This window comes from Amycolatopsis nivea (assembly GCF_004522235.1).
In the GTDB taxonomy this organism is placed as follows: domain Bacteria; phylum Actinomycetota; class Actinomycetes; order Mycobacteriales; family Pseudonocardiaceae; genus Amycolatopsis; species Amycolatopsis nivea.
This window is the reverse complement of record NZ_SDLT01000008.1, coordinates 1-227,944: the sequence shown is the minus strand read 5'-3', so window position 1 is coordinate 227,944 and position 227,944 is coordinate 1. Positions and strand designations below refer to the sequence as shown.

Annotated in this window: 206 protein-coding genes, 1 pseudogene and 1 riboswitch (1 of these 208 cut by a window edge); of the genes and pseudogenes, 83 read left to right on the top strand and 124 right to left on the bottom strand. The window is 70.7% G+C overall.

Annotation, left to right across the window (positions count from 1 at the left end):
• Window positions 1-314, bottom strand: the 5' end (the start) of a protein-coding gene (locus tag EIZ44_RS12615; protein ID WP_134728651.1) for an acyl-CoA dehydrogenase family protein. It extends 865 nt beyond the left edge of the window; only the first 314 of its 1,179 coding nucleotides appear in the window; its start codon is at window positions 312-314; its stop codon lies beyond the left edge, outside the window.
• Window positions 315-410: 96 nt separating this feature from the next.
• On the opposite strand from EIZ44_RS12615, the gene EIZ44_RS12610 reads away from it, so the two are divergent.
• From EIZ44_RS12610 to EIZ44_RS12580, 7 genes are read left to right on the top strand one after another with little or no spacing between them, the layout of a single operon-like run.
• Window positions 411-1,289 carry an enoyl-CoA hydratase gene (locus tag EIZ44_RS12610; protein WP_037812239.1) on the top strand — a complete coding sequence of 293 codons (879 nt, stop codon included), beginning with the start codon at window positions 411-413 and terminating at the stop codon, window positions 1,287-1,289.
• The gene (locus EIZ44_RS12605) at window positions 1,286-2,440 is read left to right on the top strand and encodes an acyl-CoA dehydrogenase family protein (protein WP_134728650.1); all 1,155 of its coding nucleotides are present in this window, start codon (window positions 1,286-1,288) and stop codon (window positions 2,438-2,440) included. The genes EIZ44_RS12610 and EIZ44_RS12605 overlap by 4 nt, the downstream gene beginning before the upstream one ends.
• Entirely contained in the window at window positions 2,437-3,390 is a 954-nt protein-coding gene (locus tag EIZ44_RS12600) for an acyl-CoA dehydrogenase family protein (protein WP_134728649.1), read from the top strand. Before EIZ44_RS12605 ends, EIZ44_RS12600 begins: the two co-directional genes overlap by 4 nt.
• A complete protein-coding gene (locus EIZ44_RS12595; protein WP_043835627.1) occupies window positions 3,390-4,448 on the top strand; it encodes an acyl-CoA dehydrogenase family protein in 1,059 nt (352 codons plus the stop codon). Before EIZ44_RS12600 ends, EIZ44_RS12595 begins: the two co-directional genes overlap by 1 nt.
• Entirely contained in the window at window positions 4,445-4,876 is a 432-nt protein-coding gene (locus EIZ44_RS12590; RefSeq protein ID WP_043835628.1) for a VOC family protein, read from the top strand. Before EIZ44_RS12595 ends, EIZ44_RS12590 begins: the two co-directional genes overlap by 4 nt.
• Before the next feature lie 26 nt (window positions 4,877-4,902).
• Complete coding sequence (locus EIZ44_RS12585; protein WP_134728648.1) at window positions 4,903-5,775, top strand: CoA transferase subunit A; 873 nt, start codon at window positions 4,903-4,905, stop codon at window positions 5,773-5,775.
• Window positions 5,772-6,542, top strand: a complete 771-nt coding sequence (locus EIZ44_RS12580; protein WP_134728647.1) for a CoA-transferase subunit beta — start codon at window positions 5,772-5,774, stop codon at window positions 6,540-6,542. The genes EIZ44_RS12585 and EIZ44_RS12580 overlap by 4 nt, the downstream gene beginning before the upstream one ends.
• Before the next feature lie 5 nt (window positions 6,543-6,547).
• On the opposite strand, the gene EIZ44_RS12575 is transcribed toward EIZ44_RS12580, so the two are convergent.
• Window positions 6,548-7,159, bottom strand: a complete 612-nt coding sequence (locus tag EIZ44_RS12575; protein ID WP_078870430.1) for a TetR/AcrR family transcriptional regulator — start codon at window positions 7,157-7,159, stop codon at window positions 6,548-6,550.
• A gap of 73 nt (window positions 7,160-7,232) precedes the next feature.
• On the opposite strand from EIZ44_RS12575, the gene EIZ44_RS12570 reads away from it, so the two are divergent.
• Window positions 7,233-8,795: an AMP-binding protein gene (locus tag EIZ44_RS12570; RefSeq protein WP_338081060.1), complete on the top strand. Its 1,563-nt coding sequence runs from the start codon at window positions 7,233-7,235 to the stop codon at window positions 8,793-8,795.
• Window positions 8,796-8,805: 10 nt separating this feature from the next.
• On the opposite strand, the gene EIZ44_RS12565 is transcribed toward EIZ44_RS12570, so the two are convergent.
• From EIZ44_RS12565 to EIZ44_RS12555, 3 genes are read right to left on the bottom strand one after another with little or no spacing between them, the layout of a single operon-like run.
• On the bottom strand, window positions 8,806-9,429 hold the full coding sequence (locus EIZ44_RS12565; protein WP_051728900.1) for a flavin reductase family protein: 624 nt from the start codon (window positions 9,427-9,429) through the stop codon (window positions 8,806-8,808).
• Window positions 9,430-9,482: 53 nt separating this feature from the next.
• On the bottom strand, window positions 9,483-10,688 hold the full coding sequence (locus EIZ44_RS12560; protein ID WP_037812253.1) for an acetyl-CoA C-acetyltransferase: 1,206 nt from the start codon (window positions 10,686-10,688) through the stop codon (window positions 9,483-9,485).
• A 13-nt stretch (window positions 10,689-10,701) separates the two neighbouring features.
• Complete coding sequence (locus EIZ44_RS12555) at window positions 10,702-11,472, bottom strand: SDR family oxidoreductase (RefSeq protein WP_037812255.1); 771 nt, start codon at window positions 11,470-11,472, stop codon at window positions 10,702-10,704.
• A 69-nt stretch (window positions 11,473-11,541) separates the two neighbouring features.
• On the opposite strand from EIZ44_RS12555, the gene EIZ44_RS12550 reads away from it, so the two are divergent.
• Window positions 11,542-12,366 (top strand): SDR family NAD(P)-dependent oxidoreductase, encoded by an 825-nt coding sequence (locus EIZ44_RS12550; protein ID WP_134728646.1) that lies wholly within the window; start codon window positions 11,542-11,544, stop codon window positions 12,364-12,366.
• A 473-nt stretch (window positions 12,367-12,839) separates the two neighbouring features.
• On the opposite strand, the gene EIZ44_RS12545 is transcribed toward EIZ44_RS12550, so the two are convergent.
• Complete coding sequence (locus tag EIZ44_RS12545) at window positions 12,840-14,072, bottom strand: NADH:flavin oxidoreductase (protein ID WP_134728645.1); 1,233 nt, start codon at window positions 14,070-14,072, stop codon at window positions 12,840-12,842.
• Between the two features lie 139 nt (window positions 14,073-14,211).
• Here EIZ44_RS12545 and EIZ44_RS12540 point away from each other — a divergent pair, with 139 nt between their 5' ends.
• Window positions 14,212-14,487 (top strand): hypothetical protein, encoded by a 276-nt coding sequence (locus EIZ44_RS12540; protein ID WP_037812259.1) that lies wholly within the window; start codon window positions 14,212-14,214, stop codon window positions 14,485-14,487.
• Here the strand turns inward: EIZ44_RS12540 and EIZ44_RS12535 are convergent.
• The 5 genes from EIZ44_RS12535 to EIZ44_RS12515 are packed head-to-tail and all read right to left on the bottom strand — an operon-like array spanning window position 14,481 to window position 18,768.
• A complete protein-coding gene (locus tag EIZ44_RS12535) occupies window positions 14,481-15,875 on the bottom strand; it encodes an amidase (protein WP_134728644.1) in 1,395 nt (464 codons plus the stop codon). The two genes, EIZ44_RS12540 and EIZ44_RS12535, sit on opposite strands and share 7 nt — an antisense overlap.
• Before the next feature lie 22 nt (window positions 15,876-15,897).
• A complete protein-coding gene (locus tag EIZ44_RS12530) occupies window positions 15,898-16,659 on the bottom strand; it encodes an SDR family NAD(P)-dependent oxidoreductase (protein ID WP_037812261.1) in 762 nt (253 codons plus the stop codon).
• Window positions 16,656-17,300: a PaaI family thioesterase gene (locus tag EIZ44_RS12525; protein ID WP_037812262.1), complete on the bottom strand. Its 645-nt coding sequence runs from the start codon at window positions 17,298-17,300 to the stop codon at window positions 16,656-16,658. Before EIZ44_RS12525 ends, EIZ44_RS12530 begins: the two co-directional genes overlap by 4 nt.
• Window positions 17,300-18,073, bottom strand: coding sequence for an SDR family oxidoreductase (locus EIZ44_RS12520; protein ID WP_037812263.1), 774 nt, complete (start codon window positions 18,071-18,073; stop codon window positions 17,300-17,302). Before EIZ44_RS12520 ends, EIZ44_RS12525 begins: the two co-directional genes overlap by 1 nt.
• A gap of 50 nt (window positions 18,074-18,123) precedes the next feature.
• Window positions 18,124-18,768: a TetR/AcrR family transcriptional regulator gene (locus EIZ44_RS12515; protein WP_051728922.1), complete on the bottom strand. Its 645-nt coding sequence runs from the start codon at window positions 18,766-18,768 to the stop codon at window positions 18,124-18,126.
• Between the two features lie 142 nt (window positions 18,769-18,910).
• On the opposite strand from EIZ44_RS12515, the gene EIZ44_RS12510 reads away from it, so the two are divergent.
• The 4 genes from EIZ44_RS12510 to EIZ44_RS12495 all read left to right on the top strand — a co-directional run bounded on the left by EIZ44_RS12510 (window position 18,911) and on the right by EIZ44_RS12495 (window position 22,350).
• Window positions 18,911-20,404 carry an FAD-dependent oxidoreductase gene (locus EIZ44_RS12510; protein WP_134728643.1) on the top strand — a complete coding sequence of 498 codons (1,494 nt, stop codon included), beginning with the start codon at window positions 18,911-18,913 and terminating at the stop codon, window positions 20,402-20,404.
• Between the two features lie 69 nt (window positions 20,405-20,473).
• Window positions 20,474-20,974 carry a TetR/AcrR family transcriptional regulator gene (locus EIZ44_RS12505; RefSeq protein WP_037812265.1) on the top strand — a complete coding sequence of 167 codons (501 nt, stop codon included), beginning with the start codon at window positions 20,474-20,476 and terminating at the stop codon, window positions 20,972-20,974.
• 12 nt (window positions 20,975-20,986) lie between these two features.
• Window positions 20,987-21,337 (top strand): hypothetical protein, encoded by a 351-nt coding sequence (locus tag EIZ44_RS12500; RefSeq protein WP_037812266.1) that lies wholly within the window; start codon window positions 20,987-20,989, stop codon window positions 21,335-21,337.
• Window positions 21,337-22,350, top strand: a complete 1,014-nt coding sequence (locus EIZ44_RS12495; protein WP_037812267.1) for a serine aminopeptidase domain-containing protein — start codon at window positions 21,337-21,339, stop codon at window positions 22,348-22,350. The genes EIZ44_RS12500 and EIZ44_RS12495 overlap by 1 nt, the downstream gene beginning before the upstream one ends.
• A 53-nt stretch (window positions 22,351-22,403) precedes the next feature.
• Here EIZ44_RS12495 and EIZ44_RS12490 read toward each other — a convergent pair whose 3' ends face one another.
• From EIZ44_RS12490 to EIZ44_RS12470, 5 genes are all read right to left on the bottom strand, one after another.
• Window positions 22,404-23,324, bottom strand: a complete 921-nt coding sequence (locus tag EIZ44_RS12490; protein ID WP_134728642.1) for a VOC family protein — start codon at window positions 23,322-23,324, stop codon at window positions 22,404-22,406.
• A gap of 28 nt (window positions 23,325-23,352) precedes the next feature.
• The gene (locus EIZ44_RS12485; RefSeq protein ID WP_134728641.1) at window positions 23,353-24,537 is read right to left on the bottom strand and encodes an acyl-CoA dehydrogenase family protein; all 1,185 of its coding nucleotides are present in this window, start codon (window positions 24,535-24,537) and stop codon (window positions 23,353-23,355) included.
• Window positions 24,538-24,637: 100 nt separating this feature from the next.
• On the bottom strand, window positions 24,638-26,245 hold the full coding sequence (gene casG, locus EIZ44_RS12480) for a steroid-24-oyl-CoA synthetase (protein WP_134728640.1): 1,608 nt from the start codon (window positions 26,243-26,245) through the stop codon (window positions 24,638-24,640).
• An 89-nt stretch (window positions 26,246-26,334) separates the two neighbouring features.
• Entirely contained in the window at window positions 26,335-26,820 is a 486-nt protein-coding gene (locus EIZ44_RS12475) for a nuclear transport factor 2 family protein (RefSeq protein ID WP_134728639.1), read from the bottom strand.
• A gap of 1 nt (window position 26,821) precedes the next feature.
• Complete coding sequence (locus tag EIZ44_RS12470) at window positions 26,822-27,670, bottom strand: LLM class F420-dependent oxidoreductase (protein WP_134728638.1); 849 nt, start codon at window positions 27,668-27,670, stop codon at window positions 26,822-26,824.
• Between the two features lie 159 nt (window positions 27,671-27,829).
• Here EIZ44_RS12470 and EIZ44_RS12465 point away from each other — a divergent pair, with 159 nt between their 5' ends.
• The 3 genes from EIZ44_RS12465 to EIZ44_RS12450 all read left to right on the top strand — a co-directional run bounded on the left by EIZ44_RS12465 (window position 27,830) and on the right by EIZ44_RS12450 (window position 30,947).
• On the top strand, window positions 27,830-28,654 hold the full coding sequence (locus EIZ44_RS12465) for an IclR family transcriptional regulator (RefSeq protein ID WP_037812275.1): 825 nt from the start codon (window positions 27,830-27,832) through the stop codon (window positions 28,652-28,654).
• 105 nt (window positions 28,655-28,759) lie between these two features.
• Window positions 28,760-29,908 (top strand): 3-ketosteroid-9-alpha-monooxygenase, oxygenase component, encoded by a 1,149-nt coding sequence (locus tag EIZ44_RS12460; RefSeq protein WP_037812277.1) that lies wholly within the window; start codon window positions 28,760-28,762, stop codon window positions 29,906-29,908.
• Between the two features lie 247 nt (window positions 29,909-30,155).
• Complete coding sequence (locus EIZ44_RS12450; RefSeq protein WP_037812281.1) at window positions 30,156-30,947, top strand: SDR family NAD(P)-dependent oxidoreductase; 792 nt, start codon at window positions 30,156-30,158, stop codon at window positions 30,945-30,947.
• Window positions 30,948-30,970: 23 nt separating this feature from the next.
• Here the strand turns inward: EIZ44_RS12450 and EIZ44_RS12445 are convergent, their stop codons facing one another.
• The 5 genes from EIZ44_RS12445 to EIZ44_RS12425 form a co-directional block, all read right to left on the bottom strand.
• Window positions 30,971-31,810, bottom strand: a complete 840-nt coding sequence (locus EIZ44_RS12445; RefSeq protein ID WP_037812283.1) for an alpha/beta fold hydrolase — start codon at window positions 31,808-31,810, stop codon at window positions 30,971-30,973.
• Window positions 31,811-31,829: 19 nt separating this feature from the next.
• Window positions 31,830-33,314 (bottom strand): MFS transporter, encoded by a 1,485-nt coding sequence (locus EIZ44_RS12440; protein WP_037812285.1) that lies wholly within the window; start codon window positions 33,312-33,314, stop codon window positions 31,830-31,832.
• A 219-nt stretch (window positions 33,315-33,533) separates the two neighbouring features.
• A complete protein-coding gene (locus EIZ44_RS12435; RefSeq protein ID WP_134728637.1) occupies window positions 33,534-34,538 on the bottom strand; it encodes a ferredoxin--NADP reductase in 1,005 nt (334 codons plus the stop codon).
• Complete coding sequence (locus tag EIZ44_RS12430) at window positions 34,535-36,181, bottom strand: FAD-binding protein (protein ID WP_134728636.1); 1,647 nt, start codon at window positions 36,179-36,181, stop codon at window positions 34,535-34,537. The genes EIZ44_RS12435 and EIZ44_RS12430 overlap by 4 nt, the downstream gene beginning before the upstream one ends.
• On the bottom strand, window positions 36,181-37,041 hold the full coding sequence (locus EIZ44_RS12425; RefSeq protein WP_134728635.1) for an alpha/beta fold hydrolase: 861 nt from the start codon (window positions 37,039-37,041) through the stop codon (window positions 36,181-36,183). The genes EIZ44_RS12430 and EIZ44_RS12425 overlap by 1 nt, the downstream gene beginning before the upstream one ends.
• Before the next feature lie 129 nt (window positions 37,042-37,170).
• On the opposite strand from EIZ44_RS12425, the gene EIZ44_RS12420 reads away from it, so the two are divergent.
• A complete protein-coding gene (locus EIZ44_RS12420; RefSeq protein WP_134728634.1) occupies window positions 37,171-37,701 on the top strand; it encodes a flavin reductase family protein in 531 nt (176 codons plus the stop codon).
• 45 nt (window positions 37,702-37,746) lie between these two features.
• Here EIZ44_RS12420 and EIZ44_RS12415 read toward each other — a convergent pair whose 3' ends face one another.
• From EIZ44_RS12415 to EIZ44_RS12405, 3 genes are read right to left on the bottom strand one after another with little or no spacing between them, the layout of a single operon-like run.
• Window positions 37,747-39,231 carry an aldehyde dehydrogenase gene (locus tag EIZ44_RS12415; RefSeq protein ID WP_134728633.1) on the bottom strand — a complete coding sequence of 495 codons (1,485 nt, stop codon included), beginning with the start codon at window positions 39,229-39,231 and terminating at the stop codon, window positions 37,747-37,749.
• 24 nt (window positions 39,232-39,255) lie between these two features.
• Window positions 39,256-40,566 carry an MFS transporter gene (locus EIZ44_RS12410; protein WP_134728632.1) on the bottom strand — a complete coding sequence of 437 codons (1,311 nt, stop codon included), beginning with the start codon at window positions 40,564-40,566 and terminating at the stop codon, window positions 39,256-39,258.
• A 17-nt stretch (window positions 40,567-40,583) separates the two neighbouring features.
• The gene (locus tag EIZ44_RS12405; protein ID WP_037812297.1) at window positions 40,584-41,969 is read right to left on the bottom strand and encodes an FAD-binding protein; all 1,386 of its coding nucleotides are present in this window, start codon (window positions 41,967-41,969) and stop codon (window positions 40,584-40,586) included.
• Between the two features lie 155 nt (window positions 41,970-42,124).
• Here EIZ44_RS12405 and EIZ44_RS12400 point away from each other — a divergent pair, with 155 nt between their 5' ends.
• The 5 genes from EIZ44_RS12400 to EIZ44_RS12380 are packed head-to-tail and all read left to right on the top strand — an operon-like array spanning window position 42,125 to window position 47,782.
• On the top strand, window positions 42,125-42,901 hold the full coding sequence (locus EIZ44_RS12400) for an IclR family transcriptional regulator (RefSeq protein ID WP_037812737.1): 777 nt from the start codon (window positions 42,125-42,127) through the stop codon (window positions 42,899-42,901).
• Window positions 42,898-44,103: a CaiB/BaiF CoA transferase family protein gene (locus EIZ44_RS12395; RefSeq protein WP_134728631.1), complete on the top strand. Its 1,206-nt coding sequence runs from the start codon at window positions 42,898-42,900 to the stop codon at window positions 44,101-44,103. The genes EIZ44_RS12400 and EIZ44_RS12395 overlap by 4 nt, the downstream gene beginning before the upstream one ends.
• On the top strand, window positions 44,100-44,942 hold the full coding sequence (locus EIZ44_RS45110; protein WP_037812299.1) for a citryl-CoA lyase: 843 nt from the start codon (window positions 44,100-44,102) through the stop codon (window positions 44,940-44,942). The genes EIZ44_RS12395 and EIZ44_RS45110 overlap by 4 nt, the downstream gene beginning before the upstream one ends.
• A complete protein-coding gene (gene acnA, locus EIZ44_RS12385; protein ID WP_134728630.1) occupies window positions 44,939-47,482 on the top strand; it encodes an aconitate hydratase AcnA in 2,544 nt (847 codons plus the stop codon). The genes EIZ44_RS45110 and acnA overlap by 4 nt, the downstream gene beginning before the upstream one ends.
• Window positions 47,483-47,497: 15 nt before the next feature.
• The gene (locus tag EIZ44_RS12380; protein WP_134728629.1) at window positions 47,498-47,782 is read left to right on the top strand and encodes a YciI family protein; all 285 of its coding nucleotides are present in this window, start codon (window positions 47,498-47,500) and stop codon (window positions 47,780-47,782) included.
• A 546-nt stretch (window positions 47,783-48,328) separates the two neighbouring features.
• On the opposite strand, the gene EIZ44_RS12375 is transcribed toward EIZ44_RS12380, so the two are convergent.
• On the bottom strand, window positions 48,329-49,237 hold the full coding sequence (locus tag EIZ44_RS12375; protein WP_134728628.1) for a LysR family transcriptional regulator: 909 nt from the start codon (window positions 49,235-49,237) through the stop codon (window positions 48,329-48,331).
• Window positions 49,238-49,623: 386 nt separating this feature from the next.
• On the bottom strand, window positions 49,624-50,388 hold the full coding sequence (locus tag EIZ44_RS12370) for a group II truncated hemoglobin (protein ID WP_134728627.1): 765 nt from the start codon (window positions 50,386-50,388) through the stop codon (window positions 49,624-49,626).
• Between the two features lie 74 nt (window positions 50,389-50,462).
• Here EIZ44_RS12370 and EIZ44_RS12365 point away from each other — a divergent pair, with 74 nt between their 5' ends.
• Window positions 50,463-50,795, top strand: coding sequence for a winged helix-turn-helix transcriptional regulator (locus EIZ44_RS12365; protein WP_037812304.1), 333 nt, complete (start codon window positions 50,463-50,465; stop codon window positions 50,793-50,795).
• Window positions 50,796-50,798: 3 nt separating this feature from the next.
• Here EIZ44_RS12365 and EIZ44_RS12360 read toward each other — a convergent pair whose 3' ends face one another.
• Window positions 50,799-51,155 (bottom strand): DUF488 domain-containing protein, encoded by a 357-nt coding sequence (locus EIZ44_RS12360; protein WP_037812305.1) that lies wholly within the window; start codon window positions 51,153-51,155, stop codon window positions 50,799-50,801.
• 98 nt (window positions 51,156-51,253) lie between these two features.
• Between EIZ44_RS12360 and EIZ44_RS12355 the strand changes: the two genes are divergently transcribed.
• Genes EIZ44_RS12355 through EIZ44_RS12345 form a run of 3 tightly spaced genes read left to right on the top strand, consistent with a single transcriptional unit; the run spans window position 51,254 to window position 53,436 of the window.
• Window positions 51,254-52,120, top strand: a complete 867-nt coding sequence (locus EIZ44_RS12355) for a LysR family transcriptional regulator (RefSeq protein ID WP_037812306.1) — start codon at window positions 51,254-51,256, stop codon at window positions 52,118-52,120.
• Window positions 52,121-52,159: 39 nt separating this feature from the next.
• The gene (locus EIZ44_RS12350) at window positions 52,160-52,771 is read left to right on the top strand and encodes a TetR/AcrR family transcriptional regulator (protein WP_078870431.1); all 612 of its coding nucleotides are present in this window, start codon (window positions 52,160-52,162) and stop codon (window positions 52,769-52,771) included.
• The gene (locus tag EIZ44_RS12345) at window positions 52,768-53,436 is read left to right on the top strand and encodes a DUF3159 domain-containing protein (protein ID WP_134728626.1); all 669 of its coding nucleotides are present in this window, start codon (window positions 52,768-52,770) and stop codon (window positions 53,434-53,436) included. Before EIZ44_RS12350 ends, EIZ44_RS12345 begins: the two co-directional genes overlap by 4 nt.
• On the opposite strand, the gene EIZ44_RS12340 is transcribed toward EIZ44_RS12345, so the two are convergent.
• The gene (locus tag EIZ44_RS12340; RefSeq protein ID WP_078870432.1) at window positions 53,393-54,232 is read right to left on the bottom strand and encodes a GH25 family lysozyme; all 840 of its coding nucleotides are present in this window, start codon (window positions 54,230-54,232) and stop codon (window positions 53,393-53,395) included. The genes EIZ44_RS12345 and EIZ44_RS12340 overlap by 44 nt on opposite strands.
• Window positions 54,233-54,443: 211 nt before the next feature.
• Here EIZ44_RS12340 and EIZ44_RS12335 point away from each other — a divergent pair, with 211 nt between their 5' ends.
• Window positions 54,444-55,355, top strand: a complete 912-nt coding sequence (locus EIZ44_RS12335) for a DUF5829 family protein (RefSeq protein WP_205673116.1) — start codon at window positions 54,444-54,446, stop codon at window positions 55,353-55,355.
• A 734-nt stretch (window positions 55,356-56,089) separates the two neighbouring features.
• Here EIZ44_RS12335 and EIZ44_RS12330 read toward each other — a convergent pair.
• From EIZ44_RS12330 to benA, 4 genes are read right to left on the bottom strand one after another with little or no spacing between them, the layout of a single operon-like run.
• The gene (locus EIZ44_RS12330) at window positions 56,090-58,726 is read right to left on the bottom strand and encodes a helix-turn-helix transcriptional regulator (protein ID WP_134728625.1); all 2,637 of its coding nucleotides are present in this window, start codon (window positions 58,724-58,726) and stop codon (window positions 56,090-56,092) included.
• A gap of 29 nt (window positions 58,727-58,755) precedes the next feature.
• Window positions 58,756-61,245, bottom strand: coding sequence for a benzoate 1,2-dioxygenase electron transfer component BenC (gene benC / locus EIZ44_RS45900; RefSeq protein ID WP_134728624.1), 2,490 nt, complete (start codon window positions 61,243-61,245; stop codon window positions 58,756-58,758).
• A 12-nt stretch (window positions 61,246-61,257) separates the two neighbouring features.
• A complete protein-coding gene (benB, locus tag EIZ44_RS12320) occupies window positions 61,258-61,767 on the bottom strand; it encodes a benzoate 1,2-dioxygenase small subunit (protein ID WP_037812312.1) in 510 nt (169 codons plus the stop codon).
• A complete protein-coding gene (gene benA / locus EIZ44_RS12315) occupies window positions 61,764-63,134 on the bottom strand; it encodes a benzoate 1,2-dioxygenase large subunit (RefSeq protein ID WP_037812314.1) in 1,371 nt (456 codons plus the stop codon). The genes benB and benA overlap by 4 nt, the downstream gene beginning before the upstream one ends.
• Before the next feature lie 229 nt (window positions 63,135-63,363).
• Here benA and EIZ44_RS12310 point away from each other — a divergent pair, with 229 nt between their 5' ends.
• From EIZ44_RS12310 to catC, 4 genes are read left to right on the top strand one after another with little or no spacing between them, the layout of a single operon-like run.
• Window positions 63,364-64,272: a LysR substrate-binding domain-containing protein gene (locus EIZ44_RS12310; protein WP_037812316.1), complete on the top strand. Its 909-nt coding sequence runs from the start codon at window positions 63,364-63,366 to the stop codon at window positions 64,270-64,272.
• Window positions 64,269-65,372: a mandelate racemase/muconate lactonizing enzyme family protein gene (locus EIZ44_RS12305; RefSeq protein ID WP_037812318.1), complete on the top strand. Its 1,104-nt coding sequence runs from the start codon at window positions 64,269-64,271 to the stop codon at window positions 65,370-65,372. Before EIZ44_RS12310 ends, EIZ44_RS12305 begins: the two co-directional genes overlap by 4 nt.
• A gap of 32 nt (window positions 65,373-65,404) precedes the next feature.
• The gene (gene catA, locus EIZ44_RS12300; protein ID WP_134728623.1) at window positions 65,405-66,247 is read left to right on the top strand and encodes a catechol 1,2-dioxygenase; all 843 of its coding nucleotides are present in this window, start codon (window positions 65,405-65,407) and stop codon (window positions 66,245-66,247) included.
• A gap of 15 nt (window positions 66,248-66,262) precedes the next feature.
• A complete protein-coding gene (gene catC, locus EIZ44_RS12295) occupies window positions 66,263-66,541 on the top strand; it encodes a muconolactone Delta-isomerase (RefSeq protein WP_037812322.1) in 279 nt (92 codons plus the stop codon).
• Between the two features lies 1 nt (window position 66,542).
• On the opposite strand, the gene EIZ44_RS12290 is transcribed toward catC, so the two are convergent.
• The 6 genes from EIZ44_RS12290 to EIZ44_RS12265 form a co-directional block, all read right to left on the bottom strand.
• On the bottom strand, window positions 66,543-67,160 hold the full coding sequence (locus tag EIZ44_RS12290) for an ABC transporter ATP-binding protein (protein WP_134728622.1): 618 nt from the start codon (window positions 67,158-67,160) through the stop codon (window positions 66,543-66,545).
• On the bottom strand, window positions 67,157-67,819 hold the full coding sequence (locus EIZ44_RS12285) for an ABC transporter ATP-binding protein (protein ID WP_240691275.1): 663 nt from the start codon (window positions 67,817-67,819) through the stop codon (window positions 67,157-67,159). The genes EIZ44_RS12290 and EIZ44_RS12285 overlap by 4 nt, the downstream gene beginning before the upstream one ends.
• On the bottom strand, window positions 67,806-70,457 hold the full coding sequence (locus EIZ44_RS45895; protein WP_134728620.1) for an FtsX-like permease family protein: 2,652 nt from the start codon (window positions 70,455-70,457) through the stop codon (window positions 67,806-67,808). Before EIZ44_RS45895 ends, EIZ44_RS12285 begins: the two co-directional genes overlap by 14 nt.
• 79 nt (window positions 70,458-70,536) lie before the next feature.
• Window positions 70,537-71,331, bottom strand: a complete 795-nt coding sequence (locus tag EIZ44_RS12275; protein WP_134728619.1) for a crotonase/enoyl-CoA hydratase family protein — start codon at window positions 71,329-71,331, stop codon at window positions 70,537-70,539.
• Window positions 71,321-71,740, bottom strand: coding sequence for a Zn-ribbon domain-containing OB-fold protein (locus tag EIZ44_RS12270; RefSeq protein WP_205673115.1), 420 nt, complete (start codon window positions 71,738-71,740; stop codon window positions 71,321-71,323). Before EIZ44_RS12270 ends, EIZ44_RS12275 begins: the two co-directional genes overlap by 11 nt.
• Window positions 71,737-72,921, bottom strand: a complete 1,185-nt coding sequence (locus tag EIZ44_RS12265; protein ID WP_043835779.1) for a thiolase family protein — start codon at window positions 72,919-72,921, stop codon at window positions 71,737-71,739. The genes EIZ44_RS12270 and EIZ44_RS12265 overlap by 4 nt, the downstream gene beginning before the upstream one ends.
• A 218-nt stretch (window positions 72,922-73,139) precedes the next feature.
• On the opposite strand from EIZ44_RS12265, the gene EIZ44_RS12260 reads away from it, so the two are divergent.
• From EIZ44_RS12260 to EIZ44_RS45890, 4 genes are all read left to right on the top strand, one after another.
• A complete protein-coding gene (locus tag EIZ44_RS12260) occupies window positions 73,140-74,201 on the top strand; it encodes an acyl-CoA dehydrogenase family protein (protein WP_134728618.1) in 1,062 nt (353 codons plus the stop codon).
• A gap of 2 nt (window positions 74,202-74,203) precedes the next feature.
• The gene (locus EIZ44_RS12255) at window positions 74,204-75,385 is read left to right on the top strand and encodes an acyl-CoA dehydrogenase family protein (protein WP_134728617.1); all 1,182 of its coding nucleotides are present in this window, start codon (window positions 74,204-74,206) and stop codon (window positions 75,383-75,385) included.
• 21 nt (window positions 75,386-75,406) lie between these two features.
• On the top strand, window positions 75,407-77,782 hold the full coding sequence (locus EIZ44_RS12250) for a CaiB/BaiF CoA-transferase family protein (RefSeq protein ID WP_134728616.1): 2,376 nt from the start codon (window positions 75,407-75,409) through the stop codon (window positions 77,780-77,782).
• Between the two features lie 376 nt (window positions 77,783-78,158).
• Complete coding sequence (locus EIZ44_RS45890; protein WP_037812333.1) at window positions 78,159-79,085, top strand: LysR family transcriptional regulator; 927 nt, start codon at window positions 78,159-78,161, stop codon at window positions 79,083-79,085.
• A 25-nt stretch (window positions 79,086-79,110) separates the two neighbouring features.
• Here the strand turns inward: EIZ44_RS45890 and EIZ44_RS12240 are convergent, their stop codons facing one another.
• The 5 genes from EIZ44_RS12240 to EIZ44_RS12220 all read right to left on the bottom strand — a co-directional run bounded on the left by EIZ44_RS12240 (window position 79,111) and on the right by EIZ44_RS12220 (window position 84,793).
• Window positions 79,111-79,539 (bottom strand): MarR family winged helix-turn-helix transcriptional regulator, encoded by a 429-nt coding sequence (locus tag EIZ44_RS12240; protein WP_037812335.1) that lies wholly within the window; start codon window positions 79,537-79,539, stop codon window positions 79,111-79,113.
• 33 nt (window positions 79,540-79,572) lie between these two features.
• Entirely contained in the window at window positions 79,573-80,766 is a 1,194-nt protein-coding gene (locus EIZ44_RS12235) for a CaiB/BaiF CoA transferase family protein (protein ID WP_134728615.1), read from the bottom strand.
• A gap of 69 nt (window positions 80,767-80,835) precedes the next feature.
• Entirely contained in the window at window positions 80,836-81,603 is a 768-nt protein-coding gene (locus EIZ44_RS12230) for an NPP1 family protein (protein WP_205673114.1), read from the bottom strand.
• A 72-nt stretch (window positions 81,604-81,675) separates the two neighbouring features.
• A complete protein-coding gene (locus EIZ44_RS12225) occupies window positions 81,676-83,508 on the bottom strand; it encodes an FUSC family protein (RefSeq protein ID WP_134728613.1) in 1,833 nt (610 codons plus the stop codon).
• A gap of 97 nt (window positions 83,509-83,605) precedes the next feature.
• Window positions 83,606-84,793, bottom strand: a complete 1,188-nt coding sequence (locus tag EIZ44_RS12220) for an FAD-dependent monooxygenase (RefSeq protein WP_134728612.1) — start codon at window positions 84,791-84,793, stop codon at window positions 83,606-83,608.
• Window positions 84,794-84,929: 136 nt separating this feature from the next.
• Between EIZ44_RS12220 and EIZ44_RS12215 the strand changes: the two genes are divergently transcribed.
• Window positions 84,930-85,397 carry a MarR family winged helix-turn-helix transcriptional regulator gene (locus EIZ44_RS12215; RefSeq protein ID WP_037812343.1) on the top strand — a complete coding sequence of 156 codons (468 nt, stop codon included), beginning with the start codon at window positions 84,930-84,932 and terminating at the stop codon, window positions 85,395-85,397.
• Between the two features lie 6 nt (window positions 85,398-85,403).
• Here the strand turns inward: EIZ44_RS12215 and EIZ44_RS12210 are convergent, their stop codons facing one another.
• The gene (locus tag EIZ44_RS12210) at window positions 85,404-86,324 is read right to left on the bottom strand and encodes a hypothetical protein (RefSeq protein ID WP_134728611.1); all 921 of its coding nucleotides are present in this window, start codon (window positions 86,322-86,324) and stop codon (window positions 85,404-85,406) included.
• On the opposite strand from EIZ44_RS12210, the gene EIZ44_RS12205 reads away from it, so the two are divergent.
• The 3 genes from EIZ44_RS12205 to EIZ44_RS12195 are packed head-to-tail and all read left to right on the top strand — an operon-like array spanning window position 86,323 to window position 89,305.
• A complete protein-coding gene (locus EIZ44_RS12205) occupies window positions 86,323-87,480 on the top strand; it encodes a zinc-binding metallopeptidase family protein (protein WP_240691274.1) in 1,158 nt (385 codons plus the stop codon). The genes EIZ44_RS12210 and EIZ44_RS12205 overlap by 2 nt on opposite strands.
• Before the next feature lie 10 nt (window positions 87,481-87,490).
• Window positions 87,491-88,309: an alpha/beta fold hydrolase gene (locus EIZ44_RS12200; protein ID WP_134728610.1), complete on the top strand. Its 819-nt coding sequence runs from the start codon at window positions 87,491-87,493 to the stop codon at window positions 88,307-88,309.
• Window positions 88,310-88,330: 21 nt separating this feature from the next.
• Window positions 88,331-89,305: a pirin family protein gene (locus EIZ44_RS12195; protein ID WP_134728609.1), complete on the top strand. Its 975-nt coding sequence runs from the start codon at window positions 88,331-88,333 to the stop codon at window positions 89,303-89,305.
• 33 nt (window positions 89,306-89,338) lie between these two features.
• Here the strand turns inward: EIZ44_RS12195 and EIZ44_RS12190 are convergent, their stop codons facing one another.
• Window positions 89,339-90,244 carry a phosphatase PAP2 family protein gene (locus tag EIZ44_RS12190; RefSeq protein ID WP_134728608.1) on the bottom strand — a complete coding sequence of 302 codons (906 nt, stop codon included), beginning with the start codon at window positions 90,242-90,244 and terminating at the stop codon, window positions 89,339-89,341.
• 112 nt (window positions 90,245-90,356) lie between these two features.
• Between EIZ44_RS12190 and EIZ44_RS12185 the strand changes: the two genes are divergently transcribed.
• The 3 genes from EIZ44_RS12185 to EIZ44_RS12175 are packed head-to-tail and all read left to right on the top strand — an operon-like array spanning window position 90,357 to window position 92,922.
• A complete protein-coding gene (locus EIZ44_RS12185; RefSeq protein ID WP_043835782.1) occupies window positions 90,357-91,037 on the top strand; it encodes a response regulator in 681 nt (226 codons plus the stop codon).
• Window positions 91,038-91,096: 59 nt separating this feature from the next.
• Window positions 91,097-92,443, top strand: coding sequence for an ATP-binding protein (locus EIZ44_RS12180; RefSeq protein WP_205673122.1), 1,347 nt, complete (start codon window positions 91,097-91,099; stop codon window positions 92,441-92,443).
• On the top strand, window positions 92,440-92,922 hold the full coding sequence (locus tag EIZ44_RS12175) for a hypothetical protein (RefSeq protein WP_134728606.1): 483 nt from the start codon (window positions 92,440-92,442) through the stop codon (window positions 92,920-92,922). Before EIZ44_RS12180 ends, EIZ44_RS12175 begins: the two co-directional genes overlap by 4 nt.
• Here EIZ44_RS12175 and EIZ44_RS12170 read toward each other — a convergent pair.
• Window positions 92,919-93,512 (bottom strand): TetR/AcrR family transcriptional regulator, encoded by a 594-nt coding sequence (locus EIZ44_RS12170; RefSeq protein WP_043835741.1) that lies wholly within the window; start codon window positions 93,510-93,512, stop codon window positions 92,919-92,921. The genes EIZ44_RS12175 and EIZ44_RS12170 overlap by 4 nt on opposite strands.
• A 56-nt stretch (window positions 93,513-93,568) precedes the next feature.
• Here EIZ44_RS12170 and EIZ44_RS12165 point away from each other — a divergent pair, with 56 nt between their 5' ends.
• Window positions 93,569-94,804 (top strand): FAD-dependent oxidoreductase, encoded by a 1,236-nt coding sequence (locus EIZ44_RS12165; RefSeq protein ID WP_134728605.1) that lies wholly within the window; start codon window positions 93,569-93,571, stop codon window positions 94,802-94,804.
• A gap of 618 nt (window positions 94,805-95,422) precedes the next feature.
• Here EIZ44_RS12165 and EIZ44_RS12160 read toward each other — a convergent pair.
• Window positions 95,423-95,983 (bottom strand): NADPH-dependent FMN reductase, encoded by a 561-nt coding sequence (locus EIZ44_RS12160; protein WP_134670126.1) that lies wholly within the window; start codon window positions 95,981-95,983, stop codon window positions 95,423-95,425.
• A gap of 95 nt (window positions 95,984-96,078) precedes the next feature.
• Between EIZ44_RS12160 and soxR the strand changes: the two genes are divergently transcribed.
• Entirely contained in the window at window positions 96,079-96,546 is a 468-nt protein-coding gene (soxR, locus tag EIZ44_RS12155) for a redox-sensitive transcriptional activator SoxR (RefSeq protein ID WP_134670128.1), read from the top strand.
• Window positions 96,547-97,463: 917 nt separating this feature from the next.
• Here soxR and EIZ44_RS12150 read toward each other — a convergent pair.
• Window positions 97,464-97,970, bottom strand: coding sequence for a mycothiol transferase (locus EIZ44_RS12150; RefSeq protein WP_134728604.1), 507 nt, complete (start codon window positions 97,968-97,970; stop codon window positions 97,464-97,466).
• Between the two features lie 248 nt (window positions 97,971-98,218).
• On the opposite strand from EIZ44_RS12150, the gene EIZ44_RS44655 reads away from it, so the two are divergent.
• Complete coding sequence (locus EIZ44_RS44655) at window positions 98,219-98,368, top strand: hypothetical protein (RefSeq protein WP_158714476.1); 150 nt, start codon at window positions 98,219-98,221, stop codon at window positions 98,366-98,368.
• Between the two features lie 77 nt (window positions 98,369-98,445).
• On the opposite strand, the gene EIZ44_RS12145 is transcribed toward EIZ44_RS44655, so the two are convergent.
• The gene (locus EIZ44_RS12145; protein WP_134728603.1) at window positions 98,446-98,880 is read right to left on the bottom strand and encodes a DUF6314 family protein; all 435 of its coding nucleotides are present in this window, start codon (window positions 98,878-98,880) and stop codon (window positions 98,446-98,448) included.
• A 241-nt stretch (window positions 98,881-99,121) separates the two neighbouring features.
• On the opposite strand from EIZ44_RS12145, the gene recQ reads away from it, so the two are divergent.
• Together recQ and EIZ44_RS12135 are read left to right on the top strand one after the other, a co-directional pair.
• Window positions 99,122-100,966, top strand: coding sequence for a DNA helicase RecQ (gene recQ, locus EIZ44_RS12140; RefSeq protein ID WP_037812369.1), 1,845 nt, complete (start codon window positions 99,122-99,124; stop codon window positions 100,964-100,966).
• 139 nt (window positions 100,967-101,105) lie between these two features.
• Complete coding sequence (locus EIZ44_RS12135; protein ID WP_134670133.1) at window positions 101,106-102,416, top strand: serine hydrolase domain-containing protein; 1,311 nt, start codon at window positions 101,106-101,108, stop codon at window positions 102,414-102,416.
• A 62-nt stretch (window positions 102,417-102,478) separates the two neighbouring features.
• Here the strand turns inward: EIZ44_RS12135 and EIZ44_RS12130 are convergent, their stop codons facing one another.
• Window positions 102,479-102,682 carry an antitoxin gene (locus EIZ44_RS12130; protein ID WP_037812373.1) on the bottom strand — a complete coding sequence of 68 codons (204 nt, stop codon included), beginning with the start codon at window positions 102,680-102,682 and terminating at the stop codon, window positions 102,479-102,481.
• 119 nt (window positions 102,683-102,801) lie between these two features.
• On the opposite strand from EIZ44_RS12130, the gene add reads away from it, so the two are divergent.
• Window positions 102,802-103,785 carry an adenosine deaminase gene (add, locus tag EIZ44_RS12125; RefSeq protein ID WP_134728602.1) on the top strand — a complete coding sequence of 328 codons (984 nt, stop codon included), beginning with the start codon at window positions 102,802-102,804 and terminating at the stop codon, window positions 103,783-103,785.
• On the opposite strand, the gene EIZ44_RS12120 is transcribed toward add, so the two are convergent.
• The 6 genes from EIZ44_RS12120 to EIZ44_RS12095 all read right to left on the bottom strand — a co-directional run bounded on the left by EIZ44_RS12120 (window position 103,763) and on the right by EIZ44_RS12095 (window position 108,523).
• The gene (locus EIZ44_RS12120) at window positions 103,763-105,136 is read right to left on the bottom strand and encodes a vWA domain-containing protein (protein ID WP_037812376.1); all 1,374 of its coding nucleotides are present in this window, start codon (window positions 105,134-105,136) and stop codon (window positions 103,763-103,765) included. The genes add and EIZ44_RS12120 overlap by 23 nt on opposite strands.
• Complete coding sequence (locus EIZ44_RS12115; protein ID WP_009080300.1) at window positions 105,133-106,014, bottom strand: AAA family ATPase; 882 nt, start codon at window positions 106,012-106,014, stop codon at window positions 105,133-105,135. The genes EIZ44_RS12120 and EIZ44_RS12115 overlap by 4 nt, the downstream gene beginning before the upstream one ends.
• Window positions 106,015-106,162: 148 nt before the next feature.
• The gene (locus EIZ44_RS12110) at window positions 106,163-106,657 is read right to left on the bottom strand and encodes a hypothetical protein (RefSeq protein WP_167754097.1); all 495 of its coding nucleotides are present in this window, start codon (window positions 106,655-106,657) and stop codon (window positions 106,163-106,165) included.
• Window positions 106,644-107,405: a hypothetical protein gene (locus tag EIZ44_RS12105; RefSeq protein ID WP_134728600.1), complete on the bottom strand. Its 762-nt coding sequence runs from the start codon at window positions 107,403-107,405 to the stop codon at window positions 106,644-106,646. Before EIZ44_RS12105 ends, EIZ44_RS12110 begins: the two co-directional genes overlap by 14 nt.
• Before the next feature lie 18 nt (window positions 107,406-107,423).
• Window positions 107,424-108,167, bottom strand: coding sequence for a hypothetical protein (locus EIZ44_RS12100; RefSeq protein ID WP_037812380.1), 744 nt, complete (start codon window positions 108,165-108,167; stop codon window positions 107,424-107,426).
• The gene (locus EIZ44_RS12095) at window positions 108,164-108,523 is read right to left on the bottom strand and encodes a WXG100 family type VII secretion target (protein ID WP_051172698.1); all 360 of its coding nucleotides are present in this window, start codon (window positions 108,521-108,523) and stop codon (window positions 108,164-108,166) included. Before EIZ44_RS12095 ends, EIZ44_RS12100 begins: the two co-directional genes overlap by 4 nt.
• Before the next feature lie 168 nt (window positions 108,524-108,691).
• On the opposite strand from EIZ44_RS12095, the gene mgrA reads away from it, so the two are divergent.
• The gene (gene mgrA / locus EIZ44_RS12090; RefSeq protein ID WP_134728599.1) at window positions 108,692-109,720 is read left to right on the top strand and encodes an L-glyceraldehyde 3-phosphate reductase; all 1,029 of its coding nucleotides are present in this window, start codon (window positions 108,692-108,694) and stop codon (window positions 109,718-109,720) included.
• Between the two features lie 23 nt (window positions 109,721-109,743).
• Here mgrA and EIZ44_RS12085 read toward each other — a convergent pair whose 3' ends face one another.
• Window positions 109,744-110,340: an NUDIX domain-containing protein gene (locus tag EIZ44_RS12085; RefSeq protein WP_240691280.1), complete on the bottom strand. Its 597-nt coding sequence runs from the start codon at window positions 110,338-110,340 to the stop codon at window positions 109,744-109,746.
• The gene (locus EIZ44_RS12080; protein WP_134728598.1) at window positions 110,304-110,828 is read right to left on the bottom strand and encodes a PadR family transcriptional regulator; all 525 of its coding nucleotides are present in this window, start codon (window positions 110,826-110,828) and stop codon (window positions 110,304-110,306) included. Before EIZ44_RS12080 ends, EIZ44_RS12085 begins: the two co-directional genes overlap by 37 nt.
• An 89-nt stretch (window positions 110,829-110,917) precedes the next feature.
• Between EIZ44_RS12080 and EIZ44_RS12075 the strand changes: the two genes are divergently transcribed.
• The 5 genes from EIZ44_RS12075 (at window position 110,918) to EIZ44_RS12055 (ending at window position 117,620) form a co-directional block, all read left to right on the top strand.
• Entirely contained in the window at window positions 110,918-111,478 is a 561-nt protein-coding gene (locus tag EIZ44_RS12075; RefSeq protein WP_134728597.1) for a hypothetical protein, read from the top strand.
• A 4-nt stretch (window positions 111,479-111,482) separates the two neighbouring features.
• Window positions 111,483-112,787: a carotenoid oxygenase family protein gene (locus EIZ44_RS12070; RefSeq protein WP_134728596.1), complete on the top strand. Its 1,305-nt coding sequence runs from the start codon at window positions 111,483-111,485 to the stop codon at window positions 112,785-112,787.
• A gap of 229 nt (window positions 112,788-113,016) precedes the next feature.
• On the top strand, window positions 113,017-114,174 hold the full coding sequence (locus EIZ44_RS12065) for an ROK family transcriptional regulator (protein WP_199817639.1): 1,158 nt from the start codon (window positions 113,017-113,019) through the stop codon (window positions 114,172-114,174).
• Window positions 114,175-114,522: 348 nt separating this feature from the next.
• On the top strand, window positions 114,523-115,254 hold the full coding sequence (locus EIZ44_RS12060; protein ID WP_134728595.1) for an HAD family hydrolase: 732 nt from the start codon (window positions 114,523-114,525) through the stop codon (window positions 115,252-115,254).
• Window positions 115,251-117,620, top strand: coding sequence for a glycoside hydrolase family 65 protein (locus EIZ44_RS12055; RefSeq protein WP_134728594.1), 2,370 nt, complete (start codon window positions 115,251-115,253; stop codon window positions 117,618-117,620). The genes EIZ44_RS12060 and EIZ44_RS12055 overlap by 4 nt, the downstream gene beginning before the upstream one ends.
• A 39-nt stretch (window positions 117,621-117,659) precedes the next feature.
• Here the strand turns inward: EIZ44_RS12055 and EIZ44_RS12050 are convergent, their stop codons facing one another.
• The 5 genes from EIZ44_RS12050 to EIZ44_RS45445 form a co-directional block, all read right to left on the bottom strand.
• The gene (locus EIZ44_RS12050) at window positions 117,660-117,863 is read right to left on the bottom strand and encodes a hypothetical protein (RefSeq protein ID WP_134728593.1); all 204 of its coding nucleotides are present in this window, start codon (window positions 117,861-117,863) and stop codon (window positions 117,660-117,662) included.
• Between the two features lie 41 nt (window positions 117,864-117,904).
• Window positions 117,905-118,867: a Ppx/GppA phosphatase family protein gene (locus EIZ44_RS12045; protein WP_043838515.1), complete on the bottom strand. Its 963-nt coding sequence runs from the start codon at window positions 118,865-118,867 to the stop codon at window positions 117,905-117,907.
• 159 nt (window positions 118,868-119,026) lie between these two features.
• A complete protein-coding gene (locus EIZ44_RS12040; RefSeq protein WP_037812396.1) occupies window positions 119,027-120,067 on the bottom strand; it encodes an LLM class F420-dependent oxidoreductase in 1,041 nt (346 codons plus the stop codon).
• A gap of 84 nt (window positions 120,068-120,151) precedes the next feature.
• Entirely contained in the window at window positions 120,152-121,351 is a 1,200-nt protein-coding gene (gene fahA / locus EIZ44_RS45450; RefSeq protein ID WP_134728592.1) for a fumarylacetoacetase, read from the bottom strand.
• A complete protein-coding gene (locus tag EIZ44_RS45445; protein WP_134728591.1) occupies window positions 121,348-124,662 on the bottom strand; it encodes a DUF885 domain-containing protein in 3,315 nt (1,104 codons plus the stop codon). Before EIZ44_RS45445 ends, fahA begins: the two co-directional genes overlap by 4 nt.
• A 372-nt stretch (window positions 124,663-125,034) precedes the next feature.
• Here EIZ44_RS45445 and EIZ44_RS45440 point away from each other — a divergent pair.
• A pseudogene (locus tag EIZ44_RS45440) lies at window positions 125,035-125,260 on the top strand (Lrp/AsnC family transcriptional regulator); the annotation flags it as partial.
• A gap of 302 nt (window positions 125,261-125,562) precedes the next feature.
• Window positions 125,563-126,555, top strand: a complete 993-nt coding sequence (locus EIZ44_RS45435; RefSeq protein WP_439098593.1) for an AsnC family protein — start codon at window positions 125,563-125,565, stop codon at window positions 126,553-126,555.
• Here EIZ44_RS45435 and EIZ44_RS12020 read toward each other — a convergent pair.
• The gene (locus tag EIZ44_RS12020; protein WP_134728590.1) at window positions 126,552-127,478 is read right to left on the bottom strand and encodes an RluA family pseudouridine synthase; all 927 of its coding nucleotides are present in this window, start codon (window positions 127,476-127,478) and stop codon (window positions 126,552-126,554) included. The two genes, EIZ44_RS45435 and EIZ44_RS12020, sit on opposite strands and share 4 nt — an antisense overlap.
• Window positions 127,475-128,083, bottom strand: coding sequence for a signal peptidase II (lspA, locus tag EIZ44_RS12015; RefSeq protein WP_037812401.1), 609 nt, complete (start codon window positions 128,081-128,083; stop codon window positions 127,475-127,477). Before lspA ends, EIZ44_RS12020 begins: the two co-directional genes overlap by 4 nt.
• Window positions 128,084-128,171: 88 nt before the next feature.
• Here lspA and EIZ44_RS12010 point away from each other — a divergent pair, with 88 nt between their 5' ends.
• Window positions 128,172-128,660 carry a hypothetical protein gene (locus tag EIZ44_RS12010; RefSeq protein WP_134728589.1) on the top strand — a complete coding sequence of 163 codons (489 nt, stop codon included), beginning with the start codon at window positions 128,172-128,174 and terminating at the stop codon, window positions 128,658-128,660.
• An 11-nt stretch (window positions 128,661-128,671) separates the two neighbouring features.
• Here the strand turns inward: EIZ44_RS12010 and EIZ44_RS12005 are convergent, their stop codons facing one another.
• The 7 genes from EIZ44_RS12005 to ileS all read right to left on the bottom strand — a co-directional run bounded on the left by EIZ44_RS12005 (window position 128,672) and on the right by ileS (window position 139,835).
• Window positions 128,672-130,003, bottom strand: a complete 1,332-nt coding sequence (locus EIZ44_RS12005; RefSeq protein WP_037812403.1) for an aminotransferase class V-fold PLP-dependent enzyme — start codon at window positions 130,001-130,003, stop codon at window positions 128,672-128,674.
• Window positions 130,004-130,043: 40 nt separating this feature from the next.
• A riboswitch (SAM riboswitch) is annotated at window positions 130,044-130,158 on the bottom strand.
• Between the two features lie 96 nt (window positions 130,159-130,254).
• Window positions 130,255-131,733: a potassium/proton antiporter gene (locus EIZ44_RS12000; protein ID WP_037812405.1), complete on the bottom strand. Its 1,479-nt coding sequence runs from the start codon at window positions 131,731-131,733 to the stop codon at window positions 130,255-130,257.
• A gap of 99 nt (window positions 131,734-131,832) precedes the next feature.
• The gene (locus tag EIZ44_RS11995; protein ID WP_037812407.1) at window positions 131,833-132,528 is read right to left on the bottom strand and encodes an ArsR/SmtB family transcription factor; all 696 of its coding nucleotides are present in this window, start codon (window positions 132,526-132,528) and stop codon (window positions 131,833-131,835) included.
• A 265-nt stretch (window positions 132,529-132,793) separates the two neighbouring features.
• Window positions 132,794-134,395 carry a penicillin-binding transpeptidase domain-containing protein gene (locus EIZ44_RS11990; RefSeq protein WP_037812408.1) on the bottom strand — a complete coding sequence of 534 codons (1,602 nt, stop codon included), beginning with the start codon at window positions 134,393-134,395 and terminating at the stop codon, window positions 132,794-132,796.
• Window positions 134,396-134,522: 127 nt separating this feature from the next.
• On the bottom strand, window positions 134,523-135,929 hold the full coding sequence (locus tag EIZ44_RS11985; protein WP_134728588.1) for an amino acid permease: 1,407 nt from the start codon (window positions 135,927-135,929) through the stop codon (window positions 134,523-134,525).
• A gap of 59 nt (window positions 135,930-135,988) precedes the next feature.
• Window positions 135,989-136,579 carry a helix-turn-helix domain-containing protein gene (locus EIZ44_RS11980; RefSeq protein ID WP_037812410.1) on the bottom strand — a complete coding sequence of 197 codons (591 nt, stop codon included), beginning with the start codon at window positions 136,577-136,579 and terminating at the stop codon, window positions 135,989-135,991.
• 94 nt (window positions 136,580-136,673) lie between these two features.
• Window positions 136,674-139,835 (bottom strand): isoleucine--tRNA ligase, encoded by a 3,162-nt coding sequence (ileS, locus tag EIZ44_RS11975; protein WP_037812411.1) that lies wholly within the window; start codon window positions 139,833-139,835, stop codon window positions 136,674-136,676.
• Window positions 139,836-140,246: 411 nt separating this feature from the next.
• On the opposite strand from ileS, the gene EIZ44_RS11970 reads away from it, so the two are divergent.
• Together EIZ44_RS11970 and EIZ44_RS11965 are read left to right on the top strand one after the other, a co-directional pair.
• Window positions 140,247-142,016 (top strand): HSP90 family protein, encoded by a 1,770-nt coding sequence (locus tag EIZ44_RS11970; RefSeq protein ID WP_037812413.1) that lies wholly within the window; start codon window positions 140,247-140,249, stop codon window positions 142,014-142,016.
• Window positions 142,016-144,760: a hypothetical protein gene (locus EIZ44_RS11965; RefSeq protein WP_134728587.1), complete on the top strand. Its 2,745-nt coding sequence runs from the start codon at window positions 142,016-142,018 to the stop codon at window positions 144,758-144,760. Before EIZ44_RS11970 ends, EIZ44_RS11965 begins: the two co-directional genes overlap by 1 nt.
• 162 nt (window positions 144,761-144,922) lie before the next feature.
• On the opposite strand, the gene EIZ44_RS11960 is transcribed toward EIZ44_RS11965, so the two are convergent.
• Window positions 144,923-146,266 carry an MFS transporter gene (locus EIZ44_RS11960; RefSeq protein WP_134728586.1) on the bottom strand — a complete coding sequence of 448 codons (1,344 nt, stop codon included), beginning with the start codon at window positions 146,264-146,266 and terminating at the stop codon, window positions 144,923-144,925.
• Between the two features lie 64 nt (window positions 146,267-146,330).
• Between EIZ44_RS11960 and EIZ44_RS11955 the strand changes: the two genes are divergently transcribed.
• Window positions 146,331-147,119, top strand: coding sequence for an ArsR/SmtB family transcription factor (locus tag EIZ44_RS11955; protein ID WP_134728585.1), 789 nt, complete (start codon window positions 146,331-146,333; stop codon window positions 147,117-147,119).
• On the opposite strand, the gene EIZ44_RS11950 is transcribed toward EIZ44_RS11955, so the two are convergent.
• The 11 genes from EIZ44_RS11950 to EIZ44_RS11900 all read right to left on the bottom strand — a co-directional run bounded on the left by EIZ44_RS11950 (window position 147,064) and on the right by EIZ44_RS11900 (window position 156,358).
• Complete coding sequence (locus EIZ44_RS11950) at window positions 147,064-147,672, bottom strand: hypothetical protein (RefSeq protein WP_134728584.1); 609 nt, start codon at window positions 147,670-147,672, stop codon at window positions 147,064-147,066. The two genes, EIZ44_RS11955 and EIZ44_RS11950, sit on opposite strands and share 56 nt — an antisense overlap.
• 152 nt (window positions 147,673-147,824) lie before the next feature.
• A complete protein-coding gene (wag31, locus tag EIZ44_RS11945) occupies window positions 147,825-148,676 on the bottom strand; it encodes a DivIVA-like cell division protein Wag31 (RefSeq protein WP_037812417.1) in 852 nt (283 codons plus the stop codon).
• Window positions 148,677-148,729: 53 nt separating this feature from the next.
• Window positions 148,730-149,002, bottom strand: coding sequence for a YggT family protein (locus EIZ44_RS11940; protein ID WP_037367937.1), 273 nt, complete (start codon window positions 149,000-149,002; stop codon window positions 148,730-148,732).
• A 115-nt stretch (window positions 149,003-149,117) separates the two neighbouring features.
• Window positions 149,118-149,690: a cell division protein SepF gene (locus EIZ44_RS11935; RefSeq protein ID WP_037812419.1), complete on the bottom strand. Its 573-nt coding sequence runs from the start codon at window positions 149,688-149,690 to the stop codon at window positions 149,118-149,120.
• Between the two features lie 81 nt (window positions 149,691-149,771).
• Complete coding sequence (locus EIZ44_RS11930; protein ID WP_134728583.1) at window positions 149,772-150,515, bottom strand: YggS family pyridoxal phosphate-dependent enzyme; 744 nt, start codon at window positions 150,513-150,515, stop codon at window positions 149,772-149,774.
• A complete protein-coding gene (gene pgeF, locus EIZ44_RS11925; protein WP_134728582.1) occupies window positions 150,512-151,225 on the bottom strand; it encodes a peptidoglycan editing factor PgeF in 714 nt (237 codons plus the stop codon). The genes EIZ44_RS11930 and pgeF overlap by 4 nt, the downstream gene beginning before the upstream one ends.
• 235 nt (window positions 151,226-151,460) lie before the next feature.
• The gene (gene ftsZ / locus EIZ44_RS11920) at window positions 151,461-152,777 is read right to left on the bottom strand and encodes a cell division protein FtsZ (protein ID WP_043838482.1); all 1,317 of its coding nucleotides are present in this window, start codon (window positions 152,775-152,777) and stop codon (window positions 151,461-151,463) included.
• 228 nt (window positions 152,778-153,005) lie between these two features.
• Complete coding sequence (locus EIZ44_RS11915) at window positions 153,006-153,767, bottom strand: anti-sigma factor (protein ID WP_107051031.1); 762 nt, start codon at window positions 153,765-153,767, stop codon at window positions 153,006-153,008.
• Window positions 153,764-154,357 carry an ECF RNA polymerase sigma factor SigK gene (gene sigK / locus EIZ44_RS11910; RefSeq protein ID WP_134728581.1) on the bottom strand — a complete coding sequence of 198 codons (594 nt, stop codon included), beginning with the start codon at window positions 154,355-154,357 and terminating at the stop codon, window positions 153,764-153,766. Before sigK ends, EIZ44_RS11915 begins: the two co-directional genes overlap by 4 nt.
• The gene (locus EIZ44_RS11905) at window positions 154,350-155,084 is read right to left on the bottom strand and encodes a DUF1365 domain-containing protein (protein WP_134728710.1); all 735 of its coding nucleotides are present in this window, start codon (window positions 155,082-155,084) and stop codon (window positions 154,350-154,352) included. The genes sigK and EIZ44_RS11905 overlap by 8 nt, the downstream gene beginning before the upstream one ends.
• Window positions 155,078-156,358: an NAD(P)/FAD-dependent oxidoreductase gene (locus EIZ44_RS11900; RefSeq protein ID WP_037812429.1), complete on the bottom strand. Its 1,281-nt coding sequence runs from the start codon at window positions 156,356-156,358 to the stop codon at window positions 155,078-155,080. The genes EIZ44_RS11905 and EIZ44_RS11900 overlap by 7 nt, the downstream gene beginning before the upstream one ends.
• Before the next feature lie 63 nt (window positions 156,359-156,421).
• On the opposite strand from EIZ44_RS11900, the gene EIZ44_RS11895 reads away from it, so the two are divergent.
• Window positions 156,422-157,660 (top strand): SAM-dependent methyltransferase, encoded by a 1,239-nt coding sequence (locus tag EIZ44_RS11895; RefSeq protein ID WP_134728580.1) that lies wholly within the window; start codon window positions 156,422-156,424, stop codon window positions 157,658-157,660.
• Window positions 157,657-158,436: a DUF1295 domain-containing protein gene (locus EIZ44_RS11890; protein WP_134728579.1), complete on the top strand. Its 780-nt coding sequence runs from the start codon at window positions 157,657-157,659 to the stop codon at window positions 158,434-158,436. The genes EIZ44_RS11895 and EIZ44_RS11890 overlap by 4 nt, the downstream gene beginning before the upstream one ends.
• Before the next feature lie 129 nt (window positions 158,437-158,565).
• Here EIZ44_RS11890 and EIZ44_RS11885 read toward each other — a convergent pair whose 3' ends face one another.
• The gene (locus EIZ44_RS11885; protein WP_037812435.1) at window positions 158,566-159,075 is read right to left on the bottom strand and encodes a DinB family protein; all 510 of its coding nucleotides are present in this window, start codon (window positions 159,073-159,075) and stop codon (window positions 158,566-158,568) included.
• A 114-nt stretch (window positions 159,076-159,189) separates the two neighbouring features.
• Here EIZ44_RS11885 and EIZ44_RS11880 point away from each other — a divergent pair, with 114 nt between their 5' ends.
• Both EIZ44_RS11880 and EIZ44_RS11875 read left to right on the top strand, forming a co-directional pair.
• A complete protein-coding gene (locus EIZ44_RS11880) occupies window positions 159,190-159,624 on the top strand; it encodes an OsmC family peroxiredoxin (RefSeq protein ID WP_134728578.1) in 435 nt (144 codons plus the stop codon).
• A gap of 120 nt (window positions 159,625-159,744) precedes the next feature.
• Window positions 159,745-160,458: a DinB family protein gene (locus EIZ44_RS11875; protein ID WP_167754096.1), complete on the top strand. Its 714-nt coding sequence runs from the start codon at window positions 159,745-159,747 to the stop codon at window positions 160,456-160,458.
• Between the two features lie 214 nt (window positions 160,459-160,672).
• Here the strand turns inward: EIZ44_RS11875 and EIZ44_RS11870 are convergent, their stop codons facing one another.
• The 17 genes from EIZ44_RS11870 to EIZ44_RS11785 all read right to left on the bottom strand — a co-directional run bounded on the left by EIZ44_RS11870 (window position 160,673) and on the right by EIZ44_RS11785 (window position 179,475).
• Window positions 160,673-161,506, bottom strand: coding sequence for an NAD(P)H-binding protein (locus EIZ44_RS11870; protein WP_134728576.1), 834 nt, complete (start codon window positions 161,504-161,506; stop codon window positions 160,673-160,675).
• 213 nt (window positions 161,507-161,719) lie between these two features.
• On the bottom strand, window positions 161,720-162,583 hold the full coding sequence (locus tag EIZ44_RS11865) for a cell division protein FtsQ/DivIB (RefSeq protein WP_134728575.1): 864 nt from the start codon (window positions 162,581-162,583) through the stop codon (window positions 161,720-161,722).
• Window positions 162,580-163,998, bottom strand: a complete 1,419-nt coding sequence (gene murC / locus EIZ44_RS11860; protein ID WP_134728574.1) for a UDP-N-acetylmuramate--L-alanine ligase — start codon at window positions 163,996-163,998, stop codon at window positions 162,580-162,582. Before murC ends, EIZ44_RS11865 begins: the two co-directional genes overlap by 4 nt.
• Window positions 163,991-165,115, bottom strand: a complete 1,125-nt coding sequence (gene murG / locus EIZ44_RS11855; protein WP_037812442.1) for an undecaprenyldiphospho-muramoylpentapeptide beta-N-acetylglucosaminyltransferase — start codon at window positions 165,113-165,115, stop codon at window positions 163,991-163,993. Before murG ends, murC begins: the two co-directional genes overlap by 8 nt.
• Complete coding sequence (ftsW, locus tag EIZ44_RS11850; protein ID WP_037812789.1) at window positions 165,112-166,548, bottom strand: putative lipid II flippase FtsW; 1,437 nt, start codon at window positions 166,546-166,548, stop codon at window positions 165,112-165,114. Before ftsW ends, murG begins: the two co-directional genes overlap by 4 nt.
• Complete coding sequence (gene murD / locus EIZ44_RS11845; RefSeq protein WP_134728573.1) at window positions 166,535-167,941, bottom strand: UDP-N-acetylmuramoyl-L-alanine--D-glutamate ligase; 1,407 nt, start codon at window positions 167,939-167,941, stop codon at window positions 166,535-166,537. Before murD ends, ftsW begins: the two co-directional genes overlap by 14 nt.
• A 3-nt stretch (window positions 167,942-167,944) precedes the next feature.
• Window positions 167,945-169,027, bottom strand: coding sequence for a phospho-N-acetylmuramoyl-pentapeptide-transferase (gene mraY / locus EIZ44_RS11840; protein WP_037812444.1), 1,083 nt, complete (start codon window positions 169,025-169,027; stop codon window positions 167,945-167,947).
• Window positions 169,024-170,529, bottom strand: a complete 1,506-nt coding sequence (locus EIZ44_RS11835) for a UDP-N-acetylmuramoyl-tripeptide--D-alanyl-D-alanine ligase (RefSeq protein ID WP_134728572.1) — start codon at window positions 170,527-170,529, stop codon at window positions 169,024-169,026. The genes mraY and EIZ44_RS11835 overlap by 4 nt, the downstream gene beginning before the upstream one ends.
• Window positions 170,526-172,085 (bottom strand): UDP-N-acetylmuramoyl-L-alanyl-D-glutamate--2,6-diaminopimelate ligase, encoded by a 1,560-nt coding sequence (locus tag EIZ44_RS11830; RefSeq protein ID WP_134728708.1) that lies wholly within the window; start codon window positions 172,083-172,085, stop codon window positions 170,526-170,528. The genes EIZ44_RS11835 and EIZ44_RS11830 overlap by 4 nt, the downstream gene beginning before the upstream one ends.
• Window positions 172,086-172,489: 404 nt before the next feature.
• The gene (locus EIZ44_RS11820) at window positions 172,490-174,409 is read right to left on the bottom strand and encodes a peptidoglycan D,D-transpeptidase FtsI family protein (protein ID WP_134728571.1); all 1,920 of its coding nucleotides are present in this window, start codon (window positions 174,407-174,409) and stop codon (window positions 172,490-172,492) included.
• Entirely contained in the window at window positions 174,409-175,062 is a 654-nt protein-coding gene (ftsL, locus tag EIZ44_RS11815) for a cell division protein FtsL (protein WP_134669154.1), read from the bottom strand. The genes EIZ44_RS11820 and ftsL overlap by 1 nt, the downstream gene beginning before the upstream one ends.
• Window positions 175,059-176,015: a 16S rRNA (cytosine(1402)-N(4))-methyltransferase RsmH gene (gene rsmH, locus EIZ44_RS11810; protein WP_043838460.1), complete on the bottom strand. Its 957-nt coding sequence runs from the start codon at window positions 176,013-176,015 to the stop codon at window positions 175,059-175,061. Before rsmH ends, ftsL begins: the two co-directional genes overlap by 4 nt.
• A gap of 192 nt (window positions 176,016-176,207) precedes the next feature.
• Complete coding sequence (gene mraZ / locus EIZ44_RS11805) at window positions 176,208-176,639, bottom strand: division/cell wall cluster transcriptional repressor MraZ (RefSeq protein ID WP_009080393.1); 432 nt, start codon at window positions 176,637-176,639, stop codon at window positions 176,208-176,210.
• Window positions 176,640-177,287: 648 nt separating this feature from the next.
• Complete coding sequence (locus EIZ44_RS11800; protein ID WP_134728570.1) at window positions 177,288-177,986, bottom strand: ESX secretion-associated protein EspG; 699 nt, start codon at window positions 177,984-177,986, stop codon at window positions 177,288-177,290.
• Window positions 177,983-178,552, bottom strand: coding sequence for a PPE domain-containing protein (locus EIZ44_RS11795; protein WP_037812454.1), 570 nt, complete (start codon window positions 178,550-178,552; stop codon window positions 177,983-177,985). Before EIZ44_RS11795 ends, EIZ44_RS11800 begins: the two co-directional genes overlap by 4 nt.
• Window positions 178,553-178,574: 22 nt before the next feature.
• Window positions 178,575-179,117 (bottom strand): DUF3558 domain-containing protein, encoded by a 543-nt coding sequence (locus EIZ44_RS11790; protein WP_199817620.1) that lies wholly within the window; start codon window positions 179,115-179,117, stop codon window positions 178,575-178,577.
• Window positions 179,110-179,475: a hypothetical protein gene (locus tag EIZ44_RS11785; protein ID WP_037812795.1), complete on the bottom strand. Its 366-nt coding sequence runs from the start codon at window positions 179,473-179,475 to the stop codon at window positions 179,110-179,112. The genes EIZ44_RS11790 and EIZ44_RS11785 overlap by 8 nt, the downstream gene beginning before the upstream one ends.
• Window positions 179,476-179,739: 264 nt before the next feature.
• On the opposite strand from EIZ44_RS11785, the gene EIZ44_RS11780 reads away from it, so the two are divergent.
• The 3 genes from EIZ44_RS11780 to EIZ44_RS11770 all read left to right on the top strand — a co-directional run bounded on the left by EIZ44_RS11780 (window position 179,740) and on the right by EIZ44_RS11770 (window position 184,743).
• A complete protein-coding gene (locus EIZ44_RS11780) occupies window positions 179,740-180,804 on the top strand; it encodes an AAA family ATPase (protein ID WP_037812456.1) in 1,065 nt (354 codons plus the stop codon).
• Window positions 180,805-180,836: 32 nt separating this feature from the next.
• A complete protein-coding gene (locus EIZ44_RS11775) occupies window positions 180,837-182,108 on the top strand; it encodes a DUF58 domain-containing protein (RefSeq protein ID WP_134669150.1) in 1,272 nt (423 codons plus the stop codon).
• A gap of 76 nt (window positions 182,109-182,184) precedes the next feature.
• Complete coding sequence (locus EIZ44_RS11770; protein ID WP_134669148.1) at window positions 182,185-184,743, top strand: transglutaminase TgpA family protein; 2,559 nt, start codon at window positions 182,185-182,187, stop codon at window positions 184,741-184,743.
• A gap of 495 nt (window positions 184,744-185,238) precedes the next feature.
• Here EIZ44_RS11770 and EIZ44_RS11765 read toward each other — a convergent pair whose 3' ends face one another.
• From EIZ44_RS11765 to EIZ44_RS11755, 3 genes are all read right to left on the bottom strand, one after another.
• Window positions 185,239-185,643, bottom strand: a complete 405-nt coding sequence (locus EIZ44_RS11765) for an SCO2097 family morphological protein (RefSeq protein WP_043827044.1) — start codon at window positions 185,641-185,643, stop codon at window positions 185,239-185,241.
• A 1,238-nt stretch (window positions 185,644-186,881) separates the two neighbouring features.
• On the bottom strand, window positions 186,882-188,099 hold the full coding sequence (gene dinB / locus EIZ44_RS11760; protein ID WP_134728706.1) for a DNA polymerase IV: 1,218 nt from the start codon (window positions 188,097-188,099) through the stop codon (window positions 186,882-186,884).
• Window positions 188,100-188,233: 134 nt separating this feature from the next.
• Complete coding sequence (locus EIZ44_RS11755) at window positions 188,234-188,959, bottom strand: methyltransferase domain-containing protein (RefSeq protein WP_134728569.1); 726 nt, start codon at window positions 188,957-188,959, stop codon at window positions 188,234-188,236.
• A gap of 111 nt (window positions 188,960-189,070) precedes the next feature.
• On the opposite strand from EIZ44_RS11755, the gene EIZ44_RS11750 reads away from it, so the two are divergent.
• The 4 genes from EIZ44_RS11750 to EIZ44_RS11730 all read left to right on the top strand — a co-directional run bounded on the left by EIZ44_RS11750 (window position 189,071) and on the right by EIZ44_RS11730 (window position 193,310).
• Complete coding sequence (locus tag EIZ44_RS11750) at window positions 189,071-189,922, top strand: ParA family protein (protein ID WP_037812467.1); 852 nt, start codon at window positions 189,071-189,073, stop codon at window positions 189,920-189,922.
• Window positions 189,923-189,925: 3 nt separating this feature from the next.
• Entirely contained in the window at window positions 189,926-190,744 is an 819-nt protein-coding gene (locus tag EIZ44_RS11745; protein ID WP_134728568.1) for a DNA-formamidopyrimidine glycosylase family protein, read from the top strand.
• Window positions 190,745-191,120: 376 nt separating this feature from the next.
• On the top strand, window positions 191,121-191,693 hold the full coding sequence (locus tag EIZ44_RS11740; RefSeq protein WP_134728567.1) for a GNAT family N-acetyltransferase: 573 nt from the start codon (window positions 191,121-191,123) through the stop codon (window positions 191,691-191,693).
• Window positions 191,694-192,284: 591 nt separating this feature from the next.
• Entirely contained in the window at window positions 192,285-193,310 is a 1,026-nt protein-coding gene (locus tag EIZ44_RS11730; RefSeq protein WP_134728565.1) for a quinone-dependent dihydroorotate dehydrogenase, read from the top strand.
• A 66-nt stretch (window positions 193,311-193,376) separates the two neighbouring features.
• Here EIZ44_RS11730 and EIZ44_RS11725 read toward each other — a convergent pair whose 3' ends face one another.
• The 9 genes from EIZ44_RS11725 to EIZ44_RS11685 form a co-directional block, all read right to left on the bottom strand.
• Entirely contained in the window at window positions 193,377-194,684 is a 1,308-nt protein-coding gene (locus tag EIZ44_RS11725; protein WP_134728564.1) for an allophanate hydrolase-related protein, read from the bottom strand.
• Between the two features lie 387 nt (window positions 194,685-195,071).
• Window positions 195,072-196,058: a phage shock envelope stress response protein PspM gene (gene pspM / locus EIZ44_RS11720; RefSeq protein ID WP_134728563.1), complete on the bottom strand. Its 987-nt coding sequence runs from the start codon at window positions 196,056-196,058 to the stop codon at window positions 195,072-195,074.
• A gap of 38 nt (window positions 196,059-196,096) precedes the next feature.
• Complete coding sequence (locus EIZ44_RS11715; RefSeq protein ID WP_134728562.1) at window positions 196,097-196,951, bottom strand: PspA/IM30 family protein; 855 nt, start codon at window positions 196,949-196,951, stop codon at window positions 196,097-196,099.
• Window positions 196,952-197,204: 253 nt separating this feature from the next.
• Complete coding sequence (locus EIZ44_RS11710; RefSeq protein WP_167754095.1) at window positions 197,205-197,654, bottom strand: helix-turn-helix domain-containing protein; 450 nt, start codon at window positions 197,652-197,654, stop codon at window positions 197,205-197,207.
• A gap of 100 nt (window positions 197,655-197,754) precedes the next feature.
• Window positions 197,755-198,219 (bottom strand): CinA family protein, encoded by a 465-nt coding sequence (locus tag EIZ44_RS11705; protein ID WP_037812482.1) that lies wholly within the window; start codon window positions 198,217-198,219, stop codon window positions 197,755-197,757.
• On the bottom strand, window positions 198,219-198,866 hold the full coding sequence (pgsA, locus tag EIZ44_RS11700) for a CDP-diacylglycerol--glycerol-3-phosphate 3-phosphatidyltransferase (RefSeq protein ID WP_037812484.1): 648 nt from the start codon (window positions 198,864-198,866) through the stop codon (window positions 198,219-198,221). Before pgsA ends, EIZ44_RS11705 begins: the two co-directional genes overlap by 1 nt.
• A complete protein-coding gene (gene rimO / locus EIZ44_RS11695) occupies window positions 198,863-200,311 on the bottom strand; it encodes a 30S ribosomal protein S12 methylthiotransferase RimO (protein WP_134728560.1) in 1,449 nt (482 codons plus the stop codon). Before rimO ends, pgsA begins: the two co-directional genes overlap by 4 nt.
• 167 nt (window positions 200,312-200,478) lie before the next feature.
• Window positions 200,479-204,681, bottom strand: a complete 4,203-nt coding sequence (locus tag EIZ44_RS45885; protein ID WP_134728559.1) for an AAA family ATPase — start codon at window positions 204,679-204,681, stop codon at window positions 200,479-200,481.
• A gap of 119 nt (window positions 204,682-204,800) precedes the next feature.
• Window positions 204,801-206,849, bottom strand: coding sequence for an acyltransferase family protein (locus EIZ44_RS11685; protein ID WP_134728558.1), 2,049 nt, complete (start codon window positions 206,847-206,849; stop codon window positions 204,801-204,803).
• Window positions 206,850-207,005: 156 nt separating this feature from the next.
• On the opposite strand from EIZ44_RS11685, the gene EIZ44_RS11680 reads away from it, so the two are divergent.
• Entirely contained in the window at window positions 207,006-207,524 is a 519-nt protein-coding gene (locus EIZ44_RS11680) for an amino-acid N-acetyltransferase (RefSeq protein WP_037812807.1), read from the top strand.
• A 633-nt stretch (window positions 207,525-208,157) separates the two neighbouring features.
• Here EIZ44_RS11680 and EIZ44_RS11675 read toward each other — a convergent pair.
• Both EIZ44_RS11675 and EIZ44_RS11670 read right to left on the bottom strand, forming a co-directional pair.
• Complete coding sequence (locus EIZ44_RS11675; protein WP_240691273.1) at window positions 208,158-208,565, bottom strand: hypothetical protein; 408 nt, start codon at window positions 208,563-208,565, stop codon at window positions 208,158-208,160.
• 44 nt (window positions 208,566-208,609) lie between these two features.
• Window positions 208,610-210,952: an FtsK/SpoIIIE family DNA translocase gene (locus EIZ44_RS11670; protein WP_240691272.1), complete on the bottom strand. Its 2,343-nt coding sequence runs from the start codon at window positions 210,950-210,952 to the stop codon at window positions 208,610-208,612.
• Here EIZ44_RS11670 and EIZ44_RS45425 point away from each other — a divergent pair.
• From EIZ44_RS45425 to EIZ44_RS11645, 6 genes are all read left to right on the top strand, one after another.
• Window positions 210,942-211,172 (top strand): hypothetical protein, encoded by a 231-nt coding sequence (locus EIZ44_RS45425; protein ID WP_037812487.1) that lies wholly within the window; start codon window positions 210,942-210,944, stop codon window positions 211,170-211,172. The two genes, EIZ44_RS11670 and EIZ44_RS45425, sit on opposite strands and share 11 nt — an antisense overlap.
• 115 nt (window positions 211,173-211,287) lie before the next feature.
• Window positions 211,288-211,932 carry a hypothetical protein gene (locus EIZ44_RS11665; RefSeq protein ID WP_134728556.1) on the top strand — a complete coding sequence of 215 codons (645 nt, stop codon included), beginning with the start codon at window positions 211,288-211,290 and terminating at the stop codon, window positions 211,930-211,932.
• Between the two features lie 280 nt (window positions 211,933-212,212).
• The gene (locus EIZ44_RS11660) at window positions 212,213-212,728 is read left to right on the top strand and encodes a hypothetical protein (protein WP_134728555.1); all 516 of its coding nucleotides are present in this window, start codon (window positions 212,213-212,215) and stop codon (window positions 212,726-212,728) included.
• A 128-nt stretch (window positions 212,729-212,856) separates the two neighbouring features.
• Window positions 212,857-213,666 carry a lysophospholipid acyltransferase family protein gene (locus tag EIZ44_RS11655; RefSeq protein ID WP_167754094.1) on the top strand — a complete coding sequence of 270 codons (810 nt, stop codon included), beginning with the start codon at window positions 212,857-212,859 and terminating at the stop codon, window positions 213,664-213,666.
• A 47-nt stretch (window positions 213,667-213,713) separates the two neighbouring features.
• Window positions 213,714-214,367, top strand: coding sequence for an NAD(P)H:quinone oxidoreductase (gene wrbA / locus EIZ44_RS11650; RefSeq protein WP_134728553.1), 654 nt, complete (start codon window positions 213,714-213,716; stop codon window positions 214,365-214,367).
• Between the two features lie 106 nt (window positions 214,368-214,473).
• The gene (locus tag EIZ44_RS11645; RefSeq protein WP_134728552.1) at window positions 214,474-215,418 is read left to right on the top strand and encodes an EamA family transporter; all 945 of its coding nucleotides are present in this window, start codon (window positions 214,474-214,476) and stop codon (window positions 215,416-215,418) included.
• 211 nt (window positions 215,419-215,629) lie between these two features.
• On the opposite strand, the gene EIZ44_RS11640 is transcribed toward EIZ44_RS11645, so the two are convergent.
• From EIZ44_RS11640 to thyX, 6 genes are all read right to left on the bottom strand, one after another.
• Window positions 215,630-217,219: a ribonuclease J gene (locus EIZ44_RS11640; protein ID WP_235146553.1), complete on the bottom strand. Its 1,590-nt coding sequence runs from the start codon at window positions 217,217-217,219 to the stop codon at window positions 215,630-215,632.
• Window positions 217,220-217,323: 104 nt separating this feature from the next.
• Window positions 217,324-218,337, bottom strand: a complete 1,014-nt coding sequence (gene dapA, locus EIZ44_RS11635; protein WP_051728913.1) for a 4-hydroxy-tetrahydrodipicolinate synthase — start codon at window positions 218,335-218,337, stop codon at window positions 217,324-217,326.
• A gap of 112 nt (window positions 218,338-218,449) precedes the next feature.
• Entirely contained in the window at window positions 218,450-219,952 is a 1,503-nt protein-coding gene (locus EIZ44_RS11630) for a serine/threonine-protein kinase (RefSeq protein WP_134728551.1), read from the bottom strand.
• Between the two features lie 84 nt (window positions 219,953-220,036).
• Window positions 220,037-221,278, bottom strand: a complete 1,242-nt coding sequence (locus tag EIZ44_RS11625) for an Nramp family divalent metal transporter (RefSeq protein WP_051728914.1) — start codon at window positions 221,276-221,278, stop codon at window positions 220,037-220,039.
• Between the two features lie 194 nt (window positions 221,279-221,472).
• Window positions 221,473-221,871, bottom strand: a complete 399-nt coding sequence (locus EIZ44_RS11620; RefSeq protein ID WP_134728550.1) for an ACT domain-containing protein — start codon at window positions 221,869-221,871, stop codon at window positions 221,473-221,475.
• 10 nt (window positions 221,872-221,881) lie between these two features.
• Window positions 221,882-222,640, bottom strand: a complete 759-nt coding sequence (gene thyX, locus EIZ44_RS11615) for an FAD-dependent thymidylate synthase (protein WP_037812497.1) — start codon at window positions 222,638-222,640, stop codon at window positions 221,882-221,884.
• 84 nt (window positions 222,641-222,724) lie between these two features.
• Between thyX and EIZ44_RS11610 the strand changes: the two genes are divergently transcribed.
• Entirely contained in the window at window positions 222,725-223,252 is a 528-nt protein-coding gene (locus EIZ44_RS11610; RefSeq protein ID WP_043827030.1) for a toxin-antitoxin system HicB family antitoxin, read from the top strand.
• Window positions 223,253-223,575: 323 nt separating this feature from the next.
• The gene (locus EIZ44_RS11605; RefSeq protein WP_051728925.1) at window positions 223,576-224,451 is read left to right on the top strand and encodes a DUF4097 family beta strand repeat-containing protein; all 876 of its coding nucleotides are present in this window, start codon (window positions 223,576-223,578) and stop codon (window positions 224,449-224,451) included.
• Between the two features lie 488 nt (window positions 224,452-224,939).
• Here the strand turns inward: EIZ44_RS11605 and EIZ44_RS11600 are convergent, their stop codons facing one another.
• Window positions 224,940-226,154 carry a winged helix-turn-helix domain-containing protein gene (locus EIZ44_RS11600; RefSeq protein ID WP_134728549.1) on the bottom strand — a complete coding sequence of 405 codons (1,215 nt, stop codon included), beginning with the start codon at window positions 226,152-226,154 and terminating at the stop codon, window positions 224,940-224,942.
• A 50-nt stretch (window positions 226,155-226,204) separates the two neighbouring features.
• Here EIZ44_RS11600 and EIZ44_RS11595 point away from each other — a divergent pair, with 50 nt between their 5' ends.
• Entirely contained in the window at window positions 226,205-226,759 is a 555-nt protein-coding gene (locus tag EIZ44_RS11595; RefSeq protein WP_043827028.1) for a GNAT family N-acetyltransferase, read from the top strand.
• On the opposite strand, the gene EIZ44_RS11590 is transcribed toward EIZ44_RS11595, so the two are convergent.
• The gene (locus EIZ44_RS11590) at window positions 226,749-227,225 is read right to left on the bottom strand and encodes a GtrA family protein (protein WP_078870439.1); all 477 of its coding nucleotides are present in this window, start codon (window positions 227,223-227,225) and stop codon (window positions 226,749-226,751) included. The genes EIZ44_RS11595 and EIZ44_RS11590 overlap by 11 nt on opposite strands.
• 152 nt (window positions 227,226-227,377) lie before the next feature.
• Between EIZ44_RS11590 and EIZ44_RS11585 the strand changes: the two genes are divergently transcribed.
• A complete protein-coding gene (locus tag EIZ44_RS11585) occupies window positions 227,378-227,893 on the top strand; it encodes a YqaA family protein (protein ID WP_037812507.1) in 516 nt (171 codons plus the stop codon).
• Window positions 227,894-227,944 lie beyond the last annotated feature (51 nt).

Here is a 227,944-nt window from a genome sequence, read left to right as displayed (position 1 = left end):
GTCGGCCCGAGCAGTTCCTCGCCGAGGTGGTTGACCCGTGCCGGCGCGTTCGACCGCGCGTACTCCTCATGGAAGATCACCTGCCGCAGCAGGCTCAGCCCGCGCCCGCCGTACTCGACCGGCCAGCCGAGGCAGGTCCAGCCGTGCGCCGCCAGATGCTGGTTCCACGCCTGCCGTTCCTCCGGCGCCTCGTGCTCGCGCCCGGATCCGCCGAGGCCCTTCAGCGTGGCGAACTCGCCCGCGAGGTGGTCGCCGAGCCACTCGCGCACCTCGGCGCGGAACTGCTCGTCCTCGGGGGTGTAGCGAAGATCCACCCGTCCTCCTGGTCCGCCGGTGCCGGTCCCGCCACGCTACCAAACCAAGCACTTGTTTGGTAGCATCGCCGCCGAACCGAGAAGGAGTGATGCGCGTTGAGCGGAACCGAAGAAAGCACCGACGAGCAGGTCGTGACGTACGAGGTGCGCGGTCCGGTCGCGGTCGTCACGCTGAACCGGCCGCAGTACCGCAACGCCCAGAACTCGAAGATGACGTACGCGCTCGACGCCGCGTTCACCAAGGCGGTGGACGATCCGGACGTCAAGGCGATCGTGCTGGCTGGCAACGGCAAGCACTTCTGCGCCGGGCACGACATCGGCACCCCGGGCCGCGACATCGACCAGAGCTTCGAGCGCAAAGCGGTCATCTGGTGGGACCACACCGACCGGGCGGGCGTCGATTCGCGGTTCGCCCGCGAGTCGGAGGTCTACCTCGGCATGTGCCGGCGGTGGCGGGAGATCCCGAAGCCGGTGATCGCGATGGTGCAGGGCGCGTGCATCGCGGGCGGTCTTATGCTCGCGTGGTCGTGCGACTTCATCGTGGCCTCCGACGACGCGTTCTTCTCCGATCCGGTCGTGCGGATGGGCATCCCGGGCGTCGAGTACTTCGCGCACCCGTGGGTGATGAACCCGCGCGCGGCGAAGGAGTTCCTCTACACCGGCGACCGGTTCGGGGCCGACCGTGCGCAGGCGCTCGGCATGGTCAACCACGTCGTGCCGCGCGCCGAGCTGGAAGAGGCGACGTTCGCCATCGCCGAGCGCATCGCGCAGATGCCGCAGCTGGGCCTCGCGCTCACGAAGAAGGCTGTCAACCAAGCCGAAGACCTGATGGGCATGCGGTCCGGAATGGACTCGGTGTTCGGCCTGCACCACGCCGCGCACGCGCACAACGCCGAGCTGGACACCGATTCGCTCGCCGGGCTCGACGCGCGTTCCATGGCGAAGGCCAACAAGAAGGCCGCGGGAGAGTCATGAGCCCGGAATTCACCGCCGCGGAAGAGGAATTCCGCGCGGAAGCCCGTGCCTGGCTGGCGGAGAACAGCCCGGGCCCGCTGCCGTCGATGGACACCGAGGACGGCGCCCGCGCGCACCGCGAGTGGGAAGCGAAACTCGCCGAGGGCCGGTGGTCCGTGGTCACCTGGCCGGCCGAGTACGGCGGCCGCGACGCGACGCTGACTGAATGGGTGCTGTTCGAGGAGGAGTACTACCTCAGCGGCGCGCCGACCCGGATCGCGCAGAACGGCATCTCGCTGCTTGCCCCGATCATCTTCGAGCACGGCACCGACGAGCAGCGCCAGCGGCACCTTCCGCGCACCGCCAACGGCACCCGGATCTGGGCCCAGGCCTGGTCCGAGCCGGAGGCGGGCAGCGACCTCGCCGGGATCCGCAGCACCGCCGTCCGCGACGACGACCGCGGCGGCTGGGTCCTGGGCGGTCAGAAGATCTGGAGCTCCCGCGCCCCGTTCGCGGACTGGGGTTTCGGCCTGTTCCGCTCCGATCCGGAAGCCGAACGGCACCGCGGGCTCACCTACTTCCTGTTCCCGCTCGATTCGGACGGCGTCACCGTCCGGCCGATCGCCCAGCTCGACGGCGACTGCGGGTTCGCCGAGATCTTCTTCGACGACGTCTTCGTGCCTGATCAGGACGTCCTCGGCGGGGTGGGCGACGGCTGGCGCGTCGCGATGAGCACGGCGGGCAACGAACGCGGCCTGTCGCTGCGTTCGCCGGGCCGGTTCCTCGCGGCGGCGGACCGGCTGCTCGACCTCTGGGCCGAGCGCGGAGCCGAAGCGCCGCACCTGCGCGACCGCGTGGCCGACGCGTGGATCAAGGCCGAGGCCTACCGGCTCTACACCTGGGACACCGTCGACCACGTGCAGCACGGCGGCGACGTCGGCGCGGCGGGCAGCGTCAACAAGCTCTTCTGGACCGGGCTCGACCTCGGCATCCAGGAAACCGCGCTGGACCTGCTCGGCGCGGGCCAGGAGGTGCGCGGACGGTGGACGGAGGACTACCTGTTCGCCCTCGGCGGCCCGATCTACGCCGGCACCAACGAAATCCAGCGCAACATCGTCGCGGAACGGCTGCTCGGCCTCCCCCGCGGCGACCGCAGGAAGGCACAAGCATGAAGTTCCGGCTGTCCGCCGAACAGCGCGCGTTCGCCGAAGCGCTGGACGCCCTGCTGGGCGCGGCCGACGTCCCCGGCGTCAACCGGTCCTGGGCGGCCGACCGGCCGGAATCCGGGCTGCTGCTGTGGAAACAGCTCGCCGAACTGGGCGTGACCGCGCTCGGCGTGCCCGAGGAACACGGCGGCGTCGGCGGGACTCCGGTCGATCTCGTCGTCGCTTTCGAACGACTCGGATACCACGGCGTGCCGGGTCCGGTGATCGAGTCGATCGCCGCCGCGCCCGCGCTGCTCACCGACGCTTCGCTGCTGTCCGCGCTGGCTTCCGGCGACGCGGTGGTGACCTTCGCGAGCGCGCCGGACACTCCGTACGCGCTGGATGCCAACGTCGCGACGGACGTCTTCGTGGTCGGCGATTCGCTGGCTCGGGCGGAAATCGGCCGCTCGCTGCAGTCGGTCGATCCCTCCCGGCATCTGTTCGAGGTGACCGCCGGTGCCGACGTTCAGCCGCTTTCCCCGGAAACCCGCGCACAGGCGCTCGATCTCGCCAGCCTCGCCTGCGCCGCGGAGCTGCTGGGCTGCGGCGAACGGATGCTGGCCGACACCGTCGCCTACCTCGGTCAGCGCCGTCAGTTCGGCCGCGTGATCGGCGAGTACCAAGCACTCAAGCACGCCGCCGCCGACGTCCGCGTGGCGCTCGACTTCGCCCGTCCGCTGGTGCTCGGCGCGGCCCGCGAACCCAGTGCTCGGGCGATCTCGGCAGCGAAGGTCGCGACGTCGGACGCGGCGCAGCTCGCCGCGCGCACCGGACTGCAGTTGCACGGCGCGATCGGTTACACGCTCGAGTGCGACCTGAGCCTGTGGCTGTTGCGGGTCCGGGCGCTCGTGGGCTGCTGGGGCACGCCTGCCGTGCACCGCGCGCGGGTGCTGGAGAGCCTGATGAGGGACCGCTGATGCACTTCGCGCTGACCGACGAGCAGCGGGAACTCGCCGCCGCCGTCCGAGGGCTGGTCACCCGGCGGGCCGCGAAGACCGATCTGCGGGCGGCGATCGACTCCCCCTCCGGATACGACACCGAACTGTGGGCCGCGTTGTGCGAGCAGATCGGCATCGCGGCGCTGGCCATCCCCGAGGAGTACGGCGGGGCCGGGTTCAGCCTCTTCGAGACACATGTCGTACTGGAGGAGCTGGGTGCGAGCCTGACCCCGTCGCCGCTGCTGGGGTCGGGTGTGCTTGCCGCACAAGCATTGCTGGCCGCGGACGCGCCGGAGCTGCTTCCCGGGATCGCGGCGGGCGAGGTCGTCGCGCTGGCCTGGGCGGACCGCGGCGGACGGCATCGGACCGACGGTTCGGACGTGGTCGCGTCCTCCGGCGTGCTGAACGGCACCGCGACGTTGGTGCTGGACGGTGCGCAGGCATCTCACCTGCTCGTGGTTGCCATGGCAGATGGACGCCCTGCGCTGTTCCAAGCCTCCGCGACGCCTGAAGCGACCCCGGCGGTCGACCAGACGCTCAGGTTCGCCAAGGTGGAGTTCCGCGACACCCCGGCGACCCTGCTCGCCGCCGACTTCGCCGAAGCGCTCCCCCGGCTGCACGCCATCGCCGCGATCGCTTGCACCGCACTGCAAGTCGGCGGTGCACAGTCCTGTTTGGACCGAACCGTCGCGCATCTCAAGGAGCGCGAACAGTTCGGCCGCCCGCTCGGTTCGTTCCAGGCGTTGAAACACCGGGTCGCGGACATGCTGGTGCAGGTCGAAACCGCGCGCTCGATCTCCTGGGCGGCCGGATTCGCGGCGAGCAACGGCGACGACGTCGTCCAGCAGGCGGCGTACGCGAAATCGTGGTGCAGCGAGGCTTTCACCGCGGTCGCCTCGGAAACCGTCCAGCTGCACGGCGGGATCGCGATCACCTGGGAACACGACGCCCAGCTGTATTTCAAGCGGGCGCACGCGCTGGCGCAGCTTTTCGGCGACGCCCGCGAGCACCGGGCCCGGCTCCGGAGCGACGCATGATCCACCACGTCGGAATCACCGTGCACGACCTCGCCGCGTCGACCGAGTTCTACCGCGACCTGCTGCGCGGCAGCGTCGAAGGCCCGTTCGAGCGCAGCGGGCCGCGGATCGACGAGGTCACCGGATACCCGGGAGTGATCGTGCGGCAGAGCTTCGTGTCGACCGGCGACGGCGACACGGTGGTCGAGCTGCTGCAGTACGAAAACGGGTCGCCGGAGCGGATCGACCCGGACCACGGGCAAGCGGGCGCCGCGCACGTCGCGATCACCGTCGCCGACCTGGACGCGACGCTGGAACGGCTGCGCGGACGCGGGGTCGCCGCGATCTCGGAGCCGATCGTCACGAGCCACCCGATGGCGGGCTGCCGCGCGGTGTACGTGCTCGATCCGGACCGGGTCCGCGTCGAACTGGTGCAACTGCCCGCCTGAGCAAGACGAACACACTGGAGGAACGAATGGGCGGCAAGTCCATGACCCTGGACGGCGTCACCGAGTACGTCCGGTCCGGGATGACCGTCGGGATCGGCGGCTGGGGGTCGCGGCGCAAGCCGATGGCGATGGTGCGCGAACTGCTGCGCAGCGACGTCGAAGACCTCACGCTGGTCACTTTCGGCGGGCCCGAGGTCGGGCTGCTGTGCGCGGCGGGCAAGGTGCGCCGGGTGATCTACGGGTTCGTCTCGCTCGACACGATCCCGCTCGACCCGCATTTCCGCGCCGCGCGCGAGGGCGGCCGGGTCGAGACGACGGAGTACGACGAGGGCATGTTCGTCGCGGCGCTCCGGGCGGGCGCCAACCGGCTGTCGTTCCTGCCGACTCGGGCCGGGCTGGAAAGCGACGTGCTGCTGATGAACCCGGAGCTGAAGACGGTCGCGTCGCCCTATGACGACGACGTCTACATCGCGGTGCCCGCGGTGCGCCCGGACGTGTCGCTGCTGCACCTCAACCGCAGCGACACCCTCGGCAACGGCCAGTTCCTCGGCCCAGACCCGTATTTCGACGACCTGTTCGCGATGGCGTCGGGCAAAACGCTGCTGAGCGTCGAGAAGATCGTGGACACCGAGGACCTCACCGCCACCGAGCGGTCGACGTCGCTGCTGATCAGCCGGATGTTCGTGAACGGCGTGATCGAAGCCCCGAACGGCGCGCACTTCACCTCGTGCGACCCGGATTACGGCCGCGACGAGGCGTTCCAGCGGCATTACGCCCAGTCGGCGCAGGACGAGGTCGCGTGGAAGCAGTTCCGCGAGACCTTCCTGACCGGCGACGAGGCCAGCTACCACGAAGCAGTGCGCGCCTTCCACCGCGCGACCGAGAAGGAGTCCGCATGAGTGCCCCCGCAACCCGCGCCGAGGTCTGCATCGCCGCGTGCTCCGACGCGTGGCGCGGCTCCGGCGAGGTGCTGGCCCACGCGGTCGGCACGGTCCCGGCGGTCAGCGCGCGGCTGGCGCGGCTCACCCACTCCCCCGAACTGGTGCTGTCCGACGGCGAATGCCACTTCATGGCCGACCCGCCGCCGCTGGGCAAGACCGCGGCGGCGGGCGGGACCGTCGAGGGCTGGGCCCCGTTCGGGCGGATCTTCGACATCCTCAACACCGGGCGGCGGCATTCGATGATGGGCGCGAGCCAGATCGACCGGTTCGGCAACCAGAACATCTCGCTGATCGGCGACTGGCGGAAGCCGAAACGCCAGCTCATCGGCATGCGCGGCGCGCCGGGGAACACGGTCAACCACCGCACCGACTACTGGGTGAGCCGGCATTCGAACCGGGTGTTCGTGGACCGGGTGGACGTGGTGTCCGGGGTCGGCAACGACCGGGCCCGCTCGCACGCGTCGACGGCGTTGCGGTTCCACGACCTCGGCGTCGTGGTGACCGACCTGGCGGTGCTCGACTACGACGAGGACGGCCGGCTGAAGGTGCGCTCGCTGCACCCGGGCGTCACCGAAGAAGAGGTGCGCGCGAACACCGGTTTCGAGCTGGACTTCAGCGGCGCGGGCATGTCGCGGGTGCCGGACGAGCACGAGCTGGACCTGATCCGCACCGTGCTCGACCCGAAGAACGCCCGGGACCGGGAGGTCAAGGAGCCCCGGTCCTGAACCGCTCAGCCGGCGAGCAGACCGCCGTACAGCATCGCGAGGTACTGCTCCGCCACGACGTCGTGGCGGAGCTTCCCGCGCGGGTTGTACCAGCGGACCGACGACCAGACGGTGTCCCGGATGAACCGGTACACGAGGCTCACCTCGAGGTCGTCGCGGAATTCGCCGGTCTCGCGGCCCGCCTGGAGCACGCCGAGCCACAGTTTTTCGATCTTCAGCGACGTCTTCCCGACGAATTCGAAATCGGCGAGGCTGCCGACGACGGCCGATTCGTTCTGGTAGAGCGCCACCGCGAACGGCCGCTCGTGAATCGTCGCGAAAGCGGTGTACACCAGCGCGTCGAACTGCTCGCGCGGCGTGCCGTCCTTCCCGGCGATCTCGGTGAACGCGGCCAGCAGGTCGTCCATGAACTCCTTGAGGATCTCGCGGAGCATGTCCTCCTTGGACGCGAAATGGTGGTACAGGCTCCCGGAAAGGATGCCCGCCTCGTCGGCGATGTCGCGGACGGTGGTCTGGGAATAGCCCCGGGTCGCGAAGAGCTGAGCGGCGATGCCCAGCAGCTCGCCGCGCCGGGTGCCGCCGTTCTTGACCGGGGCCCGGCCGGTTCGCGGAGTCATCGCATGGATCCCTTCCTGCCCGCTGCTTTCCCCTATGCTACCGAACAAGCACTTGTTCAGTGAGGAGACCCGCGTGTCGACACCTCGCACGATGCCCGCCCTGCTCGACGAAGCCGCCCGCCGCCACGGCGGCGCCCCGGCTGTGGTCGACGGTACGACACAGCTGTCCTGGACCGCATTGCGGGAGCAAGTGCGGGTGGTTTCCCGCGCGCTGGCCGCGGTCGGCGTCCGGTCCGGCGACCGGGTCGCGGTGTGGTCGCCGAACCGGGTGGAGTTCATCCTGACGTTCCTGGGCGCGCAGTGCCTCGGCGCGGCGCTGGTGCCGATCAACACCCGGTATCGCGGCGAGGAAGCCCGGGTGGTGCTGGAACGGTCCGGTGCGTCGGTGCTGGTGCTGTGCAACGGATTCCTCGGCAACGACTATCTCGGCATGCTCACCGAAGCCGCCTCCCGTTCGGGCGGCTCCGGTGCGGTGCCTGGACTTCCGCAACTGCACACCGTGATCGACCTCGGATCGGACGGCGTCGCGTTGCCGTGGAACGAATTCCTCGCCGGGGCGGAGTCGGTGCCCGCTGTCGACGAATCCGTGGTGACGCCTTCGACGGTGGCAGACATTCTCTACACCTCGGGCACCACCGGAGTGCCCAAGGGCGTGATGAGCACGCACGCCCAGACGATCGGTGTCGCGGATGTCTGGGCGAAGGGCGCGTCGCTCACTCCCGCCGACAACTACGCGATCGTCAACCCGTTCTTTCACTCCTTCGGCTACAAGGCCGGGGTGGTCGCGGCGATCACCGCTGGCACGACCATCTACCCGGTGCTGACGTTCGACCCGGTCGCGTTGATGGAGTTAGTCGAGCGAGTTGGCATCTCAGTGCTGCCCGGTGCGCCGACCATCTTCACCACGCTGATCAACCACCCGCGCCGCACCGAATTCGACCTGTCGTCCCTGCGCTTCGCGATCGCCGGCGCGGCTTCGGTGCCGGAGAACCTGTTCTCGGACATGCTGGAAATCCTCGGCTTCGAGCAGGTCGCGCAGGCGTACGGACTCACCGAATGCGTGGTGGCGACCCAGTCGAGGCCGAACGAGGACCCCCGCCACGTCGCCCACACGACCGGCCCGGCGGTGCCCGGCCTGGAGATCCGCGCGGTCGACAGCGAGGGCAAGGACGTGCCGGTCGGCGCGGACGGCGAAATCCTCATCCGCGGCGAGTTCGTGATGCTCGGCTACTTCGACGACCCGGACGCGACCGCAGCGGCGATCGACGCCGACGGCTGGCTGCACACCGGCGACGTCGGACAGCTGGACGAACACGGCTGCGTCAAGATCACCGGGCGGCTCAAGGACATGTTCACCGTGGGCGGGTTCAACGTGTACCCGGCCGAGGTGGAAAACGTGCTGAGCACCCACCCGGACGTCGTGGAAGCCGCGGTGATCGGCGTGGACGACGACCGGATGGGCTCGGTGGGGCGCGCTTACGTGACGCTGTGGGCGGGGGTCGAGCTGGACGCGGAGGGGCTGCGCGAGTACTGCCGGGAACGGCTGGCGAACTTCAAGGTGCCACGCGAGTTCGTGGCGATCGCGGAGCTGCCGCGGAACGCGAGCGGGAAGATCGTGAAGCGGGAACTGGCCTGACGGTCGCGGCTCACCGGGAACTCAGCGGAGCGGGCTCCGACGTAGTGGCCCGGAAAGTCCGCCCCAGTTCTGGCCCCCGGCCGACGTAGTGGCGAAACACGTAAAACAACGGCTCCCAAGCAGCCACGCGAATATGCCGGAGGTCCGGTTCCGCGAGCGCCGGATGGACGTGCACCCGCAGCACCTCGGCTTCGACGATGCCGAGACCAGGGTCGCCGGGATGCCGCACGGCCGTCACCCGGCATTCGACCTGGAGCGGGCATTCCGCGGCTCGGTCGACCGCGACGAGGTCGGCCGGGACCGGGGTCAGACGGGCGGCGCCGAATTTGTCGCGTTCGGTCCGGAACTGGCCTGCCTTGTGCTCCGGCACCACGGGAGCACCGGTCAGCCCGGCCAAGCGTTCGACGGCGGGCCACAGTTCGGCGCTCGGGTAGTTCAGCACGCAGTCCGGCCGCTCGCGCAGGTTGGCGAAGGTGTGGCCGGTGCTGCCGAAGCCGAGCACGGCGGTGCGGCCGAGCACCCAGGCCGACGACATCGGGGCCAGGTTGGTCGTCCCGTCGGCGTTCGCACTGGACAGCAGCACGACGGGGGTGCCGGGGTAGAGCACCGGCGGGTCGATCACGACGGAATCCATGACCGCATCCTGGCGGCGGGACGGTTCGGCGGGCACCGAACCGTCCCGCGCGATCAGGCGAGCCGCTCCAGCACCATCGCCATGCCCTGGCCGCCCGCCGCGCACATCGTCTCCAGGCCGAAGGTCGCGTCCCTCGCCTGCAGCCCGTGCAGCAGCGTCGTCGCCATTCGCGCGCCCGTTGAGCCGAACGGGTGCCCCAGGGCGATCGCCCCGCCATGCACGTTGACGCGGTCGAGGTCCAGGCCCAGCTGGTCCACGCACGGCAGCACCTGCGCGGCGAAGGCTTCGTTCATCTCCACCAGGTCAACGTCCTCAACGGACAGTCCGGCCCGGCCCAACGCCTGCTGGCTCGCCTCGACCGGACCCAGCCCCATGATCTCCGGGCTCAACGCCGACACCCCGGTGGCGACGATCCGCGCCAGCGGCTGAATCCCCAGTTCGCGCGCCCGGACGTCGCTCATCACCACCAGCGCGGCCGCTCCGTCGTTGAGCGGGCAGCAGTTCGCCGCGGTAACCGTCCCGTCTGGACGGAACACCGGCTTCAGTTGAGATACCTTCTCCAGCGTCACGCCCGCGCGCGGACCGTCGTCTGTGGACACCACAGTGCCGTCCGGCAAGGTCACCGGCGTGATGTCCTTCTGCCAAAACTCCCCCGCCGCCTCGGCGAGATTCTGGCTGCGCACCGCGAAGGCGTCTTGATCCGATCGGGACACTCCACAATGGTCCGCGACGTTCTCCGCGGTCTCGCCCATCGCGATGTAGACGTCCGGCAGCGCGCCGTCTTTCCGCGGGTCTGTCCATTGCAGACCACCGGCGGCCCGCTTCTCCGTCACAGCCATCGCGTCGGCGTAAAGCGGGTTCTTCGTGTCCGGCATGCCGTCGGCTTTCCCTTGGGAGAACCGCGAAACGCACTCGACGCCCGCTGAGACGAACACGTCGCCCTCGCCGGCGCGGATCGCGTGCATCGCCATCCGCGTGGTCTGCAGCGAGGACGCGCAATAGCGATGCACCGTCGTGCCGGGCACCGCGTCGAGACCGAGCCGCAGCGCGACCATCCGGCCGAGGTTGTACGCCTGTTCCCCGGCCGGTTGCGCGCAGCCGAGCATCAGGTCGTCGATCCGGCCGACCTCCGGGACCGCGGCCAGCGCGGCTTCGACCATCTGCGCGGCGAGGTCGTCCGGCCGCAGGTCCTTGAGCGATCCCTTGTACGCCCGCCCGATCGGCGAGCGGGCGGCGGAGACGATCACGGCTTCGGGCACAGCGAGGTCCTCCTCAGGCGTTCGGGGTGTGCTGGAGGAAAGCGGGCCATTCGCCGCCTCCGTCCACATTGAGCACTGCTCCGCTGACATGGCTCGCGAGCGGCGACGCGAGCAGCAAACAGGCTTGGCCGACCTCGGCCGGCGACGCGAACTGTCCGCGCGGGATCGTCCGGGCGACCGCGTCGCGCTGTGCCGGATCGCCGTAGTGGTCCTCGGAACCCGGCGTCTCGACCAATCCGCAGCTGACCGCGTTGACCCGCACCCGCGGAGCCCACTCGACCGCCAAGCTGGTCGTGAGACTTTCCAGCGCCGCCTTCGCCGCGCCGTACACCGCGGTGCCCGGGCTGGGCCGCCGCGCCGAAATCGACGTGATGTTCACCGCCGACGCCCCGGGCGTCTCGCGCAGGATCGGATGCGCCGCCTGGAGGACATACGCCGCGGACAGGAAGTTGAGCTCGTTGATCTTGCGGTGAAACCGCGGCGACGCCTCGGCGAACTGCGCGAACGGCGCGCCGCCCGCGTTGTTGACCACGACGTCGAGCCGTCCGTGCCGCTCGCCGATCTCCTCCAGCCACTGCCGGACCTGCTCCGGCTCCCGCACATCGACCTGCGTGAACCGCGGCTTGCGGCCGTCCGCCTCGCGCAGCTGCCCGGGTTCCGTGCGTCCGCAGATCTCGACCTCGGCACCCGCTTCGAGGAACGTCGCCACGATGCCGTCGCCGACTCCGCGCGCTCCGCCAGTGACGAGGACGACGCGATCGGTCAGGTCGAAGCTGACTGGCATGCTGCTCCTTCTCGCCGGGAGCGCTCAGCTTACCAAACAAATGCTAGGTTGAGGACGAGGAGGTTTTCCATGCCACAGGAAGCAATCCGGCGAGTCAGCATCGTCACCGGGGGCGCGCTGGGGATCGGCGGGGCGACCAGCCGCCGCCTCGCCGCGCGCGGGGACCTGGTCGTGCTGAACGACATCGACGCCCCCGCCGCTGCCGCCGCGCGCGCCGAGATCGAGGCGGCCGGCGGCGCGTGCGAAACGGTCATCGGCGACATCGTGACGGACGAGGCGGTCGAGGCCGTCACCGCCGCGGCCCTGCGCCTGGGCGACGGACGGATCGACGTCCTGGTCAACAATGTCGGCGATTTCCGCCCCGCTTCCCGGGATTTCCTGCACAGCACGCCGGACCAGTGGGCGCGCTTGCATGAACTGAACCTGCTGCACGTCTTCAAGCTCACGCACCGGGTGCTGCCGCACATGATCTCGCAGGGCTCCGGCGTGATCGTGAACAATTCGACGGTGGAAGCGTTTCGCGGCATCCCCGGACACGCGGTGTATTCCGCTTACAACGCCGGGGTTTCGGCGTTCACGAAGAGCCTGGCCGTCGAGGTCGGGCGGCATGGCGTGCGGGTGAACGCGATCGCGCCGGACCTCGCGGACAGCCAGCAGACACCCGCCGCCGCGATGCTGCGCGACAACGACCCGGCCGCGATCGAAACCTGGGTGCCGCTGGGCCGGTTCGGGCACGTGGACGAGTACGCGAAGGTGATCGAGTTCCTGACGACGGACGCGGCTTCCTACGTAACCGGCCACACGATCCCGGTGGACGGCGGGACGCTCGCGGCTTCGGGATGGTATTTGCGGACGAACCGGAAGGGGTTCACGAACTTTCCACGGCAAACGTGAGGCGGTGAGGCGGGTCCGGCTCCCTTCGGCTCACGCCACCACGGCCCCGTCCTCGCCTCACTGCTGCCCGTCCTCGGCCCGTCACGGCCCCGCCTTCACCTCACCGCGACCCGTCCTCACCCACTACAGCCCCGTCTTCACTCCCCCACAGCCCGCCCTCGCCCCGGCCACAGCCCCGCCTTCACCCCGTTACAGACCGTCCTCACCCCGCCACAGCCCTGCCCTCGCCGCACCACGGATTCGTCCCTCGCCCCGCGTCGGCCCCGCCATCGCACCATCGCGGCCCCGTCCTGGCCGCACCGCGACTCCGCCCATCCGCCACCACTCGCCCAGCCCGCGCACCACCACGGCCCCTCCCACGAGCCGCCAACCCCCGCCCGGCCCACGCGCAGCCGACCAGCCGGGCGGCAACCCGAACGGTGCCTCGTGAGTGTTCATGCCGGTTAGAACCGGTATGAACACTCACGAACCGCTCAGCCCACGTACCCCGCAGGCTGTCCCCAGTCCGCGCCCCGGGTCGTAGTCCGGTCCACCAGCACGCACCGCGTCCCGGTGAAGTTCGTCGGCATGCACTTGTTGCAGTGGATGCACAACGACGGCGTCTCCGGCTCCGCAGCGATGCGGTTCACCAGATCCGGCTCGCGCAGCAACGCCCGCCCCATCGCGACGTACTGGAACCCTTCCCGCATCGCCAAATCCATCGCCGCGCGGTCGGTGATCCCGCCGAGCAGCACCATCGGCAGCTTCACCGCCGCCCGGATCTGCCGCGCGTCCTCGAGCAGAAACGCGTCCCGGTAAGGATATTCGCGAATGAAATGCTTCCCGACCGCCTGCACGCCCAATTTCAGCGGCTGCGGCATCACCGCCGCGAACTCGCGGACCGGCGCGTCCCCTTTGAAGAGGTACATCGGGTTGAGCAGCGACGATCCGGCGGTCATTTCGAGCGCGTCGCAGGTGCCGTCGGCTTCGAGCCATTGCGTCACCGGGATGGCTTCGTCGAGCCAGAAGCCGCCGGGTGCGCCGTCGTCCATGTTCATTTTCACGATCACCGCGATCCGGTCGCCGACGGCGTCGCGCACCGCACGCATCGTGTCGCGCGCGAGCCGGGCGCGGTTTTCCAGCGAGCCGCCGTATTCGTCGTTGCGATGGTTGAGTTTCGGGCTCAAGAAGGAACTGATCAGGTAGTTGTGTCCTAAGTGGACCTCGATCGCGTCGAAGCCGCACTCGATGGCGCGCAGGGCCGCGTCGGCGTGGGCGCGTTTGACGCGTTCGATGCCCGCGTGGTCGATTTCCTGGGCGAAACTGAGCGTCGTCTTGTGGAAGTACCGGCTCGGCGCGAGCGCGGGCAGCCCGTTCCCCTTCGGATTCGCGACCGGCCCGCCGTGCCCGATCTGCGCCGAGACCGCCGCGCCCTCGGCGTGCACCGCGTCGGTGAGCACGCGCAGTCCAGGGAGGGATTCGTCGGTCCAGTAGATCTGATGCCGGTCGGTGCGGCCTTCCTTGGCGACCGCGCAGTAGGCGACCGTCGTCATCCCGACGCCGCCCTTCGCGTAGCCGACGTGGAAATCGACCAGATCCCGGGTGACCCGGCCGTGATGGCTGAGCCCCTCGTAGGTCGCCGCCTTGACAACGCGATTGCGCAACTGCACCGGCCCGAGCCGGGCAGGAGCCAGCGGATCGGGCGGGGTGGTGGTCGTGGAAGTCACCCTGCCACGGTAGGAAACGGAGGGTGCGGCCCGCTCCCACGATCTCGGTGACCGGGAGAGCGGCGGGCTCTTGAGTGCGGTAACGCCGCGGCCGGGCCCGGCGACTTCTCTTCATGCCTCACCGGAGGAGAAACCGCCCATGACCGATTTCAAGCCGCGTCCCCGCTATCACCCCGACGCGTTCACCGGACCCGTCGCGATCGCCGAGCGGCTCAAGGAAGCGTCCGAAACGGACGGGCCGACGGACTACGCGAACCGGATCAACCTGGAGATCCTGGGCCAGCTCGCGGCGATCCGACGGCACGCGCTGGTCATCGCCACCATTGTCGTGATGTGGGCGATCGTGACCTCGATCGGGATCATCGTCATCACGGCGCAGCTGCTGAGTAGTGCGTCGCCCGCATACCGCTACTGAGGGACCGGCCAGGGAGCCGCTTCCTCCAGCTGCGCCGCCAGCGACAGCAACAACCCCTCCTGCCCCAGGTCCGCCGCGAACTGCACCCCCAACGGCAAGCCGTCATCGTCGCTCCCGAGTGGGAGTGAGATCGCAGGCATTCCGGTCACGTTGAAAACGCTGGTCCACGCCGAGAACCCAGCCGCGTGCTCATAGATCGACGCGGGATCCGTCGTGTCCAGCAAGCCCAGCGGCGGAGTCGGAAGCGGCAACGTCGGCGTGAGCAGCACGTCGTAGGAGGTGAAGACCTGCCCGACCTCCCACCCGATCTCCTGGGCCCGTCGCAGTGCGCGGTGGAGTTGGTTGGCGGTCAAGCCCCGGTAGTGGTCCAGCAGCAGCTCAGTGAACGGCTCGACATCGCCCGGCCGGAGTTCGCGGCCCAGGGCGGCCAGCCGGTCTTCGACGATCACCACCAGGTCCGCGCCCATCAGCACTCCGCCGGTCGTGCGGACTTCCGGGAAGTCGAACGGGGCCACGGTTTCCTCGACGTGATGGCCTAGTTCCTCGCACAGTTTCGCCGTCTGCTGCACCGCGGCGAGACACGCCGGATGCGGGTCGACGCCGGTTCGGGCTTGGGTGGCCAGGCCGATGCGGAGGCGGCCGGGGGTGCGGCGGGTCGCGTCGAGGAAGGTGCCGGGAGACGTCGGGGCGGCGAAGGCTTCACCCGGGAGTGGTCCGGCGATCGCGTCCAGCAGGGCTGCGCTGTCACGGACAGTCGTGGTCACCGCGTGGGCGACGGAGACCGGGGCGGCGAGGGTGCCGGAGTCGGGGGCGCCGGTGGTGCGGCCGCGGCTCGGTTTCAGGCCGACCAAACCGCACATGGCTGACGGGATCCGGATCGAGCCGCCGCCGTCGGTTGCGTGGGCGGCGGGGACCAGGCCCGCGGCGACGGCGGCTGCGGAACCGCCGCTGGAGCCGCCGGGTGAGCGGGACGGGTCGTGCGGGTTGCGGGTGGGGCCGTGCAGTTGCGGTTCGGTGCTGGCGTTGAGGCCGAACTCCGGGGTGTTGGTGGTGCCGAGGATGACCAGACCGGCGCGTTTGTAGCGGCCGATCAGTTCGCTGTCCACTGTGGACACCGCAGAGGCGAAGAGCGCGCTGCCCTGGGTCGCGGGGAGACCGGCGATTTCGGCACCGAGATCCTTGACCAGGAACGGGACTCCGGTGAGCGGGCCGTCCGGGAGTCCGGCGTCGATTTCCGCGAGCGCGGCTTCGAAGCGACGGCCGACGACGGCGTTGAGCTGCGGATTCGCCTCCTCGATGCGGACGATCGCTTGCTCGGCGGCTTCCCGGGCGGACAGGTCGCCGCGGCGGATGGCGGCGGCGGTGTCGAGGGCTGAAAGGGTGGACACAGCGAGGTCTCCTCAGAAGGGCTCAGCCGAAGAAGGCTTGGCCGCCGTCGAGCGGCACGGTGGCTCCGGTCAGGTAGCGCAGGTCGGAGCCGACCAGCGCGACGACGGCGCGGCCGATGTCCTCCTCGCATTCCCCGATCCGGCCCATCGGAATGGTCGCGACGAATTTTTCGGCCTCTTCGGGATTGTGCTCGGTCCACCATTTCAACCCGGGCGACAACGCGTGCGGCGCGATCGCGTTGACTCGGATCCCGTCGCGCGCCCACTCCACTGCGGCAGTGCGCGACAGCGAGCGCAAGGCTTGTTTCGCTGCGGCGTAAGCACCGTAGGTGGTGGGATCCCAACGTACCATCGCTGATGTGACCAGGTTGACGATCGAACCGTCACCGGTCGCCTTCAAATGCGGGTGTGCAGCTTTCATGAACGCGAAAGCCGCGAACGGGCCGGTCTCGAAACCGCGCGCGAAATCCTCGTCGCTCATTTTTAGCAATGGACTGAAAGCGCCGGAGTACGCATTGTTGACCAGAATGTCCAGCCGGCCGAACCGCGCAACAACCTCGTCGACAACGCCGGGAATAGCCGTAGTATCCGCGACATCGCACTCGAACGGCTCCGCGGAACCTCCCCGCTCACGCACGAGGCGACAGGTCTCGTCGAGTTTGCCGCGCGTACGCCCGAGAACCGCGACCGACGCCCCCTCCCCTGCCAGCGCCAGCGCGATTCCTTGCCCGACGCCTTGTCCGGCACCCGTCACCAGGGCCACCCGGCCCGCGAGCGTGTTCATCGGCCTCCTTCGTCTGGGGCAACCGGTCGCGCGACGTGTTTCGCCACGAAAATGCCGTCGGCGGAAACGCAAACCTGGCCGCCGGCGAGAATTTCGCCGGTGGTGTGGATCCGGCGGCCCTCGCTGGATTGCTGCCGCGCGCGAATCGTCAGTTCCTCGAACAGCGGGGTCGTCCGGTGGTAGCGGACGCTGAGCGTGCCGGTCATCCCGTCCGGCCCGGGCCCCCAGCTGTTGGCGACGCCGAGCGCGTGATCCAGCAGCAGCGCGGAAATCCCGCCGTGCACGCAGCCCGGCGGACCCTGATAAGGCAGGCCGAGCGTCACGGTTCCGGTGACCGAGCCGTCCGGCAAACCGTGCAGGCGCAGCGGCGGCGCGAGCGCGTTTTCCGGGCCGGTAACGGGATCGTGGCGCGGTCGTCCGGCCCACATTCCGACGAACCGGTCTTGCCGCTCCGGCGCGTGTTCTTCGAGCTGGTCGGCGATCCGGTCGAGTTCGCGGGCGATCTCGGTCATCGGCGCGGTGCTGTCCGCACCCGCGTGCAGGAGCGCGCTGACCACCCGGCGGGCCGCCGCGACGGCAGCGTCGATGCCGTCGTCGTTCGGAACGGGCGACAACGGGACGTTCTCGGCGTAAGTCGTCATCAGTAGTGCGCCGCCGGGCGGAGGGTCGCCTCAGCGCCGCCGTCGACGTAGACGACCTGGCCGGTGATGTGCGTGGTCGCGGCGTCGGCGAAGTACGCGAGGACGCGCGCGACGTCTTCCGCAGCTGCATAACCGTGCAGCGGCATCGGGACTGCTTTGTCCATCACGGCTTTCATCTGCGGGTCGGCGAAAAGCCCGTCGGTCATCGGCGTCCGGACCACGCCGGGCGCGACCACGTTGACCGCGATTCCCGCGTCGGCCCAGCCGGGCGAAACCGACGTCCGGCGCGCCCATTGCGCGATCGCGGACTTCGAGGACGGGTACAGCTGGAGCGCGCGATTGTCCGCGATCGCCGCGCGGGCGGCGGTCAGCGCGGCTTGCTCGTCGCCGCGCAGGCAGGCGTCGACCACGGCGGGGTCGTTCGGCTGGGTCCCGGAGATCGAGCCGACCAGCACGACCCGCGGCGCCTCGGATTTCGCGAGCAGCGGCTGCAGGGCTTCGATGAACTCGGTGCTGCCGAAGTAGTTCACCGTGACCATGGCTTCGCCGGGATTCGACGTGCCGGCGCAGGTCACCACGGCGTCCACCGGCCCGGTGCGCTTGCCGACCTCCTCGGCGGCAGCGGCGCGACCGTGCGGGGTCGAAAGGTCCGCGTCCACGTCGCTGCCCGCGAGGTCGACGCCGAGGACCCGGTCGCCGCGTTCGGCGAGGAGACCGCTGAGCGCCGCCCCGATCCCCGAACTCGCTCCGGTGACGACGACGGTGCGCGGCATGAGGGCCTCCTGAGGTGGGGTTCCGGGAACGGCCCCGACGCTACGAGGACTCAGCCCGGCGCGGCGGTCCCATCCCGGTCACCGGGAGAACCCGGCCCGCCCAGCCCCGCCAGCAGCAACCGGCAAGCCAGCACCGTGTCCGCCTCCGCCTCCTCGGCGGTGATGTGCCCGTTCAGCTGGGAGGTCAGCACGCCGTACCAGGTCTGCTCGATCAGCCGGACCAGACGGCGGTCGTGCTCGCTCGCCTCGGCCACCCCGGCGACGCGCAGGATCAGGTCGGCGAACTCGACCGTCGCGGCCATGTTCGGCGACTCCCCCGCGACGGTCGCGTTGTTCGACTGCAGCATCGCCTGCGCGAGCCGCGGCCGTTCCAGCAGGCGGCGGGCGGCGTCGACCAGCACGCGCGCGACCGCCTCAGCCGGTTCCTGGCCGGGCTCGACCGGGACGCTGTTGCGGTCCAGCTGCTCGACCTGGCTGTGCAGCAGCGCGGTGAACAGGACCGTCTTGGACGGGAAGTACCGGTAGAGCGTGGCGATGGCGACGCCGGCGTCGCGGGCGACGTCGAGCATCTGGATCCGGTCGAGGCCGTGCTCGGCGCCGTGGTCCGCGGCCGCTCGCAGGATGCGGCGGTAGCGCTCCTGCTGCGCGGGCGAACTCGGCGTGGCCGGCGCCCGGTTTTCGGCGACTCTCGGCACCGCGACTCCTCCGCTCGTGATCAGGCCATTCTCGCGCACGATCCTCCCACCGGGCGCCGCCGCTACCGGTGAGTGGGATGACCGCGCCCCGGCGCGCCGCGGATGCGGTTGGCTCGCCGGGTCGCGACGACTTGGAGGACTCATGGCTTTCGACGACCAGTTCGACGTGGTGGTGGTCGGGTCCGGCGCGGGCGCGCTGACCGGCGCGTACCTCGCTGCCCGGGCCGGGTTGCGCACCGCGGTGGTCGAGGCCGCGGACCGGCTCGGCGGGACTTCCGCGTACTCCGGCGCGGCCTGCTGGCTGCCCGGCACGCAGGTCCAGGAGCGGTTCGGGGTCGCGGATTCCACCGCCGCCGCGCGCGAGTACCTGCGCGCGCTGCTCGGCGAGGACCGGACCGGGCGGCAGGAGGCGTTCCTGGCGAAGGCGCCGGAGCTGGTCGCGGCGCTGGAGGCGGATCCGGCGCTCGAGTTCGAATGGCGGGCGTTCCCGGACTATTTCGACCGGCCCGGCCGCGTCCCTGGCGGACGCTCGTTCGTCCCGGTCGACCTGCCGCTGTCCGAGCTGGGCGAACGGGCCGAGCTGGTGCGTCCGCCGGTAGACCGCGACCGCGCCGGCCGCGGGCACCGCGACGCCCCGTTGGACGGCGGCCGCGCGCTGATCGGCCGGCTGCTGCTGGCCTTCGACGCGACCGGCAACGGCACCGTCTTCACCAGTACGCCGGTCGACGAGCTGGTGGTCGAGAACGGGCGGGTCGTCGGCGTCGGACCGCGGCGGATCGGGGCGACCTACGGCGTGCTCATCGGCGCCGGCGGGTTCGAGCGGAACGCGGACCTGCGGGAACAGTCCGGCGTGCCCGGCTCGGCGGCGTGGTCGATGGCACCCGCGGAAACGAACCGCGGCCAGGTCCTGGCGGCGGCGATCGCACTGGGCGCGGCCGTCGACCTGATGGACGAGGGCTGGTGGTGCCCGGGAATCGCGATGCCGGACGGCGGCGCGTCGTTCACGCTCGGCTTCCGCGGCGGACTCGTCGTCGACCGCGACGGGCGGCGGTATGCGAACGAATCGCTGCCATACGACCAGATGGGTCGTGAGATGGCAGCGGACCCGGCGCGGCGGATCCCGTCGCACATCGTGTTCGACAGCCGCGAGGGCGGACGGCTGCCCGCGATCGCGTTGCCGGGCGGACGGCCGGACGACCATCTGGCGGCCGGCACCTGGGTAGAAGCGGACACGCTCGCGGAGCTGGCGAAGCTGATCGATGCTCCGGAGCTGCCGGAGACGGTCGCCCGCTTCAATTCTTTCGCCGAGGCTGGGCACGACGCGGATTTCGGCCGGGGTGAGGACGAATACGCGCGGCACTTCGCGAATCCGGTACTGGTGCCGGTAGATCGCCCGCCGTTCCGCGCTGCCCGGCTGGTGCTGTCGGACCTGGGCACGAAGGGCGGCCTGGTGACCGATCCGGACGCCCGGGTGCTGCGCGAGGACGGTTCGGCGGTGGAAGGCCTTTACGCGGTCGGGAATTCAGCGGCTTCCATGACCGGCGGTTACTACCCGGGGCCGGGTATTCCGTTGGGCACCGCGATGGCTTTCGCTGCCCGGGCGGTCGACGATCTGGTGGCGCGGGCCGGAAGCTGATCCGGAGCCGCAATTTTTAAGGAACGATCGTTCTTGACTGATCGTTCCTCAAAAGGCTACCGTCAGGACATGGGCAGGCGAAGGGCATTCGACGAGGACGAGGTGGTGCGCGCCGCCGTGGGGTTGTTCGGCGGCCGCGCGTACGACGGAGTGTCCGTCGACGACCTCGTCACGCACCTCGGCGTGCACCGCAACAGCTTGTACAAGACGTTCGGCAGCAAGCGCGGCCTCTATCTGGCCGCGCTGCGCCGCCATCTCGCCGACGACGTCCGTCCCCTGGCCGAAGCGCTCGCCGCGGCGCCGGACGCCGCGACGGCGCTCCGGCTCGTCGCGTCGGCTGACCTCGGCATGCTGCTGCTCGCGGCGGTCGAACGGGCGCCGGCCGACGAGGAGGCGGCTGCCGAGGTCGCCGAGGCGCTGGCCACGCTCGATCAGGCGATTGCCGACGCGCTCGGCATTTCCACCGCACTGGCCGCCGCCCTCACGTCCGCCGCACTGGGCCTCCGCTTGCGCGGCGACCCCGGCGACCCGGGCACCGCGCTGGCCCAACTGCTCGATCCCCTTAACTGACAAGGAAAAGACATGGCATTGGTCACCATCGACGGCGGCAACCTCGTCGTCGTGATCGAAGGTCTCGACAAGCTGTGGGCCTTCAAGAGCAGCCTGACCATCCCGCTGGCCAACGTCCGCGGCGCGACCGCGGACCCCGGCATCGCCGCCGACCCCAAGGGGATCCGCGCGCCCGGAGCCCACGTGCCCGGCGTGATCACGGCGGGCACGTTCCACCTCGACGGCGAAAAGGTCTTCTGGGACGTCAAGGATCCGGCGAAGGCCGTCGTGCTCGAACTCGCCGACGAGCGCTACGCCCGCCTCGTCCTCCAAGTCGACGACCCGCGCACGACCGTCGCACTGGTCGAGAAGGCGCTGCGCTGATGCTCTCCCACCTCGCAGCAGTCGCACTGACCATGGCCGCCCCCGTCGCGGCGGTGCCCGATCTCGTGCCCGCTGCCGACCGCGAAATCGTCTTCACCGTCGAGGGGACGCCGACGTACGGCACCCTGCACGTTCCCGCGCACCGAGCCGGCCAACGTTTGCGCGCCGCGCTCCTGCTGCCCGGCAGCGGCCCCACCGACCGCGACGGCAACCAGCCGCGCATGTCCCCGAACACCCTGGCGCAGGTAGCTGATGCGCTCGACCGCGACCGGGTCGTCACGCTGCGGTTCGACAAGTACGGCACCGGCGCCACCGGGCTCGGCGCCTACCGCGACCATCCCGAAACGCTCGACTATCCGGCGTTCGTCCGTCAGGCGAAAGCCGCCTACGAGACGTTGCGCGAACAGCCGGAGACAGCACCGCACGCGCTGACTGTCGTCGGGCACAGCGAAGGCGCGATGACCGCGCTGCTGCTCGGTGGCTCAGTCCGTCCCCGCCCGGCCGGCCTGGTGCTGCTGCAACCCCAAGCCCTCCGCTTGCTGGACCTGGTCGCGCTCCAGCTGCACGCCCAGATCGCCGAGGCGGCCCGCCACGGCCAGCTCGACCCCGAGCAGCAGCGGACTGTCGACGCGGCGATCGACGCCGCCGTCACCGCCCTGCGCGAACACCGGCCGGTCGACGCCACCGGCCTGCCGCCCGCCGTCGCGCAGCTGTTCCAGGGCTTCCAAGGGCAGAACGGCCGGTTCGTGGACAGCGACGACGCCGTCTACCCGCCTGCCACCGCCGCGGCGCTGCGGCCGGGGACCAGGGTGCTGCTTACCTGTGGCACGAATGACGCGCAAGTTCCTTGCGCTACAACGGATGCGCTGACCGTCGCCCTGCGCCGCGCGCACGTCGGCGGACCGGGCCGGGTGCGGCTGCCCGGAGTGGACCACCTGCTGCACGACGCCGGCCATCCGGATACGCCCGCGCCTGCTGTGCTCGACGCCCTGCATCGGTTTACGGGGCGCTGAGGGGTCGTGAGTGGCGATCGCGGTGCTAACCGGGATCGCCACTACACCCACCCTCACTGCGGCGAAGTGAACGCCGCCAACTGCTCCGACCCGGACCAGTCGTGCCCCCAATAACTGTCCCGCGTGATCTCCTCCGCCGTATAGAACCGCTCGTCCACCAGCATTCCCTCGGTCCCGTACTCCAGGTCCCACCCGCCAGGCGCCCGGACGTAGAACGAGACCATCTTGTCGTTCGTGTGCCGCCCCAGCGTCGAGGACACCGAGAATCCGCGTTTGCCGACCTCGTCCAGGGCTCGGCCGACCGCGTCGAGGGAGTCGACCTCGACCATCAGGTGCACCAGGCCGGGCGGTTCGCCGTGCGGGGCCGGGCAGATCGCCAGGCTGTGGTGGCGCTGGTTGACGCCCATGAACCGCACCCGGCGGGGTTTCTGGTCCGGGGCCGCGCCGCCCATCGCGACCGCGCCGCGCGGGAGGAAGCCGAGCACCTCGGTGTAGAACGTCTCGACCTCGGCGAAGCTCGTCGTCGGCAGCACGACGTGGCCCATGCCCTGCGCGCCGGTCACGAACTGCTGCGTCCACTTCGTCCGCACCGGGTCGTGGTCGAGGACCGGGCCGAAGAACACCTCGACCGGGGTGCCGGACGGGTCGTCGAAGGTGAGCGCCGAATCGACGCGGCGTTCGCGGCATTGCTGTTCCGACAACACTTTCACCGCGGTACCGGACGCCTCCACCGCGCGCCCGACGGCGGCCAGCGCGAACTGGTCGCGCACCTCCCAGCCGACCGCGAGCACGCGGTCGTCCTCGCCGGGCAGCACGATCAGCCGTGCCTCGCGCTCGTCCATCCGGAGGTACAGGCCGTCGGCGACCGGGCCGGCCGACTCGGCGAAGCCCAGCGCCTCCACGGTCAACTCGCGCCAGCGCGGCACGTCCCGGCTCTGGACCCGGAGGTATCCGAGCCCTCGGATCTCGGTCATGGCGAAACTCCTTGCGGGGTGGGGAAAATCAGATCATGGACAGCATCGGTCCGGGCGGCGGCTCGACGTCGAGGTCGGTCAGCGCGGACGCGTGGAACACCGAACCGGGCACGTGGATCGCGTGCGCCAGGCCCATGTGGCCGTCGCGCCAGAACCGCTGGATCGGGTTGTCCATCCGCAGGCCGTTGCCGCCGCTGCGGGCGACCACCTCGTCCATCGCGCGCACCGCCCGCCACGCCGCGGCGACCTGGGTGCGGCGCGACGCGGCACGGTCCGCGAGCGTCGCCGGCTCGCCGGCGGCGGCCTTGTCGTAGAACCGGGAAACGTTGTCCAGCATGGCGATTCGCGACGCTTTGATCTCCTCGGCGGCGGCGCTGATCGCGTACAGCACGTACGGATCGTCCTTCACCCGGGTGCCGGTGATTTGCACGCGCGTGCGTTGATATGCCAGATGCGCGGCCAACGCACCTTCCGCGATGCCGATCACCGCGGACGTGATGCCGAGCGGGAAAATCGTCGTGAACGGGACGCCGTACGTCGGTTTGGCGCGACCGGATTCCCGCAGCGCGCTGCCGTCGGTCATCCGGCTGAACGGCACCGCGCGGTACTCCGGGACGAACGCGTCCTTGACGACGATGTCCTTGCTGCCCGTGCCGCGCAGGCCGACGACGTCCCAGGTGTCCTCGACGATTTCGTAGTCCGCGCGCGGCAGGATCACGTGGTAGTTCCGGGGCGGCTGCACCACATTGCCGTCCGCGTCGCCGAGGAAACCGCCGAGGAAAATCCAGTCGCAATGGTCGGTTCCGGACGAGAACTGCCACCGTCCATTGAAGACATACCCGCCGTCGACCGGCTTCAGCACACCCATCGGCGCATACGGCGAAGCGATCCAGGTGTCGTTGTCCGCACCCCAGATTTCTTCCTGCACGCGACGATCGCAGAGCGCCATTTCCCACGGGTGGACGCCGACGATCCCGGCGACCCAGCCCGTCGAACCGTCGAGCGAAGCCAGCCGCATCACCGTTTCCGCGAATTCGCGCGGATGCGCTTCCGCACCGCCGTAATCGGCGGGCTGGAGCATTTTGATCGCGCCGGTTTCCCGGAGCACCTTCGCCGCTTCGTCGGCGAGCCGGCCGAGCCGCTCGTTTTCCGGTCCGAGCGCGGCGATCTCTTCGGACCGTTCCTCGACGGCGGCAAGAGCGGGATGGGTCATGGCGCTTCCCTTTCTCCGGTCCGGATACGGTGCGGTCCCGGCTGCCCTGAGCCTCCCAGCGGAACCCGCGAGCGCGCGGGTGCGCTCCCGGTCAACGGGATCAGGGCCGCGGCACCTGGTTCCGCACTACCTTGCCGGTCACGTTGCGCGGCAACGGTTCCGTCCCGATCCGCCACCGCGACGGGACCTTGTAATACGCCACCCGCTCGGCCGCAAACGCCCGCAGCTCCTCCGCGTCGACCGGTGCCGAGACCACCACGACCGCAGCCACTTCCTGCCCCAGGTCGACATGCGGTACGCCCAGCACAATGCATTCCCGCACCGCCGGGTGTTCCGCGAGCACGTTCTCCACCTCGGCCGGATAAACGTTCTCCCCGCCGTGCAGGATCAAATCCGAACGCCGTGCGGTGAGCCGGAGCAGCCCCTCGGAAAGAACCCCGATGTCCCCGGTGTGCAGCCACCGATCGGCGTCGATAGCGGCCGCGGTGGCCTCGGGGTCTTCCCAATAGCCGAGCATCGTGAACGGACTGCGGACGCAGATCTCCCCCGCACTGCCGTCCGGCATCACCTCGCCGAACGCGTCCCGGATCTCCAGTTCCACCGTCGCGATGGGACGCCCGACAGTACCGGGGAAAGCGGCCAGATCATCCGCATTGGCAACGGAAATCGCCGTGGACGATTCCGTCAGCCCGTAACTGTCGACTAATCCCTGTTCCGCTATCGGGAGTTCCGCGCGCAGCCGTTGTTGAAAGGCCGGCGAAGAAGGCGCAGCACCGAGCGTGAACGCAGTCAGCGAAGAAAGGTCATACCGCTCGAGATTGCCGTGTTCCAGCAGCCGGTGCGCCATGGTCGGCACGACGCCCCAGTTCGTCACCCGCTCAGCCTCGACCAATCGCAGCACCCGCTCCGCGTCGAAACCGCCCTGGTGCACCACAACCGCGCTGCCGTCGGCGAGCCGGGGCACCACCAGGTTGTGCAGTCCGGCGATGTGGAACAGCGGCACCCCGAGCAGGTACCGCCGCGCGGACGGCTCCGTCGGGTCGCCGAGCGCACGGGCGATTTCGCTGTTCAGGCGGTGGAACTCGATCACCGACGTCAGGTTCCGGTGCGTGTGCACCGCACCTTTCGGCCGTCCGGTCGTGCCGCTGGTGTAAAGGATGACCGCCGGATCGTCCTCGGCCACAACGCACGACGGCAGCGGTACCTCCCGGCGCGCTAGCCGGGGAATGTCCTCCTCGACAGTCAACACCGGCACGCCGTCCAGCAGCGCCGCCCGCTTCGAGTCGGCGACCACCAGCGACGGTCGGGTATGACCGAGCGCGTACGCCAGCTCCGGCCGCGACCACCACGCGTTGTAGCCGACCGCGATCGCGCCCAGCGACACGGTCGCCCAGAACGCGACCACCCACTCCGGATTGTTCGCGGCCGCGATCGCGACCCGGTCGCCCTTGCCGATCCCGTACTCGTCGCGAAGCGCACAGGCCACCGACGCCACCTGCCGGGCATGTTCGGCGAAGGTGATCCGCCGGTCAGCCGTCACCAGATACTCGCGTTCACCGTGCCGCGCCGAGGCCGCGAGCACCTCCCCCAGCGACCGCGCGCGATGGGCGAACACCGTCATCGGCACGCCCAGCACCTCTTCGGTGCGCAGTTCGCACGGTCCGCCGGGCGCGGTCAGTGCCTGCCGAGGATCAGCGGAGAGGCTCATCCAAGGTCTCCCTCCTCGCACCGGTGCGGGCGTGATTGTGCCTGCTCGCGGCGGGGAGCGCCGGGCCGATTCCAATGACCGGGACCGGCTCAGCGGAACGCCGGCTCGCCGTACGCGCCTTGCCGCAGCAGCCCGGGCGACTCGGCCCGGCCGTCGAGAACCCGGTTGGTGCGCCGGGTGACCTTCCAGCCCTCGTCGGTGCGGGCGAGCGCCCAGTGGTTCGCGGTGGCGCGCCGGATGACAAAGCGGTCGTCCTGATATACCACCATCAGCGAGTGACAGACCGCGATCGCCGTGTCGCCGTCGACGGTCACGTGCGGCGGGCCGACGAAGTGCGCGCATCCGCCGGAGATCCAGCCTTGGTGGGCGCTCGACCGCACCATCCGGGCCAGCTGCTCCCGGCCTTCGAGGTAGATCTCGTCGACGTCGTACGCGCCGTCCTCGGTCCACAGCGCGGCGACGTCCTCGGCCGCGCCGGCGTCGACCAGCGGACCGTACGCGGCGATCAGCCTGCTGATCTCGCGTTCGTCCTCCAGCCGCGCGAGCCGCGCCTCCAACTGGGCGATCCGGTCCACTTCAGACCTCGCTTCCTAGCTCGGCGAGCGCTTCGAGCTGCTCGCGGTAGTGGTCGGCCGAGTGCGCGGCGATCCGCGCGCTGACCGTCGTCGCCCCGGCCTCGACCACGCGGGCCAGCCGCTCCCGGCACGAGGCCGCGCCGGGGTCCAGCGGCCGTCCGGGCGACAGCACGACCTGGAAGCCCTCCGGCAGCGCGACCGTGCCGAGCATCCGGCGCAGATCTTCCAGCGACAATCCGAACGGGACCCAGCCGTCGGCCAGCTCCACCGCCCGCCGGAGCGAGCGCTTGGTTCGGCCGCCGATCCACAGCGGGACTTTCGCCTGGACGGCATGCGGTTCGACGATCATCCCGGCGAAGTCGTAGTGCGGTCCGCGGTATTCCGGCAGCCGCTGCGACAACGCGGCCCGCAACGCCCGGAGCGCATCGTCGGCCCGCTCGCCGCGCTGTTCGAACGGCGCGCCCAGCAGGTCGAACTCCTCCCGCAGCGATCCGACGCCCAGGCCGAGCACGAGTCGTCCGCCGCTGACCGTGTCGAGCGTTCCGTAGCGCTTCGCGATCTCCAGCGGGTGGTGATATCCCAGCACGAGGACCTGCGTGACCAACCGGATGCGGCTGGTACGAGCAGCCAGGAAGCCGAACGTCGCGAGCGGATCCCAGTACGTCGAGCCGCGCTGCTCCGCCACCTCCACCGGCACCGCGACGTGCTCGCTGCACGTCAGGTGATGGAAGCCGAGGCGGTCCGCGGTCTCCGCGATCCGCGCCAGGTCTTCGATGCCCGCGCTGTCCTCCCAGGCGTTCGGATCCCCCGGCAGCCGGGTCACCACGGGGCTCACGAGGCCGATGTCCATGCCGCCATGCCTACCGGCCGCCGCGCCGGCGCGTGCGGGTCCTCCCGCTGATCGGGAGCCGTGCCGCACTCGTGACCCGCCGCGTGTTGACGCTCCGGGAGGCCGCCGTGTTACCGTCAAAACTAGAAATGATTTCAATTCGTCCGCGAGGAGCACAGCATGACGGTGGTCGCGATCGAAACGGACTCCCTCGGCACGGATGTCGCGCGGGACCGCGCCCTGCCGCCGTCGATGGTCGAGCGGATGACGCTGATCCTCGACGCCTTCGACGCGCCGAGCACCCGGCTCACCCTCGAGCAGGTCGCGCGCACGACCCATCTCCCCCGTTCGACCGCGCACCGCATCCTCGACCAGCTCGTGCGGCTGCAGTGGCTGTCTCATTCGTCGTTCGGCTACGCGCTCGGCGCACGGGCGCTGAACCTCGGCGGCACCGGCGGCAACCACCTCGAACTGCGCGAGGCGACCGCGGCTGTGCTGCACGAACTGCAGTTGCGCACCGGGATGGTCGCGCACCTGGCGATCCTCGACGGCGCTGACGTCCGGTATCTCGACAAGGTCGGCGGCCGGTTCGCTGCGGTCGTCCCGTCGCGCGTCGGCGGCCGGGCGCCCGCGCAGTGCACCGCGCTCGGCAAGGCGATGCTCGCGTGGCTGCCCGCCGAACAGGTCGAGGACCGGGTCATGCCGACGCTCGGCCGCCAGACCAGCCGCACGATCTGCGACATGGTGACGCTGCACCGCGAACTCGGCCGGATCCGCGACCGCAACGGCCTCGCCTTCGAACGCGGCGAATGCTTCTCTGACATCTCTTGCGTCGCCGCTGCCATCCGAGGACCGGAAGGACCCGAGGCGGCGATCTCTCTCGTCGGCGACGCCCAGACCGCACTGGAGCGTGTCGCACCGCTCGTCGTGGTCGCCGCGCGGCAGGTCACCCAGGAGTTGTACCCGATGGTCCGGCTGCGCACCGCCGAGCCTGCCTGGAACTGACAGTCCACAGAGGACTCTCGGTCACCGGGACGTCACCGGCCTCGGGGCCGCCCGCCGTTCTACGTTCAGCCTCGCAGAAGCGGGGCACTGGAAGGAGATCCGACGATGACCACAGTGGAGCCGGCACCGGACGAGGTCCGCGTGATCGAGGCCGGCGCGGCGCCCACGCGGTTCGCCCGCGGGTGGCACTGTCTCGGGCTGGCCGAGAGCTTCGCCGACGGCAAGCCGCATCCGATCACCGCGTTCGGGCAGAAGCTCGTGGTGTTCGCCGGCGAGGACGGCAAGCTCAACGTGCTCGACGCGTACTGCAGGCACATGGGCGGCGATCTGTCGCAGGGCACGGTGAAGGGCAACGAGGTCGCCTGCCCGTTCCACGACTGGCGCTGGGGCGGCGACGGCCGGTGCAAGCAGATCCCCTACAGCCGCCGGGTTCCGCTGCGGGCGCGCACCGCCGCGTGGACGACGATGGTGCAGGACAAAATGTTGTTCGTCTGGAACGACCCCGAGGGCAATCCGCCGCCCGCCGACGTCGTCATCCCGCGCATCGAGGGCGCCACGCGCGCCGACTGGACCGACTGGACCTGGTACGAAACGCACGTCGACACGAACTGCCGCGAGGTCGTCGACAATGTCGTGGACATGGCGCACTTCTTCTACGTCCACTTCGCCTTCCCGACCTACTTCAAGAACATCTTCGAAGGACACGTCGCCACCCAGCTGCAGCGCGGGACTTCGCGGGAGGACGTGCGTCCGCCCGCCAAGGACGGGCAGCCGAAGGCGCTTGGCAACACCTCCGTCGCCTCGTACTACGGGCCGTCTTTCATGATCGACGAGCTGACATATCACTACGAGGGCATGGACATCGACGCCGTCCTCATCAACTGCCACTACCCCGTCACGGCGAATTCGTTCAAGCTGCAGTACGGGATCACCGTGAAGCGCACCGACAAGCTTTCCGGCGCCGAGGCGGAGGAAACCGCGCGCAAGATGGGCGATTTCATCCGGATCGGCTTCGAACAGGACGTGCAGATCTGGAAGAACAAGACCCGGATCGAGAACCCGCTGCTGTGTGAGGAGGACGGTCCGGTCTACCAGCTGCGGCGCTGGTACGAACAGTTCTATGTGGACGTCGCGGACGTCACGCCGGAGATGACCGAGCGGTTCGAGTTCGAATTGGACACCGCGAAGCCGAATGCCGCGTGGCGCAAGGAGGTCGAGGAGAACCTCGGCCGCCGGACCGGCGAGCGCGTCTGATGGCGGTCCGCGCCGACAACCGGCTGCTGGACGAGCCGATGCGGCCGGTCCGATGCGGAACGTGCGAGGCTTGGCTGAAGGTGCGCAAGAGCAGCTGGTATCAGACGAGCATCCAGTGGGATACCACGGCTTCCGAGCGCTGTGTCGAACGATCCGCCTGTGCTGAGGACCTGTTCCGCGGCTGTCACGCGCTCCAGGATTCAATTGACCGGGCAGTTGCGGACGGGGGAATTCCGGTGGCTGGCGAATGAACACGCACGAGAAGTACGGGCCGTGGGCGGTCGTCGCGGGCGGTTCGGAGGGTGTTGGCGCGGCGTTCGCGCACCAGCTCGCCGAGGCCGGGATCAATCTGGTGCTCATCGCACGCAAGCCTGAACCGTTGGCGGAAACTGCGGCCGCGGTCGAAGCGCGGGGCGTGGAAGTCTGCACTGTGCAAGCGGATCTGCTCGATCCGGAGGCGCTTTCGGCGATCCGGGAAGTGACAGACGGGCTTGAGGTCGGTTTGCTGATCTTCAACGCCGGCGCGAACAGTTACGGGCACGAGTTCGTGACCGGGGATTTGTCGAAGGTGCGCGGAGTAATCGAGCTGAACATCACCGCGCAGCTCGCGTTGACACATCACTTCGGCGCGCTGATGGCAGCACGCGGGCGAGGTGGGATCTTGCTGGTCGGCTCGCTGGCGGGGTATCTCGGGCAGGCGGAGATCAGCGTGTATTCCGCGGTGAAGGCGTTCGGCCGGGTGTTCGCCGAGGGGCTGTGGCTGGAGATGCGGGACCGCGGCGTCGACGTGCTCGAACTGGTGCTGGGGGTCACGCGGACTCCGGCGATGGAGCGGGCCGGGCTGGCGTTCGACCTGCCCGGGCTGAACGTGGCCGAACCGGAGGACGTCGCGCGGGAGGGCCTGGCGCACCTCGCGGACGGGCCGGTGTGGGTCGCGGGCGGGAACCTCGCCACCGCGGAGAAGCGCAGCGGATTCCCGCGTGCGGAACTGGCGCTCGCCGCGCACGAGGCAACGCGAAAGCTGCTCCCGGCGCGGTAATTCACGCGGAGGAAGGGGCGGACTCAGGCTGAGTCCGCCCCTTCTTTCGTCAGGAACCCGCTGACCGCGGAGTGGAAGCCAGCCGGGTCTTCCACCCACGGCAGATGACCGGCTGGCAACTGGACGCGCGAAACCACCGGCGAGGCGCGTTCCAGCGAGTCCACCGCCGAGCGCGGCCGGATGTCCGCTGTTCCGTCCACGATCAGGGTCGGCACCTTCAGCGCTTCGCACTGACCACGCAAATCCGGCCAACGCTCGCGGTTCAGCGCCGCGTTGCACTCGAAATTCACGCCGAACCACGGGTCAGCCATGGCTTCGGCGTGCTCCAGGGCGCGTTCCCGGTCGGCGAAGTCCGCTGACCACTGCAGGACGCAGTACTCCCGGTCTTCCTCCGCGGTGCGGTCCTTGGCTGCCAACGATTCCCACCGCATCAGGCGGTTTCCCAGAGAGTTGCGGAGGTTGCGTTCGTAGTCCGCGTGCCAGGTCGAGTCGTCGTCGATTCCGGTGCCGGAGACGTAAACCAGCTTCGTCACGCGATCCGGGTGCGCCAGCGTGTAGCGCAACGCCAGCTGCGCGCCCCACGAGTGGCCGAGCAGCGCGACGCGGTCCCAGCCGAAATGGGCTCGGACCGCGTCGAGATCGGCCACTGTCGTCTCCACCGAGTACGGTCCCCGCCGCTCCGACCGGCCGCATCCTCGCTGGTCCCAGCGACAGACGGTCGCGGCTGCCGAAAGGTCAGCCGCGACGTCCGCCATCATGTCCCACAACCCCGGGCCGCCGTGACAGAAGACGACCGGTTCGCCGTCGCCCGTCTTCGCCGCCCAAAGCCGGATACCGTCTTCCGTCCGCACCGCGTGCTCCACGCGACGCAGTATGCCGCTGTCAGGCCCGCGCGACCGCCACCCGGGCAGCCGTGTCGCTTTCCTCGACCAGCCCGCCCTGCGCGGGTTTGCGCCCGTGCTTCATCACCAGGATGATCGCCACCCCGACGACGCCGACGACACCCGCCCACAGGTACGACTGGGTGAACGCGGCGTCGCCGTAGATCACCGCGTGCGACTGGGGCAGCGTCATCCGGACGTGCCCGGACATGATCGCGCCGGTCACCGTCACCGCGGCCGACGCCGCCAGCATCGCGATCACGCCGGCGATGCAGTTGCCCGCGCCGCCGAGCCGCGCGGGCAGGGCGTCCTGCAACAGGTTCGCGTTGGAGGAATGCAGGAACCCGACCGCGAACCCGGCGACGAAGCTGGTGATCGCGACCTGCCACTGCACGGTGAACATCCGCGAGCCGAGGAACATCACCACGAGGAAGCACAGGCTGGACGCGAGCAGCACCTGCCGCGCGCCGATCCGCTTCGACAGGTAGCCGCCGAGCGGGCCGACGACCATGCCGACGACGCCGAGCGGGAACGTCCACAGTGCCAGTTGCAGCGCGGAAAGGCCGACGCCGTAAGTGTTTCCGGGGATGTGCGGGGTCTCGAACATGGTCGGGCTGAGGATGCTGTGCGCGTTCATCATGTACGACACCAGCCCGACCGCGACCACCGTCGGCAGGAATTTGCGGCCGACGAGCACCCGCAGGTCGATCAGCGGTTCCTTGGCCTTCAGTTCGCGCAGCACGAACGCGGCCAGCAGCAGCACCCCGAGACCGAACGCGCCGGCAGTGGTCGTCGAGCCCCAGCCCCAGGTGCCGCCCTTGCCGACCGCCACGAGCAGAATGCCGAGGCTCGCACCGAGCAGAATGGCACCGAGAATGTCGAACGACGATTTCACCCGCACCGTGCTTTCCGGCACCAGCCACGCGTGGAGCGGAAGCAGCACGCCGACGTAGATGACCATGAACCAGAACACGCTGCGGAAACCGAAATTGTCGATCAGCGCACCGGCGAGAAACGGCCCGGCCACCGCACCCATGCCGATTCCGGTGACCACCGAACCGAGCGCGATGGGCACGTACGACCGCGGGATGACGTCGCGGACGAGTGCGTAGGAAATGTTCACGATGCCGACCAGGCTGCCCTGCAGCAGACGGCCGATCAACAGCACGGCGAACACGTCGGTCGTCGCGCAGAGGATGCTGCCGAGCAGGAAGATCGCGCCCATCACGAGAATGATCCGCTTCTTGCCGTAGCGGTCGGCAGCCTTGCCCGCGAGCGGCAGCACGACCGCGCCGGCGAGGGTCACCACCGAGGCCGCCTGCGCCACGTCGAGGGTCCGGAAATGCGCGGCCATCCCGGGCAGCGCCGGGTACACCATGAGGATTTCGAACGTGGCGATTTCGGAGAGCAGAATGATCAGCGCGCAGACCGCGATGATCCGCCCGCGGGAAACAGGTCCGTTCGCCGGATTCAGGTCGAGTGCCATGCCGGTCCCTTTCCAGAAGTGATCAGGGGAATCCCCGCCGGAATACGAGGTCCCGCACTGATGAGGCCGGAATCGACGTGAGCGTAATCACGGCCGCCGCACCGCCCTCGCACGATCCCGCTCACCGGGAGTCCGCGTCAGATGGGCGACATTGAGGACCACGTCGATGCCGCGAGTTCAGCCGCCGAGGCCGAGATCGCGGACCGGTCCATGCCCACCTCACTGAACTTCGTACGTAACCTTGACCTCGTCCGTCCTAGGCCGGGCCTGACAGGCCAGGATCAACCCGTCCGCAAGATCCCGGCCATCCAGGACTTCGTTGTGCGCCAGATCCACTTCACCGCTCACAAGCACGCAAGCGCAGGCACTGCACGCACCCTCCCGGCACGAGAACGGCGCGTCCAATCCGGCCGCCAGGAGGACGTCGAGCAACGCATTCTCCCGCGGCCAGCGCAAGGTCCGCGTTTCCCCGTCAAGCTCGACTTCCACCATGCTCGCAGGACCGGACTCGTCCACCGCCACCGCCCCGAACGGATCGCCCGTGAGCGACGTGAACCGTTCTACGGTAATGCTTTCCACTCCGAGTCCTTTAAGGACCATCGAAGCCAAATCCATGAACGGTCCTGGTCCACAAAGGAACGCTTCCCGATCTCGGTACGGCGCGGTCAACGCCCGAAGCCTGGCCTCGGTCGGCAACCCCTGCACTGACTCCAGCCAGTGCAGCACAGTCAACCGATCCGGATGCTCCTTCGCCAGCCGCAGCAAGTCGTCCCGGAAGATCACCGACCGCTCGTCCCGATTCGCGTACACCAGGGTCACGTGTCCGGACCCGGCCCGCAGACAGGACTTCAGGATCGACAGCACCGGCGTGATCCCGCTTCCGGCGGCGAGCAGCAACACGTCGGCATCGAGCGAACGCGGCGCGAACGTGCCCGACGGCCGCAGCACCTCCAGCACAGTCCCCTCGACCGCGTTGTCCACCAACCAATTCGACCCGTACCCGCCCGCGGTGCGCTTCACCGTGATTCTCGCTGGCTCGTCGCAATGCGGGGAACTGCACAACGAATAGCACCGCGCGACACTGTCCTCAGTGGACGGGATCCGCACGGTGAGGAATTGCCCGGGCAAATAGGTGAAACTGCCGTCGATCGGTTCCAGGACCAGCGAATGCGCGTCAGCGGTCTCGCGGACCACCTCGGTCACCCGCACGCGCGTCGCGTTCATGCCGAGCGCGCGGCCGCGTGCTGCGCCGCGAGATAGCCGAAGACGATCGACGGGCCGATCGTCGCGCCTGGACCGGCGTATTCGTTGCCCATCACCGCGGCGGTCGTGTTGCCCGTGGCGTAGAGGCCGTCGATCGCCGAGCCGTCCTCCCGCAGGACCCGGCTGTTCTCGTCGCACACCAGGCCGCCCTTGGTGCCGAGGTCGCCGACCTCGATGCGGAACGCGTAATACGGGCCTCGCTCGATCACGTCGAGACACGGGTTCTGCAGCGTCGGATCGCCGTAATACCGGTCGTAGGCCGATTTCCCACGACCGAAGTCCGCGTCCACTCCGGTGCGGGCAAAGCCGTTGAACCGCTTCACCGTTTCCGCCAACGCGTCGGCCGGAACGCCGATTTTCTCGGCCAGCCCGGCGAGAGTGTCCGCGCGGTGCGCGATGCCCGCCGCGTAGTACGGCTCCGGAATCGGCGCACCCGGCAGGATCTGCGCGAACGGATACCGTGCCCGGGCTTTGGCGTCCATGACGAACCAGGCGGGCACGTGTCCGCCCTCGAGCTGGGCGTGCACGAAGGTGACGTACGGCGCGGACTCGTTGGTGAACCGCGTGCCCTCGGCCGACACGATGACCGAACGCGGGATCGACCGCTCGGACACCAGCGGCACGACCGCACCCGACGGATGCCGCACGGACGGCATCCACCACGCGTCGTCCATCAGGGCCGTGGCCGCACCAACGCCCAGCCCTGCCTCGATGCCGTCGCCGACGTTCTCCCGCGCACCGCCGCTGTAATCGTCCCACGCGGCCTCGGGCAGATAACGTTTCCGCAGATCAGCGCTGTGCTCGAAGCCACCGGTCGCCAGCAGCACGCCACGGCGGGCACGGATCCGCCTCGGGGTTCCCTCGTGCTCGGTCACGATCCCGGTCACCCGGCCCTCCTCGACGACCAGCTCGGTCATCGGCGACCGCAGCCACAGCGGGACCCCGGCGTCCTTCAACGCCATCCGCAACCGCGCGACGAGCGCACGACCGCCGGTCGCCATATGCCGGCGCCGCACCACGTTGGACGACACTCGCCAAGCGGCGATCACCGACGCCCACCGGCCGCGCCAAGTCCGCTTGACCATCGCCAGATCGTGGTAATCCTTCGCGGTGACCCACAGGCCGAGCGGCCCCTTCATCGTGTTCGGCCGCTGGTACCGCTCGTCCTCGCCGAGCTGCCGGGTGTCGAACGGCTTCGCCTCGACCGACCGGCCGAGCGGACGACCGCCCTCCAGCTCCGGGTGGTAATCGGCGTAACCCTTCACCCAGAAGAACCGCAGCCACTTGCTTCGCTCCAGCAGCTCCATCGCCGCCGGGCCGTGGTCCACATACGCGTCGAGCCGCTTCGATGGCACCCGCCCCTCGGTGAGCAGGTCGAGGTAGCGACGGATCGACGCACGGCTGTCGTCGTGCCCGGCCGCGCGCAGCGTCGGGTTGTTCGGGATCCAGATGCCGCCGCCGGAAATCCCGGTGGAACCGCCGTACATCGCGCCTTTCTCGACGACCAGCACGTCCAGCCCGGCCGCCGCGGCGGTCAGCGCCGCGGTCATCCCGCCGCCGCCCGAACCGACGACGACGAAGTCGTGCTCCGCGTCCCAGGCCATCACTCGCCGTCCTTCCGGAGCAGGAACGCGAGGACGGCGCTTTCCCACGCGTCCTTCTGCTCGATCATCGTCCAGTGGCCGCAGTTCGGGAGAATGTGCAGTTCCGCGTGGGGAATGGTGCGCATCGGAATCAGCGCCATGTCGAGCGGGCTGACCCGGTCGTCGCGGCCCCAGGTGATGAGCGTCCGGGCGCGGATCTTGCGCAGCGTCGCCCACAGCGGGGTGACGTCGAAAGCCGCGGCCGCCTGCGCCTGCAGCACCCCTTTGCCGTACATTTTCTTGGCGCTGGCCAAGGAATCCGGCGCGGTAGACAGCTTCCACCGCTCCTCGATCAGCTCCTCGGTGATCAGGCCGCGGTCGAAAACCATCGAGTTCAGCCACTGCACGAGCCGTTCGCGGGTCGGGTCCTCGACGAACTCGGTCAGCAGGTTGATGCCCTCGCCCGGGGCCGGGCTGAAGATGTTCGTGCCCATCCCGCCGACGGTCACCAGCCGGCGAACCCGGTCCGGATGCTCGATCGCGATGCGAGTGGCGACGAATCCGCCCATCGAGTTGCCGACCAGGTCGGCCGCGGCGATGCCGAGCCCGTCGAGCAGGTCGAGCACCGCGCGTTCGGCGGCGGGCATCGGCGGCGCGTCGATCGGATCGCTCACGCCGAAGCCGGGAAATTCCAGGATCAGGCACCGGAAACGCGCGGCGAACGACGGCAGGTTCGCGCGGAAGTTCTGCCATCCGGTGACGCCGGGACCGGATCCGTGCAGCAGCACGACCGGCGGCCCGTCGCCTGCTTCGTGGTAGCGCAGCACGCCCCGGTCGGTGCGAAGTTCGCGCAGCGTCGCGTCGTGGCTCAGTTCCGGCATGGCTGACCTCTTGCTCGTGGGTGCGGGATGCCGCCGAAGCTAGCCAGCCGCCGAACCCGCGCGCGGCGGAAGTCCCGGTCACCGAGAGAGCCGGGATCAGGGTTCGCCCGCGGCTTTTACCGTCGAGTCATGCAAGCCACCGAAGCACCGAGCCCGCTGGAGATGCGCCGCGCACTGAGCCGGTTCGCCAGCGGGGTCACCGTGGTGACCGGCGTCGACCACGACGAGGCGGTGGGATTCACCTGCCAGTCCTTCACATCGGTGTCGCTGGAACCGCCGCTGGTGCTGTTCTGCGCCGACCGCGGCGGCCGAGCGTGGCCGCGCATCCGCTCCGCCGGACGGTTCTGCGTCAACGTGCTCGCCGAACCGCAAACCGATCTCTGCGCCCGCTTCGGATCCCGCCGCGGGCTTCGCTTCGAAGGACTGGATTGGGAGCTTTCCGGCTGGGGCACCCCGGAATTGCCCGGTGTCCTGCTGCGCGTGCACGCCGAGATCGAGACAGTGCACCGCGCGGGCGACCACGACGTCGTCCTCGGCCGGGTGCTCGCCCTCGACCCCGGAGCTGACGAACGGCCGATGATTTTCTACCGCGGCGATTTCGGCGTCGAAGGAAGTCCGGACGAGGTGCCGGGTTATCTCTGGGGGTGGAGCGACCGCTGAGCCGCGCCGACGGCGAAGCCTCGTCAGCGCGGCCTCGGTCGCCGCTCACGCGCGCGGGTTGAACGGATCGGCGATGCGGTTGCCGGTGTCGATCCACGCGGTTTTGACCTCGGTGTACTCCTCGATCGCGTGGAACCCGTTCTCCCGGCCGATGCCGCTTTCCTTGAACCCGCCGAACGGGGCCACGTAGTTCGTCTTGCGGTAGTTGTTCACCCAGACGCTGCCCGCGCGCAGACGGCGGATCATCCGGTGCGCGCGGGCGACGTCGCGGGTCCAGACGCCGGCCGCCAGCCCGAACGCGGTGTCGTTGGCGATGCGGACGGCGTCGTCCTCGTCCCGGAACTTGATGACGACGGCGACCGGCCCGAACACCTCCTCGCGGGCGATCCGCATGTCGTTGGCGACCCCGGTGAACACGGTCGGGCGGACGAACAATCCCTTGCTCAGCGCGGGATCCTCGGGCCGGCCGCCGCCTGCCGCCAGCTGTGCGCCGTCGGCCTTGGCGACCTCGATGTAGTGCAGCACCTTGTCGTACTGCGCCTGGCAGGCGACCGTCCCCATCTCGGTGTCCGGGTCGAGCGGGTCGCCGAGTTTGATCCGCTCGGTGCGCTCGATCAGCGCGGCGGCGAACTCGTCGTGAACGTCCTCGTGGACGAGGACCCGGGACCCGGCCATGCACGTCTGCCCGGTGGCGGCGAAGATCCCCGCGACGACGCCGTTGACCGCGTTGTCCAGATCGGCGTCCGGGAACACGATGTTCGGGGATTTCCCGCCCAGCTCCAGCGAAACGCGGGCGAGCCGTTCCGCCGCGGTCACCGCGATCTTCTTGCCCACCGCGGTCGATCCGGTGAAGGCGATCTTGTCGACGCCGCGGTGCCCGGCGAGCGCGGCGCCTGCCTCGCCCGCGCCAGTGACGACATTGACGACCCCGTCTGGGAACCCGGCCTCCTGGATCAGCCTGGCCAGCACCAGCGTGGACACTGGCGTGATCTCGGACGGCTTGACCACCACCGTGTTCCCGGCGGCGAGAGCGGGACAGAGCTTCCACAGCAGGAGCGCCAGCGGACTGTTCCACGGCGTGATGGCCGCGACCACGCCGATCGGCTCGCGCACCGTGAACACCTGCATGTTGGGCACGCTGCTCGCGAGCGTCTCCCCCACCGGAGCTTCGGCCACACCCGCGAAGAAGTAGCAGTGGTTGGCCAGCGCGGCGGTCTGACCGGCGACCTCGCGGATGAGCTTGCCGTTTTCGAGCACCTGGATGCGGGCGAGTTCGTCGGCGTTTTCCTTGATGAGGTCGCCGAATTTCCGCAGCAGAGCGGCGCGTCGCAACGGGGTCGACTGCGCCCACGGTCCCTCGTCGAACGCGCGCCGGGCCGCGGTGACCGCGTCGTCGACGTCCTGGACCGTGGCGGCGGGCACGTGCGCCCACTCCTGGCCGTCGAACGGGTTGACCGACGGGAAGGTGGCGCCGTCGGACGCGACGCGCCATTTTCCGTCGATCAGCATCTCGTAGTTCTCGGTGGACATGAAAGCAGTTCTCCCAACAGGTGTTCAGGCGGAGGCGGAGGCGGCCGGTTCGGTCGCCGGGGCGGCGGACCGCCGACGGCGCGAAGTACCGGCGACAGCGACAAGCGAGATGGCAGCGGCGACAACGGTCAGCAACGCGAGCGGCCACCACCGGGTGCCGTTGCCGACCACGGCTTCGGCGATGAAAGGCGTGGGAGCGCTGAAGATCAGCGCCCCGAGCGCGTTGCTCAGCGCGGTGCCGCTGTAGCGGACGCGGGTGTCGAACTGGTCGGCGATCACGCTGGAAATCACGGAGTACACGGTGGCGTGCGCGCCCAGCATCATGACGGTGATCACGACGCCGGTGACCACCGCGTGGTCGCCGTCCAGCAACCAGAAGAACGGGAACACGGCGACGGCGGTGAAAGCGATTCCGCCGAGCAGCACCGGGCGCGCGCCGATCCGGTCGCTCACCGAGGCTACGAGCGGCAGTGCGAGCAGGTCGACGGCGGCCGCGATCATCACGATGAGCAGTGCGGTGTTGCGGGGCATGCCCAGCGACGCCGTCGCGTAGGTCAGGAAGTACACCGAGATCAGGTAGAAGACGACGTTGACCGCCGCCTGCACGCCGGTGCCGGCGGCGAGTCCGCGCAGCGCACCGGTGAAGACTTCGCGCAGCGGCAGCCGCGCCGTCCGTCCGGCCGACTTGAGCTCGCTGAACTGCTCCGGTTCGGCGACTCCGAGCCGGATCACCAATCCGACGCCGACGAGTACGAAACCGGCGAGGAACGGGATCCGCCAGCCCCAGGCGAGCAACTGGTCGTCCGGCAGCGCCGACACCGCGGACATGACGGCCGTGGCGAGCACCAGGCCGAGCGGGCTGCCCATCTGCGGCGCGGACCCGAACAGCCGCCGGCGCGACGGCGGCGCGTGCTCGACCGACATCAGCACCGCGCCGCCCCATTCGCCGCCGACCGCGAGGCCCTGCAGCAGCCGCAACGCGATCAGCAGGATCGGGGCCGCGATGCCGATCGAGCGGTAGGTCGGCAGCACCCCGATCAGCCCGGTCGACGCGCCCATGACGCCCAGGGTCGCGATCAGCGTGGTCCGGCGGCCGAATTTGTCGCCGAGGTGGCCGAAGATCGCGGCTCCGATCGGCCGGGCGACGAACGCGACGCCGAGCGTGGCGAACGACGCCAGCCGTCCGCTGTGCGGGTCGGCCTCGGGAAAGAACAGCTCGCCGAAGACCAGGGCCGCGGCGAGCCCGTAGATGAAGAAGTCGAACCATTCGATGGTGGTGCCGACGAGGCTCGCGACGGCGGCGCGCCGGGACATGCTGCGGGTGGACGGGTTCATGGCTGTCTCCTGTGGCCTCAAGCCGCGGTGCTCGGGGTGGTGGAACGGGACGCCGCCGCTTCCCCGGCGACCCGGCCGAAGCAGAGGGCCCGCAGGACGGAGGTCGCGCCGGGGTATTTGCCGTGGTAGATCCCGGCGGTCTCGCCGACGGCGTACAGGCCGGGAATCGGTGCGCCGAGACGGTCCACGACGCGGGCGTGTTCGTCGGTTTTGAGGCCGCCGAAGGTGAAGGTGATGGCGCAGGTGACCGGCCACGCGACGTACGGCGGCTCGTCGATCGGGCGGGCCCAGTTGGATTTCGGCGGTTCGAGACCGCTGGTCGCGATCCCGTCGAGCGAGGTGACGTCGAGCGGGCCCGGCCTGGCCGCGGCGTTGTAGGCCTCGACGGTCGCCACGAGCGCGGCAGGGTCGAGATCGAGCCGCTGCGCCAGCGCTTCGAGGGTGTCGGCGGTTTCGGGCTCGCGGTCGGTCAGCACGGCGCGGGTGATGTCCTGGCACACCAGTTTCTGGTCCGCGACGACGTAGGCGAACTGGTCGGCGTCGCGCCAGATCCGGTAGGCCACCGACTCGAAGGTGTTGTCCGGGGTGTCGGAACCCTCGTCGAGGAACCGCTGCGCGCGGTGGTCGACCAGAATGCCGTACGGGTAGACCATGACCAGCGCTTCCGGCGAACGGGTGCGCGGATCGACCGGCTCGCCGTGGAAGCGCTCGAACTGCCCGTCCGTCGCCGCGCCCGCCCGCACGCCCATTTCGATGCCCTCGCCCTGGTTGGCGCGCCCGCCGGGGGCGATCGGCGAGAGTTCGTGCCCGCGCTCGCCGAGGTGGCGGTCGAGCAGTGCCGTGCTTCCTTCGAAACCGCCGCAGGCGAGCACCACTGTCGGCGCTTCCCAGCGCGTGCCGTCCGCCGTGACGACGCCGGTCACCGCGCCGGTCTCGTCCTGGACGAGGTCGTGGGCGGCGGTGTCGTAGCGGATGGTCCCGCCGAGGGTTTCCACCCGCGCGGCAAGGGTTTCGACGATCGCCGCGCCGCCGCCGACGGGCATCAGCCGCGGACCCTTCGAGGTCAGGAAGTAGGTCAGGTCCGGTTTGGTGGCGACGCCGTTCTCGTTGAGCCACTCCATCGTGGGCCGGGCCAGTGCGGCCAGCCTGCCGATGATCGCCGGATCGGTGCGTCCGCCGCTCAGGTCGCGCATCCGGGCGGAGAAGTCGGCAGCCGGTTCGCCGTCCGGTTCGAGCCGGAAGAACGCGCCGGTCCACGCGGTGTTGCCGCCGCGCTGAGCCTTCGACGTCCGTTCGAGCACGACGACCCGGCCTTCCGGACGGCATTCGAGAAACCGCACCGCGGTCGCGAGCCCGCCCGCGCCGCACCCCACCACGACCAGATCTGCCTGTTGTCGACTCACGAAACTCCCTTTCTCGTCCCGAGCGCGCCATTGAGCGGTTCAAGAATTCCGCTGTCCAGTCCGAGCATCGCGGAAAGTAGGAGAACACGCGCTCAAGGCTCAGTCAACCCACAATGCGGTTTACGCGAACCATCTGACGGTCTATGGTGGTGGACATGGCTGAGACTGGTACCGCTTCCACGCGGGTCGACGGCGGCGTGCGCAGCATCGCGAGAGCTGTCGAGGTGTTGGAACTGTTCGACGCGGCGCATCCGATCCGGCAGCTCCGCGAGCTGGTCGCACTCACCGGCCTGCCGAAGACCACCGTCGTGCGGCTGCTCGCGACGCTCGAATCCCTGGGGCTGATCGTGGACCGCGGCGACTCCTCCTACGGACCCGGCGCGGGTCTCCTCCGCTGGGTCAAGCTCGCGGAAGCGCTGTGGGAGGTGGGCCCGGAGGCGCGCCAGATCATGGCGCGGCTCGCCGAATCCTGCGGCGAGACCGTGAACGTCTACGTCCGCCGCGGCCTCGACCGGACCGCGATCGCCCAGGCTGAGGGCACCGCGACGGTCCGCAGCGTGGTCGCCGTCGGCGTGCCGTATCCGCTGGCGAGCGGGGCCAGCGCCAAGATCCTGCTCGGCGGCGCGCCGGACGAGGTGCTGCACGAGCTGGCCGGCCGCCGGTCCGGCCTCGAACTGGAGCCGCTGCGGCGGGAGGTCGCCAGCATCCGCGAGGCGGGCTACGCGGTGACGCACGGCGAACGCGAACTGGGCGCGTCGGCGGTGGCCGCCCCGATTTTCGCCAAGGACGGCCGGGTGATCGCGGCACTGTCCGCGAGCGGGCCGACCTCGCGCTTCACCGCCGATCGCGTCGGCCGCTACGTCGACGCGGTGACCGCGGCCGCCCGCGAGATCAGCGAAGCCGGGCTCGGCCCGGTGGAGGTGTTCCTGTGACCGCCGACCTGCTCGAGGGCGTGCGCGTCCTCGACCTCACCAACGTGCTGGCCGGTCCGTTCGCCGGGTACCAGCTCGCGCTGATGGGCGCCGAGGTGATCAAGGTCGAACCGCCCGGCACCGGCGACCTCGCCCGCCAGCTCGGCGCCGATCCGGAGCTGTCCGGCGAAGGGCTCGGCGTCTCGTTTCTCGCCCAGAACTCCGGAAAGCGGTCCGTGACGGTCGACCTCAAGAGCGAGGGGGGCAAGGACGTCTTCGCGAAGCTGGTGGCGCGCGCCGATGTGCTGCTGGAGAACTTCCGTCCCGGAGTGCTGGAGCGTCTCGGGTTCGGCTGGGACCGGCTGCGGGAAATCAACCCGAGACTGGTCTACTGCGCCGTCTCGGGATTCGGCGCGACCGGGCCGATGCGGCGCAGGCCGGCTTACGACCAGGTCGTCCAAGGGCTTTCGGGCATCATGAGCGTGACCGGCACGCCGGAGGTCGCGCCGCTGCGAGTCGGGTTCCCGGTGTGCGACAGCTTCGGCGGGCTCGCCGCGGCGTTCGCGATCTCCTCGGCGCTGCTCCGCCAGCGCCGCACCGGCCAAGGAGCTTTCCTCGACACCTCGATGCTGGACGCCGCGCTCACCGCCATGGGCTGGGTGGTGTCGGATCATCTGATCGGCGGCCGCGAACCGGCTCCGATGGCCAACGAGAACATCACCTCCGCGCCGTCCGGCACCTTCGAGACCGGCGACGGCGCGCTCAACATCGCGGCGAACAAGCAGGAGCAGTACGAGGTCCTCTGCCGGGTGCTCGGCCGCGAGGAGCTGATCAGCGATCCGAGGTTCGCCGTCCGCGAGGACCGCAAGCGCAACCGGGAGGCCCTGCGAGCGGAGCTGGAGACCTCCCTCAAGGAAAAGAGCGCGGCGGAGTGGGACGAGATCCTGCTGGAGGCCGGAGTACCGGCCGCGCCGGTGGTTTCCGTGCCCGAAGCACTGGCGTCGGAACAGATCGCGCACCGCGAACTCGTCACGACAGTCGAATCGCCCGCCGCGGCCGGCGGAGCGATGCGGGTGCTCGGCGCCCCCACCCGGGTCGACGGCGCACGGGTCGCCGCCGGCTCGCGACCGCCGCGGCTGGGCGAACACACCGACGCGGTCCTGCGGGAACTGGGGTTCGCGGAACCCGAGATCGCCCGGCTGCGGGAGGAGAAGGCGGTATGACCTCCGCTCGCGAAGAAGCGGTCCGGGCGACGTCGACCCGGGACGTGACCGAATGGTGGTCCACCGCGGTCTCAGACATCGAGCCCGGGAGCATCCGGCTGCGCGGCTATCCGGTGCAGGACTTGATCTCCGGCGCGGGCTTCGCGGAGACGGTCTGGCTGATGGTGCGCGGGGAGCTGCCCGGCAAGGCACAGGCCGCGCTGCTGGAGAAGGCCCTCGTCGCCGCGGTGGACCACGGCCCGCAGGCCCCGTCGATCGCCGCGGCGCGGATGGCGGCCACGTGCGGCGTCGGCCTGCACGGCGCGATGTCCACCGGCGTCGGCCTGCTCGGCGACGTGCACGGCGGCGCAGGACAGCAGTGCATGGAACTCCTCGGCCAGCTCCGCGCGGAGTCCGAAAAGGACGGTCTCGAGACCGCGGTCGCCAAGACGCTGACGGACTTCCGCTCCCGCCGGCAGCACATACCCGGCTTCGGGCACCGGTTCCACCCGCGCGACCCGCGCCGCGACCCCCTGCTGGAGGCGGTGGCCGACCAAGCCGCGGCCGGGGTGGTCGACGGGCGGTTCCTCGCCGTCGCCAGGGAACTCGAACGGCAGCTGGCGGCCGGGCGGGCCAAACCGGTCCCGATGAACATCGACGGGGCGACCGCCGTCGTCTACGCGGAACTCGGGTTCCCGCCGGAACTGGGCCGCGGGCTGTTCATCCTGTCCCGCTCGGTGGGGATCCTGTCCCACGCCTGGGAGGAAAGCCAGTCCGGACGCCGGATCAAGGGGCCGATCCCGCCGCCGCTGCTGCCCGCTTACACCGGGGCCTCCGAACGTCCGGTGCCGCAGCCGTGACCCTCGATTCGTTCCACGCGCTGCGGACTCTGCCCGGCGGCACCCGGTTCTTCAGCCTGCCCGCCGCCGAAGCGAACGGCGCGGGCCCGCTCGGCCGCTTGCCCTACTCCACCCGCGTCCTGGCGGAAAACGTGCTGCGGCACGAGAACGGCCGCACGGCGACGGCCGAGCACGTGCGCGCGCTGGCCCGCCGGGACACCGCCGCGGCGATCCCGTTCCACCCGGAACGGGTGCTGCTGCAGGACGCTTCCGGCATTCCTGTCCTCGCCGACCTGGTCGCGCTCGCCGAGCGGGCCGCCGGACTCGGGCTCGACCCGGCGTCGGTCGCCCCGCGCAAGCGGATGGACCTGGTCGTCGACCACGCGCTGGAGCTCGACACCGCGGGCTCTCCCCTGGCCGCCGCGACGAACCTCGACCGCGAGTACGCCCGCCACGCCGGCCGCTACCGGTTCCTCCGCTGGGCCCAGACCCGGTTTCCCGGCCTGCGGGTGGTCCCGCCCGGCATCGGGATCTGTCACCAGCTGAACCTCGAGGTGCTCGCCGACGTCGTCACGCCCGGCCCGCTCGCCGGGTTCGATTCCGTCGTCGGCACCGACAGCCACACCACGATGATCAATGGGCTGTCCGTGGCGGGCTGGGGAGCCGGCGGCATCGAGGCGACCGCCGCCGCTCTCGGCGAGCCTCTTTATCTGCGGGTGCCCGAGGTGGTCGGTGTCCGGCTGACCGGAGCGGTCCGGCCCGGCGTGCTGGCGACCGACGTGGCGCTGACGCTCGCCGCGCTGCTGCGCACGCACGGGGTCGTGCAGCGGATCGTGGAGTTCCACGGACCCGGCCTCGCCGGTTTGGCCGTGCCCGACCGCGCGACCATCGCGAACATGGCACCCGAGTACGGCGCGACCATGGCCTATTTTCCCGCCGACGCCCGCACGCTCGACTACCTTTCCGCGACTGGCCGCCCCGCCGAACCGGTGCGCGACTACCTTGCCGCGCAAGGGATGCTGTACGGAGCCGAGCCGGACTACGACGACGTGATCGAGCTGGACCTCGCCGCGGTGGACCGGACGCTGGCCGGACCGTCCCGCCCGCACCAGCCGCTCCGGCCCGCCGACCTGTACGACCCCGCGGCGGCCCGGCCCGGCTCTGGCGATCTGCCCGACGGAGCCGTGGTGATCGCCGCGATCACCAGCTGCACCATCACGTCCAACCCGCGGGCGATGGCTGCCGCCGGGTTGCTGGCTCGCAACGCCGTCGCCCGCGGCCTCGCAGTCGCACCGTGGACGAAGACCTCGCTGACCCCCGGTTCGCAGGCCACCGCGGACCTGCTCGCCGCTGCCGGCCTGCAACCGGCGCTGGACGAACTGGGCTTCCAAGTCGCCGGATTCGGCTGCGGCACCTGCATGGGCAACTCCGGCCCGCTCCGTCCGGACGTCGCGCGGCAGATCGGTGCCCGCGATCTCGCCGTTTCCGCCGTGCTGTCGGGCAACCGGAACTTCCCCGGCCGGATCCACCCCGACGTGCGCAACGCCTACCTCGCCTCGCCTCCCCTGGTCGTCGCGTTCGCGCTCGCGGGGCGCACCACGATCGACCTGGACCGCGAACCGCTCGGCACCGGCCGCGACGGGAATCCCGTGCTGCTGGCGGACCTCTGGCCCGCCGAAGCGGACATCGACGCGGCCGCCGCACTGGCGTCTCCCGGCGCGTCCTCGCCCATGACGACGGATCGCTGGCAGCGCCTGCCTCATCCGGACGACGAAAGCTACCAGTGGGAGGACGAAACGGGGACGATCCGGCGGCCGCCGTTCGCCGACGCCGAGATCGCCAGGCCGGTCCGAGAGGGGGACATCCGAGGCGCGCGGCCGTTGCTCGTGCTCGGCGACGGCATCACGACCGACCACATCTCCCCGGTCTCGCGCATCCTGCCCGATTCGGCGGCGGGCCAGTGGCTCGCCGAACGCGGGGTGGCGCGCGAGGACCTCGGCACCTACAGCTCCCGACGGCTCAACCACGAGGTGATGCTGCGCGGCGGTTTCGCCAACCCCCGGCTGCACAACGAACTCGCCGGGGAACGGCCCGGAGGCTGGACCCGCCTCCTCCCCGACGGCGACCTCGTACCGGTGCATGTCGCGGCCGCCGCCTACGCCGAGCGCGGCACTCCCGCGGTCGTCGTCGCCGGCCATTCCTACGGCGCCGGGTCGGCCCGCGACTGGGCCGCGAAGGTCACCCGGCTGCTCGGCGTGCAGGCGGTCCTCGCCCGGAGTTTCGAGCGCATCCATCGCACGAATCTCGTCGCGTTGGGCGTGCTGCCCGTCGAATGCCCTGAGCTGGGCGCGTTCGACGGCAGCGAGGAGTTCGACGTCCTCGGCCTGGAACACGGACCGCTCGTCAACGCCCCGCTCACCGTCGTCGTCCGCCGCGGCGGGCGGACGGTGTCCGAACACCCCGCGGTCGCCCGCGTCGACACCCGCGCCGAGGACGAATGGATGCGCGCGGGCGGCCTGCTCGCCCGGCTGCTCAAGACCGCGCATCTCTCCCACCGTTGATTCGAAAGGCTTGTCATGCAGTTCATGGTTCTCAGCCGCCGTCGCACCGAGACGTTCGAGGAGGCCGACTTCGCCGAGGTCGTCCCCGCCGAGACGGACCGGGTGCGCCGCCTCTACCTCGACGGCGTCGTCCGCCAGATCTGGCTGCGCGACGACCTCCCCGGCGCCTGCTTCGTCGTCGAAGCCCCGGACGAATCCACGGCCAGGTCCACAGTGGACGCTTTGCCGATGGCCAGTTCCGGGCTGTCGGAGTTCACGGTGATCCCGCTTCAGCCCTACCGGGGGTTCGGGCCGCGGTAAGACCGGTTCCGTACGCGCAGACCAGCCCGCCGGACTCGGCCCCGCGCCAAACGGGTAGCCGCGACGTCGGGTTTCGAAGTGCTCATTCCTGCCGCTCCCGACTCCTCGAAGGACACGGAGCCAGGCGCGCAGCCGACAACACCGCAGCCCGGGCCACCGGGGCCCGTGGCAGCCCGCTGTCCGGAACGGCTTCTCTCGGCCCGGCGACTGTTCCGGGTCGAGAGAGCGTCGCCGCCTCCATCCGCGAAACCCTCCGAGTGGGAACCGACCCGCTCCGAAATACGGCAGGAACGCATACGGCACACGAGGTCTCGACAGAACTCCGCACTGGGCGATCCGCCAAGACTCTTCTCTTTGCTCCCGGGTTCGCGGCTGTCGCGCCGGGAGAAACCTTGTTTTCGACACCTCACCATCATGTCGAACATCTGTTCGATACTGCATCGCTCGGCCAGGTAAATCCCGGTCACCCACTCGATACGGCCACCTCACCGCACGGAGTCATAGCGCGCGCACCGCGCCAAATCCAGCCACTCGCGAACCCCTCGCCTAGCACCCCCGGCCGATCGACCCGGCCTCCTCCTCCAGCGCCCGCACCATCGCCACCGCAGCGGGCTCCGGCCGCTCCCCCGTCACCGCCCACAACGTGCGCCGCAACCCGCCGCACTCGTCGCGTACGGGGATCCATCGGACGTCGGCAGGCAGTGAATCCGCCGCGAACCCGGGCACCAGCGAAATTCCCAGCCCCGCCGCGACCAGGCCCAGCCGGGTCGGCCACGTGCGCACCGCGAACGCGATCGACGGCCCGGCGATGCCCGGCCACGTCCCGAATTCCGGCGAACCGCCCGCGCCGACGATCCACTGCTGTTCGGCCAGTTCGTCCGGCTCGACCCAGCTTCGCCCGGCGAACGGATGCGATTCCGCTACCGCCACTCCGTACCCGATTCCGCTACGCAATTCGCTGCGGCGCAAGCCTTCGAAATCGTATTCCGGAAAACCGTCGCCGGTGACGACCACCGCGACGTCGAGCCGGCCGCGGCGCAGCGACTGGAGTTGCGCGGACGTCGCGGATTCGGCGAGCTGCACCTCCACGCCCGGATGCGCCCGCAGCAGCCGGGAAACCGCGCGCGGCAGCAAAACCGCCGACGCGGCGGGAAATCCGCCGACCGAGATCCGCCCGGCCAGCCGGTCGCGCAGTCCGGCGAGCTCTTTTCCGGCCGCGCTCACGCTTTCCAGCACCCGACCGGCGTGCCGGATCAGCACTTCGCCTGCTGTCGTAGGACGGATTCCACGTGCATGCCGTTCGAACAACGCGGTTCCAGTAGCACGTTCGCTCGCCGCGATCTGCCGCGATACCGCGGATTGCGTGTAGCCGAGCCGATGCGCGGCAGCACTGAACGACCCGGCGCGGGCAACCTCGACCACGACCCGGAGGCCGGTGAGCGTCAGATCAGCCATTCCGCCAACCATATCCGAAACGAACGGCCCCGGACGTCCACAGTAGACGCCAGCGCGGCCCCCTCCCTTGGCCCGCGACGCGAAACACCGGCTCGAACCGGGATTTTCGCGCCCCGAAGGACACCGAGCGTGCCCCAACTACCCCGCCGCGGGTGCCGCCGAACGCCCGAATCGCGGTTGCGGCGAACAGCCGAATTCGCCGGGGCTTCCGGAGCGGGCGAAACATTCGCGCGGAACAGGACGATGTCATTGCCGGGAGTGGCGAAGGGAATCGCCAGCGTGACCGTCGGCCGACGGTCTACTGTGGAATGCCCGCAGTTTACTGGACCCGTGTTGTCGTTTCTGGCTGTGCGGCACTTCTCATCGCCGCAAGGGATGACGCGAATTCAGTTCCCACTCCACGGAGGAGCCGACTCCCAGCCCCACCGAGGCACCGGCTGGTCGCCCACCGGCCCGGCGTCCGGGGCGGAGAACACCACCGCGAGCCTGCTGCCCCACTCCAAATATCCCGCGAGCGCGGCGCGGAACTCCGGGTCATTAGGCAACCCGACCTCGTCCGCAGTAGCCAGCAGCAGCGAAACCCACCGGCACCGCTGCGGTTCGGTGATCGCGCGGCCGGTGTGCCTGGAGATCATGTGCGCGTGTCCGCCGTGTCGCTCGGTGTACGCGGGCGGGCCGCCGAATACCTCGCCTAGCCAAAGCGCCACGTGGGCGGGGTGCGACGGGCTCATCCCCGCGAACACCTCGGCCAGCAGGTCATCCTCGGGCACTTTCGCGTAGAACGCCTCGGTCAGCCTGGCTAGCGCGGGCGCTCCGCCTGCCCACTCATAGAGCGTCGGCACCGCACCGCCCGGGCCGGTCACTTCGGTGCGTTCGTAATGCCGCATCTCTTCGATCTGCTCGACATAGGGCCGGATCTCGGCGAAGAACGCGGCGAAATGAGGGCCGCCGCGGAAGCCCTTGAGGTGGGCCTCGGCGGAGGTCCAGACTATGCGCAGGACATAGCTGCCAGGCTCGTCGGCGGCGTGCGAGAGTTCGTAGTCGTGACACTGTTCCGCGGCGGCGAGCGACTTGGCCGCGCGTCGGTAAGCGGCTTCGAAGTCCGCGTGCCCGCCGTCCGGGATGCGGTACCGGATGTACTCGATGATCACCGGATCACCCAAGCACGCGCCCGGCCGCGCGCCTAGTACGCACTTTCCGGTGCGTACTAGGCGATGATGGAGGGATGAAAGCGCGCTACTCCTGTGCGGTCGAGCTGGCCGTCGACGTCATGGGCGGGAAGTGGAAGCCGGTGATCCTGGCGCGGCTCAAGGAAGGCCCGCACCGGTACGGCCAGCTGCGCCGGGCCATTCCGTCGATCACCGAGAAGGTGCTCACCGAACAGCTGCGGGAGCTGGCCGCGGCCAGGCTGGTGGACCGGACCGAGGTGGGCGGACGGGTGCCGACGGTCGAGTACCGGCTGACCCCCGAAGGCGACGAACTGCGCCCGGCGCTGACCGCGTTGTACGAATGGGGCAGCCGGTATGCCGAGCGCAACGGCATCCAGGTCGGCGGCTGAACGCTAGCTGAGCAGGTCGGCCAGGACCGCCGCTTCGCTGATGTCGCTGCGTTTCGTCGCGGTCAGCAGGGTCAGCGGACCCTTTTTCGCCAGGGCGCGCAACTGGTCCAAGGCTTCCGCGCGTTCCGGTTCTTCCAGTTCCGAGCGGTAGCGTTCGGCGAATTCGTCGTAGCGGTCCGGGTCGTGGGAGTACCACTTGCGCAGGTCCGTCGACGGGGAGATCTGCTTGAGCCAGTCGTCCAGATGCGCGCGGTCCTTGCTCAGCCCGCGCGGCCACAGCCGGTCGACCAGGACCCGCGCGCCGTCGCTGGATTCCGGGGCGTCGTAGACCCGGCGTACCTGGACTTGGCGTTTGCTCATCGGGGCAGCGGCTCCTTCCGGTGTCAGCGGTTCCCGTCGCCACCCAGCGTCCGCCGGCAGCCGCCGCGACGCAAACGAAGGGGGTATAACCCCAGGGTATGGAACTGCGTCAGCTGCGGTATTTCGTGGCCGTGTTCACCGAGGGGTCGATCAGCCGGGCGGCCGGGTTGCTGCTGATGTCGCAGCCCGCGCTGACCAGGCAGATCCGGGTCCTCGAACGCGAACTCGGGACGCCATTGTTCGACCGGGTGCCGACGGGCGTGCAGGCGACGGTCGCCGGCCGGGCGTTGCACGAGCACGCGCGGCAGCTGCTGCGGCTCGCGGACGCGACACGGGAGGTCACGCGGTCCGCGGCTCCGGTCAAGGAGCAGGTCGAGATCGCGTTGCCGCCCGGGATTCCGCAGGACTGGGTGCTCGCGGCGCTCGCGGAAATCCGCCGTCAAGTGCCGGATGCCGCACTGTCGTTTTTGGACGCCAGCAGCACCGAGCAGCTGCGAATGCTCAGCGAGGGGCGGATCGACATCGGGCTGATCCACCAGAACCCGCCGTCGACGCTGCATGGGCGGTTGTTGTTCGAACATCCCTTCGGCGTCGCGATCCGGCCTGGTCACCAGCTTTTCGGACGCGCGCACTGCCGGCTGCGGGATCTCGACGACGTCCGGGTGCTGGCGCATTCGCGGGCGCAGGTCCCGGCCGGGCACGACCAGATGCTCGCCGCGGCGCACGGGCTTGGAGTGTCGCCGAACTGGCGGCTCGCGCGGTTCAACGAGAACGCGCTGGCCTGCGCGGAGGCGGTCGAGGCGGACGCGGTGCTGCTCAGCCGCCCCAGCGCGAACCGGATGCTGCCCGAGTGGGCCTGGAGCGAACTGGTCGAGCCGGGCGTGCCGCTGACGACGTGGGCGGCGTGCCAGCCGCAGACCCGGCGGATCGTCGGCGCGGTCATGGAGGTGCTGGCGAAGTTTTAGTGTTGCACTGTTACGCAATGCCGTTTTACTATCGTTGGCGTGAGCCCAAGACAGCGCGACGCCGCACTTCGCGAAAGCCTTCTGGCGACGGCCGCCCAGGTGCTGGCCGAGGAAGGCGGTCCAGCCTTGTCGACTCGGCGGCTGGCCCGCGAGCTGGGCGTGTCGACGACAGCGGTCTACACCTACTTCGGCAGCGTCGAGCAGTTGCGCCGGGAGGTGCGACTGGAGGGCTTTCGCCGGCTCGAAGAGACGATGGATTCCCCCGCTGAAGACCCGGTGACCGCCCTCGCCGCAGCGGTGGCGGCGTTTTTCCGGTTCGGGATGGCCGAACCGCATCTGTACCGGGCGATGTTCGTCGACCGTCCGCTGGACGACGACCGTGCGGGCGAGGCCTGTTTCTTGCTGCTGCGGAAGCTTCTCGACCAGGCGGTGGGGTCCGGCCGGTTTCCCGGCGTGCCCGCGGAGCAGACGGAAATGTGCGCGGCTCAGGTGTGGAGCACGCAGCACGGGCTGGCGACGATGGTGCTCAGCGGCGCGTTGCCGGAGGCCGCGGGGCAGGCAGCGCTGGCGGATCTGCTGGTGCGGCTGGCGATCGGGTACGGTGACGCCCCCGACCAGGCGGCCCGGTCAGTGGCGGGAGCACTGGAGTGAAGCGGCGTTTCCTTGGCAGGAAAGCGAATCCCGCGCCGAGACCGCGGATCGACACACCGTCCGGGATCGTCCTGTCCGCGATCCCCTCGGCGGTCCTCGCGCCGCTCAACGCCGTCGCTGGTACCGGAATCGCGGTCGGCGCCGCGGCTGCCCTCGCCGCCGTGCTCGCAGCGGTCCGGATCCGGCGCGGAAATCCGAAGGGACCGGCGTTCGGCGGGCTGGTCGGCGTCGGCATCGCCGGGTTCATCGCGTGGCAGACCGGATCCGGCGGCGGGCTTTTCCTGCCCGACCTCGTCTGGTACCTGCTGGCCGCGCTGGTGCTGGCCGGGTCGATCGTCGTGCGGCGGCCGCTCGTCGGTATCGGCTGGGCGGCGATCGGCCGCGCCGGGACCGAACGCGCCGCGCGCCGCCGGTTCACGGTCGCGACCGCGATCCTCGCCGCGGGCTTTCTCGTCCGGGCGGCGGTGACCGGCCTGCTCAGCCTCGACCCGGCGAACGCCTGGCTGGTCGCGGCCAAAGTCGCGACCGGACTGCCGGGCACGCTGGCCGGGCTGGCGGTCCTCGCCTGGGCACGGCCCCGTCCGGGAGCCCGGCCGGACCGGACTCCCGAACGGGTCCGGTTCAGCCGGTGGCCAGCACCTTCAGCCGGTCGATGCCCGCGCTGAAGTAGTCCTGGTCGAGCGGCGTCGAGGTGTACTGCCAGAAGGTGTAGAAGCCCCAGTTGTACGGCAGCGCGCCCGGCGACGACGAGTACGCCGCCACCCACAGCGGGTTGGTCGAGCTGAAGTCGCCCTTGTTGCCGGTGCACTGGGTCCACCAGCTGGTGGCCGTGTAGATCACCGGCCAGCGCGACGTCTTCGCGTGGTACTCGTCGCTGAACGCCTTGATCCACGACACCATCGCGGACTGGCTCAGCCCGTAGCAGGCGGAGTTGGGTCCCCATTCGATGTCGAGCGTGCCCGGCAGGGTCTTGCCGTCCTTCGACCAGCCGCCGCCGTGCGCGACGAAGTAGTCGGCCTGCGCCGCGCCGCCGGAGAGGTCGGGGCGGCCGTAGTGGTACGCGCCGCGGATCATGCCGACGTTGTACGAACCGTTGTACTGCTGGGTGAAGTCCGGGTTCTGGTAGCCGGTGCCCTCGGTCGCCTTCACGTAGGCGAACCGTTTGCCCTGGTTCCAATAGGACTGCCAGTCGACCGCCCCTTGGTAGCTGCTCACGTCGATGCCCGACGTGGTCGCCTCGACCGACGCCGGCGCGACCCCCGTGCCGCCTCCTTCGTGCGCCCGGATGGAGGCGCCCATCTGGTGGTTGTCCGGAGTCTCGGCCGAGGTGCCCGAAGCCGCGGCAGGTGCGGCCCCAGCGTCCGGCGCGGTCGCCACGAGCAGGGCGGCAGCCGCGGCGAGCACCGCACCGGTCAGGCGGCGGCGCGCCCTCCCGGCGGGTCCCCAGTGGTGAGTGGTCATGACAGGTCCTTTCGGATGCCCTCGCGACGTGCCACCCGATCAGGTGGCACGAGGACCTGATTCTGTTACTAAATGTGATGCACTGTCACTGCTCCAAGTGAACTAATTTCCACTTGACCGGACAACGAGAAAGACATTCTCAGTAGGCCGTTGCGGTCGAGTTCCGCGAAAACGCCGCCGTCCGGCCGCCGCCGCCTTACTCTCCTCGGCCATGTCGAAACCTCGAAGAACCCGGACGATCCTCCAGCTCCTGGTCGTGCTCCTGACCCTGGCCGCGACCGGCACCGCACACGCGAGCGAGCAGACCTTGCTGCACTTCAACCACGGCTACGGCATCCTCGACCGCGAGACCGCCGACGCCATCGAGCATTCGGCCTACCTCAAGGACTTCGCGAACTTCCAGGTCCGCACCACCACGGGCGCGGGCGGCGAAAAATGGACCGGCCGCTACCTGATGGGCCGGGAAACCTACGTGGAACTCTTCGGTGTCGGCGACGTCCCAGGCAAGGACGGCGACCTCGGTTCGGCGGGTCTGGGAGTCTCGGTCGAACACACCGGACAACTGTCCACAGTGGTCCAGCGCCTGCACGACGCGGGGATCACGAACCCGCTGGAATTCCTGCAAACCCGCGACTTCGGCGACGGCAAGCCGGTCCCGTGGTTCAACGGAGTCTTCACCACCGACCAGTACGACACCTTCGGCGCGTGGGGCATGGAATACCGCGAGGAGTACTTCGCGGACCCGCGCAGCAACACCGGCCCGGCGCAATACCCCGGCGACATCAGCCGCAACCGGTACTTGCCGGACGACTACCGCAACCACCAGATGCGCGACGTCACCGGCATCCGCATCGGCATCACCGCACGCGACCTGGGCAACACCCTGCCCCTGCTGCGCGCCGGAGGGATGACCGTACGCCAGTTCCCCACCGGCGCCGTGGCTTTCGACGGCATGACCACCATCCGCTTCGACACGGTAACCGCAGACCAAGTCGGTTTGCGCCAACTCGACCTGGCCCTGAACGGCCCCGCTGGCACGCGGCACGTCGAGCAGCTGGGGCACTCGACTCTCACTGTCGGCCCAGGTGCGCACGCTCGCTGGACCTTCGCTATCCGTAGCTGACCCGTACGTAAGGGGACCCCTGAGGGAATCAGATTCCGTCAGGGTTCCCCTCACGACCGCTACCGAGTTGTGAGGGGCCCCTTCACGGACCGCCCTGCCCCGCCGCCGGGGTGCACCCCAATGTGGCATTGGATGCATGGGACGCACCGAACGCCACATTGGGTGCATCTGACGCACCCAATGCCACATTGGGGTCTTCACCGGAGCGCGGTGTGCGGTGGGTTCGCGGTAACGGTGTTTGTCAGGGCGCGGCGGAGAACCGGCCGACGAGCCGCGCCGGGCGGTTCCCTCGCAGACGTCAGCGGGAGCGGAGAAGCCACGCAGTCGGGCCGATGCTGCGCATCGCCGCAACGAGGCCGCACACCACAGCGACTGAGACGACCTCATCGGGGCGCTAGCCCCACAACCCCGCAGACCCGCAGCCGATGCACCCACCACCGACATCAGCCCCACACCCGCAACCGAAGCGCCCAACCATCGAGACACGAGCCTCACACCCGCAGCCGATGCACCCAACCATCGAGACACGAGCCCCACACCCGCAACCGGTGCACCCCAACGATCGAGGGCACCCAGCCCTCCCCCGCACCCCGATACGAAGCTCTCCTGCGGTTCGGGGGTGCTTGTCAAGGCATCTTTCCCGCCTTGACAAGCACCCCCGAACCGTCAGCACAATCAACCTTCGGGGTGCCCCACGCAACCAAAAGCCGATGTCGCCGCCAGGCGACGAGCAGTCACCCCTCCTCCTCGCCAGACCGCAACACAGCCAACTCAGTCCGCCCCCGAATCCCCAGCTTCGCGTAAATCCGCGTCAAGTGATACTGCACAGTCTTCACCGACAAAAACAACTCCGCAGCCACCTCCCGATTCGACTGCCCCCGAGCCACCATCCGCGCCACCGCTTCCTCCTGCGGCGTCAACGAATCCACCCCGCCCCGCGGCAAATGCACCCCACCAGCCCGCAACTCTCGCTCACACCGAGCCACATACGTAACCGCCCCCAAAGAAGCGAACCCGTCCCGAGCAGCAACCAATTGCGTATCCGCCCGAGCCCGCCGACCCAACCGCCGCAACGTCTGCCCGTAAGCGAACGCGATCCGAGCCTGGTCATACCGCAAGGGCAACCCCGAAATCATCTCCACCGCAGCATCAAACGCCGCCACCGCCCCGACATGATCATTCCGCGCCCCCAGCAACCGCCCCCGCGCGGCAGCAAGCCGAGCCCGAGCCGAAGCATGCTCCCGCTTCCCGGCTGCCCGCTCATGCGGAGCAAGAAAGGCATCCGCCTCGTCAGACCGTCCACTAAGGACCAAGGCATGCGCGTACAGATCATGCCAAGGCCAATGCCCCGGCTCATCCACCGAAGTCGGCAATGACAACCGAGTCAACGGATGCAATGCCCGCAACACTCCGGCAGAATCCGCGGCCGCCTCCGCAACTTGCGCCCGGGCCAGCAAAGCAGGAACCCGCATGATCTCGTAATCCTGCGGCCCGGAAGCACAAGCCAGCAACGCCTCCTCCGCCCGCGCCTGATCCCCGCGCAACGCGTGCACCGCGGCAGAAGTCCAATGCAGCAAAGGCGCGGTAAGCACAATTCCCGTCCGGTCTACCAGCACGAGTGCTTCCCGAACCACCCGCAGAGCGTCGTCCCATTCTCCGCTCAGGAACAACGTCCGCGCCAGCCAAGCCTGCGCCCACAAGGAAATCCGCGCCGAACCGCCCAAATAGCTAGTGGGCACAGCACTTTCCAAATCCACCCGGGCGTCGTCGATCCGATCGGTGAGCAGATTCAGCCATCCCCGCGCCATCACGATCCGCTGCGCCTGCGCACCATGCCGGATCCGCTCAGCCAATTGTGCGTAATCCCGCCGTGCTTGCTTGGCCCGCCCCGAAGCAGCGAGTCCGAGACCCCGGATCGCCGCCGCCTCCACCGCGGCCGGGGTCTCCGGCACGGCCAGCTCTAGAGCGCGATCCGCCCACCGCACGAGGTCCTCCGCCGAGTACCGGCAAAGCGCGTCAAGCACGTACCGCTGACATATCAACGCGGCCGTCTCCGGATCCCGAGAGGCGTTGACGATATCCCAAGCCCGGCTCAGCCGTCCGCCAGCTTCCGCGGCTCGACCCCGCACCACCGCCAGATAACCCAGCACCGCGTCCCGCAGCGGCGTCTCGCGCACGCTCTCGACTTCCGGAGCCAGCGCAGCCGCCCGGAAGACATCGCCAGCACCGATCAGCGCATCGACAGCCCGCGTGATCCGCGCCTGGCGCAGCTCAGCATCCTCGGTAAGCCGCCCGGCGTCGTTGAGCAGCACCGCAGCCGTCCCCCACGCCCCGGCCGCGGCTCGCTCGACCGCCAGCGCGTCGAGCCGATCCGCGACGCTCGCGTCCGGCACCGGGCTGGCCGCGACCAGCAATCGCAAGCTCCGCGCCGGATCCTCGACCAGTTCCGCCGCCCGCCGCTGCAGCTTCGACCGTCGTTCCGGACCCAGTCCGGCGAGCACCGCCGCGCGAACCATCGGATCCGGCGGCCCCACCTCGGCGAGCCCACGCGGAGCGAGTTCGACCAGCCGCGCCGCACACGCCTCGTCCAGCACCGGCAACGGATCGCCGTCGAGATCGGCCAGCGACGCCACCGACCGCACCGCCGCACCAGTGCCAAGCACCGCGGCGGCCGCGACAAACCGTTCCGCCGCAGGGGAAAGCCGCGAGACCCGTTCGCGGACCGAAACGGCGACCGCGGCCGGTGCGGGCAGATTCGGATCGAACCCCGCCCACGTCGTACGCGGAACTTCGGTCAGCAGCTGCACGACATTGCGCGGCCGGCCAAGAGTGTGGCGGCACAATCGTTCAGCCATCGTCGGGTGCAAGGCGATGCCGCGCGCCGAGGCCAATTCGGACACTTCCGCGGCGTCAAGCGGCGGAACGCGCACCTCGTCGCCGGACATCCGGGCAAGCAGCTCCAGAACGTCCGCACGAGCGCGAGAATCGCCGGTCGCGACAGTGAGCAGGACCGTCGCCCGCGTCGCCGGATGGTGTCGCAGCAACGACGACAGCGTCCGCACGGAGTCCACATCGGCCAGTTGCGCGTCGTCGATCACCACCAACGTCCCGGGCACCAGCTCCGCCGCGATCCGTCCGGCAAGCGGCAGCGGCCCGCCGTCGGTCGACAGGTCCGGGAACAGCTGCCGCAGTACGGCGAACGCGCTGTCGCTCTCCCATTCGGCCGCGGTCGCCTGGAGCACCGGTCCGGGGAACGCGTCGGCGGCGCGCCGCGCCAGCGTGGTGCGCCCGGACCCGGCCGGACCGCACAGCAGCACCGCGCGTCCTGCCCGGGACAGCAGGCCGGCCAGCTCCTCCGCCGCGGTCGTCACGGTCCTCCCCGCTTCGCCGAATCCCTCCGTCAGCCGGGATCGCCCCCGGCCACGGGCAGGACGGTGCCGGTGACGTACGAGGCCTCGTCCGAGGCCAGGAACGCGATCGCCGCGGCCTGCTCGTCCAGGGTGCCGTACCGCTTGAGCAATGACGACCCGACAGTCTGGTCGATGTGCGCCTGGAACCACTCCCGTTCCTGGTCAGTGGCCGGATCGGGGCCGCCGCGCGGAATCCGCCGCGGCGGGGCTTCGGTGCCGCCCGGCGCGGTCGCGACCACGCGGATGCCCGCGTCGGCGTATTCGAACGCCAGCGACGCGGTCAGCGCGTTGATCCCGCCCTTCGCCGCCGAATACGGGATCCGGTGGATGCCCCGGGTGGCCGCCGACGACACGTTCACGATCACCCCGCCGCCCCGCTGCGCCATCGACGGCAGCGCGGCCCGGCAGGAGAACAGCGTGGTCAGCAAGGACCGGCGCAGTTCGGCCTCGATCTCGTCCGGGCCGAACTCGGTGAACGGCTTGAACCGCAGCGCGCCGCCGACGTTGTTCACCAGCACGTCGATCCGGCCGAACCGAGCCAGCGCGGCTTCCACGACCGCCTGCGCGCCGGCCCAGGTCTCCAGGTCGGCGACCACCGCGGCGGCTTCGGGAAGCTCGTCAGCAAGGCCGCTGACCAGGCCGGACCGGTCGGCGAGCACCAGCGCGCCGCCCTCCGCGGCGATCCGCCGGGCGGTCGCCTCGCCGATCCCCTGCGCGGCCCCGGTGACCACCACGACCTTGCCCGCGAACCGCCCCGGCGACAGGAATTTCGGTCCCGCCGCCGCGCCGCCCATCGCCCGCCGGGTGGTGACCTTCGACCGTTCCGCGTGCTCGGCGACCAGCCGTCGCGCGGTCGCCCGGTCCCCGGATTCGAACGCGGCGACCAGGTCCAGGTGGTCTTGCGTGCATCGCGGATGGCACCAGGTCGCGTTGCGCAGCGTCTCGGCCATGTGCCCCTTCACGCCGAGCGCCTGATATGCCTGCAGCAGGTGCTCGTTGCCGGTGAGCGTGAACAGGTAGTCGTGGAACGCCGCGTTGGTTTCGGTGTAGGCGGCAGCGTCCAGGAACCGGTCGCCGTCCACATAGGGCACGGTCGACTCGGCGAGCAGCCGGTACCCGGCGAGCTGGCCCGAGGTCAGCCGTCCGATGGTCAGTTCGAGCGCACCCAGCTCGAGGGCTTGCCTGGCCTCGAAAACGGCGTCCGATTCGTGCACCGAGGGGTGCTCCTCGCCGATTTCGTACTCGCCCGGCGTTTCGTCGGCCGCGGGCAGCATTTCCTGGCCCGCGATCGTGCGCGCGACCCGCGCTTCTTCCGCAGCGGACAACACCGCTCCGGCCCGCAGCGGGGCCAATTCGACCTCCGGGAACAGCTCCTGCCCGGCCAGTGCGCGGCCCGCGACGAACTCCAGCTCCGGTTCAGGTTCCGGCAGTGCCGTGGCAACCGGCTCGACTGGGATCTCAGGCGCTCGAACTGGTGCCGCCAGCGCGAACTTCTCGTAGTAGAACCCGGTCGGCTCGAACCCGGCGGACGCGAAATGCCCGCGCACCGCCTCCACCATCGGCGGCGGGCCGCACAAGTACACCGCGACATCCCCGCCGTGCAGGTGTTCGTCCCGGATCAGCGTGGTCACGTAACCCTTGTTCGGCGCGGCGCTCCCCGGATCCGACACGCAGTAGTCCCAGGTCAGGCCCGGAACCTCGGCGGCGAGCTTGTCCAGCGTCGCCGTCTCGACCAGGTCGTCGTCGGTGCTGACGCCGTACACGAGATGCGCCGGCCGAGCCACGCCGGAATCGCGCATAGTACGCACAATGGACAGAATCGGCGCGAGCCCGGTGCCTCCGGCCAGCAGCAGCACCGGCCGGTCCGTCTCGCGCAGGAAGAAACTCCCGTGCGGGCCGGTGAAGGTCAATTCGTCGCCGGATTTCGCCCGCCCGGTCAGGTAATCCGACATGACGCCGCCCGGCGTGAGCTTCACCAGAAAGGTCAGCCGCTTGTCGTCCGGCGCGTTGCTGAACGAATACGACCGCGTCACCTCGGTCCCCGGGACAGTGATGTTCACGTACTGGCCCGGCAGAAACGCGAGCCGGTCCCGATCGCTGATCTCGACGGTCAGCGACATCGTCGTCGGCGAAAGCCGTTCCAGCGCGACGAGAGTTCCGTGATGCTCGGCGGCCTGCGTCTTCGCGACCGCCGACGTGCTCGCGATCTGCAGCACCAGATCGGACTTCGGCTTCATGCTGCACGGCAGGACATAGCCGCGCTCCGCCTCGTCCGCGCTCAACGCGTCTTCGAGATAAGACCCGCCCTCGTACTCCCCCGATTCGCAGAACGCCTTGCAGGTTCCGCACGCGCCGTCGCGGCAGTCGAGCGGAATGTTGATGCGCTGCCGGTACGACGCGTCCGCGACCGTCTGGTCCGCCGCACAGGTGACGAAGCGCGTGACGCCGTCCTCAAAGGACAGAGCGATCCGGTGGTTCATGACCGCCTCCGCTCAGAAGTGGTACACGTCGACGACGTGGTGGATGTAATCGTTCTTGAGCACCACGGTCTTCCGCCGGATCAGCGGCGACGGACCGGAGAAATCGACGGTGTAGAACGAAGTCCCGTAATACGGGTCGACCGTGTTGTAGCGGAAATACATCGTGTGCCAGTTGAACCGCACGTCCACCAGATCGCCGTGCCGCTCGATCAGTTCGACGTTCGTGATGTTGTGGCTCGTCCGCGGTTCCGGAAGGGACGTCGCGCTCGAGCGTTCGGTGCGGATCCGGAACACCCGGTCCTCGAGCCCGCCCTTGTTCGGGTAGTAGATCAGCGAAATGTCGCGCTGCGGGTCCTCGGTGAGCAGATCGTCGTCGCCCCAGGAAGGCATCCAGTACACGACGTCGTCGGCGTAGCAGTCCAGCCACTTCTCGAACTCGCGGTCGTCCAGGTACCGTGCCTCGCGGTAGAGGAACTGTTCGACGTCGTGCTGGGTGATGGTCTTCTCGGCGGCGGCGGTCATCGGGCTTCTCCTCGAACGGCCTGCTCGCGGGCGATCGCCGCGCGCATGGTTTCCTGCCAATACCCGTGCTGCACCGGATAAAGGCCCTCGTCCTCGTTCTTCTGCCCGGCCGACACGACCCCGTCCAGCCCGAGCGACGACGCGACCTCGTCCGGTCCGGTGAGCCAGTGCTGCGCGCCGCGGCTCATGTCGTTCCACGGCGCGGCCGTCGCGCGGAAGGTGAGCTGGCAGGACCGGAATTCCTCCAGGTCGTCCGGCGTCGCCATGCCCGAGGCGTTGAAGAAGTCCTCGTACTGCCGGATCCGCCACGCCCGCGATTCGGCGCTCTCGCCCTTCGGTGCGATGCAGTAAATGGTGACCTCGGTCTTGTCCGGCGCGATCGGGCGGAAATGCCGGATCTGCGTCGAGAACTGGTCCATCAGGTACACGTTGGGATACACGCACAGGTTCCGGGACCCGCGCACCATGAACTCGCCCTTGGCGTCGCCGTAGCGCTCCTTCAGCTCCGCCATCCGCGGCCACAGCGGCCGGTCCTGCGGGTTGCCCGCCCAGGTCCACAGGCACAGGTGCCCGTGCGGGAACGACCAGTAGCCGCCGCCGGACTTGCCCCACGACCCGGCGTCGAGGGTCTTGGTGTCGTTCGCCGATTCGCCGGTGTTGCGCCGGGCCGTGGTGGCCGCGTAATTCCAGTGCGTCGCGGTGACGTGGTAGCCGTCCGCGCCGTTTTCCGCCTGGACCTTCCAGTTGCCGTCGTAGGTATACGTGGAGGCCCCGCGCAGTACTTCAAGCCCCTCCGGCGACTGGTCCACGAGCATGTCGATCACCTTCGTGGCGTCGCCGAGATGCTCGGTCAGCGGCAGCACGTCCGGGTTGAGGCTGCCGAACAGGAACCCGCGGTAGGACTCGAAGCGGGCGACCTTCGTCAGGTCGTGCGAACCGCCGGTGTCGAACGACTCCGGGTAGCCGGCGCCGTCCGGGTCCTTGACCTTGAGCAGCTTGCCGTCGTTGCGGAAAGTCCAGCCGTGGAACGGGCAGGTCAGCGTCGGCCGGTTGTCGCGTTTGCGCCGGCAGATCATCGCGCCGCGGTGCGCGCAGGCGTTGATCAGGCAGTGCAGCTCGCCTGCCTTGTCGCGGGTGACGACGACGGGCTGGCGGCCGATCGTGGTGGTGAAGTAGTCGCCGGGGTTCGGCAGCTGGCTCTCGTGCGCGAGGTAGATCCAGTTGCCCTCGAAGATGTGCTTCATCTCGAGTTCGAAGATCTCCTCGTCGGTGAAGATCCGGCGGTTCGCGCGGTAGACGCCCGCCTCCGGGTCCTCCACCACCGCGTCCGCGACTACGGAAGCGGCGTGGTCCAGCGTCTCGGTCATGACTCCTCCAACGGGCCTCTGATCTGCACTGATCGGCTCCTGAGCAGGGCGTTTACCGCACTGTGCCAGCCCGTGGCCGCCGCCACACCAGGGCAAGACCCAGTCCTGACCTAGGGTGTGATTATTCGATTCCGTTTATCAATCGCACGTAAATCGCTCCTTGTCTTCACTCAATGCCGGAACTTACGGTGAGCGGGACCACGCGAGGAGCCGGTGAGGAGGCAGCCCGATGGAACTGCGCCACCTGCGGTACTTCGCCGCCGTCGCCGAGACCTGCCACTTCGGCCGCGCCGCCGAACGCCTGCACCTCGCCCAGCCCGCGCTTTCCCACGCGATCCGGCAGCTGGAGGACGAGCTCGGCGTCGCCCTGCTCAGCCGCACGACGCGGCAGGTGCAGGTCACCCCGGCGGGCCGGTTCTTCCTGGCCGAGGCCCAGCGGATCCTGGACGCCGTCGAGGCGGGCGCGCGCGGAGCCCGGCGCATCGCCGACGGCCGCCGCGGCCTCGCCCGGATCGGCTTCACCGGCACCGCCGCGCTGTCGCACCTGCCGCAGGTCGCCCGCGCGCTGCAGCACCGGCTGCCCGAGGTCGAACTCGAGGTGCACGCCGACCTGCTCACCGGCGAGCAGTGCGAACAGCTGCGCGACGGCACCCTCGACATCGGCGTGCTGCGTCCGCCGGTCACCGGCGGAGACCTCGACCTGCGCATCGTCGAGACCGAGCCGCTCGTGCTCGCCGTCCCGGCCGACCACCGGCTCGCGGTGGAACCGGTCGTGGCGATGAGCGATCTGCGCGCCGAAGCTTTCGTCACCTATCCGGCCAGCTATTCCGTCGTCAACGAAGCGGTCCTGCGCAGTTGCCGCGACGCCGGATTCACCCCGCAACGCGAGCACGAAGCGGCCGGCACCGCGGTGCTGCTCGCGCTCGTCGCCGGCGGTCTCGGCGTCGGCGTCGTCCCCGCGTCCGCGCGGGCGCTGCCGCTGGCCGGGGTCGTGTTCCGCGACCTCGCCGGGGCGGCCACCGTCCAGCTCGCGCTCGCCTGGCACCGCGACCGGGCCTCGGCACTGGTCCCGGCCGTGCTCGACGCGCTCGGCGAGCTGTTCCCCGTCGAAGTGCCCGTGTCAGGGAGGACACGATGAAGATCACCCGGGTGGAGGCGATCCCGTTCGCCATCCCCTACCGCAAACCGCTGCGTTTCGCTTCCGGCGAAGTGCACACGGCCGAGCACGTGCTGGTCCGCGTGCACACCGACGACGGCGTGGTCGGCGTTGCCGAGGCACCGCCCCGGCCGTTCACCTACGGCGAGACGCAAGCCGGGATCGTGGCCGTCATCGAGACCGTGTTCGCCCCTCAGGTAGTGGGCCTGAGCCTGCTCGAACGCGAGACCGTGCACGCGCGGCTCGGGCGCACGGTCGGCAACCCGGCCGCGAAGTCCGCTGTGGACATGGCGATCTGGGACGCGCTCGGGCAAAGCCTCGACGTCTCGGTCACCGAACTGCTCGGCGGCTACACCGATCGCATGAAGGTGTCGCACATGCTCGGCTTCGACGAGCCTGCCGCGATGGTCGCCGAGGCGGAACGGATTCGCGACAGCTACGGCATCACGACGTTCAAGGTGAAGGTCGGCCGTCGTCCGGTTTCCCTTGACACCGCGGTCGTTCGCGCGTTGCGGGAGCGCTTCGGCGCCGAGGTCGACCTGTACGTGGACGGCAACCGGGGCTGGACGGCCGCGGAATCCGCCCGCGCGATGCGGGAAATGGCCGACCTCGACCTGCTGTACGCCGAGGAACTGTGCCCCGCCGACGACGTGCTCGGCCGCCGCTGGCTCGTGTCGCAATTGGACGTTCCGTTCATCGCCGACGAATCCGCCGTGACCCCGGCCGACGTGACCCGCGAGATCCTCGGCGGGTCGGCCACCGCGATCAGCATCAAGACCGCCCGCACCGGCTTCACGCGTTCGCAGCGCACGCACCACCTCGCGGAGGGCCTCGGGCTGGAAGTCGTGATGGGCAACCAGATCGACGGCCAGATCGGTTCACTGTGCACTGTCGCGTTCGGATCGGCGTACGAGCTGACGTCGCGCCGTCCCGGCGAACTGTCCAACTTCCTCGACATGACCGACGACCTGCTCGCCGAACCGCTGTGCATCGCGGACGGCGAACTGGTCATCCGCCCCGGCGCCGGCCTCGGCGCCGCACTCGACCCCGGCAAGCTCCGGCACTACCGGCAAGACCGCTGAGCCGGAAACCCCCGATGGATCAAGGAGGATTCATGACTGCCACGCATTCCCCCACCGCCGCCGCGTCCGGAGCCAACGCCACCGAACGGTTCAAGAGCGACAAGCTCGCCGGCGTCGCGGGCACCCCGAAGGAACGGGTGAGCCTGCTCGCCCGCGAGGTGCTGGAGGCCGTGCACGCGACCATCCGCAAGCACAAGGTGACCTACGAGGAGTACAACGCCCTCAAATCGTGGCTGATCAGCGTCGGCGAGGACGGCGAATGGCCGCTGTTCCTGGACGTCTGGGTCGAGCACGTCGTCGAGGACGTCGCCACCGAGCACCGCCAGGGCAACAAGGGCACCATCGAAGGCCCCTACTACGTGCCGGACGCCCCCGAGCAGGGCGCCCGCGGTTCGGTCCCGACGCGGGACAACGAGCCGGGCACGCCGCTCACCTGGACCGGACAGGTCACCTCCACCACCGGCGCGGCACTGGCAGGCGCGAAGGTCGAACTGTGGCACGCGGACGCAGACGGACTGTACTCGCAGTTCGCGCCGGACATCCCGGAGTGGAACCTGCGCGGCACCTTCACCGCCGACGACGAGGGCCGCTTCGAAATCCGCACCGTGCGGCCCGCGCCGTACCAGATCCCGACCGACGGCGCCTGCGGCAAGCTGATCGCGGCGGCGGGCTGGCACGCCTGGCGTCCGGCGCACCTGCACGTCAAGGTGTCCGCGCCGGGCCACGAACTGCTCACCGCGCAGCTGTACTTCCCGGGCGACGAGCACAACGACGACGACATCGCGTCCGCGGTGAAGCCGGAGCTGCTGCTCGACCCGAAGCCCGCGGACAACGGCGAGACGATCGAGTACAACTTCGTCCTCGACCCGGCCTGATTCGATCGGAGAACCATGCTTTACCACGTGCGGATGGACGTCCGCATTCCCCCGGACCTGGACCCGGCGGTCCGCGACGCCCTCATCGCGCGCGAGAAGGAGTACAGCCAGCAGCTGCAGCGCAGCGGGAAATGGCCGCACATCTGGCGGATCGCCGGGGAGTACGCGAACTACTCGGTGCTGGACGTCGCCGACCACGACGAGCTGCACCAGATCCTGTCGAACCTGCCGCTGTTCCCGTACATGGACATCCAGGTGACCGCACTCGCGCGGCATCCGTCCAAGGTGGACTGACTCACTCGCCGACCGTCACCACCCGGTCCGCGTGCCCGGCCAGCAGCGGATCGTGGGACGCCACCACCACCGCCGTCCCGCGATCCGCTGCCCGGCGCAAAGCCGTCAGCACCATCTCGGCGTGCGCACGGTCCTGATGCGACGTCGGCTCGTCCGCCAGCAGCACCAGCGGTCCCGCCGCCAAAGCCCGCGCCACCGCGCCCCGTTGCTGTTCCCCGCGCGAAACCTCGCTCGGCAACCGATCCGCCAGCTTCGCGAGGTCCAAGGTTTCCAGCAGTTTCGACTGATCCGGCGGCTCCACCGCGGTCCGCGCGGCGAACGCGAGGTTGTCGGAGACCGTCAACTCCTCGAACAGCGCGATCGACTGCGGCACGAAAGCCAGCGCGTGCCAGGGCTGTTCCGAAACCGGCAGGTCCGGCATCGGCGGATGCGCGGTGACGGTCCCGCTGTCCGGCTTGTCCCAGCCGCCCGCGATCATCAGCAGCGTGCTTTTCCCCGAGCCCGACGGACCGGTCAGCGCGACCAGTTCGCCCGCCGCCAGCTCCAGGCTCGTGTGCCGCAGCACCGGCATCCCGCCGTGCGAACGGCTTACGTCGGACACGCTGAGCAGCGCACTCACCGGACTCTCCCGTCCACCAGCTCCACCACATCATCCGCCGCCTCGGCCAGCACCGGGTCGTGCGTCGCGACCACCACGGTCTGCCCCGACTCCGCCAGCGCGCGAAAAGCCTCCGCCACCAACCCGGCCGACGAACGGTCCAACTGCGCAGTCGGCTCGTCCGCCAGCACCGCATCCGGGTCACCAACCGCAGCGAAGGCCAGCGCGGTCCGTTGCTGCTCACCGCCGGAAAGCTGACGCGGACGGTGGCCGCGGCGGTGGTCCAGACCCAGCCGCTCCAGCAAGGCCAGGGAAAGTCCCGTGCCGCGCATTTTCGCGGCCAGCTCCAGATGTTCTTGCACGGTAAGGTAATCCAGCAGGTTGTCGACGGGATTCTGGAAGACGTAACCGATCCGCCGTCGCCGCACCGCCCGGCGCGCTCGCGCGGACAACGCGGTGACGTCGGTGCCGCCGACCTCTACCCGGCCCTCGTCCGGTCGTTCCAGGCACGCCAAGAGACGCAGCAAGGTCGATTTGCCGGAGCCAGAGGGGCCGACCAGCGCGGTGATCCGGCCGTGTGCGGCGGCGATCGACACCTCGTGCAGAGCGGTCAGCGAGCGACCGGCGGTGCGATAGCTGTGCGTCAATCCGGTACCCCGGACCGCATCAGGCAGTGTCACGCAACACCTCCGAAGGCAGTGCCCGCGCGGCCGCGCGTTGGGCCGCATAAGTAACGACAAGCGCGACGACCACCGCCGCGAGCAGCAATTGCCCACCCGGTCCCCACGGCACCGGGATCACTGTGCCGGGCGGCGTCGCCGGATCGAGGTCGTAACCCTCGTAAGTCACCGAGACCGCGACGGCCGCGAACCCGACGCCCAAAGCGAATCCGGCCGCCAGCAACCCGCCGACCTCGTACGCGAGCGCTCGCCAATGCGCGCCCGAGGTGATGCCCATCCGTCGCAAGAGGACATACGCTCCGCGCCGCGCGCGAGCCCGGGCGTTGAGATACAACAACAGTCCAATTAGGACTACCACACCGACCAAAGCGGACACTGCGGTCAAGAACGCGAAGGTGTAAGTGACTCCGCCGTACACGCCGTGCGCGGTGACGTCGGTCGCGCGGCTCACTGTCCCGGCCGGAACCCCGGCTTTGCCCAGTTCCGGCAGCACTTGCGCTGGATCGCCGCGCGCCCACAGCTCGCGGTGCACGCTCTCTCCGGCGAACTTGGCGAGAATGTCCTTGCGCAGCAGCAGTTCCGGGAACCCGGCGCTCTTCCCGGGCAGCTGCGCCACCGTGATGACGCGCAACGGCAGGTCTTTGCCGCCGATGCTCAGCGTCGCCTGCGCGGGTGCGTCCGGGACCCCGGCGATGATGCCGACCGCATTGTCGCCGGACAGTTCGTCCAGCAGCTCCGGCAGGGTCGGCCCGCTGAGGTGGTCGTCCCAGAACGCGGCTGAGCCGAACGTCGCCGGGTCGACGCCGAGCACGTTCACCGTCTTGCTGCCCAGGTACGCCGAGTCGTAGCGGTCGACCAGCGCGGCTTGCCCGGCGAGGCCGGGCGGGATCGCGGCGGGGCCGGTCAGATGCACCACGACGTCCGAGCCGACCACGAGCTGACCCTCGTCGGCGAGCGTGCGCTGGACGGAACTGGTGACGGTGGTGGCGAAAATCGACAGCGCCACCGGTACCGCGGTCGCCCCGACCAGCACGGCTGCCGCTGCGGGGGCCGAAGCCAGCCGCCGCCAGGCCAGGAACGCCACCGCGCGTTCCCGCCGCACCGCACGCACGCGCGGCAGGGTCAGCCGCACGATCCGGGTCACCAGCATCGCCAGGCCCAGCACCAGCAGCAACGGCACGACGATCAGCCGCGGCGGGATCCGCGCGACCGAGCCCGCCTGGCCGAGCCCGGTCTGCGTGCCGTCGCCGAGCGCGAAGTAGCAGACCACGGCGGCGACCAGCGGGAGGATTTCCCACGGCAGATGCCGGATCCGCGACGTGCGCGCGTCGAACATCGCCCGCGTGCGCAAGACGACCGACCCGGCGATCCCGGCGAGCGTCGCCAGGAACGCCACCGCCGCGCCGCCGATCGAAAAGCCGAGTGCGGACGACGTCACCAGCGGGCTCGGCCCCAGCGCGCTCACCAGCCCGCGCGCGGCGAACCAGCCGCCGACCGTGCCGAGCAGTGCGATGGAACCCAGCTCCAGCAACGCTTTCCCGGCCAGCGCACCCGGGCCCGCCCCGCGCGCGGACAGCACCGCGAGCTCGGCCCGGCGGCGTTCGACCCAGAACGACCCGACCGTCGCCGAAATGACCAGCCCGGTCAGCGACCCGGCGACGCCGATCGGCACGACCGTCGCGGCGAGCGAGGATTCGACCTGGTCCGCGCGGTCCGCGATGGCGCCCAGCGACGACGTGAACTGCATCCGGCCGCGCTGCGCGAACAGTTCGGGAGTGTTTTCGGTGCGCTCGCGCACCCGTTCCAGCCCGGCGATCGTGTCGGGCGCGTTCGCGGTGGTCAGCCCGTTCTGGTCGACCGAGGCTTCGAGCATGCTGCCGACGCCCGAATCGGCCGGGGTCAGCCCGAACAGCGCGTCCCGCGACACGAATCCCACCGGGAAGACCGGAGCCTCGCTCAGCGGATTCGGCCGGTACAGCGGCTGCAGATGGCACCAGAACGGCTGGTCGGGCAGCTCGCGCAGGTCGCGGTACACCGCGGCGACCGGCATCGTCGCCACCGGCGCTCCCGGGGGCACCCCGGTCCGCGGGCTCCAGCCGCCCTGGATCGCCACCTGGTCGCCCGCGTGCAGCCCGCGCGCCTGCGCGAACTGGCTCGGCACCCAGATCCCCTGGCCCTTGCCGCCCTCCAGCACCTGCAGGTGCGCGGCGAAATCGTCCTGGGCGACCAGCCACATCGCGGACTGCTCGGGGTTCGGCGAGCCCGGCCGGACCGGGTTGACCTTCGCGCTGCTGGTCAGCGTCGACCGCACGCCGGACAGCCGCGGCACCTCGCGAGCCGCGTCCCGGGCGACGGCGAGCCGGGCGTCGTCGAGCGCCTTCCCGGTCGGTCCGGTCGCGCCCGGGTACGGCTGGGACATCGGCAGCCCGCCGGACCACTCCGCGCCGACCGCCCACTGGCACGCCCGGCTCATCTGGTCGTGCAGCGTCGCGTTCCCTGCCGACGACAGGAACAACGCCACTGCCGCGGCGGGCAACGCGACGAGCACCGCCGCCGCGATCGCCGCCACGACGACCGCTGGTTGCCGCCACCCCGTTTTCGGCGCCCGCGTCCACGGCGTCGCCCCCCACCCGCGCATCTGCCGAGTCTGCCACGATCTCGACCCCGGCGGGTGCCGGTCGATGCGCACAGAGCGCGTTTTCCCGAGTACAGAACGCTTACTTCGCCTGCCAGACCGGCGCGCGCTTCTCGACGAACGCCAGGGTTCCCTCGCGGACGTCCTCGCTCGTCATGACCCCGACGGCGTTCTCCCGAGTGTTGTCCCAGTCGCTGTCGTCGGACGCGATCGCACCGTCCACAATGCCCAGTGCAACGCGTTTGCTGGCCTGCACCGCGAGCGGCGCGTTCGCGGCGATCTTCTCCGCCAGCGCCAGCGCCTCGGTCAGCACGTCGGCGTCCGGGACGACGTGGTTCACCAGCCCCAGCGCCGCCGCGCGGGCGGCGTCCAGGGGTTCGCCGGTGAACATCATCTCCATCGCGATCTTCTGCGGGATCTGCCGCGGCAGCCGGAACACCCCGCCCGCCGCGGCGAACAGGCCGCGTTTCACCTCGGGCAGCCCGAATTTCGCCGATTCGGCCGCCACCACCAGGTCGCTGGCCAGCGCGAGTTCGGTGCCGCCGCCGAGGGCGAATCCGTTCACCGCGGCGATCGTCGGCTTGGAAATCGGGTGCCGCACGTAGCCGGCGAAGCCCCACTCCTCGTGCCCGGGCGCGGCGAGCGATTCGCCCCGCGACACGGCTTTCAGGTCGGCGCCGGCGCAGAACGCGCGCTCCCCGGCGCCGGTCAGCACGACGACGCGCGTTTCCGGGTCCTGTTCGGCCCGGTCCAGCGCGGTGCCGACGAGTTCGCTCAGCTCGGCGTTGACCGCGTTCATCGCGTGCGGCCGGTTGAGCGTGACGACCAGGACGTGTCCGCGCTGTTCGACAAGCGCGGCCGGGGCGTCAGCGGGCATGACCGTCCTCCTCCGCCGGTGCGAAGACCGGCACCTTCTCGTGGTCAGATTCGGGACCGGAGGGCACGAACGCTGCCCGCACCGGCAGCTGCCAGAGGTCCGCGTCCGGGTCGGCGTCGAGCCGGCACCACCACCACGGTCCCTCGGCCAGCTCCACGATGCCGACGACCACGCGCTCCGGCTCGCCGCCGTCGCGCGCCCGCTTGTGCACCACCGACCACGACACCACCGTGCCGGTTCCGGCGGCGGCCGTCCACTCCAGATCGTCGTCGGGGTCCGGAACCGTGCGCGGGTCCAGGTACTCGCCGGTGCCGCGCCGCCGCAGCAGCCGGAACTCGCCGACCGCAGTGCCGTCGAAGAACGCCGCGGACTCCTCGTCGCGGGCGACTGGGTTGATCCGCACTGTCATGCCTCCGTTCCGAGCACGAGCGTGCTGTGGTGGTCCAGAATGCCGCCGTTGCCCGAAACCAGCACGGTGTCGTGCTTCGGCACCTGGCGTTCGCCGCCCTGGCCGCGGGCCTGGATGATCGCCTCGGACAGCGGCGTCATGCCCCACAGGTAGTAGGACGACAGCTGGCCGCCGCCAGTGTTGACCGCGAGCTTGCCGTCCGGGCCGAGCATGCCCGGCGTCGCGACGAACTCGCCGCCTTCGCCCTTGCCGCAGAACCCGTAGTCCTCCAGCGTGAGCAGCGCGGTGAAGGTGTAGCAGTCGTAGATCTCGGCGACGTCGATGTCCTCGATGGTCACTCCGGCCATCTCCATCGCCGCCGGGCCGGACTGCGCCGCACCGCTCACGAGACCGAGGTTGTCGTTGCGGCGGAAGGAATTGCCCGGGTGCGCTTGTCCCCAGCCCAGCACCTGCACCGCGGGCTGGGCGAGTTCTTTCGCCCGCTCGGCGGACGTCACGATCACCGCCGCACCGCCGTTCGACACCAGGCAGCAGTCCAGCAGGTGGAACGGTTCCGCGATGAACCGCGACGCTTGATGATCCGCCAGGGTGATCGGATCCCGCAGCTGTGCCAGCGGGTTCTTCGCCGCCCACGCGCGCTGCGCGACCGCGATCGCGCCGAGTTGTTCGCTCGTGGTGCCGTAAGTCTTCATGTGCCGTCGCGCGGCGAGGGCGTAGAACGAGTTCGGCCCGGCGAAACCGCTGGAGCCCAGCAGGCTTCCCCAGCCGGTCGGGGTCGTGCGCCGTCCGCCGTAGGCCGCGCCGGTCGCTTTTCCCTCCTTGAGCGGCGCGTCGGCGAAGACGCAGGCCACGGTGTCGGCCATGCCCGCTTCGACGGCCATCGCGGCGTACTGCACCATCGCGCCCGCCGTCGAGCCGAACGCCTGCATCTGGGTGAACAGGCGCAGGTCGCGCAGTCCCAAGTCGACTTGCAGGCTGAGGTCCACGCCGGGCGTCGTGCCGGCGGACACCAGCAGCCCGTCGATGTCGGACAGCCCGATCCCGGCGTCCGCGGCTGCCCGCCGGACGGCCTGCGCGGCGAACTGCCGCGCGCTCGGACCGTAGACTTTCCCCAGCTCAGTGAGCCCGAGACCGGCGATTGCCGCCCTCCGGCGCGCCGGGGTCTCCCGCCTGCTCGTCATCATCGCACTCCGTTCCCGACCGGTGGTCGCACCTCCACGTTCGCATCCCGCTGACGCGGCGTAAACGACCGGTCGGGACACCGGCAGATGTGCGCCCGCGACACGTGCGCCGATGTCGCTCCCGGAAACCTGCCGGTGTCGGAATCCGTGATGTACATCGCGGATTTCCGCGCCCAGCATGGGAATCGAGACCCGACGACGGGAAAGGCGGTCCGGCGATGGCGATCAGCGCCGCGGAAACCGAACAGCTGCGGGAGGCGGTGCGCGACCTGCTCGCGGACCGCTGCACGGAGTCCGACGTACGCCGCGTGATGGCGAGCGACTCCGGTTACGACCCGCAACTGTGGAAACAACTGGCCGAACTGGGATTGCCCGGCCTGCTGATCGCGACGGAATACGGCGGAGTCGGCCTGGGCGCGGAAGAACTCGAAGCGGTGTCGGAGGAAATCGGGGCGGCGCTGCTGCCGTCGCCGTTCCTGTCCAGCGCGGTGCTGACCTCGACGCTCATCGACGCCGCCGGGTCCGAAGAGGACAAACGCCGTCTGCTACCCGCACTGGCCGACGGATCCTCGATTGGGACCGTCGCCGTCAGCGCCACCTGGACGCCCGAAAGCGTTGCGGTGCAAGCAAACGGAACTCTCACCGGGACCACGCCCTATGTGACCTTCGGCCAGGTTGCCGACGTCATTCTCGTGGTGGCTCGCACCGGCGACGACATCGGCATCTTCGAGGTCGCACCCGACGCGTCGGGTTTCACTCGCACCGCGGAGTCGGTATTCGACCCGACCGTGCGGCTGTCCCAGTTCACCTTCGCTGATACACCAGCGCGACGAATTGGTACTGCAGGCTGGGAAGCCGTGCAAAAAGCCTTGGACGTCAGCGTGATCGCACTCGCCGGAGAACAAGCAGGCGGTGCCCGGCAGATTTTCGAAACGACCGTCGACTACCTCAAAACCCGCGTCCAGTTCGGCCGCGCGATCGGCAGTTTCCAGGCGATGAAGCACCTCGCGGCGGACCGGCTCCTGGACGTCGAATCCGCGACGTCGGCCGCCCGGCACGCCGCGGCCGACGGCAGTCCCGGCGCGATCGCGCTCGCCGGGTTCGCCTGCGCGGAAGCGTACGAAACCGTTGCTCTGTCGGCGATCCAGATGCACGGCGGGGTCGGCTTCACCTGGGAACACCCGGCGCACCTGTACCTGCGCCGCGCCCGCTCCGGCGCACAGCTGTTCGGCGGCTCGCGGCTGCACCGGGAGCGCTACCTCGTCTCGAAGGGGGCCTGACCATGATCACCGTCGATCAACTCCGCGAAGAAGTCCGCGCGTGGCTCGCCGCCGAATGGACCGGGCTCGCCCCGGCCGAGGATCGCTGGAGCACCACCCCGGAACGCGTCGCGTGGCTGGAAAAGGTCGTCGCCGCCGGATACGCCGTGCCGACCTGGCCGGTCGAATGGTCCGGCCGCGCCTACCCGGCCGAGCTAGCCGACGTGATCGCGGCGGAGTTCGACGCCGTCGACGCACCCGGCGCCCGCCAGGACAAATACAGCATCCCGGCCAACACCGTCCTCGCGTTCGGCACCGAAAAACTCAAGAACGACCTGCTGCACGACGTCCTCACCGAACGCTCTCGGACCTGCCTGTTCTACAGCGAACCCGGCGCGGGCTCGGACCTCGCCGGCGTGCGCACCACCGCGGTCCGCGACGGCGACCGCTGGATCGTCAACGGCCAGAAAGTCTGGACGTCCGGCGCGAAAACCGCGGACTACGCGCTGCTGATCGCGCGGACCGACTGGGACGTCCCGAAGCACAAGGGCCTGAGCTACTTCGTCGTGCCGATGCACCAGCCCGGCGTCGACATCCGGCCGCTGGTGCAGATCACCGGCGAAGCGCACTTCAACGAGGTCTTCCTGACCGACGTCGAAATCCCGGCGGACTACCTGGTCGGCGAAGAGGGCAAGGGCTGGCGCGTGCTGCAGACCGCGCTCGCGTACGAACGCTCGATCATGGGCGACGGCGCGCGTGCCTCGCGGCACGGTTCGGTCGCCGACGACCTCGTCGAACTGGCGCGGGAACGCGGCCGCCTCGCCGACCCGGTCATCCGCGACAACCTGGCCACCGTGCTCGCGTTGCGCGAACTCAACGCGCTGAACAACGCCCGGGCGAAAGCCGCGGCCGAACAGGGCACGTCAAGTTCGGTGATGTCGCTGGGAAAGCTCGCGATGTCCGGCATCCTGCACGCCGAAGGGCGGCTGCGCACCGCCATCGCCGGTCCGGAAACCCTGCTGGCCGGGGACGAGAACCCGGTCGCCGACGACGTGAACTTCCTGGCGCTCAACGCGTTCTTCACGTCCATCGGCGGCGGCACCGACCAGATCCAGCGCACGATCATCGCCGAACGCGTCCTCGGGCTTCCCAAGGAACCCGAGATCGACCGCGACCTGCCCTTCCGCGCCGTCCGCCGCAGCTGAGCCCCGAGGAGGCTGGTTCCCTTGCCCGACACCTACGACCCGCCGCTGTCCGGGGTCCGCGTGCTCGATCTGTCGTCCGGCCCGATGACCGCGACGGCACGGCTGCTGGCCGATCTCGGCGCGCGCGTCACCCGGGTCGTCCTGCCCGGCGTCACCGACGAACGCACCACCGGACCGGTCGTCGACGGCGTCGCGATCGGCACCGCGATCGACCGGCACGGCTTCGCCCACGCCACCGCCGAACCCGGCTCGCACGGCTGGGAACAGCTGCTGGCCGACGCCGACCTGCTGATCGAGACCACTCCGCCCGGTTCGCGCGCCGAAGAACTGCTCGACGTCCCCGGCCTGCGCACCCGGCATCCCGCGCTGGTCGTCCTGTCGATCAGCGACTTCGGCCGCGCCACGACCCGGCGGCACTGGCAGGCCACCACGCCGGTGTTCCACGCGCTGACCGGCGAACTCTCCCGGTCCGGCATCCCCGGCCGCGCGCCGCTGCTGCCGCCCGGCGAACTGCCGTACCACGTCGCCGCCGCGCAAGCCGCGTTCCAGGCGGTGAGCCTGTACCTGGACCGGCTGCGCACCGGACGCGGCGACCGCATCGACCTCGCCGTCCTCGAAGGGGCGATGCAGGCGCTGGACCCGGCGTTCGGCATGGTCGGCAGCGCGGCCGCAGGGGTGCCGTTGAGCGACCTCCCGCGCGGACGCACCGAAGAACGCCACCGGTACCCGATTTTCCCGTGCCAGGACGGGTACATCCGGATCTGCCTGCTGTCGCGGCGGCAGTGGCGCGGGATGTTCGCGTGGATGGGCAGCCCGGCCGAATTCGCCGATCCGAAGTACGACCAGGTGCGCGAACGCTACGCGTCGCCGGACCTGCTGCCCGCGATCGGCCGCTTCTTCGCCGATCAGACCCGCGCCTCGCTGGAGTGCGAGGGCCAGCGCCACGGCGTGCCGACCGCTGCCGTGCTCACGCTCGCCGAAGCCCTGCACACCGACCAGCTCGCCGCACGCGGGTTCTTCCGCGACACCGAACTGTCCCCCGGACTCGTCGCGCCGGTCCCGGCCGGAATCACCGAGATCGACGGCCACCGCGCCGTCGCCGGCCCCGACACCGGCGCACGCGTCACCGCCGCGCCGATCCTCGCGGGACGCTCCCGGCGCGGCGAAGGACGTCCGCTGGAGGGAATCCGGGTCCTGGACCTCGGCGTGATCGTGGTCGGCGGCGACACCGGACGGCTCTTCGGCGACCTCGGCGCGGACGTCATCAAGATCGAGAACTCGGCTTTCCCGGACGGTTCCCGCGCCGCGCTGCCCGGCCTGATGTCGCACGGTTTCGCCGCCGGGCACCGCAACAAACGCGCCATCGGCGTCAACCTGCGCGATCCGGAAGGCCAAGCGCTGGTGCGGCGACTGGTCGCGCAGTCGGACGTCGTGCTGACCAACTTCAAACCCGGCGTCATCACCTCGCTCGGGCTCGACCGGGCCGCGCTGTCCGAGGTGAACCCGGGCATCGTCGTCGTGGACAGCTCCGCCTTCGGCCCGACCGGCCCGTGGGCCGCCCGGCTCGGCTACGGCCCGCTCGTGCGCGCCGCGACCGGACTCACGAGCGAGTGGATCTATCCGGGCGAACCGGGCACGTTCAGCGACGCCGTCACGGTCTATCCGGACCACGTATGCGCCCGGATAGGCGCGCTGGCCGCGCTGGCCCTGCTCGTCCGGCGCGAACGCGACGGCGAGGGCGGGTCGGTGAGCGTCGCGCAGTCCGAGGTGATGCTGAGCCACTTCGCGGACCGGATCGCCGCCGAAGACCTGGCCCGCCGGGGCCACCACCTGACCGAACCGGCCCACGACGCGCCGTGGGGCGTGTTCCCGACCGCCGGCGACGACGACTGGCTCGCCGTCACGGTACGGAACGACGCGGATTGGGGTGCGTTGTGCTCGGTGCTGGACCGCCCTGACCTGGCTGCCGACCCCGGTCTGGCCACCCGCTCCGGCCGCGCCGCTTCCCGGACCCGGATCGACGCCGCGGTGACCGAGTGGACGGAGCGGCATTCCCCGTTCGAGGCGATGGATCTGCTGCAGGCCGCGGGCGTTCCGGCCGGGGCGATGCTGCGGGCGGGTGATTTGCCGGAGTGGGAGCAGTACCGGGAGCGGCGGGTGTTTCGGGAGGAGTTGCATCCGTGCGCGGAGGAGCCGTACGTGCTGGAGAACGTGCAGATCCATGCCGCGCATGTCGCCGATCCGCCGACGGGGCAGGCGCCGTTGCTGGGCGAGCAGACGTTCGAGATCGCGGCGGAACTGCTGGGGTTGGGGGTCGCGGAGACGGCTGGGTTGGTCGCTCGCGGGGTGTTGGAGGCGCCTGAGGAGCAGGGCGGGCGGGCTGCTCGCGCCGGGTGATTTCCGGCGGGGCGAGCTTCGAGGCGAACGTTTGCTTCCCGCGAAGCCGCATCCGACGCCTCGCCGATGCTGCCGCCCGAGGATGCGGCGGGGCCGAGTGCCCGCCTGGCAGTCCGCCGCCCCAGGCCCGACGGAGCCAAGCGAAAGCACCCCGCCACGCCACAATCCGCCCGGCCGCTCGGCGAACCCGCCCCAGCCCCTCGCCGAGTGGCCAGGCACCCCAGAATCCAGCGGCCCGAACGAAGCCGCCCCGCCTAGCCGCCCAGCAACCCGCTAACCCGGCCCAGCCACCCCGGAAACCCGCCCGGCGCCCCGCCGAACTTCGCTCCCCGCCGTATGATCGCCGCAACCCGCTCGCCTCGCTGGACATTGGACGATGGAGATCGATTTCACCCGGCTGAAGTACTTCGTCGCGGTCGCCGACGAACTGCACTTCAAGCGCGCGGCGGACCGGCTGCGGATCACCCCTCCGCCGCTCAGCAAGCAGATCAAGCTGCTCGAACGCGAGCTCGGCGGGCCGCTGTTCGAGCGGCACTACCACGAGGTCCGGCTCACCGCGCTCGGCCAGGCGCTGCTCGGCCCGGCGCGGGCGATCCTGCGCCAGGTCGACGACCTGAAGGACATCGCGGCCGGAGTTCTCGAGGACGGCACGCCGATCCGGGTCGGGGCCACCGCGTACGCGCCGTCGGATCTGCTCGAGGACCTGGAAACCGCGGTCGGCGGGCTGGCCGCTCCGGCGACGTTCGAGGTCGCCGGTTCCGCCGCCGAGGTCACCGCGAAACTCGTGTCCGGGCATCTGGAGCTCGGGCTGATCCACCTGTCGGTCGAGGATCAGCGGCTGCGCGCCCGCACCGTCGCCGAGTACCAGGGCGCGATCGCGGTCCGCGCGGACGATCCGCTCGCCTGCCGCGACCTCGTGCACATCGAGGAACTGCGCGACCGCGAGGTGGTCATCGACTTCGCCCGGCCGAACCCGGTCATCCTCGCCGCGCTGACCAGGAGACTCGCCAAACGCGGCGTCCGGAACATCGTGCGCGCGGTCAGCGGGCGCGGCGGCGAACTCGAAATGGCCGCGCAGGTGTTCAACCGGCGGCTGGTCGCGCTCGTGTCCTACGCGCCGGCGTCGTTTATCGGCCGGATGTTCTCGCCGCCGGAGTTCAAGCTGGTCCGGATCGACGAGGACGGCTGGGAACCGAGCAGGCTCGCGCTCGCCTGGGCCGCCGACCGCGCCGCCGGGCCGCCCCGTCCGGCCGACCTCGCCGAGGCCCTTTCCGCGAAACTGGGCCCGATCCGCCGCGGCTGAGCCGGGTCCGTCCACAGTGGACCGGTCAGGACTCGACGAACCTGCTCAGCAACCGCCCGAACTCGGCCACGTCGCGGCTCGGCCAGTCGCGCAGCCGCTCTTCGAGCCGGTTCCGTTGCGCCGCACGGGTAATCGCCAGCGCGCGATGCCCGGCTTCGGTCAGCTCCAGCCGCTGCCTGCGCGAATGCCGCGGGTCCGGGCTGCGCACCAGCAGCCCGGCGGTCTCCAGTTCCGCCAGCTGCCTGCTCACCGTCGAGGGGTCGAGCCCGTACTCCTGGGCGAGATCCGCCGCGTGCGCGCAGTCCGCGAGGTCGATCGAGGACAGCATCGTGTACTGCACGAACCCGAGCCCCTCGTACAGTTCGTTCGAGCGCACCCGCGACCCGCGGGAAAACAGGATCATCGCGCGGTGGATAGCGTCCAGGGCATCGCCGTCGCGGTCTTCTCCCGGCATGTCCCCGCATGCTAGAGATGCACCATACAACTGTCAACGCGGCTCGGCGGCGATCCCCCGGCGCAGCAGGTCCTCCGCGTCGACCCCGGCTTCTTCAAGCAGCGCACGGGTATGCGCCCCGAACGCGGGTACGTCGCCCATCCGCGCCTCGACGTCCGCGAACGTCACCGGCGGCAGCAGCGCGTCGACGGTCGCGTGTTCGGTGCCGATCTTGCGCCAGCGGTCGCGGGCGCGAAGCTGCGGATCGGCCACGACGTCGGCCACCTGTTTCACTTGCGCCGCAGGGATTCCGGCGTTCGCGAGCCGCTCGTCCAATTCCACTGTGGACCATCGGGCGGTCTCGGCCGCGACCGCCGCGTCGCATTCCGCGCGGTGTTCGACGCGCTGCACATTCGTGGTGAATCGCGGGTCGTCGGCCAGCTGCGGGGCTTCGAGGACTGCGGTGACCAACGTCCGCCAGCCGCTGTCGTTCTGGACCCCGATCAGCATCTGACCGTCTTTCGTCGGGTACGCGTCGTAGGGGGCGATCGACGCGTGGCTCAAGCCCATGCGCGCGGGCTGGCGTCCGGAGTACATCTGGCTGTACATCGCGTAGCCCATCCACTCGACAGTCGCCTCCAGCATCGACACCTCGACCGTCGCGCCCTGCCCGGTCCGCCAGCGGCGCAGCAGGGCGGCCAGCACCGCTTGCGCGCAGTACATTCCGGAGGCGATGTCGGAGGTCGGGATGCCGGTCTTGACCGGGGTGTCCGGGGTGCCGGTGATGCCGATCAGGCCCGCTTCGGCCTGGACCAGCATGTCGTAGGCCTTGCGTTGTTCCCGCGGCCCGCCGGCGCCGTAGCCGGAGAGGTCGACGGCCACCAGTTCCGGATGGCCGGCGCGGAGTTCTTCGGCCCCGAACCCGAGCCGCGCGGCCGCGCCCGGAGCCAGGTTCTGGACGAAGACGTCGGCCCGGGCGATCAGGCGGTGGACCGCGTCGCGGCCTTCCGCGGTTTTCAGGTCTACGGCCAGGGATTCTTTGCCTCGGTTGAGCCAGACGAAGTGGGCGCCGGTTCCGTGCACGACATGGTCGTACTCGCGGGCGAAGTCGCCGCCGTCGGCGCGTTCCACCTTGATGACCCGCGCGCCCAGATCGGCCAGGGTGCGGGTGGCCAGCGGGGCGGCGACTGCCTGTTCGATGGAGACGACGGTGATTCCGTCGAGCGGGAGCGCGGAGTCCGAGTGCATGCCGATTACTATTACCCGGTTTTCGCGCGGGTGCCCGGGTGAGTTGTGTCGCGTGGAGCACCCGGAAAGCTAGCCGCGCGGGTCGAACGGGATGCCGGCCGGCTTCGACTTCTCCAGCAGGTCCTGGTACCGGCCGTCGCTGATCTTGATCGTCGCGGCGCCGAAGTCCGCGGCCATGAGGCGGTCGCGCAGCGCGCTCGACGGCCACCCGTCCCAGCCGACCAGCGGCGGGTAGCGCCAATCGTGGTAGTGGTTCTCCGGCGGCTCGTCGTGGGCGTCGGCGAGGCGGAAGAAATGCGTGCCGGGGCCGTCCTTGTGGTACACCGCCTTCGGGTGGGCACCGTCGAAACTCACCTTCGACCGCGGGTACGTCACCTGCGAGGAATGCTGTGTGGTCGTGACGTACTCGACCTGGTTCGACGACTGGTCGATCCACGAGATCACGTGCTCCCAGTCGTGCCGGTGCCCGCCGAGGCCGCTGCCGTCGACGGCCTGGTCCTTCTCGAAATAGCTCGCGTAGACGACCGCGCACCAGCCGTGGTTGCAGGTGGAGCGCGAGTAGGTCTGGGAGTTGTCCAGGTCCGACTGGTCGTGGCAGTTGCCGTTGACCGCGCCGGTGGTCTTGAGGCCGGGCGCGAGAGTGCCGTCCGGGCCGATCGCGGGCGTGGCGTAGCAACCGTCGCCGTCGTAGTCGTAGGCGGGCGAGAAGGATTGCTCGTATCCGTTGGCGTTCTGCGGCAGGTTGTGCGGCGGATCGGCGTACGCCGCGGACACCGGGAACAGCAACGCGACGCAGGCTGCCACCGTCGCGACGCGGGCGAGCGGGAGTTTCCTCATGTCCGGATGGTGACACCGCGAACGCGGAAGGTGAAGGGACGCAGGGGAAGCATCCGGTGTCCGCACGGACCTTCAGCTCGCGAGGACCTCCGCGCCGCGGTGCACGCGCAGCAGGTCAGCCCGTACGAGGTCGGCCAGCAGCCGTTCCTCCTCGTCCGCCTCCGACGGTCGCGGCGGCAGTTCCCCGCTTCCGGCCAGCGCGCCCGCCGCCGCCTCCGCGAAGGACGCCATCGTCGGCGACTGCCCGTCCCGCTGCAGCAGCGCGCCCGCCGAAGCCGCGAGACCGCGCAACCCCTGTCCGGCCTCTTCCAAGGCTTCTCGCTGCTCCGAAGAAGGCTCCCGGCTACCGGGTTCGGGGCTCAGCAGGTCCTGATGCGTCCGAGCCGCCGCGCGGAACCGCAGCCCGACCTCACGCCGGCCGCCTCCGCCGCGCAACCGCTCCGCCACCGACGCGAGCAGCTCGCCAGTTTCGGAGACAGCGTCGGAAAACCGTTGCGCCACCGAAGGTTTCGGCACCCCGGGCACCGCGGCGAAGCCGAACAACAGGCCGATCACCACCGCCAGCACGACCAGCAGCAGGTACTCCACGAGCACCGACACCGCGTCCAGATGCCGTGTCGTCGCGTTCATCCCGACGCTCATGAGCACCATGCACCCGTTGAACACCATGGGCTGCACCTGCATGAACGGAAAACCGACGAGCAGCGCGACAATCCCCAGCGGCAGCAACGCGCCCGGCGGCAGCAACCACAACGCGACCGCCAGCACCACGGCCCCGGCCGCCGCACCGGCCGCGCGCTGCCACGCCTTCGCCAGCGTGTCCCGCCATTCCGGCTGCATGAGCGCGAACGTCGTCATGAGGAACGACACGGTGAGCGGATCGCCGGGCCGGAACGTCGCGATCACCGCGGCGACCAGCATCCCCAGCGCGCACCGCACCGCGTGCCGCAACTGCGCGGACCGCCACGAGAACACCCCGGTCGCCTCGCGCCGCAAGGCCTCGCGGACGAGATGCCGCGGAAAGTCCACAATGGACTCGTCGCGGTTCAGCACGGCTTCCCGGATCGCGAACAACCCAGCCCACGCTTCATCAAGCAGCGCAGCGGTGTCGCCGGGCAACGCGACGTCCGGGTCGACCCGCTCGATCTCCGGCGGATCCGAAACGGTCTTGGCCCGCACGGCTTCCGCCAACTCCGCGACCTGTTCGTCCGCGGCGTCGAGCACGCGGGAAACCGCCGCTGCCTGCTCTTCGTCGAACGCGCGCAGCCGGTCCCGCAGCAATGCGGCGGTGCCGTGGTACCGGGCGCCGCCAGCGAGAACCCGCGCCTGCCACGCGCGCGGCCGGTCGGTCACCCACAACCGCACCGCCCGCTCCGCGCTCGCGCGATCCGGTCCGGCGAGCGCGTCGGCCAGCGCAGTGCGGGTCGGCTTGCCCGGGTCGCTCAGGCCCATCAGCAGCCGCAGCACGAACACGACCGCGACGGCCAGCGCCGGCGCGCAGACGATCTGCACCGGGCTGGCCGCCCCGCTCAACTGGAAGCCGTAACCGAACACCGAAGCCATGCCGAGTCCGAGCCCGACCGTCACGTACCGCGGCCCGAGCGCGGGCACCACCGCCGCCGCGAACACCACCAGCACGAGCAGCGCGATCGACGCGACCGGCGACACCTCGCCCAGCAACCGCGGCCCGGCCCCGCCGATCACCACCGCGGGCGCGAACGCCGCGAGCAGCCACAGATCCGGCCGCAACGGCCCGCCGGTGGCGGCGATGAAGCAGAACAACGCGGTCAGCCCGGCCAGCACCGCCGTCCCGCCGAGCCCGAGCGCCACCCCGAGCCCGGCCGTGCCGCCGACGACCACCAGAACCGCCGCGAGCATCCCGCCGCCGCGCGCAATCGCGTTCATCCCGCCCCGTTCCGTCACCGCGCAATGCCGCAGTAGCCTCGCACGCCGCACTCGTGAGTGTTCATGCCGGTTCTAACCGGCAACGCCGCTCACGAGCTCAGACGGTCGTGCGCTCCGGCGGCAGCGTCAGCAAGTTGTGCACCTCGCTGTGCTCCTCCCCCGGCAGCCCGTCCACCGCCCGCAACGCCGCGCTCCGCGCCGCCACCTCCGCCTCGGTCCGCGGCGACATCAGCGCCGACCCGCCTGTCGCCAGCGCCTGGTTGGCCTCCACGAACTCCCGCGACCGCCGCTCGTACGCCGCGAAAGCGACGTCGTGCGGGGCATCCGCCAGCTCGTACGCCAGCAAGTACGCACCGATCATCGCGAGACTCGACCCCTGCCCGGACAGGAACGACGTCGCGTGCGCGGCGTCCCCGGCCAGCGCGACGCGCCCCTTCGACCACACCGGCAGATGAATCTGGCTGACCACGTCGAAGAACAGGTCGTCCGCCGAGCGCATCGCCTCGACCATCCGCGGCACCTCCCAGCCGCAGCCCTCGAAACGGCTCGCGACCAGTTCGCGCTGTGCGGCCGGGTCGGCGAACGCTTCGAAGGGCGGCTCGGCGTGCGTGAACACCAGGAATCCGTGCACGTGGTCGCCGTCGCGGTCGCCCGCGGCGTAGAGCGACGCCGACCGGCCCGCCACCGCCCAGGACCTGCCCTCGTGCGAGAGACCGAGGTAGTTCGGCATGGTGAATCCGGCGAAGCAGTAGCCGAGATACCGGTGGAACTCCTCCTCCGGCCCGAACGCCAGCGAACGGGTCTTCGAGTGCAGCCCGTCCGCGCCGATGACCAGGTCGAACGTCTGGCTCCGGCCGCTGGCGAAGGTCACGTCGACCGCGTCGCCGCGGTCGTCCAGCGCGGCGATCGACTCCGAGAAGCGGAACTCGACGTCGTCGCGGACCGCGTCGTACAGCAGGCTGGTGAGGTCGCCGCGGGCCAGTTCGATGTCGTGCCCGGCCTCGTCCCCGGTGATCACGGTCGGCGCGACGCTGTTCAGCACGCTGCCGTCCGCGTCGAGGAACGAGAGCCGCCGGGTGGCGACGTGCCGCTCCCGCGCCTGCTCCGCCAGCCCCATCCGCCGCAGCACCTCGACGGCCGGGCCGCGCATGTCGATCGGGTACCCGCCGCCGCGCACCGCGGCCGCCTTCTCCACCACAGTGACCGCGAAGCCGTAGCGGTTCAGCCAGTACGCCAGCGCCGGGCCCGCGATGCTCGCCCCCGAGATCAGCACACTCCTGCTCATGGTTCTCCCCTTTGTTCCCCGGCAGGCGATAGATGCCTACCTTAGGTATTATTTTCGAGACCGGCCGGAACCGCCTCGCGCGATCCCGGTGATCCAACTGTATACCTAAGTTAGGTATCTATTCAAGGAGCCCGCGATGTCCGCCGTCCCTTCCCTGTTCCGGGACCTGCTCCCCCGGCTGAACGAGCTGAGCGGGACGCTGCGCCGGGGCAAGCTGTTCGAGCGCGCGGTCGAGGCGACCGGGCTGCCGCTGGAGCGGCCGGCGATGAGCGTGCTCGGCATCCTGCACATCGAGGACGCGCCGCTGCGGGTCGGCGAGATCGCGAACCGGATGAACGTCGTCGGGCCGCACGTGACGCGGCAGGTGCAGGGGCTGGAAAGCCGCGGGCTGGTGCGGCGCGTGGCCGACCCGGACGACCAGCGGGCGCGGCTGATCGAGCTGACGCCGGAAGGGAAAACCGCGGCCGAACGGTACGTCGCGGTCATCGAGGGCTGGTTCGCCGACGCGATGAGCGACTGGACCGCCGAAGACCGCCAGCTCCTCGACCGGCTCATGACGAAGCTGGTCGAGGACCTGACGGCCCGGCTGTCCGATCTGGACTGAACGGGACTACCGCGACATCCGCAGGAACTCCTGCTGCTCGCGGTCGTAGCGCTGGGTCAGGCCGTTTCCGTAGCGGTCCCACCAGTTCTGCGTGTGCCCGTTCTGCCGGGTGGTCGTGTCGCCGTAGACCTCGCGGTCGTATTCGATCCGCGCGTCGTGGAACTGCTGCTGGAATTCCTGCGGCGTCAGGCTCTGCAAGTGCTGCACAGCATCCGGGTCGAGGGTGCGCGCGCTCTGCACGATGTCCGCGCCGCCCATGTGGTTGAGGATCGCCCGGACGCCGCCCGCGCCGCGCATGTGCGCGCCGGACATGATCGCGGCCTGGGTGCCCGCGTCGGTGAACTCCATCGCCCCGGCGCGGCGCGCGTTCGCGGTCATCAGCTGCGCGACCACCGCGCGTTCTTCGGCGCTGCCGAGGCCGTACTGCTGACGGGCGGCCATGATCTGGTCGTAGCCGTTGTGCATGCTCTCGCGGAAGCCGTACGCCTCGCGCACGCCGCCCTGTTCGCCGGTCGCGCCCTCGGACCGCATGATCGAATCGACGACCCGGTCGTCCAGCTGCTGCGGTGCGGCACCCCCAGCAGCCGCACCGCCGCCGCCCGCCCCGGCTCCCCCGCCGCCCGTGCCGCCGCCGTAGCCCTGGGCCACCGCGGTGTCCGCGTCGGCGTAGTTCCGCGCCGCGTGCTGCACCTTGCCGTTGACCTGTTCGATCAGCTTCACGAAATCGCCGAGCGAGGACACGAGTTTCGACTGCAGCAAGGTGTTCGCCGCGGCGACCCCGCTGCCGATGCCCGCGAACGACAAGGCGTCGATCACGAGCGTCTCGAGGTCGCGGACGGCCGAGAACGCCGCGGCGCCGAGGCCCTCCACGTTCTTCACGATCGCCGACACCTCGGCCGGCAGCACCCGGTAGCTTCCCGCTGTCATGCCCGTGACCCTCGCGCACCGGCCCGGGGCGCGCCAACGGCCGAATTACCCACTTTCGAAGGGGATCGAATCGCTGCCCGGTGGGTACCTGGGCGGCATGGAGTCCGACGAGGACCGGCACGACCGGACCGACCACGAAATCGAGCTGCTCGCCGAGCGGCTCTGGGCCTGGTCCCGCGAACCGGACGGCGAGCGGGGGCCGGAGCTCGGCCCGCTCGCCGAGGCCGGGTTCGCCGTCGACGGCGGCGTCGCGCGGTACGGCTCCGGCCGTCCGTGCGTCGCCCTGCTGCTCCCGTCCGACCGGCTCCGGGAGTTCGGGCACAACCTCGTCACCGCGGCGGTGCTCGGCGCCGCGCTCGCCACCGCCGCGACACTGGAATCCGGTTCCGTCGTCGTCACCGACCGCGCGGGCGACGAGATCGACGCGGTGCTGACCTTCCAGCCCGGCGTGCACACCTGGGCCGCCGCGCCGCTCGCCGCGCGGACCGAGCTGCGCGTAACCGTGCACGGGAATTCCGGGCCGGCTCCCGAAGACAGCACCGACGCGGTCGCCGGGCTGGTGCAGGTCTTCACCGCGATCGCCGCGCTGCGGGCCCGGCTGCCCGCCGGCGCGGCGGTGCAGGGAATCGTGACGCACGGCGGGGAATCCACCGATGTAGTGCCCGATTTCGCCGAAGCCCGCTTCGGGTTGCGTGCGCCGGACTCCGCAACGCTCGGGCACGTCGTCACCGAAGTGACCACCGCCGCCGAAGGCGCCGCGATGGCGACCGGGACCAAGGCGAACGTCGAACGGTTCGGCCCGATTCACGCGCGGTTCCAGGACAATCCGGTGCTGTCCGGGCATTTCGCCCGGCATCTCGCGGCGTGCGGGATCCACGCGTCCCCGTCCGGGTCCGCAGCGATCCCCGGACGGCCCGAGGTCGGCGACCTGAGCGTGCGGATGCCGACGATCCACCCGTCCGTCGCCCTCCACGATCCGGTGCGCGCGGTCGGCAGCCGCGCGTTCGCCGAGGCGACCGGGTCGCCGCGAGCCCGGACGGTGCTGCTCGCGACCGCGTCGGCGCTGGCGCGCACCGCGTCGGACCTCCTCGCGCATCCGGCTCTGGTGCGCCAGGCTTGGGACAATTTCGCCGATCGAGCGCGGCGGGGTGGCTAGAGTCCTCCGCATGGGGACGACTGACTTGCCGCTGCCCAACGGCCGCAACCTTCGGGTCCACGACAGCGGAGGCGACGGCTTTCCGTTGGTGTGGCACCACGGGACTCCGCAATCCGGTCGCCTGCTGCCGCCGGTGGTCGAGGCCGCGTCCGCGCGCGGATTCCGGGTCGTTTCCTATGCGCGGCCCGGGTACGGCGGATCCACCCCGCAGGTCGGCCGCACGGTGGGCTCGGCTGCCGACGACGTGCGACAGCTGGCCGACGCACTGGACCTGCCGCGGTTCGCGGTGATGGGAGCGTCCGGCGGCGGACCGCACACGCTGGCTTGTGCCGCGCTGCTGCCGGATCGGGTGACCGCGGCCGTGTGCCTGGCCGGATTGGCTCCGTACTCCGAGGAGTACGACTGGTACGGCGGAATGGTCGACGACAGCTCGCTGCGGGCCGCCCGCAAGGGCCGCGAAACCCGGCTGCAGCACGGAGAAACGCAGGAATTCGACCCGACGAGCTTCACTGACGCGGACTGGGCGGCGCTGCGCGGCACGTGGGGTCCCCTCGGCGAGGACGCCGGGGCTGCCGGGGACGTGGCCGCGGAAGCCGACGACGACCTCGCGTACGTCGCGCCATGGGGCTTCTCCGCCGCCGACGTGCGGGTCCCGGTGCTGCTGGTGCACGGCGGCGAGGACCGGATCGTCCCGGCCAGCCACAGCGAATGGCTCCTGCGGAACCTCCCGGACGCCGAACTGTGGCTCCGTCCGCGCGACGGGCACATCTCGGTGCTCAACGCGCTCCCGACCGCGCTCGACTGGCTGCGCAACCTCCCTGCCCGCTGACCGCCGGTTATCGTGTCGGGCATGAGCAACGTCGAGACCGACCCGGCCGAACTGGCGTGCGGCGGCGACCCTGTTGACCCCGGCAAGGTCGAGATCCTCGACGCCCGCTCCGTGCCGCTCGGCGGCCCGCGCGCGATGCCGGTCCGCCGCACGCTGCCGCAACGCCAGCGGTCCCTGATCGGCGCGTGGTGCTTCGCCGACCACTACGGTCCCGACGACACCTCCGTCAGCGGCGGCATGTCCGTCGGCCCGCATCCGCACACCGGGCTGCAGACGGTGAGCTGGCTGTTCACCGGCGAGATCGAGCACCGCGACAGCCTCGGCTCGCACGCCATGGTCCGGCCCGGCGAGCTGAACCTGATGACCGGCGGGCACGGCATCTGCCACGAAGAGGTGTCGACGCCGGAAACCACGACGCTGCACGGGGTCCAGCTGTGGGTCGCGCTGCCGGACGAGCACCGGCACACCGCTCGCGACTTCCAGCATTACGTCCCGCCGGCCACCGCCCTCGACGGGGCCGCCGCGCGCGTCTTCCTCGGCACGCTGGCCGGGGAAACCTCGCCGGTCAAGACCTTCACTCCGTTGCTGGGCGCGGAAATCGTCCTCGACCCGGGAGCATCGCTCAGCCTCGCCGCGGATCCGTCCTTCGAGCACGGGGTCCTGCTCGACACCGGAGAGGTCACCTTCGCGGGCACGCCGCTGCAGCGGGCCCAGCTCGGCTACCTCGGCATCGGCGCGACCGCGCTCGACCTGCACAACCCCGGGTCGTCCCCGGCGCGGGTAATCGTGCTCGGCGGCCCGCCGTTCGGCGAGGAAATCCTGATGTGGTGGAACTTCGTCGGCCGCAGCCACGACGAGATCGCCGAATACCGCGAAGCCTGGGAGGCGAACTCCGACCAGTTCGGCGCGATCGAGCCGTACCCGGGCGGCCCGGCGCGGCTGCCCGCTCCCCCGCTGCCCGCGGTGCGGATCAAACCGCGCCGGAACCCGTCGTGAACGGCTGTCGCGGCGTATGCGGGAGATCCCCGCTCACGACCCTCCGCTGAGCCGGTTCCGCGCCCCGGACGGGTCGAAGTTCACCTTCCGGAGCGGTCCAGCCGCCAATAGCACCACCGCCACCGCGCTCAGCGCCGCGAGCACCAGCGCCGCCACGAACCGGGCCGGAACCGATGTCGCCGAGGACAGCACCGCGTAGCTGCCCAGCACCACCGCGACCGGCCCGAACAGCGCGATCGCCGTCCGCACCGGCGGGATCCGGCTGCCGTCCGGACGCCGCGCCGAGACGACCGCCGCGCCCGCCGACACCACCGCGGCCACCAGCAGGCAGGCGCCCACGGTGTCGGAGAGCCGGTGCCAGCTGAGCGCGACGGTCGCCGCGGCCACCCAGGCGACGCCGGGCGCACCCACGGCGAGCACCCAGGTCCGGAACCGCGCGGGCAGCACCACGGCCAGTGCCAGCAGCACTGCGGTGGCCGCGCTCACGTGCCCGCTCGGGAAGCTGTTGTGGTGCGGGGCCCCGGCCGACCCCACATCCGGCCGGTCCAGCAGGTAGATCTTGAGCAGCTGCGCGGCGGCCAGCGGCAGCAAGTACAGCACCAGCGCGGTCACGCCGAGCGCGAACCGCTTGCGCAGCACCGCGAGCGCCACGATGACGATCCCCGCCGCGCCGAACACCTCGACCCCGTCGATCCCGGCCAGCGGCCGCGCCCAGTCCACAGTGGACCGCGGAAGGCCCTGCGCGAAGCGGACGACCCCGTCCTCCGCGCGCTGCCCGGCCTCGGTCCGCACGAACAGCAGGTAGGCGACGACGAACGCGCCCGCGAACCCGATCGCCGCGGCGATCAGCACCGCGGTCCGCGAGCGCCGCGGCGGAGCGAGTGCGTGGCGGGGCGCGGACAGGGGCACGGTCGGCGGATCAGGAGTCAGTACTGCCATGCCTTCGAGCCTGGCCGCGGGATTTCGGGATCTCGTCAGGGCCATGTCATGGTTTCGCTACAAGATCCGCCCGGCTCGCGCGAATCCGCGGGCATTCCGAATAATGGCCACCGTGGCTGTGGTGTTGGTGGTCGAGGACGACGCGTCCGTCCGCGAGGGCATGGAACTGGCGCTGCGCAGGCAAGGACACACCGTGCACACCGCGGCGACCGGCGAGGACGGCGTGGCGCAGCTGCGCGAACGCGCGCCGGACCTCGTGGTGCTCGACCTCATGCTGCCCGGCATCGACGGGTTCGAGACCTGCCGCCGGATCCGCGCGCTCGGCCAGGTGCCGATCATCATGCTCACCGCGCGCAGCGACGATTTCGACATCGTCGCCGGCCTCGAAGCGGGCGCGGACGACTACGTCGTGAAGCCGGTCGAACCGCGCGTGCTCGACGCCCGCATCCGCGCGGTGCTGCGCCGCACCGCCGCCGAACCCGGCGCCGCGGGCCCCGAACAGCACGGCGACCTGGTGATCGACCGGGCCGGGATGCTGGTGCGCAAACACGGCGAACAGGTCTCGCTCACGCCGACTGAACTGAAGCTGCTGCTGGAGATCTCGCGCACGCCGGGCCAGGTGTACAGCCGCAGCCAGCTGCTGGCGTCGGTGTGGGGACACGATTATCTCGGCGATTCCCGCCTGGTCGACGCCTGCGTGCAGCGGCTGCGCGCGAAGATCGAGGACGTCCCGGCGCGGCCGGACCACGTGCAGACGGTGCGCGGCTTCGGCTACCGGTTCGGCCGCTCGTGAAACGGCTCCGGTCGTGGGTGTCCGGGCTGCGCCTGCGGCTGGTGCTGGCGTTCGCGGCGATGACGCTGGTCGGCGCGGGCGCGGCGGCGGGCGCGAGCTATGTGTCCGCGCGCAACACGATCCTGGCCGGCGTGCAGGACCCGGCGATGGTGCAGCTGCGCGACGAGGTCAGGACGTACCTGCCGCAGCTGACCCTGCCGCCCGACCAGCGCCAGCTCGACAACATGGCGAGCTCGCTCAAGGGCGTCACGACCGTGGTGTTCGGATCGCTGCATTCGCGTGTCGGGCTGAACCCGGCGGAGATACCCGGCGGCCTGCGCACCGCGGTCGCGGGCGGGACCAGCATCCAGTTCCAGCGCGTCATCGAGGGCGGGCGCCCGGTCCTCTACATCGGGATGCCGTTGCTGCGCTACGGCGCGACGAAGGGCGAACACACCGGCATCGAGGTCTACAAGACGGTCCCGCTCGCCACCCAGCAGGCCGCGATCGAGCAGCTGGCGACGCGCGCGTGGGTCATGACCGCGCTGGCCTTGCCGATCGCGGTCGCGCTGGCGCTGCTGGCCGCGCGGCAGGTGCTGCGCCCGGTGCGCGCGCTGAACTCCGCGGCGCGCAAACTCGGCGACGGGCAGCTCGACGTGCGCCTGCCCGCGAAGGGTTCCGACGAACTGGCCCAGCTGGTCACCACGTTCAACCACACCGCGGCGGAACTGGAACGCACCGTCGGCTCGCTCCGCGAAATGGAGGCCGACGCGCGCCGGTTCGTCGCGGACGTCTCGCACGAGCTGCGCACCCCGCTGGCCGCGATGAACGTGGTCACCGACGTCCTCGACGAAGACGCCGACCAGCTGCCCGCGGACACCGCCGTGGCGGCGCGCCTGGTGTCCGCCGAAACGCGGCGGCTGACCCGGCTCGTGCAGGACCTGGTCGAGATCTCCCGCTTCGACGCCGGACGGGCCGAGCTGCGGGTCGAGGAGGTCGACCTGGCCGAGGCAGTCGCGAACAGCGTCGCCGCCCGCGGCTGGACCGGCTCCGTCGCGGCTGACCTGCCGAGCGTCACCGTGCCCGCGGACCCGCGACGGCTCGACCTGGTCGTCGCCAACCTCGTCGGCAACGCCCTGCGTCACGGCGCGCCGCCGGTCGAGATCCGGCTGAGCACCGACGACACGACCGTTTTCCTCACTGTCACCGACCACGGCCCGGGCATCCCCGAGGAGGTGCTGCCGAAGGTGTTCGACCGTTTCGCGAAGGCCGACACCTCGCGCGCCCGGTCCGACGGCAGCGGCCTTGGCCTGTCGATCGCGCTGGAAAACGCCCGGCTGCACGGCGGCGACATCGAAGCGGCGAACACCGGCGACGGGGCGCGGTTCACTCTCCGGCTGCCCCGCACCGCGAAGGAGGAGCGATGAAACTTCTGCGGCGCTTCGTCGCTTTCGCTGCTGTCTTGGCCCTCGCCGGTTGCGGTATCCAGCCGACCGGAGTGGTCCCCGCCGGCGACGCTCCCGGCGGCTTCCAGCTAGGCACGCCGCGTCCGCAGATCACGCTCTACTTCGTGTACGCGGGACAGCTCAGCCCGGTGCAACGTGCCTGGGCGAGGGACGCGACCCCCACGACGGTGCTGACGGAACTGTTCGGCGGCCCGACTCGTACGGAAGAACAAGAGGGCTTCTACTCGATGCTCTCGCCCGGCCGGCACGTCACGGTCGACACCTCGGCCCAGCCGGTGACCGTGACCGTCTCCGAATCGATGAAACTGCTGTATCCCGTCGGCCTGCAGCAGGTGGTCTGCACCGTGTCCGCGTCGCTGGCGGCGTCCGGGCAGCCGGTCGGCAAGGGGATCACCGTGGTCGCCTCGGACACCAAACTCGAATCCCTGTACTGCAACTAGCCTTCCGGCACGAACCCGCGCACGACCCGTTCGACGATCCGCAGCACGGCTTCCGTCGCGCTCTCCCCCGCCGGGACCTGCCGCAACGCCGCCTCCAACGCGCCGAACACCGCACCGGTCAACGCGGCCGCCTCGACCCGGTCCAGCTGCGGCGCGCACGTCTCGTACAGCTTCTCCGCCCACCGATCGCCCACCGCCGCGTTGCGCAGCAGGTACCCCGCGCGCAACGCGGGCACCCCGGCCAGCAGCCGGGTGCGCACCTCGGTGAGCGGATGGTCCAGCGGGAAACTCCACGCGTCCGCCGTCACCAGCGCGTGGACGGTCCTGGTCACCATCTCCGCCACCGGCGTCCCCGGCTCCGCCGCGGCGAAGACCCCGTCCACCACCTCGTCGTAAAGATGCTGGTCAGCGAAGACGACGTCCTCTTTGGCGGCGAAGTAGTTGAAGTACGTCGCCGGGGACACCTTCGCCCGCGCGGAGATCTCGGCGACGGTCGTGCCGTCGTAGCCCTGCTCGTCGAACAGCGTGAGCGCCGCCTCGATCAGCGCCTGGCGGGTCCGCCGCTTCTTCTCTTCCCGCAACCCGGTCATGGCGTGAATCTTAGCGTTACTCTAAACTTAGAGAGTCTCTAAGATTGGAGGTCCCGATGGAACGGACCGGATGCGTGGTCGCCGGGGGCGGTCCGGCAGGCGTGATGCTGGGCCTGCTGCTGGCCCGGGCCGGGGTCGAGGTGGTGGTGCTGGAGAAGCACCGCGACTTCCTGCGGGACTTCCGCGGCGACACCGTGCACCCGTCGACGCTGCGGTTGCTGGACGAACTGGGCCTCGGCACCCGGTTCGCCGCACTGTCCCGTTCGGTCCTGGAACGGATGAAAATGGAGATCGGCGAGGAAACGGTGATCGCCGCCGACTTCAGCAGACTGCGCGGCCCGCACAAGCACATCGCGATGGTCCCGCAAGCCGAATTCCTGGGCCTGCTGGCCGAAGCCGGTGCGGCCGAACCGAAATTCACCCTGCGCATGGGCGCTTCTGTTACCTCTCTGCGCCGCGAAGGCGGACGCGTCACGGGCGTCAACTACCGCGATGACAGCGGTGACACTGCCGCACTCGAAGCCCCGCTCACCGTCGGCTGCGACGGACGCTGGTCGAAAGTGCGCCAAGAACTCGGCCTCGCATTGCGGGAGACAGCCGTCCCGATGGACGTCTGGCAGGTGCGAGTGCCGAAAGCCGGACCGGGCGAACAGGGGGTGTTCGCCCGGTTCGGCCCCGGATACGCCTCGGTGACCATGGACCGCGGCGATTACTACCAGACCTCGTACCTCATCCCCCGAGGTCAAGACGCCCGCCTGCGTTCCGGCCCGATCGAAGACTTCCGCTCACGCCTGGCCGAGTTGTTCGGCTGGACGCCCGCGCAAGTGTCCGCAGTCCGCTCGTGGGACGACGTGAAGTTGCTGGAAGTGACCATGGGCCTGCTGCCGCGCTGGCACGCCCCCGGCGCGTTGTGCATCGGCGACGCGGCCCACCCGATGTCGCCGGTTGGCGGTGTCGGGGTGAACCTGGCCGTGCAAGACGCCGTCGCCACCGCACGACTCCTCGCGGAACCGTTGCGGCGCGGGGAAGTTCCGGTGTCCCGCCTGGCCGCCGTACGCCGCCGCCGGTTGTTGCCGACTGTCGCGGTGCAGTCGAGTCAGCGGGGTGAACACGAGATGCTGCTGCGCCCCGCGCTAGCCGGGACGCTGGACCGTTTGCCCGCGCCGATGCGGGTAGTGCAACGATTCCCGGCGCTTTCCGGGGTGACTGCTTACCTTGGCGGCGTTGGGTTGCGGCCGGAACACGCTCCCGCTTTCGCCCGACGATCTGGTGTGGACAGTCACGCTGGCTGACTGTTTTGGCGGTCCGGTGCGGTGCCGCTGGGGTTTTGCGGCACCGCACCGGATTTGCTGTTCCGGTGGGCGGCACCGGACGCACTGCCTTGTTGAACGGTGCCGCACAGAACTCAGCGCCTTGTTGGCCGGTGCCGCACCGACTCGCTGCCTTGTCGGACGGGGCCGCACCGAACTCGCCGCCCCCATTTGGACGGTGCCGCACCGGACTCACTGCCCTGTTGAACGGTGCCGCACCGAACTGGCTGCCTTGTCGGACGGGGCCGCACCGAAGCGTGCTCCAGCCTCAGCCATCGCAGCGGGAAGCTCCGCCGAGCCGCAGCGTCGCCAACCAAGACTGCGCTGGCTTCCCGCAACGCCGGATTCCTCTTCCATCGCAGCGGTTCCGGCCCAGAACATGGTCCGGCCGCCCCTCTTCCGGAAGGGCAACCGCATCGCCCAACGGAGCCGCACCGTCAGCCAGCACACCACCGGCTTCCAGCACCGCCCCGGACTCACCCCTCGGCTAAACGGAACACGTCGCAGTTCACGGCAGCGAGCCGTCCGAACTCCGCCGGAGCAGCATCCGCACGGCTACCCCGGCGCTTCAACCACGCCGACCAGCGCTATCCCGCGCCGCTACGCCGGGTAAGCCCGCACCGATCGGGCGTCCTGCAACGCGCGAGCCCACCATTCGAGCTGGTCGAGCAAGGCCTTCGCCGCGGTCTCGACGGCAGGGTCGAGCGGTTCGCCGTCCTCCCCGAACCGCCCGTGGACCCCGTGGAAGCTCACGGTTTCGCGGATGGTGACCGCGTGCAGTTCGGCGAAGACCGGGCGGAGGTGCTCGACCGCGCGCAGCCCGCCGGAGATCCCGCCGTAGGACACGAACGCGACCGGCTTCGCGTGCCATTCGCCGCGGAACCAGTCGAGGACGTTCTTGAGCGCGGCCGGGTAGCTGTGGTTGTACTCGGGCGTGATCACGACGAACGCGTCCGCCGCCTCGAGCCGGGCAGCGACGGGCGCGGCCCCCTCGCCGTTCATCGCGAGCGGCAGCGAGATCTCGGCGACGTCGAGGACGTCGACCTCGAACCCGCCGTGCCGGTCGGCCTGGCGGGAGAACCAGCGGACGACCGTGGGGGCGAACCGCCCTTCCCTGGCGCTGCCGACGAGCACAGCGAGCCGGACGGGAGCTTCGGACACGTTTTTTCTCCTTTTTCCGGGGCGGAACAGGTTTCCCGCCTCCGGAAAGGAGTCTCGAACTTCAAGCTCCCTTTAAGTCAAGCTATGCTGTGCGCATGGCGAAAACGGAGCTGCCCGAACTGACCGTGGGCGAACTCTCCCACCGCAGCGGCGTACCCGCGTCGGCCCTCCGGTTCTACGAGGACGAGAACCTGATCCAAAGCAGGCGCACCGCGGGCAACCAGCGCCGCTACCGCCGCGACACCCTGCGGCGGGTCACGTTCATCCGCATGTCGCAGCGGGTGGGCATGCCGCTGGCACAGATCCGCGACGTGCTGGCCCTCCTCCCGGACGACCGCACCCCCACCCGCGCCGACTGGTCCCGCATCTCGTCCTGCTGGCGCTCCGACCTGGACCAGCGCATCCGCCAGCTGGAACAACTCCGCGACCAACTGAACGACTGCATCGGCTGCGGCTGCATGTCCCTGGCCAAATGCCGCCTGGCCAACCCAGAAGACCGCCTAGGCCAAGACGGCCCCGGCCCGCGCCGACTGCCGGACCACCGGGGCGCCGGATTCGAGTGAGACCGCTCGGCAGCTGACTCCGGGAGGTTGGCTGGCTGCTCGGCCGAGGCTTCTTCGCGTGGGACTGCGGGGGTTCTCCGCGGGACTGCACCTCCGCGAGGCCGCGTCCGCTTCGGCTACCAGCCCAGTGTTCACGGCGCACTCTCACCGCGCACTTCAGCAACCAGCTCGCTGCACGCTCTCACTGCGCGTTGGCCAGCAACCCGCCTCTCACCGCACATCCTCACCTCCCTCGCCACTCCCGCTCTCGCCGCGCGCTCGCCTCAGCGACGAGCCAACTTTCACCACATGCCATCACCACGCCTGCTTCAGCCGCCAGCCCCGCTCTCGCTTCACGCTCGCACCTCAGTCCGCAGTCCCGCTCTCGCCGCACGCGCGGACTGCACCCACCTCAGCCACCGGCCGTTCTCTCACCACATCCCCTCACCACACCCGCCAGTCCTGCACCCGCCGTGCGCTCGCACGGCACCCACCTCAGCCACCAGCCCCGCTTTCGCCACGCGGCCTCGCCAGTCCTGCTCACGCCGCACGCTCGCACGGCGGCCGCCTCAGCCACCCTCCGCTCTCTCGCCACCTTTCCTCGCCGCACCCGCCTCAGCCGCCAGCCCTGCTTTCGCCACGTGCCCTCGCCCGCACCCGCCAGCCCCGCTCTCGCACCGCACCCGCCTCAGCCACCGGTTCCGCTCTCGCCGCGCGCTCGCACCACGCCCGCCGCAGCCGCCAGTCCCACTCTGACCATGCGCCCTCCATCGCGCCTTGGCCAGCATGCGTCGCCATCACTCCCCCGGCCCGCCGGGCGAACTGTGCGGCAGCTCGTGGCCCAGGTACAGAGCGAGAGAGCAGCGGCGGTGCGCGTACTCCGCGACGCGAGCTGCCAGGTCAGCAGGTCACTCGCGCAGCGCGTCAGCCGCTCCAGGTCATCCCAGCAGCAGCCCCCTCACGTAGGCGGCCTGTCCGGCGTGTTGCAGGTCGTCGGAGAGCACGCTGACCAGCCGGACGCCAAGGGTGACCGGCGGGTTCCAGCCTTCGTCGACCACGCGGTCCATAGCCGTTCCGTTGAGGCTGGTCACCCACGAAACCGTGTGCTCGTGCACGGCGTCGTAGTAGCCGGTGAGCAAATCCGGCGACTTCGGCTGCACCTTGGCCACGTCGTCGCTGCTGTGCCCGTAACCGATGTCGCCGGCGGGGAACGGCAGGGCGAATTTCTCGCGCCAGTCCTGTGCCGTCCAGAACTGGTCGGTGCCCGCGACGTCCGCGACATGGTCGTCCTGCACCCGCGCCAAATGCCACACCAGCCAGCCGATCGAGTTGGCCTCCGGGCCCGGGCGCGCCGCCAGTTGCTCCGCGGTCAGCCCGTCGACTGCCTGGTGCACCACTTCCCGCACCCGGCCGAATCCGTCCACGAGCAGATCGGCCACATTCATCTCGCGCTCCTCTTCGTCGTCGTGCGCTTGCCTCGATCATGCCTCGAAGATCCGCTTGTGCCCAGCACTGTGACTCCACCGGCGCGAGGGGTCCATTCGCACCGGATCGCGCCGCCTCGGCACGGAAAATCCGTTGACTACCAGCGGTGACCGCAACTGTCCACTTCGGACCTGACGCGCGCGGCCGGCGGCAGGTAGACTCCGGCGCGACAGCGATCTGCACGCCGACGACGCGAACGGAGGGACCCGTGGCGATCACCGCGCCCCGAGCCCTGCCCGGGTTCGACAACATCGCCGGCATCGCGATTCCCGCCTGGGCGGGCATGGTGATCGCCGCCGCCTGCGCGATTTCGGCGATCACGGTGCTGCTGGTGATCCTGCGCAACCGGCGGAAGTAGTTCACGCAGCGCGTTCGCTGCGATATCCGGCGGATCTCACGTGCGGCAGTGCGGAATTCTGCGCCAGACCGGGAGGATCACCGGTCCGCGCGCGTGAACCGGCTGGTGATGACGTGGTCCTTGGCCGGTCCGGTCACCACCCATTCCTGCTCCCACTGGCGATCGTCGAGCACGCGGTACGCCCCGCGATACCAGTCGGCGGCGCACGGATGATCGGCCGTCCACTCGCCGGTCGCCAGGTCCACGTCGTGGAAAAACCCGCCGTGGTCGAAGTGGACCGCGGCGCGCGAGCCGCCGGACGGACGGTAGTGCAGCGTCCGGACAAATGGTCCGCGATGCGCTCCGAGCTGCAACTCTCCCGACTCCCGATAGACGAGCACCCCGCCTTCGCAGGTGAACGTCGCCCGGCCGCTCGCCTCGCCCAGCGCCGCTCCGTCGACGTCGACGATTTTGCGCGCGAGCTGCCATTCGCCGGAGAAATACCCGGTCAGGTCATCGATCGGAAAAGCCACGGATCCATTGTGCGCCTCCGGTCCGCGGGCGAGGGGCACCAGGACTGTCGTCTCGACACCGTCTGTCACGGGGGTGGCGTGAAGGGTCCCATCATCCCCGGTGTCACCAGTCGCCAGGCTGTTTACCCTGTGCGACCGGGCCCGTCGCGAACGCCGAAAACGGCCGGTGCGATGGGGACTCTCGCGCCGAACCCGGCGGGGCAGGCTCGCCCGGACGGCTCGCCGCCCTAGAATCGGCCGCGTGGCGCACCCCGATCTGGCCGAGCAGGCCACCCGTTCCCCCGCTCTCGAGACCTTGCAGCGCGTCTTCGGCTACGACGCGTTCCGCGGCGACCAGGCGGAGATCGTCGAGCACGTGATCTCCGGCGGCGACGCGCTGGTGCTCATGCCCACCGGCGGCGGGAAATCGCTGTGCTACCAGATCCCGTCGCTGGTGCGCCCCGGCGTCGGTGTGGTGATCTCGCCGCTCATCGCGCTGATGCAGGACCAGGTCGACGCGCTGCGCAACGTCGGCGTGCGCGCCGGATTCCTCAACTCCACCCAGGATTTCGCGCAGCGGCAGGAGGTGGAGGAGGCGTTCGTCGCGGGCGAACTAGACCTGCTCTACCTCGCGCCCGAACGACTGTCGGTCGAATCCACCGTGCGGCTGCTCGACCGCGGTAAAATCGCCCTGTTCGCGATCGACGAAGCGCACTGCGTCTCCCAGTGGGGCCACGATTTCCGCCCCGACTACCTGATGCTGTCGTCGCTGCACGAACGCTGGCCGGACGTGCCCCGGATCGCGCTCACCGCCACCGCGACCGAGGCCACGCACAAGGAAATCTCGCAGCGGCTCGGCCTGGACGGCGCGAAGCATTTCGTCGCGAGCTTCGACCGGCCGAACATCCAGTACCGGATCGTCCCGAAGAACTCGCCGCAGAAGCAGCTGCTCGACCTCCTGCGCACCGAGCACCAGGGCGACGCCGGGATCGTCTACTGCCTGTCGCGCGCGTCGGTGGAGAAGACGGCGGATTTCCTGGTGCAGAACGGAATCCGGGCAGTGCCGTACCACGCCGGGCTCGACAAGTCGACCCGCGCGGCGAACCAGGCGAGGTTCCTGCGCGAGGACGGGCTCGTCGTGGTCGCCACGATCGCGTTCGGCATGGGCATCGACAAACCGGACGTCCGGTTCGTCGCCCACCTGGATCTGCCGAAGTCCGTGGAAGGCTATTACCAGGAAACCGGCCGCGCGGGCCGCGACGGGCAGCCGTCGACCGCCTGGCTCGCGTACGGGCTGCAAGACGTGATGCAGCTGCGCAAAATGATCGACAAGTCCGAGGGCGACGAGATGCATCGCCGCCTGCAAGCCCGGCATCTGAACGCGATGCTGGCGCTGTGCGAGACGGTCGAATGCCGGCGCACGCAGATCCTCGCGTACTTCGGGCAGTCCGGCCAGCCGTGCGGGAACTGCGACACCTGCCTGGCCCCGCCGGAACGCTGGGACGGCACCATTCCCGCGCAAAAACTACTGTCCACAGTGGTCCGTCTGCGCAACGAGCGGCGGCAGAGTTTCGGCGCCGGCCAGATCATCGACATCCTGCTGGGCAAGACGACGCCGAAGGTCACCCAGTTCCAGCACGACACGCTGAAGGTCTTCGGCATCGGCACCGAACTGCGCGAACCGGAATGGCGCGCGGTGGTGCGGCAGCTGCTGGCGCGCAACCTGCTCGCGGTCGAGGGCGATTACGGATCGCTGGTGCTGACCGAAGGTTCGACCGCGGTGCTGAACGGTTCCCAGGAAGTGCAACTGCGCCGCGAACCGGAACGCCCGGCGCGCGCCCCGCGCACGTCCCGCCGCACGCCAGCCGCTCCGATCGACATGCCCCCAGAGGCGGAACCGGTGTTCGAGCGCCTGCGTGCCTGGCGCGGGGCGACGGCGAAGGAACAGGGCGTCCCGGCGTACGTGATCTTCCACGATGCGACGCTGCGCCAGATCGCCGCGATGATGCCGACGACGCTCGACAAACTGGGCACGGTGAGCGGGGTCGGCGAGAGCAAGCTGGCCAAGTACGGGGAGGGTGTGCTGGCGGTGCTGGCCGAGGAGTGAGGCTGGCCGGAAGAACAGGCGGCGTCCCCTCGACGGTCGTCCCTGCTAAGCAGCTTCAGAACGTTCCGCCTGGCGATGCCGCTGCCCGGAAGGCTTGGTTCGTGCTCGTACCAAGCGTTCCGGGCAGTACATTGCGGGGATGGCGTGGGGTTTGAGCGAGCTGATCGCGAAGCACGACGTACCGGGCGCGCAGGTCGCGGTGCTGGCCGACGGCGAGATCCGGGACGAGGCCGCGGGCGTGCTGAGCCTCCGCACGCGAGTCGAGGCCACGACCGACTCGGTGTTCAAGATCGGTTCGATCACCAAGATCTGGACCGCCACCCTGGTCCAGCAGCTGGTGAACGACGATCTGCTCGACCTCGACCGCCCTCTTCACGCCTACCTGCCCGGGTTCCGGCTGAGCGACCCGGCGGCCACTGAAACCCTGACCGCCCGCCACCTGCTCACCCATACCGGCGGGGTCGACAGCAACCACCTCGTCGACACCGGACGCAACGACGACGCGATCGAGAAGTTCGTCGCTGCCCTCGCCGACGCGGCTCATCTCTTTCCCCCGGGCCGCGTTTTCTCCTACTCCAACAGCGGATACGCCGTGCTCGGCAGGCTGGTCGAAGTCTTGCGCGGCAGGACCTTCCACGACGTGCTCCGGGATCGATTAGCGACGCCGCTGGGACTTTCCACCCTCGCCTCCGACACTTACGAAGCGATCCTGCACCGCACCGCGGTCGGCCACGTCGAGACCGAAGGAAGACTCGCGCCGACGAAGAGCTGGGCAGTCCGCTATTTCTCCACGCCCAGCGGCTCGCACCTCGCGATCAGTGCCCGCGATCTGCTGGAGTTCGTTCGCCTGCACCTCGCCGACCACACGCTCGCGGGACTGCGCGAACCCCAGCTCGAATCCGTCCCCGACTTCGGCGGCGGCGTCCTCGGCTGGGGGCTCGGCTGGATGCTCTACCGCGACGGCGTCGTCGGCCACACCGGCGTCTCCAAAGGCCAGAAGGCTTTCCTGCGCGTCGTCCCCTCGGCCGGGGTGGCGATGGCCGTCCTGACCAACAGCGCGGGCGCCGAACCTCTGGCCCACGAACTCTTCAGCACGGTGCTCCGGGACCTCGCCGGCGTCGAGACGGCACCGCTTCCCGTACCGCCCGCGGAACCCGTTCCCCTCGACGCGGACCTGATGTGCGGCACATACCGCACCACCTCGGACGACATCACTCTGACCGTCGACAACGATCGAGCGTTCCTCACTTACCGTCCCCGCAAGGAGACCGCCGAATCGCGGCACGGCAAGCCAGCGCGGCGCGTCGAGGTGGTCCGCCTCGACGACCACGCGGTCATCACCGCCGAACCGAAGTTCGACGGCCACCAGGTCTGGTCACTGATCGGCTCCGACGCGCGCGGCCGCGCGCGCTTCCTGCACAACGGAGCCGCCGCCTACCGAGTCGATTGATCTTCACGCGACCCGGCACGGCCCTGCGGAAGGTGCGCGAACCCGGGTCCCAGCCAGCAGCGTCACTCAGCCGTCCGAGGACGCGTGGTGTCCGAGACCTTCCGCACCGCCCCGGCGATCTGCGAGTGATACCGCCCATTGGTCTTCTCATCCACGAAGCGCGCCGCCTTGCCCACGGCCTCGTTGACCTTCTGCGGGTTGTTCCGCACATACGACACCGCGCCCGCGGCACCGGCCAGCATGGTGAGTTTCTTCATCAAAGCCATCGCGCACAGCCTTCCCCTGCGGAAACATCCGTCACCTTCTCAACGCCGCCACGCCACCGCGAGTTCCCCCGGGCAAACTTGAGTGACAGGAGGTGCCGAAGGCAGGCATCATCCGACGCGTGCGCGATCTTTCGGCCCTTCCCAAGGTGCATCTCCACGTCCACCTCGAGAGCACTGTCCGCCCGGGCACGCTCAAGGAGCTCGCGGCTGTCCACGGAGTCGAGGTGCCGGATAAACCGGCCGCGTTCAACGGGTTTCGGGCGTTTGCCGATCGCAACAGTCTCACTCGGTCGTGTTTGCGCGCGGCGGAGGACTTCGAGCGGATCGCGCGCGAGTTCTGTGCGGACGAAGCCGCGCACGGGACTCGGTACGTCGAGGTTACGTTCACCGCTGCCTCGCACGGGGAACGGCTCGGGGATCTTGAACTGCCGCTCGACGCGGTCCGCAAAGGACTGACGGAGGGCGGAAAAGAGCATGGGCTGCAATGGCGGTTGATCCTCGATCACTCGCGGCGCAGGTCGGTCGAGCGGGCGATGAAGACCTTGGAACTCGCCAAGCAGTATGAAGAGGTCGTCGCGATCGGGATGGCGGGCGAGGAAAGGCATGCGCTCGCTCCGTTCCGGGAGGTGTTCGTCCGGGCGCGGGAGGCGGGAGTGCACCTCGTTCACCACGCGGGCGAGGACGCCGGGCCGGAAAGCATCCGTGAGGCGATTGAAATCGGTGGCGCGGAACGTATCGGCCACGGGATCCGCATTGTCGAGGATCCCGAGCTGACCGCCCAGGTAGCGGAAAGCGGGATCGCGCTCGAAGTGTGTCCGTCGTCGAACGTCACGCTCGGCTTGGTGCCGACGCTTCCGCGGCACCCGCTCCCCCGGTTGATCGAGGCAGGGCTGCGGGTCACGCTCAACACGGATGTCCCGGACGTCACGGGCACCACCATCACCGACGAATTCACTCGGGCGAGGGAAGTTTTCGGGTACGACGACGCGACCTTGGCGCAGCTGGCCCGTAACGCGGTCGAGGCATCGTTCGCACCGGAGGAGACCAAAGCGTTGCTGCGCAAGGAGATTGACGGCTGGCTCAGGTCGGCAGAAGGCGCGTGACGAGCACGCCCAGCTGCTGCGCGTTCCGGCATTCGTGCATCTCCACCAGGTCCGCGTAGTCCGGCGCGGCCGAATCGCCGGTCCCCCACAGGGATCGGCGTTCGGGGTTCAGCCAGTGGACATGCCGCGCACGCGAGCGGATCGCGCGGACGGCCTCGAGATTCGGGTCGCCGCCGTTCGTCCGGGCGTCGCCCAGGATGAGGACCGACGTTCGCGGGCCGACGGCGTCGAGCCAGTGCGAAGTGAATTGTCCTAGTGCGCGGCCGTAATCGCTGTGGCCGTCCCAGCGGACGACTGCGGCTTCGCTGAGCATCCGCGCACCCAGCTGTTCGGGATCGGCGGCGCCGGTGTCCACGAGATGCGTTACCTCGTCGGTGCTGTCGACGAAGCCGAAGACGCGGATTTTGCTGAACTGGTCCCGCAAAGCCTGCACCAGCAGCATCGTGAAGTTCGCGAAACCCGCCACCGAACCGGAAAGGTCGCACAGGAGGATGATTTCCGGGCGGCCGGGACGCCGGTGCCGGTAGGCTGGACGCAAGGGCACGCCGCCAGTGGAGAGTGAACGACGCAGCGTTCGGCGCAAGTCGATCTGGCCGCGTGTGGTGCGTTTGCGGCGCGCGGCAAGCCTGGTGGCGAGTTTTCGGGACAGCGGCTGGATCGTGCGCCGCAGTTCGGCCAATTGCGTGCGGCTGGCCAGGAGAAAGTCGACGCGGTCGGCGGCGGGCGCGATCGCGTGCTTGGCGATCCGTTCGCGGCCCCGGACTTCGGCGGCCCGGCGGCGGGCTTCGGTGCGCACCCGGCCGCGGAAACCTTCGACGCGGCGGCGGATTTCGTCGCGGGTGAGCCGGTCGGTGAACTCGTCCGGGGCGCCCGCGGCACGCATCGCAGCCAGCACTTGGGCGATGAGCGTCTGCGGTTGCAGGCGGTCCAGCGTCTGGTGCGCCGAATACCCGCCGCCGGGGCCGGTTCCCACGCCGTACTGGCCCAGCAGGTCCACAGCGAGTCCGGCGAGCTGGTCCAGCGCCTGGTCGTCGCCTTCGGCCAAGGCGGCGGCGAGTGCTTCCCGCAGCTCTTCCCGGTCCCGCGGCGGGTTTTCGCGCGCCAGCTCCGGGGCGCCGACACCGGCCGGGAAGTACAGGTCGAACGCGGCGTCGAACACGGTGCGCTGCCCGCCCCGGCGGACCAGCGCGGCGGCGAGCCCTTCGCGGACCAGTTCGCGGTCGTCCAGGCCGAGCACCTCCAGCGCGGCCGCCGCGTCGGCCGTCTCCCCCGGACCGGCCGGGATGCCTTGCGCCCGCAAGGCCCGCACGAACTCGGCGAGCCGTCCGGTCAGGCCCGGCGCGGCGGTCACGACGCGTCCAGCACCTGGTCGAGACGCAGCCCGGCCCCGGCCTTCGCGATGTCGTCCTGGTGCTTCAGCACGACGCCGAGGCTTTCGCGCACCACCCGTTCGTCGAGCGCGCCCGCGCCGAGCTCCAGCAGCGTGCGCGCCCAGTCGACGGTCTCCGCCACCGACGGCAGTTTCCGCAGGTCCATCGCCCGCAGCGCGGCGATCACCCGCACCACCGAATCCGCCAGCGCGGCCTCGATGCCGGGCACCTTGAGCCGGACGATCTCGCGTTCCAGGTCCTCGTCCGGGAAATCGATGTGCAGGAACAGGCACCGCCGCCGCAGCGCCTCGGACAGCTCGCGCGTCGCGTTCGACGTCAGCACCACGAACGGCTGCTGCGTCGCGGTGATCGTGCCGAGTTCGGGCACGGTCACCTGGAAATCGCCGAGCACCTCCAGCAGCAGGCCCTCGATCTCGACGTCGGCCTTGTCCGTTTCGTCGATCAGCAGCACGGTCGGCTCGGTGCCGGAGATCGCGGTGAGCAGCGGGCGGCGCAGCAGGAATTCCTCGCCGAAGATGTCGGTGCGCGCCTCGTCCCACGTCTCGTCGCGGCCCGCGGTGATCCGCAGCAGCTGCTTCGCGTGGTTCCACTCGTACAGCGCGCGGGCCTCGTCGATGCCCTCGTAGCACTGCAACCGCACCAGCCGCGAGCCGGTGACCTCGGCGACCGCCGTCGCCAGCGCGGTCTTGCCGACCCCGGCCGGGCCCTCGACCAGCAGCGGCTTCCCCAGCCGGTCGGCGAGGAACACCGTGGTCGCGACCGCGGTCGACGCGAGGTACCCGGCCTCGGCCAGCTGCGCCGACACGTCGTCGACGGACGAGAAAAACCCGGTGCCCACGTGGCCTCCTAAGCGATCGCTCACCCGCACTGTACTGGGCGGCGGACGCCAACGGCTTCCTGCCGACCAGACATCGGATCTAAGCGCGCTCACCACCTAGAAGACACACGGAAATCCCGAGATTCCTCCGACGTATGCCGGAGCCGGTTCACGGCAGGCTCGGAATGACCTGGTCCACCAGCCGTTTCGCGACCGGGCAGGACCCTTCGTTGCTCACGGACCGGTCGAGGTACCAGATGCGCACCGCCGAGTCCGTGCCCGGGATCTGGACCTGGTAACGGCAGCCGCCGCCGGCTTTCGTGGTGTCCTTCCGGACTTCGTGCCCGCTCTGGGTGCTCGATTCGCTGTGCCCGCTCCAGTCCTCCGCCTCGCCCAGCTCCAGCGTCGCGGCCAGGTCGCCGCCGGTCAGCTTGCCCGACGGCGGGTTCCACTCGGTGCGGCAGCCGCCGACGCCTCCCGACGCCCCGGAGTCCGCCAGCTTGTACTCGCTGTGCTGCGGGTCGATCGGCGTGCCCCGCGCGGCGGTCGCCAGCAACTCGCAGGCGTTCGTTTTCGCGAACGTCTCCGCTGGGCCGGCACCGCCGCATCCCGCCACCGAGACGGCGACCGCCAGCACGGGCACGAGCCGCTTAATCATTGCCATGGAACCCCTGCCACGCGTCCTCTTCGTCGTCGAACTCGCGGCCGACCGACCGGTCCGGGCGGACACTGCCCGATTCCGAGACGGCGTGCGGCGATTTCAGTCCCGCGTTGCCGAACGCGGCTTCGATGTCCTCCTGGATGTTGGCCGTGCCGGCGTTGTCCAGCGCACTGACGTTCGGGGTCGCCGAGATCATCGCGCCGCCCTGGACGCGCAGGGTCAGGTAGCCGAAGCTTCCGCGCACCTCGCGCGGCGCTTCGGGCTCCGCCGCCGAAGCGCGTTCCCGCTGCTGCCGGAGCCGTTCGTTCTCGTTGCGCTCCCGGCTGGCCCTGGCTGCCGCGACCACTTCGTCGAGCGTCGGGACCACCACGGGACCGTCCGCGTCGCCCGGAGCCGCGGCAGGCGGCGGTTCCGAAGCCAGGCGTTCGGATCTGGCCTGCACCGCCGCGTCCAGCGCGGACAGGTACGCCTCCGTCAGCGCTTCGCCGAGGAAAGCCGGCTCGACCCGGTCTTTCCAGTGGTCCAGGACCGTCGCCTCGACCAGCTTGAGGTCCTCGTCCAGCGTGATCGTGACGACGCCGGTCCGGTCGGACGCGCGGAAACCGCGGGCGTGCCCGGTGCCGACCAGCACGGGTTCGGCGACGGTCGGCAGTGCCTGCGGCTCCGGGGCCCGATCGAGCCGTGCGCTGATGTCCCGAAGTGCTTCCAGCCCCGCGTCGAGCGTGTTCGCCGAGGCGACCGGATCGGTCATTGTCGCTCCTCCGTGCGGCTAGCCGGCGAGGCTCGGCCATTTGTCGTGCGGGAATTCCGCGGCGTCGTACTGGATGCTGGTGGCGTCGCGCGTGCGCCCGACCGCCTCGCTGTACATCTCGACCACCTTGGTGAGCCGTTGCCCCGCGGTGGTGACGAGCTTCTCGACGAGTTTGCCCGCTTCCCCGATGGCTTCCAGCGCGCCGACGATCGTCCCGGCCTCGACCAGAACGGCGACGAACTCCCCCGCGATGGCGGCGAAGGCGTCGCCGAGTTCCTTCACGAACATGATGTTCGCCTTGGCGATGTCGAGCAGCCAGCTGCTGATGTTGTCCGCTTTGGTCTTGATCGCGCCCAGCGCGGCGTGCTGCAGGTCGACGGCGTCGTTGTACGCGTTCCGGGCCGCGCCTTCCCAGTACCCGAAGTTCGCGTCCGGGTGTTCCTTGACGACGCCCTGGAGCTGGGACGCGGGACGCTGGGCGTCCTCCAGCCAGGAGAACCCCTGGACGATGATCGAGACGATCGGGGTCGAATGCTCCAGGATCTTCTTGATGTCCTCGACGATCTTCGTCAGCTTCTCGCTGAGCGCCTTCATTCCCCGGTCGAAGGCGATGACCGCCGGGCCCAGGACGTACCGCCACGCGGAGTCCGCCCATTTGCCGACGAACTCCCGGAACCCGTTGACCATGTCGTTGACCCACTGGACCAGCTGGTCGATCAATTTCTTGAACTCGGCGGTGGTGCTTTCCGCGTCCTCGCTCACGAGCCGCCCTCCGGGATCTTCTTCGACCAGTCCTTGAGGTCGAGTTCGACGATTTCTTCGTTCTGGTCGTAGGTGTTGGCCGCCTTGACCAGCACGTCGCCGATGTGGCCCATGTCCGCGCCCGCCGTGGAGAGTTTCTGCTCCATGAACTGCTGGAGCTTGTCGTAGGCGGATTTGTCGATCGCGGCGACCCCGGCGGTGAGGAGGAAGTTCACGCCGTCGCCGATCCAGAACGCCGAGATGTCGAGCGTCATGCCGGAAACCGCCGTGTGCACGCCGGCGATCTTCTCCGCGTGCGGATCCCACTTCTTCGCTTCGGTGCGCAAGGCGCCGGTGATGACCTTGTAACCGGCCATGCGTTCCTCCCTCGTTCGCCGTCGGGCTGCCCGGCCGTGACGGGCGCCACAGCCCGCATAGTACGGAGCCAAATGGGATGTCGCGCGCAAAACCGCCTTTTGCCACCGATCAGGAGGTCACCGGCAGTGTGCGGGCTCCGGCGGCGGGCCGCGGGCTAGCATCGCGGCGTGACTTACGCTGCCGCTGACGCCCGTTACGACTCGATGCCCTACCGCCGCTGCGGGCGCAGCGGCCTGAAGCTGCCCGCGATCTCGCTGGGGCTGTGGCACAACTTCGGGAACGACCGCCCGCTCACCGTTCAGCGCGACATCGTCCGGCGCGCCTTCGACCTCGGCATCACGCATTTCGACCTGGCCAACAACTACGGCCCGCCCTACGGCAGCGCCGAGGAGAACTTCGGCCGGCTGCTGGCGAGCGACCTGAAGCCGTACCGCGACGAGCTGGTCGTCTCCACCAAGGCCGGCTACGACATGTGGCCCGGCCCGTACGGCGAATGGGGTTCGCGGAAGTACCTGCTGGCCAGCCTCGACCAGTCGCTCGGGCGGATGGGCCTGGACTACGTCGACATCTTCTACTCGCACCGCTTCGACCCGGAGACGCCGCTGGAGGAGACCGTCGGCGCGCTCGACCGGGCGGTCCGGTCCGGCAAGGCGCTGTACGTCGGGATCTCGTCCTACAACTCCGCGCGGACCGCGGAAGCCGCGCGGTTGCTGCGCGAACTGGGCACGCCGCTGCTGATCCACCAGCCGTCGTATTCGATGTTCAACCGGTGGACCGAGACGGACGATCTGCTCGGGACGCTGGAGCAGGCCGGGGCCGGGTGCATCGCGTTCTCGCCGCTGGCACAGGGCTTGCTGACCGACAAGTACCTTTCCGGGGTGCCCTCGGATTCTCGTGCGGCGCAAGGGAAATCGCTGAACCCGGACACGATCACCGAGGAGAAGCTCGCCAAGATCCGGGCGCTGGGCGAGATCGCGTCGCGGCGCGGGCAGACGCTGGCGCAGCTCGCGCTGGCGTGGGCGCTGCGGGATCCGCGGATGACGTCGCTGGTGATCGGGGCCAGCAGCGTGAAGCAGCTGGAGGACAACGTCGCCGCGCTGGACAACCTGTCGTTCACCGCGGAGGAGCTGGCCGAGATCGACCAGCACGCCACCGAAGAAGGCATCAACATCTGGAAGCGGTCTTCGGACGGATGACCCGGCACGGCCGGAGGCGAGGACTACCCGAGCTTCCGGCCGAACTCGCCGTAGACCGCCTCCCCGGTCAGAAACGCTTGGTGCGCCAGCGCGATCCGCCGTGCCTTCGAGGGCCGCAACTGCGCTTGCGCGGCCTCGATGCCAAGGAACTCGAACCGGCTCAGTTCGTCCGTTGCCAGGCGGATGGCACCGATCTGCTCACGGCTCAGCACGCCGCCGTCGAAGACGAATTGCAGGCTGTCGCGCCAGACTCCGTGCTCGGGCAGCCAATCGACCACGAGAAGCCGCCCCACCGGCACGTCGATGCCGAGTTCCTCGCGGACCTCCCGACGGCACGCCGCCAACGGTGATTCGCCGTCTTCGACCAAGCCGCCCGGGATTTCCAGGAAGGGCTTGTAGGTCGGGCAGACGAACAGGATCCGACCGCGTTCGTCGCGGACGAGCGCTCCCGCGGCCGCGTTCTTGCGCGGAAACCGTTCGGCGATGCCCGGGTTGAACTCGGCCTCCGGTTCGCCCTCGTCCCGAAGATCGCGCGCGAAAACCGCGTCGTCGCCGCAGTGGCGGGCCTCGCTGCCGGTCATGATCAGCCGCGAGCCGCGCGGATCGTCTCCGCCGCCCACTCCGCCCAATCGCGTTCCATCGCCGCGTAGCGCTTGCCCCACTCCAGCGCGAGGCGGCCGTACAGCGACGGATCGCTGTCGTCCCAGTCCACCGACGCGTCGATCGCCGCCAGTTCGTCGACCAGTCCCTCGGCGAACGCACCGTGCCTGCGCAGGAATCCGCGGGCCTCCTCCGGCGTGACCTCGCCCAGAAAGTACACCCGCAGCAGCATCTCGTTCCGCCGCGCCGCCGGCGGCCGCTCCTCCAGCAGCCACTTGCGCAGTTCCGACCGACCGGCCTCGGTGATCGCGTACTCCTTGCGGCCGCGCGGGCCCTCCGCGGAGACCTCGATCAGGTCCGCGCTCTCGAGCTTGCCCAGTTCCCCGTACAGCTGGCTCTGCGTGGCCGTCCAGACGCTCGACATCGCCGTTTCGAAGCGTTTCAGCAGGTCGTAGCCGCTGCCGGGGGCAGTGGCGAGCAGCCCCAGCACCGCGTGTCGCAAGGTCATGCGCTCACCCTACCTTCCACTATTGACATGTGCACGCCGGACGTTCTAGCTTTGACATGTCACCACAGGAACGTGAGCGAGGGGCACTGATGAACTACCTGAAGAGTTTCCTTCCGTGGATCGCCTTCGCGGTCGTGTCGACGCAGGCCGACTGGCGCTGGTCCGGGCTGACCGGGCTGGTGCTCGCGGGCGGACTGCTCCTGCTCGAGCGCCGGCGCGGCAAGGGCTGGGACACGCTGGTCATCGAGGTCTCCGCGGTCGTTTTCTTCGCGGCGCTGTCGATCTGGTCCTTCAGCGACCCGGCCTCGCCGCTCCGGGATTACGTCGGCGCGCTCACCGATCTGTGGCTCGCGGCGACCGCCTGGGGGTCGGTCGCCGCGAAACGGCCGTTCACCCTGGGAATCGCGAAAACCATGGTCCCGCCGGAAATCGCCGCGACCCCGGTGTTCCGCCGGGTGAACGTCGTCATCACCGCGGTATGGGCGGCCAGCTTCACGGTCGCCGGAATCGCCGAAGCCGTCCTGCTGCATTACGCGCCGCACGACACCGTCGGCTTGGTCGTCATCAAGGTGCTCGGTTTCGCGATTCCGATCTCGTTCACCATCCGCTATCCGCGCATCGTCCGGGCCCGTGCCCAGAAAGCCGCGTGAATCCATGACCACCACCGATTTTCACCTCAAGGGCCACTACGCCCCGGTCCACGACGAACTCACCGCCTACGACCTGCCGGTCACCGGTGCGCTGCCGCCGGAACTCTGCGGCTGGTATCTGCGCAACGGGCCGAATCCGCGCCAGGACAGCGCGCATTGGTTCACCGGCGACGGAATGGTGCACGGCGTGCGGCTGGAAAACGGCCGCGCCGCTTGGTATCGCAATCGCTGGGTGCGCACCGAAAGCTTCGATATCCCGGATCCGGCGCTCTACAACGCGGACGGAACCCGGAATCTCCGGTGGAGCGTCGCCAACACCCACGTCGTCAACCACGCGGGACGCACGCTCGCGCTCGTGGAATCCTCGCTGCCGTACGAAATCACCACGGATCTCGACACCGTCGGCGTCTACGATTTCGGCGGCAAGCTCGCCGACGCGATGACCGCGCATCCCAAGATCTGCCCGGAAACCGGCGAACTGCATTTCTTCGGCTACGGCAGCATCACCGCCCCGCACGTGAGCTACTACCGCGCCGACGCCGCCGGGGAACTCGTGGTGCAGCAGCCGATCGACGTTCCCGGGCTGACGATGATGCACGACTTCGCGCTCACCCGGCGGCACGTGGTGTTCTTCGACCTCCCGGTGGTGTTCGACCACGCGACCGACGGCGGGATCCCGTACCGCTGGAGCGACACGTACGGCGCGCGGCTCGGCCTGCTCAGCCGCGACCGGCCGGAGGACGGCGTGCGCTGGTTCGAAATCGACCCGTGCTACGTCTTCCACACCCTCAACGCGCACGACACCGCCGACGGCCGGATCGTGGTGCACGTCGTGCGGTATGAGCACCTGTCCAAGCCGGACGTCCCGAATCCGAAGGGCGTGCTGTGGCGGTGGACGATCGACCCGCGCGCGGGCACCGTCACCGAGGATCTGCTCGACGACCGCGACGGCGAGTTCCCCCGCATCGACGACCGGCTCGCCGGGCTCGACGCCCGCTTCGGCCACGTCACCGGATGGCACAGCCCGGAAGGCCCGCTCGTGCTGCGCCGGTACGACCTGCGCACGAACGCGTCGCGCGAGCACCTGTTCCCGGAAGGGCACATCCCGGGCGAAGCGGTTTTCGTACCGGCGGACGACCGTCCGGACGGCGCGGGCTGGCTGCTCGCCTACGTCTACGACAGCCCCAACGACCGCAGCGATCTGGTCGTGCTCGACGCACAGGACCTCGAAGCGGATCCGGTCGCGACGGTCCACCTGCCCGGCCGCGTGCCCGCCGGGTTCCACGGCAACTGGCTGCCCGACGCCTGATCCGCCTCGATCAGCGGACGGCACACTCCGCGTGCCGTCCCCGGGTCTTGCCCGCCGAGCCCGTATCGTCGGGCAAGACCTCCCGCCTGCCCTCCCGAGCCGGAAGAAAAGAAACTTTCCTGCCAAAGCGGGGCGAATCCGGTTACCGTGGCAGGACGGAAGTCCGAACGGGAAGGAAACTCAGCAGGTGGCAGGGTCGGGTACACCACCGGTCGGCACCCCGGCCGGGATGCGCATGATCAACCAGCGGGCGGTGCTCGACCTGCTGCGCCGCGGCGGGCCCGCGACGCGGCCGCAGGTGGCGAAGGACACCGGGCTGTCGAAGCCCACGGTGAGCCAGGCGCTGCTGGCGCTGGAGGCCGCCGGGCTCGCCCGCGCGACCGGGCACACGTCCACCGGCACCGGCCGTTCGGCGGTGCTCTACGAGGCGGACCCGACCGCGGGGTACGTGCTGGGCCTGGACATCGGCCGCGAGCACATCCGGGTCGCGGTCGCCGACCTGGGCCGCACCACGGTCGCCCGGCGCGACGTGCGCAACACGGCCCGCTCCGGCAGCGCGCTGATCTCCGCACTGGGCAAACTGGCCGCCGACATCGTGGCCGAGGCGGGCCTGACCAACGACGACATCGTGGTCCGCGTACTGGGCTCCCCCGGCGTCGCGGACCCGGTGAAACGCTGCTTCCGGCACGCCCCGAACCTGCCCGGCTGGGGCCGCCCCGGCTTGCTCGACGACCTGGAGCAGGTCCTGGGCCCGGAACTGGTGGTGGAGAACGACGCGAACCTCACCGCGGTCGGCGAATGGGAAAGCGGCGCCGCCCGCGGAGCATCGGTGGTCGGCTGCATCACCATCGGCACCGGCGTAGGCATGGGCCTGATGGTCGACGGCCGAGTCTTCCGGGGCGCCACCGGCGCCGCAGGCGAAATCGGCTACCTCCCCTACGGCCGCACCCGCGTCGCCGACGAACCAGCCGAACCACCCGCGCGCGGACACTTGGAAGAAGCCACCGCCGCACAGTCAGTAGTCCGCGGCGCACGCGAACTGGGCTTGGGCACAGCACGATCCGCCCGCGAAGTCTTCCGCCTGGCCCGCGAAGGCGACGAACTGGCCCAACGCGCAGTCTCCGCGGAAGCAGACCGCCTCGCCTACACAGTCGCTTCGGTAGCCGCAGTAATCGACCCAGAACTCATCGTCCTGGGCGGCGGCGTAGGAACGGCAGCAGACCTCCTGCTGGAACCCATCGACCGAGCACTCCGCGCCTTCACCCCCCTGACCACCACAGTGGTACAAGGCGAACTAGGCGACGACGGCGTACTAACCGGCGCAATCAGCGTCGGCTTACGCGCAGCGGAACGCCTGGTCTTCGACCGCCGAGTAGGCGCCGCCTAGCGTTCCGCCGCAGCCACTGGGATCCCGCCCCCAATGTGGCATTGGGTGCGTCAGACGCACCGAACGCCACATTGGGTGCATCCCACGCACCCAATGCCACATTGGGGCGCTAACCCCCACCCAAACCGCAGCCGATGCACCCACGAGCGAGGCACCCAGCCCTCCCCCCGCACCCCGATACGAAGCCTCCCTGCGGTTCGGGGGTGCTTGTCAAGGCATCTTTCCCGCCTTGACAAGCACCCCCGAACCGTCAGCACAATCAAGCTTCGGGGTGCCCCACGCAACCACTGGCCCGATGTCGCCGCCAGGCGACGAGCCCACCCGCCGAACGCCCGGTACCTTGCAGGCATGATCGGACTGCCCGACACCATCACCGCCTGCCTCTTCGACCTGGACGGCGTACTGACCGGGACGGCCGTGCTCCACCGCGAGGCGTGGAAACGGACGTTCGACGAATACCTCCGCACCCGCGACACCGCGAACTTCCAAGAATTCACCGACGCCGACTACGCCACCTACGTAGACGGCCGCCCGAGGGCCGACGGCGTCCGGGAATTCCTCCGCTCCCGCGGAATCGACCTCCCCGAAGGCACCCCCGACGACCCCGTCGACGCCCCGACCGTGAACGGCATCGGCAACCGCAAAAACGAGCTGGTCCTGAAAATCATCGACGAACGCGGCGTAAACCCCTACCCGGGTTCCGTCCGCTACCTCGAAGCCGCCAAGCAAGCCGGACTCAGGATCGCCGTAGTGACCTCCTCCGCGAACGGCGCGAAAGTCCTCGACGCGGCAGACCTGTCCCGCTTCGTGGAAGCCCGCGTAGACGGCCTGGTCATCCGCCGCGACCACCTCAAAGGCAAGCCCGCACCCGACTCGTTCCTCGCCGGGGCCAAGGAACTCGGCGTGGACCCGAAGCAGGCCGCGGTGTTCGAGGACGCACAATCCGGCGTCCAAGCAGGCAAAGCCGGCGGTTTCGGTTACGTCGTGGGCGTGAACCGGGAAAACCAGGCCGACGCCTTGCGCGCGCACGGCGCCGACGTCGTGGTGGACGACCTCGCCGACCTGCTGGAGGACAAGTGACGGAATCCGGTTACGAATGCGCTCCGTGGGAGCTGCGCTGGCGCGGGCTCGACGTGGATGCGTTGCAGCGCACCGAATCCGCCTTCGCGGTGTCGAACGGACACATCGGACTGCGCGGCACGCTTGAGGAAGGCGAACCGCGCGGGCTGCCCGGCACCTATCTCAACGGCTTCTACGAACAGCACGAACTCCCTTACGCCGAGGGCGGTTACGGCTATCCGGAAGAAGGCCAGACCGTCGTCAACGTGACCGACGGCAAGATCATCCGGCTGCTGGTCGAGGACGAGCCGCTGGACATGCGCTACGGCATCGCGACCGCGCACGACCGTGTGCTCGATTTCCGCCGCGGCACGCTGCGGCGCGTCACCGAATGGTCTTCGCCCACCGGCAGGCGGGTGCGGGTGACCACCGAACGGCTGGTTTCCTTCACCCAGCGCGCGGTCGCCGCGATCCGCTACGAGGTCGAACCGCTGGACGAGGACTTGCAGCTCGTCGTGCAGTCCGACCTGCTGGCCAACGAGCCGGTCGAGTCCGACACGCACGATCCGCGCGTCGCCGCCGCGCTCGACGCGCCGCTGGTCGGCGAGTTCAGCCACGCCGCGGGCTACCAGGCCGTGCTGGTGCACCAGACCCGGATGTCCGGGCTGCGGGTCGCCGCCGCGATGGACCACAAAATCGAGGTGGACGACGGCCTGCGCACGCGCATCCACGCCGAGGAGGACCTCGCCCGGCTCACCGCCGCGGTCGACGTGCCCAAGGGCGGACGGCTGCGGGTCACCAAATTCCTCGCCTACGGCTGGTCCGCGCAACGCTCCGCACCGGCGCTGCGGGCGCAGGTCGAAGCCGCGCTCGCGGGCGCGAGGCAGACCGGCTGGAAGGGGCTCGCCGCCGAGCAACGCCAGTTCCTGGACGATTTCTGGGCCACTTCGGACATCGAAATCGACGGCGACCCGGAACTCCAGCAGGCCGTCCGGTTCGCGCTCTTCCACCTGCTGCAGGCCGGCGCCCGCGGCGAAACCCGCGCTATCGCCGGAAAAGGCCTCACCGGACCGGGATACGACGGGCACGCGTTCTGGGACAGCGAGACTTTTGTACTGCCGGTGCTGACGTACACGATGCCGGACGCCGCCCGCGACGCGCTCGGCTGGCGACACTCCACAATAGACAAAGCCAAGGAACGCGCGACCCAGCTCGGGTTGCGCGGCGCGGCTTTCCCGTGGCGGTCCATCAACGGGGCCGAGTGTTCCGCGTACTGGCCCGCCGGCACTGCCGCGTTCCACGTCAGCGCGGACATCGCCGACGCCGTCGTGCGCTATGTCAACGCCACCCAGGACGAGCATTTCGAGCGCACCTGCGGCGCGGAACTGCTGCTGGAAACCGCGCGGCTGTGGGCGTCCCTCGGGCATTTCGACCACCACGGGCACTTCCGCATCGACGGCGTCACCGGACCGGACGAGTACTCCGCGGTGGCGGACAACAACGTCTACACGAACCTGATGGCGCGCCGGAACCTGCTCGCCGCGGCTGAGGTGTGCCAGCGGCATCCGGACGTCGCCGAACAGTTCGAAGTGGACGCTCCGGAGATCGATTCCTGGCGCGCCGCGGCGGACGCGATGGCGCTGCCGTACGACCAGGAACTCGGCGTGCACCCGCAGTCGGAAGGCTTCCTGCAGCACGACGAGTGGGATTTCGCCGCCACCGACGAGGATTTCTACCCGCTGCTGCTGAACTACCCGTATTTCGACCTCTACCGCAAGCAGGTCGTCAAGCAGGCCGACCTCGTGCTCGCCCTGCACCTCTGCGGCGATTCGTTCAGCCCGGAGGAAAAAGCCCGCGACTTCGCCTACTACGAGGCACGGACGGTCCGCGACTCCTCGCTGTCCGCGGGCACGCAGGCCGTCATCGCCGCCGAGGTCGGGCACCTGCAACTGGCGTACGACTACCTCGCCGAAGCCGCGCTGACCGACCTGCACGACGTGCACAACAACGTCCGCAACGGCCTGCACATGGCGTCGCTGGCCGGCGCCTGGCAAGCCGCCGTGGCCGGATTCGGCGGCTTCCGCGACTACGGCGGCCAGCTGTCGTTCGCGCCCCGGCTGCCGGACGAACTCGGCGGCCTCACCTTCCGCCTCGCGTTCCGGGAAACGCGGTTCCAGGTGTCGATCCGGCCCGGCGCGGCGACGTACCGGGTGCTCAACGGCCCGCCGCTGGACCTGCTCCACCACGGCGAGCGGTTTACCGTGACCGACGAGCCGGTGGAACTGCCGATCCCGAAGCTCGACCCGGGCCCCGCGCCAGTCCAGCCGATCGGCCGGGCCCCGGCGCGCCGGGACCCGTCGAAGGTGCGGCAGTTCGACCGGAGCTGACTCGTCAGCGGCAATCGCGGCGAGAACCGCGATTGCCGCTCACGACGGCGTTTCGTCCGTGCCCGGCACCCGCGGCACCTCGTCGGTCCGGGAAGGGCTCAGGTCCGGCCCCGGCGCGTTCGCCACCTCGCCGGGCAGCTCGTCCGAGTCCGGCAGCTCGCGTTTGCGGCGCGCGGGGAACGGCGTTTCCTCGTCGTCGTCCTCGGACCGGTCGCGGGGATGGAATTCGCTGCGCGGGGTCATCTCTCCGGGATACCCGGTTTACCGCGCCCGCACCAGGGAGTTCACGCGGCCGGACGCGAGCGCTGCTTTCCGGTCGCGTCCGTGAGCTGGTCCAGCAGCGTCAGCAGGAGCCCGTCCCGGGTCGACCACGGGCAGATCGACAGGCTCCCGCCCGCGACCGTCAGCAGCGCCTCCGCGACGACCGCGCCGCCGAGCGCCTGCTGGGCCCGCTGCCGCGAAATCCCCGGCAGCTGCGCGCGCCGCGCGAACGGCATCGCCGACAGCCGCGGAATCCACGCGCGCACGTCGTCCAGGTGCAGCTCGCGGGCCTTGCCCGGACGGTCGCCCGCCAGCCGCGCCAGCTGCCGCAGCACCTTCGAACAGCCGACCACGCGGTGTTCGGCCAGCTCGTCCTTCACGTCGCCCAGTGCGGCGGAGACTTCCTCCAGCACGTGGTCACGCAGCGCACGCACTTGCTTGCTGCGCACCGGCGGTTCGGCGGGCAGCCAATCGCGCGTAACCGACCGGGCGCCCAGCGGAAGCGACCGCGCGAACGTGGCCTGCTCGCCCGCTCCGGCGGACAGCTCGACTGTGCCGCCGCCGATGTCGAGCGCCAGCAGCGGGCCGCCGGACGCGCCGTACCAGCGGCGCGCGCCGACGTAAGTCAGTTCCGCCTCGCGGCGGCCGGAGAGGAACCGCAGTTCAACCCCGGTTTCCTTGGCGACCGCGCGGACCGCGTCGCGGGAGTTGACCGCGTCCCGGATGGACGACGTGGCCAGCGGAAACACGTCTTCGACGCCGTGCTCGCGGGCGAATTCCATCCCGTTCGAGACGGCCTTGGCGATGGCGGCGATGCCGCACTTGCTGAGCCGTCCGTCGTCGTCCAGTTCGCGGTCCAGCCGCAGCCGGGTCTGGTGCGTCAAGGCCGGGTCGATCGGGGATCCGCCGGGTTCGAGCACGACAAGCCGGGCGCTGAACGACCCGACGTCCAGCACCGCAGCAGCGGGTCCTTCGATTCTGCGCACAGCCCGGCCTACCTCGCTTTCGCCCCGCCCGGATTCCCCGTTGAACCCGTTCTTACTCCCGAATTCGCGTCCCGCGCGGGGAGTTGACGGCATTTCGACGGCGGCATCGACCTGAGGTGCGGTTTTTTCACACTCTCAGTAGCCCGCATCATAGCGGACCTACCCGAGCAGCTCCTTCAGCTTGGCGACGGCGGCCACTCGCGCCTCGCGTCCGGGCTGCAGCGGGTTGACCGCCAGGGTCGTCGCGCCGGCCTCCTTGAACGCCGCCAGCCGCTCCTTCACGTACCCCGCCGGACCGACCAGCGACGTGGCGCGCAGCAGCTCCGTCGGGACCGCCGCGGCGGCTTCTTCCTTCTTGCCGTCGAGGTAGAGGTCCTGGATCTGCTTGGCCTCGGCCTCGTAGCCGTAGTTGCAGGCCAGCGTGTTGTAGAAGTTCTTGCCGCGCGCGCCCATCCCGCCGATGTACAGCGCGAACACCGGGCGCACCCAGTCGAGCAGGTGGTCGACGTCGTCGCCGATGGCCAGCGGCGGAGCGGCGAACACGTCCAGCTCGCCCAGCTGCGGGTCGCGCTTGGCCTTGCCCTCGGCGAGCGAAGCGCCCCAGACGTCGGCGGCCTTCTCCGGGTGGAAGAAGATCGGCTGCCAGCCCTCGGCGACCTCGGCGGCGAGCGCGACGTTCTTCGGCCCGAGCGCGGCGAGCACGACCGGGATCCGCTCGCGGACCGGGTGGTTGATCAGCTTGAGCGGCTTGCCGAGGCCGGTGCCCTGGTCGGCGGGCAGCGGGATCGTGTAGTGCTTGCCGTCGTGCACGACGCGCTCGCGCTTCCACACCTGGCGGCAGATCTCGATGATCTCGCGGGTGCGGCCGATCGGCGCGTCGTACTTCACGCCGTGGAAACCCTCGATGACCTGCGGTCCGGACGCGCCGAGGCCGAGAGTGAACCGGCCGTCGGACACGAAGTCCAGCCCGGCCGCGGTCATCGCGGTGAGGCTCGGCGTGCGGGTGTAGATCTGGAAGATGCCCGACATCAGTCCGACGCGCTCGGTCTTCGCGGCGAGGAAGCCGAGCTGGCTCACCGCGTCGAAGCTGTAGGCCTCGGGGACGAACACGATGTCGAGCCCGACCCGTTCCAGCTCCACGATGTCCGCGACGCTTTCGGCGAACCCGCCCGAGTAGCTGACGCCGGTGCCGATCCTCATCGATCCCTCATTCCCGTGCCGGTCGACTGTGACTAAGCGTTTGCTCATTATGCGGCCGCCCGGGTGACGACGCTACGGCGTGGGTCACACCACAGCGGGCGCCACCGTCCCGCGCACCTCGCCGAACCCGATCCGCGCACCGCCTGGACCTGGGGCGGAAGCGGTGATGACGACCTCGTCGCCGTCCTCCAGGAACGTCCTGGTCTCCTCGCCGACCGCGAGCGGTTCGCGCCCGCCCCAGCTCAGCTCCAGCAGCGATCCGCGCTGGTCCTTCGCCGGGCCGGTGACCGTGCCGGACGCGTACAGGTCGCCGGTGCGCAGGCTCGCGCCGTTGACGGTGAGGTGCGCGAACTGCTGCGCGCCCGTCCAGTATTGCGTGGCGAACGGCGGACTGGACACGAGCCGTCCGTTGATCCGGATTTCCAGCGTCAGGTCCAGGCTCCACGGCTCGGCCGCGCGCAGGTATTCGAACGGCTCCGGGTCCTGCGCGGGCTGCGGCACGCGGGCGTGCTTCAGCGCGGCCAGCGGAACCAGCCACGGCGACATCGACGTGGCGAACGATTTGCCGAGGAACGGCCCGAGCGGCTGCGATTCCCAGCCCTGCAGATCGCGCGCCGACCAGTCGTTGACCAGGCAGACACCGAAGACGTGGCGGGGGAACTCGTCGATCGGCACCGGCGCGCCCAGCTCCGATCCCACGCCGACGACGAAGCCGACCTCCGCCTCGAAGTCGAGCCGCTTGGCCGCGCCGAACGACGGTTGCGTCGCCTTGCGCGGTTTCCGTTGCCCGGCCGGGCGGATCACCGGCGTGCCGGACGCGACGACGGTGCCCGCGCGGCCGTGGTAGCCGATCGGCAGGTGTTTCCAGTTCGCCGGCACCAGATCGTCGCCGCCGGTGAAGATCCGGCTGGCGTTGATCGCGTGCTGTTCGCTGGAGTAGAAGTCGACGTAATCCGCGACCTCTACTGGCAGATGGCTCGTGATTTCGTTGCGGGGCACCAGATGCGGCCGGATCCGGTCGGCGTGCCGCGGTTCGGAGAGCCATTCGCGGACCCGCACCCGCACATCGGCCCAGATGTCCGGGCCGGCGGCGAGCAGCGGGTTCAGCACGCCCGCGCCGAGCAGGCGGCCGAAGGACTCCCCCTCGGCCGCCGCGGTCAGGTCGAGCACCTGGTCCCCGACCGCGACGCCGGCCCGGCGGGTCCGCTCGCCGTGCGAGAAGACGCCGTAGGGCAGGTTGTCGAGGCCGAAGAGGGTGTCGGCCGGAAGGTCGAGCCAGGTCACGCGGACGCCTCCGCGATCCACGCGCCGACCACGGTGTCCAAAGCGGACAGCGGGAGAATCCCGTTGCCCAGGATCACGTCGTGGAACGCGCGGATGTCGAACCGGTCGCCCAGCGCCCGTTCGGCCTCGGCGCGGACGCGCTGGATTTCCAGCCGCCCCACCATGTAGCTGAGCGCCTGGCCCGGATTCGCGACGTACCGGTCGATCTCCGCCTCGATCTCCATCTTCGCCATCGGCGTGTGCTCGACCAGGTAGTCGACCGCCTGCTGCCGGGTCCAGCCCAGCGCGTGCAGACCGGTGTCGACGACGAGCCGCCCGGCCCGCATCGAGTCCTGGGCGAGCATGCCGAAGCGGGCGACGTCGTCGGAGTACAGGCCCATCTCGTCGGCGAGGCGCTCCGCGTACAGGCCCCAGCCCTCGATGTAGGCGTTGAACGGCGCGATCCGGCGCAGCAGCGGCAGATCGGTGAGTTCCTGCGCGAACGTGAGCTGGAAGTGGTGCCCGGGAACGGCCTCGTGGAACGCGATCCCCTCGCTGGTGAACCGCGGCCGCGAACTCGCCTCGTAAGTGTTCGCGTAGTACGTGCCGGGCCGGGAACCGTCGAACGCGGCCTGGAGGTAGTAGGCGATGGTGCCGCTCGCCGCGTCCGCCTCCGGGACCGGCTCGACCGCGCACTTCGCGTCCGGCACCCGGGAGAACCATTGCGGCGCAACGGTTTCCGCCCGGGCGATCGCGGTGCGAGCGCCTTCCAGCAGTTCCTCGCCGTCGCGCCAGCGCAGCTCCGGGTCGGTGCGGAGGCGGTCGAAGATTTCCCGCAGCTCTCCGGTGCCGAACACGCGGGAGCCCAGTTCGCGGTACTCCTCGGCCAGTTTCTCGCCCAGCCGCAGCCCGGTGTCGTGCAGTTCCTGCGCGGTGCGGTCCGTGGTGGTGTGCGCGCGGATCAGGCCCTGGTACTTCTCCAGCCCGCCCGGCAGGTGGCTGATGCCCGGCTGGCTGTCCGTCTTCGAAACCGGCAGCACGTCCTCGGCGAGGAAGTCGCGGTAGCGGCGGTACGCGGGCCGCACGACCTCGGCGAGCAGCCGGTCGCACTCCGCCGCGAAGCCCTCGACCTCGACCGACGGCGTGACGCGGAACGGGTCGCCGTCCTCGTTCGCGAGGTACCGCTCGACGTACTCGATCCCGATGCGCACCAGGAAGTCCGGCGGCGCGAACCCGTCCGCGACGGTCGTCCGCTGCGCCTCGATCACCGCGTCCAGATAGCCGCCGATCGCCGCCAGCCGGGTGAGGTAGTCGCGTGCCTTGTCCGCGTCGTCCGGGGCCAGCGCGGGAAGGATGGTCATGAGGTTCAGCGCGGGCGAGCTGAACCCGTCGCTCACCGCGAAGCCGGACAGCCGCGAGTCGATCGTGTCGATCGCGCCGCGGGCGTGCGTGCGCACCACCTCGCGGGTGATGACCTCGGACGGAGTCAGCCCGGCCGGGTCGATCGCGTCGGCGCGTTCGGCGATCGCGGCGTACTTGGCCCGGTCGCGCTCGGCCGCGGCGAGGCTCGGGTCGGCGAGCTTCGTGTGGTCGCCGGGGAGGCCGAGGACGGTGCGCTCCAGCGGTTCCCGCTCGAAGTCCAGTTCGACCAGCTCGTCCGCCAGACCGACGACGGTGTCGCCGTAGCCCGCGGCCCATTCGGTGACCACGGCGTCCAGCACCGACAGCGGCAGGGATCCGCCGGAGAGGACCGTGTCGTGGAAGGCCTTGACGTCGAAGCGGCTGCCGAGCCGCTGTTCGGCCTGCTTGCGCAACCGCTCGATCTCCAGCCGCCCGACCAGGTACGCGAGCGCCTGGCCCGGGTAGCCGAGGTACCGGTCGACCTCGGACTCGATCTCGACCTGCGCCATCGGCGTGTGCTCCAGCAGGTAGTCGACCGCCTGCTGCCGGCTCCAGCCCAGCGCGTGCAGGCCGGTGTCGACGACCAGCCGCCCGGCCCGCATGGACTCCATCGTCAACATGCCGAGCAGCGACACGTCGTCGGAGTACAGGCCCATCTCGTCGGCGAGGCGCTCGGTGTAGAGGCCCCAGCCCTCGGCGTACGCGGTGAAGTTGCCGATGCGGCGCAGCAGCGGCAGGTCGGCGAGGTCGAGCGCGGTGCTGAGCTGGAAGTGGTGGCCCGGGATCGCCTCGTGGAACGCGATGACCTCGGCGGTGTGCCGGAACCGCTCGGTGGCCTGGTGGGTGTTCGCGAAGTAGACGCCCGGCCGGGACCCGTCCGCGGCGGGCGGCATGTAGTACGCCGGGGGCGCGCCGGGCGCGGAGTCCTCCGGCACCGCCTCGACGGTCCACGGGTGCTCCGGGATCTTGCCGAACCAGTTCGGCGCCTCCGCCGCGGCGCGGGAGATGGCCGTGCGGGCGGTTTCGAGGAGGTCCTCGGCACTCGTCCAGCGGAGCTTCGGGTCGGTGCGCAGCCGCTCGAAAATCTCCGGCAGCTCGCGCGTGCCGAACACGCGCTCGCCGAGCGCCTGGTACTGCTCGACCTGGCCGGCGATCACCGCGAGGCCGGTGTCGTGCAGCTCCTGCGGGGTGCGGTCGCTGGTGGTGTGGGTGCGGGCGAGACGGGCGTAGATCTCGTCGCCGCCGGGCAGCCAGGAGACGCCTGCCTTGTCGTCCGGGCGGCCGTGCGGGAGGACCTCGGCCTCGAGGAAGTCGCGGTACTCGCGGAAGCCGGGCCGGGCGACGTCTTCGAGGATCTGCCTGCGGCGCGCGGCGAACTCGTCGTCCGGGGCGGGCTGGCGCAGCAGCGGGTCGTTCTCGGGCTCGGCGAGATAGCGGTCCAGGTGCGCGATCGCGGCCTTGACCAGGCGTTCGATCGGCAGCAGCCCGGCGGCGATGCCGTCGCGGTGCCGTTGCGCGACGGCGCGGAGGTACTCCGGGATCTCGCGGAGCCTGCCGAGATGCACCTCGGCGGTTTCCGCGGTGACGGTGACCATCGGCAGCGCGGACAGCAGCCCGGAAGCGGGCCCGACGAACAGGTCGGTGACGGTGAAGTCGACGACCCGGCTGTCCATCCGGTCGAGGGTGCCGTCGATGGAGCTGAGCAGGACGTCGCGGGTGACGCGGTCGACGTCGTCGAGCCCGGCCGGGTCGACCGCCTCGGCCCGCTCCCGGATCCCGGCGAGCTTCCCGCGCAGCGCCGCCTCCGCCGCGGCCGACGGATCGCCGAGCCCCGGCGCGTCCGGCCGGATGCCGAGAATGGCGGCGTCGAGCGGCTCGTGGTCGAACGACACCTCGACGAGTTCGTCGGCGAGATCGGAAACGACGGTCATCGGCGTGGACCCCCAGGGTAGGCGGAGCGAGTGCTGCTCCCGACCCTAATCGAGACAGGGGCGCCGACGCCCGTGTCCTCGGCGGCCGGTCCCTCGGCAGGCCGTATCGGCGTGCCGGGGCGTGGAACTCGCGCGGTCCCGTCTGCCGCCGCGGGACACGCCGATCGCCGACGTCGCGGTGGCGCGGTGGCGCGGTGCCGCGGCGGCGCGGGCCACGTGGTGCGGCAGGCCGTACCGGCGTGCCAGGGCGTCGAACTCGGGCGGTCCCGCCCGCCCCCCGGGACGCGCCGATCGCCGACGTCGCGGTGGCGCGGGGCACGCCGGGCGCGTGGTGCGGCCGGGCCGGGCGGGCGAGGCGGTAGCGTTGCCGGAGTGGCCGTGACCGATCCCGCCGACATCCGCCTGCTCGCCGCGCTCGCCGAGCTGGGCAAGGGGGCTGTGCACGAGCTGGCGGCGAAGGTCGGGATGGACCCGAGGGAGGTCGCGTACCGGCTGGTCGCGCTGTCCGGGAGCGGATTGCCGCTGCTGGTCGGGGTCGAAAGCGACCCGAACGGCCTCCGCGCGGCGATTTCCGGGGCTCCGGCGTCGTGGCAGCGTCCCCCGGGCGGCTATCCGGGCGGGCCCGGGTCGGTGCCGTTCCCCGCTGCGGCTGGACCGAACGCGGGGCCCGGGACGGCGGGACAGAACCTGGGCGGGATGCCCGGGGCAGCCGGGCCGAATCCGGGCGGGGCTGCGGGGCCCAACCAGGGCGGGATGCCAGGGGCTGCCGGGCCTAACCAGAGCGGGATGCCCGGACCCAACCAGGGCGGGATGCCGGGGCCGATGACGTCCGGCCAGGGTGCGGCGCCAGGCGCTGGCCCGGCGTCGGCGGGAGTCCCCGTGCGAGGCGGGGCGGCGGGAATGCCGGGCGCGCAGGGCTCCGGCCCGCATCCGCCCGGGCCGAACGGGATCCCTGATTCAGCCGGGATGCCGGGGCACTCCGGACCGCATCCGCCGGGACAGCACGGCATGCCCGGCCCGGGAACCTCCGGCGCCTACCCGCCAGGGCACACCGGGATCCCCGCGGGTCCGGGGCAGCACGGCATGCCCGGCCCGGGAACTTCCGCCGCGTACCCGCCCGGACAGACCGGGATTCCGGCGACCGGGCCAGGTCCGGGCGTGTCCGGCGCGTACGCACCTGGACCGGCCGGGATTTCCGGCGCGTATCCCCCTGGGCCGAACGGAATTCCCGGCGGGCCGGGAGTGTCGGGCGCGTATGCCCCGGGACCGAACGGGATCCCCGCCGGGCCGGGGGTGTCCGGCGCGTATGCCCCGGGGCAAACCGGGATGCCGCCGCAGGTTCCCGTCGGCGCGAATGTCCACAATGGACCTTCCGGGCCGTACCCGGCTCCGGATCCGGTCGTCAGCACGTGGGGCGTCCCGCAGACCGCTTCCTGGGCCCGCGGCGACGAACCCCGGCCCGCCGCGGCGCCTGCCAAGCAGGGGCGGATCGGCGAGACGATGCAGTCCCAGGGGCTCGAAGGGGAACAGCTTTCCGTGCAGCTGCTGGAGGTCCAGGATCCCGCCGACTTCCTCTTCGGCGCGGCGGGCTACCGGCTCGAGGACGGCGAGCGCGCGGTCGTCGTGCACACCGAGATCACCAATCGCGGGCCGATCCCGTTCGCGTCGCTGCCCGACAACTATCTCGAGCTCGTCACCGACAGCGGCGAGACCGTCGCGAAGGCCCCGGTTTCGCTGACGTCCCGGCCGCCGCACAAGATCGGCGTGCAGCCGGGCGAGACGCTCGGCGGGCACACCGTCTACGTGCTCCCCACCGCGACCCGCGTCGTCTCGGTGCGCTGGAGCCCGCGGCCCGAGCCGGACGAGCGCACCCTGACCTGGGCCGTCGACTAGTTCCCGTCGCGCAGGATCTCCAGCGCACTGGCCAGATCGTCGGGGTACTCCGCCTCGAACTCGACCCACCGGCCGTCCGCGGGGTGTGCGAAACCGAGCGTCCGCGCGTGCAGCCACTGGCGCGTCAGGCCGAGTTTCCGGGCCAGCACCGGGTCCGCCCCGTAGGTCAGGTCGCCCGCGCACGGGTGGCGCAGCGCGGAGAAGTGCACGCGGATCTGGTGCGTACGCCCGGTTTCCAGCTTCACGTGCGCCAGCGACGCCGCCCGGAACGCCTCGACCACCTCGTAGTGCGTGACGCTCGGCCGTCCGCCCGCGACGACGGCGAACTTGTAGTCGTGCCGCGGATGGCGGTCGATCGGGGCGTCGATGGTGCCGCGCGTCGGGTCCGGGTGGCCCTGCACGACGGCGTGATAGCCCTTGTCGACGGTCCGTTCCTTGAACGCCCGCTTCAGCACGGTGTACGCGTGCTCGCTCTTCGCCACCACCATCACCCCGGTGGTGCCCGCGTCGAGCCGGTGCACGACGCCCTGTCGTTCGGCCGCGCCGGAGGTCGAGATGCGCAGCCCGGACGCGGCGAGTCCGCCGACGACCGTCGGACCGGTCCAGCCCGGGCTGGGGTGCACGGCGACGCCGACCGGTTTCGAAATCACCACGATGTCGTCGTCATCGTGCAGGATCTTCAGGCCTTCGACTGGCTCCGCGACGATTTCCGCCGCACGTTCCGGTTCCGGCAGCGTCACCTCGAGCAGCCCGCCCGCGGACAGCCGGTCCGATTTGCCCGCCGGACGGCCGTCGAGGAGGACGTCGCCCGCCGCGGCGAGGTCCGCGACCGCGGTGCGGGACAGGCCGAGCAGTTTGGCGAGCCCGGCGTCGACGCGCATCCCGTCGAGCCCGTCGGGGACGGGCAGCATGCGCGCGCTCACTCGGAGTCCTTCTTCTTGCCGCGGGTGGAGGTGCCGTCGTAGTCCTTGCCGAGCAGGGACAGCAGCACGATCAGCGCGCCGCCGACGCAGATCGCGGAGTCGGCGATGTTGAAGATCGCGAACCCCTCGCCGTTGGGCGCGAACGCGGAGATGAAGTCGACGACGTGGCCGCGCAGCGGTCCGGGCTCGCGGAAGAACCGGTCGGTCAGGTTGCCGAGCGCGCCGGCGAGCACGAGCCCGAGGCCGATCGCCCAGCCGACCGAGCGCAGCCTGCGCGAGATCCACACGATCGCGATCACGACGCCGATCGCGACCAGCGCGAGCACCCACGTCATGCCGGTCGCCATCGAGAACGCGGCGCCCGGGTTGCGGATGACCTGCAGGTAGATCAGCCCGCCGAGGATCGGCTTGGGCTCCTTGCCCTCGAGGTTCGCGACCACGAGGTTCTTCGTGATCAGGTCGATCGCCCACAGCAGCGCCGCGACCGCGAACACCACCCAGACCCGCCGCTTGGGCAGCGGCGCGCCGTCCCCGGCGGCCTCCTGCTCAGGCGGTTCCGCAGACGGCTCGACCTCGGACTCGGACGGCGAAGGATCGGTGCTCACACCCCCATTGTCCACAACCGCGCCCGAGCAGGTCACAGCGGCCGAATTCAGTCGCCCCGGAGGCCCCTCGCCCGCCATCATCGCTGCCATGCCCGCCGAGATCCCCGCCCCCGCCGCGGCCGCGGCCTGGATCGCCCTCGACCTCTCCCCCACGAGCGACCTCCCCCTCTGGGCAGCCCACTGGCTGGCCGACGGCGAGGACGGCGAGCACCTGCGCCACCTGGCCGGGCTGTCCCGCAGCGAACCACGGGAAATCCACGACGTGCAGGAGGCGGCCTTAGCCGACTGCCGCACGCCCATTCCCGCTGTGGCCGACGCAGCCGAAGCCGCGTTCACTCACCTGGCCCGGCTGTTCCTCAACGGCCATCTCAGCGAGCGCGGCCTGCTGAACGACCTGCACGCGGTTATCTTGCGCACCGGTTACGCGGAGAGCGCCACTTCCTTGCCGCTCGCCCAAGTCTGGCTGGCGGACGAAGAGTGGGACGGAGGCTGGGGCCGCACCGAAGAGCAGATCAAAGAGGCGATCCGGGCCGCCTGCAGATCCCAACTCGACCACAATGCGAGCTCACGCGGTTAAACCCAGCCCGGTCAGGCGCAGAACGGCGGCAGCTCCCGCGGGTCCCCGACCGGCGCCCACCGCCCGTCCACCTTCGCGTACTCCCAGCGGGCTCCCCGGGCCACGATCTGCCGCAGCGCCAGCACCAAGCGGTCGACGTGTTCCTCGGTGCTCCCCAGCCCGAGGCTCACCCGGACCGCCTGCTGGCCTTCGCTTCCGGCTTCCCGGATCAGCCGCCGGGCGGCCACGTGCGCGCAGAACGCCCCGTCCCGCACGCCGATTCCGTACTCGGCCGACAGCACCGCGGCCAGCCATCCGGGCTCGAACCCGTCGACCACGAAGCTCACCGTGCCGACCCGGTCCACCGGCGCGTCGAAGAACCGCAGCTCGGCGAAACCCGGCAGGCTCTCAAGCCCCTTGCGCAACCGATCCAGCAACGCGGCCTCGTGCGAACCCACGGCATCCCACTGAGCCGCCAGCTGCTCGCAAGCCACCCCGAGCGCATACACGCCAACGGTATTCGGCGATCCGGCCTCGTGCCGCTCTTCGCCGCTGTTCCACACCACGGCTTCCTCGGTCACCAGTTTCGTAGCGCCACCACCGGCCAGGTACGGCTCGGCCGCCCGCAACCAGTCGCTGCGCCCGATCAGCGCACCGGCCCCGAAGGGCGCGTACAGCTTGTGCCCGGACAGCGCGACATAGTCAACATCCAGCTCCCGCAACGAAATCTGCCGGTGCGGAGCGAGCTGCGCGGCGTCGAGGGCCACCCGGGCGCCGTGTTTCCGGGCCACCGCAGCGATCTCGGCCACCGGCAGCAGCTCGCCGGTCACATTGGACGCACCGGCGACGACCACCAACCGCGGCCCCTGCGGGCATTCCGCGAGCGCTTCGTTCACAACGGACACTGCGGCGAGCCGGGTCCGCGGCAGCTGCACGCGCCGGACGTTCGGGCCGCGCCACGGCAGCAAGGCCGCGTGGTGCTCGCTGTCGAACACCACCACGGAAGTCTTGCGCGGCAATGCTTTCGCCAGCAGGTTGAACGCGTCAGTGGTGTTGCGGGTGAAGATCACCGAGTCGCCGTTGCGAGCGTCCACGAACCGGCGCAGCACGTCGCGCGTCCGCTCGTACAGCCGCGTCGAGACCTGCGAAGCGAAGCCCGCGCCGCGGTGCACGCTGGCGTACCAGGGAAGGAACTCGTCGACCGCCGAACGCACCGCGTCCAGACACGGCGCGCTCGCCGCGTGGTCGAGGTTGGCGTAGCCGATGTCGCCGCCGGTGACCAGCGGGACCCGCAGCGTCGCACCGGCGACAGCGGGAACGGCAGCGGCAACAGTTTCCGTGGACCGGTCGAGTGCGAGAGTCATGACGGCGCCTCCTCGGCGTTCCGGGGGACCCCCGGCGAGGGGCCCGCGCTTGCCCGCCGCACTGCGCGACCGGCCTGGTCCTCACCCGGGGCACCCCACCGCGGTAGGAGGGTTGCCGGCCAGCAAGCCGGGGCTTCGCGCTGGCACTCATGACCTGGAACCGAAGATAGCGGACGACCCCCGGGAGAAACCAGACCCGTCTCGTGATCTGAGACGGCAGTCACAGGGTGTGTCCACAAAGGACAGAAAGATCAGGCTCCGGATTCCCCATGCCAGCGCGCGAGGCGGCCGGCCCGGTCGACGGCCCGGATGCGCCGTTCGGTCGCGTCGCGGTCGGCGGCGGTCGTGACCACCAGAAGCTGGTCTTCGACCTGCAAGCGGCTCGTTTTCTGCGGAGTGAAGCCCGTCCCGCCGCGCACCACGAGGCTGACCGTCGCCCCGGCGGGCAGCCGCAGCTCCGACAGGTACACGCCGTGCAGCTTCGACCCCTTCTGGATGCGCACCTGCAGCAGTTCGGCGCCGAGCTCGTCGAGCGGGGCGGCGTCGACCTCGATCTCGTGCGCCTGCGTCGCCTTCGCCAGCCCGAGGATCCGCGCGAGCGGGCTGAGCGTCGCGCCCTGCAGCACGGTGAGCACGATGACGAGCACGAAAACCGCGTCCACGAGCCGTTGCGCACCGGGCACGCCCTCGGACAGCGGGATCATCGCGAGCACGATCGGCACCGCACCGCGCAAGCCCGCCCAGGACAGGAACGCCTGATCCCGCCACGGCAAGCGGAACGGCAGCAGCGACAGGACCACTGACAGCGGCCGGGCGAGCAGCAGCACCACCGCGCCCGCGACCAGGCCGGGGATGAGCGTTTCGAGCAGCCGGGTCGGCGACGCGAACAGGCCGAGCAGCACGAACAGCCCGATCTGCGCGAGCCAGCCGAGCCCTTCGGCGAACGACAGGGTGTCCGACCGGTGCGGCAGCTTGGAATTCCCCAGCACCAGGCCGGCGACGTAGGTGGCGAGCAGGCCGGACGCGTGCGCCAGCTGACCCGAGGAGTACGCGAGCACGCACACCGCGACCGTGGCGAGCGGGTAGAGACCGGTCGCCGGGAGCGCGGCGCGGCGCAGCGCCTGCGCGCCCAGCCAGCCGAACGCGAGGCCGAGCACGAGGCCGGTGAGCAGTTCGTAGACCACCAGCAGCGGCAGCGACCAGTCGACCGCCTCGCCGGACGCGAGCACGACGACCGCGATGTAGGCGGGCGCGTCGTTGATGCCGGATTCCAGTTCCAGCGCGCCGACGAGCCGTTTCCCGACCCCGGCCGTGCGCAGCACGGAGAACACCGCCGCCGCGTCGGTGGACGCGAGAACCGCGCCCCAGAGCAGGGCGAGCCGCCAGTCGAGGCCGAGCAGCCAGTGCAATGCCGCGCCGGTGACCGCGATGCTGATCACCACGGCCACTGTGGACAGCAGGATTCCGGGCCCCAGCGAGGGTTTCACCGCGGACCAGCGCGTGGTGAGCCCGCCCTCGGTGAGGATCAGGACGAGCGCGGCGAGCCCGAGAGACTGGGTGAGCGCCGGATTGTCGAAGCGGATGCCGAACCCGGCTTCGCCGAGCACGACGCCGATCCCGAGATACAGCAGCAGCGACGGGAATCCGAGCCGGATGGACACCCGCACCGCGACGACCGAGACGACGAGAACCAGCGCTCCGACGCCCAGCACCAGGGGAAGCTCGTTCACCCTCCGCCTCCCTCCCGGTCGCCCGCAGGCGTCCAGAATAGTGAGGCAGTGTCCGGTTCCCGAGCGCGCACCACCGGTCCGGGGGACCTCGCCGGTGTGTTACGAAGCCTCGGCAGCACTCACCGTCGCGAGATCGACACCGAGCGCGGCGAACGGACCCCGCGCGCCCGGCAAGACGCGGACCGCGCGCTGCTGGTCTCGCGTCAGCCATCCCGCTTCGACCGCCCGCTCCAGCACCGCCGCCGGAACCGCGCCGGCGAGGTGCTCCCGCCGCTCTGTCCAATCCAGACAGTCGCGCAACAGCGGCCGCCGCGGCCGATCCGGCACCGCGACGCCGAGATCGGCCAGCACGTCGCGTCCGGCGTCGGTGAGCGCGAGCCCGTCCGACACGTCGATCAGGCCCCGCTCGACCATCCCGTCCCGCAAGGCGACGCCGAGGGTCCCGGCGAGATGGTCGTAGCAACTGCGCGCGAACGACAAACGCTGCACCCGCAACGAAGTCCGGAGCCCGGACGGCCGTTTCAGTTCGGCATGCTGCGCCAGATGCTCGATCAGCTCCGCGACCCGCGGATTCGCGAGCCGCACGTACGCGTGCCGCCCCTGCTTCACCCGGGCGACGAACCCGGCCTCGGCCAGCCGCGTCACGTGCTCGCTGGCCGTAGACACCGCGATCCGCGCCGCGGCGGCCAGTTCGCCGACCGTCCAGGCCCGCCCGTCGAGCAGGGCGAGACACATGGTCGCGCGGCTCGGGTCGGCGAGCACGGCGGCGACCTCGGCCAATGCGACGGTTTCCATGTGCCCACGGTAGAGCGGGGACGCTTCGGCCGCGGCCGAAGTGAGGTTTCTCAGCAGCCGCGGCGTGCGCCCTGGTTGCCGCGACGCGCGGCATCAGCCGGGCTTCGTGGCTTCTCCGCACCCGCCGACACGCATCGCGGCTCGCGGAGCTGGCGCGGTTGCGAGGTCCGTGAAGGGCTCCTTGAGGGAATCAGATTCCCTCAAGGAGCCCTTCACGGACTTTCAACGGGAGAGGAACCCGCCGCACACCCGCGCTGCTGAGTCCCTACAGCGCGTCGAGGAACTTGGCACCCAGCGAGACGGCCGGTTTGGAGTCGTTGGCTCCCTCCAGGAACACCGCGAACGCCAGGTCGCCGCGGTAGCCGACGAACCAGCCGTGTGCCTCCGCACCGTCGCCGAACTGCGCGGTGCCGGTCTTGCCGAACACCGGGCCGGAGTGTGCCAGGCCGGTCGCCGTGCCGCCGGTGACGACCTCGCGCATCATCCCGCGCAGCGCCGCCAGGACCGGGCCGGACGGCGGGTGGTAGCCGGTGTTGACCTTGGTGCCGTCCTCCCACAGCCGCGGCACGACCGCGCGCCCGGACGCCGCGGTCGCCGCCATCACCGCCGCTCCCATCGGGCTGACCTGCACCTTTCCCTGGCCGATGCCGTCCTCGACCTGTTCGTCCGCGTTCGCCGCCGGGTCGACGCGGCCCATCTCGGTGGACAGGCCCTCGATCGAGAAGTCGGCGTTGAGGCCGAACTGGGTGGCCGCCTTCGCGAGCCCGTCGGCGGGCAGCTGCGACGCGAGCCGGGCGAACGTGGTGTTGCAGGACTTCGCGAACGCCTTGTGCACGGTCGTCGTGCCGAGGTCGAACCCCTCGTTGGAGAGCGTGCGGGTGCCGATCCGGTCGGTCAGCGGGCACGGAACCGTGGAATCCGGCGTGACGATCCCGGCTTCCAGCGCCGCGGTCGCGGTGACGATCTTGAACGTCGACCCCGGCGCGTACTGGCCGCTGAACGCCGACGCCGCGTTGGTGACGCTGGCGTTCTGCGCCACCGCGAGCAGGTCGCCGGAGGACGGCTGGATGGCGACCAGGACGGCCTTGCCGTGATACCCGTCGACGGCGGCCTGAGCCGCGTTCTGCGTCGCGACGCTGAGCCCGGTGGCAGCCGGTTTGTGGTCGCCTTCGGGGTTTCCGAACAGTGCTTCGAGGTTCTTGCCCGAGGCGTCCACACGCTCGACCGCGAAGGCTTCGGACGACTGCCCGTGCCCGGTGAGCGCCGAACGGAGCAGCGGGAACGCCTTGTCGTCAGCCAGCTTCAGTCCCCCGCCGCCGGAGACGACGAGCGGTTTGCCGTCGCGGTCGACGACCGCCGGGACGTCCGAGGACGCGATCGCCAGCCGCTGCCCCGCTTCCAGCTTGGGGTGCAGCACCGTCGGGGCCCAGTGGACCCGCCATTTGCCCTGCGCCTGGACGAGCCCGAGGCTGCCGGTGTACGTCCAGACGTGGCCCGGGCCGAGGTTCCAGGTGATCGTGTAGCCGGCGGTGGCCTTGTCGCCCTGCGCCGCGCCGACGTCGCCGAGCTTCGCGGTCAGTTCCTTGGGCTTGAGCGTCGCCCACGCGTCCTGCAGTGCGGTAGAGGCGTCCATCGGAGCGTCGGTGGCTTTGCTGGCGGCGTCGGCGTCCTTCCCCGCGAAAGCGAGCAGGTACGTGCGGGCCGCCGACGTCGGATCGCTCGGCTCCGCAGCCGTCGAGGCCGGCTCCGTGCCTGGTGAGGCCGCTGTCGTTCCGCCACCGTTGAGCAGCACGACCGCGGCCACGACGATCGCGACCACGACCAGCGCGCCCCCGATCAGCACGCCCTTCTTCCCGGCAGGACTCACCGTCGCCTCCCCCTCGCCCACGCGGTCCGCCCGCGTCGCTGGCTCAGCTTGCCCATCGCATCGCGGGACCGGGCGTTACCTCGGGGAACGCGACGGATTCGTGATCAACGCCGGGCCGTATAGGTCGTTATACAGTCTGGTCGGCCGCCCGGCGGGCGCGTTGCCAGCAGACCCCGGCCACGACCAGCGCCGCCACGAGGACGCCCGAGCTGATCAGCTGGATCCGGGCGTCGGCGTCGCCGGTCATCACCGCCAGGATCGCGATCATCGCGGCGAGCGTCGCCCAGGTCAGGTACGGGAAGCCCCACATGCGCACGGTCAGGCTCTCCGGCGCGGTGCGTTCCAGCTGCTTGCGCACCCGCAACTGCGTGCAGGCGACCAGGATCCACACGATCAGCAGCACCGAGCCGACCGCGTTGAGCAGGTATTGGAAGACGGTGTCCGGCCAGAGCGCGTTCAGCGCCACGGCGACGAACCCGAAGAGCACCGAAGCCGCGACCGCGAAGACGGGTACGCCGTTGCGGTCCACTTTGGTCAGTGCGCGCGGGGCGTGGCCGCGTTGCGCCAGCGAGTACACCATGCGGGCCGCGCCGTACATGTTGGTGTTCAGCGTGGACAGCAAGGCGAACAGCACGACCACGTTCATGATCTGCCCGGTCGCCGGGATCCCGATCCGCTCGAGCACCGCGGCGAACGGGCTCTGTCCGATGTGGACGCTCGACCACGGCAGCAGCGAGACGATGACCAGCATGGAACCGATGTAGAACACCGAAATCCGCACGACCGCGTTGCGGACCGCCTTGCCGACCGCGTGCGCGGGGTCGTCGGATTCGGCGGCCGCGATGGTCACCACTTCCAGGCCGCCGAAGGTGAAGACCACCGCGAGCAAGCCGGTGCCGACGCCTTCCCAGCCGTTCGGCAGCAGCCCGCCGTTGCCGAGGAGATTGGTCGTGCCGACGAAGGACGTTCCCGGGAGCACACCGAGGAACGCGAGCACGCCGAGGACGAGGAAGGCCACGACCGCCACGACCTTGATCAGCGCCAGCCAGAACTCGAGCTCGCCGAAGCGGGACACCGCGGTGAAGTTGACCGCGGTCAGCACGGCCATGAAGAGCAGGACCAGCGCCCACTGCGGAATGCCGGGCAGCCAGCTGTTCACGATGATCGCGGCCGCGGTGGCCTCGACGGCGAGCACGACCACGAGCGCGGCCCAGTACAGCCAGCCGATGGCGAACCCGGCCCACGGCCCGAACGCGCGCTCGGCGTGCACCGAAAACGACCCGCTGGACGGGATCGCGGCGGCCATTTCCGCCATCATGCGCATGACCAGCATCGCGAGCGTGCCCGCGAGCACGAAGGACAGCACGATGCCGGGCCCGGCGAGCTTGATCCCGACGCCGGAGCTGACGAACAGTCCCGAACCGATCACGCCGCCCATCGCGAGCATGGCGAGGTGCCGCTGGCGCAGGCCGGCGGCCAGCCCCTCGGCGGCCGGTTCGGCGGCGGCCGGTTCGGCGGCGGCTTTCGAAGTCATGGGGAAATCCCTAGCAGACGCTTCCCCGGGCGCAGGAGCCGAGGCCCGTCCGTCCGGAGTCACCGGCTGGGCCGGTAGCGGGCCCTGAGGTGGAATCGTTCGCCCTGCGGCCCGAGGATGCTGAGGAATTCCACCGCGTGCTCGTCGGCGTTGCCGAACCAGTGCGGCAGATGCGTGTCGAATTCGGCGACCTCGCCGGCCTTCAGCACGAAATCCTGATCGCCGAGGATCATCCGCAGCCGTCCGCTCAGGACGTACAGCCAGTGGTATCCCTCGTGCGAACGCGGATCCGGGTCGAGCCGGTCGGTCCGCCCGGCGGGAAGGATCTGCTTGTACACGTGCAGCCCGCCGGGTTTGCGGGTCAGCGGCAGGACCGTCATGCCGTTGCGGTCGAACGGCCGGAGATGCACGCGCGGGTCGCCGCTGGGCGGCGCGTCGACGAGTTCGTCGAGCGGCACCTGATAGGCCTTGGCCAGCGGGAGCAGCAGTTCCAGACCCGGTTTGCGCTGCCCGGATTCCAGCCGGGACAGGGTGCTCACCGCGATCCCGGTGGTCTCCGACAACGCGGTGAGAGTGATCCCGGTCCGGCGGCGCAGCTCCCGCAGCCGCGGCCCGACCGCGGCCAGCACGGCGTCGAACTCTTCGCTCATGCCCACATGGTGCGGGCGGCTTTGCGGTTTCCGCCAAGAATTTTTGCCGAAACCGCGGTCTTGCCCCGGAGGACCGGAGCAAGACCGCGGCTCGTCACGCCTTAGCGACCGCCACGCGCACCTTCACGCCCTCGCCGACCGTGCCGTCGAAGCCCTCGGCCACCTCGCCGTAGGACACCGACGTCGCGAGTGTCTCGGACGCCACGAACTCCTCGTGCTTGCGCACCGCGGCCGTCACCTCGTCGGCGGCGTCCACGGTCAGCGAGATCCGGTCGCCGACGTCGAGACCGGCCTCGCGGCGCGCCTGCTGGACCACGCGGACCAGGTCGCGGGCAAGGCCCTCGGCCGCCAGGTCCCCGGTGACCTCGGTGTCCAGCACGACCAGGCCGGCCCCGCCGGGCAGTTCGGCCGCCGCGCCGCCGCCGGACGCGACCAGGCGCCGGTCGTACTCGCCCTCGACCAGTTCGACGCCCGCCGCCACGACCGCGCCGGACGCGTTGGTCGTCCAGTCGCCCGCCTTGACCGCCTTGATCACCTGCTGCACGGCCTTGCCCAGCCGCGGCCCGGCCGCCCGCGCGTTCACCGCGACCTCGAACGTGCCGTGCGCGGCGACGTCGGTGGTCAGCTCCACCGACTTCACGTTCACCTCGTCCCGCAGGATCTCAGTGAACCCGCGCAGCGCCTCGACGTCCTCGGCCGCGACGACGAGCTTCGCCAGCGGCAGCCGCACGCGCAGCTTGTTCGCCTTGCGCAGCGCCAGCGCCGACGACGCCACCTGCCGCACCTTGTCCATCGCGGTCACCAGCGCCGCGTCGGCGGGCAGGTCGAGCGCGTTCGGCCAGTCGGTCAGGTGCACCGAACGGCCGCCGGTCAGCCCGCGCCACACGGTTTCCGTGGTGAGCGGCAGCAGCGGCGCGACGACCCGGCAGGTCACCTCCAGCACGGTGTGCAGCGTGTCGATCGCGTCCTGCTCGCCCGCCCAGAACCGGTCGCGCGACCGGCGCACGTACCAGTTCGTGAGCACCTCGAGGAAGTCCCGCACGGTCTGGCACGCGCCCGCGATGTCGTAGCCGTCCATCGCGGACTCGACGTCGGTGACGAGTTCGTGCGTCTTGGCGAGCACGTACCGGTCGAGCAGATGCGTCGAATCCGTGCGCCACTGCCCCTGCTTGCCTTCGGCGTTCGCGTACAGGGCAAGGAAGTAGTACGAGTTCCACAGCGGCAGCACGGCCTGGCGCACCGCGTCGCGGATCCCCCGGTCGGTGACGACGAGGTTGCCGCCGCGCAGGATCGGGCTCGCCATGAGGTACCACCGCATGGCGTCGGACCCGTCGCGGTCGAAGACCTCGTTGACGTCCGGGTAGTTCCGCAGCGACTTCGACATCTTCTGGCCGTCGGAGCCGAGCACGATGCCGTGCGACACGCAGGTGCGGAACGCCGGCCGGTCGAACAGCGCGGTCGCGAGCACGTGCAGCAGGTAGAACCAGCCGCGGGTCTGCCCGATGTACTCGACGATGAAGTCGCTCGGGTAGTGGTGCTCGAACCATTCGCGGTTCTCGAACGGGTAGTGCACCTGGGCGTACGGCATCGACCCGGAGTCGAACCACACGTCGAGCACGTCCGGCACGCGGCGCATCGTGGACTTGCCGGTCGGGTCGTCCGGGTTCGGCCGGGTCAGCTCGTCGATGTAGGGCCGGTGCAGGTTGTCCAGCCGCACGCCGAAGTCGGCCTCCAGCTCGTCCAGCGAGCCGTAGACGTCGATGCGCGGATAGGCCGGGTCGTCCGAGCGCCACACCGGGATCGGCGTGCCGAAGTAGCGGTTGCGGGAGATCGACCAGTCGATGGCGTTCTCCAGCCACTTGCCGAACTGGCCGTCCTTGACGTTCTCCGGGTACCAGGTGATCTGCTGGTTCAGCTCGACCATCCGGTCCTTGAACTGCGTCACCGCGACGAACCACGACGACACCGCGCGGTAGATCAGCGGGTTCCGGCACCGCCAGCAGTGCGGGTACGAGTGGTCGTAGGTCTCGTGGCGCAGCAGCACCGCGCCCTGGCGCTCCGCGCCGCCGGTGCCGTTCTTGAGGTCCCGCACGATGTTCGGGTTCGCGTCGAACACCAGCTGCCCGGCGTAGTCCGGAACGGTCTCGTCGAACTTGCCGTGGTCGTCCACCGGCGTCACCGGGGCGATCCCGGCCGCGTCGGTGACTACCTTGTCCTCGGCGCCGTAGGCGGGCGCGATGTGCACGACGCCGGTGCCGTCGTCGGTGGTGACGTAGTCCGCCGACAGCACGCGGTGCGCGTTCTCCGTGCCGACGAAGTACGGGAACGGCGGCGCGTAACGGGATCCGAGCAGCTGCTCGCCGGTGTAGCGCGCGACGACGGCCGGCTCCTCGCCGAGTTCGCGCGCGTACGCGGCGACGCGGGCCTCCGCGAGCAGGAAGCGCTTGCCGTCGCTTTCCACCACGACGTACTGCACCTCGGGGTGCACCGCGGTGGCGAGGTTGGACGGCAGCGTCCACGGGGTCGTGGTCCAGATCAGCAGGTACGTGCCGTCGAGGTCGTTGTCGTTGCCCTCCAGGCGGAATCCGACCGTGACGGCCGGGTCCTGCCGGTTGCGGTAGACGTCGGCGTCCATGCCCAGCTCGTGGTTGGACAGCGGCGTCGCGTCGCGCCAGCAGTAGGGCAGGACGCGGTAGCCCTCGTAGACGAGTCCCTTGTCCCACAACCGTTTGAACGCCCAGAGCACCGACTCCATGTAGGTGACGTCGAGCGTCTTGTAGTCGTTGTCGAAGTCGACCCAGCGGGCCTGGCGGGTCACGTAGTCGCGCCACTCGTCGGTGTAGCGCAGCACGGACTCGCGCGAGGCCTCGTTGAACTTCGCGATGCCCATCTCTTCGATCTCGGTCGTCTCGGTGATCCCGAGCTGCCGCATCGCTTCGAGTTCGGCGGGCAGGCCGTGGGTGTCCCAGCCGAACCGCCGGTCGACGTGCTTGCCCTTCATCGTCTGGTAGCGCGGGACGATGTCCTTGACGTACCCGGTGAGCAGGTGCCCGTAGTGCGGGAGGCCGTTGGCGAAGGGCGGGCCGTCGTAGAAGACGTACTCGTTGTCGCCGTTGGTGCCCTCGGGACGGGCGTCGATGGTCGCCTGGAAGGTCCGGTCGCTCTCCCAGTACGCGAGGACGCTCTCCTCCAGCGCGGGGAACGACGGCTGGGACGGGACCGTGGTCTCTCCGCCCGGCGAAGCCTGGGGGTACATCCGGGTGCTCCTTGCGTTCGTCGCTCGTACGGGCGACCGGCGGCCACCCACACGGGGACGAGACGCTGGCGCGTCACGCGGTACCACCCCGCTTGCCCGGCGCACTGCTCCCGGGCCACTCGTTGCGCGGCTGTCACGGGCCGCACCCGTCCGGTTCTACTGCGGGCGGCGACCGCCCGGTTCTTCCGGAGGCTCCCCGGTGATGGCCGGATCGACGCCTTGCTGACTCCAGGTTAACCCGTCGCCGCAACCCGCTTTCGCCCTGCCCCGGCCGGGCTCGCGCCGCCGCCGGGGGAAAGGCGAAAACCGATGTCCGGCACCGGGTTCCGCCGATACGGTAACGACCGGGCGTGCGCGGCGGATGTGCCGGGCAGATCTTCCTTCCGGCCACAGCACAGGAGTCGAGCACGGGTGAACCGTAGTTTTCAGGTGGATCTTCGCGGGGTCGTCGACCTGCTGAGCCAGCACCTCTATTCCAGTCCCCGCGTCTACGTGCGCGAACTGCTCCAGAACGCCGTCGACGCGGTCACCGCGCGCCGGGCGGCCGACGCTTCGGCGCCCGCGGAGATCGCGATCGAAGCCGGCGACGGGACGCTGCGGATCACCGACACCGGCATCGGCCTGTCCGAGGCGCAGGTGCACGAACTGCTCGCGACGATCGGCCGCAGCTCCAAACGGGACGAACTCGGCTACGGACGGCGGGATTTCCTCGGCCAGTTCGGGATCGGGCTGCTGTCGGCCTTCCTGGTCGCCGACGAGACCCGCGTCGTCACGCGTTCCGCGAGCGGCGCTCCCGCGGTCTCGTGGACCGGCCGCGCGGACGGCACCTACGCCGTCGGGCCCGGCGAACGGGACACGATCGGCACCACCGTCACCCTCACCGCGCGCCGCGGCGCCGAGCAGTGGTTCGTGCCGGAGACGGTCGCCGATCTCGCGACGCTGTACGGCTCGATGCTGCCGTTCGAAATCACCGTCAACGGCAAGGCGATCAGCGGCGCCGGCATCCCGTGGCAGGCCGACGAGCGCTCCCCCGGGCACCGCTCCGCGGACCTCGTCGGCTACGCGCAGGAGGTCCTCGGCTTCACCCCGTTCGACATTGTCGACCTCGACGTGCCGGAGGCCGGGCTCACCGGCGTCGCCTACGTGCTGCCGTTCCCGGCGAACCCGGCCGAGCGCGCCGGGCATCGCGTGTACCTCAAGCGGATGCTGCTCGCGGAGAACGCGCCCGGGCTGCTGCCGGACTGGGCGTTCTTCGCCCGCTGCGTCGTGGACACCGGCGAGCTGCGGCCCACCGCGAGCCGCGAGGCGCTCTACGACGACGACCAGCTCGCCGCGACCCGCGAAGCGCTCGGCGAGCAGCTGCGCGGCTGGCTCGTCGGGCTCTCGGCGACCAGCCCGCGGCGGCTGAACCAGTTCCTGAAGATCCACCACCTCGGCGTCAAAGCGCTCGCGCTGCACGACGACGACATGCTGCGGCTGGTCGACGAGTGGTGGCCGCTGGAGACGAACGTCGGCCGGATGACGCTCGCCGAGTTCCGCTCGCGCCACGGCGTGCTCCGCTACTGCGCGACCGCCGACGAATTCGACCAGCTGGCCGGGGTCGCCGCCGCGCAGAACCTGCCGGTGATCAACGGCGGCTACACCTACGACAGCGAACTCGTCGAACGCGTCGGCGCGCTCGAACCGGGGGTGCGCGTCGACCGGCTCGACCCGAGCGACCTCACCACCGCCTTCGCCGATCTCGCCCCGGACACCGCGCTGGCGGTCCGGCCGTTCGTCGCGGCCGCGCAACGCTGCGTCGACCGGCTCGGCTGCGAGGTCGTGCTGCGCGAATTCGAGCCCGCGTCGCTCCCGGTGCTCTATCTCGTCGACCGCGCCGCCTCGTTCGCCGGCGAACTGCGCGCGACCAAGGAGGCCGTCGACGAGCTGTGGGCCGGGGTGCTCTCGGCCTTCGAAAAGCCGGAACGGGACCGCCCGCAGCTCGTGCTCAACTACCGGAACCCGTTGGTGCGGCGCGTTTCCCGGCTCGAGAACGCGGAACTGACCGCGCTGGCCGTCGAATCCCTCTACGGCCAGGCGCTGCTGCTCGGCAAGCACCCCATCCGGCCCGCCGACTCCGCGCTGCTCAACCGGGCCTTCCTCAGCCTTCTCGACCACGCCGTCCCGAACCGGGAGAACTGATGACCGCACCGACCGAAGAGGACCTGTGGAACCGGCTGGGGTCGGCCCGGGCCCTTCCGTTCGGCAAGGGCCAGATCGCCGCGACGGAGAGCCTGGTCCGGACCGCCGACGCCGAGCGACTGCCGGACCTGCAGTACGCCGCCCGGCTCTCGCTCGTCCGCGCGTACACGCACGGCGGCGAGCCGGCGAAGTCGTTCGTGCCGTTCGCCTGGTGCCTCGCCAAGCACGACCAGGGCGAGGGCAACGAGCGGTGGGACTACATCCTCTTCTGGTCGTTCAAGTCCATCGTCACGTCGCTGACCGACTTTCCCGAGGTGCCGCTGGACCGCACCTACGCCGTGCTCGACGACATGGAGCGCCGGTACCGGGCGGCCGGGTACGCGATGAACCCGGTGCACCAGCACCGGCAGATCGTGGCGCGGCACGTCGGCGACCACGAAACGGCCGTCGAGCAGTACCGGCTCTGGGCCGCGGCCCCGCGCGGCGAGATGTCGGACTGCGTCGGCTGCGAACCGTCCGCCAAGGTCGCCCACCTGAGCCGCTACGGCCGGTTCGAGGAGGCGATCGAGGTCGCCGAACCCGTCCTCGGCGGCACGTTCACCTGCAGCGAGCAGCCGAACGGGATCCTCTCCTCGCTGCTGCTCCCGTTCGTCCGCACCGGACGGCTCGAGGAGGCCGCGCGAGCCCACCGGCAGGTGTACCGCACGATCCGGCACAACCGGCTGGACCTGGATCTCCTCCCCCGCCACCTCCGGTTCTGCGCGCTCACCGGCAACCACGTGCGCGGGCTGGAAATCCTCGAACGGCATCTCGGCTGGCTCGCCGACGCGCCCTCTCCGGACGTCGAGATGGAGTTCTGCGCCGCTGCCGCGCTCAACCTGCGCCTGGTCGCCGATTCCGGGCACGGCGGCACGACGGTGCGCCGGACCGACGGCGAGATTTCCGTCCAGGCACTGCACGACGAGCTTTCCGAGCGCGCCCTGGGCATCGCGGCCCGCTTCGATGCCCGGAACGGGACGAGCGAGCAGAGCGACTTGATCCGCGACGTCCTCGCCGCCGACCCGATCGTGGACCACCTTCCGCTGTCCTTGACCAGTCCGCGTCCGGTTTCCCCGCCGCGGACGCCCGTCGCACCGTCCCTTCCGGACACTCCCGAAGAGCTGGCCGATCTCGCCGACCAGCACTCCCGGCTCAGCGCCTACGAGGCCGCCGACGCCGCGTGGGCGAAGTTCGACGAACTGTGCCCGGAACCGGCCGGGTCGCTGCTCGCCCGGCGGCTGTCCGGATCCGCGACCGCGATCGTGGACACCGACCCCGAGGCCGCCGTGCGGGATTGGCTGCGCGCGGCCGAACTGTTCGCGGCCGAAGGCGACGAGGTCGCCCGGCACACCGCGGCGAGCAAGGCCGGGCTCGCCCGTTACCAGCTGGGCGAGCCCGAATCCGCTCTCGCCGCCCTCGCCGGCGCGGCCGAGGCGCTCGCCGGGCTCGGCGACGTGGAACAGCACGTCCGCGCGCTGCTGCGGTGGTCCCTGGCGCTTTCCGGGAACGACGACCTCGACGCCGCGTTCGAGATTCTCGGCCGCGCCGAAGCCGCCGCCACCGAGGTTCCCGCTGAGCTGACCGCCCGGCTTTTGCTGCTGCGCGGCGAACTCACCGCACGCAGCGGCCGGCTGGACGAGGCGCGGGAACCGGCCGGACGCGCGGTGGACCTGTTCGCCGAAGCCGGGTTGGCCGAGCAGGAGGCGTGGGCGCGGCTCATCGCCGGGCGGATGGCCGCCGCGAGCGGCGAACTCGAGACGGCTTACGCCACGGTGCGGCCCGCCGAGTCCGCCGCCTCCCCTGGCCTGCGCGCCCAGGTGCGGCACACGCTCGGCTTGCTCGCGTCCGACCTCGACCTGCGGGAGGAGGCGGTGGCCCACTACCGCGGCGAGGTCGCTGACCTGGTCGAAGCCGGGAACCTGTCCGGCGCCGCGCTCGCCCAGCTCGGACTGGCGTCCGCGGCCGAACGCGCCGGGGACCCGCTGACCGCCGCCGACGCCGCCGAGGCCGCGATCGAGGTCCTGGAGCAGGGCGACGACGAGGACGAACTGGCCCGGGCGCGCTACCTGCTCGCCGGAGCGCACCGCGCACTCAACCAGCCGGATCCGGCGCTGACCCTGCTGGAGCAGGTGCTCGGGCACTTCGCCGCCGCGAGCAACCAGCCCGCCGCCGGGCAAGCGGCCGAGACCATCGGCGACCTCCTCGACGAACTCGACCGCGACGGCGAGGCCGCCTCGTCCTACGGGCGCGCAGCGGAGTACTACACGGCAGCGGAGCTCCCGGCCGACGCCGTGCGCAACCTCCGTCAGGCAGCGCTGTCGTGGCAGTGGGCGACGGAAACGGATCAGGCGCTTTCGGTGCTGGCAGAAGCGGAAAAGAGCGCCGCGGACCTCGACGGCGACGAGCCGCCGATCCGCTGGGAACGAGCCATGGTCGCCTTGAACGGCGGCAAACTGCTGGGTGCCGCAGAGCGGCCCGCGCAAGCGCTGCCCCGGGCGACCGCGGCCGTCGAACTGTTCCTGGCCCTCGACGCGACCACCGAAGCCGCGATCGCCGCGGGCCTGCGCGCCCGGCTGCTGGTCGACCTGGGCCGCCCCGCCGAAGCCCGCGCCGCGACGCAGGCCGCGATCGAAGGCCTGCCGCCGGAAGCGACGGAACAGATCGAACGGCTCGAATACATCCTGGCGAATCTCGACGCGGAGTAAGGCCTTTCGCCGGGCCCACGGGTTCTCCCGTGAGCCCGGCGGAGGGTGCTCTCTCGCCGGGGTTTTCTCCCCGCCGTTGCCGTGAGCCCCACGGCCGCCGTGCCCACGGGTTTTCTCGCAGGCCCCGGCGGAAGGTGCTCTCTCGCCGGACCCCGCCTCAGCTCACCCCGTCGGCTCAAGCCGCTTCCCGCGCACCCGCCTCTGCACCGTCACGACCGCCAGCACCGCGGCCACAACCCACAACCCACCCGAAACAAACCCCAGCAAGTGCAGACCGTGCACGAACGACCCGCGCGCCCCCGGTTCCCCCGCCACCGCACCGAAAACCGCCACGCCCAGCGCACCGCCCGCCTGTCGCGCCGCGTTGTTGATTCCGCCCGCGATGCCTGCCCGCTCGTCCGGCGCGTCGGCGACCGCGGCGGTCACCACGGCGGCGGTCAGCAGTCCCATTCCGATGCTGAGCACGAACAGCGTCGGCAGCAGCGTCCAGTACCCGGTCCCGGGGCCGATGCGCAGCAGGTTCAGCATCGCCGCCGCGCCCAGCAAGAGCCCGGTCACGATCTGCGGGCGCGGGCCGAACCTCGCGGTGAGCCGTCCGGAGACCGGGCCGAGCAGCACCATCGGGACGAACATCGGCAGCAGCGCCGCGGCCGCGGCGATCGGGTCCGCGTGGAGCACGTCCTGCAAGTACAGCGTGAACACCAGCACTGAACCCAGGCCGACGAAGTTCATCGCGGCGGACACCAGGTTCGCGCCTGCCGCCTGCCGGGACCGCAGCAGCGGCAACGGCAGCATCGGGGCCACAGAACGCCGTTCCACCACCACGAACGCCACGGCCGCCGCCACCGCGAGCAAACCGACCCATGGCGTCCCCGCGATCACCGCGTACACCGCGGAGCCGAGCGCCAACGCCGCGGTCGCCGCGCCGGGAACGTCCACGCGGCCCGGTTTCCGCACGTCTCGCGGCACCAGCCGCCGGGTCGCGACGGCCGCCGCGGCGACTATCGGGACGTTCAGCCAGAACACCGGCCGCCATCCGGCCGTCTGCACGAGAATCCCGCCCAGCAACGGTCCGGCTGGCAGGGCGAGCGCCGAAATCCCGGCCCAGATCCCCAGCGCCCGGGCGCGTTCGGTACGGCCGGGGAACGCCCCGGAGATCACGGCCATCGTGCCCGGCAGCAACAACGCCGCTCCGACCCCTTGCACCGCCCGGGCCGCGACCAGCCAACCCGCCGACTGCGCGAGCCCGCACGCCGCCGACGCGGCCCCGAAAACGCCCAGCCCGGTCAGCACCACGCCGCGGTGCCCGAGGACGTCGCCGAGCGCTCCCCCGGTCAGCAGCAACGCGGCGAGCACGACCGAATAGCCGACCACCACCCACTGCAGCTGCGGGACGTCCGCGTGCAGTTCGCTGCCAAGAGTCGGGAGGGCGACGTTGACGACAGTGACGTCGAGCTGCACCAGGAACATCCCGGCGCACATGGTGAACAAGATCGCGGTGCGCATGGGTCCAGCAGACACCGGGAACGCTTCCGTCGCGGTGGAAGTGTGCCGGGGGCATGCTGGAGGCATGGAAGGAGACGCCGACATCGCGCGCACCGCCGCCCTGTTCGCCGATCCGGCGCGGGTCCGCGTGCTGATGGCCCTCGCGGACGGCCGGTCGCTCGCCGCGTCCGTGCTGGCCGGCGAAGCGGGTCTGACCGCCCAAGGCGTGAGCGCGCACCTGTCGAAACTGCTGGCCGCCGGGCTGGTGACGGCGGAAAAGTCCGGCCGGCACCGGTTCTACCGCATCGCCGGAGCGGCCCCGGAACTGCTGGAAGCACTCGCCCGGCACTCCCCCGCGCGCCCGGTCCGCTCGCTGCGGGAAGGCACGCGCGCGGAAGCCTTGCGCACCGCGAGATTGTGCTACGACCACGTCGCCGGACGACTCGGCGTCACCGTCACGGCCGCCTTGCTCGACCGCGGCGCGCTGGCCACTGTGGACGGTGACCCGACCACGCAGCGGCGGCCCGGGGACCGGATTTCCTCGCAGCTGCAAGAACATCCGTACGTGCTGGGGCCCGCTGCCGACGACGTGTTCGCCGCGTTAGGCGTGGATGTCGAAGCGGCCGCGGAGAGCCGTCGCCCGCTGCTGCGGTTCTGTCTGGATTGGACAGAGCAGCGCCATCACCTGGCCGGAGCCTTGGGCGCGGCGGTGACGCGACGGTTCATGGACGCGGGCTGGCTGCGGTCACGCGCGAAGGCGCACCGAGCCGTTCAGCTCACCGAAAGCGGCGCGAAGGTACTTGAAGAGGTGCTCGGCGTCAGCGATGCGCCGCGGCCAGCACAGCGTCCGGACCGCACCGCGCGCACGGCGTGAAGCCGAGCTGGCGTGCCTCGCCGACGCCGATCGGGATGGTGTCGCGACCGGACAGCCAGCCGCAGTCCACCAGGTGGTAGCGCGGGTACTCGTCGACGACCACGACCTCGTCCTCGAGCTCCTTGACCACCTCGAGGTCCTCCGGCGCGGTCTCCTCGACGCCGGGCGGCGTGTCGCGCACCGCCTTCGCCTCGGACTGGGGCTCGGCTTCCGCGGCGGGCTTCTCGAGCTCCGGTTCCGGCACGTCCGCCGGATCGCCCAGCTCGCCCGTCGCCGGGATCAGCGCGGTCTGCTCGGCGTCCTCCTCGGCCGGGACCGCTTCGTCCTTCTCCTCCGCCGCATCCGAATCGGCGGCTTCGGAGTCCTCGGGCTCCTCGGCGTCCGTACCGCGGTCCGCGCGCTTGCGCCGGCGCAGCCAGTCGACGAGCAGAAGGAGCCCGGCGAGCACGGAAAGGCCGATGGAAACCCAGGCCCACAGCGAGGTGCCCGTGATGAGCGCCGTGACGAGCAGCCCGAGAGCCGCCAGCACCAGAAGGAGGACGATGTAGAGCACGCTGAATTACAACACGCGCGGCCCGCCAACCGGGCGCGACCCGCCCACGCGGCGTGCTCCGCCGATGCCCCACCGTGGCGGGAACCGGACCCGGACACGCCGAAACCCCGCCGGGTCGGAAGGTCTTCCGGCGGGGTGCGTACGGCGGTGGGTCAGCCGGCCTCGGCGCGCGGGCCGAACGAGTAGCCCTGACCGCTGCTGCCGGTCGAGGACTGGCTCGAACCGGAAGAGGCCGACGCCGGGGCCGCGGAGCCGCGGTCGTCGAGCTCGCGCAGCTGGGACTCGAGGAATCCGCGCAGCCGGGTGCGGTATTCGCGCTCGATCGTGCGGAGTTCTTCGATCTTCTTGCCCAGAGCGCCCTTTTCGGCGTTCAGGTTGTTCATCGTCTCGGTGTACTTGCGCTGCGACTCGCGTTCCATGGTGGTCGCCTTGTCGCGCGCCTGGCGCTCCAGCGTCTCGGCGCGCGTGCGCGCGTCGTTCAGCATCGTCTCGGCGCGGGTGCGCGCCTCGTTCACCATCGAGTCGGACTTCGCCCGGGCATCGGACAGCAGCTGCTCGGACTTGGTCCGCGCCTCCGCCAGCATCCCGTCGGACTCGGTCTTCGCCTCGGCGGTGAGCCGGTCGGCCATCTCCTGCGCCAGGCCGAGCACCTTGGCGGCCTGCACGTTCGGCTCGCCGCTGTCGGGGACCATCGAGTGCGCCTGGGTCTGCTCCATCGCCGAAGCGGGCGGCGGAACCGGGGCGAGCCGCCGCGACGGCTCGGGGTCGCGGCCCGGCGGCGGGCCGGCGACCTTCGCGTTCTCGAGCTCCGAGCGGGTCGACTCGAGCTCGGAGTCGAGCTGCTCGACCTGCTGGCGCAGCTCGTTGTTGTCCTCGATCAACCGGGCAAGCTCGGTCTCCACCAGGTCGAGGAACGCGTCCACCTCGTCCTCGTTGTAGCCCCTCTTGCCGATGGGCGGCTTGCTGAACGCGACGTTATGCACGTCAGCGGGGGTCAACGACATCAGATCACCTCACGCACTCCATGGCCTGCAGGACACACCCGGGTTTTCCCCGATCACCTGGGTGTCAGTTGCATCGCGAAGAACACAACCAACAGCAGCACCATAATCGACAAGTCCAGTCCTACGCCGCCGATCCGGACCATCGGAATGATCCTGCGGAACAACCGCACCGGCGGGTCGGTCACTGTGTAGATGGTCTCGAGCGTCACCGCAACCCCTCCGGCGGGACGCCATTCCCGTGCGAAAGTCCGCACGAGCTCGACCACGATCCGGGCCGTGAGCAGCAGCCAGAAGGCAAACAGCACGTACCAGATCGCAAGCCACACAGCATTCACGGCGACCACTCTAGCGGGGGACGGCCGGATTGGGCGCGACCAGTCGCCCTGAGGGCGACATAGTCGACAAAATCACGTCTGGCTGCGCCCAGCGGTCCGTGCCCGTTCACCCGCGCAGGAACAATCCGCCCTCGGCGATCCGCCTGCGGTCCTCGGCGGTCACGTCCACGTCGGGCGGTGAGAGAAGGAACACCTTGTTGGTGACCTTGTCCATCGACCCCCGCACGGCGAACGCCAGGCCCGCCGCGAAGTCCACGATCCGCTTGGCGTCCGCGTTGTCCATCTCGGTGAGGTTGATGATCACCGGGATGCCCTCGCGGTAGTGCTCGCCGATCGCCCGCGCCTCGATGTAGCTCGTCGGGTGCAGCGTGGTGATCCGGCTGAGCGGGTCCCTCGCCGGCGCGGCGACCGGTTCGGCGACCGGGCGCAGCCGGGCGACCGGCTCCGGCTGGCGGTCCACGGCGAGCGCGCCGTGCGTCGCCGGCTCGGCCGCCATCGACCGGGACCGCACGCGCGCGGCCGGTTCGTCGTAAGCCTCTTCGACGTCGCGGTAGCGCGCCCGGGACCGCGCCGGCGGCTGGTCGTAGCCGTCGTCGTAGTCGTCGTAACCGTCGTCGTAGCCGTCTTCGTCCGCGGGCACCATCCCGAAGTAGGCCTTCAGCTTCTGCAGCGCGCTCATAGCCTCTCCCTAGCCCTTGCCGCTCCCGCACCGTTGTGCCCCGCCCGGCCGGACACGAAACGTGACCACCGGGCGGACTCCCTACGGCGAGGCTAAACCGCGCCCGCCGAGCAACGCGGTTCCGACACGCACACACGTCGAGCCGTGCCGGATCGCCTGGTCCAGATCATGGCTCATTCCGGCGGACACGTCAGCCGCTTCGGGATGCCGGGCGCGGACTCTTTCCGCTGCGTGGGACAGGCGGGCAAAAGCAGTGCCCGGGTCCTCCCCTAACGGGGCCACCGCCATCACGCCTCGCAGTCGCAGCTCCCCCGTGTGGGCGATGCGGTCGGCGAGGGCGTCGAGCTCCTCGAGCGGGGTCCCGCCGCGCGCGACGTCGCCGTCGAGGCTCACCTGGACCAGGACGTCGAGCGGTCCGGTCCGCTCGCCCGCCTCCTGCGCGGCGGCGACCGCGCGGGCGAGCGCGTCGGCGAGCCGCGCCGAATCGACCGACTGGACCTCGACCGCCCAGCGCACGACCGAACGCGCCTTGTTCCGCTGCAGCCGCCCGACCATGTGCCAGCGCGGCGCGGCGTCCGGGCGCAGCTGCGCGACCTCGGCGGCCTTCGGACCGGCTTCCTGGTCGCGGTTCTCGGCGAGGTTCAGCAGCCCGAGGTCGGTCAGCAGCGCGGCGTCGCTCGCCGGGAAGGTCTTGGTGACGCCCAGCAACCGCACCTCGTCGCGGGAACGGCCGGCCTCGGCGCAGGCGTTCGCGATGCGTTCCTCGACCGCGGCCAGCGCCGCCGCCAGCTCCGCCCGCCGCTTCTCTGCCGGGTCCTCGGTCACGCTTTCTCCTCTTCAAGCCAGGTGATGCCGGCGATGCGGCCGGTGGTGCCGTCGCGGCGGAAGCTGAACAACGTCTTGTCCTCCGCCGTGCAGCGCGGATCCGCGCCGACGCGTCCGACGCCGAGGTCGGCCAGCTGCTGCCAGAGCCCGGCGCGCAGGTCAAGACCGGTCGTGGCCTTGCGCGTTTTGCACGCGCTGCCGGGCAGGTGTTTCTCGACGTCCGCGGCCATCGCGGCCGGGACCTCGTAGCAGTCGCCGCAAATGGCCGGGCCCAGCAGCGCCTCGACGCGGCCCGGTTCGGCGCCGAGATCGCGCATCGCCTCCAGCGCGGCGGGAACCACGCCGACGCGCGCGCCGACCCGGCCCGCGTGCACCGCGGCGACGACGCCCGCTTCCGGATCCGCCATGAGCACCGGGACGCAGTCCGCGACCAGCACCACGAGCGCGACGCCAGGACGGTCGGTCACCAGCGCGTCAGTCGCTTCGGCCGCGGCGGTCTCGGTGCCGTCCACGACGGTCGCGGTGCGGCCGTGCACCTGCTCCATCCAGGCCAGCTTGTCCTCGGCGAGACCGAGTTCGGACGCCAGCCGCTTGCGGTTGGCGTAGACGTCGCCCGCGTCGTCGCCGACGTGGTCGCCGAGGTTGAAACTCTCGTACGGCGGCCGGGAAGCCCCGCCCGCCCTGGTCGTGACCACTCGTCGTACTCGCACCCCGCCATCCTGCCAAAAACCGCGGCGGCCGCTGAGGCGAGTCTCGCGAGCGGCGATGCCGGTTCTCGCCGGAGCCATTGCGCACGAGACCCACGGAAGTCCCGAGGTTCCGCACCGCCAGACGGCGTCGCGAGCGGCGGCCCCGGCGAGAACCGGCACCAACACCCACGAAGGTCCGGACACGGCAACGGCCGCCCCGGACAGATCGGGGCGGCCGCTGCTCGCGAGTCCTTGCTTACCGCCGCATGAACGGGGGCACGTCGACGTCGTCGTCGGTCGGGTCGTCGTGCACCGTCGTCGGGCGGCTCGGCAGACCGCCCGTCGCGGAACCGGAACCGATCGGCGAATACCCCCGCGAGCCGCCGCCCGGCTGGGGAAGGCCGCCCGGCGGGGTGCCGGTGCCCGGCTGCGGCAGGCCTGAGGGCGGGGTCCGCGGCGGCGCGACCGGGTAGCCGGAGCTGCCCGCGGGCGGCACCGGAGTGGCCCCGGTCTGCGGCGGGGTCTGCGCGGCCGAACCGCCGCCGACCTGGCCCGCCGCGGCGGACGCGGTGCCGTTGCCCTGTTTGCCGCCGAACGCGGGCGGGTCGAGTTTCTTGTGGGTGGGCGCTCCCGCGTCGAAGCCGGCCGCGATCACCGTGACGCGGACCTCGTCGCCGAGGGAGTCGTCGATGATCGTGCCGAAGATGATGTTCGCGTCCGGGTGCGCCGATTCCTGCACGAGCGACGCGGCCTCGTTGATCTCGAACAGCCCGAGGTCCGATCCGCCCGCGATGGACAGCAGCGCGCCGTGCGCCCCGTCCATCGACGCTTCCAGCAGCGGCGAGTTGATCGCCTTCTCCGCCGCCTGTATCGCCCGTCCCTCCCCGCGCGCGGAGCCGATGCCCATCAGCGCGGAGCCCGCGCCGGACATGACGCTCTTGACGTCGGCGAAGTCCAGGTTGATCAGACCCGGCGTGGTGATCAGGTCGGTGATGCCCTGGACACCGGAGAGCAGCACCTCGTCGGCGGAGCGGAACGCGTCCATCAAGGACACGCCGATGTCGCCGAGCTGCAGCAGCCGGTCGTTCGGGATCACGATCAGCGTGTCGCACTCGTTGCGCAGCTGCTGGATGCCGTCCTCGGCCTGCTTGCCGCGGCGTTTGCCCTCGAAGGTGAACGGGCGGGTCACCACGCCGATCGTGAGCGCGCCGAGCTTGCGGGCGATCTGCGCGACGACCGGCGCGCCGCCGGTGCCGGTGCCGCCGCCCTCGCCCGCGGTCACGAACACCATGTCGGCGCCCTTGATGACCTCTTCGATTTCCTCGCGGTGGTCCTCGGCCGCCTTCTGCCCCACCTCGGGGGCGGCTCCGGCGCCGAGTCCGCGGGTGAGTTCCCGGCCGATGTCGAGCTTGACGTCGGCGTCGGACATGAGCAGTGCCTGCGCGTCGGTGTTCACCGCGATGAACTCGACACCCTTGAGGCCGACCTCGATCATCCGGTTCACGGCGTTCACGCCGCCGCCGCCGATGCCGACGACCTTGATCACCGCAAGGTAGTTGTGCGGGGGCGTCATCGGGTCCGCCTTCCTGATCGTGATGTGCACATGCCGCCCGCCGGGGCCGGAAACCCTCAACCTCAACCCGAGAGTGAGAGTTATGTCAACCACCGGCGTCAAGGCAGGACGGTAGGCGCCGCGCAAGCTCTAATCCAGTAGCCACGCCGTGAGCGGCAAAGGTGTTTTGCCACAACGCGAAGCCGCGCGCAAGGCCGGAACCCGCCGCGAGGCCCGGCGCGCGGTCTGCTATGCGGGCACCGAAGCGACCAGGACCACGTCCTTCGACGGCTTCCCCGACGGCGACCCGCCCGCCTGCTCCACGCTCACCGCGAACTGCTGCGCACCGGCCAATCCGTCCGCCACCACCAGCGAACCCGACGGTCCGCCCGGCAGCAGACCGGCCGGACGCGGCGCGAGCTCCGGGCCCATCAGCCACGCCTCGTACACCTGCCCGGACGGCACCGGCGGCAGCCCGGACTGCATGAACATCACGCGGTCCAGCTTCCGCGAAACCACCACGGTCCCGCCGCCTCCGCGCGGCGACGCGACGTGCGACGTCTGGCTGTCCGGCGCGGCGAGCAGCTCGGCCACCGGCGCGTAGCGGTCGCGCGCGGCGTCCAATTCGGACTGTGCGCTGTTCAGCTGGCTGCTGGTGTGCAGCGCGATCCCGCCGAACACGCCGGCCAGGGCGAGCCCGATGACGGCCGCCGCGGCGGCGATCAGCATCGGCCAGCGACGCGGTCCGCGCGGACGCGGTTCCGCGGCGCCGGTCCGCGGCGGCAGCTGGCGCGTCGTGCGCATTTCCGCCAGCACCCGGTCCTTGAGACCGGACGGCGGCTGCTCGTCCATCGCCGCGCCGAGCCGCGCCGCGGTCTCGCTCAGTTCCCGTACTTCCTGCGCGCAGGCCTCGCACTGTTCGAGGTGACGGCGGAACTGGGCCCGCTCGACCTCCGACAGCGCGTCGAGCGCGTACGCGCCGGCCAACGTGTGCATCTCCGGACTGCTCACGCCGTCACCCCCAGGCAGTCGCGCAACCGGATCAACCCGTCGCGCAGTCTGGTCTTGACCGTCCCCTGCGGCGTGTCCAGCACGTCGGCGACCTCGCGATAGGTATAGCCCTGGTAGTAGGCCAGGAGGACGGATTCCCGCTGCAATTCGGTCAGCGTCTTCAGGCAGCGCCGCACCTGCGAGCGTTCCAGCCGGGTCGCGACGGATTCGGCGACCTCGTCGAACGGCCGCCCGCGCGCGGCCTCGAAGGTCGCTTTCCGCTCGCGTTCGGTGCTCGCCCGCGCCGACCTGACCCGGTCGACCGCGCGGCGGTGCGCGAGGGTCATCGCCCAGTTCAGGACGCTGCCTTTCCCCGGCGAATAGCGCGTCGCGGTCTTCCACAGCTCCACGAGCACCTCCTGCGCGACCTCCTCGGACTGCGCGGGGTCCCGCACGATGCGGCGGACGAGCCCGTAGACGGGACCGGCGAGCTGATCGTAGAGCCGTTCGAAGGCGCGTTCGTCCCCCTTCGCGACCAGCGCCATCAAATCCTCGGCACTCGTCGGCGGCGCCGCCGAGAGCCGGTCCGCCGGGCGTGCGCTCTCATCCATGGAGGGCTCCTGCCGTGTTCTGTCCGGTCCGGGCGGCGAGCGGGGCCTTGCGCCGCCACAGCGCGAGTCCGTGGCGGCGGATCAGCGCGGCGACGCGCTGCGGCTGCAGCGGCCTGCCCAGCAGGAAGCGCGCGAGCGTGCGGATCCCGACCGGACGGCGGACTCCTCGCAGCGTAGCGGTCAGGGCGGCGTCTCCGTCGTGCTGCAGGACGACGGTCAACGCCAGCAGCGCGTCCGGCCGCGGCAGGTGCATCCGGTACTCCCCCGCCATCTCCTGGAACGGCGACACGTAGAACTCCTTCTCCGTCCGGAGGGCCCCGTGGTCTTCGCCGGGCCGGAGCAGGTAGGCGTGCCGGCCGCCGTAGGTGTTGTGCACCTCGGCGACCACGCAGGCGAGCGCGCCGTCCGGCGTGTGGCACCAGTAGACCGTGATCGGATTGAACACGTACCCGAGAACGCGCGCCGACGCGAGCATCGTCACCGGCCCGCCGCGCAAGTCCACCCCTCGGTGCGCGAGCCAAGCGTCCAGTTTGGACCGGATGTCGCCGGGTTCGTCCCGGCCGAAGTGGTCGCGGCCGTCGAAGCGCGCGAACGGCCGGAGCCACCACGGCAGCCGCGGCAGGTCGTCGAGCTCGGTCCGCCACAGGTACATCCGGTGCGCGAAGGAGTACGGCGGGTCGGCCCGGCGGACGTGCGCGACGGTGGCGTCGTAGAGAGCGGTCACCAGGTCACCCCGAAACTGGCCGCGGCGCGGACGCCGGAGGAACAGCCGTCCTCGTGGAATCCCCAGCCTTGATAAGCGCCCGCGTAGGCGAGGACGCCGTCGTTCAACTCCGCCAGGTTCCGCTGCGCGGCAACGGATTCCGGCGTGTAAACCGGATGCTCGTAGGACATTTTCGCGACCACCGCGTCCGGATCGAGGCCGACGCTCGGATTGAGGGTGACGGCGTACGTCGTCGCTTCGTCGAGGCCCATCAAGCGATTCAGGTCGTACGTGACTTGGACAGCACGCAGATCCGCCCCGCAGCCGGGGGTCCGGTAATTCCAGGAGGACCGGGCACCCGGCACAGTCGGCAGCACGGCGGGATCGGTGTGCAGCCAAGCTTCGTTGCGCGAGTAGCGGAAAGCACCGAGCAGCTTCTGTTCGGCCGCAGTGGGATCCGGCAACAATCGCAACGCTTGGTCCGCGTGCGTCGCGACCACGACTCGGTCGACCCGGTGCGCCGTGTCGGCATCGTCGCGCACCTCGACGCCGCGCGCGGTCCGCCGCACCGCGCGAACGGGAGTCGACAAGTGCACCGCGGTCAACTGCTTGGCCGCCCGCTCGACGTACTCCCGCGAACCGCCGACAACCGTCCGCCACGTCGGCGAATTCCGCACGCTGAGCATTCCGTGGTTGCGGAGGAATTCGAACAGGTACCGCGCCGGATACTGCATGGTGTCGGTGCGATCGGCGGACCACACGGTCGACACGAGCGGCAGCACGAAATGGTCCACGAAATACCGCGAATATCCGCCGATCGCCAGGAACGCGCCGAGCGGCACGTCGCCGGCCTCGGGGCGCGCCAGCAGTCGTGCGGCGTGCCGGTGGAACCGCTTCACTTCGGCCAGCATGAGCAGGTAGCGCGTGGACGCGGCATTGCTCCGTTGCGCGAACAACCCGCGCACGCCTTTCGCCCCGGCGTACTGCAGACCGCAGCCGTCGCAGCGGATGCTCATCGACATCTCGGTCTCGCGAGTGCGGACGCCGAGTTCGCCGAACAGCCGCAGCAGCGTCGGGTAGGTGCGCTCGTTGTGGACGAGGAACCCGGAGTCGACGGCGACCGTCCCGCCGTGCGCGCTCGGCACGTCGTGCGTGTGGGCGTGGCCGCCGAGCCGGTCGTCGGCCTCGAACAGCAGAACCTCGTAGCGGCGCTGCAGCAGGTACGCGGCGGTGAGGCCGGCGACCCCGCTGCCGATGACAGCGATGCGTTGTCCCGTGGTGTGGTGCACGGAAGGCATTCGGCGCGGCGGCCCGGCCGGATTGGTACCAATCCGCGCGAACCTCGGCTCCGAATCCCCCGCATGCCGAAATCCGCAGCCCATCGACTCGCCGACTTCGCCGAACGCGTCCTCGGCGGCCCGCTGCCGGTCGCCGTCCGCACCTGGGACGGGCACCAGGCGGGGCCGGCCGGGCCGACCGTCGTCCTGAAAAACCGCCGCGCCCTGCGCTGGCTGCTGTACTCCCCTGGTGAACTGGGCCTGGCCCGCGCTTACGTCTCGGGCGACCTGGACGTCGAAGGCGATCTCACCGAGGGCTTCCGCCGGGCCTGGGCTTACCGGCCGCACCTGTCCGCACGGGACTTCGGCGAGGCGGTCCGCCTGGCCGGCCGGCTCGGGGTGTTCGGCCTGCCGCCGAAACCGCCTGCCGAGGAGGCCCGGCTGCGCGGGAAGCTGCACACCCTCGGCCGGGACCGCTCCGCGATCTCGCACCACTACGACCTGTCGAACGCCTTCTACCAGCTGCTGATGGACGATTCGATGGCGTACTCCTCGGGCTACTGGTCCGAAACCGCCGATCTCGCCCGCGCCCAGCACGACAAACTCGAGCTGATCTGCCGCAAACTCGGCCTGCGGCCGGGCATGCGCCTGCTCGACGTCGGCTGCGGCTGGGGTTCGCTGGTCGTGCACGCGGCGAAGCACCACGGCGTCGAAGCGGTCGGCGTCACCATCTCCGCCGAGCAGGTGCAACACGTCAAAACGCGGCTGGCGCAGCACGATCTGGACGACCGCGTCGAGGTGCGACGGCAGGACTACCGGGAACTCGCCGGGGAGTCCTTCGACGCCGTAGCGTCCGTCGAGATGGGCGAACACGTCGGCGAAGAGAACTACCCGACGTACGCCAGCACGCTGTACCGGATGCTCAAACCCACCGGACGCCTGCTGCTGCAGCAAATGTCGCGCGGAGCGGTCGCACCCGGCGGCGGCGCGTTCATCGAGCGCTACATCGCCCCCGACATGACCATGCGCCCGCTCAGCCGTACGCTCGGCCACCTCGAAACCGCCGGCTTCGAAATCCGCGATGTGCACGCGTTGCGCGAGCACTACGTCCCGACCGTGCGAGCGTGGGCAGACACCCTGGAGCGGCACTGGGACGAGGCTGTCGCGCTGATCGGCGAGGCAGGCGCCCGGGTCTGGCGGCTGTACCTGGTCGGCGGCGCGCTCGCCTTCGAGGAGAACCGCATGGGCGTGGACCAGATCCTCGCGGTGCGCCCGGACGCGACCGGCCGCTCCGCCCTGCCGTGGACGAGGGAGTGGGCATGATCGCGCTGCTCGCCCTCACCGGCGGAGTCACCCTGGTCGCGGTCACCGTGACCTTCGGCATCGCGCGCCTGCGCCGCCGCTACGACACCATCGACACGTTCTGGGGCTTAGGTTTCGCCCTCGTCGCCGTGGTCTCGTTCCCGTTCGGCACCGGCCCGCTCGCCCTGCGCCTGACGGCCGCCGCGCTCACCGTCGTCTGGGGCGTCCGGCTGGCCGTCCACCTGCACCTGCGCAACCGCGGCAAGCCGGAAGACCCGCGCTACCAGCAGATAGCCGAACGCGCCGGGCCCAACCCCGGCGTCCGGATCTTCGTGCGGACCTACCTGATGCAGGCGGTGGTCCTGTGGTTCGTCTCGCTGCCCGTGCAATTCGCCATGTCCGGCACGGGTTTCGGCGTCACCGCCTGGCTGGGCGTGGCGGTCTGGCTGGTCGGCTTCGCCTTCGAAACCGTCGGCGACGAGCAACTCCGCCGCTTCCGCGCGAACCCGGCCAACCGCGGCGAAGTTCTCGACACCGGCCTCTGGCGCTACTCCCGGCACCCGAACTACTTCGGCGACGCCTGCGTCTGGTGGGGCCTCTACCTGCTGGCCTGCTCGACCTGGCCCGGCGCGGCGACGATCCTGTCCCCGGTCGCGATGACCTTCACCCTCGCCCGCGGCACCGGCAAGCCCATGCTGGAAAAAGGCATGCGGCAGACTCGCCCCGGCTACGCCGACTACATCGCCCGCACCAGCGGTTTCGTCCCGCTTCCCCCGAAAAAGCTCACTCCCCGGTGAGCCCGCGCAGCAACACGAGACGCCGCTAGGTCCCCACCGTCACGAGCCGGTCGCCCGCGAACCCCACCGGATCGTCCAAAGACCGCTCGGAGCACGTCCACGCCACGGTCGCGCGCAGCAGTTCGAGGCTCATTCCCCGGTGAGACCGTCGGTCAGCTCGCGCAGCAGGTCAAGATGCCCGAGATGGCGCGCGGTCTCCTCGATCATGTGCGTGACGACCCAGCGCACCGTGAGCGGTTTGTCCCCCTTGAACAGCACTGTGTCGTCGAACCCTCGCGCCGCCACGACCTCGCGGCATTTCTCGGTCTCCGCCTCGTAGTCGGCGATCAGCTGCGTCATCGGCAATTCCAGCGCGAGCCGGAACTCGGCGTCCCGGTCGATCTCGAGCCGGTCCGCCCACTCGTCCGGCTGCCCGTCGAGCACGACGCGGAACCAGTAGTTCTCCACGAGCGTGAGATGGCACAACAGCCCGGCGATCGTGGTCAGCTCGCTGGGCACGTGCGTCCGGCGGGCTTGCTCGTCGGTGAGGCCGGAGCATTTCCACACGACGCTGGCGCGCAGAAAGTCGAGGAAGCCGGTGAGCTGGGTGCGCTCGTCCCCCGCCATCGGCGGGTCGGGACGTTCAGGAGCATCGGTCACAGTTCGCAGTCTGCCGCATCCGGCCACCCGTTTTCGCGATTTAACTTGCGCGCAATGTAATTGCGCACTACCTTCATGGGAGCAGCACCCCCAACCGTTTCGAAGGAGACAGCGATGCCCAGCCGCGACGCGACCACCCACTGGACCGGCGGACTGCAGAAAGGCAAGGGCGAGGTCACGTTCGACTCGTCGAACCTCGGCACCTACGAGGTGTCCTTCCCGACCCGGGCGGGCGACCCGGACGGGCAGACCAGCCCCGAGGAACTCATCGCCGCGGCCCACTCGAGCTGCCTGGCGATGAACCTCTCCGGCGTGCTGGAGTCCCAGAAACTGGAAGCCGAGTACATCGACGTCTCCGCCGAAGTGACCCTCGGCCCGGCCGACGGCGGCGGTTTCGAAATCAGCGGCATCGCCATCACCCTGCGCGCGAAACTGGACGGCGTCACCGCGGACCAGTTCGCCGAGCTGGCCAAGACCGCCGAACAGACCTGCCCGGTCTCCAAGGCCCTCGCCGGCACCACCATCACCCTGGACGCCGCACTGGCCTGACCGTAGTTCGTGAGGGGAACCCTGACGGAATCCGATTCCGTCAGGGTTCCCCTCACGACGTTCCCCCCGCACGACTCGCGGCGCCCGGTTTTGTCGGTGGCCGCTTCTACGATGCGGATCATGAAAAAGCATGTCGACGAAGACCTGCACGACGCGGAGTTCCGCGAATGCGACCTGACCGGCGCGCGCCTGATCGGCGTGGTCATGCAGGACGCCGTGATCGACGGACTCGTCTCCAACCTCGTGGTGAACGGCGTCGAAGTCAGCGGCTACGTCGAAGCAGAACTGGACCGCCGCCACCCGGTGCGAGTACTGATCCGCTCCGACGACCTTGCCGACCTGCGCGAAGCAGCACGCCAACTCCGCGCCGACTGGACCACGACGATCGAGCGCATCCGCCGCACCCCAGGCATCGAACACCGCAGCGTGAACGACGAATGGTCGGCCGCCCAAACGATGCGCCACCTGGTCTTCGTCCACGACTCCTGGTTCCGCCGCTGCTGCCGCGGCTCGACGGCACTCTTCACCCCCATGGGCATCGGCCCGGCCGTCGAGCCCTACCGCGAAGCACACGGCCTGAACCTCTCGGCAACTCCGTCCCTGGACGAAATCGCGACCGTGCGCGACGCACAAACCGCCGAACTAGAGACCTGGCTGAACGAGATCACCGCCGCCGAGCTGGCAGCCCCAGCCCCAGTACCCGACGACGACGTCTGGCCGCCCTACGCAAGAGGCCGCACAGTACGCCAATGCCTACGCACAGTGCTCAACGAAACCTTCGAACACCACGGCTTCTGCGTCCGAGACCTAGACCTCATCGACCAAGCCAACTAAAAACCCAAAACAAACCGCAGCCAGCACACCCAACCCCTCAAGGCAGCCACACCTCCCCCACCCCCGATACGAAGCCCAAAACACGGCGCGGGGGTGCTTGTCAAGGCATCTTTCCCGCCTTGACAAGCACCCCCGCGCCGTAGTCACACTCAAAAATCGGGGTGCCCCGTCTCACCACTCACGGCGCAATGTCGCCGCCAGGCGACGAGCCGCCTCAGGAAAACGCAGCCACATTGCCCTTCGCCCACTCAGCAAAAGAAACCCCCGACCGCCCCAGCAATTCCTCAACCACCCCAGTAGGCACCTGCGGCTCCCGATCAGTAACCGCGAAATTCTCCAGCAACCACGAAGCAACCCCTTCCGGATACCCAGCCCCCACCCACTCGGCAACCTGCTCCTCCGGAGTCAACTCCACAAACGGCAGCGTCTTCCCCAACGCACCCCCGATAGCCGCAGCCATCGCCTCAAGAGAAATCCCCTCCGGCCCACTCAACTCATAGACCCGCCCCACATGCCCCTCGCTACCCAACACCTGAGCGGCAACAGCAGCAATATCCCCCAAATCAATAGGCGTCTGAGTAGCCCGAGGATAAACCGACCGAACCTCCCCACGCTCCCGAATCGAAGACGCCCACCCCAGAGAATTCATCATGAACGCCCCAGGCCGCAAAAACGTCCACGCAAACCCGCCAGCCCGAACCGCATCCTCAACCGCGGCAAACCCATGCCCGCTGGAAGCCGGATGCGTATCCCCCACGCTGGACCCGGACAACGCGACCACCCGCCGAACCCCAGCCCCCGAAGCCAGCTCGCAAAACCGCGAAACAGTCCGCGCATAAGGCGCCAGATAAACCGCCTCGACCCCGTCCAACGCAGCAGGCAACGTCGACGGCTTGGCCAGCGACCCGACCACCACCTCAACCCCGCCAGGCAACGCCGCCCGCTCCGGATCCACGGTCAACGCCCGCACCGGCACCCCGCGAGCCACCAGCTCGTCGACCACCAGCCGCCCGACGTTGCCCGTCGCACCCGTCACCAGAACCGTCATGCCCCCACCTTCTCGTATGGCGTACGAACCCGACAAGCGTACGCCATACGAGAAGTCCGCGCAACGAAAACCTCGCGCGTGGCGGTGCCGGTGAGAACGGCGTCTGCCTCCCCGCACACCCGCGCCCGCCCGCACGAGTTGCTCCCGCCGCGCGCAGGCTGCGTCACCAGGTCCCGCGCCTCGTGAGCGTTGATGCCGGTGAGAACCCGGCACTCACGAGGTGATAGTCGGCAACTCCGGCGCGGAAACGTCGTAGATCTTCCCCTGCTGCGTCAGCAGCGCGGCCAGCACCTTCGCCTTGCGGTCGGTGTTCTCCGCGTTCCCCCACCGCACCGTCTTGCCGGTGGACAGCGTGAACTCGACACTCGCCGGCGTCTGCGCGGTGACCGTCTTCGTCTGCTTCAGCAACTGCTCCGGCAGCACCCCGAGCACTGCGGTCACCGCGCGGGTGACCGGGTCGTCCACCGACACCTTCGGCAGCTTCAGCTCGGGCAAGCCGACCGGCCGGGTCTTCACCGTCTTGAACACGACCCCGCCGCCGTCGACGAGGTGCACCCCGTCGCCGCCGGGTCCGCTGTCGAAGAACGCGATCGCGGTCCGTTCGGTCACCGCGATCTCCAGCGTCGTCGGCCACGACCGGGACACTTCGACCGTCGCGATGCCCGGCATCTGCGCCACCCGGTCGCGGATCCCGTCGACGTCCGCACGCAGCATCGGCTGCCCGGGCGGCACCGCGGCGGTCGCGCGAATCTGGTCCGCCGACACGGTTTTCGCGCCCTGCACCTCGATCGCCTTCACCGCGAGCAGCGAGCTGAAGAACAGCAGGTACCCCAGCGCGACCAGGGTGACCACGGTCAGCAACGCGACCCAGCGACGGCGGATCTCCTTGCCGCGCGAGGGCCGGGACTTCCGCGCGGAAGCCCGCGTCGAGCGGCCTGATCGCGCGGAAGTGCGGGCGCGGGTGCGCTGGCGTTCCTCCTCGGTCCGCCGCCCGCGGCGTTCCCGGGCCAGGGCGGCACGCTGCTCCTCGCCCGCGCGAGGCGCGGGCGAGCGACGGCGCTGCCGGGTCCCGGTCATGCTCCCGAGGCCCTCCGGTCCAGCTCGGCCAGGATCTCCGGGCCGAGCTGCGTCACGTCGCCCGCGCCCATGGTGATCGCGAGGTCGCCCGGCCGGACGAGGTCCGCGACCAGTCCGGCGGCCACGTCGAAGGCGGGCTGGTAGTGCACCGGCACGGTCACCCGGTCGGCGATCAGCGCACCGGTCACGCCCGGCACCGGCTCCTCGCGCGCGCCGAACACGTCGAGCACCACGACCTCGTCGGCCAGCGACAACGCTTCGGCGAACTCGGCGGCGAAAGTCTGCGTGCGCGAGTACAGGTGCGGCTGGAACACCACGACGACCCGTCCGCTGCCCGCCGCCGTGCGCACCGCGCGCAGCTGCGCGGCCACCTCGGTCGGGTGGTGCGCGTAGTCGTCGTACACCCGGACGTCGCCCGCGCGGCCCTTGAACTCGAACCGGCGGCGCACCCCGCCGAACGCGGCGAGCCCGGCGGCCATGCCGTCCAGCGGCGCGCCGAGTTCGAGCCCGGCGAGCAGCGCGGCGACCGCGTTGAGCGCCATGTGCTCGCCCGGCACCGCGACCCGCAGGTCGTGTTCTTCGCCGTCCAGCGCGATCCGCACGACGCCACCGTCCGGCGCGGGCGTGTAGTCGAGCACGCGCACGTCGCCTTCGCCGGAAGCGGCACGGCCGTAGCGGCGCACCCGTACCCCGGCGGCGGCAGCCTCGTCGCCGAGCCGGGCCGCGCCCTCGTCGTCCGCGCACACGATCAGCAGCCCGCCCGGCTCGATCTGGCCGACGAAGTCGCTGAACACCTTCACGTACGCCTCGGCGGTGCCGTGGTGGTCGAGGTGGTCGGGCTCGACGTTCGTCACCACCGCCACCGACGGCGTGTAGGTGAGGAAGGAGCCGTCGCTCTCGTCGGCTTCCGCGACGAACACGCCGCCCTCGCCGTGGTGCGCGTTGGCCCCGGATTCGTTGAGGTCGCCGCCGATCGCGAACGACGGGTCCATCCGGCAGTTCTGCAGCGCCACGGTGAGCATCGACGTGGTCGACGTCTTGCCGTGCGTTCCCGCGATGCACGCGACGCGGTGCCCGGCCATCAGCCCGGCAAGCGCCTGCGCGCGGTGCAGCACCGGGATGCCCCGCTCGCGGGCCGCGGCGAGTTCCGGGTTGGTCTCCTTGATCGCGGTCGACACCACGACGGCCGACGGCGGTTCGGCCAGCTCGGCGAGGTTCTCCGCGGTCTGGCCGACGAACAGCGTCGCGCCCTGCGCGCGCAGCGAAAGCAGCGCGCGCGATTCCTTGGCGTCCGACCCGGACACGGCCGCGCCGCGGGCGAGCAGGATCCGCGCGATGCCGGACATCCCGGCCCCGCCGATCCCGATCAGGTGCGCCCGGCGCAGCTGCGCGGGCAGTTCGGGCGTGTCAGGCACCGGCGGCCTCCAAAACGATGCGGGCGAGGGTTTCGTCGGCCTCGCGGTGGCCGAGCCCGACGGCGGCCGCGCTCATCGCGGCGACCCGGTCGGCGTCGGTCACCAGCGGGATCACCAGTTCGGCGACCTTCTCCGCGGTGAGGTCGGCGTCGGCGACCATCAGCGCGGCGCCGGCGTCGACCGCGGGCTGGGCGTTGACCGCCTGCTCGCCGTTGCCGTGCGGCAGCGGGACGAACACCGCGGGCAGCCCGACCGCGGACACCTCGGCCGCGGTCATCGCGCCGGACCGGCACACCACCGCGTCCGCCGCGGCGTAGGCCAGGTCCATCCGCTCCAGGTACGGCACCGGCACGTACGGCGGGCGGCCGGGAAACTCTTGCACCACAAGGGAATTCTTCGGCCCGTGCGCGTGCAGCACGCCGACGCCCGCCTCGGCGAAGTCCTTCGCCGCACCGGAAACCGCCGAGTTGATCGACGCCGCGCCCTGCGAACCGCCGAACACCAGCAGCGTCGGCGCGTCCGGGTCCAGCTCGAAGAATGCGCGGGCCTCGGCGCGCAGCGCGGCCCGGTCCAGCGACGTGATCGAGCGGCGCAGCGGAATGCCGACCACCTCGGCCTTCGGCAGCGGCGTGCCCGGCACCGCGACCGCGACGCGGGACGCGAACCGAGCGCCGACCTTGTTGGCCAGCCCGGCCGACTTGTTCGCCTCGTGCACCACGATCGGCGTGCGGCCGCGCGCGGCGAGGTACGCCGGCAGCGCGACGTAGCCGCCGAAGCCGACCACGACGTCCGCGTGCACCCGGTCGAGCACCTCGCGGGTGCGGCGGACCGAATCGCGCACCTTCAGCGGCAGCCGGAGCAGCTCCGGCGTCGGCTTGCGCGGCATCGGGACCGGCGGGATCAGCTCCAGCGGGTACCCGCGCGCGGGCACGAGCTTGTTCTCCAGTCCGCGTTCCGTGCCGAGGGCGATCACCTCGGCGTCCGGGCGCAGCCGCTTCACGGCGTCCGCCAGCGCGAGCGCGGGCTCGATGTGCCCGGCGGTGCCCCCGCCCGCGACCACGACGACCGGCGCCCGGCCCGCTGCCGACCGCTGCGTTCCCTTGACGGGCTTGCTCACCGATGACCTCTCCGGTTCGCGGTGCTCCGGGCACCGCGGTTCGCTGTAGTCCGCCGCGCCGACCGGCGGCGTTCCTGTGCCGGTGCGGGCCGGGCCGCACGCGGCGCCGGCCGGGCCGCCCTCGTCCCGGTCCCCGCTCCGCGCGTTCCCTTGCGGGTGGACGGCGGGCGGTACGGATCGGGCGCGGGCAGCCGCAGCAGGCGTCCGAATTTACCCGGCCCGTGCGAGCGCAGTGCGGCCACCGCCTCGGGTTCGTGCCGCGCGGCGTTGGCCAGCACGCCCATGATGAGCATGGTGATCACGAGCGACGTGCCGCCGTAGGAGATCAGCGGCAGCGTGACGCCGGTGACCGGCAGCAGCCCGACCACGTAGCCGATGTTGATGGCCGCCTGCGCGACGAGGAACACCGTCAGGGTGCCCGCGACGATCCGGATCCACGGGTCGATGTTGCGGGTGGCGATCCGCAGGCCGACGACGGCCACGCCGGCGAACAGCGCCAGCACGACCGCGCAGCCCACGAAGCCCAGTTCCTCGCCGATCAGCGCGAAGATGAAGTCGTTCTGCACGTTCGGCAGGTAGCCCCAGTTCGACGCGCCCTGCCCGAGCCCCTTGCCGAACAGCCCGCCGTCGGCGAGCGCCAGCTTGGCCTGGTTCGCCTGGAACCCCTCGGCCGAGGTGTCCGCGTCCGGCGACAGGAACGACATCACCCGCGCGAGCCGGTAGGGCGCGATGATCGCCAGCACCAGCACGCCGCTCAGGCCGCCGGCGAGGATCACCCCGAAGAGCCGTTTCGGCGCGCCGGCGAACCACAGCAGGCCCAGCAGCACCACCGCGAGGGTGATCGTGCCGCCGAGGTCGGGCTGCAGCATCACCAGCGCGAACATCAGCAGCGCCACCGGGACGACCGGGACCAGCAGATGCCGCCACTGGTGCAGCACGTTGTACTTGATCACCAGGATGTGCGCGCCCCAGAAGGCCAGCGCCACCTTCGCCGCCTCGACCGGCTGGAAGGTGAACACGCCGAGCTTGAACCAGCCCTGCGAGCCGTTCACCGTCGACCCGAGCGGCGTCAGCACCAGCAGCAGCAGGCCGAGGCAGGCGACCGTCATCGTCGCCGACATCCGGCGGACCCGCTCGAGCCGGACCCGCAGGCCCACCCAGAACACGATCCCGCCGATCGCGACGAACATCAGGTGCCGGAAGAACAGCGCGTACACGCCGCTGCCGGTCTTCGGGTTGTAGGAGGCCACCGACGACGCGGACAGCACCATCACCGCGCCGATCACGGTGAGGATGCCGGTCAGCGCGAGGACCAGGTGGAACGACGCCAGCGGCCGCGACAGCCAGGCGGTCAGCGCGGTCCGGAGCGCGACGAACGGGCTTTCCTTGCGGACGCGCCGCGGCCGGGGCTTGTCTCCGTCAACGACCGTCATCCGCCGCCCCCGCCGCGCCGTCGTCCAGAGCACGCACCGCGGCTTCGAACGCGTCGCCGCGCGCTCCGTAGCCGGAGAACATGTCCAGCGAGGCGGCGGCGGGCGCGAGGAGCACCACGTCACCAGGACGAGCCAGGGCGCTGGCCGCATTCACCGCCGCAGTCATGGGCTCATCGTCACCCGGAAGGAGGCGGTTGACCGGGACATCCGGCGCGTGTCGCGCGAGAGCGGCCTCGATCACGGGTGAATCGACGCCCAGCAGCACGGCGGCGCGCAGCCGTCCGCCGACCGCGGCGACCAGCTCGTCCACCGACGCGCCCTTGAGCTGCCCGCCGGCGATCCAGACCACGCTTTCGTGCGCGAGCAGCGAGCCGAGCGCGGCGTGCGGGTTGGTGGCCTTCGAGTCGTTGACGTAGCGGACTCCGCCGACCTCGGCGACCTCCACCGCGCGGTGCGGCGCGGGCTCGTAAGCGCGAAGCCCCGCGCGCACCGCCTCCGGAGTCACGCCGTGCGCGCGGGCGAGCGCGGCCGCGGCGAGCGCGTTCGCGAGGTTGTGCGGTCCGGCCGGGCGGACGTCGGCGATCTCGGCCAGTTCCTCCGCGCTCGTCTCCGGGTCGGCCCCGAAAGCACGGTCCACCAGCAGGTCTTCGACCAGGCCCAGTTCGCCGGCGCGCGGGGTGTCGAGCACGAACCCGATCCGCCGGGCGCCGTCCGGCGCGTGCTCCTCGGCGATCCGCGCGGACCACGGGTCGTCCACGTTGTGCACGACGGCGCGCGAACGCTCGTGCGCGCGGCCCTTCGCGGCGGCGTACTCCTCCATCGAGCCGTGCCAGTCGAGGTGGTCCTCGGCGAGGTTCAGCACCACCGACGCGTCCGGCGCGATCGTGGACGACCAGTGCAGCTGGAAGCTCGACAGCTCGACGGCCAGCACCTGGTGCCCGCCGCGGACCGCGTCCAGCACCGGATAGCCGACGTTCCCGCAGGCCACCGCGTCCGCGCCGGCCGCGCGCAGGATCGACTCCAGCATCCCGACCGTGGTCGTCTTGCCGTTCGTGCCGGTGATGACCAGCCACGCGGGCGGATGCTCGCGCAGCTGCCCGATCCGCCACGCCAGCTCGACGTCGCCGATCACCTCGACGCCCGCCTCGGCCGCCGCGACCAGCAGCGGGGACGTCGGCCGCCAGCCGGGGCTGGTCACCACGAGCGCGGTGTCCGCCGGCGGTTCAGTGAGGCCGGGGACCAGCTCGGCGTCCAGGTCCTCCAGTTCGGCGAGCCGCTCGGCGTTGCCGTCGGTGACCGTGACCCGCGCGCCCAGTTCGCGCAGCACGGGGACGACCGATTTCCCGGTGACGCCCGCGCCCGCGACGAGAACGTGTTTGCCCTCAAGCTGCAAGGCTCAGCCTCCGAAGTTGAGCTGCTCGCTGTAGAACAGCCCGAGCCCGAACATGCAGCAGATCGCCGAGAGCAGCCAGAACCGGATGATCACCGTGGTTTCCGCCCACCCGGCGAGCTCGAAGTGGTGGTGGAAGGGCGCCATCCGGAACAGCCGCCGCCGCGTCGTGCGGAAGACCGCGATCTGCGTGACCACCGAGATCATCTCGACCATGAACAGGCCGCCGATGACGATGGCGAGCAGTTCGGTGCGGGTGGTCATGGACAGCCCGGCGACCAGGCCGCCGAGGGCGAGCGACCCGGTGTCGCCCATGAAGATCTTCGCCGGAGCCGCGTTCCACCACAGGAACCCGATGCAGGCCCCGGTGGCGGCGGCCGCGACGACCGCGAGGTCGAGCGGGTCGCGCACGTCGTAGCAGGCCGGGAGCGGCTGGGTCGAGCAGGAGAGCCGGGCCTGCCAGAACGAGATGACCACGTACGTCGCGAGCACCATCGCCGCCGCGCCGCCCGCCAGGCCGTCGAGGCCGTCGGTGAAGTTCACCGCGTTCGACCAGCCGGAGATGACGATGTAGCAGAAGATCACGAACACGACCGACGGGAACGTGATCAGCGCCAGGTCGCGGACGTAGGACAGGCTCTGCGACGCCGGGGTGAGCCCCTGCGCGTCCTTGAACTGCAGCGACAGCACCGCGAACAGGATGGTGACCACGAGCTGGCCGACCAGCTTCGCGGTCTTGTTCAGCCCGAGGTTGCGCTGCTTGCGGATCTTGATGAAGTCGTCGAGGAAGCCGACCACGCCGAGCCCCACCGCGAGCATCAGCACGAGCAGGCCGGACGCCGAGGGCGCGGCCGAGCGCGAGTTGCCGATCCAGGTGATCAGGTGCGCGACGAAGTAGCCGACGACCATCGCGATGATGATCGCGACGCCGCCCATGGTCGGCGTGCCGCGCTTCGACTTGTGCCCCTGCGGGCCTTCCTCGCGGATCTCCTGGCCGAAGCCCTGCCGCGAGAAGACCCGGATGAGGTAAGGCGTGAGCAGGATCGAGACCAGCAGACCCGCCGCGGCCGCGATCATGATGTTGATCACGCGTGACCACCGTTCGAGCGTTCGGAAGACGAGGAAGAGAGGTTCCCGGGTTCGGCCAGCAGCGCCTCGGCCACCCGCCACAGACCGGCGGCCTTGGACGCCTTGACCAGCACCACGTCCCCGGGACGGAGCTGATCATGCAGCACGGCGACGGCGGCCTCGACATCGGGTACCAGCACCGACTCCTCGCCCCAGGAACCCTCCTGGAACGCGCCCTGGTGCATGGCGGCCGCGTCCTGGCCGACCACGACGAGCTTCTCGATGTTGAGCCGGACCACGAGCCGCCCGATCGAGTCGTGCGCGGTCACCGAGTCCTCGCCCAGCTCGCCCATCACGCCGAGCACCGCCCACGCGCGGCGGCCGGAGCGGCTCATCGAGGCGAGCGCCTTCAGGCCGGCCCGGACCGATTCCGGGTTGGCGTTGTACGAGTCGTTGAGGATCGTGACGCCGTCCGCGCGGGTGGTGACGTCCATCCGGCGCTCCGAGCGCCGCTGCAGCGACGACAGCCGCTGCGCGATCTCCTCGGTGGTCGCGCCGAGCTCGCGGGCGATGGCGGCGGCCGACAGCGCGTTGCCGACGTGGTGCTCGCCGTGCAGCGGCAGCGTCACCTGGGCCTCGCCCTCGGGCGTGATCAGCCGGAAGGACGGGCGGGCCTCGTCGTCGACGGTGATGTCGGCGGCCCGGACCTGCGCCCCGGCCGACTCCCCCACGCCCACGACGCGGGCCTTCGTGCGGCTCGCCATGGCCGAGACGAGCGGGTCGTCGAGGTTCAGCACCGCCAGGCCGTCTTCCGGCAGCGCCTCGACCAGCTCGCCCTTGGCCTTCGCGATGCCCTCGCGCGAGCCGAACTCGCCGACGTGCGCGCTGCCGACGTTGAGCACCGCGCCGATCCGCGGCGGCGTCGTCTCGGCGGCCGCGGCGATGTGCCCGACCCCGCGCGCGGACATCTCCAGCACGAGGAACCTGGTCGACGCGTCGGCGCGCAGCGCGGTCCACGGATGGCCCAGCTCGCTGTTGAACGACCCGGGCGGCGCGACCGTCGGGCCCATCGGCTCGATCAGCTGCGCGATGACGTCCTTGGTCGAGGTCTTGCCGGACGAGCCGGTGACGCCGATGACGGTCAGCCCGCCCGCCGCCAGCCGGTCGACGACGTGCCGGGCCAGCTTGGCCAGCGCGGCCAGCACGGCGGCGCCGGAGCCGTCTTTGTCGCCGGTCAGCGCGACCGACCCGGCGTTGCCCTGTCCCGGCGGCAGCGGCGGCACGACGATCGCCGGCGCGTCGACCTCGCGCGCGGCGAGCACGCCGACCGCGCCGGCCTGGACCGCCTTCGCGGCGAAATCGTGCCCGTCGACGCGTTCGCCGGGCAGGGCGAGGAACAGCCCGCCGGGGCCGAGCTCGCGGGTGTCGAATTCGACGCTGCCGGTCACGACAGCGGATCCGTCGGTGCGGTGCAGCCTGCCGCCGACGACGTCGGCGATCTCGGCCAGGCTCAGCTCGATCACGCGGTCACCTCGAGACGCTTGCGGATGGCGGCCTCCAGTTCGTCCCGGTCGGAGAACGGGTGCACCACACCCTGGATCTCCTGGCCGGTCTCGTGGCCCTTGCCTGCGATCAGGACGATGTCCCCCGGCCGGGCGAGCGACACCGCGGACGCGATCGCCTCGCGCCGGTCGCCGATCTCCACGACCTCGCCGCCGGCCGCGGGCCCGACCGCGCGGGCGCCGGCCATCATCGCGGCGCGGATCGCGGCCGGGTCCTCCGAACGCGGGTTGTCGTCGGTGACGATCAGCAGATCGCTGCGGCGCACCGCGGCCTCGCCCATCATCGGGCGCTTCGCGGTGTCGCGGTCGCCGCCGCAGCCGAGCACGGTGATGATCCGGCCGTCGGTGCGGGCGCGCAGGGCGTCGAGGCCCTGCGCCACGGCGGCCGGTTTGTGCGCGTAGTCGACCACCGCGGTGAACTCCTGGCCGAGGTACACCCGCTCCATCCGGCCGGGCACCTCCACCGCGGCGAGCCCGGCGACGATGTCGTCGGCGTCGATGCCCGCGCTGTCCAGAATCGCCGCGGCGAGCACCGCGTTGGCGACGTTGAACGTGCCCGGCAGCGGGATCTTCGCCGCGCGGCCGATCCCGTCCGGCCCGAGCAGCGTGAAGGTCTGCTCCCCCGCCGGGGTCGCCGCGATGTCGGCGGCCCGCCACAGGGCGTCGGCGCCGGCCTCGATCGAGACGGTCACCGTCTGCGGCGTGAGCAGCGCCTGCCCCCACGCGCTGTCGACCACGACGACCTCGGTGGTCGAGCGGCCGTCGAACAGCAGGGACTTGGCGGCGAAGTACTCCTCCATGTCCTTGTGGAAATCGAGGTGGTCCTGCGACAGGTTGGTGAACGCGCCCACCGCGAACCGGGTGCCGTTGACCCGGCCGAGCGCCAGCGCGTGGCTGGACACCTCCATCGGCACGTGCGTGACGCCGCGCTCCAGCATCACCGCGAGCAGCGCCTGCAGGTCGGGGGCCTCCGGCGTGGTGAACCCGCTGGCGAGGCGCTCGCCCGCGATCCGGGTCTCGACCGTGCCGATCAGGCCGGTGGTGCGGCCGGCGGCGCGCAGGCCCGAGTCGACCAGGTAGGAGGTGGTGGTCTTGCCGGAGGTGCCGGTGACGCCGAGCACGGACAGGCTCAGCGACGGCTCGCCGTAGATCCACGCGGCGATCTCGCCGAGCGCGGCGCGCGGGTCCGGGTGCACGAGGACCGGCACCGGCGCGTCGCGCAGCGCGGGCCGGTCGGCTCCGCTCGGGTCGGTCAGGACGGCCGCGGCTCCGGCGGCGAGGGCCTGGTCGCTGAAGTCGGCGCCGTGCGCGCGGGCTCCGGGGAGGCCGGCGAACAAATCACCGGGGAGCACGTGCTGCGCACGCAGCGTGGTGCCGGTGACGGTGAGGTCGGCGGCCTCAGGACGGTCGGCGATCAGCCGGGCTCCCGCACGGGCGAGCAGAGTGGCCAGCGGGACCGGGTCGATCCGGGCCGGGCGGGGCGGCGCGGCGGCCGCCTTGGCCGGGCTGTCCGGCAGCGACGCGGCAGCGGGCCCGCTTCGGGGCTGGGACGAGGACACGGACACGCCGGAGAGGTTACCGAGGCCGGATCCGGGTGACCCAACGCGGTACGGCGAACGCGCGCCCCCGCCCCGGGTGTGGTAGGCGGGGCGGTCAAGATCGTTGCGGCGCAACCCTTTCCCCGGCGCCGCACCGGCCCGTGTGGACGATCGGCGCGCGTTCCGGCCCGGATCCGCCGCCTGCGGTGCGTCCGCATTCGCCGCCTGGCCGCTATGTCGGCCGCAGTGAACGCACCCGACGCGCAGTGCGGTGCACACCAGCGGCGGCCGCCCTGCTCCCCGCGGAAATGCGTGAAGGGCTCCTTGCGGGAATCGGATTCCCTCAAGGATCCCTTCACGGACAACCGATGCGGCCGGGGCGGTCAGCCGACGACGAGCGGCACCACCGGCGACGGGCCGTCGGACAGCGGAATCTGGTACCGCTGCGACAGGTACGACGCGATCGAGTGGAACAGCGGGCCCGCGGAATGCCCGGCGGGCAACGTGGTGTCCGGCGCGTCGAGCCGGATGCCGACGACGAACCGCGGGTGGTCGGCGGGCAGGATCCCGGCGAAGGTGATGTTCGCCAGGCTCGAGCTGTACGCCTTGGTGCGCGGGTCGATCTGCTGGCCGGTGCCGGTCTTGCCGGAGATCTGGTAGCCCTCCAGCCCGGCCGAGGGCGCGGTGCCCGCGTTCGGGCTCTTCGCGTTCTGCACCACCGCGCGCAGCATGTCCCGCACCGTTTTCGCGGTCTCCGGGCTGACCACGCGCTCGGTCTTCGGCGGCGCTTCCGGCGTGACCGTGCCGTCCGGGTTCTTCTTCGCCTTCACGATCCGCGGCTCGACGCGCAGGCCGTCGTTCGCGATCGCCTGGTACATCCCGGCCATCTGCACGACGGTCATCGAAAGGCCCTGCCCGATCGGCAGGTTGCCGAACGTGGACGCCGACCAGTCCTTGCGCGGCGGCACGTAACCGGAGCTCTCGCCGGGAAGGCCGATGCCGGTCTTCTGCCCGATGCCGAACTTCTTCAGCAGCGCGAGGTACCGGTCCGGGCCGACCTGCTGCGCGAGTTCCAGCGTGCCGACGTTGGAGGATTTCGCGAACACGCCGGTGGTGGTGAACGTCTGCGTGCCGTGCACCCACGCGTCGTGGACGGTCCGGTCGGCGACCTTGATCGAGCCCGGCACCTCCAGCGTCGAGGTGGGCGTGGCGATCTTGTCGTCGATCGCCGCGGTCGCGGTGACCACCTTGTTCACCGAACCGGGCTCGTACGGCGTGGTGACCGGGCGGTTGTTGAGCAGGTCGTCCTTGATCGTGGACGGGTCGTTCGGGTTGAACGTGCTCGCGTCGGCCAGCGCGTACACCTCGGACGTCTTCGCGTCCATGATGACCGCCTGGCCGCCCTTGGCGTTCGCCTTCGCGACGTAGTCGGCCAGCTGGCGCTGCAGTTCGAACTGCAGGTCGGAATCTATGGTCAGCTCCAGATCGGAGCCCGGGACGGCGGCGGTGAGCACGTGCTCGGTGCCCGGCAGGTACAGGTTGTCGTTGCCGTTCTGGGTGTTCACGATCTCGCGGCCGGGCGTGCCCGCCAGGTCCGCGTCGCGCGATTTCTCCAGCCCGATCACGCCGTGCAGGTTGTGCTTCGACACGTCGGGGTCGTCCATCCGCCAGTTCGCCAGGCCGACGATGTTCGACGCGAGGTTGTCGCCCGGGTATTCGCGTTTGGCGCGCTTCTCCACGCTGATCCACGCGTACTTCTTGACGATCTGGTCGGCCACCGAAGGCTCGACGTTGTCGACGAGGTAGGTAAAGGACTGCTGTTTGTGCAGCAGTGCCAGCTGTTCGGCCTCCGTCGTCAGGTGCGGGACTTTCTGCGCGATCAGCTTCGCCGCGCCGGCCACCTCGGTTTCGAAGGTGCGGCCCTTGTCCGGGTACTTCTTCGCGTACTCGTCCATCGTCTTGTGCAGCGCGCGCAGGTTCACCGACAGCGTGCGGGTTTCCACGCTGAACGCCAGTTTCGCCCCGTTGCGGTCCACAATGGACCCGCGCTGCGCCGGGATGTCGATGGTGAGCGTGCGCTGCCGTTCGGCCGCCGCGGACAGCGCGGGGGCCTCGAACCACTGCACCTGCACCAGTTTCGCGCCCGCCACCACCATCAGCACGACGAGCATGATGCGCACCGCGGAGAACCGGCTGCGCTGTCCGCCGTTGCCCCGTTTCGCGACCGCGCGGCGGGTGCCCGCGGCGTAGGTCCGCCGCGCGCTGCCCGCCGCCCGGGAACGGCTGTTGCCGCCTGCCGCCATCACTGCCCTCCTGCGGTCCCCGCGGGCGTGCCCGACAGGTCGCCTTCGATGCCGCCCTCCGGCGGAGCGGCCGGCTGCGCCGGGGGCGCGGCCGTGTCCTGCTCGTCCGGCTGGGCCTTCTTCGGTTCGCCGACGACGGTCGTTTTGCCGTCCTTGCCGACGACGATGCGCGCCGGGTCGCCGCCGGGCACCATGCCCAACTGCTTGGCCGCGGGCGCGAGAGACGCCGGGGACTGGGCCTTCGCGACCTCGCGCTCCAGCCGGTCCTTCGTCTCCATCAGCGAAGCGCTGTCCGTGCGCAGCTTTTCGAGCCGGTACGAATCGGCGATCGCCTGCGTGGTGAACCACAGCGTCGCGGCGACCCCGACCGCCAGCAGCCCCATCATCACGAGCACGAACGACGCGCGCGAACGCGGCCAGCGCAGCTGGAACCGCGTGCGCACGGTCTTGGTCTCGACCCGTTCCGGTTCCGCGACCGGCTTTTTCGGCGCACGCTGGCGCAGCAGGTCGGCCCGCTGCGCCCGCCGGGCGTACGCGCGCTCGGCCGCCGTCGTGCGCCGCCGCGCCGGAGCGTCGGTCTCGGCGACGGTGTTCCGCGGTGCCCGCTCCGCAGCGGTCGACGACGAGCGGCGGGACTTCGTAGGTGCGGTCATCGCGGCTCTCCGATCCGTTGTGCTGCACGCAGCCGTACCGAGGCGGCCCGCGGGTTGTGCTCGATCTCGCGCTCGCCGGCCTTCTCCGCTCCCCGGGTGAGGAGCTTCAGTTCCGGCCCGTGCCCGGGCAGTTCGACCGGAAGCCCTTCCGGCGTCCGGGATTTCGCCAGTTCCGCGAGCGCCTGCTTGACCAGCCGGTCCTCGAGGGACTGATAGGACTCGACGACGATCCGGCCGTCCATCGCCAGCGTGCCCAGCGCCGCGGGCATCGCCCGGCGCAGCACTTCCAGCTCGCCGTTGACCTCGATCCGCAGCGCCTGGAACGTGCGCTTCGCCGGATGCCCGCCGGTGCGCCTGCTCGCCGCGGGCACCGCGGAGTAGAGCAGTTCGACCAGCCTTCCGCTGCGGGTGAACGGTTCCTTCTCCCGTTCCGCCACCACGGCGCGGACGATCCGCTGCGCGAACCGTTCCTCGCCGTAGTCGCGCAGGATCCGGATCAGCTCGCCGGGCGCGTAGGTGTTGAGCACGTCGGCCGCGGTGAAGCCGGTGGTCGGGTCCATCCGCATGTCGAGCGGCGCGTCCTGCGAGTAGGCGAACCCGCGTTCGGTGCGGTCGAGCTGCATCGACGAGACGCCGAGGTCGAACAGGATGCCGTCCACTTGGGACAGTCCGAGTCCGGACACCGCTTCGGGCAGTCCGTCGTAGACAGTGTGGACCAGGTCGACGCGGTCGCCGTGCCGCGCGAGCCGCTCCGCGGAGCGCTCGAGCGCGGCCGGATCGCGGTCGAGACCGATCAGCCGGAGCCGGGGGAACGCGGCGAGCAGCGCGTCGGAATGGCCGCCGAGGCCGACGGTCGCGTCGACGAGAACGGCGTCGCGATCCGCCAGCGCGGGGGCGAACAGCTCGACGATGCGGTCCAGCAGCACCGGTACGTGCTCGGCTTCGTCCGCCATGTCTTCCCCCTTTCTGCCGCGAGTGTTTCCGGGGAAGATGCGGCGGATGCCGTCAGGTCCCTGCCCGCCCGCTTGCTGACCTGGCACCGGGGAAGGTGCGCCAGGGTCAAAGAGCGGACAGAGGCCTCACGGCATCCGCGTCGAACGGCGTACCCGCGTCCCCCGACGACGCAGGTGCGCTCAGGGCGTCTCCTAGAAGACGCCCGGCAGAACTTCCTCCCGAGCCTGTGCGTAGCTGTCCTCGTGTTCGTCCAGGTAGCCCTGCCACGCCTGGGCGTCCCAGATCTCGAGCCGGGTGATCGCGCCGATCACCACGCACTCCTTGTTGAGCCCCGCGTACCGGCGCAGCTCCGGCGCGATGGCGACGCGCCCTTGCCCGTCCGGACGTTGCTCGTCCGTCCCCGCGAACAGGTAGCGCTGGTAGGCCCGCACCGCCTCGTTGGTGAACGGGGCTTCGGCGACCTTCCTGGCCATCTGCTCGAACTCGGCTCGGGGGAAGACGAAGAGACAGTGGTCCTGCCCCTTGGTGACCATCAGCCCGCCTGCCAAGGCTTCGCGGAACTTCGCGGGCAGCGTGAGCCGCCCTTTGTCGTCCAGCTTCGGGGTGTGGGTGCCGAGGAACACCGGCCTCCACCTCCCTACCGGATCCGGTTGGCTCCCCGCCCGGTCCCGGCTCGGGGGCTCCCTTCCGCCCCACTGGCCACCACCGTACCCCACTTTTCACCACAGTCAACGAGTCTTGCGCGCGTACCACTCCGTCGGGTGGCGCGTTTGCGCAGGTCACGGAGGTGGGTCCAGGTGGGGGCGCGGTGGGGGGACCGTGGCGAAGATCCCCCGCACCGGGGTCTCCCGCAACCTCGGAAGGTCTGAAACGTCCGCGTTTCGGCAGCGTGGGGACCCGTGGTGGGGACGGGTGGGGGAACCGGTGGGGGCTGGTGGGGACGCGGGTGGAGCGGGGTGGGGAGCCGCGGTGGGGCCTGGTGGGGGGCGTCGTGGGGAGTCGGCGCGAGGTCCGGGAAGTGCGCGATGCAAAGCGAGTGGGGCTTGGTGGGGGCCGCCATGGGGGCAGGTGGGGAGCCGCGGCGAGGCCTGGTGGTGGGGCCAGCCGGGTGGGGCTCGGCGGGGAGTCCGGCGCAAGCGGCGGCCAACCGCGGTCGTGAGTGGCGATGCCGCTGAGAACCGGCATCGCCGCGCACGAGTCCGCTGCCAGCCGGTCGACCGTCCACTCGCGACACCGGCGCGGCCGCCACCGTCCACTTCAGACGCGCCGGGTCAGCGCGGCACCAGCTCCATGACCCGCTCGGCCAGCCGCGCGCTGTCGACCGGGGACACCGTCACCCACTCCTGCCCGCCGCGCCCCGGCGAGCTCACCGCCGAATAAGCCCCGGCGTCCGTGTCGAACCAGGTCAGCCCGCCGGTCCTGGTGAGTTTGCCCGCCCGGTCGCGGACGTGGACGGTGAACTGGCCCGCCGCGTACACCGGCCGGGACTGGATCGCCCGCAGCTCCTCCCCCTGCGCGCCGCCCGGCGGCTCCCCCGCCGCGGGCAGCCGGACGCCGTAACCGGGTCCGGCCGAGAGTTCGGGCAGCACGTCGACGATCGCCGAGGCCAGTTCGCTCTCCCCGATGCCGCGCACGCCGATCGTCCGCGCCGGCTGCACCGCCAGCACCGCGTTCCGTCCGCGAAGAGCGGCGACCGCGCGGAACGGTTCGTCGGCGGTCATGTCGGCGAGCGCCTCGCACTCCACATACCGTTCCGCGGACGCCAGCACGCGGAGGCTGTTCTCCAGCGCGGCGTCGAGACGGCCGTCGAAGAGGCCGCGGTCGCCGAGGTTCCGGTAGACCTCCGCGCGGATCGCGGAGCGGTCGGCGTCGGTCTCCCCCACGCTGCGCACCGCCAGCGGCGCGGGCGGGGCGTCGAGGCCGAGGTCGGCCCAGACGATGTCGAACGCGGACGCCGACAGGCTGATCAAGCCGGCCCCGCGCCGAGCGGCGGGACCGCGGGGAACTCGCCTTCGGGCAGGAGTCCGCGCAACGCCGTGTCACGGGTGCGCAGGACGTCGATCGCCTTCTGCCGGGCAGCTTCGGCTTCGGCGCGCCGCTCGTCCATCGCGGACGACAGCCCGGCCAGCCGCACCAGGTCCCCGCTCGCCGCGGCGGACCGGATCATCGCCGCCGGGTCGAAGTCCACCGGCGCGGGCATGTCCGCGCGCGCCCGGGCGGCGACCTCGGCCTGTCCCTGCACGGCCTCCCCGACCTTCGCCGACACCACGGAGGTTTCGGCCAGCCAGCCGGACGCCTTGCCGAGCACTTTCCGCATCGCGTCGCCGGCGTCGCCCTGCCAGGCTTCCTCGCTGCCCGCGGACAGCGCGATCAGCCCGCCGAGCGAGTCCTCGAGCCGCTGCGACAGCCCGGCCCACCGCGTGCCCGACTCGCCGGCCGCGGCCGGGTCGTTGCCGTCGACCGCCTGCGCGGCCAGCGCCGCGTGGCTGAACGCTTCGTACCGGGCCGTCGGCTCGGGGGCCGGGGTGTCGGTCACGACTTTCCTCCTCGCACGGGGTTCACGGCAGCTTCGGCTCGACCAGCCCGGCCACGTCGCCCGCCCGCGAGCAGGCGAGGTCCGAGTCGGCGAAGTTCGCGTTGTTCACGTCGACCTGCACGCTCTGCGCGCCGCCGACGTCGAGCAGCACCGCGCACGTGCCGCGGCGGCCGGACACCTGCACCGCCTGGTGCGAGCCGACCTCCTTCTTGGTGCGCTTGCCGTCGGAGAGGTCGAGGTTGGCCAGCCCGTTGGTTTCGTCGAGGGTGACGGTGACGCCGAAGGTCGAGGGCACCGTCCAGTCGCAGGCGCGCGCCTCGCCGATCGTCTTCGGCTTGCCCTGCCCGGTGAGCCCGGCCGACGACCGGTCCTGCGGCGAGAGCAGCGTGCAGGGGTCGAGCTTGGCCAGCGAAGGAGCGGAGGAGGACGGCGGCGGAGCGGGCGGGCCTCCGTCGGCGGGCGCGGCGTGCGAGAGGCCGGGCATCCGGCCGCAGGAAACGAGCATCGTCAGCCCGGCGAGCGGGAGAAAAAGGAGCGCGGCGCGCGCCGCGGAACGGTCAGCCACCGGTGCAGTCCACGCCTTCGGCGGCTTCGCTGTCCTGGTCGCGGTATTTCTCGAGCGCGCCGCCGATGCGTTTCTTCAGCCCGGCGATTTCCTTCCCGAACGCGGTGAGGCTGTCGACCGCCGAACCGTCGCGGCCGAGGCCGTACTTCGCCATGAAAGCGCCGACCTCGCCGGCGTACCCGCCGCCCAGCGGCACCGACCGGCCGAGCACCGCGGCCTCGCGGACCATCTCGCCGACGACGTCCTGCAGCTCGCCGAGCTTCGCGTACGTCGCGGTCGCCAGTTCGGGCGTGACCGCGAACCGGCCGCCGGACAGTCCCGGGAGCCCGGCTTTCCGTTCCGCCTCGGCCTCGCTCATGCGCGGATGCACCTCTTCCGACGTCGAACCGTGGTCGGGCGACTTCGTTTCGGAGCATACGACAGTGCATACGGTCAGCGGGATCACCTGAAAATGCCTCATAATCACCCGTAAGAAGGAGTGCTGAGGTGGCTGGGCGTCACCATGAAACGATCTCGGGGTTCCGCCGCCCGGTTCTCCCGGGTTTGACACACTGGGGAGCACGCTGGGCAGGCGCGCATCCCCGCCGGTTCCCGCCCAGCCATTGCGCCACCAGGAGGTCGAGTGACGTCGAGAATCCAGTCCGCTTCCCCCGCCGGAGGTCACGGCAACGGGTCCGGGCAGCCGCCGTACCCGGCGGTCGAGTCCCCGGACGGGCTGGCAGCGGTCCCGGCGGCCGGGCTCGGCGAACTGCACGACGCCGCGCGCCGGATCGCCGCGAACGTGGAACGCGTCCTCGTCGGCAAGCCGGACGTCATCCGGATCGCGCTGGTGACCCTCCTGGCCGAGGGTCACCTGCTCGTCGAGGACGTGCCGGGCGTCGGCAAGACCTCGCTCGCGAAGGCGCTCGCGCGCTCGATCGACTGCACCGTCAGCCGCGTGCAGTTCACGCCCGACCTGCTGCCCAGCGACGTCACCGGCGTCTCCATCTACAACCGGCAGACCGGCGAGTTCGAGTTCCGGCCCGGCCCGGTGTTCGCGAACATCGTGGTCGGCGACGAGATCAACCGGGCCTCGCCGAAGACGCAGTCCGCGCTGCTGGAGTGCATGGAGGAGCACCAGGTCACGGTCGACACGAGCACCTACCGGCTCGGCGCGCCGTTCATGGTCATCGCGACGCAGAACCCGATCGAGATGGAGGGCACCTACGCGCTGCCCGAGGCCCAGCGCGACCGGTTCACCGCGCGGGTGTCCATCGGCTACCCCGACCAGCAGGCCGAACTGGCCATGGTCGACGAGCACTCCGGGCACAACCCGCTCGCGGACCTGGAGCCGGTGTCCGACGGCGAGACGATGCTGCGGCTGATCGAGACCGTCCGCGGCGTGCACATCGCGCCGGAGGTCCGCCGGTACGCCGTCGACGTCGTGTCGGCGACCCGGCAGGTGCCGGAGATCCGGCTCGGCGCCTCGCCGCGGGCGACGCTGCACCTGGTCCGGGCCGCACGCGCGCAGGCCGCGCTGTCCGGGCGCGACTACGTGGTGCCCGACGACCTGCACACGGTCGCCGTGCCCGTGCTGGCGCACCGGCTGGTGCTCACCACCGAGGCGCACGCCGCCCGCCGTTCGGCGACCGACGTGGTCCGCGCGGTGCTGCACCGCGTCCCCGTCCCCCAGGGCTCGGCCCGCTGAGGCGCGTCCCGCTACCCGAGTAGGGAATCCGCATGCTGCGCGCGCTTTCCGGCCTCACCACCCGAGGCCGCTGCCTCCTCGCCGCCGGGATCGCGGCCGCGGTGTGCTCGCTGGTGCTCAACGAACGCGACCTGCTGCGGGTCGCGGTGTTCGTCGTCGCCCTGCCGCTGCTGGTCGCCGCCTACATTTCGGCGACCCGGCTGCGTCTCGGCGCCGCGCGCTCCCTGCGCCCGGACCGGGTCGCGGCGGGCGCGACCGGCGAGGTCGACCTTGAACTGTGGCGCAGCGGACGGCTGCCCGGCGGCGAGGTGCTGCTGGAGGACGGCGTGCCGTACGCGCTGGGCGCCCGCCCGCGGTTCGTGGTCGAACGGCTGCCACACGACCGGCGCGTGCTGCTGCGGTATCCGCTGCGCCCGGCCATGCGCGGGATCCAGCAGGTGGGCCCGTTGCGCGCGACGATCACCGACCCGTTCGGGCTGTGCGAATTCGAACGCGAGCTGATCGGCCATTCGCGGCTGGTCGTCGTGCCGCGCGCGGTGCCGTTGTGGGGGCTGCCCGGCGGCGCCGGGGCCGGCGCGGGCGACGACGGAAGCGTCCGGCTGCATTCCGGGCAGGGCGAGCCGGACGTGATCGTGCGGCACTACCGCACCGGCGACGACATGCGGAAGGTCCACTGGCGGTCGACCGCGCGGCGCGACGAGATCATGGTCCGCATCGAGGAACGCCCTTGGCGCGGCGGCACGACAGTATTGCTGGACCACCGCGCCGCGGCGCACCACGGGAGCGGGCCCGCGGCGAGCCTGGAGTGGGCGGTCTCGTTCGCCGCTTCGGTGTCGCTGCATCTGCGGCGGACCGGCCACCGGGTACGGCTGGTGACCGAACACGGCATCTCGCTCGCCGACTCTCCCGCCGACGGCGGCGAGGGCTACGACAATCTGGTGCTCGACGCGCTGGCCGCGCTCCAGCCCGCGCACCAGCGAGACGTGACGCTCGGCCACGACCCGGCCGAAGGACAGGAACTGATCGCGATCCTGGGCACGGTGAGCGCGGAATCGGTGCACGAGCTGACGCGGTACCGGGCGCGCGGAGTCCGCAGTCTCGCCGTCCTTCTGGACACTCCGGCCTGGGCGGGTTCGGCTTCGCCGGACCACCTCGCCGCGGCGACCGAGGAATCGGCGGAGCTGCTGCGCGGAGCTGGCTGGGGCGTCGTGGTGGCCGGGCCGCGGACGCCGATGCCCGAGGTGTGGGGGCTGCTGTGCCGCGCGGGGACCCACCGGTCGACGGTGATCGGCGGGACGCGATGAAACTGACGAAGACCGTCGTGCGCGATGATGCCGGTTCTCACCGGCGTCGCCGCGCACGAGCACGCAGGGGGATCCGATGACCACCACCGCTCCCCGCCCGTCCAGCGCGCCGCCGATCCCGCACACCCCGACTCCGCAGCCCACCGATCCGCCGCCCGCGTGGCGGAGCAGCGTGCTGCCGCCGATCGCGGCCGGGCTCGCGACGCTGTGCGCGGCCACGTCGCTGACCAGCGTCGTCTCCGGCTGGGCGTGGTTCGGGTACATCTTCGTCGCCGTCGTGCTGGTCGCGGGCACCGGGCTGGCGCTGCGGTCGCTGCGCGCGCCGACCGTCGTCGCCGGGTTCGGGCAGCTGTTCGTGCTGCTGTTCCTCATCACCGGGGCGTTCACGACCCAGGGCGTGCTCACGATTTTCCCCGGCCCCACCGCCTTCGGCGAACTGCAGGCCACGCTCACCGCCGCGGCCGAGCAGATCCGGACCGGCCTCCCGCCGGTCGACAGCACCCAGCCGATCCTGTGCCTGGTCACGATCGCGATCGGCCTGGTCGCGGTGCTGGTCGACACGCTCGCTGTCGCCGCCGCGGCACCCGCCGCGACGGGGCTCGTGCTGCTCTGCGTGTACGCGGTGCCCGCGGCGCTCTCGGACGACCTGATGCCGTGGTGGACGTTCGTGCTCGGAGCCGGCGCCTTCGCGTGCCTGCTCGCGCTCGACGGAAACCACCGGCACCGCCGCTGGCGCAACCGCGACGCGCCCGGCTCCGGCGGCATGCTGCGGCTCGCACAGGCCCCGGTGGCCGTGGTCAGCTCGGCGATCGTGCTCGGCCTGCTGGGCGGCGGGATCACCATGGTCGGGACGGTCGGCAAGATCCCGTTCGGCTCCGGCCCGGGCGGCGACGGGGACGGGACCGGCGGCTTCGGCATCGCGCCGTTCACGCAGCTGCGCGGACTGCTCGACCAGGGCCAGAACACCGAACTGTTCCAGGTCCGCGGCCTCGGCCCGGACCGGCGGCTGATGCGCGCGTTCACCCTGGACACCTACACCCCGAACAAGGGCTGGGGCCTGCGCGCCGGCGGCCAGGCGCAGACCGGCGTGCTCGCGAACAGCACGCTGCCCGCCGCGCCCGGCGACGACGGCACCGGCGTGTCGCGGCAGATCCAGATCCAGCCGACGCGCTGGGTCGACAACTGGCTGCCGGTCTACGGCGCCCCGCGCGCGCTCCGGGGCGTGCCGCCGCAGTGGCTGTACGACCGGGTCAGCGGCTCGGTGTTCACCACGACGAGCGAGCCCGCTCCGGCGTACGTGGAAACCGCGTCGCTAAAGGAGCCGACCGCCGCCGAATTGCGCGACGCCGCCCCGAAATCCGACGAGGTCCCCGCGCTGTACACGCGGATCGGCCAGGTCGACCCGCGTGTCACGGCGCTGACCGACCAGCTCACCGCGGGCAAGTCGAACAACTTCGACCGGGCGACCGCGCTGTGGCAGTACTTCAGCGCGCAGAACGGTTTCGTGTACGACACGAAGACCGCGGACGCCACCGACGCCGACGCGCTCGCCGACTTCATCCTCAAGGGAAAACGGGGCTACTGCGAGCAATACGCGTCGGCGATGGCGGTGATGCTGCGGGTCGCGCACATCCCCGCGCGCGTCGCGATCGGCTTCACTCCCGGCGTTTCCAAGGGCGACTACCAGTCGATCAGCTCGCAGGACGCGCACGCGTGGGTCGAGGCGTACTTCGGCGACAAGGGCTGGGTCAGCTTCGACCCGACGCCGCTCGCCGACGGCCGCGGCATCGTCCCGCCGTATCTCCAGCAGAACACCCAGAACCCGCAACAGCCCAACGCGACCGACGACCTCCCGACGGCCCCGCGCTCCGCCTCCCCGTCGACCGGCGCGTCGGCCGACAAGACCCACGACCAGGCCGCGCCCGCCACCCCCGCCGACACGACCCCGGACGACAGCTGGATGACCTGGCTGGCGCTCGCCCTCGCGGTTCTGGGCGCCGCCGCCGTGGCCACGTCGTACTTCCTGCGCCGCCGCCCGCGTCCCGGCATGGCCCCGTCCGGCGTCCCGCCGGGCGCCACGCCGGACGGGAACGTGCTGGTCAGAAACCCGGTCGCCGCCCCGACCCCGTTGCACCTGGCCGCGTTGTGGCTGCCGCTGACCGGAGCGGTCCTGCTAGTCGCCGCGATCGGCCTGCTGGCCGGCACGGTGTCATGGTGGTTCGCCGCGGTGGTGGTCCTGATCCTCGCCGCGACCGGCGGCCCAGCGGCGCTCCGCGACCTGACGCGCCGCCGTCACCTCCAGACCATCGCAACGCACTCGTCCGGCGCCGCCGACGCGGCTTGGCGCGAGCTGAAGGCGGAGTGCGCGGACAGAGACCTGCCGATCTCCGACAGCGACACGGTCCGCGTGGCGGGCGGGAAGATCGCCGAACGCCACCGTTTGGACGACTCAGGCCGGGAGGCTTTGCGCACTGTGCTGGGCGCGGTGGAACGCAGCTGGTACAGCGACGAGGCGACTCCGGATGCGACGCTGGAGCCCGCCTTTGGGCAGCTGCGGGAAAGCCTGCGCCGGACGGCCCCGCTGTCGATGCGGGGGCGGTTGTTCCCTCGATCGGTCATTCGCCGACGACGGTGAGCTTCACGGGGGTCGCGTTGGCTGGGGTGTGAAGCCTGAGCCAGCGCGGCCTGGTCTTGCCTAAGCGGCGCGCGCAGATCGCGGTGGTGCATTTGCTGGGTGCGGTGGGACGAGCCAAACCATCCGGATGCGTTCGGCCGCGGCAAATCCCAGACCGCTGTCCCGCCTCAGCCTTTGCACTGCCGCGCCTTCGCCGCTCTCGGGGCCGTTTTCCACGAACTCCGCGCGGCCTGCTGGCCCTGATCGACCTCGGCGAATCCGCTCACCCCGGCACGCTGCGACACCTCGCCCGATCCGGTGCCGTATTCGGCAGCACCGCATGGCCCCGGGGCGCGACGCAACTCCTCGTCGCGCATCCCGACCGGGCGCACACGAGCCAGGTCTGCCCCGACAAGCCGGGGCGGGAACGGGTGTCCCGCTAGCCGGTGCAGTCCGTGCCCGCGCACGAGAAACCGCGCTCCGCCCCGAAGGGAGAAGCGCGGATTCGCCGTCGTGCTATTGGCCTTCGAAGCGCTGGCGGAAACGTTCCTCCATGCGCTGCGTGAAGGAGCTCTTGCGGCCGGATTGCTTCCCCCCGCCGCCTCCGTCGTCATGGCTGTTCTTGCCGCCGCTGTCGCTGTGGCGCAGCGACGTCACGGCCATCATGACCCCGAAGAACATCACGAGGAACCCGAGCACGCTGACCACCGGCACGTCGGCGACCCGCAATACCGGGATCACCACACCGAGCACCAGCAGCGCAACGCCCACCACGAACAGGGCGATCCCCTGGATGCGCCGACGGCGCGCGGGTCGGCGCAACCGGGTGCCGCGCACCGTGGATGCGAACTTGGGGTCCTCGGCATAGAGCTCGCGCTCGATCTGGTCGAGCAGCCGCTGCTCATGCTCGGAGAGTGGCATCTTTCCTCCTCCGGCACAGCTGTCGCGGGCGCCGGGCCGCGCAACGTCCTGGACCCAACAGCCAACCCCAGGCGGGGTGGCACTGTCCAGGATACGAGCCCCGCGCTCGTCCGACTACCCGATCCCCGATCCGGAAATGATCGAATCGGGGGAAATCCCGCACAATGCGGGTTGACAGTGCGTCACCGCGACGGAAGTCACCCCCATCGGCGCAGTCCAGGGCCCTGCGCCGCCCCGTCGGCCTCCCCCGGGCGGGGTCCCTCGTCACGGAGAGAAACCGTCTCCGCGCCGACCACCCGCCCTGCCGACGCCCCCGCCGGGCCGATCTTCCGCCGATCGATACCGTCCGCGATTCATTCACCCGGAGGTATCCGGGATCGGCAATTCCTCACCGCTCGAACGGCCCGGCTCCCGCTAACTCAGCGCGACCGACGAACCCTGTTCCGGGCCTTGGTCGATCGCCTCGAACCGGGCATCGATTGTCGATTGGGCGGTCATTCCGGTGAATCGCCCACGAATCCGTCGAGGCGGATGAATCCGGCTAGGCCGCCCGGCCGGACTGCACCCGGCAGCGGACGACCGGACAGCTAAGGCTGCGCCCGGACGCGTGCGGGCGTGTCCCGCCGCTGCCGTCCGAAGGTGCGCCGTGCCAGACCGGCGTCGGCCCCACGCCGAGCAGTCGCCTGGGCTTCCCGGCGATGCCGAGACCTCCCGGCGCGCTCAGCTCCCGGCCCCGAAGCCGGTCTTGCCCGGGACACCGTGGCAGACAGCGGGGGGCGGGATTTCGAGGAAGGCGAGGACGGGTGCCGCGCGGGTGAGCGGACACAGGTTTCGCAGCGTCGCTGCGGGGCGTTGATGGGAGCGGCTGTCCTGCGGGACGCAAAGCTCGGCGTCCCGCAGGACAGGCCAGCGCTGCTCTCCATCCGGCAACGCCACTGCAAAGCGCTCACGAGCGAAGGGTCCACGCAAGAAACAAAACTCAGCCTCCTCAACGGACCAGGCCAACCCCAGCGCCGCTCCCCACCCCGCAACGCCCCAGCAAAGCGCTCACGAACGAAGGCTCCGCGCAAGAAACAAAGCTCGACCTCCCCAACCGACCAGGCCAACCCCGGCCCCGCTCCCCACCCCGCAACGCCACTGCGGAGCGTTCACCGGCCAGGGATCAAACCTCGGGCTTCCATCCGAACAGGCCAGCCGAGCCGCTCCCCGCCCCAACCTCGCTCCCGCACTCGCCGCCCTCACTCCTCCCGGGGAGAAAGCAGCGAAGCAGGCCGGATAGCCGCAGAGCCGAATTTCAGTCTTGCGACGTCCGCAGCCACCTCCGCGTCCCGCCATCGGGGTTCGTCGTTCGCGAAGGACAGTTGCTCCCCCTCGTCGCCGGTGTCCAGGCTTTCCACTCGCACTCCGATCAGCCGGACCGCTCCCGTCGGTGCGTGTTCGGTCAGCAGCTCGACTGCCGTGCGGTGGATGTCGCGGGCCACGTCCGTCGGGGAGAGCACGGTGCGCGCTCGGGTGATCGTGCGGAAATCGGCGAACCGCACCTTGATCGAGACCGTCCTCCCGCGCAGCGCGCGCGATCGGAGCGTCGCCCCGACTCGTTCGGACAGGCGCAGCAGCTCCAGGCTCAGCTCGCCGCGGTTCAGGACGTCGACGTCGAAGGTGTGCTCGGCTCCGATCGACTTCTCCGCCGACTCCGGTTCCACCGCCCGGTCGTCGTGGCCGTTCGCCAACGCCCACAGGTGATCTCCGACCGCTCGGCCCGCCGCGCGCCGCAGCCGGGCGGGCGGGGTGGCGGCGATGTCCGCGATCGTGTGCCAGCCGTGCTGGCGCAGTTGTTCCTCCGTCCGCTTGCCGACGCCCCACAGCGCCGACACCGGCAGCGGGTGCAGGAACTCCAGCGTCTCGGCCGCGGGGACGATCACCATCCCGTCTGGTTTGGCCATCCCCGAAGCCAGTTTCGCCACGAATTTGACCTTCGCGACCCCGACCGAGCACGTGATCCCGTGCTCGGCCTCCACCCGCTCCCGAATCCGCGCCCCCAGCGCACCCGGAGTGGTCCCCAGCCGCCGCAGTGCGCCTCCTACGTCCAGGAACGCCTCGTCCAGGCTCAGCGGCTCCACCAGCGGCGTCAGCTGCCGGAAAATCCCCATGACGCCGCGCGACACCTCGCCGTACAGCCCGGGCGTCGGCTGGATGCAGACCAGCTGCGGGCACAGCCGTTTGGCGGTGGCGAACGGCATGGCCGAGCGCACGCCGAAGCGCCGCGCCGGGTAGCTCGCCGCGGCGACGACCGAGCGCGGGCCGCCGCCGGACACGACGACCGGCTGGTCCGCCAGCTCCGGCCGGGTGCGCAGTTCGCACGACACGAAGAAGGCGTCCATGTCCACGTGCAGAATCGAGCAGCCGGTGTCGTCCGGCAGCTCGGTCGCGCCCGTGGTGACGCGGTAGCGGGCCATCCCGCTCGGCAGTTCGGCGTTTCTCCCCACGCCTCCGGACGCTACCTTCCGCCACCGACAATTCCCGGCGCGCGAGCACCGGCGACCACGCTTACGGGTGGTCCGGGACGGCTACCGCGGCAGAGCGGAGCGGATCAGCCCCGCCGGGCGATGGCGTGCAAGCGGCCCGCGACGTCGCGCAGCGCGGGCACCGCCGAGGCGCTCAGCTCGAATTCGGCCAGCTCGTCCTCGCGAACCCCGCCCGGCACGACGTCCGAGATCACCCGGTCGCCCTGCAGCAGCGTGACCTCAAGGCCGGCCGCCACGAGCGAATCGGTCAGCCCGGCGCTGTCGTACCTGCGCAGTACGGTGTCGCCCGCGACGATGCCGTCCGGGCCTTCCATCAGCTGCTGCGCCTCGGAGATCCGCCCGGCCAGCGCGCGATGCAGCACGGCCGCGTTGCGGTTGGCCACCAGCACCGACACGGCGCCGCCCGGCGACACAGCGGCGGCGAGCGCGTCGAGCACGGCGCGCGGGTCGTCCACGACCTCCAGCAGGCCGTGCGCCAGCACCAGGTCCGCCGATCCGGCCTGGACGTGCGCGGCGAGCGCGTCGGAGTCGTCCGCGATCACCGTGATCCGGCCGGAGACGCCCTCCTCCTCGGCGCGGCGGCGCAGCGTCGCGAGCGCGTTCGGGTTCGGTTCGACCACGGTGACCAGGCATCCGGCCGAGGCGAACGGCACCGCCCAGCCGCCGCTCCCGCCGCCGACGTCGACGACGACCGGCTGCTCCACGCCGCGGGCGCGGGCGGCCCGCAGTTCGGCCTCGAGCGCCCGGCGAACAGCGCCCGAACCCCGGGCGGCCACGGTGTCGGTCTTCATGGCCGACAGGGTAATGGCCGCCGGTCACTTGCCGTGACCCGCGTGGCGCCGCAGCGGCGTTCGCCACCTTCCGGGCTACCGCCCCGGCGCACGGCCCGTAGGCTGTGTCGAGTGCACACGGTCGCCGTTCTCAGCCTCAAGGGTGGTGTCGGCAAAACGACGGTCGCGCTCGGTATCGCGTCGGCCGCGCTGCGTAGGGGAACCCGCACGCTCGTAGCCGACCTCGACCCGCAGGGCAACGCCACCACCTCGCTCGACCCGCCGTTCACCGACGCGACGCTCGCCGACGTGCTCGAGACGCCCGCGCGGGCCGTCCTCGAACGCGCGATCGCGCCCAGCGTCTGGAGCGAGGACATCGACGTGCTGGTCGGCGCCGAGGAGCTGGAGTCGCTCAACGAACCCGACTCCGACGGCCGCCGCCTGGAAAACCTCTCCCGCGCGCTCGACGAGCTGCACCAGCACCCGCTGCGCGAGGATCCGTACGAGCTGGCGATCATCGACTGCCCGCCGTCGCTCGGCCGGCTCACCAAATCGGCGCTCGTCGCGGCCGACAGCGCGCTCATTGTGACTGAACCCACAATGTATGCCGTCGCCGGTGCGCAGCGCGCGCTCGAGGCGATCGAACGGATCCGCGAGGACAGCAATCCGTCGCTGCGCCCGATCGGCGTGCTCGTGAACAAGCTGCGCGTGCGGTCGTACGAGCACCAGTTCCGGGTCTCGGAACTGCGCGAGAACTTCGGTTCGCTGGTGATGCCGACCGCGATCCCGGACCGGCTCGCGGTGCAGCAGGCCCAGGGCGCGTGCAGCCCGATCCACGAATGGCATTCCCCTGGCGCACAAGAGATCGCGCTGACCTTCAACATGGTCCTCGCCAAGATCCTGCGCTCCAACCGCGCCGGACGGCACCGCGTGCGCGCCGAGGAGGAAGCGGTGCAGGCGGAAGTGTCGGAAACCGCGGGCTGAACCGTGCCCGAGGGCGACACCGTATTCCTGGCCGGAAAACTGCTCGACCGCGCGCTCGCCGGGAAAACGTTGGTGCGCGGGCAGTTCCGGCACCCCGAACTGGCCACTGTGGACCTCGCGGGCCGGGAGGTGCACGGCGTCGGCACCGTCGGAAAGCATCTCTTCACGCGCTTCTCCGGCGACCTGACGCTGCACAGCCACCTGCGCATGGACGGCTCGTGGAAAATCCAGCCCGCGGGCGCGAAGTGGCCGATGCCCGCCCATCACGCGCGCGTCGTGCTGATGACCGACGACGTCCAGGCGATCGGTTTCCGGTTGCACGACCTGAAACTGCTGCCCACCACCGAGGAACACACTCTCGTCGACCACCTCGGCCCGGACCTGCTCGATCCACAGTGGACGGACGAGCACGCCGCGCTGGCCGCCGCCAACCTCGCCGCGAAACCGGACCGCGAACTCGGCGACGCACTGCTCGACCAGCGCATCATGGCCGGCGTCGGCAACCTCTACAAGTGCGAGATATCTTTCCTGCTAGGGGTTTCCCCGTGGACCCCAGTGTCCGAAGTGGACCCCGCACGGGCCGTGGCGCTCGCCCGGAAGCTGCTGGTCGCCAACGCCTGGCGGCACGAACAGGCCACCACCGGCGACCTCCGCCGCGGCCGCCGCACCTGGGTCTACGAACGCACCCGCCAAGGCTGCTTCCGCTGCGGCGGCCCGCTGCTGGTGCGCCAGCAGGGCGACGGCCAGTACCAGCGCCCGACCTGGTGCTGCCCGCGCTGCCAGCCCGGCCCCGTCCCGGCCGATGGACCGCCGCGCAAATGATGTTGCCGTATCTAGAGGTTCGCGGTTAGCGTGGCAGTACACGAGAGAGGAGGTGGTCCTAAGTTGTATTCACACAGGACTCGTGAGGTGGCTGTCCGCTAGCGGATGGCACGTGTTGGGACTTTGAGCAGCGATGCAACAAGAGCCACCTTCGGCTCATCGCCTGCTTCACGTGCTGCCTGCTGACGAATACCAGGCAGTCACCGGGTTCCCGGGGTTCTCGAGCACCGGTCCGGCTCGAGCCTGGACGCTGACGGCGTCCAGGAGGCGCCCCGGGAATTTCCATGTCCGCACGCGGCTCCGCGCGTGTTTTTTCCGCGCCAGGCGATCACCGCGGCGGTTCCTGCGGGCACGCGGAAGTCGCTAGGCTGGGAGGATGCTCAGGCCGGACTATCCGATCAGCACCGAACGCCTGCTCCTCCGCCCGTTCCGGGACGACGATCTCGATGCCCTGAACTCGTTCCAGTCCCGCGCGGACGTCGTCCGCTACCTGTACTGGGGACCGCGCAGCCGCGCGGAATCCGCCGCCGCGCTGGCGAAGCGCGTGCACAGCGCGACGCTGTCGGAGGAAGGCCAGTTCCTCGCCGTCGCCGTGGAACTCGCCGAAACCGGGCAGCTCATCGGCGACCTCAACCTCGAATACCTCAGCGCCGAACACCGCCAGGGCGAGATCGGCTTCGTCTTCCACCCCGACCACCACGGAAAAGGCCTGGCCCTGGAAGCAACGCGCGAAGTCCTGCGCCTCGGCTTCGAAGACCTGGGCCTGCACCGCATCATCGGCCGCTGCGACGGCCGCAACACCGCGTCGGCGACCTTGATGGAACGGCTGGGCATGCGCCAGGAAGCACGCCTGCGGGAAAACGAGATCGTCAAGGGCGAATGGACCGACGAACTGGTCTACGCCATGTTGGAAGACGAGTGGAAAGCCGGTGCCGCGAGGCGAAACTGATCCGCGCTGGCCGTGAGGGGCTCCTTCACGGACCACCGCCCCACTCACCCGCCCTCGCAACCGCAGGGACGCGCCCCAATGCGGCATTGGGTGCGTCAGACGCACCGAACGCCACATTGGGTGCATCGCACGCACCCAATGCCACATTGGGGATCCTTCATCCTGGTTTGCCCTGATCACACTGGTGAACGAGCACGGAGCAGTGCCCGGAGCAGAGTGGTGGCGCAGCGCGCGTTGCGCCGCAACTCGCCGAATATTCGCCAACTCTCGAGAGCCGCGAAGCCCCATCCCACGAAGCAACCCGCAGCCGATGCACCCACGATCGAGGCACCCAGCNCAACGAGCGAGGCACCCAGCCCCTCCCCCGCACCCCGATACGAAGCCTCCCTGCGGTCTGGGGGTGCTTGTCAAGGCATCTTTCCCGCCTTGACAAGCACCCCCAGACCGTCAGCACAATCAAACTTCGGGGTGCCCCACGCAACCAAGGCAGGCAATGTCGCCGCCAGGCGACGAGCCGCACAACGCGACCCCCACCACACCAACCGAGATCCACCCCAGCCAGCCCACCCCCCATACGGCAGCATGGACGACGTGCTCTTCGACAGGATCGTCCGCCCAGCGATGTACCGGCTCGCCTACCACGACCCCGAGGTAGTCCACGAACGCACCGTCACCTTGCTGAGCCGAGCCGGAAAATCCCTCCGCCCGATCTCGAAGCTGTACCGCACCGCCGACCCCACCACCGTCCTCGGCCTGACCTTCCCCAACAAGATCGGCCTGGCCGCGGGCATGGACAAAAACGGCCGCGCCCTCCACGCCTGGCCCGCCCTGGGCTTCGGGTTCGTCGAAGTAGGCACAGTCACCCGCCATCCCCAGCCGGGCAACCCCAAACCCCGCCTCTACAGCCTCCCGGCCACCGACGCGGTCATCAACCGCATGGGCTTCAACAACGACGGGGCCCAAGCCCTCGCCGACCGCCTGGCCGCCGACGGAAAACCCGCCGTCCCGCTGGGGATCAGCATCGGCAAGTCCAAGGTGACGCCGCTGGACGAGGCCGTCGAGGACTACCGCTTCTCGCTGCGCGCCCTGCACCCCTACGCGGACTACTTCGCGATCAACGTCAGCTCCCCCAACACCCCGGGTCTCCGTGCGCTGCAAGACAAAGCCGCGCTCGCCGAACTGCTCGCCGAACTCCGCAAGACCGGCGCCGAACTGGGCGGCAACACTCCGTTGCTGGTCAAGGTCGCCCCCGACCTCACCGACGACGCGCTCGCCGAGCTCCTCGAAGTCTGCCTGGAGCACGGCGTCGCCGGAATCATCGCGACCAACACGACTCTCTCCCGCGAAGGCATCGACCCCACCGAAGCCGCGCTGGCCGCCGAAACCGGCGGGCTCTCCGGCCGTCCGTTGACCCGGCGTTCGGCCGAGGTCGTCCGCTTCGTCCACGAGAAGACCGAAGGCAAGCTGCCCATCATCGGCGTCGGCGGCATCCTCGGCCCGGACGACGCCCGCCGCATGCTCGACGCCGGGGCCAGCCTCGTGCAGCTCTACACCGGCTTCGCCCTGCACGGGCCGGGACTCGTCCGCCGCGTCGGCCGGGGGCTCGCCGCCCGGTAGCACAGCGCCGAGCCCGAGTCCGCCCACGAAGACTCGGGCCCCCGCGCCGAAAGCGACCGCCCGGCCTCAGCCGGGGAACCGCGGTCCGCCAGTGCTGACGAACCGCAGGTACCCCCGCCAGGACGCGTACCGGTCCAGACCTTCCCCGCCCGCCGCGGCCGCTGGTTCGCACAGCACCGCGAGCGGCGTGCTCCCGTCTTCCAGTTCGACCCGGCCCAGCACGAACGGCGCGGCCAAGCCGGCCGCGAACCGGCCGAACGCCGCGGGAGACAACCGCCAGCGCTCGCCGTCCACGCCCGCCGAGCCGGAGACCACCCCGGGCTGCGGCGGCGTGACCCCGTCGAGCAGCACCATCCGGTAGCGCTCGGCGGTCCGGACCAGACCGCCGAACCGGGCGCCGTGCAGTTCGTCGTGCAGCGGCTGGCCGCACAGATGCGCGCCGAACACCACGACGTCGACGCTTTCGCACGGATACGGATCCGGCGACTGCTCGCCGGTCAGCACCGAAGCCAGGTCGAGCCCGATCTGGTCCTCGAACGCCCTTGTCACCACCGTGATCCCGTACGGCCGCCGGTCCCCCGGCACGGTCGCCGCAGCGAGATCCAGGGCGTTCAGCGTCGCGTCCAGGACTCCGACGGTCGGCAGGAGAACCGCGTCCAGCTCCGCCAGCAGCGAGCGCGCCGCAGGGGCGTTTCCGGCCCGGTAAAGCGCGCTGACGTCCACAGGGACCAGCACCGCACCCGAAGCCTCCAGAGAGGCCGCGGCGACGTCGAACGCCCTCCTCGCGGGCAGCGGCAGGCTGGCCTCGGCGGGGATGCCGAGGCGCGGGTGCTGCCCGGCGGCGAGCCGGACGTCGGCGGGCCATTCGCGGGCCGCCGGGTCCAGACCATCGGGGCCGAGCATCGCCGCGATCGCGCGCTGGGCGGACGCGAGGCGGTGCGCGGACACCGAAACGGTCGGGCCGGGGATGAGCCCGGGCGTCGGTTTGAGGGTGAGCACGCCAGGCGGGGCGGCGATCTCGCGGGCGGCGGAATTCAGTGCCAGGTCGACGATCTCGAGTCCCACCACCGCGTTTTCCGGGTCCGCGACAGTGGTTCCGAGGACCACCGCGCCGGCGTCGGTCAGCCGCGCGAGCGCGGGCGGGCCGTCGGCGTCGGCCGCGCAGACGATTCCGGCGAGCGGCAGGTCTTCTCCGGCGTGGACGCGTTCGTCGACGGTTTTCGCCTCGACGAGCACTTCCTCCATGGTCCGCACCGAAGCCCAGAGTCCGGGGCGGTCGGCTTTCGCGAGCAGCTCGAACGCGGTGCGGACCCGCTCGTGCGAGCTGGGCGGAGGGACGGGAACAGGATCAGGTTCCGGCGGGAGCGTAGTCACGAGGGCGTCCTTTCCTCGGCGGGATCGGAGGAGTCCACTGTGTACGTCCGGCGCCGCGAACCTCAGCCTGCGACGCCGGGCCTGGCGGGTGCCAACACCGACCTCATGAGAAAAACGTTAAACCGCAGACGTTTCCGTCACCAGCAGGATCGGATTACGCGATTGTTGCGGTGTGCGGGGGAAACTCACGCACCGTCGCGGCCGGACTGTCCGGTTGCGCCGACCGGAATCCCAAACTCGGCCATCAGGACGGTGATCCCGCCCGGTCGCTGCGATTCCCGGAGTCGTCGCGAAGCAGCAGGCCCGTACCACATTCACCCCTGGATCGGGCGTTTCACAGCGGATTCCCCGGTCGCAAGTCAGCCACCTGGAGCCCACGGACCAGGGTCAGCCGAGATCCTTCAACGCCAGCGCCAACCCGGCGAGCCGGTCCGTCGCGTCCGTCAGCGCCTCCCGCGACGTGACCATCCCGTCACTGCTCGCGGCCACGGCACGACCGGCCGCGGCGACCAGGCCGCCGTAGCCCTCGATGCCGTCGTCGAGTTGTTCGCGCAGTTTCGCGATCGCGGCCTGCAGCGCGGAACGTTCGCGCTCCGGCGCGGAATTGCGGCCCCGTTCGATCGCCTGGATCCGGTCGGCCAGGCCGCGCAGCGCACGGGCCGCCTCGTCGGCCGTCGCGCGGGCGTCGGCGACGGAAACCTCGGGAACCGCCGTGGTGCCCAGCGAAGTCGGGACCGAAAGCTGCTTCAGGAGTTCGCGCAGCGAGGCTTCCGACTCGGCCAGCCGCTCCATCGGCTCGCGCGCGGCCGAACCGGCGGCGGGCAGCGGCGGCGGGCCGCTGGGCGCGGCGGGCAGTTCGACCTTCTTGAGCTCTCGCAGCCGCATCCCGGTGCGGACGCTGAACGTGCCGAACACCAGCGTCGCGAACCCGGAGAACACCGCCTGCCCGATCTCCGGACCGGCCACCGCCCCGCCGAGCAGGCCGGTGGCGGTGAGCACGGTGAGGACCCCGAACAGGATCGTGACCAGCACCCACAGCGTCAGCACGCGCGAGGTGCGGCGGACCCGCCGCTGGTGCTTCGCGCTCGGCTCGTTCCAGCGCTGCCATTTCGCGCGGACCTCGGCCACCGCGGGCACCTGTCCGGCCACCGCGGAAAACGCGGCCGGGGCCGACGGGCGGCGCGGCGCCGGCGGCTGCGGGGAGACCGGACCGCGCTGGGTCCGGCCGTTCTGCTGCGGCTTCCCGCCCGCCTCGTCGGCGGGCGGGAAGTACCGCTGCAGCTTTTCCTGGGCGCGCTGGGCGTAGTCGGGCAACCGCTCGATGTGCTTCTCGAGCTTCGCGTTGAACTCGCTGAAGTCCCGTCGCTTGGTCATCCGGCCCTACCCCCTGCGCGCCGCTCGTGCCCGGCCGGTCAGGCCGGGTTCTTGCCCTGTTCCGCCTGCACGCGGGCCTGGATCTCCCGCTGGATGTCGCCGGAGGCGGCGGCCGGCTTGGCCGCACCCGCGCCCGCGGACGCGCTGCCGTCGGTGACCTGGGCGACCGAGTCGCCGCGCATCGACGCGCGGATCTGCTCGAGCCGCGAGTGGCCCGCCATCTGGGTGGCCGACTCCTGGACCTCCATCATGCGGCCCTGCACCGAGTTCTGCGCCAGCTCCGCCGAGCCCAGCGCGGTGGTGTAGCGCTTCTCGATCTTGTCCCGGACCTCTTCCAGCGACGGCGTGTTGCCCGGCGCGGCCAGCTGGCTCATCTGGTTCAGCGACGCGGAGACCTGCTCCTGCATCTTCGCCTGCTCCAGCTGCGAGAGCAGCTTGGTGCGCTCGGCCAGCTTCTGCTGCAGCATCGTCGCGTTGCGCTCGACGGCCTGCTTGGCCTGCGTCGCCGCCTGCAGCGACTGGTCGTGCAGCGTCTTGAGGTCTTCGATGCTCTGCTCGGCGGTGACCAGCTGCGCGGCGAAGCTCTCCGCCGCGGTCTCGAACTGGGTCGCCTTCGCCTCGTCGCCCTTGCTGCGGGCCTCGTCGGCCAGCACCAGCGCCTGGCGCGTCGAGGCCTGCAGCTTCTCGACCTCGCCGAGCTGGCGGTTGAGCTTCATCTCCAGCTGCCGCTGGTTGCCGATCACGGAGGCGGCCTGCTGCGTCAGCGCCTGGTGGTTGCGCTGCGCCTCCTCGATGGCCTGCTGGATCTGTACCTTCGGGTCGGCGTGCTCGTCGATCTTCGACGAGAACGCCGCCATCATGTACTTCCAGAACTTCACGAACGGGTTGGCCATCTCCTCCGCCTGCCTTCTTGCGTCCCACGGGCCCTGATTGCTTCGGGGCGGGGCGTCGCTCCCCTAGTCGCACAACGTACCGACCCCGGCGTTGGGTTCCATCGTGTCAGGTCGGCCTCCGCCGTTCCAGGCGACCCCGGGGGAATTCAGGGTCAGCCCTGACCGGCGGCCGGGACCGGCCCGGAGGGGAACCCCGCGCACGCCGACGGCCCCGGGGAGATCCCCGGGGCCGTGCAGCGAAACAGCGCCGGCGTTACGCCGCGATCGTGGACGCGAGCTTGGGCGCGCCGATCGTGGTCCGCAACGTCGTGTTCATCCGCGGCGCGGGCTGAAGCCGCAGGTCGGAGAGGTCGTCGCCGATCAGCTCCGACACCAGGCGGCCGCCTTCGAACCCGGCCTCGCCCCGGTCCGGAACAGTCTGGGCCGGCGCGGTCTCCACCTCTTCGACCGGCGCGACCTCGACCTTGTCGAGGGCCGACACGTCGGCGGCGACCTTGTGCAGCAGCTCGCCCAGCGGCAGCTCCAGCGCCTCGCAGATCGACGCCAGCAGCTCGCTGGAAGCTTCCTTCTGGCCGCGCTCGACCTCGGACAGGTAGCCGAGGCTCACCCGGGCGGCGCGGGAGATGTCACGCAGCGTCCGACGCTGGTTGGTGCGGGCATGACGGAGCCGATCACCGATCGCCTCGCGCAACAGCACGGTCATCACGCGCCTCCCTTCCCGAACTGGTGCCTCCTACGTTACCCAGAGCGGTACCCCGAGTGCAGGACTTGACACGTACGTACGCCAAGGGCGAACGCCGTTTTCAGTCTAATTGTTCCCCGAGCAGCGCGAACGCGGCGCGCACCGACGCGGTCCGGATCGTGTCCCGGTCACCGGTCTCGGCCAGCTCACGCACCGTGTCCACGCCGGGTCCGCTGAGCCCGACGTACACCGTTCCCGGGGCCACGCCGTCCTGCGGATCCGGCCCGGCGACGCCGGTCAGGCCGAGGCCCCAGGTCGCCCCGCAGCGCTCCCGCGCGCCCTTGGCCAGCTGCGCGGCGACGTCGGGGTGCACCGCGCCGTGCTCGGCCAGCAGCTGTTCGTCGACCCCGGCGAGCGCGGCCTTCAGCTCTGTGGCGTAGACCACCAGACCACCGCGGAGCACCGCGCTCGCGCCCGGCACCTCGGCGAGTGTGGCGCAGACGAGACCGGCCGTGAGCGACTCCGCGGCGGCCACGGTTTCCCCCCGGCGGGTGAGGGTCGCGACCAGTTCGCGCGCTTCGGTCATCACGAGCCCATCGCGCGCCGGCCGGCGGCGCGCAGGCGGATCGCGCGGATCAGGTAGTCGACGCCGGTGATCACGGTCAGCGCCACCGCGAGACCCATGAGCGCCCAGCGCACCGGGTCCGCGCCGGCCGGCAGCGGCAGCAGATAGGTCACGATCGCGATGATCTGCGCCATCGTCTTCGCCTTGCCGCCGCGGCTGGCCGGGATCACGCCGTGCCGGATCACCCAGAACCGCAGCAGGGTCACGCCGATCTCGCGCACCGCGATCACGATCGTGACCCACCAGGACAGCTCCCCCAGCGCGCTGAGCCCGACCAGGGCGGCGCCGATGAGCGCCTTGTCCGCGATCGGGTCGGCGATCTTGCCGAAGTCGGTGATGAGCCCGTAGCGGCGGGCGACCCAGCCGTCGACCTGGTCGGTGGCCGAGGCGATGGCGAAGAGCCCGGTGGCGATCGCGCGCCAGGTGGTGTCCTCGCCGTGGCCGGTGAACAGCGCGACCACGAACAGCGGGACCAGGACGAGCCGCGAGATGGTGAGCAGATTCGCCAGGTTCAGCGTCGGGACCGGAGTCGCCTCGGGCAGCTGGGCCCCGCCCTCCGACGCGGCGCGGGGCACGCCCTCGCCAGCCCCGCTGGGCGCGGCACTCACCGGCCGGCGTCCGGTGCCGGACGGACGACCAGGTCGACGCCGGCGGAGTCGACGACCTCGCAGCGGACGATGTCGCCCACGGAGAGCGGCTTGGTCTCTTCGTCCTCGAGAATGACGCATTCCCCGTCGACCTCAGGGGCCTGGTGCGCGGCGCGGCCGACCGCGTCGTCGCCGTCCGTGCCGTCGTGCTCGACCAGCACGTCCACGAAGGTGCCGATGCGGTCCTCGGCGCGCTGCGCGGTCAGCTCCTCGACCAGCGCCGAGATGCGCGCGACGCGCTCGGCGACCACGGCCGGGTCGAGCTTGCCCTCGAAGGTCTCGGCCTCGGTGCCGTCCTCGTCGGAGTAGCCGAACACGCCGACCGCGTCGAGCCGGGCCCCGGTGAGGAACCGCTCCAGCTCTGCGAGGTCGTCCTCGGTCTCGCCGGGGAAGCCGACGATCACGTTGGTGCGGATGCCCGCCTCGGGCGAGTACTCGCGGATCTGCTCGGTGAGCGCGAGGAACGAGTCGGTGGACCCGAACCGGCGCATCCGGCGCAGCACCTGCTCGCTGGAGTGCTGGAAGGACAGGTCGAAGTAGTCCGCGACGCCCGGCGTGGTCGCGATCGCCCGCACCAGCTGCGGCCGCGTTTCGGCGGGCTGCAGATAGGAGACGCGGACGCGCTCGATGCCGTCGATCTCCGCGAGCCGCGGCAGCAGCAGTTCGAGCGCGCGGGTGCCGTCGCGGCCGAAGTCCTTGCCGTACGACGTGGAGTTCTCGCTGACCAGGAACAGTTCCTTCGCGCCGTTCTCGGCGAGCCAGGCGGCCTCGGCGACGATCTCGTCGGGCTGGCGGGACACGAACGACCCGCGGAACGACGGGATCGCGCAGAACGAGCAGCGGCGGTCGCAGCCGGAGGCGATCTTCAGCGCGGCGACCGGGGAATCGTCGAGCCGCGTGCGCAGGACGCGCGGGCCCCAGCCGTGCTGCGCGTGCCCGGGCACCTCGACCTCGGCGGTCGCGGCGGGCCGCTGCACCGGGCTGATCGGCAGCAGCTTGCGGCGGTCGGACGGGGTGTGCGAGGCGATCGCGCGGCCGGCGACCACGTCGTCCAGCCGCGACGAGAGGTCGGCGTAGTGGTCGAAGCCGAGCACCGCGTCGGCCTCGGGCAGGCTGTCGGCGAGTTCGGTGCCGTAGCGCTCGGCCATGCAGCCGACCGCGACGACCTTGCGGCCGGTGTCGGCGGCGGCGAGCAGCGTGTCGACCGAGTCCTTTTTGGCCGATTCGACGAACCCGCACGTGTTGACCACGACGACGTCGGAGTCCTCCGGTTCGGCGGCCAGTTCCCAGCCGCCCGCGGCCAGCCGGCCCGCCAGCTCCTCGGAATCGACCTCGTTGCGGGCACAGCCCAAGGTCACGAGGGAGACACGGCGGGCGCGAGCGGAGTCAGCGGCTGGAGAAGGCACGACGTTCAGGGTAGCCGTCGTGTCCGGACCGCCCCGAGACGGAGTCGCCCAGTGCGGTGACGCGGTCTCCTCCGGCGCCGGGTTCGCCGTCCGTGAAGGGCCCCTCGAGGGAATCAGATTCCTTCAAGGAGTCCTTCACGGACGGCAAACCCGGTCGTCCGAGCGGGTCATTCCGCGGCGGACACGTCCGGGACCGTCAGCAGGGTCAGCTCCGCGTCGTCCAGCGCCTCCAAGTCGACGTCCGGGCCGGCCAGCCGCATCGCCTGCGCCCGGATCGCGCGTTCGAGCAGGCCGCGGGCCGAACGGCCGTTGGCGAAACCCGTTCCGCGGTCGAGGCCGGCCATGAACCCGGGCAGCGCTTCGACGAGCCCGGGGTCGAGCCGGTAGCCCTGTTTGCCCGCCATGGCGGTGAAGATCGCGGCCAGCTGGTCGTTGTCGTAGTCGGCGAAGTGCACCGTCGCGCCGAAGCGGGACCGCAGGCCCGCGTTGGCGTCGAGGAAGCGGTCCATGTCCGCCGGGTAGCCCGCGGCGATCACGATCAGGTCCTCGCGGTGGTTCTCCATCTGCACCAGCAGTTCGGCGACCGCCTCGCTGCCGAAGTCGGTGCCGTTCGAGTAGCTCTGGACCAGGTTGTACGCCTCGTCGATGAACAGCAGCCCGCCGATCGCCCGCTCGCACACCTCGCGGGTCTTCGGCGCGGTCTGGCCGATGTACTCGCCGACCAGGTCCGGCCGCGCGACCTCGACGAGGTGCCCGGACGGCAGCACGCCGAGCTCCCGGTAGAGCTGGCCCATCAGGCGCGCGACGGTCGTCTTCGCCGTGCCGGGGTTGCCGGTGAACACCAGGTGCCTGCTGCGCGCCCCGACCGGCAGCCCGGCCTTGCGGCGGCGCGCGTCCAGCCGCGTTTCCGCGACCAGTGCGCGGACCTGCTCCTTCACCCCGTCCAGGCCGATCATGCCGTCGAGTTCGGCCAGCAGGTCGTCCAGCCCGCGGCGCGGTCCGGCGTCGTCGCTGACCGCGACCCCGGCCTCGCCCGGCAGGTCCGCGGCCACGAGGACGGCCAGCTGGTCCGGCGGCGTGTCCGGGGCGGCGGCGAGCCGGCTGGACTGCCCGCTGATCGCGGCTTCCAGCAGGCCGCGCGCGGACCGGCCGTTCGCGAACCCGCGGCCGCGCGGGATGCGGCGGATCGCCTCGGGCAGCGCGGCGGCGAGGTCGGCGGACAGCTCGTAGCCCTGGCTCTTCGCCATCACGGTGAAAATCCCGGCGAGTTCCTCGTTGGTGTAGTCCGGGAACTCGATCCGGCCGGAGAACCGCGACCGCAGGCCGGGGTTGGACTCGAGGAACTCGTCCATCTGCTTGGGATAGCCCGCGACGAAGACCACCAGGTCCTCGCGGTGGTTCTCCATCTGCACCAGCAGTTCGGTGACGGCTTCCTTGCCGTAGTCGTCGTTGTCGTCGCGCACGAGGTTGTACGCCTCGTCGATGAACAGCACGCCGCCCGCGGCCCGTTCGCACACTTCGCGGGTCTTCGGCGCGGTCTGGCCGGTGAACTCGGCGACGAGATCGCCGCGGCCGACTTCCACGAGGTGCCCGGACGGCAGCACGCCCAGCTCGCGGTAGATCTGCCCGACCAGCCGCGACACGGTCGTCTTCGCCGTGCCCGGGTTGCCGGTGAACAGCAGGTGGCGGCTGCGGACGGCGACCTTCATGCCCGCTTCGCGCCGCCGCGCGTCGACGGCCATCTCGTCCACCATGGACCGCACGCGCTGTTTCACCGAGCCGAGCCCGATCATCGCGTCCAGTTCGGCCAGCAGCTCCGGCAGACTGCGCCGCGGTCCGGTGTCGTCCACCGCGCCCACCCCGGATTCGCCGGGCTGCGGGAGGTCGGCGGCGACGAGCGTGACCAGGTCCGCGCCGCCGTCGGTGGTCAACCGGGTGGACTGCTTCCCGATCGCCGCTTCCAGCAGCACGCGCGCGGACCGGCCGTTCGCGAAGCCGCGCCCGCGCGGGATCCGCCGGACCGCTTCGGGCAGCGCCGCGAGCAGGTCCGCGGACAGCTCGTAGCCCTGCCCCTTCGCCATCGCGCGGAAGATCTGCGCCAGCTCGTCGTTGGAGTAGTCCGGGAATTCGATGGACCCGGCGAACCGCGAGCGCAGGCCGGAGTTGGACTCCAGGAAGGCGTCCATCTCCTTCGGGTAGCCGGCCGCGAAGACCACCAGGTCCTCGCGGTGGTTTTCCATCTGCACCAGCAGTTCCGCGACCGCTTCCCGGCCGAAGTCGTCGTCCTTGTCGTTCACGAGGTTGTAGGCCTCGTCGAGGAACAGCACGCCGCCGACGGCCCGCTGGACCGCCGCGCGGGTCTTCAGCGATGTCTGGCCCACGTACTCGCCGACCAGGTCGGTGCGGGTCACCTCGACGACGTGGCCCTTGGGCAGCGCGCCGAGCGCCTGGTAGATCTTGCCGAGCAGCCGGGCGACGGTCGTCTTCGCCGTGCCGGGATTGCCGGTGAGCAGCAGATGGCGGCTGCGCACGGCGACCTTCATGCCCGCTTCGCGGCGCCGCGCGTCGATCGTCATCTCCGACGTCAGCGAACGGACCCGCTCCTTGACCGCGGCGAGGCCGATCATCCCGTCCAGTTCGGCGAGCAGCTCCTCGATCGAGGACCCGCCGCGCTGGCCGGCCGCGGCGACGAGCGGCTCGATGTCCGGGTGGCCGATCTCGATCCGGGTGCCCGGCATCGCGCCCCGGCTGATCGCCTGCCGCGAGGCCGCGTCCAGCAGCGCCTCCACCGTGCGGGCGCTGGGTTCCTTGACGAGCGCGGCGAGGCGGTCGCGCACGTCGGCGGGCAGGCCGAACGAGCGCTCCCGGGCGAGGACGTCGAGCAGCGCGGCCGCTTCGGCGGGCCGGTCGAACCGGGGCAGCCGGTACTGCAGCATGTTCTGCACCAGGTCGGGGGCCTCGGCGCTGAGCTGTTCGAGGACCTTTTCAGTGCCGTCCAAGACGATCAGGCGGCAGCTGTCCTGGTCGCGCGCGTAGTTGCGGAGCAGCCGGACGGTGCCGGCGAGGTCCTTCTCGAAGAGCGCGTCGACCCGCTCCGCGAGCATGAGCGCGGAGCCGCCGTTCTCGATCTCGTTGATCGTCGTCGGCACGGAACGCTCGATCGGGTCGTCGCCGTACTCGGCGACCAGGACGGCGCAGTCGAAGAACTCGGCGTTGTCGAACCCGACTTCGGCCTCGGTCAGCGACGCCTTCAGCGCCCGGGTGAACCGGCGCTGGCCGGTGTTCGCTTCCCCGATCAGCAGGATGAACGGGTTCGGCTGCTTGGTGCCCGCGGTCATCCGGGCCGCTTCGCGCTTCTCCCATTCGGCGTAGGCCTTCTGCCACTCCTCGTAGGCCTTTTCGTAGCGGGACTGCTCCTTGCGCTGCCACATGCGGTTGCCCGCGGCGAGCAGGTCGAGCGTGACCGACCGGCTGTGCCGCGCCATGTCGCCGAGCACGTTGTTGCCGTTGCCGTCCGAACCCGGCCGTTCCGGTTCGGGCGGCGGCGGTTCGCCGGGGCCGTTCGCCGTGCCGTGCCGGGTGGCGTCCGCCCAGGCGACCACCCGGGTGGCGCGCGTGACGAACTCGGCCATCGATTCGGTCCCGGCGACGAACATCCCCGCCTGACCGAGGCTCTCTACCCGGATCTGCGGCGGTTGAGCGGGATTCGGGGCGCTCGCGGGGACCGGCGGCACCGATCCCGGAGGCCCGGCGGCGGGCAGCGGCGGAGGCCCCGAAGGCGCGGCTGGCGGCTGCGGTGCTGGAGGCGCGGCGGGCGGCGGCTGCGCGGGCACTTGTCCGGACCACGGGCCGCCCTGCGGCTGCTGGTAGCCGGGCGGCGGCGGACGGTAGCCCTGCGGAGCGGGCGGCGGGCCGCCGAATCCGTTGCCTTGCGGCGCGGCGGGTCCGGGATAGCCGCCGGGGCCGCCCTGCGGTCCGGGATAGCCCTGCGGCGGCCCCGCGTACCCGGGATTGCCCTGGGGCGCGGCGAAACCGCCCGGGTTGCTCGGCGGACCCGGATACGGCGGCCGGGGACCTCCGTTGCCGGGACCGGCGTAGCCCGGCTGGCCGCCCGGGTACTGCTGCGGCGCGCCGTAGCCCGGCGCGGGCGTGCCGGGAGCGGGCGGCGGCACGAGGCGGGCCGCGCCGCGGTAGCCGGGATCCGCGGGCGGCTGCGTGTACTGCCAGTTCCCGTCCGGCAGCCTGCGCTGCCACGCCTGGCCGGGGACGAGCAGCCATCCGACGCCGTCCGGGCCGGTCAGCGCGGCCGTCCGGCCCGCCGCCGCCTCGGACTGTGCGGCCTGGAATGCGTCCCACCCTGCGCGCGTCAAAAAGACCAGCTCCCCCTCAGGTGCCCGTGCGGCGATCCCGCCGCCGCCCCATTGTGCCCAACCCGGGACGCTCCGCGACGGCTAGCCGCCGAACTCGTCCCTTCCCGCCCCGCGCGCGGTCACCACCGCAGGGCTTGTTTGAGCTGTTTGACCGCGATCGGCGCGAGTGTCGTGTTGAAGGTCGCGGACGGATGGTTGTCGTCCATGTAGACCAGCACGTTCCCGACGACCGCGCGGCAGCGCTTCTGGTCGCAGTAGTAGTCGGTGAAGTCCAGGAAGGTCACGTTGTCCGGGACGTCCTCGATCTGCTCCCACGACGGCGTCGCGGCCACCGCGGCGGACCGCGGCACCGAGCACGACGGGTCGGCCGGGCTCTTCTGCGCGACGCAGCTGGCCATGTTGAACGTGTAGCGCGGGTTGTCGCGCACGGCCACGACCGGGATGCCCGCCTTGTCCAAAGTGGACCAGACGTCGGCGAAGCCCTTCGGCGTCGTCTCGTGCGGCCCCGGCTTCGAGTTGATGGTGCCGAGCATGATCACCGCGTCCGGGCGCGTGTCGAGCAGTTCGTCGGTGACGGCCTTGTTCCAGTCGAGGCAGGGCTGGTCGCCGGGCATCAGCTCGGAGCCGGACGAGTACGGGCACGCGCCCTTCAGCATGGTCGAGACTTCCCAGCCGTCCGAGACGATCGCGGGCCGGAAAGACGCGAGGAACTGCTGGATGTGCGAATCCCCGACCAGCACGACCCGCTTCGTCGGCGGGCCCTCCGGGAACTCCGAGCAGATCTGCAGTTCCTTGTTGCGCGGCGAGATCGAGCACTGGTCCAGCGGCGTGCGGGCCCAGTCGTCGGCCAGCTTCACCGTGGGCGGCACGATCGACGGCGACGGCGTGCCGCGGTAGACGAAGCCCGGCGCGTGCGCGACCGCGCCCGGGTGGTCCGGGTCGCCGATCGCGATCTCGTAGTTCGCCCGCGCGCTGCTCACGCCCTGCCAGACGCCGCTCGCGACGAGCACCGGGGCCAGCGCGAGCACGCCGAACCGGTAGGCGCCCCAGCGTTTCGCGGTGCCGATCTTCGACAGCCGGATCGGGTTTTCGATCAGGTGGTAGGTCAGGATCGAGAGCAGGAACGACACGCCGACCACGAACGCGCCGCCGAGCAGGCCGACCGCGACCCGGTCGCGGACGATCAGGTAGAACACCAGCACCGGCCAGTGCCACAGGTACAGCGAGAAGCTGAGGTTGCCGACGTAGCCGAGGAATTTCGAGCTGAGCCAGCGGTCCGCGCCGAGCACGCTGCCGGTCTGCCCGGCGACCAGCACCAGGCCCGCCGAGACGGTCGGCCACAGCGCGATCCAGCCGGGGAACACGCTGTCGACCTCGAGCAGCACGCCGCACAGCACCAGCCCCGCGACGCCGACCCAGCCGAGCACGATGCGCAGCAGGCGCGGCAGCGTGACCTGGTCGAGGAACATCGCCATCAGGCCGCCGAGCGCGAATTCCCACACCCGGGTAAGGCCGTGGAAGTAGGCCAGCGGCTGGTCGGCGGCGGTGAGGTACACCGAGTACGCGAGCGAGGCGGCGAACAGGACGATCAGCAGCAGGTTCACCGTGCGCCGCAGCGACCAGCCGAGCCGGCGCACGAGCAGGCCGAGGCCGACGAACAGCAGCGGCCACAGCACGTAGAACTGGCCCTGGATGGACAGCGACCAGAAGTGCTGTACCAGGCTCGCGCTGTTGTGCTGGGCGAAGTAGTCCACCGAATCGGCCGCGAGCTGCCAGTTCTCGTAGAACAGCGCCGACGCGACGACCTCGCGGATGGTCTGGAACCAGCGGTCCTGCGGCAGCAGCAGCTGGGAGACGACCACGACGGTGAGCAGCACGGTCATCGCGGCCGGGAAGAGCCGTTTGATCATCCGGGCCCAGGTGGCGCGCAGCTCGATGCGGCCGCGCAGCAGCGCCCGGTAGAGCTGCCCGGTGATGAGGAACCCGGAGACGAGGAAGAACACGTCGACGCCGCCGGAGATCCGGTCGAACCACACGTGGTAGACCACGACCAGCACCGAGGCCAGCGCCCGCACGCCCTGCAGCTCGGGCCGGAACCGCGCTTGCGCGCTCGGCCCGGCGGGAGGTTTGCCGGGCCGTTCCGGGGCAGCCACCGTGGTGCCGGACATGCAGGTTCCTCCCGGGGGCCGGCGGCGGGCCGGGCCGCCGACTACTGGTCATGTGCGTTCACTAGCTATACGTGACGGCTCGCGGCGTCACGCATCCGGGGTCCCCCGATGGAGCCGCTCGGCGCGGCCGGTCCTCGCGGTCGTTATCTTGACCAGGTGCCCGATTCCCGCTCCCCGTCCGTCCGCCGCGCGCGGATCGCCGACGTCCGCAAGATCAAGGCCCTCGTCGATTCCGACGCGGGCCGCGTGCTCCTCGAGAAAGATCTGGTCACGCTCTACGAGGCGGTGCAGGAGTTCTGGGTCGCGACCGACGAGGAGAACGGCACCGACGACGTGCTGGGCGCGGCCGCGCTGCACGTGCTGTGGGAGGACATCGGCGAACTGCGCACCGTGGTGGTCGACAAAGCGGCGCGCGGCCGCGGGATCGGCCGCGCGCTGGTCGGCAGGCTCGTCGAAGAAGCCCGCGAGCTGGGGCTCAAGCGGCTGTTCGTGCTGACGTTCGAGACGTCGTTCTTCTCCGGGCACGGATTCGTCGAGATCGACGGCGCCCCGGTGTCGCACGAGGTGTACGAGGAGATGCGGCGGTCGCTGGACCCGGGCGTCGCGGAGTTCCTCGACCTGCCCTACGTCAAGCCGAACACCCTCGGGAACTCGCGGATGCTGCTGGAGTTCTGAGCGCCCTCAGGAAAACCGCACGAGGATGTGGTTCCCCGACCCGTCCACCGCGGCCAGCTTCACCGTCGTCCCGGCGAACGTGGTCGCGTCCGGACCCTGACGGCCGGTGTGCAGCTGGACGGACGTGTGCTCGCCCCGGTGTCACGAAGAAATGCCGCACTCGCCGACCCGGGGCATCCCGAGAACTCCCGGACGCTGCTCGAATTCCGAGCCCCTCAGGAGAACCGCACCAGGATGTGGCTCCCCGACCCGTCCACCGCGGCCAGCTTCACCGTCGTCCCCGCGAACCTAGTCGTGTCCGGACCCTGACGGCCGGTATGAAGCTGGACGGACGTGTGCTCGCCCCGGTGTCACGAAGAAATGCCGCACTCGCCGACCCGGGGCATCCCGAGAACTCCCGGACGCTGCTCGAATTCCGAGCCCCTCAGGAGAACCGCACCAGGATGTGGCTCCCCGACCCGTCCACCGCGGCCAGCTTCACCGTCGTCCCCGCGAACCTAGTCGTGTCCGGACCCTGACGGCCGGTATGAAGCTGGACGGACGTGTGCTCGCCCCGGTGTCACGAAGAAATGCCGCACTCGCCGACCCGGGGCATCCCGAGAACTCCCGGACGCTGCTCGAATTCCGAGCCCCTCAGGAGAACCGCACCAGGATGTGGCTCCCCGACCCGTCCACCGCGGCCAGCTTCACCGTCGTCCCCGCGAACCTAGTCGTGTCCGGACCCTGACGGCCGGTATGAAGCTGGACGGACGTGTGCTCGCCCCGGCCCGGTTCAGTGAGGACCAGCGCCACCACGGCCTCCCCCGCCACGAAGCATTGCCTGCCCGGCTTGCAGCGCGAATCCGAGACCAGCTGGCGGTAGCGCACCGTCAGGTCCCGTCCGGCGACCTGCACCTCCTGGCCGGGCGTGAGCGCCACGTTTCCGCCCGGATCAGCGGCCGGCGGGCGCGACGGTGTCTGCGCGATGGCGGCCGTTCCGCCCGCGCACCCGGCCAGCGCGGCGGCCGTCCCGATACCCAGTGCGAGCTTCTTGAGGTCCATGCGCAGTGGACGGGCCGGACGCGCCGCCGGGTTGCACGCCCGGCTCAGAAGTCTTCGTCCTCGCCGCCGGCGGGCGAGCCGCCCGCGTCGGAGCCGCCGCGGATCATGAACAGCACCGACTCCAGTTCCTCCGGCTTGATCAGCACGTCGCGGGCCTTCGAGCCCTCCGACGGGCCGACCACGCCGCGGCTTTCCAGCAGGTCCATCAGCCGTCCGGCCTTGGCGAAGCCGACGCGGAGCTTGCGCTGCAGCATCGAGGTGGAGCCGAACTGCGACGTGACGATCAGCTCGGCGGCCTGCAGCAGGACGTCGAGGTCGTCGCCGATGTCCGGGTCGATCTCCTTCTTCTCGCCCGCCTTGGCGCTGGTGACGCCCTCGTTGTAGTCCGGCTGCGCCTGTTCCTTGGCGAAGTTGACGACCGCGGCGATCTCCTCGTCGCCGACGAACGCGCCCTGGATGCGGACCGGTTTCCCGGCGCCCATCGGCAGGTAGAGCGCGTCGCCCATGCCGATCAGCTTCTCCGCGCCCGGCTGGTCGAGGATGACCCGCGAGTCGGTGAGCGACGACGTGGCGAACGCGAGCCGCGACGGCACGTTGGTCTTGATCAGGCCGGTGACGACGTCGACCGACGGCCGCTGCGTCGCGAGCACCAGGTGGATGCCCGCGGCGCGGGCCTTCTGGGTGATCCGGACGATCGCGTCCTCGACGTCGCGCGGGGCGGTCATCATCAGGTCGGCCAGCTCGTCGACGATCGCCATGATGTACGGATACGGCTGGTACTCGCGTTCGCTGCCCGGCGGCGCGGTGATGTCGCCGGAGCGGACCTTGGCGTTGAAGTCGTCGATGTGCCGGACCCGGTTGGCCTGCATGTCCTGGTAGCGCTGCTCCATCTCCTCGACGAGCCAGGCCAGCGCGGCGGCGGCCTTCTTCGGCTGCGTGATGATGGGCGTGATCAGGTGCGGGATGCCCTCGTACGGGGTCAGCTCGACCATCTTCGGGTCGATCAGGATCATCCGGCATTCGGCGGGCGTCGACCGGGCCAGCAGCGACACCAGCATGGAGTTCACGAAGCTGGACTTACCGGAACCGGTCGAACCCGCCACCAGCAAGTGCGGCATCTTCGTGAGGTTCGCGGTGACGAACTCGCCCTCGATGTCCTTGCCGAGCCCGATCAGCATCGGGTGGTTGTCCTTGACCGTGGTCGGCGCGCGCAGCACGTCGCCGAGGCGCACCATCTCGCGGTCCGAGTTGGGCACCTCGATGCCGACCGCGGACTTGCCCGGGATCGGCGCCAGGAGGCGGACGTTGTCGGTGGCCACCGCGTAGGCGATGTTCTTGGTCAGCGCGGTGATCTTCTCGACCTTCACGCCCGGGCCGAGCTCGACCTCGTACCGGGTGACCGTCGGGCCGCGGGTGAAGCCGGTGACCTGCGCGTCGACGTTGAACTGGTCGAGGACGCCGGTGATCGCCTCGATCATCTGGTCGTTGGCCTTGCTGCGGGACTTCGGCGCGTCGCCGAGCTTCAGCAGGTCGGGCGGCGGGAGCGCGTAGTCGCCCTCGACGGTGCGGGTGACCGACAGCGCGGGTTCCGGAGCCTTCTTCGGCTTCTTCTCCGGCACGTCGGCAGGCGGCGCGACCGGCTTCGGCGGCCGGATCGGCGTGGCCGGTTCGGCGAGCGCGGCGTCGATGTCGAGCTGCTCGCCGTCCTTGTCGGCACTGGCCTGGCGGCGGCGCGACGGTTTGCGCAGCCGGACGGACTTCGGGTCGGCCTCAGGCTCGGGTTCGGGCTCGTCGTCGTGCTGACCGGCCTCGTATTCGGCCAGCTCGTGCTCGTCGAGGCCCCAGGTGCGCAGGCGGTGCGGGATGTCGCGCACCGGCGTGCCGGTGAACACGAGGACGCCGAACAGCAGCGCGAGGATCAGCAACGGCACCGCGACCCAGGTGGTGACGCCCTTGCTGAGCAGCCCGCCGGAGAACGCGCCGAGAATGCCGCCCGCGTACATGCGGCCGTCGTTGGTGTCCGGGAGCGCGGTGAAGATGTGCAGCATCCCGAGCACGGACAGCACGACCAGCAGCGTGCCGATCACCATCCGCGGCCGGGTTTCCGGGCTAGGTTCGGACCGCATCAGCGCGACCGCGACCACGAGCAGCACCAGCGGCAGCGTCACCGCTCCCGCGCCGAGCACCGTCCGCGTCGCGATCTCGACCCCGGCCCCGATCGGCCCGGCCGCCCGCCACCAGACGCCGACCGCGGCGACGATGGCCAGCGCGATCAGCCCGAGAGCGAGCCCGTCGCGCCGGTGCTCGGCCTCGAGCTCCCGCGTGCGCCCGACCGTGCGGGCCAGCGAACCGACGCCCTTGGCCACGAGGTTCCAGGTGCTGCGCACGCCGCGCCCGAACGCGCCGTTCTTGCGCCGGGGCGCCGGGCGCCGGGCACTGGACGTCCGCGGCCGCGAACTGCCCCTGGTCGAACGGCCTTTCGACGACCTGCTCGACGCGGCGGCCCGAGACTTCGCCGGCGTACGCGAACTACGCGCCGGTGCCTTCCCGCCGCTTCCCGCAGTGCTCCGCTTTCTCGTCGCCGACCCAGCCATGCCTCCACGGTAACGGGCGAGGACCGATAGTCACATGTGCCACTCGCAGCGCACCCGAAACAATCGTCCCGGATCACAGTGGATCTTGTGGAAGCATCGGGGGTCTCCTGGGAAGGCGAGGTCCCTCCATGCCCAGCCCTGCCGAGATCGTGCGACTGCTTGCCGAACGGACCGTTTTCGCTGCGGCACCTCGGGGTACGGGGCGGTACCACTATCTCCGCAAGTCCGGCTGGGCCGGGCACACGGACCGGACCGCTTCGGGGCGGGTTCTGTCGGCGAGCACTCAATTCTTCGAGCGCGAGGACTGGATCGCCGCGGACGGTTCGGGTCGGTTGCTGGTGACGCAGGCTGGGACGCCTGTGCGGCCTAGCGGCAACTTCCCGGCGGGCGGATTGATGAGCGACTTCCTGGTGGGCCGGGATCTGCCGTCGGTGAGCGCAGAACTGCGGCGGCGGATTAGTCCGGCTGGGGTGGTCAAGGCTTTCAGCACTGTGTGGCTTACGCAGGTGGTGACGCCTGAACTGCAGCGATTGCTGCTCTTGTGGTTGGCGGAGCAGCCCGGGCTGGTCCTGGATGACGCGGAGTTGCCGGGGGTTGTGGTGAGTGTCCCGGATTCGGCGCGGGCTGGGACGCGGCAACTGGTGTTCGATTCGGAGACCGGGATGTTGCTGCAGACCCGGGACGTCGACGGGGCGACGGTGTCGGGCTGTACTCGGTGGCTTGAGTCCGGGTATTCGGATTCCACTGAGCTGCGACCCGCTGAGGTTTCCTGACCAGCGACAACCGCTCAATCCCCGCCCATGAATCCGGGTGCGCGGCCGCTCTCCTTCCGGACATTCGTGCCGTAACAGCTCGCGTGATCAACGCGACCCATCGAAGCACTCTTCGACAGGGCTTGGAGCAAGCATGACCATCCGGACTCTCTTCGGCCTCGCCCTCGGCACGGCGACGCTGACAGTGCTGCTCTCCGCGTGCGGCAACAATGCGCCCGCTCCAGCGTCTCCCGCTCCACCGGCTTCCCGTCCGGCGGCTTCCGTCCCAGCGTCGTCCCCCGTGGCCGACTCCCCTGCGCCCGCGAGCGTCGCGGCGGTGCCGACCACCAGCGCGATGGCAGCGGATACCTACTTGAAGAAATCCGTCGGGCAGGTCTGGGGCACCCGCGACCCCGCCACCGGCGAACCGCGCATCACCGCGTGGCTGACCAAAATCACCGTCGACCCGGCCTGCGACCGGCCCGGGACGCGCAAGCCGGGCATGCACACGCTGGTGCTCGACTTCACCGTCCAGATGCCCGCCGCCGGCGGCGACCCGTCCGACATCTACGCCTTCGGCAATGACGTGCTCAACGAGACCCGGTTCTCGACCCGCGGCGAGGACGGCTTCACCAACCAGGCCGAGTACAACAGTCCATGCAAATGGCGGGTCAAGGAGCTCCCGTTCCAGTTCGCGCCCAGCAGCAAGTACACGGGTCAGCTCGTGGTCGACACCCCCAACCCGCACGGCACGCTCCTGCTCACCGCCGCCAACGGGTACCTGAACGGCAGCCTCGGCTGGGAATGGGACTACTGACCACGAACCAGGCCGAGCCCCTCCGCACGCGCTCTGAGCAGCCACAACAGCATCCGAAGCCCACACCGCCCCCACCGCACCGAGAACCGCGTTGCCGCAGGTGGCTCCGCCCGTGAAATGCTCTGCTCATGTTCGCGCTCCAACAGGACGAGGCTTCGCGCCGTGCCCCCGCGATCTGGCGGACGATGCTCAACCTCGACCGAGGGCTGGTGAATCTCGTCGGGCGGCTCACGGTCACCGGGGCGGTGCCGCGGGAGCTCCGGGGGAAGCCGCTGCTCATGGCGGCCAATCACATCGGTGTGTTCGACGCCTTCGTGCTCATGGCGGCGTGCAAGCGGATCGGCATCAATCCCCGGTTCATGCTCGCCGGCGGGATTCTCGACGCGCCGGTGATCGGGCCCGCGCTCAAGGTCAGCGGGCATTTGCGCGTGGACCGGGCCAAGGCGGCGACCGCGATCGGGCAGTTCGCCGAAGCCGCGGAGGCGTTGCGGACGACGCGCGAGCCGATCGTCGTTTATCCGGAGGGGCGGATCAGCCACGACCCGGGGCTGTGGCCCGAGCGCGGCAAGACCGGGGCGGCGCGGCTCGCGCTCGCCGCGGGCGTGCCGGTGATCCCGATCAGCCAGTGGGGCGCGCACGAGGCTGTCTACTGGGGCACGGAGACCGTGAACGGGCCCGCGGACCTGCTGCCGCTGGCGAAGTCCGGGTTGAGCGCGCCGTTGCGGCGGCCCCGGTTCAAGGTGCATTTCGGCGCGCCGGTGGACCTCTCCGACGTCGAGCCGGAGCGGCCCGGCGCGGGCGTTCGCGCGCACGCCAAGATCATGCAGGCCATCACGGACGGACTGGTTCCGTTGCGCCGCCACGAACCCATCCGTCCGCGCTTCTACGATCCGACCCGGCCGACCGACACGGTCAGTCCCTGGAAGCCGCAGCGCTGAGTCCGGATCGTGGGACGCCTCGCTGAGCCCGGCTAGGGTCGCGAGGTGTGAGCACCCGCATTCTGGTCGTTTACTACAGCGCCACCGGGAACACCGCTGCCCTCGCCGGCGCGCTCGCCGAGGGGGCGGGCGAAGCCGGGGCGGAGGTCCGCGTCCGCACCGTGGCCGAGAGCGCGCCGCCGGAAGCGGTCGCGAGCAATCGGCGTTGGCAGGCTTGGGTTGATTCCGGGCCGCACCACGAACTCGCCGCGCTGGCCGATCTCGAATGGGCGGACGGGCTCGCGCTCGGCAGCCCCACCCGGTTCGGCGGGCCCGCCGCGCAGCTGAAGTCCTTTGTGGACACCACGGGCGGCCTGTGGGCGCAAGGGAAACTGGCCGACAAGGTGGCGACGTCGTTCACGTCGGCGTCCACCGCGCACGGCGGCCTCGAAGCGACCGTGCTGGCCATCAACAACATCTTCTACCACTGGGGCGCGATCGTCCTCCCCCTCGGCTACGCGGACCCGCACCTCATGGAGTCCGGCAACCCGTACGGCGGCTCGTTCGTCTCGCGCAAATCCGCGGCGCCGGATGCCACCGCACTGCAGGCACTGCGGATTCAGGGACGACGGCTGGCAACCATCACGACACACGTCGCGACAGGCCTGACTGTGCCGATCATTACTAATCCGACCACAGCCACGGCCGAACGGCTTTCGTAGCAACGGTTACGTGCCGCGGTCGGGGTCGGCCTACTTTTGGTCGGATTAGTAAAACCGGGGAATAACTCAGTTTCGCTCGGTCGTCCCGCTCCGTAATGTCGCGCGCGTGACCACCGAACTCCCCGTCCTGGAACAACCCCGGGTGATCCACCGCGGCCGCGGGCTGTCGCTCGTCCTGCTCGCCGCGGTCTTCTTCAGCACCTCCGGGACGCTCGCGAAACCGGTCATGGGCGCGGGCATGACGCCGGAACAGGTGGCGGTGCTGCGGATCGGGACGGCGGGAGTCCTGCTGCTGATCGGCACCGCGCTCTTCGCGCCGCACACGCTGCGCGTCCGGCGCGGGGAATGGCCGATGCTGCTGGCGTACGGGGCGCTCGGTGTGGCCGGTACGCAGCTGCTGTATTTCATTGCCGCGCAACGGATCCCGGTCGGCATCGCGATCCTGCTGGAGTTCCTGTCGCCGGTGCTGATCGCGTTGTGGGTGCGCGTGGTGCGCAAGAAGCGGCTGCCGCGCATGCTGTGGTTCGGGATGGCGGTCGCGATGGTCGGACTGGCGCTGGTCGCGCAGGTCTGGCAGGGGCTGCGACTCGACGCGATCGGGCTGCTGGCCGGCCTCGGCGCGGCGCTCTGTTCGGCCGGGTACTTCCTGCTCGGCGAACGCGCGGTGGCCGACCGCGAACCGCTCGGGCTGGTCACCTGGGGCATGGTGATCGGCGGGGTGCTCGTGAGCGTCGCCGCGCCGCCGTGGACGCTGCCGCTGGGGATAGCGGGCCAGACCGTCCCCTTCGGAGCGTGGACCCCGCCGCTGTGGCTGCTGCTGCTCGGCCTGGTGATCCTCTCGACGGCGATCCCGTACGTCGCGGGAATCTCCGCGCTGCGCCACCTGCCCGCCTCGGTGGCGAGCGTCGTCGGGCTGCTCGAACCCGTCGCTGCCGCGGCGTTCGCGTGGGCGTTGCTCGGCGAAGCCCTCGACTGGCCGCAAGCGGTCGGCGCCGCGCTGCTGCTCGGCGGCGCCTACCTGGTCCAACGACAGACCGCTGCGGTCGCCTGACTCCCTCTCCGGACGGAGACGGGAACCAACCTCGCGCGGGATGTGTCCTATCCGCGGGCCCGCCACACTGGAGCGAGCCGCACGAGACACCTGGGGGATCTCATGGACCACCGACCGAGCCGGGCCGAACAGCGCAGAGCCCGCAACGCGCTCGCCCGCCAGGCAGCGATCGTCGTGATGGCGTTGCTGCTGGCGGGCGCGCGGCGCTGAATCAGACCGGGATGACCGTCGGCACGATCATCGGCCGCCTGCGGTAGGTGTCGGCGACCCACCGGCCGACGACCCGGCGCACCGCCTGCGCGATGCGGTGGGTGTCGGTGATGCCCTCGGCTTCGGTCCGCGCCAGCTCCATCTCCACGAGCGGCACGACGGCGTGCAGGGCCTTCGGGTCGTCGGAGAAGCCGCGGCCGGAGATCGTCGGGCTGCTGACCGCGCGGCCGGTGTTCGAGTCGATCACCACGGTGATCGCGATGAACCCGCCCTCGCCGAGCACGAGCCGGTCGGACAGAGTCGACTCGCCGACGTCGCCGACGGACAGCCCGTCCACGTACACGTGCCCGACCTCGACGCGGCCGGTGCGCGAGGCCTTGCCGTCGACCAGGTCCACGACCACGCCGTCCTCGGCGATCACCACGTTGTCCGGCGCGACGCCGGTGCGGATCGCGAGCTCTCCGTTGGCGCGCAAGTGTTTCCACTCGCCGTGCACCGGCATGACGTTGCTCGGCCGGACCGCGTTGTACAGGTACAGCAGCTCGCCCGCGGACGCGTGGCCGGACACGTGCACCTTCGCGTTGCCCTGGTGCACGACGTTCGCGCCGAGCCGGGTCAGGCCGTTCACGACGCCGAACACCGCGGTCTCGTTGCCCGGGATCATCGAGCTGGCCAGCACGACGGTGTCGCCCGCGCGGATCGAGATCTGCCGGTGCTCGCCGCGGGCCATCCGCGACAGCGCCGACAGCGGCTCGCCCTGCGAACCCGTCGACACGAACAGCACCTTGCTCTCGGGCAGGTTGCTCGCCTGGTCCAGGTCGACGAGCAGGCCTTCCGGCACGTTCAGCAGGCCCAGTTCGGCCGCGATGCCCATGTTCCGGACCATCGACCGGCCCACGAACGCCACCCGGCGGCCGTGCCGGACGGCGGCGTCCAGCACCTGCTGCACGCGGTGCACGTGGCTCGCGAAGCAGGCGACGATGACGCGCTGGTCCACGCGCCGGACGACGTCGTCGAGCACCGGGCCGATGTCGCGCTCGGGCATGACGAACCCGGGCACCTCGGCGTTGGTCGAGTCCACGCAGAACAGGTCCACGCCCTCGTCGCCGAGGCGCGAGAAGCCCGCGAGGTCGGTGAGCCTGCCGTCGAGCGGCAATTGGTCGAGCTTGATGTCGCCGGTGTGCAGCACGACGCCGGCCGGCGTGCGGATGGCGACCGCGAGCGCGTCCGGGATCGAGTGGTTCACCGCGAAGAACTCGAGGTCGAACGCGCCGACCTTGCGCTTCTCCCCCTCGCGCACCTCGATCAGCTTCGGCCGCTGGCGGTGCTCCTTGGCCTTGGCCGCGAGCAGCGCGTTGGTGAAGCGCGAACCGTAGATCGGGACGTCCGGGCGCAGCCGGAGCAGGAACGGGACGGCGCCGATGTGGTCCTCGTGCCCGTGGGTGAGCACAAGGCCGTCGATGTCGTCGAGCCGGTCCTCGATCGCGCGGAAGTCGGGCAGGATCAGGTCGACGCCCGGCTGGTCGTCCTCGGGGAAGAGGACGCCGCAGTCGACGATCAGGAGCCTGCCGTCGTATTCGAAGACGGTCATGTTGCGCCCGACCTCGCCGATGCCGCCGAGCGCGACGACGCGCAGGGCTCCCTCGGGAAGGGCGGGCGGGAGGTGCGTCGGGCCGGGTCCGGCGGGAAGTGAGGTCACCGGGGCATTGTCCCAACGCTGGTGTGCGAGGTGGGGGCGGTGTAGGCCGCCTGCGAATCTGCTTGTGCCACCCGTGCACCATGCCAGTCCGAGGCCGCGCTGTCCTCCAGCGGCACGCCGCCCTGGGCGAGATCGGCCGCGATCTGCTCGAACTGGTCGTCGAACGGGGCGACGATCGGCAGCCGCGGGTCGCCGATGTCGAACCCGCGCAGCCGCAGCGAAGCCTTGCTGAACGCCACGCCGCCGACCCGCGACATCGCCCGCAGCACCGGCAGCATCGCGCGGTGGTTCGTGCGCGCGGTGGACGTGTCGCCTGCCTCGTAGGCCTCGATCATCGCGCGGATCCGGCCCGCCACGACGTGCCCGATCACGCTGACCACGCCGACCGCGCCGACCGACAGCCACGGCAGGTTCAGGCCGTCGTCGCCGGAGTAGTAGGCGAGGTGGGTGTTCGCGATGACCTCGGAGCCGGCGATCAGGTCGCCCTTCGCGTCCTTGACCGCGACGATCCGCGGGTGCTCGGCCAGCCGCTGCAGCGTGTCGACCTCGATCGGCACGATCGAGCGCGGCGGGATGTCGTAGAGCATGACCGGCAGCTCGGTCGAGTCGGCGACCGTCGTGAAGTGCGCGTACAGCCCGGCCTGGCTCGGCCGCGAGTAGTAGGGCGTGACGACGAGCAGGCCGTGCGCGCCCGCCTCGGCGGCGGCTTGCGCCTGCTCGATGCTGTGCGCGGTGTTGTTGGTGCCCGCCCCCGCGACGACGGTCGCGCGGTCGCCGACCGCCTCGACGACGGCGCGGACCAGGGCGGCCTTCTCCTCGTCGGAGGTGGTCGGGCTCTCGCCGGTGGTGCCGTTGACGACGAGGCCGTCGTTGCCGAGGTCCACGAGGTACTCGGCCAGTTCCTGGGCCCGCTTCACGTCCAGCGCCCCGGCTCGGTCGAAGGGGGTCGCCATCGCGGTGAGCACGCGGCCGAACGGACGTCCGGGCGCGGCGGCAGGTGAGGTGGACATGGCCACGACGGTACCTCGTCGGAGCGCCGAACCCGGCCTCGACCTGGTGTGCCACCGGCAACTTCGGAGAATTTCCGCCGCCGCGCCGCTCGCGGCGGAACTTCTCGCGCGGCTACTTGACCTTGGCGGTGATCTGCGCCGGGATCTGGTCGTTGTTGGCCCGCGACAGGACGCAGTAGATCTTGCGGTTCGGGCCGCTGCTGCTGTCGCTGTCCGGCTGGACCTGCCACCCCTGCTGGGTCGGCACGATCGCCCGGTACGACAGCCCGGCGCGCTGCTGCTGCGGCACCACCGAGGAGTGGAACGTCGCCGCGCAGCGGGCCTCGGCGGCCCGGCTGATGTCCTCCAGGCCGGGATACGGGGCGACGGCCGCGTCGTCGTTGCTCCAGTTCTCCAGCGGCAGCGGGTCGGCCGCGTCGTAGACCTCGAGCGTGTGGTTCTTCTTGCAGTCGACGTTGTTGTCCGAGCTGATCACCACGCCCGGCTGGACGACCGCGTTGTAGCAGATCTCGTACGAGGAGAACTTGGCTTTGAGATAGCCGTCCGGACCGTAGGTGACCGTCTCGGCCTGCTGCTCGTCCTTCTTCGGCGACCACACCGGTTTGCCGAGGAAGAACCCGCCGACCAGCGCGGCGATCACCAGCACCGCAACAGCGCCCGCCCACAGGCCGCGCCTGCTCTTGCCGTCCGGCTTCGCCGCCAGCCGGGTCGGCTGCCCGCCGACGCGGGTCTCCTGCTGCGGCATCACCGCGGTGGCCGGACGCTGCTGCGGACCGGTGGCGTGGGCGAGCTGCGCCCGCGCCTGCGCCGCGGTGAGCCGGGCTTCCGGGTTCGCCACCAGCAGGCCGAGGATGACCGCGCCGAGCGGCCCCTGCACGCGGGTCAGGTACGGCACTTCGGTCATGATCGCGTGCAACGTGGCGGCCGTGGTGGGCCGTTCGAACGCGACGATCCCCTCGACCGCGAAGTACAGCGTCGCGCCGAGCGACCACAGGTCCGATTCCGGCATCGCTTCGCGGCCCTCGACCCGCTCCGGGGCCATGAACGCGGGCGAGCCGACGATCATCCCGCTCGTGGTGAGCCGCGGGTCGTCGATGGCGTGCGCGATGCCGAAGTCGGTGAGCTTCACCCGGCCGTCCGGCGCGACCATGATGTTGGCCGGCTTGACGTCGCGGTGCACGATCCCGGCGGCGTGCGCGGCCTGCAGCGCCGACAGCACCCGCTCCCCGATCACCGCCGCCTGCTGCTCGGGCATCGGGCCGTGCGTGCGCACCAGGTCGGCGAGCGTGGGCGCCTCGACCAGTTCCATCACGATCCAGGTGGTGCCCTGGTCGGTGACCACGTCGTAGACCGTGACGACGGCCGGGTCGTTGAGCCGCCCGCCCGCGCGCACTTCGCGCAGGATCCGCTCCGAGAACACCGCGGCGCCTTCTGCTTCGGGCAGCCGCAGCTCCTTGATCGCGACCTGCCGCCCGATCACCTGGTCCTGCGCGCGCCACACGATGCCCATGCCGCCGCGGCCCAGTTCGCCGAGCAGCAGGTAGCGGCCGGCCACCACGCGGCCGGCGGGGGCCGTGCGGTTCGGGTCGTGCGGGCGGGTCTGTTCGTCGGTCACGGGGTCGGGCTCCTCGGTCGGCTTCGCGCAGATGCTAGTCCGACCGTCCGGCAGCCTTGCCGGTTCCGTCCGGTTAGGACGGCGTCAGCCGGTGAAGGTGAGCACGATCAGCACGACGTTGAGCAGGATGATCACCGCCGCGATGACGGCGGCGAGCACCGTGGTGGTCCGGCGGTTGACGTCCGTGCCCATGAGTCCGCGGTCGGCGGTGAGCCGGATCAGCGGCACGAGCGCGAACGGGATGCCGAACGACAGCACCACCTGCGAAACCACCAGCGCGGCACTCGGATCGGCGCCCAGCGCCAGCACGACGATCGCCGGAGTGAGCGTGACGAGCCGCCGCACCACGATCGGAATCCTCTTGCGCAGCAAGCCTTGCATGATCATCGCGCCCGCGTACGCGCCGACCGACGTGGACGCCAGCCCGGACGCGAGCAGCCCGATCGCGAACAGCAGCGCGACCCCCGGCCCGAGCGCGGCGGCGACCGCGCCGTGTGCGCCTTCGATGGTGTCAACGCCTTGCTGGCCTTGGAGATTCGTCGCGGCCACGAGCAGCATGCCGAGGTTCACCGCGCCGGCGAGCAGCATCGCGAACCCGACGTCGTAGCGGGTCGCCCGCAGCAGCCGCCTGCGCCGTTCGGGTTCCGGTTTGCCGTGCCGGTCGCGGACCAGTCCGGAGTGGAGGTACACCGCGTGCGGCATCACCGTCGCACCCAGCATCGCGGCCGCGATCAGCACGCTGTCGCCGCCGCTGAAACGAGGGATCAGGCCGTTCGCGATCCCGGCGGCCGACGGCGATTCGACGAACAAGCTCGCCAGGAACCCGACCGCGATCACCACCAGCAGGCCGGTCACGACGCGTTCGAACGGGCGCTGTCCGCCGCGGTCCTGCACCGCGAGGAGCACCAGCGACACGAGCCCGGTGATGAGCCCGCCCGCGACCAGCGGGAGCCCGAAGAGGAGGTTGAGCGCGATCGCGCCGCCGACGACCTCGGCCAGGTCGGTGGCGATCGCGACGATCTCCGCCTGCGCCCAGTACGCGAGCCGCGCCCGGCCGGACAGCCGGTCGCGCAGTGCCTCGGGCAGCGACTGGCCGGTGACGAGACCGAGCTTCGCCGACAGGTACTGCACCAGCACGGCCATCAGGTTCGCCGCGACAATGACCCACACCAGCAGGTAGCCGTAGCGCGCCCCGGCGCTGACGTTGGCCGCCACGTTGCCCGGGTCGACGTAGGCGATCGCGGCGACGAACGCCGGTCCGAGCAGCGCCCAGCCGGCGCGCAGCCGGGCCACGCCGCGCGGACGTGCCGCTTCCGCCACCGCCATGTGCGCCACTCCCTGGTATCGGTCGCCCCAACTCGAAGTTTAGGCATGCCGAACTTTGCGGGGCAAGGGTGTGCTGCGCCACGCCGCGCCCGCCCTCGCAGACGTCGGCATCGCGCGTCGGGCGCGGCGGGACGGTCCGTGAAGGGCTCCTTGAGGGAATCAGATTCCTTCAAGGAGCCCTTCACGGACTTTCGTCAGGCAGGCAGGAGCACTTCGTGCCCGGCGTCGCGGAACGCCGCCACGGCGCGGTCGAGGTCGTCCGAGCGCACGAGGATGTGATCGGTGTCGAAGGTGGACAGCGAGAACAGCGCGACACCCGCCGCCGCCAGCTCCGAGGCGAGCGCGGAGATGATGCCGGTGAGGGTGAATTCCAGCGGCCCGCGCACGGTGAACAGCCGCCAGCCGTCCTCGACGGTGCCGCCCTCGGGTTCACGGCCGGTCGGGCAGATCACCGACAGTTCGTCGGGCGTGCGGGTGACCGACACGAGCGCGGGCTCGCCGGGTTCGAGCAGTTCGGCGGGAACGGCGGCGTCGGCGGGCAGCCGCACGACCGAGTAGGGGCCGGGGCGGAGGTCGATCGTCAGGTGTTTCATCAGTGCGTTGTCAGCCTTCCAGCACTTTCGGGCTCGAGGCGATCTCGGTGCCGTCGGGCAGGGTCGAAATCGTGAAGTCGGCGAACACGTTGGCCGCCGCCTTGTGCAGCTGCCGCAGGCATTCGATGGCCAGCGAACGGATCTCGACGTCCGCGTGCTCGGTGGCGCGCATCGCGATGAAATGCCGCCAGGCTCGGTAGTTTCCGGTGACGACGATGCGGGTTTCGGTCGCGTTCGGCAACACGGCGCGGGCCGCCTGGCGCGCTTGCTTGCGGCGCAGGGTGGCGCTGGGCGTGTCCGCGAACTTCTCCTCCAGCCCGGCGAGCAGCTCGTCGTACGCGGCCGCGCTGGCCTGCGTGGCCTTGACGAATTTCTCGTGCAGCACCGGGTCTTCGGCGATGACGTCCGGCTCGACGAACTCGGCGTCGCGCTCGGGAACGTAGCGCCGGGAGAGCTGGGAGTAGGAGAAATGCCGGTGCCGGATCAGCTCGTGGGTGAGCGAGCGGGAGATCCCGGACAGGTAGAAGGTGACCGACCCGTGCTCCAGCACGGCGAGGTGGCCGACGTCGATGACGTGCTCGAGGTACCCGGCGTTGGTCGCGGTCGCGGGATTCGGCTTCTCCCAGGACTGGTAGCAGGCGCGGCCGGCGAACTCGGCGAGCGCTTCGCCTCCGTCGGCGTCGGTGGACCAGGGCACGTCCTCGGGCGGGAAGAACTCGGTTTTCGCGATCAGCTGCACCTTGGGCGGCACCGGTCTCGCTCCCCTCATGTCGGCTCCGCCAGCCTAACCCGGCGGCACGGGTGACATCACCGCGCCTTGACGTGACGTCATTGGTGACGCCATAGTGGTGTCATGGACTTGACGCCGTATATCGCGAACCTTCGCGAAGACCTCGCGAACACGGCCTCCGCCGGGGACGAGCAGACCCGGCGGGCGGCCGCACTGCTGTCGTCTGCTCTGGAGCCGGCGGTCCGGCTGACGCTGATGAACGCGCTGGCCGACCTGGCGGCCGAGGTGACCGCCGCGCTGCCCGGCCAGGTCGTGGACGTCCGGCTCGACGGCCGGGACGTGCGCGTGGTCGTGACCGGCGGCGAGGACCGTTCTTCGTCCGCGCCTCCCCCGCCGCCGCCACCGCCCGCCCCGCCGATCGACGGCGGCGACATCTCGCGGATCACGCTGCGGCTGGTCGAGCAGATCAAGGGCCAGGCCGAACAGGCGGCCGCCGCGCAGGGGGTTTCGCTGAACACGTTCGTGGCGCAGGCCGTGCAGGGGGCGCTCGGCCAGGCGCAGCAGCACCAGCAACGGCACCAGCGCTGGCACGACAGCAGCAGCGGCGGGGGCCGCACCGAGACCAAGCTGCACGGCTGGGTCGAAGGCTAGAAGGGGGCACCACCATGGGCGAAAACCGGGAAGACCAGGGGAAGAACACCGAAGACCGAGTTGGGGAACCTGGCTTCGGGACGGAGGAAGCGGCCAGCGCCGACGCTGCTTCGACGACATCCGCCGAATCTGCCGCTCCGGCGGGCGAAGCGGCGTCCACTCCGGCGGGCGAAGCTGCATCCGCTCCGGACAGCTCGGCGGGCGACGGCGCTTCGGAGGCCGCCAGCGAATCTGCTGCTCCGACAGGCGAAGCTGCGTCCACTTCGGACAGTTCCGCGGACGACGCTTCGGCGGGTTCCGACAGCGCGGAACCGGGTCCGTACGTGCGGCTGCAGGACTTCGAGGCGGACGGTCCGGTCGAACTGGACCTGGGCGTCACGATCGGGCGGGTCGAGGTCGTGCTCGGGCGGGAGTCCGGGGTGACGGTGCGGTTGCAGCACGACGCGGGCGATCAGCCGTCGTGGGTGAACGGGGTCAGCAGCCTGCTGTCGTGGGTCGGCGAGAAGTTCGGGGACCAGTTCGGCGGCGTGCCGGAGTTCTCGGTCGCGGACGCGGTGCGCCAGGCGCGGATCGAGAAGACCGGCAACCGGGTCGTCGTTCGGGCGGCCAAGGCGTGGCAGCTGCGGAACGTCCCGGTAGCGGTGACGGTGCACGCGCCGGCCGGGTCGCACCTCGAAGTGCGCGCGGGTTCGGCGGACGTCACGGTGACCGGCGCCGCGGGTCGCGCGGACATCCTCACCGGGTCCGGCGAAGTGTCGCTGGAACGCGCGGACGGCGCGGCCACCATCCGGACCGGAACAGGAGCCGTGAAACTCGGCCCGACCCTGGCCGGACTGCAGTTGCGCAGCGGAAGCGGCTCGGTCGAAGCGGCGTCGATCGCCGGACCGGCAACGCTCGGCACCGGCACCGGAAACGTCTGGCTGGGCGCGGTCGAGGGCGACGTCATGGCCCGCACCGGCAGCGGCGACCTCTCGGTGGCCGACGCGGCATCCGGCTCGCTCGAACTGATCACCGGCTCGGGAGAGGTGCGCGTCGGCATCCGGAGCGGAGTGCGAGCGGAAGTGGAACTGGCGTCGGCGGCCGGGCGGGTTTCGAGCGAATTGGACGTCTCGGAAACGCCGCCGGAGGGCGCGGTCGCGCTGAAAGTCCGCGCCCGCACCGGAACCGGCAACGCAGTGGTGACCCGCGCGGCGGGCTGACATCCCGTCTGCTTTGGCCTGCACACTCCACTACCCCGAGTGCGCCGAGCAGACGGATGCAAGGGGGAGGCGGCGGGCCGCACCGGAGGCATCCCGGGCGGCCCGCCGCTTCGTGCTGCGCGGGGGTTTTCCTGGCGGGGCAAAGCGTTTCTGGCGGTGATGGGCCGGATGCGGGGTGCCGCAATGGGTTCAGGACGGGTCAGGGTTGTCCTGCGCGCGCGAGGCCTGCTTCATTCAGCCGGGTCTAAGCTCGGCGGCCGTTTTGGCCTACGAGTCCTCCGCAGCCGAGCACGCTTTCTCACGCCCGGCAGCTGCCAAAACTTCCGCGCGCCACGCCATAACCACCGGGAACTTCCGCGAGCCGCCGGGAACCTCCCGCATGCCAAGCAAAGACCTCCGCGCCCGCCAACCTCACCCGCCACGGCAAAGACTTCCGCGGCCGTCGTGAGTGGCAATTCCGGTAAGCACCAACACCCACTAGCCCCCGCTTACTTCACCGCTCGTCGCAATGCCCGGGCCAGGTCACCCCGCTCCCCCACCGTCACGCCGTCCAGGCCTTGCCATTCCGCCATCGTCCGCAGTTCTCCGGCCAGTTCCGCTGCCACTCGCGGCTGGTCGGCGCCGGGTTCGGCGAACGCGCCCTGCACTCGCAGCACCCCGGCCGCCCGGTCGGATTTCAGGTCCACTCGTGCGGACAGCGCGCCGTCCAGGAGGAACGGGAACACGTAATACCCGTACTCCCGCTTCGGTTCCGGCACGTAAATCTCGATGCGGTACCGGAATCCGAACAACCGCTCCGTCCGCGCGCGTTCCCAGATCAGCGGGTCGAACGGGCACAGCAAAGCCCGCCCGGACACTGCCCGCGGCGTCCGCGCGTCGGCGTGCCGGTACGCGACCGCGCGCCAGTCGGCCACCTGGACCGGCTCCAGGACGCCTTCCTCGACCAGTTCCTGGACAGCTTGCCGAGAGACGTCCGGGCCAAGGCGGTAGTAGTCGCGCAGATCGGTTTCCGTTGCCACGCCCAGTGCCCGCGCCGAACGGTCGATCAGGCCGCGCGCGCCCTCCTCCGCGGAAACCTTGCGGGACAGGATCTCCGGCGGCACGACTCGCTCCGTCAGGTCGTACAGCCGCTCGAAGGACCGCCGCGTTCCGGTGCTCAGCTGGCCGACGCCGAACAGGTACTCGCACGCCTTCTTCACCACCGAGCGTTCCCACCACGCACCCGGCCCGCGCCGGACCGCCTCGGTCTCCAGTTCCTTCTCGATCGCTCCGGCGCCGATCGGGCCGTGTTCCTTGACGACCGCCAGCACGTCGTCGAGCAGGCCGGGCATCGTGTCGACCACCTTGGTGTAGTTCCGCCACCAGCCGTCCCGCTTCGCGCCGGACCGCAGCAGCGGCCAGTCTTCGATCGGCAGCAGGCTCGCCTCGTGCGCCCACGACTCGACCAGCAGCCGCGGCCGTCGTGCGCGGTGGCTCCACGCGGCGTCGTCGACCAGCGCCGGGTCGTACGCGCCCAGCCTCGAGAACAGCGGCATGTAGTGCGCGCGCACGGCGACGTTGACCGAGTCCAGCTGCAGCAACTGGACCCGCGACAGCACCTTGGCGAGGTGCCGCCGGGTCGGGTCGGAGGCGGGCCGCGGGTCGGCGAACCCCTGCGCGGCCAGAGCGGTGCGGCGGGCGGCGGAAAGGCTGATCGTCTGCATGATTCCGCCATGGTGCCAGCCACCCCCGACAGTTTCGGTACATTGCCCGCGTGAGTGCCGCCGAAGTCCGCCCCGCGAACCCGTCCGACGCCGCGGAGATCGCCCGCATCCAGCGGCTGACCTGGCGGGCCGCCTACGCCGGCCTGCTGGGCGACGAAGCCATCGACGAACTCGACAAGGCCGACCTCGAAGGCACCTGGGCGGAGACGATCGAGTACCCCGGCTCCCGCGTCTACCTGGCCACCGAGGGCTCCTTCACGGTCGGCTACTGCGTCGCGGGTCCGGCCCCGCAGGACGAAGCCGCCGCGGCCGACGGGTCAGCGCCCGAGGACGCTCCCGGCCTGATCGCGTCGCTGGTGGTCGAGCCGCGCTGGGGCCGTCGCGGGCACGCCGGGCGGCTGCTCGCGACCGCCGCCGCCGACCTGCGCGCGAACGGGCTCAGCCGCGGCATCACCTGGGTCGCGCAGTCCGACCACGCGACGCTCGGCTTCTACCGCCGCGCCGGCTGGTCTCCCGACGGCACCGTCCGCACCCTCGACACCGGCCGCGGCACGCTGCGCGAGGTCCGGCTCACCGGCACCCTGGAACTGGAACTCACACACTGACCGGCTCTTCGCGCTTCGCGAAGACCACCCAGCGCATCACCGAGTACATGAACACGCCCTCGCACGCCCCGGCGATCAGCCGCGACAGGTGGTATTCGACGCCCAGCGCGGCCAATCCAGCGCCCAGCCCGAGCAAAAACGCCAGGTAGTTCACGGCGATCGCCGCCACGTACAGCACCGCCTGGCGGCCCACCGGCGCGTGCGAACGGAAGTTGAGCGCTCGGTTCAGCACGAAACTCAACCCGAACGCGACCACGTATGCGACGCTGATCGACAGCCACACCGGCCACTTCAACCCGCCGTGAAACAGCGTCAGCAGCAGAAGATCGACACCGAAGGTGAAGCCGTTGATCACCGCGAAACCGAGGAAACTCGGCGCGACGATCCGCGGCAACCCGAATGGCAGTACGCGCACGACGGCGGCACACAACCCGGCGAAACGGTCGGCGATCGGCACCTCAGGCACGGGTTCGAGAGTGGCAGCAGAAGGTGTCCGAGACCGGTCGGCCAGGTGATCTTCTGGGGTTGGCTCCCCGGGAAAGAGTGGGGTTAACCCCCGTGATCTTTTCGTGATGGCTGATAGCTTGGAGTGAGCACGGACACGGAGGGGGTGGCGCGATGGGATGGGTGCTCATCACCCTCGGCGTCGCCTTCGGCTCGGCGATCGTGCCGCTGATCAACGCCGAGCTCTTCGTCATCGGCCTCTGCGCGAGCCAGCCCGGCGTGCCCTGGCTGTGGCTGGGCGGCGCGGTAGCGGTCGGGCAGATCGCCGGGAAACTGATGTACTACCTGGCCGCACGCGGCTCGATCCGGCTCCCGAAATTCCTTCACGACCGGCTGCACCGCGAACGCCCGATGACGCCGCGACGGGTCCGCTGGCAGCTGCGCACCAAGGTGATCCGCGGCAAGATCGAGGCGCTGCGCGAACGCTGCCAGCGCCATCCGCACTGGATGACCGGCACCTACGGGGTCAGCTCGCTCGTCGGGCTGCCCCCGTTCATGGCGACGAGCGTGCTCGCCGGGATGGTCCGGATGCGGCTGACGACGTTCCTCGCCGCGGGCCTCGCCGGGCGGTGGGTGCGGTTCAGCCTGCTGGCGGCTTCGCCCGCGATGTTCGCCGGCTGGCTGCAGTAAGCGACTAGACGTACGTGAGGGGAACCCTGAGGGAATCGGATTCCCTCTGAA

Bases quoted from the DNA above. Each gene is read 5' to 3' on its own strand.
- dinB (WP_134728706.1), bottom strand. From the start codon at position 188,099: ATGGCCCGCTACCGCGTCACCACGGGCGCGACCGAGCTGCCGGACGAC.
- EIZ44_RS12595 (WP_043835627.1), top strand. From the start codon at position 3,390: ATGCACTTCGCGCTGACCGACGAGCAGCGGGAACTCGCCGCCGCCGTC.
- EIZ44_RS12580 (WP_134728647.1), top strand. From the start codon at position 5,772: ATGAGTGCCCCCGCAACCCGCGCCGAGGTCTGCATCGCCGCGTGCTCC.
- EIZ44_RS12555 (WP_037812255.1), bottom strand. From the start codon at position 11,472: ATGCCAGTCAGCTTCGACCTGACCGATCGCGTCGTCCTCGTCACTGGC.
- EIZ44_RS11685 (WP_134728558.1), bottom strand. From the start codon at position 206,849: ATGTCCGGCACCACGGTGGCTGCCCCGGAACGGCCCGGCAAACCTCCC.
- EIZ44_RS11985 (WP_134728588.1), bottom strand. From the start codon at position 135,929: ATGACTTCGAAAGCCGCCGCCGAACCGGCCGCCGCCGAACCGGCCGCC.
- EIZ44_RS12415 (WP_134728633.1), bottom strand. From the start codon at position 39,231: ATGTCCACCGAGAACTACGAGATGCTGATCGACGGAAAATGGCGCGTC.
- EIZ44_RS11665 (WP_134728556.1), top strand. From the start codon at position 211,288: ATGCCCAGCCCTGCCGAGATCGTGCGACTGCTTGCCGAACGGACCGTT.
- EIZ44_RS12465 (WP_037812275.1), top strand. From the start codon at position 27,830: ATGACGGTGGTCGCGATCGAAACGGACTCCCTCGGCACGGATGTCGCG.
- EIZ44_RS12110 (WP_167754097.1), bottom strand. From the start codon at position 106,657: ATGGCAATGATTAAGCGGCTCGTGCCCGTGCTGGCGGTCGCCGTCTCG.
- EIZ44_RS12420 (WP_134728634.1), top strand. From the start codon at position 37,171: ATGCAAGCCACCGAAGCACCGAGCCCGCTGGAGATGCGCCGCGCACTG.
- EIZ44_RS12175 (WP_134728606.1), top strand. From the start codon at position 92,440: ATGAAACTTCTGCGGCGCTTCGTCGCTTTCGCTGCTGTCTTGGCCCTC.
- EIZ44_RS11865 (WP_134728575.1), bottom strand. From the start codon at position 162,583: ATGACCGGGACCCGGCAGCGCCGTCGCTCGCCCGCGCCTCGCGCGGGC.
- EIZ44_RS11785 (WP_037812795.1), bottom strand. From the start codon at position 179,475: ATGAGCGAGGCCGAGGCGGAACGGAAAGCCGGGCTCCCGGGACTGTCC.
- EIZ44_RS12450 (WP_037812281.1), top strand. From the start codon at position 30,156: ATGAACACGCACGAGAAGTACGGGCCGTGGGCGGTCGTCGCGGGCGGT.
- EIZ44_RS11620 (WP_134728550.1), bottom strand. From the start codon at position 221,871: ATGAAACACCTGACGATCGACCTCCGCCCCGGCCCCTACTCGGTCGTG.
- EIZ44_RS12400 (WP_037812737.1), top strand. From the start codon at position 42,125: ATGGCTGAGACTGGTACCGCTTCCACGCGGGTCGACGGCGGCGTGCGC.
- EIZ44_RS12265 (WP_043835779.1), bottom strand. From the start codon at position 72,921: ATGACGAGCAGGCGGGAGACCCCGGCGCGCCGGAGGGCGGCAATCGCC.
- EIZ44_RS45445 (WP_134728591.1), bottom strand. From the start codon at position 124,662: ATGACCGTCGTTTCCGATCTCGCCGACGAACTCGTCGAGGTGTCGTTC.
- EIZ44_RS12550 (WP_134728646.1), top strand. From the start codon at position 11,542: ATGCCACAGGAAGCAATCCGGCGAGTCAGCATCGTCACCGGGGGCGCG.
- EIZ44_RS12080 (WP_134728598.1), bottom strand. From the start codon at position 110,828: ATGACCTTGCGACACGCGGTGCTGGGGCTGCTCGCCACTGCCCCCGGC.
- EIZ44_RS12150 (WP_134728604.1), bottom strand. From the start codon at position 97,970: ATGAATGTGGCCGATCTGCTCGTGGACGGATTCGGCCGGGTGCGGGAA.
- EIZ44_RS11995 (WP_037812407.1), bottom strand. From the start codon at position 132,528: ATGGAAACCGTCGCATTGGCCGAGGTCGCCGCCGTGCTCGCCGACCCG.
- EIZ44_RS11715 (WP_134728562.1), bottom strand. From the start codon at position 196,951: ATGGCCAACCCGTTCGTGAAGTTCTGGAAGTACATGATGGCGGCGTTC.
- EIZ44_RS12365 (WP_037812304.1), top strand. From the start codon at position 50,463: ATGAAAGCGCGCTACTCCTGTGCGGTCGAGCTGGCCGTCGACGTCATG.
- catC (WP_037812322.1), top strand. From the start codon at position 66,263: ATGCTTTACCACGTGCGGATGGACGTCCGCATTCCCCCGGACCTGGAC.
- EIZ44_RS45110 (WP_037812299.1), top strand. From the start codon at position 44,100: ATGACCTCCGCTCGCGAAGAAGCGGTCCGGGCGACGTCGACCCGGGAC.
- EIZ44_RS11960 (WP_134728586.1), bottom strand. From the start codon at position 146,266: ATGCGCACCGCGATCTTGTTCACCATGTGCGCCGGGATGTTCCTGGTG.
- EIZ44_RS12310 (WP_037812316.1), top strand. From the start codon at position 63,364: ATGGAACTGCGCCACCTGCGGTACTTCGCCGCCGTCGCCGAGACCTGC.
- EIZ44_RS12525 (WP_037812262.1), bottom strand. From the start codon at position 17,300: ATGACGACTTACGCCGAGAACGTCCCGTTGTCGCCCGTTCCGAACGAC.
- benC (WP_134728624.1), bottom strand. From the start codon at position 61,245: ATGAACCACCGGATCGCTCTGTCCTTTGAGGACGGCGTCACGCGCTTC.
- EIZ44_RS11710 (WP_167754095.1), bottom strand. From the start codon at position 197,654: ATGACCGTGCTGTTGCGCGAGGCGATCGGTGATCGGCTCCGTCATGCC.
- EIZ44_RS11585 (WP_037812507.1), top strand. From the start codon at position 227,378: ATGGGATGGGTGCTCATCACCCTCGGCGTCGCCTTCGGCTCGGCGATC.
- EIZ44_RS11640 (WP_235146553.1), bottom strand. From the start codon at position 217,219: ATGACCGTCTTCGAATACGACGGCAGGCTCCTGATCGTCGACTGCGGC.
- EIZ44_RS12275 (WP_134728619.1), bottom strand. From the start codon at position 71,331: ATGCCCGCTGACGCCCCGGCCGCGCTTGTCGAACAGCGCGGACACGTC.
- EIZ44_RS12210 (WP_134728611.1), bottom strand. From the start codon at position 86,324: ATGACAGCGGGAAGCTACCGGGTGCTGCCGGCCGAGGTGTCGGCGATC.
- EIZ44_RS11980 (WP_037812410.1), bottom strand. From the start codon at position 136,579: ATGAGCGAAGAGTTCGACGCCGTGCTGGCCGCGGTCGGGCCGCGGCTG.
- EIZ44_RS12360 (WP_037812305.1), bottom strand. From the start codon at position 51,155: ATGAGCAAACGCCAAGTCCAGGTACGCCGGGTCTACGACGCCCCGGAA.
- EIZ44_RS12270 (WP_205673115.1), bottom strand. From the start codon at position 71,740: ATGACAGTGCGGATCAACCCAGTCGCCCGCGACGAGGAGTCCGCGGCG.
- EIZ44_RS12165 (WP_134728605.1), top strand. From the start codon at position 93,569: ATGGAACGGACCGGATGCGTGGTCGCCGGGGGCGGTCCGGCAGGCGTG.
- EIZ44_RS12170 (WP_043835741.1), bottom strand. From the start codon at position 93,512: ATGACCGGGTTGCGGGAAGAGAAGAAGCGGCGGACCCGCCAGGCGCTG.
- catA (WP_134728623.1), top strand. From the start codon at position 65,405: ATGACTGCCACGCATTCCCCCACCGCCGCCGCGTCCGGAGCCAACGCC.
- EIZ44_RS12075 (WP_134728597.1), top strand. From the start codon at position 110,918: ATGAACTACCTGAAGAGTTTCCTTCCGTGGATCGCCTTCGCGGTCGTG.
- EIZ44_RS45895 (WP_134728620.1), bottom strand. From the start codon at position 70,457: ATGCGCGGGTGGGGGGCGACGCCGTGGACGCGGGCGCCGAAAACGGGG.
- benB (WP_037812312.1), bottom strand. From the start codon at position 61,767: ATGACCGCCGCCGCCGAGAAGACCATCACCCAGCACGACGTCGAACAG.
- EIZ44_RS12095 (WP_051172698.1), bottom strand. From the start codon at position 108,523: ATGGCCGGTTACAAGGTCATCACCGGCGCCTTGCGCACCGAAGCGAAG.
- EIZ44_RS12255 (WP_134728617.1), top strand. From the start codon at position 74,204: ATGATCACCGTCGATCAACTCCGCGAAGAAGTCCGCGCGTGGCTCGCC.
- EIZ44_RS12070 (WP_134728596.1), top strand. From the start codon at position 111,483: ATGACCACCACCGATTTTCACCTCAAGGGCCACTACGCCCCGGTCCAC.
- EIZ44_RS12335 (WP_205673116.1), top strand. From the start codon at position 54,444: ATGTCGAAACCTCGAAGAACCCGGACGATCCTCCAGCTCCTGGTCGTG.
- EIZ44_RS12410 (WP_134728632.1), bottom strand. From the start codon at position 40,566: ATGAACCCGTCCACCCGCAGCATGTCCCGGCGCGCCGCCGTCGCGAGC.
- EIZ44_RS12040 (WP_037812396.1), bottom strand. From the start codon at position 120,067: ATGAGGATCGGCACCGGCGTCAGCTACTCGGGCGGGTTCGCCGAAAGC.
- EIZ44_RS11770 (WP_134669148.1), top strand. From the start codon at position 182,185: ATGACCACCACCGCTCCCCGCCCGTCCAGCGCGCCGCCGATCCCGCAC.
- ftsL (WP_134669154.1), bottom strand. From the start codon at position 175,062: ATGACCGCACCTACGAAGTCCCGCCGCTCGTCGTCGACCGCTGCGGAG.
- EIZ44_RS11935 (WP_037812419.1), bottom strand. From the start codon at position 149,690: ATGAGCGCGCTGCAGAAGCTGAAGGCCTACTTCGGGATGGTGCCCGCG.
- EIZ44_RS11765 (WP_043827044.1), bottom strand. From the start codon at position 185,643: ATGCCACTCTCCGAGCATGAGCAGCGGCTGCTCGACCAGATCGAGCGC.
- ftsZ (WP_043838482.1), bottom strand. From the start codon at position 152,777: ATGACGCCCCCGCACAACTACCTTGCGGTGATCAAGGTCGTCGGCATC.
- EIZ44_RS11775 (WP_134669150.1), top strand. From the start codon at position 180,837: ATGCTGCGCGCGCTTTCCGGCCTCACCACCCGAGGCCGCTGCCTCCTC.
- sigK (WP_134728581.1), bottom strand. From the start codon at position 154,357: ATGGATGAGAGCGCACGCCCGGCGGACCGGCTCTCGGCGGCGCCGCCG.
- EIZ44_RS12355 (WP_037812306.1), top strand. From the start codon at position 51,254: ATGGAACTGCGTCAGCTGCGGTATTTCGTGGCCGTGTTCACCGAGGGG.
- EIZ44_RS12375 (WP_134728628.1), bottom strand. From the start codon at position 49,237: ATGGCTGATCTGACGCTCACCGGCCTCCGGGTCGTGGTCGAGGTTGCC.
- EIZ44_RS12495 (WP_037812267.1), top strand. From the start codon at position 21,337: ATGCTCTCCCACCTCGCAGCAGTCGCACTGACCATGGCCGCCCCCGTC.
- thyX (WP_037812497.1), bottom strand. From the start codon at position 222,640: ATGAGGGGAGCGAGACCGGTGCCGCCCAAGGTGCAGCTGATCGCGAAA.
- EIZ44_RS11820 (WP_134728571.1), bottom strand. From the start codon at position 174,409: ATGGCGGCAGGCGGCAACAGCCGTTCCCGGGCGGCGGGCAGCGCGCGG.
- EIZ44_RS12105 (WP_134728600.1), bottom strand. From the start codon at position 107,405: ATGACCGATCCGGTCGCCTCGGCGAACACGCTCGACGCGGGGCTGGAA.
- EIZ44_RS11600 (WP_134728549.1), bottom strand. From the start codon at position 226,154: ATGCAGACGATCAGCCTTTCCGCCGCCCGCCGCACCGCTCTGGCCGCG.
- EIZ44_RS12505 (WP_037812265.1), top strand. From the start codon at position 20,474: ATGGGCAGGCGAAGGGCATTCGACGAGGACGAGGTGGTGCGCGCCGCC.
- rsmH (WP_043838460.1), bottom strand. From the start codon at position 176,015: ATGGCGGACGAAGCCGAGCACGTACCGGTGCTGCTGGACCGCATCGTC.
- EIZ44_RS11875 (WP_167754096.1), top strand. From the start codon at position 159,745: ATGAAAAAGCATGTCGACGAAGACCTGCACGACGCGGAGTTCCGCGAA.
- benA (WP_037812314.1), bottom strand. From the start codon at position 63,134: ATGACCGAGACGCTGGACCACGCCGCTTCCGTAGTCGCGGACGCGGTG.
- EIZ44_RS12340 (WP_078870432.1), bottom strand. From the start codon at position 54,232: ATGACCACTCACCACTGGGGACCCGCCGGGAGGGCGCGCCGCCGCCTG.
- EIZ44_RS12575 (WP_078870430.1), bottom strand. From the start codon at position 7,159: ATGACTCCGCGAACCGGCCGGGCCCCGGTCAAGAACGGCGGCACCCGG.
- EIZ44_RS11655 (WP_167754094.1), top strand. From the start codon at position 212,857: ATGTTCGCGCTCCAACAGGACGAGGCTTCGCGCCGTGCCCCCGCGATC.
- EIZ44_RS11755 (WP_134728569.1), bottom strand. From the start codon at position 188,959: ATGAAGACCGACACCGTGGCCGCCCGGGGTTCGGGCGCTGTTCGCCGG.
- EIZ44_RS12510 (WP_134728643.1), top strand. From the start codon at position 18,911: ATGGCTTTCGACGACCAGTTCGACGTGGTGGTGGTCGGGTCCGGCGCG.
- EIZ44_RS12220 (WP_134728612.1), bottom strand. From the start codon at position 84,793: ATGAGCAGGAGTGTGCTGATCTCGGGGGCGAGCATCGCGGGCCCGGCG.
- EIZ44_RS12195 (WP_134728609.1), top strand. From the start codon at position 88,331: ATGAGCAACGTCGAGACCGACCCGGCCGAACTGGCGTGCGGCGGCGAC.
- EIZ44_RS12600 (WP_134728649.1), top strand. From the start codon at position 2,437: ATGAAGTTCCGGCTGTCCGCCGAACAGCGCGCGTTCGCCGAAGCGCTG.
- ftsW (WP_037812789.1), bottom strand. From the start codon at position 166,548: ATGACGGTCGTTGACGGAGACAAGCCCCGGCCGCGGCGCGTCCGCAAG.
- ileS (WP_037812411.1), bottom strand. From the start codon at position 139,835: ATGTACCCCCAGGCTTCGCCGGGCGGAGAGACCACGGTCCCGTCCCAG.
- casG (WP_134728640.1), bottom strand. From the start codon at position 26,245: ATGAGCCTCTCCGCTGATCCTCGGCAGGCACTGACCGCGCCCGGCGGA.
- EIZ44_RS11900 (WP_037812429.1), bottom strand. From the start codon at position 156,358: ATGCCTTCCGTGCACCACACCACGGGACAACGCATCGCTGTCATCGGC.
- EIZ44_RS12215 (WP_037812343.1), top strand. From the start codon at position 84,930: ATGTCCGCCGTCCCTTCCCTGTTCCGGGACCTGCTCCCCCGGCTGAAC.
- EIZ44_RS12605 (WP_134728650.1), top strand. From the start codon at position 1,286: ATGAGCCCGGAATTCACCGCCGCGGAAGAGGAATTCCGCGCGGAAGCC.
- EIZ44_RS11625 (WP_051728914.1), bottom strand. From the start codon at position 221,278: ATGGCGGTGGCGGAAGCGGCACGTCCGCGCGGCGTGGCCCGGCTGCGC.
- EIZ44_RS12005 (WP_037812403.1), bottom strand. From the start codon at position 130,003: ATGACTCTCGCACTCGACCGGTCCACGGAAACTGTTGCCGCTGCCGTT.
- EIZ44_RS12500 (WP_037812266.1), top strand. From the start codon at position 20,987: ATGGCATTGGTCACCATCGACGGCGGCAACCTCGTCGTCGTGATCGAA.
- soxR (WP_134670128.1), top strand. From the start codon at position 96,079: ATGGCGAAAACGGAGCTGCCCGAACTGACCGTGGGCGAACTCTCCCAC.
- EIZ44_RS12470 (WP_134728638.1), bottom strand. From the start codon at position 27,670: ATGGACATCGGCCTCGTGAGCCCCGTGGTGACCCGGCTGCCGGGGGAT.
- EIZ44_RS11740 (WP_134728567.1), top strand. From the start codon at position 191,121: ATGCTCAGGCCGGACTATCCGATCAGCACCGAACGCCTGCTCCTCCGC.
- dapA (WP_051728913.1), bottom strand. From the start codon at position 218,337: ATGTCCACCTCACCTGCCGCCGCGCCCGGACGTCCGTTCGGCCGCGTG.
- EIZ44_RS12260 (WP_134728618.1), top strand. From the start codon at position 73,140: ATGGCGATCAGCGCCGCGGAAACCGAACAGCTGCGGGAGGCGGTGCGC.
- EIZ44_RS12205 (WP_240691274.1), top strand. From the start codon at position 86,323: ATGCCCGTGACCCTCGCGCACCGGCCCGGGGCGCGCCAACGGCCGAAT.
- EIZ44_RS11895 (WP_134728580.1), top strand. From the start codon at position 156,422: ATGCCGAAATCCGCAGCCCATCGACTCGCCGACTTCGCCGAACGCGTC.
- EIZ44_RS11705 (WP_037812482.1), bottom strand. From the start codon at position 198,219: ATGACCGAAGCGCGCGAACTGGTCGCGACCCTCACCCGCCGGGGGGAA.
- EIZ44_RS12200 (WP_134728610.1), top strand. From the start codon at position 87,491: ATGGGGACGACTGACTTGCCGCTGCCCAACGGCCGCAACCTTCGGGTC.
- EIZ44_RS12490 (WP_134728642.1), bottom strand. From the start codon at position 23,324: ATGACCGAGATCCGAGGGCTCGGATACCTCCGGGTCCAGAGCCGGGAC.
- EIZ44_RS11675 (WP_240691273.1), bottom strand. From the start codon at position 208,565: ATGGACCTCAAGAAGCTCGCACTGGGTATCGGGACGGCCGCCGCGCTG.
- EIZ44_RS12430 (WP_134728636.1), bottom strand. From the start codon at position 36,181: ATGGCCTGGGACGCGGAGCACGACTTCGTCGTCGTCGGTTCGGGCGGC.
- EIZ44_RS12520 (WP_037812263.1), bottom strand. From the start codon at position 18,073: ATGCCGCGCACCGTCGTCGTCACCGGAGCGAGTTCGGGGATCGGGGCG.
- EIZ44_RS11965 (WP_134728587.1), top strand. From the start codon at position 142,016: ATGACCGCACCGACCGAAGAGGACCTGTGGAACCGGCTGGGGTCGGCC.
- wag31 (WP_037812417.1), bottom strand. From the start codon at position 148,676: ATGTCGTTGACCCCCGCTGACGTGCATAACGTCGCGTTCAGCAAGCCG.
- EIZ44_RS11890 (WP_134728579.1), top strand. From the start codon at position 157,657: ATGATCGCGCTGCTCGCCCTCACCGGCGGAGTCACCCTGGTCGCGGTC.
- EIZ44_RS12435 (WP_134728637.1), bottom strand. From the start codon at position 34,538: ATGAACGCGACGCGCGTGCGGGTGACCGAGGTGGTCCGCGAGACCGCT.
- EIZ44_RS45435 (WP_439098593.1), top strand. From the start codon at position 125,563: ATGCCGGGCGCGCAGGGCTCCGGCCCGCATCCGCCCGGGCCGAACGGG.
- EIZ44_RS11610 (WP_043827030.1), top strand. From the start codon at position 222,725: ATGGACTTGACGCCGTATATCGCGAACCTTCGCGAAGACCTCGCGAAC.
- EIZ44_RS12590 (WP_043835628.1), top strand. From the start codon at position 4,445: ATGATCCACCACGTCGGAATCACCGTGCACGACCTCGCCGCGTCGACC.
- EIZ44_RS12130 (WP_037812373.1), bottom strand. From the start codon at position 102,682: ATGGCTTTGATGAAGAAACTCACCATGCTGGCCGGTGCCGCGGGCGCG.
- EIZ44_RS12530 (WP_037812261.1), bottom strand. From the start codon at position 16,659: ATGAACACGCTCGCGGGCCGGGTGGCCCTGGTGACGGGTGCCGGACAA.
- EIZ44_RS12585 (WP_134728648.1), top strand. From the start codon at position 4,903: ATGGGCGGCAAGTCCATGACCCTGGACGGCGTCACCGAGTACGTCCGG.
- EIZ44_RS12060 (WP_134728595.1), top strand. From the start codon at position 114,523: ATGATCGGACTGCCCGACACCATCACCGCCTGCCTCTTCGACCTGGAC.
- EIZ44_RS12235 (WP_134728615.1), bottom strand. From the start codon at position 80,766: ATGCACTCGGACTCCGCGCTCCCGCTCGACGGAATCACCGTCGTCTCC.
- EIZ44_RS12380 (WP_134728629.1), top strand. From the start codon at position 47,498: ATGCAGTTCATGGTTCTCAGCCGCCGTCGCACCGAGACGTTCGAGGAG.
- EIZ44_RS12565 (WP_051728900.1), bottom strand. From the start codon at position 9,429: ATGGATTCCGTCGTGATCGACCCGCCGGTGCTCTACCCCGGCACCCCC.
- EIZ44_RS12230 (WP_205673114.1), bottom strand. From the start codon at position 81,603: ATGAGGAAACTCCCGCTCGCCCGCGTCGCGACGGTGGCAGCCTGCGTC.
- EIZ44_RS12540 (WP_037812259.1), top strand. From the start codon at position 14,212: ATGACCGATTTCAAGCCGCGTCCCCGCTATCACCCCGACGCGTTCACC.
- EIZ44_RS11955 (WP_134728585.1), top strand. From the start codon at position 146,331: ATGGAAGGAGACGCCGACATCGCGCGCACCGCCGCCCTGTTCGCCGAT.
- EIZ44_RS12050 (WP_134728593.1), bottom strand. From the start codon at position 117,863: ATGACCCCGCGCAGCGAATTCCATCCCCGCGACCGGTCCGAGGACGAC.
- EIZ44_RS12460 (WP_037812277.1), top strand. From the start codon at position 28,760: ATGACCACAGTGGAGCCGGCACCGGACGAGGTCCGCGTGATCGAGGCC.
- EIZ44_RS12135 (WP_134670133.1), top strand. From the start codon at position 101,106: ATGGCGTGGGGTTTGAGCGAGCTGATCGCGAAGCACGACGTACCGGGC.
- EIZ44_RS12065 (WP_199817639.1), top strand. From the start codon at position 113,017: ATGCGCATGATCAACCAGCGGGCGGTGCTCGACCTGCTGCGCCGCGGC.
- EIZ44_RS11880 (WP_134728578.1), top strand. From the start codon at position 159,190: ATGCCCAGCCGCGACGCGACCACCCACTGGACCGGCGGACTGCAGAAA.
- EIZ44_RS12010 (WP_134728589.1), top strand. From the start codon at position 128,172: ATGCCCGCCGAGATCCCCGCCCCCGCCGCGGCCGCGGCCTGGATCGCC.
- EIZ44_RS12440 (WP_037812285.1), bottom strand. From the start codon at position 33,314: ATGGCACTCGACCTGAATCCGGCGAACGGACCTGTTTCCCGCGGGCGG.
- EIZ44_RS12425 (WP_134728635.1), bottom strand. From the start codon at position 37,041: ATGCCGGAACTGAGCCACGACGCGACGCTGCGCGAACTTCGCACCGAC.
- EIZ44_RS11870 (WP_134728576.1), bottom strand. From the start codon at position 161,506: ATGACGGTTCTGGTGACGGGTGCGACGGGCAACGTCGGGCGGCTGGTG.
- EIZ44_RS12190 (WP_134728608.1), bottom strand. From the start codon at position 90,244: ATGGCAGTACTGACTCCTGATCCGCCGACCGTGCCCCTGTCCGCGCCC.
- pspM (WP_134728563.1), bottom strand. From the start codon at position 196,058: ATGACCAAGCGACGGGACTTCAGCGAGTTCAACGCGAAGCTCGAGAAG.
- EIZ44_RS12485 (WP_134728641.1), bottom strand. From the start codon at position 24,537: ATGACCCATCCCGCTCTTGCCGCCGTCGAGGAACGGTCCGAAGAGATC.
- EIZ44_RS12180 (WP_205673122.1), top strand. From the start codon at position 91,097: ATGACGCTGGTCGGCGCGGGCGCGGCGGCGGGCGCGAGCTATGTGTCC.
- EIZ44_RS12305 (WP_037812318.1), top strand. From the start codon at position 64,269: ATGAAGATCACCCGGGTGGAGGCGATCCCGTTCGCCATCCCCTACCGC.
- EIZ44_RS12240 (WP_037812335.1), bottom strand. From the start codon at position 79,539: ATGCCGGGAGAAGACCGCGACGGCGATGCCCTGGACGCTATCCACCGC.
- EIZ44_RS45890 (WP_037812333.1), top strand. From the start codon at position 78,159: ATGGAGATCGATTTCACCCGGCTGAAGTACTTCGTCGCGGTCGCCGAC.
- EIZ44_RS12225 (WP_134728613.1), bottom strand. From the start codon at position 83,508: ATGAACGCGATTGCGCGCGGCGGCGGGATGCTCGCGGCGGTTCTGGTG.